Here is a 230,686-nt window from a genome sequence, read left to right on the forward strand (position 1 = left end):
CGCCACTCTCATCGGGAGCAAGCTCCCGAATCCCGTCCGACTTGCATGTATTAGGCCTGCCGCTAGCGTTCATCCTGAGCCAGGATCAAACTCTCCATTGTATAATGTTTTGTTTGTTTTACCTGACCCTATTAACTCAATCAATAGAATCTGTAAATATTTGTATCTTTTACAGTATCCCCCTGAAAACTTTATTGGTTCTCTTTCAACTCAGAACGGAGTTGTTTTCATTGACAGTACTACTTTGCTGTTTTGGTTTCTGCCTTCCGGTCAAAAGCTTTCGCCTTTTCCCTTTCTGCTTTCCCCTTCTCAAAGTAGCCCGCTACGCTACATGATTATCTTTTCCTTAAAGAACTTTATCGCCTCGGTATCTCACTCCGGCTTTATGTTTTACTTACCGTTGCGGTAAGCTAACTTTTCAACTTTTTTTTCCTTCAGAATTCGCTTCCGAAGTTTCCCTCGTTTTGGGTCTGCAAAGGTAGAAATCCTTTTCGCTTTTCCAAAATAAAAATTTTTATTTTTTTATCCTGATCTCAGACCGTCAAAACAACTGCTCTTCCGCCCTTTCGGACTTCCAAACCCCCGCCGTTGCGGGTCGCAAAGGTACAACTCCTGTTTCACTCCTGCAAGAAAAATCTTAACGCTTTTTTCTGCTTCTCCTCGTCTCCGGACCGCTCTTTCAAGCCGCTCCTTCAATCTCCCCGCTTTACCTTCGCCTAACCTTCAAATAACACTCGCTTTATCTATCAAAGCGGCTGCAAAGGTACGCCTTTTTTCTGCCCCACCAAATCCTAAGCCACTATTTCTACCTTTATACGTTTAAACACACTGTACTTCAGTGAGAAAAATTTTAACAGCTGGGCAAACATTATCAAAACAACATTTGTATAACCTCTCCCTGCTACAGAACACTATACGCTACCGTATACACTATATATAATGTGACACCATAGCATATGTTATATACATATATATTATGTAACTATAAAAGCGCATCCATTGTGAACAATAAAATTGGTTAAAAAATGTTAAAGCCCTGCTGTAATAACAGTACTTAAACAAGCCCGGCTTATATTTACACGCCGAATAAAATAATTGACTGATTTATAATATTAACTATCTTTGCAGAATGTTTAAAAAACAACTATTGTTACTGTGTGGCTTTGTGGCAGTTTTAGCGCTTGCTTTGGGCAGTTGTAAAAGCAAGTTCGAGAAGCTGAAAGCCAGTAACGATAATGCTAAAAAATACAAAGAGGCCCTACGTTACTATAACGAAAAGAATTATGGCCGCGCGCTTGAGCTGTTTGATGACCTGGTACAACGCTACCGCGGACGATCAGAAGCCGAGGATTTATTTTACTATTACGCTTACACCAACTATAAACTAAGAGACTATACATCGGCACGTTATCATTTTAAAACATTTGCCGATACATACCCGTCAAGCAACAGGGCTGAAGAATGCCGCTTTATGTCGGCCTATTGTTATTACCTGGATTCGCCGATATACTCGCTCGATCAGGACAATACCACTAAAGCTATTGAAGCGCTGCAATTGTTTATCAACTTATACCCCAGAAGTGACCGTGTGGCTGAAGCCGGTAAACTTATACAGAACCTGCGCGATAAACTGGAGCAAAAAGCCTACGAGAATGCCAAGCTGTACCTTACCATAGGTGACTACCAGGCCGCGGTTATCGCCTTTAATAATACACTGCGCGATTATCCGGACACCAAGTACGGGGAAGAACTGGAGTTTTTAACCATCAGGGCACAGTATATATATGCTGATAAGAGTACTGAATTTAAACAGGAAGAGCGCTACGCCGATGCCATAAAATACGCGGATGAATTTATAGAGAAACATCCGGACAGTAAACTGGTTAGAGACGCCAAAGAATATATTAAGGATAGCGAAGCCGGTATTGCCCGCGCTAAACGAATTGTTGCGCAAGCTTCGCTTAACCCGAAACTGGCTAAAAAAGTTGCCGAGAAAGATACAGCTACGGCGCAGCCACCATCAATAAAAGATAAAAACCCGGAATTAACAAATTAATAAAGATATGAGTACCGTTAACAATAAATCAGCTGTGGCAAGCAGCACCGTTACCCGCGACCTGCGTGAGCTTGACAAGGGGACAGACAATATCTATGAATCATTAGTGGTTATGGGCAAACGTGCCAACCAGATATCAAACAATATAAAAGAGGAGCTTCACCAAAAACTATCAGAGTTTGCCTCTGCAAATGATAACCTGGAAGAAGTATTTGAGAACCGCGAACAGATAGAGATATCTAAACACTACGAAAAACTGCCAAAACCAACATTGGTAGCCGTTCAGGAGTTTTTAGATGATAAAATTTACTATCGTAACCCGGCTAAGGAAGCTAAAGAATTATAATATGGAGATCCCCCTTACAAAAAGGGGGATTTTTTTTTATATAAACTATCTTTGCAGCATACCGTTCTGCCCGTATATATATTTATGCAGAACAGGTTACAAGTACATGCTTAAAGATAAAAACATTATTGTTGGCGTATGTGGCAGCATTGCCGCTTACAAATCGGCCCTGCTGGTACGCCTGCTGGTTAAAGCCGGAGCCAATGTACAGGTAGTAATTACGCCTGATGCAGCAAATTTTATTACGCCGCTTACCCTTTCTACACTATCAAAAAACCCGGTACACATTAAATACTTTGATGCCGACAGCGGCGAGTGGGACAATCACGTAAACCTCGGGCTTTGGGCAGATATAATGCTGATAGCACCCGCAACGGCTAACACCCTGGCTAAAATGGCAAACGGGCTTTGCGATAATTTGCTGATGGCGGTATACCTATCAGCCAAATGCCCGGTTTATTTTGCCCCGGCTATGGATCTGGATATGTTTAAACACCCGGCTACGCTTAATAACTTAAACACCTTAAAAAGTTACGGAAATATACTGATACCCGCAGGCACGGGCGAGCTGGCCAGCGGACTATACGGGGAAGGCCGCATGGCTGAGCCGGAAGAAATAGTTGAACTACTGCAAAGAGAGTTAGGCAAAACTTTACCGCTTACCGGTAAAAAGATACTGGTAACTGCCGGGCCTACTTATGAGGCGATTGACCCGGTGCGTTTTATTGGTAATCATTCATCCGGTAAAATGGGCTTTGCCATTGCTGACCGGCTTGCCGCCCTGGGCGCGCAGGTTACATTGATAGCGGGACCTACGGCGCAAAAAGCTACAAGCCCCAATATTACCAGGATAGATGTTACCTCGGCTAACGAGATGTTGAACGCCTGCCTTACGGCGTTTCAGGATACTGACGCCTGTGTAATGAGCGCTGCTGTGGCTGATTATACGCCGGTTGAAGTGGCCTCGCAGAAAATAAAGAAGCAGGATGCCTCTTTGAATATCGGCCTTAAAAAAACTACCGACATATTAAAAACCCTCGGCGAATTAAAACGTACAAATCAAATACTAATTGGCTTCGCCCTCGAAACGGAGAATGAGGAACAGTATGCCGTTGATAAATTGAATAAGAAAAACCTCGACCTCATTATCCTGAACTCTCTAAATGACAGCGGCGCAGGTTTTAAAGGCGATACGAATAAGATAACCATGATTGACAGGCAACTCAATAAAAGTGTTTTTGAATTAAAAAGCAAGATTGAAGTGGCCGCTGACATCAGTGATAAACTGATTGAACTGTTAAGCCATTAATGAAGCGATACCTGTACATATTACTATTGTTATGCCTGAGCCTTATAGTCCGTGCCCAGGATTTAAACGCGCGCGTACAGGTGCTTACCCCTACCATACAGGTTACCAACAAACGCATTTTTGACGTACTGGAAACTGCCATGCGCGATTTTTTGAACGGCCGCAAATGGACGCCCGACGCGATATTACCACAGGAGCGCATTGATTGTACCTTCACCCTGAATGTTACCGCATGGGATGGTGCCAGTAACTTCAGCGGCGAATTACAGGTGCAGGCTTCGCGGCCGGTGTATAATTCAGCATATACTACCACGCTGCTTAACATTAACGACCGGGAGTTTGACTTTAGCTATACCGAGGGGCAAACCATTGATTATACCGATCAAAACTTCCAGGGCAACCTGAGCGCGGTTATGGCTTTTTACGCCTACATTATTGTGGGAATGGATTACGATAGTTTTTCACGGCTGGGCGGAACACCGTTTTTTGCAGCGGCACAAAATATAGTAGTGAATGCGCAAACGGCATCCTTTAGGGGATGGAAGGCGTTTGACAGTAACCTGAACCGCTATTGGCTTTCTGAAAACCTGAACAGCCGTTTGTATGTTAACTTGCGTAACTTTATGTATGATTACCATCGGAACGGACTCGACCTGATGGCGGACAATGTGGTAAAGGGCAGGCAAAACATTAATGCGCTGCTGCCTACACTCGCCTCCGTTGACCGTAAGCGGTTAGGCTCTATGCTACCCGTGGTGTTTTATACAACCAAGAGTAACGAATTCGTATCTATCTACAGCAAAGCCCCTCAACAGGAGCGTACTTCCGCCTATAACCTGCTGATGCAGACGGACCCATCCAACGGGTTAAAGTACGACGCGCTGAAATAATTTGCTTTTTTTATAATTTTTTCTCAAATACTTGCATTTACGAAAATCATCGTAGATATTTGTACGAATAAAATCGTAGATAAAAAATGAGTGATATAAAACCAACCGAAAGCGAACTGGAAATTTTACAGGTAATGTGGACAAAAGGCGAATGTACCGTTCGCGATGTGCACGATGAGCTTTCAAAAAATAAGGATGCAGGCTATACTACCACCCTTAAGCTAATGCAGATTATGCACGAAAAGGGTTTGGTATCGCGCGACACATCATCAAAAACACACCTTTATAAAGCCGCGATTACCCGGCAACAGGCACAAAAAACCGCTTTGGATAAATTTATTGCAACGGTTTACAGCGGTTCTGCGTCTGATTTAGTGATGCAGGCCCTTGGCCAGCACAAAACCTCTAAAGAGGAGATTGACGCTATCAAAAAATATCTCGATCAGTTTGAAAATAAACAATAAGTCACGATGGAAAACATTGTTCAAAATATCAGTCAGATTTTAGGTGTAACCGTTATACACTCCTTATGGCAAGGCTTGCTCATTTACCTGGTGCATCAGTTTTCGCTGGCCCTGCTGCCGGGGTTAAAATCTGCAAGTAAACATAACCTGAGCTTTGGTGCGCTACTGCTTATGGCGGGCTGGTTTGTGGTTACACTGGTTAACGAAGCAGCTCAGGTTAACTGGCAGGCAGCTGCTCCGGCAGGTGGTACTATACCCTACCTGCCAAAATACCTGGACATTTCAGCGCAATCGTACCGCCAGTATCAATACGCGCTTGAACTGTATCTGCCCTACATCGCTGTCATCTACATGGCCGGGCTGCTATTCAACTCGCTGAAACTGTTCTTTGCCTGGCACCATATCAACCGGGTAAAACACACGCTTAGCCAAACATCTATATATAATCAAACCGTTGAGCAGTTAAGTTCGGCATTAAGGCTTACCAAAAAAGCAGGCGTATATTTTAGCGAACTGATTGACGTGCCGGGAACAATTGGCTATTTAAAACCGATCATTCTGCTGCCGGTAAGCTTGCAGGTAAACCTGTCGGCGGCCGAGGTTAAGGCTATCCTGCTGCATGAGCTGGCGCATATTAAACGAAACGACTACCTGCTGAACATAATACAACAGATCATTGGGGTGGTACTTTTTTATAACCCGTTTGCTATGCTGATTAACCGCAGCATTAACACCGAACGCGAGAACTGCTGCGACGACGAAGTAGTAGCCATAACCGCCGAGCCGCTGGTTTACGCCCGCGCATTATTAAAACTCGAACAACAAAAACAAAATAACCTGCAGCTGGCACTTGCGGCCACCGGCAAAAAACATTTATTACTTAACCGAATAGAACGTATCATGACAACCAAAAAACTTACCGTAAACGTAAGGCATACACTGGCCGCGCTGCTGTTGTTTGCCTTTAGCCTGGGCAGCATAGCCTGGTTCAATCCGCAGATAAAAAATAAAACCCTGATTGTAAACACCGAAAAACCGGAGTTTGTACAGCAACTGTTGGGCGATACCGTACCCGCTAAAAAGCGCGTGGCAAAAACCAAGACCCCCGTTGCAGCTAAAAAAAGTACGGTACGTGTTAATGGTAAAAATGTGGTTGTTAGTGACGACCCTGAATTAGAGCGGTTAGGTGCGGAAATAGACAGACATGCCAACTTTATAAGCAAATTTTATGAAAGCGCTGAGTTTAAAAACTTAACTAACGAACTGGAAAAGAACGGCGAAGCGCTGGACGCTTATTATAATAGTCCGGAATTAAAGGCTTTGACAGACAGGCAGGAGAAAGTTGCCAATGAGCTGGAAAGCCTGAGCAACAACCCGGAAGTAACACAACTTAACAAAGACATTGAAAGCCTGAGCAAAGCCATAGACAGTTATTATAACAGTACAGAGTTTAGAAACCTTGAAAAAAGCCTGGAAGTTGAAGGTGCAAAACTTGGCAAGCTTAAACCCGCCAGCAATGCGTTTGAGCAGCAAGCCAAAAAGGTTGACGAACTCAGCAATAAAATAGCAGCCTTAAGCAACTCACCTAAAATTAAACAGCAAACGGAGCAATTGCACGAGTTAAGCCTGAAACTGCACAAACAATACGAAAGCGAGACCTACAAACGGGCGCATGATGCCATGCGTTTGTTAAGCGATAGCCTCCATAAGGCATACAGCTTAAAGAGCCTGGGCTTAAAGCAGGATAATATGCGCTTGCTGAGCCAAAAGCTACAAGCCTATCAAAATAACCGCGAGCTAAAGTTGCATCAGGAAGAAATGAAAAAGGCTACGGTAAAGCTTCAGAATTACCTTAAAAGCGACGCCTATCAGCAAAAATTAAAGAAAGTGCTTGCTGAGCAAGCGAAAGCGGGCAATGATACAACGGCCGACGTTGACAACATTGTATCACCCGAATTTTAATAATTGATTAACCCCGATGTTTAAAACAAAGTATATCGCTACAGGTTATTAATTTAACTTATAGTGATATACTTTAAATTAAACATTATGGCAACGACAGAAAAATCAGTTGAAACACTCAACGACCTGATAAAAATAAACAACGACCGTATTGACGGCTTTGAACGCGCCGCCAAAGAACTGAGCGCTGAGGACCTGGACCTGCGTAACCTATTTACCTTATTTGCGCATGACAGCCGCGGCAACGCGCAGGAATTAATGGCCGCAGTTGCGTTGCATGGCGAAACACCCGAATCGGGCAATAGCGTAACCGGTACCCTGCACCGCACCTGGCTTGATGTTAAAGCTACCTTTACTGGCCACGACCGTAAAAGTATTTTACAGGAATGCGAGCGTGGCGAGGACGCCATAAAAAAAGCGTACCAGGAAGCCCTGGCAGATAATAGTTTGCCTGAAGATGTACGCGCGATTTTACTGCAACAGCAACAAAAAGTAAACGAGGGCCACGATAAAATTAAGGCGCTGCGCGACGGTGTTGCGTAGGCACCAAGCCCATTGTTACAACAAAAGGCTGCTTTAATCACAATAAAGCAGCCTTTTATCTGTTAATATTACAGGCGATTATTTAAATTATAACGCTTATAAAGCGTAACTTTGCAGCGTTTTAAACGCTAATTTTCATCCAAATAACAATACGTGTATATTTTAATTTTCTTTTTAGCGCACTGGTTTCTGTCATTATTTTTCCAGACCTTTTATTTGCACCGCTATGCATCGCACCGCATGTTCAGCACCCACAAGGTAAATGAGCGCATTTTCCACTTTTTAACCTTTTTATTTCAGGGCGCATCGTTCCTTAACCCACGCGCTTATGCGCTGATGCACCGCGAACACCATGCTTACAGCGATACGGAAAAGGATCCGCATTCGCCGCACTTTTTCAGGGATGTATTCCAGATGATGTATTACACCTCAAAAAGCTATGGTGAGCACGTTAGGCGCCTGAAAGAGCCTGAACATCGCTTTAACGGCTACTGCCCGGAGTGGACGCTGGTTGACCGTTGGGGATCAACCATTGTATCGCGTTTATTCTTCATCGCGTTCTATACCTGGTTTTATATCACCTTTGCTACCGCCTGGTGGATGTTCCTGTTACTGCCTATACATTTTTTGATGGGCCCTATTCATGGCGCCATTGTTAACTGGTGCGGCCATAAGTATGGTTACTCAAACTTTGATAACGGCGATAAATCAAAAAACTCAACCCCGTTTGACTTTTTGATGCTTGGCGAGCTTTTCCAGAATAACCACCACCGCCACCCGAACAAAGCCAACTTTGGCGCTAAATGGTTTGAGGTTGACCCGGTTTATCCTGTAATGAAGGTTATGCACTGGATCAGGATCATAAAATTACGAAAGCCGGCAGCGGCTTAATCATAAAAAGCGGTTGACTAATACTCAACCGCTTTTTTATTTACTTTATATTTACCACGTTTATAAATTATTATACCATGAGTGCATCGTTATTAGCGCAAAACCTGCGCGGATCTGAGATCATTAAAATTGCTGCTGAAATAAATGAGCTTAAACGCCGCGGCGAAAACATCGCCAACTTAACCATCGGCGATTTCGACTCGAACATATACCCGATACCTGCAAAATTAAAGCAAGGTATTGTTGAGGCCTATAACGAAAATCAAACCAATTACCCGCCTGCCGATGGCGTGCTCGACCTGCGCCAGAGTGTATCCAAATTCCTGAGCGAGCGATACGGTTTGGAGTACGCTGCCGCTAACGAGATCATCATCTCCGGCGGATCGCGCCCGTTGATCTATTCCATTTACCTTGCCATTGTTGATCCGGGCGATAAAGTAGTATTCCCTACCCCATCATGGAACAACAACCACTATTGCGACCTGCTTACCGCCGATGGTGTTATGCTGGCTACGCTACCAGAAAATAACTTTATGCCTACGGCAGATGAACTTCGTCCGCATATTAAGGGCGCCGCTTTGCTGGCGCTTTGTTCGCCGCTGAACCCAACCGGTACCATGTTCAGCAAAGAAGCCCTGGAAGAGATTTGCGATATGGTGATCGAAGAGAATAAAAGCCGCAGCGAAGGAGAAAAGCCTTTGTATCTGCTGTACGACCAGATATATTCGCAATTAACCTTTGGTGAGCACAAACATTATAACCCGGTAAGCCTGCGCCCGAAATTGCGCGACTACACCATATTTGTAGACGGCGGTTCAAAATGTTTTGCGGCTACCGGCGTACGGGTTGGCTGGGGCTTTGGTCCGGCGGCCGTTATTAACAGCATGAAGACTATCGTGGGCCACATGGGTGCCTGGGCGCCAAAAGCCGAGCAGGTATCTATGGCCCGCTTTTTAGCAGACAACACCGCCGTTGACAGTTATCTTGCCGATATTAAAGGCAACGTGCAAGCCAGCCTGACAAGCCTGTACCAGGGTTTTCAGCAATTGAAAAGTGAAGGCTTTAGTGTTGACGCTATTGAGCCGATGGGTGCCATTTACCTCACTATAAAGGTTGATTACCTGGGTAAAACCACTCCGGATGGTAAAGTGCTTGAAACGGCTACCGATATTAATTTTTACCTGATCACCAACGCGGGTATCGCACTAGTGCCCTTCTCGGCCTTTGGCACAGGCGAGGACGAAGCCTGGTTCCGCGCGTCAGTGGGTACCATTACCAATGAGGATATTAAACTCACCATACCACGCATTAAAGCCGCTTTAGAGAAATTAAGCTAACACCAATTGCTTCAATTGTTCAACTGAATGGAAATAACAACCGACATTACCGGCTCACACAACGAAAACTTTAGCGATACCTATCAATTACTAAGGCAGGAGTTTGCAATTGAACCAACCGGTTATATTGATTTTCAGTTGAACAATTTTGAGGTGTTTAAGCAATGTTCAGCTGTTGAACTGCATAGTTCTTACGTGATTGAAACCGGGCGCGACCGCTGCTACATACTCTTTGTTGAAACCTGTACTAAAAGTCAGGGGGCTGACGGCAGGATCACTGAAAACCGTGAACTGCAAACCTGGGCATTAGCTTATCTTAAACATAACTTTGGCCGGGTTAAAATAAGGCGCGAAACATTCACAGATAAACTTTTTGAGTTGATGTTTCCGCTGGAAGTTGATTTTAAAGAGGACAAAACCTTTAGCAATGCATTTTATGTATTGGCCGATGATAAATCAAAAGCCATTAACGGTATAACCCGCGATTTCCGTAACGCGGTGATGGATATACGTGAGGATGACTTTGTTATAGAGATAGCCGATCACACATTGATCATTGGCAACCGTAAACCCATATCCGGGCAAAAAGCCATCCACCTTGCGGAGTTTGTAGTGCGTTTGGTTGATATCTATTGATATTAAGATATATGAAAAAGCTTGCCCTTATCACCATAACCGTCATCCTAACTAATTTAAATTACATTTACGCCCAAACACCTGCCGCTACCCGAGTTAACCGGCAACAGATATTATTAACTGTACAGGGCTTTATAAAGTGGTATAAAGCCAACAGGCCATATCTTGATACTATCAGATTAATTCAAGGCGGTGCGCCTGATAGCACAACCCGTCCATCCATAGATTGGGATGGTGTTGAGAGGTTTTTAGCGAAGATAGATCGCAGCGGCTTCGTAACGGCCGCTTATCTGAATACCCATCGTGAATACTTTAAACAGATCGACAAAAACCTTGAGGGGTTTAAGCTAACAAGTGAACTGATAAAGATTAATGGTATGGATATGGATTTTGTTTTACGCACGCATGAACCTGATGAAATACTGCAAAAACTAATTAAGGGCAACGCAAAGATATTCTCCGCCGATGGCAAAAAAGCCTATGTTGGCTATGAACTTTACCCTAACACACGTTTGCTATTTGATTTGTCGTATCATAAAAAATGGCAGATCGAAGCGATAAACTATGACAGTTTTAAGTGAACACGTATCCTCAAAAGCACATCGCCAACAATAATCTTCCTTCTTTTAACTTGCTATTAAGCCGCGTGCGATATATATTTTACCAGACTGCGCTTAGCCACGGGCAACAAGGTTGGCTCTAACGGGAAACTGATATCGCTTTGTACATAATACACCGCCGGGTTAGGCAGGTGGCGATGTTTTTTAATCAGGCTTAACTTAAATGCTTCGGGTGTGTTAACTATGCTTTGTTCGTATGTTTCAACCAACTGTATGTTGATGCCGCGGTATTTATCATCCTTACCTTCAAATATGGTAAGCTGGTATTCGTAAACAAAGTTGGTACGCTGGTCGCCATTACGTAACGAAAAATATCCGTGGTAAGGCAGCAACGGCACCAAGCCGACCGGGTTAATATTCAGGCGGCTCTCCACAAAATCATAAATCTCTTTCCCGGTTTGTATGGCCGGGTCCATTTTGTTTAGCGAGTAGGTGATTATTCGCTCAATCTCCTGCATTGAACTATCATCCTGCACTATTTTTTTATAAGTTAGCTTAACTGCCTCAATGTCGGCCTTGGTAAGCCGGTGCGGAAAGGCTTGTTGTAATACCGACTTGTTGTTTTTAAATTCCAGAAGATTATTGTAATGAAATATCAGATCGGCCAGGTTGGGGTAAAGCCTGCTTTTATCAAAATGACGGTTAATTTCTTTGAGGTAGCCTAATAAAATATATTTTTTATGCTCAAAATCTATAGCTCCTTCAATAAACCAGTTAATGCCAAGCGAATGCATAATATTCAATCTCCTTTCATAAAGCTTAAATTAAATAAAAAAAGCCACTTTTGCAATATGCCAGCAGGAACACTTTATTTGATACCCGTACCGCTTGCCGACGATACCGCGGCCAAAGCATTCACACCCTATCTGGTTGATACCATCAACAGCATAAAAGAGTATATTGTAGAGAATGAAAAAACAGCCCGCCGTTTTTTAAAGGAAGCGGGTTTGAAAACGCCACAAAGCGAGCTTATTATTCACGATTACGGCAAGCACAACCGCGATAAGCTGACCAACGATTTTTTTAAAGGCCTGTTAGCCGGTAATGATGTTGGTTTGATGAGCGAGGCAGGCTGCCCGGGTGTTGCCGACCCAGGTGCTGAAATAGTAGCCGAAGCCCACCGTAAAGGTATTAAGGTGGTGCCGCTGGTTGGGCCTAGTTCCATTTTACTGGCGCTGATGGCTTCCGGCTTTAACGGGCAAAGCTTTACCTTTCATGGCTATTTGCCGATTGATAAAGTGCAGCGCGGCAAACGCGTTAAGGAGCTGGAAACACAGGCCGAACGCTTTAAGCAAACGCAAATATTTATTGAAACGCCCTTTCGTAACAACCCCATGCTGGAAGAGATTTTGAAAAGCGGCAACCCGAAAACACTACTCTGCATTGCCTGCAACATTACCGGCGCCGACGAGATGATTGCTACCAAAACCCTGGCCGACTGGAAAAAACAGCCACCCGATCTGCATAAAAAACCAACCATTTTTTTGCTCTTTCGTTAAGCTTTTATGATAGGCGGGCATCAGCATACCAGTGTTTTAATAGTTGGCGCGGGCCCTTCGGGATTGATGATGGCGGCACAATTGTTACGCTACGGCATTCAACCGCTTATAATTGACAGCAAGGACGGCCCCACGCGCTACACCAAAGCTTTAGCCGTACAAGCCCGAACTTTGGAAATATACCGGCAGCTGGGTATTGTGGATCGTGCGCTTGCCGAAGGTAGAAAAGCATCCGGCATAAACATTAATCTGCAAGGCAAAAACATCGCTTCGCTTTCATTTGCCGGCGTTGGCCAAGAGCAGACGCCCTTCCCGTTTGTGTTGTTTTATCCGCAAAGCAAAAATGAGCGCCTGCTGCTGGATGAACTTACCACTGCCTGCTGCCCTGTTTATTGGAGCACATCGCTTATAAACGCTACGCAAACTGATGGTACTGTAACGGTAACACTAAACGAGCGGGGTACAGAACATCTGCTAACCTGCGATTGGCTGATAGGTGCCGACGGGGCCGGAAGTACCGTACGCAAGCAGATGGGCGTAAGCTTTAATGGTGATACTTACCCCAATAAGTTTTACCTGGCCGATGTGAAACTGGATGGCGTGCCCGATGATAACATACAGCTTTATCTTGCTAAAAAGGGATTGGCCGCATTTTTCCCGCTGCCCGAAGCAGGGAGCTACAGAATTATTGGTGACATTCCCCCTGAACTGGAAAACAAGCAGGAACTGCAACTGGATGACATTTTGCCGTCGCTTTACAAAATAACAGAACAACATTTAAAAGTCAACCGCTGCAATTGGTTTACTAGCTATAAACTGCATCATCGTATGGCGGCGCAATTCAGGCAGCAGCGTTGTTTCTTAATTGGCGATGCCGCACATGTGCACTCCCCTGTTGGCGGGCAAGGCATGAACACCGGCCTTCAGGATGCCTGCAACCTGGCCTGGAAACTCGCAGGTGTTATTAATAAAAAATTACACCCGGCAATACTGGATAGCTATGCGGCCGAACGCATGCCTGTTGCCAAACAATTGCTTAAAACTACCGACAGGGCTTTTAACATTATTACCTCAACCCATTGGCTTACCTCAATATTTAAACGTTTTATACTGCCACGCGTTATTAAACGCCTATGGAAAGAGCCCAAATTACGGGAAAACCTATTTCGCACCATATCTCAAACCGGCATCAGCTATCGCGATAGCTGCATTAACCTGCATTTGAGTCAGCACGCTACAATCAAGGCCGGCGACCGCCTGCCTTATATAGCAATATTTGACGAGCGCACACAAAAACCAACCGACCTGCATGCCTGGTGCAGCAAGCCCGGCTTTACATTATTGGTGCTGGGTAAGTTTAAGGAGATAGATATATTTACCCTGGCCAAATGGATAACGCAGAAATATAACGGCAGCATAAATTTATTCTACCTGCCGCCATCAAAAAATAACGTTTCGGTGTTTGATCTCTTCGGGATTAAAGAGGGCCAAAAAAAAGCCATCATGGTACGGCCCGATATGTACATAGGTTATATGAACGATGTGGTTGATATTGATATGATGGATAATTATTTAATAAACGTAGTGGGATGCATCCTTCCTGATGTTTACTAAACACTACCGTCTACCCGTGGATGGTTTCGCTTTTGCCATAGTTTTGGATCACCTGCGCTTCGTAATCCAAAAACTCTTTCCAACGTTTATCCACATCAATACCCTCGGTATATTTTCGGGCCAGGCGGATAAAGGTGGCATAATGCGTAGCCTCGCTTATCATCAACTCATGATAAAATTCTGATAACTGCTGATCATTTATATTTTCGGACAGCACCTTAAAACGCTCGCAACTGCGTGCCTCTATCATGGCGGCAAAAAGCAAACGGTCAATCAATTGCTCGTTACGGTTACCGCCTTTCTTCATGAATTTTACCAGTTCGTTTACGTAATTATCCTTACGTTCACGGCCAAGTACATAGCCGCGCTCCAGAATAATATCGTGCACGCGTTTAAAGTGGTCCATTTCTTCCTGAACCAGTGCCGCCATTTCCTGTACCAGGTCAGACAGGTTGGGATTTTGTACAATCAGGGTAATAGCATTGCTGGCTGCCTTTTGCTCGCAAAAAGCATGGTCGGTCAGTATTTCTTCAATATTGCTTTCTACTACATTTTTTACCCAGTTGGGGTCGGTAGGCAGTTGCAGTTTTAAAATGGTTTTTTCGCTCACAATGGCAAAGTTACCATTTAATCATCATCCTTAAAAGCAGGGTTATTGGTAAAAGAGCGCGCGTGGTGGTGTACGGAAAGGATGTTTATTTGCTCCGGAGAGATGATGGTATAAATAACCAAGTAATTGCCAAATACCATTTTACGGTACTTGATGCTGATTGTAGATAATACCGTACCTATTTCGGGCTGGATTGCTAACCGGTCAATCGCGCTCATGATTTTGCGTTTCTCGAGTGCCGCATAATTAGCAGAATCCCGCTTGATGTAATCAACTATTTCTTTGAGATCAGTTTTAGCAGTTTTGGAGAATATGATTCTCACCATGAATCCATCTCTTTCTTTAGATCTTGCCAATCTGTGCCTTCTCCGTTCTCTATCTCCTTTTCGGCCTGTTCCAACTTTGCAGAGAGTATTATACGATCAAACACCTCCTGAACATCAACATGATCAGGCATGTGATCAACAATTTGCTGTAACTTATCTTTGGTAATTACCATCGCAATACATTTTATATAAATATACAGCTTTTAACTATACAAGTTTTTATTGCGGATAAACTCCAGCACCGCATCAGGCACAAAATATTGTACGTTCTTTTTTTCGGCGATGGATTTGCGGATGAATGTTGCCGATAGCTCCATCAACGGTGTCATGGTAATGGTTACGGATGGATGCGATGCCAGTTCGGCGTTCTCGTAACCGGGCCGCGGATATACGTATATCTGGTAATCTCGCAAAATGAGTTTATAGTTTTTCCATTTAGGCAGCGAGATCAGGTTGTCAGAACCCATAATGAGCGCAAACTCGTGCTGCGGGTATTTTTCTTTAAGGTGAGCAAGCGTATCAATGGTATACGATGGTTGAGGCAATCGTAACTCCACATCACTCACTTCTATAGAGGTTGAGTTGTCAGTAGCCAGTTTAGCCATCTCCAGCCTGTCGTACATATTGATCAGGTCGCCATACTTTTTAAGCGGGTTTTGCGGCGACACTACCAGCCATACTTTATCAAGTTTAGTATGATTGGCCATATAGTTGGCTATAATTAAGTGCCCTATATGTATAGGGTTAAACGAACCGAATAACAAGCCTATATTCATCTCTTCTCCGTTAACAGTTAGGCCCCAATTATTATTCCCCTTTAGGGGTTAGGGGTTAATGAAATTTCTTACCAGTTCTTCAGCTTCGGCGCAGGCAGTATCAAGATCGTAATTTTTCAGGATAACATCAAACCTGGGTGCATAAGACAGCTCTTTTTCAGCTTTGGCAAAACGCTCGTTAAGTTTTTCCTGGCTATCAGTACCCCGGCCGCTCAGCCGCTGCTTTAACACGTCCATTGACGGTGGTTGTACAAATATGGCTAAGGCCTGGTCTGCGTATTTACGTTTAAGATGGAGGCCGCCCTCTACATCGATATCAAATATCACGGTTTTGCCTTTGCTCCAGATGCGCTCTATCTCGGTACGCAGGGTACCGTAAAAGGTGCCTGTATATACCTCCTCAAACTCTACAAAGTATTTTTTGGCGATCAGGTGTAAAAACTCCTCTTTGCTGATGAAGTAATAATCCTGTCCGTGTGTTTCGGCACCCCGCGGCTGCCTTGTAGTGGCCGAAATTGAAAATTCAAGCTCCGGCATTTTTCCAAGCAGGTGATGCACAATAGTGGTTTTACCCGCTCCGGATGGTGCGGAGAATATAATAAGTTTACCTTCCATATGGTCAGTAGTCATTGGTCAGTAGTCATTGGTCTTAGCACCATTAATCAACCTGTGTGACTAATGACTATTGACCAATGACTATAATACGTTTAACAACTGTTCTTTAATTTTTTCGAGTTCTTCCTTCATACCCACTACCAGTTTCTGGATGTTGGCATCATTGGCCTTTGAACCAATGGTATTTATCTCGCGGCCTATCTCCTGGGTTATGAAGCCTAACTTTTTACCGCTCGCATCGTCGGCAGCCAGGGTTTGTAAAAAGTAATCGCAGTGGCTTTTTAAGCGGGTCTTTTCTTCGGTGATGTCAAGCTTGTCAATGTAATAGATCAGTTCCTGCTCAAATCGGTTGTGGTCTATCACCTCAACGCCTGCAGCATCAGCCAAAAACTGGTTCAACCGCTCGCGGATAACCGGCACACGTTTCGGGTCCTCTGCTTCAACAGCCCTTAAGTTGTCCAATATAGTACCTATGCGTTGCTTAACATCCAGTTCAAGCACGCGGCCCTCATCCTTACGAAATTGCAAAAAACCCTCCAGCGCTTGTTTAAAAGCCTTTTCAACGGTTTTCCATTCCTCTTCAGATACCGTTTCTTCGTTATATTTTACCACCTCAGGCAATGTTAACGCCAACTGCAACAGATTACCTGATGGCTCACCTAATTCCGCACTAACGGTTTTTAGCTGCTGATAGTAATGCTTAAGCAGGTCGTTATCAATACCGGCTGCTTTTACGGCCGAACTGGTTTGCTCAACATTTATACTGAGGTTTACCTTGCCACGCTCAACACTTTTGCTGCAATCGTTACGTAGCTGAAACTCTTTTTCAGCAAACATTTTAGGCAAACGCAATGAAAGTTCGAGGAATTTACTGTTCAGGGATTTGATCTCAACGGTGTATTTTGTTCCGCCCGAGTCAACACTGGCTATTCCATACCCTGTCATGGATTTTATCATGCGCAAAGATAGGGTTTTTCCTGCTAATAACCGCTTTAACACTTTTTAGCATCTCCATGCAAAATACTATGGTTATGTTTACGTTGATCTACATATCACTTAATGGGCATCAAAAAATACTTATTGATCGTAGTACTGATCCTGTCAACCTTCGCTGTAAAGGCACAGCAGAATACCGTAACGGGCATTGTATACCGTTACAATTCATCAGTACGTATTGCGCAGGCGCTGGTTACTAACCTGAAAACAAAAACCATCATGATGACGGATGAGCTGGGGATCTTCAACATAAAGGCCAACCCGGGCGATACCCTGTTATTTGAAAAGAAAGGTTTTACCAATTACCGGCAGGTAGCAGGTAGTAACAAAGAGATTGCCGTATACATGGAAGTAATGAGCAGCCATGAGCTTGACGAGGTACGAATTAAGGGCACTACCAAACGGCAGGAACTAAGCGAGGTAATGCGCGACTATCGTGGGCAAGGCTCTTTTTTCAATGGCAATCCGCCGGCGCTATTCTTCTTAATGTCGCCGTTAACGGGTTTGTACGAACTGTTTGGCAAAACCCCGGGACGGGCAAAACGCTTTGCCAAATTCACAAAAGCCGAACTGGAGCAGGACGAAATAAACCGGCGCTATAATATATCCTTCATCAAGCGCACATTGGACATTAGCGATGAAGAAGCGGAGAAATTCATTAACTATTACATGCCATCGTATGAAGATATTCGCGCTTGGAATGACTACGAATTAATCAGGCGCGTGAAGCGGCAATACGAGTATTACAAAAACAACAAAGACCCGCTGAAGGTAAACCCGTTTGTGGTTAAACCTACCGATACCGCACGAAGAAGTGATTAATTATTTGTGAGAACGTTAAATGCCTAAAGCCTCACAGGCTTTTTCGGCCGATAGTTTTTCCGCATTTTTCTTGCTGAACTCCTTACCAAGGCCAAGTGGCTCTCCATCAATAATAGTTTGTATGGTGAACAATTTGGTGCTTTCACCTTCCTGGTTACTAACCAGATCGAAACTGATATCCTTACCATGCCGTTGGCACCACTCAATAAGCTTGCTCTTGAAGTTGGTTTCGGTCATTTCCAGCGTGTGGATATCGATATGCGATTTAATGATGTGGTTGATCAGAAAATCTTTGGTAAACTCGTAGCCTTTATCCAGATACACAGCTCCGATAAGCGCCTCAAAGGCATCGCCAAGTAATGAACCCTGCCTGCCGGTACTCAGTATACGTGTATCATACTCCACCAATTGCTCAAAGCCCAGCTTACGGCCCAGTTGATTAAGATTTACCCGGCTCACGATTTTGGAACGTAGCTCGGTTAAAAAGCCTTCGTCCTTATAAGGGTATAATTTAAAAAGCACCTCGGCCACAACGCTACCCAATACAGCATCACCCAGAAACTCCAAACGTTCGTTGCTGTTCTTTACGCCGTTCTTTACGTTTTGCGCTACCGATTTGTGGCGAAATGCCATACGGTATAAAGACAAATTGCCCGGCACGAAGCCGAGCAAGTTCTTTAATGTTTTAACGTATTTTCTGTTAGGCGATAGATAAAGCTTGTAAAACCGATTTATAGGCATTCAAAAAACTTAATCTTCGTACTTTTTAAATATTACAGATGCGTTATGGCCACCAAAACCAAAACCATTACTTTGTACGGCCCTCATGCCTTCGCGTTTCTGGGCTGTGTTAAAAGTAAAGTTAATGCGAGGGTCAAACGCCGGATCATCAGTAAAGTGATTGATGGTTGGCGGGATGATGCCGTGTTTAAGCGCCAGAATTGAAGCAATTGCCTCAACAGCACCGGCAGCACCCAGCAAGTGCCCTGTCATTGATTTGGTTGAGCTGATATTGATGCGGTAAACATCTTCACCATACACGTCCTGTATAGCTTTAACTTCCTGCGGGTCACCAATTGGGGTTGATGTGCCATGCACGTTTACATAATCAATATCGGCGGGGGTCATACCTGCATCTTCAAGCGCGGCAATCATTACACGGGCAGCGCCCAAGCCCTCAGGGTGCGGGGCTGTCATGTGGTATGCATCGGCACTCATGCCGCCACCTACCATTTCGGCGTAAATTTTAGCGCCACGTGCCAGTGCATGCTCAAGCTCTTCCAGTATAATGGTACCTGCACCCTCGCCGGCCACAAAACCGTCGCGGTCAAGGTCAAACGGCCTTGATGCGGTTGCAGGATCATCATTACGTGTTGAAAGGGCATGCATGGCATTAAAACCGCCAATACCAGCTTCATTGATAATCGCTTCTGATCCGCCTGTTATAAACATATCAGCCTTACCCAGGCGAATATAATTGAAGGCATCAATAAGCGAGTTATTTGATGAAGCACATGCTGATACGGTTGAAAAGTTTGGCCCGCGCAAACCATATTTAATTGAAATATGGCCCGGCGCTATGTCCGCAATCATTTTTGGAATAAAGAACGGATTGAAACGCGGCGTACCATCACCTTTTGCAAAATTGGTTACCTCATCCAAAAAAGTTTTAAGGCCGCCAATGCCTGACCCCCAGATAACACCGATACGATTAGTATCAAGCGCTTCAAAGTTCAGCTCAGCATCCTTTATAGCCTCTTCGGTTGAAAATAACGCGTATTGTACAAACGGATCGAGTTTACGTGCGTCCTTACGGCCCAGAAAAGCATCCGCATCAAAGCCCTTTACTTCGCAGGCAAACTGGGTTTTGAAGTTCGTTGCATCAAAACCCTTTATCAAGGCAGCACCACTTACCCCATTGATCAACCCGTTCCAGTATTCTGCAACATTGTTACCAATTGGAGTAAGTGCTCCAAGCCCCGTTACTACTACTCTTTTAAACTCCATTTAGTTTTATTGGGAGTCTTATTTAACGTTTTTCTCAAGGTAAGCGATAGCCTGACCTACAGTGCCGATAGTTTCTGCCTGATCATCAGGAATAGCTACGTTAAATTCTTTTTCAAACTCCATGATCAGCTCTACAGTATCTAAAGAGTCGGCACCAAGATCATTGGTGAAGCTTGCTTCAGGTGTTACTTCACTTTCATCAACACCCAATTTTTCTACGATAATAGCCTTTACTCTTGATGCGATATCAGACATAGTCTTAATAATTTAATGATTAATAATTTTTTCGATGCAAAGAAAAATAAATTCTGTTAAATATCAAATGTAAAACTTTTGCATAATTATGAGTAACAAAATTTTATCTCAACGGTTTGAATTACTAATTTTACAAAGCAAAAATAATGATTTTGAACAGGAAAGTATTAAAGTTTGAGATCGATCTGGATTTTATACTGATAGCAATAACCACTTCGTTAAAGGATTATCGCATCTGCTACCTTATTAATAAGCACCTCAATTTTAACTTTTGCAAGGCTGCCGATCTTGAAATTGATATAAACGCGGGCAAAGAGCCGGCCTACTTCTCTATATATAATGATAGCTGGGAAGCCAGCGAAACCGACTTTTATTTTATTGCCAACAAAGGTGCCGAGGGCTACCTGGTGCCCGAGATGCGGAGTACAGACTATTTTATAATGATAAAAAATTATATAGATAGTGATGACCTTGATACACTCGTAACCTCGTTAAATAAGATACCAGAAATAGTTGCCGCCGTAAAGATTGACCCTAAAAAGTTAAAATCCCGTGAAAATCTACTATTTTAGCGCCGGATTTTTTGAGTGTTTAACTAACACCATACCTATATTTAAGATACAATAAATCAACCCATATATGAAATTAAACTACAACCGAACAAAGATTGTTGCCACGATGGGCCCTGCATCGGCACAAAAAGACGTACTGTTGTCAATGATAAAGGCAGGCGTTAACGTTTGCCGTCTTAATTTTTCGCACGGTAAAACCGAAGACCACAAAAAAACAATTGACCTGATCCGCGAGATCAACGAGCAATACAAAACTAACGTGGCCATCCTTGCCGACTTACAGGGGCCAAAAATTCGTATAGGATTGGTAAAAGACGGCGGTGTGCACCTGGTTAATGGTTCAAAAATTAAAATGACCACGCACGAGTGCATCGGAGATGATGATCAGATCTACATCACTTACGAAACTTTTCCGCAGGATGTAAAGGTTGACGAGATTATTTTGCTGGATGACGGTAAACTGCAATTGCGCGTGCTTGAAACCAACCGCGTTGATACCGTTATTTGCGAGGTTGTACATGGCGGTATACTTACATCACGCAAAGGTGTTAACCTGCCAAATACTAAGGTATCTATCCCGAGCTTAACTGAGGAAGACCTTGCTAATCTGCATTTTGCATTGGATAATGACGCTGAGTGGATCGCGCTTTCATTTGTTCGCGAAGCTGAAGATATTGTACATGCACGCCGTGTGCTTAATTCGCGCAACAGCCCTGCGCGCATCATCGCTAAAATTGAAAAGCCCGAGGCTATCGATAATATAGACGAAATTATTGCGGTAACCGATGCCATAATGGTTGCCCGTGGCGACCTGGGTGTTGAAATGCCGATGGAGCAAGTACCGTTGCTGCAAAAAATGATTGCCAGCAAATGCCGCGCGGCCTCAAAACCGGTTATCGTAGCTACGCAGATGCTTGAGTCAATGATCACAACCCCGCGCCCAACCCGCGCCGAGGTTAACGATGTGGCCAACTCTGTACTTGATGGCGCTGACGCAGTTATGCTGAGCGGTGAAACATCAGTAGGCGAATTCCCGGTTATCGTTATTGAAACTATGGCTAAGATAGCCCGCAACGTTGAAGAATTAGGTTATCCGTTCTACAGCAAAAAAGGCAAGCTTGATAACCAGGAGCCAACGTTTTTAAGCAATGCCATTTGCGGATCGGCCGTTTACCTTGCCGAGCAAACTGATGCAGCAGGTATTGTAGCCATGACCACTTCAGGTTACACTGCTTTCGAAATTTCAAGCCACCGCCCTAAAGCGCCAACCTTTATCTTTACATCAAACAAGCAGCTTTTAAATTCATTGAGCCTTGTTTGGGGTGTTAAGGCATTTTATTACGATAAACTGGACAGCACTGATCAAACCATCAGCGATGTAAACAACGCGCTGAAATCAGAAAACCTGATCCAGACCGGGGATATCGTAATAAATACGGCATCAGTGCCAATTGTAACGCAAGGCAAAACCAATATGTTAAAAGTAAGCGTTGTTGAATAAACAACCGGATAGCATAAAAACAAGAAAAGAGCTGTAAGTAATTGCAGCTCTTTTTTTGTTAGTAGATCCCAGCAGCACAAACCTTTTCAAATAGTTTATCGAGGCTGCCGAAATAGTAATCGTAGTAAGTTCTCACTATTCTCATGGCATTTCAATTTTCAAGTTTATAGTATATGCAATATAACAAAAACGTTACGATAACAACAATATTTTATTAATTGTTTTAATTGATAAGCAGCTTATAACCACGGCCATGCACGTTAATTATTTCTACATTCGGGTCGTCTTTCAGGTACTTGCGTATTTTGCTTAAAAACACGTCCATACTGCGGCCGTTAAAGTAATTATCATCATGCCATATATTTAGCAGCGCCTCTTCGCGGGTAAGTACCTCATTTTTGCGCATGCACAGCAACCTCAACAATTCAGCCTCCTTGGTTGATAGTTTTTGCACCTGTTCGCCAATGATAATTACCTGGCCTTTATAGTCAAAACTATAACGGCCTATCTTAAACTGGGTTTGCTGTTCCTCTGTCTTTTTCTCGCTGTTCTCTGATCGTTTTAAAAGCGCGTTTATACGTAGCAACAGCTCCTCAATACGGAAGGGCTTGGTGATGTAATCATCGCCCCCCAGGTTAAAGGCCTCGGTCTTATCCTCTATCATGCCTTTGGCCGTGGCGAAGATAATGGGAATATGCTGGTTGATCTTCCGGATATCCTTACCCAGCGTAAAGCCGTCTTTTTTAGGCATCATTACGTCGAGTATCAGCAAGTCATACGTGCTTTTGGTAAACGCCCTGAGGCCCTCGTCGCCATCTTTACATAATACAACATCAAACTTGCCTTTAAGCTGCAGGTAATCCTGTAATAGCAAGCCCAAGTTAGGGTCATCTTCAACAAGCAGTATCTTCTTCATTTGTGGGGTAAGGTAATCATGCCAGCGGGAATTTCAATTCAAATTCCGAGCCTTTTTCTTTTTCTGATCGAACGCTGATGGTGCCGTTAAGCTTTTTAACGATAGAATTTACATAGCTCAGGCCCAGGCCAAAGCCTTTAACATCGTGCAAATTACCGGTAGGTATGCGGTAAAACTGTTCGAATATTTTGGCCTGCTGATCGCGGCTCATGCCTATGCCTTTATCGGCAACTTTAATTATGATGCTGCTATTTTTATTCAGGGAGCTTATGCTGATCACCGGCGCATCCTTACTGTATTTGATAGCGTTATCGATCAGGTTATACAGCACATTCGAGAAATGCAGCTCATCGGCAATAATCATCGGCTTTTCGGCTTCCAGCTCAGTAGTTACTTCAGCGCCGCATTTTTGCAGCTTAAGCGCCATGCTGTCCAGCACCAGGCTAACCATCTCGTTCACATCAACCGGTTTGGTGTCGAGCTTAAAGTCATCCTTCTCTAAACGGGCAATGTTTAATACTCTTTCAATATGGCTGCCCAGGCGCACGTTCTCCTCATATATAATATTGGCCAGGCGCGATACACGGGCTTTGTCGCCTGTCATTTCATCATCTTTAAGCGCTTCGCTGGCTATCATGATGGTTGACACCGGGGTTTTAAACTCATGCGTCATGTTGTTGATGAAGTCGATCTTCATCTCTGATATCTTTTTTTGCCTGATAATGGAGAATATAGTATATCCGAAGCAAAACACCAGCACCAGCAAAAGACCGGCGGTAGTGGCCATGCTTGCTCCCATCCTGCCCAGTATCAGCGAGCTTTTTTGCGGAAAGGCGATCCTGATCTTGCCAGGATCGTTCACCATCTCATTACTAAAAATGGGCGTTTGATAGGTGTTGGCGGCCACAAACACTGGCTTGGTGCCTTTACTGGTATCCATGGCGTTGGCAAATATCAGCGAATCATTATTAGCGGTAAGCACCTCGTAGCTAAATGGCAGATATATGCCTTTATTATGCAACTCAAATCGCAGCAGCGAGTCAATCCAAAATTTACTTACCCTCTTGGTAAGCGGCTCGTTGGTTTTACTGTATTCTTCGGCAAGGTTCTCGATCACCGTGGTTTTGGCCGTACTTTTAACTTCCGGAGCCTCTGTTATTGCCAGGTTTTGCAGCGAATCTACTTCAAGCAGGCGCTTTATTTTATTGAGCTGTTCCTCTTTCCTGATGCGATCCTGCTCCTGCTGCCAGAGTGGATTAATGCGCGGCACGGATATGATCTGCTTACCAAACTGCGGATCGAGGTAAACATACCGTAGGGTATCGTATTTTTTAACCTTGATCTTTTTTACACGCTTTTCGGGTTTAAGATCGCGGCGCACCACTTCCGGTATCATGCGGCCATATACATCACCATATTCATCGGTATATTCCTCAACCCTTATCCTGAAATTGTATACATCCTGCAGCAGTTCCTCCTGTGTTTTACGCAGGCTCATGCGGTTGAGGCTATCGCGCAGCAGTGCTCGTTTTTTTTGATCGAGCTTTTTATTGTTTTTCTTTGGAGCGGGAGTCGCATTAGCGCTTTGCGTAATGGTTATCTGTTTTTGTTTTATCCTTACTATACGGTCGTTATCGTTCGCCTTGGCATTCAAAAACTTCATGGCATCCTGCTTGGCTACCTTGTTGGCTACATTATTAAGCGCCTCGTTTACGGTCTGGTCAAACAGTTCAGACTGCATAAGGTATGATTGCCGCAAAAAATAAAATTGCATGGCCATTACCCCCAACAGCGCGAAACCCATCAGGCCAATTATTAATCCTATACTCCTTTTCTTCATCCTTAACTACAAATGTAGGGCAATTACACTTTTTGTTAAGCCATTTAACAATATTTAACAATTAAACTCAACCATTTAACATCTTGGTATTTAGCTAATTGATAGCTTTGTGAAAACCAAACGCATACTTAACTCCCATATCATGAAAAAGCTATTATCAAACCCCGGTTTTGAAAGCATATTTGCTTTAAGCCTTGTAGCCATTATTGGCCTGCCACCGCTGGTATCTGCCCAGGATAAAAATAAAGATGCCGAAAAAATTGTAAATAAGCGCATAGAGGTGCGCATTAAGGATGGTGATACCACCGTTAACGGCAAAAACATTAAGGACCTGAAAGGTAAAGACCGCGATGAGGCGCTGAGCTACCTGCCGGGTACCAATGGCGCGCATTTTAGCTTTCGCGATGGTGATAACAAACGCCGGGTTATCATTAAACGCAAAGGCAAGGGCGACGATAAGGACGTGATCATAGAGCGTAGCGACCTGAACAATGGTGACATGCGCTTTTTTAGCGACAATGATGTTTTAGTGACCGATAGCCTGGCTAAGAATATCGATATTAAGATCAAAAAGCTGGGCGACCCCGCCATGGCATTCGATTACCGTAGAAATTGGATAAACGGATCTCCTGAATATACATCCCTAAGATCGGTTAGGCTACCATATAGCTATAATCGCCGAAATACGCAAAGCTTCAATTATAGCAATGTAGATAATGAGGGCATCAGCACCAACATCAGCTACAAAGTAACTGATGCCCCGAATGCAACCAACCCAAAAACTGGTAATCCCGAAGCCAACATTCTTAACCTGGAAAGCATTTACCTCACGCCAAACTTCGCTACCGGTAATACCCTACTTAGCTTTACGCTTGACAGCAAAACCGCCGCCGAAGTAATTTTTAAAAACAGCGACAATAAAGTGTTATGGACAGGCAAAGCTACTGACGGCAAATTTACCAAAGCATTCAGCCTGCCGCTAAACGGCGCATATTATCTGACGGTAAAACAAGGTTCAAAATCAGTTACCAAAAGAATTGTTAAGGAAGATTAAGCTTTAAACCATATAGCTTTAAAAGCCATTTTGACCTGTTTATATCTACCAAGTCGAATGGCTTTTTTGTTTATATTCACTCAGAAACAAACCCCTGAAAGCGACGATGGTTTAAATGACATTAGCCTACATGAAATGATTTGCTTTTTGCTAAACATTTTAGGATTTTTGCACTTTCTTATTTTAGTCGATAGCTGATAGCCCATAGACCATAGTCTATGCCTTATCTTCACCATTGACTATGGACCATTGACCATAAGCTGCTAATGATAAACGAAGCCGAAAAAGACGCTCAACAAAATATCATCATAAAAGGTGCCCGCGTGCACAACCTTAAAAATATTGACGTTGCCATACCTAAAAACAAACTGGTAGTGGTTACGGGCATGTCGGGGTCGGGCAAATCGTCACTGGCGTTTGATACGCTGTACGCCGAAGGGCAGCGCCGCTATGTAGAAAGCCTTTCATCATACGCCCGCCAATTTTTGGGCCGCATGAACAAACCCGATGTAGATTATATTAAAGGCATAGCCCCAGCTATCGCTATTGAGCAAAAGGTGATTACCTCTAACCCACGCTCAACCGTGGGTACATCAACCGAGATATATGATTACCTGAAACTGCTTTTTTCGCGCATCGGCAAAACGTATTCGCCGGTGTCCGGGCAAATTGTAAAAAAAGACAGCGTTACCGATGTGATCAACTTTATTATGGCCCTGGCCGATGATACGCAGGTAACCATTTTAGCTCCGCTGCATCCGCATAACAACCGCAGCCTGAAGGAAGAACTTGCGGTATTGTTGCAAAAGGGTTTCGTAAGGGTGGAGTACAATGGCAAACTGGCTCGTATTGAGGCTTTGCTGGAGGATGAGAGCATCGCTGCCGATAAAGAGATTGACACAAAGCCCAAGAAGGGCAAAGCCAAAACAGCAGAGCCTGAGACAGCAGACTTTGTTGTGCGAATTGTAATTGACCGCATAACCAAAAACAGCGAGGAAGAAACCATAAGCCGCCTGGGCGATAGCATACAAACCGCCTTTTTTGAAGGCAAAGGCGATTGCTTTGTACGCTGGCAACAGCAGGACGAAGACGCTGAGCAGGAACGCTTTTTTTGCGACCGATTTGAGCTGGATGGTATGCGCTTTGAAGAACCATCGCCAAATTTTTTCAGCTTTAACAACCCTTACGGCGCCTGCAAAAAGTGCGAGGGCTACGGCAAGGTGATCGGCATTGACGAGGATTTGGTTATCCCCGATAAAAGCAAAACCGTTTACGAGGGCGCCATTGCCCCATGGCGCGGCGAAAAAATGCGCGAGTGGAACGACCGCCTGGTGAAGAACGCCATTAAGTTTGATTTTCCGATCCATCGCCAATATAACCAGCTAACACCCGAGCAGCAGCAACTGCTTTGGAAAGGGAACAGCTATTTCCAGGGGCTTGACGCCTTTTTTAAGGAACTGGAAGAACAAACTTACAAGATACAATACCGTGTACTGCTTTCGCGCTACCGCGGTAAAACCACCTGCCCCGAGTGTAAGGGCAGCCGCTTACGCCAGGATGCATCTTATGTTAAGATAGATGGTAAGTCGATCACCGATATTGTGTTGATGCCGCTGGATACAGCTTACCAGTTTTTTAGTGAGCTGCAACTATCACAACACGACGAAACCATTGGCCGCCGTTTGCTTACTGAGATCGCCAACCGTTTGAATTTTTTGAACGATGTGGGTCTAAGCTATCTTACACTTAACCGTTTGTCAAACACACTTTCGGGCGGTGAGTCGCAGCGTATAAACCTGGCTACCTCATTAGGCAGTAGTTTGGTGGGCTCGGTTTACGTGTTGGATGAACCAAGCATAGGCCTGCACCCGCGTGATACCAACCGGTTGATCGGCGTACTAAAATCTCTGCGTGATGTAGGCAATACCGTATTGGTTGTGGAACATGAGGAAGAGGTAATGAAAGCCGCCGACCATATCATCGACATTGGCCCCGAAGCCGGTACACATGGCGGCAACCTGGTTTTTAGCGGCAATTACGGAGAGATCATCAAGGATGAAAACAGCCTTACCGGAAAATACCTGAGCGGCAGGGAAGAAATTGCTATCCCCGCTCACCGCCGTAAATGGAACGATCATATCACCGTAAAAGGCGCCCGCGAAAATAACCTGAAGCATGTAACGGCTAAATTCCCGTTAGGGGTATTAACGGTGGTAACGGGTGTATCAGGCTCGGGCAAAACCAGTTTAGTAAAACGTATATTACACCCGGCCCTGCAAAAAACACTGGGTAACTACAGCGGTGAACAAACCGGCGCTTATGATGCCATTGAGGGGGACTACAACAAAATTGAGCAGGTTGAACTGGTAGATCAAAACCCGATAGGCCGCTCGTCGCGCTCAAACCCGGTTACTTACGTTAAGGCCTGGGACGAGATCCGCAACCTTTACGCGGCACAACCGGCAGCTAAAGCAGGTGGCTTGAAGCCATCGGCCTTCTCCTTCAACGTGGAGGGCGGCCGTTGCGATGTTTGCCAGGGCGAAGGCGAGGTGAAGATAGAGATGCAGTTTATGGCCGATATATTCCTGACTTGCGAGGCCTGCAACGGCAACCGCTTTAAACAGCATATATTGGACGTTACCTATAACGAGAAGAACGTAGCCGAAGTACTGAACCTGACGATTGACGAGGCGCTGGAATTTTTCGCCAAGGAGACCAAGATCATCAATAAAATAAAACCTTTGGTTGATGTTGGTTTAGGGTATGTGCAGTTAGGGCAATCATCAAATACCCTGTCGGGCGGCGAGGCGCAGCGTATTAAGCTGGCATCATTCCTGGTTAAGGGTAACAACACCAGCAAAACCATGTTTATCTTTGATGAGCCAACCACAGGCCTGCACTTTGCCGACATTAAGAAGCTGTTAAAATCGTTTGATGCGCTTTTGGAACACGGTAATACGATCATTGTGATAGAACACAATATGGACGTAATCAAGTGTGCCGATTGGGTGATCGATATCGGCCCCGAGGGTGGCGACCGGGGCGGCAATGTGGTATTTGAAGGCCTGCCCGAAGATTTGATTAAGGAAAAGAACTCCTACACCGGGGAATATTTAAAGGAGCGGTTTCAATAATCATTATTATCCATCCGCTTAATTTATATCAGGGATGTGCCGCTTAATTTGCATCGCATCCTTTTTGCTAATTTTAAACTATGTCTATTACAACTGAAGAAGAACTGGCCGGGATGAAAGCCATCAGCGAAGTGTGCGCCATCACGCTAAAAAAAATGCGCGAAGCGGCTGTACCCGGCATCACCACTAAAGAGTTGGATGAACTGGGCAATAAAATACTGGAGAGCTATGGCGCACGCTCGGCTCCATACTTAACTTACAAGTTTCCGGGTTATACCTGTATCAGCCTGAATGGCGAGGTAGCCCACGGCATACCTGGCGAAAAGGTTATTCAAAGCGGCGACCTGATCAACATTGATGTTTCAGCAGAGATGAATGGTTTTTGGGCAGATAATGGCTGCTCGTTTGTAATTGGTGAGGATATTCATGGCCATCAAAAACTGGTGGATGCTTCAAAAGCGATCTTGAAAAAAGCCATCTCGCAAATAAAGGGCGGTGTTAAAATAGCCGACATTGGTTTATTGATTGAAACCGAAGCCAAAAAAGCGGGTTACACGGTGATTAAAAATCTTACCGGCCACGGCGTAGGCCGAAGCCTGCACGAAGAGCCGCATGAGATAGCTAACTACCGCGACCGTTTCAACATTACCCGTTTTAAAAAAAACTCAACCGTAGCCATCGAAACCTTTATTTCAACCGCATCAACCATAGCCGAAACCCAAAGCGACGGCTGGACACTAATCGGTAATAAAGGCGGCTTTGTTGCCCAGCACGAGCATACTATACTTGTAACCGGCGGCGAACCGGTTATACTTACCGCCAACAACAGCGTTTGGGATTAAAATCCGGCACTTCATTTTAACAAAGTACCGGGAGAAATTCTCAGCCATCCCACCTAAGTCCTCCTTCTCGGGGAGGATTAGGTGGGGTCATACTTTAATAATGATCTTCCGCTTATATAGCACCCACATAATTACCCAGATCAGCAATACCCAAAATATAGCCATCGCCAGCGAGGCGTTCAATGGCGATAAGTAGGGCTCAAACCATAACTGGTATAAATTGAGCTTGCCCAGGTAATGCGGTATGTACATTGATAGTACGTAGGCCGTTATAGCATTCACCCCAAAGGGGATAAAAAAGCCGGTAAAGCGCGTGCGCCCGTTTACGTCGATCAGCCAGTAACTAATAGCGAGGGCAATGGTGGCTAAACCGCCGGTGTACAGCACAAAAGAGCTTGTCCATAATGATTTATTGATGGGAAAAAACATATCCCATACAAGCGCCAGCACTACTGCGGCAACACCATAAGTCAGCATCCAGGTAACTTTAACACTATCTTCGGTACCCTTTTGTTTAAGCCATGATCCTACCCTGATGCCGAACAAACCAGTACCAATGGCGGGCAAAGTACCCAGCAAGCCTTCCGGATCCCAGGTGCGCGCCTGGCTCCACAAATGATTTTCGGTAAACACCAACCGGTCAAGCCAGGCGCCCATATTTGTTTCGGGTTCCAGGTTGGCAGGGCCATGGCCTGGAACCGGCACAAAACACATGATGATGTAATAGCCGATCAATGACAATGCAAACACCCAATCGCGCGTGCGCTGCGAGGTTTTTATGTACAGCACTGTACAAATAAAGAAAACCACCGCGATGCGCTGCAATACCCCGGGTATCCGCATGGTGGCCAAACCGGGATGGAAAAGCAAATGCGTGCCCAGGCTGATGACGATCAGGATAACCATGCGGCGAAAAGCAGTAAGTATCATTTTACCATGGTTAGCCGGATCAGCCTTTTTACTTTCCATCGCAAAAACGATAGACACGCCGACGATGAACAGAAAGAAAGGAAAGATCAGATCAGTTGGTGTGCAGCCGTGCCATTTGGAATGTTCAAGCGGGGCGTAGATATGCTCCCAGGTGCCGGGGTTATTAACCAGTATCATGGCGGCAACAGTAGCGCCACGAAAAACATCAAGCGATAAAAGGCGTTTTGAAACAGGCTGGCTCATCTCATTAGTTTATTCTCAAACATAAAAATTATAGCTGTCAAAAACACTGATTATAATAACTTTGATTTAACATGGCACTTAACCGTAACCTGCAGCAACTGTTCAACATCGCCCAAAAGGATGAACGGCTGGGGATTGGCCTTATGTCGGGCACCTCGCTGGATGGGTTGGACATCGCTTTATGCCGCTTTAACGGGCATGGTATGCAAACCCGGTTTGAGCTGCTGAACTTTGTTACCATCCCTTACGACGACCTATTTAAAGATGAAGTTCGGCAGGTGTTTGCTAAACGCCAGGCTGATATGGAGCAACTCACATTGCTGAATGCCCACATCGGCAGTTATCACGCGGAACTGATATTGCAAGCGCTTAATCAATGGCAAATAAAACCTGCTGAGGTTGACTACATTGCCAGTCATGGTCAAACTGTTTACCACGCCCCGGCAAGGCAGCATAACCAATCAGGCTACCCCAATGCTACGTTACAGATTGGCGACGGCGACCACATCGCCGTAAAGACCGGCATTATCACCATTAGCGATTTTAGGCAGAAACACATTGCGGGCGGTGGCGAGGGCGCACCCTTAGCTTTGTATGCCGATGTATTATTAGGAAGCGAACCCGGCGAAAGTCGTTTATTATTGAACATTGGCGGTATTGCCAATGCTACCTGGCTGCCCGCTTCGCAAAATTTAAGTGAAGTATTTAGCACCGATATTGGCCCGGGTAACACGCTGATTGATGCTGCCTGCAAAAAGTATTTTGATCAACCGTATGATAAGGACGGCGCTATAGCCCTATCCGGAATTGTAAATAAAATTTTGTTGAAGGCCTTATTACAACATCCGTTTTTTGAGCAAAAGTTACCCAAGACTACAGGGCCAGAAGTGTTTAATCTCGCTTTTGTTGAGCAAATATTATCAGATTTGGAAATCGATACTATTAAGCCGGCGGATTTGATAGCTACCCTTACTGCTTATACAGGTGAATGCATTTCAAACTTCGTAAAAACTTACGTAAACACTTACGTAACCATTTACGCAAGTGGTGGCGGCGCAAGCAATCCGGCAATTATTTCTTACATAAAAAAGAATTTAACGCAAGCAAACGTATTAACAACCGGTGCATTGGGTATTAACCCCGATGCTAAAGAAGCGATATTATTTGCATTACTGGGTAACGAGACTATTGCGGGAGAACCCATCGCCATTGGTAAAAATCCAGCCATATTAATGGGTAAATTCAGTTTCCCTTATTGAGTTTATTGAGTATAGCTATACATGCGCTCAAATAAGCCCGGGTAACTGGTTACCATACCATCGCTGTCAATGGTAAGTTCAGCTGCAAAACTACCATCTGCCACTTCAAATTTATAGGTTTGCTCATTAATGCAGGTATATTTTTGCGTAGTTGTAAAAACGCTATGTGCCATTACATCAAAATACAACACCTCAATTTGGGCTGTTTGGCCCGGCTGTAATTTAAGGCGATTAAAGGGCAGGCTATTGGTAAACGGCGTAACACTTATGTCAACGTCAATGCAATCGCAATGCAACGGCTGGGTATCTGTACCGCCAAGCCACCCACCGGCGATATTTACATAATGCCAACTTCGCGGAGTACCATCACTTATATATTCAATGTAAACTTCCTTACAATTCCAGCCGCTATCAAGCAGCAGCGAGTAATTAACTTCAAACGCCTGCTCATTTACCGTGCCGGCAATGGTTGATGATATGGTTATATCAGTAGCTGATGCCGTAACCAAACAATGCTCCACCGATTTGTAGTCGGCGAGCCGCTTCCATATAACCACTTTCTCTTCCATCGTTTTTACACAAACGCAAACAGCCCGCACTTGTTTATAGTGCGGGCTGTTAACCAATAATTTAGCCGCAATTTTATTTAAAAACTGTGGTAAGCTTGTTATCTGTATTAATATAATCGATCAAGATTTGTCCGGCCTCTACTTTTATAAAGTCCAGGTCCTCATTACGTGGTTTAGTTTGGCCTTTTTTAAGTGCTGGTAAACCCATTGCAATGCGGCGTTGATTAGCGCGGTCAAAGTTACGCTGCTCGTCAGCATCACGCTCTTTTTTAAGCTTTTGTTCGTTTAGCGTAACGCTGGTTTCAGCTTCGGTCTTTTTAAACTCTGCAATGTCTTCAATCAAATATTTATAGCTTGCGCTTTGTGCCATACGTTGCTCGTGCTGCTTTTTAAGCTGAGGCAGCACGGTAGCAAAATCGCCTACCTTTGCGTATTGGCTTTTCGCAATCACGTCATAAGGCAGCGCTGAAGGCTCAGTATCCTCCCCGTATTTATCTAACGGAATGATAGACGGGAAGCTGATATCGGGCATTACACCTTTATGTTGCGTTGAGCCACCGCTAATGCGGTAAAATTTGGCTACAGTAAGGTTTAACTGGCCAAATTTGTTCTGGCTGCCGGTACCTACCGTTTTTGTTTTACCTACAAGCGATGATATTTTTTCGCTTAGTGTGGTGGTAATCACCTTATCCAAATTGATCGCGCTCTGCACAGTGCCTTTACCATAAGTTTGTGTACCTGCTATAATGCCACGACCATAATCCTGAATAGCACCGGCAAAAATTTCAGAAGCTGAGGCACTGAAGCGGTCAACCGCTACAAGCAGCGGGCCACTGTAGGCAATATCCGGATCCTCGTCCTTATCAACCTCAATCTGGTTACGGGCATCTTTAACCTGTACTACCGGGCCATCCTTAATAAATAAACCGGTAAGCTCAATAGCTTCAGTTAACGAGCCGCCGCCATTCTGACGAAGATCGATCACCACACCGTCAACCTTTGCTTGCTTCAGGCTGTCTAATATCAGCTTAACATCGCGGGTTGTACTTTTATAGTTCGGGTTGCCTGAACGGTAATCGTCAAAATCGAGGTAAAAGGCCGGGATGGAGATAATACCGATCTTAAAGTTTTTACCATTCTGGTTATATGTCTTGATCTCTTTTTTGGCTGATTGATCTTTCAAGATGATCTTTTCGCGCACCATTTCAACCACTTTTGGTTTGCTGCCCGCAGTAGCGCCTGCCGGTAAAATCTCCAACCTTACTACAGTACCTTTAGTACCCCGGATGATGGCGATAGCATTCTCTATCCTCCAGCCGATGATATTTTGAAACTCGCCGGTTTTACCTTGCGCCACACCAACAATACGGTCGTCAACACTGATCTGCTTGCTTTTATCAGCCGGGCCACCCGGAACAATGGTTTTGATAGTTACATACTCATTTTCTGATTGCAGCGAAGCGCCTATACCTTGTACCGAACGCGACATCTCGATATTAAAATTCGCCGCGTTTGATGGCGTAAAATAATTGGTATGCGGATCAACAGCCTCGGTAAACGAATCCATAAATATCTGGAATACGTCCGCATTTGACAGCTTGTTCGACTGCGACAGCAGGTTTTGATAACGCTTGCGCAGTGTCTCCTTATTTTTGGCCATATCCTTATTGGCCAGCTTCAGGTTAAGCAGATCGTACTTTACACGACCGCTCCAAAGCTTGTCCAGTTCCTGCGCGGAACTTACCCAAGGAAGCTTTTCACGGTCATAAGTGAAGGTTTCATCCTTAGCATAATCAAAGTTATCGTTGATCTTTTTGATCGAGTAATTAATGCGGTCGTTATAACGCTTTTGGTAAACGTTAAAAATATAAAATACGTTGGCCAGGTTACCGGCTTTCATATCATCATCAAGCATCAGCCTGAATTTTTCAAAATCCTTCACGTCCGACTCAAGCAGGTAATTGTGGTTACCGTCAAGCGCTTTTATATAACGGTCAAATATCACCCCTGAGATGGAGTCGTTCAGATCGATCTTTTTATAGTTGTATTTGGTAACCATTTCGGTTACGTTTTGTAACACGATGGATTGCTGCTCATCAGGCTGCAGATCATTAGAGCCGGGTACTTTTGTAGGTTTTGATGGAGAGGCCTGGCAAGAGAGCGCAGCGCCGATAACCAACACAGCATATAATTTCTTAAACATATCTTTTACCGTTTTTAGGTCGGGGTTTATAACCAACATCAATACTTGTGCCTTTGTAAATTAATAATGTAAAAAAAGACAGCCATCCGGGCTGTCCTGTATCGTAAACTATTGAATAACAATAATACGATATTGTTTGATTTCTATTGTAATTGATGCCTGAAATTACCCTTTTGTTACAAAAAGCTTAATTTATTTTGATTTGGTTTCAGCCGGGGGCATATCGGCATATTTAAGTTCGGCTTTGGGTGCCGAGTTACGTACATCTTTTATGGATTGTATCTTTTTGTCAACTTCTGCCGACTCACTGCGCCAGCCGCGTGCGTTGGCTATGCCGCGTGCCTCAATCAGGTCTTCACGGGCCAGGCTAACATCGCCCATATCAATTTTTACTGATGCAAGCGAAAGCAGGTTCAAAAAAGTGTGCCTGTGGTCATTCTGCAAACGCGATATCCGGTTGCTCTGCAGCAAAAACCATTTGGCTTCTGACAGGCGGTTAAGCTCCATATAAACCTTAGCCAAATCGCTAAAGTTATAGCTGGCTATGTTATATTCGCGAAAGCGCATATTATGCTGGGCGCTTTTCATAAAGCGGTTTTCGGCCTGCGTAAGATCGTAGTAGCTGCGTAGTTTAACCGCCTTGATTGGCACCGGTTTTACCTGCGATGAACCAAGGATGTAATTTTTATTGAAAACATAGTTTTTTACAGGCGCTATCTGCGGGTAGCGTTTATGTTTTAACGGACCGATACGCCACCACTGCGCGGAAGCAGAAAGACCGGTAAAACATAAAAAAAGAAATAAAAAATACTTCATGTACTGCTTTGTAGCGGATTTACAATGGTTTAAACTAATCAAATATAATACTAATCAGCAGATAAACAATAGCTTGCGCCTTTTACTCAAACACTTCTACTTCACCATCATGCAGGGCCCAAACCATGTAGGGGTGGGTATCATCGTGGTAAATATCGCCATTGGCGGCAATGGCTATTATACCTGCGAAACCATTATACGGCTTTAGCTCATCCAGGGTTTTGTCTGACGCGGCATGGAGCGTAAAGCCATCAGTAACGCGGGTAACAATTTTAGCTGCAATGGCACCGCTCACAATATCCTCACCCACCCCGGTGCACGATACACCTGCAAAAGCATTGGCATAATTACCCGCAGCCGTAGCCGAATCGCTCACCCGGCCGGGTATTTCAAAACCCTTACCACCGGTTGATGTAGCTGCCGCGATATCGCCGTAAATATCAAGCGCTACGCAGCCAACGGTACCTAAACGGATAGAGTCGCTCAGTTTTTTTTCATACTCCTTGCGGCGCTGGGGTATTTCGGGGTTATGGTATTTAAAACCATTCTCGCGGGCAAAATCAAGCGCGCCCTTGCCACTGAGCACCCGGTCATCATAAGCCATCAGCTTTTCGGCAATGCAAATGGGGTTTTTTACATCTTCAATATTAATAACGCCCGAAAAGCGTTGCGTTTTACCATCCATCAGCGAGGCGCTGAGGCGTATCTTGCCATCGCTTTGTATCTGGGAGCCGGTACCGGCGTTAAAAAGTTCGCAATCTTCTAACAGGCGCACGGTATATACGGCGGTTTCTAAAGCATTATGGGTTTCAAGGTATTTATATCCTGCCTGAACAATATCGCGCAGGGCCACCTGTTTGGCTTGCTTAACCTCCTGGTTAGTTTGCGATTCGCTAAAGAAGCCACCGTGAATGATTAGTTTCATCTGTTATTAACTGAAGGTTTACTTATTAAATGAATGCTCACCTGTCATTCAGGCATTAACGCAAAAATATATGGTTTATGATTGATGCACAGAGTGACAGACCTTGTTATTCGATATTCTCCTTGTCATGGTGAGCCCGTCTAACCATTCGCCGCCTCTTAGCCCAACGCTCACACCCTTCGACAGCCCAGGATGACATCTTATTATCAACAACTCACCATTCACTTCTGACTACTCACTACTTTATTGCAAGTCGCTAGTATCAGGTACAGTTAAAAACACTCCCTCTTCTATTTTTACTGCCTTTTTGATGAGCATGCGGTGCTGGTGCAACTCATACTTATCAAATATCGACATTACGTGCACCTTCAGGTTTTCGATAGAAACCGGGCTGCCTATCTCCACATCGTAAATATTCGTTTCTACAATGCTCTTCCCATCTACCAATATAATCAGCCCGGAGCCGATGGCTTCCATCACGTTGCCTTCCGTTACCAGCAGGCCAGCATCCTCGCCCAAACCTATGCCGAGTATGCCGGGATTGCTGGCTACTGCGTAAAATAAACGCCCGATGCGGCCACGCTGTACAAAGTGGGTATCAACAATAACACCGTCTATAAAACCTAAACCGGCGGTTATCTGCACTTCACCCTTTACCAGGGCCTCATTGCTTTGCCCACGGTAGATCATGTGCGTTGATGCCGCCGCAGCGCCGGCCGACGTTCCGGCAATTACAAAATGCTCCTTTTGATAGCGTTGTTTCAGTATCTGTAAAAACCGGGTGCCGCCAAAAATAGCGGTAAGCCTAAGCTGATCGCCGCCGCTAAACATTACCACATCCGCTTTGCGTATACGGTCGAGATAGTCCTCGTTCGCCGCATCTTCGCGGCTTTTAATATGCAGCACATTTACATGCTCTACGTTTAACTGGTTAAACGATTTGATGTACTCCTCTCCCACCAGTTCCGGTATTTGCGATGCGGTAGTGATCACCTCGACCGTTGAGCCCTCGTGTTTGGCCGATTCGGTAATTATCCTCCGCAGAATGCCCTTCTCAAAAAACTTGATATAATCAGGCTGTAAAATATGTTCCTGGGCGCTTACGTTACTGCCCATATCAACTGCTCCGCCTATTATGATTAACTTTCCTTTCGGGACATCCATGCCTTTTACCTCCGTTTTTACACAAAGTAATATAAAATAGCCTTAAATCAACACTTTAAATTAAAATTAATGCACTGATAAACATTAAAAACTTTACAGCGTTGATACGTTTCAGTAGATTTAAGCACAAAAACATCAGCCCGGAATTCATACATGAAAATAGAAAATATACAGGTGTTGCGCGGCCCTAACATCTGGAGCATCAGCCGTAAAAAACTCATACAAATGCGGCTTGATCTCGAAGATATGGAGCACCGCCCTACTAACGCCATAGATGGTTTTTACGAGCGTTTAAAGGCGCTCATACCTACTATGTACAACCACCGCTGCTCGCCGGGTGTACCGGGCGGTTTTTTTGAGCGCGTAATTGCCGGCACCTGGATGGGGCATGTAATTGAGCACATCGCCCTGGAGATACAAACCCTTGCCGGCATGTATACCGGTTTTGGCCGCACCCGCCAAACCAAAACCGCAGGCGTGTATAACGTAGTGTTTAACTACGTTGAAGAAAAGGTAGGCATCTACGCGGCCGAAGCTGCCGTGCGCATTGCCGAGGCTTTGATTGAAAGCAGGGAGTACAACCTTGAAGCCGACATTCAGAAAATGCGCGAGATACGCGAGCAAACCCGCTTAGGGCCAAGCACGGGCTCTATCGTTGAGGAAGCTATCAGCCGGGATATACCGTGGATCAGGCTCAACAACCAATCGTTGGTACAGCTGGGTTACGGTAAAAACCAGGTACGTATACGCGCCACCATGACCGAGCACACCAGCAGCATTGCCGTTGATATTGCCAGCAATAAAGAGGAAACGAAACGCCTGCTGCAGGAACAAGCTATACCAGTTGCCAAGGGCATGACCATTGCTTCGGCAGATGAGGTGGATAAGGTGATCAGCCACGTTGGTTTCCCGCTGGTATTTAAGCCGCTGAACGGTAATCATGGCCGGGGCATCAGCGTAAATATTAAAACACGTGAGGATGCTGTTGCCGCCTATGAGCACGCTGCCAAAATATCGCGCAGGGTAATTGTAGAGCGTTATGTTACGGGTTACGATTTCCGTGTGCTGGTGATCGATAACAAAATGGTGGCCGCCGCGCTGCGCGTACCCGCGCATGTTAAAGGCGACGGCACATCAACCATACAACAACTGATAGACAGGGAGAACAGCGACCCGCGCCGCGGTTACGGGCACGAAAATGTACTGACCGAGATAACCGTTGACCGCGACACGCTCGACCTGCTCGAAAAAAAGAACTATACGCTGGATAGTATACCTGCTGACGGTGAACAGGTATTCCTGAAATCGACTGCCAACCTGAGCACCGGCGGCACATCCATTGATGTTACCGACCATGTACACCCGCAAAATATTTTTTATGCCGAGCGTATCAGCAAAATCATCGGTCTGGATATTTGCGGTATAGATATTATGGCTGAAAACCTGACCGAACCGCTGCCTAACACCGGCGGGGTAGTGCTTGAGGTAAATGCCGCGCCGGGTTTCAGGATGCACGTTGCCCCAAGCGAAGGCTTGCCACGCAACGTTGCCGGACACGTATTGGACATGCTTTATCCGCAGGGGAAATCTGCGCGTATTCCTATTATTGCGGTTACCGGCACCAACGGAAAAACAACAACTACGCGCCTGATTGCGCATATTGTTAAAAACAACCGCAGGCGTGTTGGTTACACCACCAGCGATGGCATTTATGTACAAAACACCTTGCTGGTAAAGGGCGATACCACCGGCCCGGTAAGCACCGAATTTATACTTAAAGACCCTACGGTTGATTTTGCCGTGCTTGAAACTGCACGCGGCGGCATACTGCGCTCAGGCCTGGGCTTTACCCGTTGCGATATCGGTGTAATAACAAATATTCAGGAAGATCACCTCGGCATATCAGACATTCACGACCTAGACGACCTGACACGCGTAAAAAGCGTGGTGATCAACTCGGTTAAAAAGGATGGCTGGGGCGTGTTAAATGCCGACAACCCTTACTGTGTGCGTATTGGCAAAAGGGCCGACTGTAACATCGCTTACTTTAGCCGCAGCGAGCATAACCCGGTAATTAAAGAACATTGCAAGCGCGGCGGTATAGCCTGCGTGCACGAGAATGGTTTTATCACCATTATAAAAGGCGACTGGAAGATACGGGTTGAACGCACCATTGCCATACCGCTCACCTTTGGCGGTACAGTGCCTTTCATGATTGATAACGTAATGGCGGCTACCTTAGCTACCTTTTTATGGGGCTTTAAAACTGAGGACATCCGCATATCGTTAAGCACCTTTATACCATCGGCCATACAAACGCCCGGGCGGATGAACATTTTTGACTTTAAGGATTTCCGCTTTATGGTTGATTTTGCGCATAATCCTGATGGTTACAACGGTGTACGAGAGTTTTTATCGCAAATTGATTCGCCACATAAAATTGGACTGATTGCCGGTACCGGCGACCGTAGAGATGAAGACATGCGCGAGTTGGGCCGCATAGCCGCTTCCATGTTCGACCATGTGGTGTTAAGGCAGGAACACCACCTGCGTGGCCGGACCAAGGAGAATATAACAGGCCTGATGATTGAGGGCATGCGCGAGGTAAAACCGGAGATGTCGTATGAGATCATCACCCACAAACCGATTGAGTCGATTGAGCATGTGATAAGCCTTGCCCAACCCGGGTCGTTTATAACCGTACTGAGTGATGCGGTTGAGGGAGCGATTGGTATCGTTCAACGCTTTCAGGAAAAGGAAAGGGATCAATCGATTAACTCCTAAAGCAAAAACCGCTGTAATTTCAAACCAGGTACGAGGAGAAACCTGTAACTTGATTATTAACACATACAGAAAATTAAACAGCCGGCAATCTTTGCTTCTTTTGATCGCTCAAAAGAAGTTTAGGATAAGAGTTTAATATGATGACTATAAACAGAAGAGCCGCAATTATGCGGCTCTTCTGTTTATAAATTTTAATTTGTTCCTTGTGGTTTGGGTTGTTCCTTGCGCGGTATCATCTCGGCACGCTGGGCGGTATGGTAAACAAAAGACGCTACGATGGTAGCGGCTTGTTTCAGGTCGTCCTCAACCAGGCGGTCGTAAGTATCCTGGTTGGTATGGTGGGTGCGGGTGCCGTAGTCCAATGCGTCCTGGATGAACTGGAAGCCCGGGATACCCACCGCGTCAAACGCTAAGTGGTCGGTACCACCGGTGTTGCCAACGGTAACGGTGCCTGCGCCCAAATCTTTAAACGGATCAAGCCATGCCTGGAATATTGGTCCGGCGGCACTGTCGCCCTGTAGGTAAATACCGCGTATTTTACCGGTACCGTTGTCCAGGTTATAGTAAGCTGATATTTTCTTTTGATCAGGTTTTAGCTCCATGGTTTTAGGGTCGCCTAAATGATTAAGCACGTAGTTGCGCGAGCCATGCAAGCCCTGCTCCTCAGCACTCCATAAAGCAACGCGGATGGTGCGCTTGGGTTTAAAGCCAACAGCTTTAAGTATACGCATAGCCTCCATCATTACGGCGCTGCCTGCTGCATTATCTGTTGCGCCGGTAGCGGCATGCCATGAGTCGAGGTGACCGCCAAGCATCACCACCTGATCTTTCAGCTTCTTGTCAGTACCCGGAATTTCAGCAATTACATTGTACTCCTGCATATCCTCGGTAAAAAATTGCGTTTTTATGTCGGCCTCGAGCTCCACTTTCTGTCCGCCTTTTACCAGCCGTAAAATACGCAGGTAATCCTCGCCGCTGGTTTCCAGTTCGGGGGCAACAGCCTTGGCCGTGTCGGCATATGATGCGCCGTTGGTGGTAAATACCGTACCATCAGTACCACGGGCCATACTTAATATCAGGCCAACGTTTTCGGATTTCAAAAATTCGTTGATCGCGGTACGCATTGCCCTCGCGCGGCGCATGGCGGCAAACTGCGGCGAGTTAGCAAAGTTAGCGGGGCGTTGCTGGCGGGGGCCTTGCGGTTTAGCCTCGGCCATTTTGGTAAGGGTGCTGTCGGCATAACGCTCAGCATCGGCGGTAAAGCCGGGCTTAAGGGTAGTGGCTACATCAAATATCACCACTTTGCCTTGCAACTTGCCTTTGTATTTATCCAGATCGGTAATGGTATCAGCCTTAACAAGCACCACTTCACTTTTTATAGGGCCGTTGGTGCCAGGCGTCCAGGCTTTTGGTATAGCGATGATGGCATGATAGTAAGGCACGGTGATGGCGGCATAGTTTTTTTGTACTTCCCAGCCTTTACCGAATTTACCCCAGGGTTCGCGTTTGGCGTTAACCAGGCCCCATTTGGTAAACTGGCTTACCGCCCAGTTTTGCGCACGTTTTAACCCCGGCGATGCGGCCAAACGCGGCCCCGATACATCCGTAAGGTAAAAAGCGGTTTCCATTACTTTGGAGCGCTGCAAGCCTTCCTCCCGGATTTTTTGCACCATAGCAGCGTCAACCTTCTCCTGCGCGAATGCGCCCGAGGCAAGGCCTGTTAGCAACAAGCCCGAGATAAGTAGTTTTCGTTTCATATTAATACGTCAGTCAGTTTGATACCAAAACTATTTATTTTTAAGCTGAAGCGCTTTAACAATGTTGTTACAGGTAAAGCTTATATCATTACTTCGCTTTTTTACTATAGGTCTTCGGATCAAGCGCGGCAGGTGCCCATCCCTGTAAAAATTCCATCACCTTGGCTTTGCTGTGCCCCTTGCCTTCTTCCAGATAGCCCGAGTTTTGCGTGTGCAGGCGGTTGCCCTTGTCATCCAGTATTACAAAAACCGGAAAGCCGAAACGCTGCGGATATCCTAACGAGGCCAATGCCGCTTCATTCATATTCTCCTTGCTGTAGTTAAGGTGAACGGTTACATAATTGTCATTCAGGTATTTATTCAGATCGGTATCTTTGGTCACCAATTCATTAAACCTGAGGCACCATATACACCAGTTGCCGCCGATTTGCAACAGTACGTTTTTATGTTCTTTCGCGGCTTGTTTAACGGCCTGGCTTATTTGCAGCCTGGCATCGGCGCTGGGGTTGTACAATTTGGCTGTATCCTGGGCGTTAACTATATAAGCAGATACTGTGAACAGGAGTAGTAAGAGCGTTTTTTTCATCGTGAATGTTTTAAAAAAATAAATGTAGTTTTTTAAAACAAAAGGCAATCAGATTTATATAGTAAAAATTGTTAAATCCGCCTTAAAAAATCGTGATTTTTTAATTTTCCACATTGCAAAATGCCGATATTTTAACTTCCTACGGTAGGGTATACCAAAAGCGATGAACAACTATGTTGGTATGTGGAAAACTCAAATTGTGCGCAACCCTTCTCCACGGTAAATTTGATTAAAAACTCTTATAGATTTTTTTACTGACACAATCAAATCATAAAAGTATAAACTGACAGATCAATAATATTATTAGCTATGGGCAAAAACATTCCAAAAAAATCAGCGGCTTCAGGCGGCAAAGGATTGAAATTCAGCAGGTATTTTACCACAGAGGGCACCCCGGTGTTCGACTTGTTCAAGTACGAAAAACGCTCATCCGTTATCCGCAATCCGTCGGGCGATGCGGTGTTTGAGATGAACGATGTTGAAGTACCGGCGTCATGGTCGCAGGTGGCAACTGATATTTTGGCTCAAAAATATTTCCGTAAAGCCGGTGTACCACAACCTGACGGTACTACCGGATCAGAAAAAAGCATTAAACAGGTTGCCCACCGTATGGCAAACTGTTGGAAGGAATGGGGCAGCCGTTATGGTTACTTCGCCACCCCGCAGGATGCCCAGATTTTTTATGACGAGATAGTTTACACTATTACCGGGCAGTTGGCAGCGCCAAACTCTCCGCAATGGTTCAATACCGGTTTACATACCTCATACGGTATTACCGGAAAACCACAGGGGCATTATTATATTGACCCGGTTACCGAAACGCTTACCAAATCAACCTCGGCTTATGAGCGCCCGCAGCCGCATGCCTGCTTCATCCTTTCTGTTGATGATGACCTGGTGAACGAGGGCGGCATTATGGACCTTTGGGTACGTGAAGCCCGGATCTTTAAGTACGGATCGGGTGTAGGTACCAACTTTTCTAAAATCCGTGGCGAGAACGAAAAGCTATCAGGCGGTGGTTATTCATCAGGCCTGATGTCATTCCTAAAAATAGGCGACAGGGCAGCAGGCGCCATCAAATCGGGTGGTACAACACGCCGCGCGGCCAAAATGGTTTGCCTTGATCTGGATCATCCCGAAATTGAAGGTTTTGTAAACTGGAAAGTTGAAGAAGAGAAAAAAGTAGCCGCGCTTATTGCCGCTGGTTATTCGTCTGATTACGAGGGCGAGGCTTATCGCACGGTATCGGGCCAAAACTCAAACAACTCGGTACGTATACCAAACAGTTTTTTCCACGCGCTAAACGAGGGTAAAAACTGGGATTTGGTTGGCCGCATGAATGGCAAAACCGTTAAGTCAATATCCTCACAAAAACTTTGGGATGATATCGCTTTCGCGGCCTGGGCTTGTGCCGATCCGGGCGTGCAATATGATACCACCATCAACGAGTGGCATACCTGCCCTGAAGGTGGCCGTATCAACGCCTCAAACCCATGCTCAGAGTACATGTTTTTGGATAATACCGCATGTAACCTGGCCTCCATCAACCTGGCGCACTTTTTTAACAAAGAAACCCGTGTGTTTGATGTTAAAGGTTACGAGCACGCCTGCCGTATATGGATAGTGGTATTAGAAATCTCCGTACTGATGGCGCAATTTCCGTCAAAAGAAGTTGCCGAACTATCATACGATTACCGTACGCTTGGTTTAGGCTATGCTAACCTGGGTTCGGCTTTGATGGTTAACGGCATCCCTTACGATAGTGATAAAGCTCGTGCTATTGGCGGCGCTATTACCGCTATCATGACAGGTACTGCTTACGCTACTTCAGCCGAGTTAGCCCGCGAGCTGGGTACCTTCCGCCGTTACGAGGATAATAAACAACACATGCTGCGTGTAATGCGCAACCACCGCTACGCGGCCTATAATTCGACCGAAAACTACGAAGGTTTGGAGATACTGCCTCCGGGAATTGACCAAAAGGTTTGTCCGGATTACCTGCTTTCTGCCGCGTGCAACGCCTGGGATAAAGCTGTTGAAATGGGTGAGAAACACGGTTACCGCAATGCGCAAACTACCGTTATTGCGCCAACAGGCACCATTGGTTTAGTTATGGATTGCGATACCACCGGTATTGAGCCTGACTTCGCGCTGGTTAAATTCAAAAAACTATCAGGCGGCGGTTACTTTAAAATTATTAACCAGGCCGTGCCTGAAGCTTTACAGAACTTAGGTTACAAAGAGCACGAAATTACTGCCATTGTAAACTACGCTAAAGGTGCCGCTACTTTAAAAGGCGCGCCGCATGTTAACCTGGAAAGCCTGAAAGCTAAAGGCCTTACCGATACTGAGCTTGAAAAATTGGATAAAGCAGTTGTGTCTGCTTTTGAAATATCATTCGCGTTCAACATCTGGACTTTGGGCGAAGAAGCGGTTAAACGCCTTGGATTTACTGCCGAGCAATATAACGCGCCTGATTTTAACCTGCTGCGCAGCTTAGGTTTCAGCAAAAAACAAATTGCCGAGGCTAACGAGTACGTTTGCGGTACCATGACTATTGAGGGCGCGCCTTACTTGAAAGAGGAGCACTACCCAATATTTGATTGTGCCAACAAATGCGGCGCCAAAGGCGAGCGTTATATCCACGCGCATGGCCACATCAAAATGATGGCGGCTGCACAGCCGTTCTTATCTGGTGCGATATCAAAAACAATCAACCTGCCAAACGAGGCTAAGGTTGATGAGATAAAAGATTGCTACGAGCTATCATGGAAACTGGGCTTAAAAGCTAACGCCCTTTACCGTGATGGTTGTAAACTATCTCAACCGCTTTCAACCAAATCCGACGTTAAGGAAGAGGCTGAAGAATCGCTTGAATCTGTTGAGGAAGTATTGGGCGAGGCTGCCAACGTTAAGCTGAGCGACCTTACTGCCGACCAGGTTTTGGAAGCAGCGATGGCCATCATTGAAAAATCAAAAGATACCCGCTTTATGCGCCAGCTATCGCGCGTGGTGCAAAAAAAGAACCTGCCATTTAAACGTCGTGGCTATACGCAAAAAGCCAGTGTTGACGGGCAAACAGTGTTCGTTCGCACAGGTGAATATGAGGATGGTACATTGGGAGAGATCTTTGTGGATATGCACAAAGAAGGCGCAACCTTCCGTTCGTTGATGAACTGTTTTGCCATTGCCGTATCGGTAGGTTTACAATATGGTGTGCCGCTTGAGGAGTATGTAGAGAAATTTACTTTTACCCGCTTTGAACCGGCAGGTATGGTAATGGGCCACGCCAACATCAAGAGCGCTACTTCCATCATCGACTACATTTTCAGGATGCTGGGTTACGAGTACCTCAACCGTACCGACCTGGTGCATGTAATTACCGAAGACAAAGCGGTAGTAGGCCACGGTTTTGATGACAGTGATTACAATACCGATGAAACCAACGTGTACACACCCGAACCAGCAAAACCTGTAACTGCTGCAGAAAGCAAGGGCGGCGCTAAGCACCAGCTATCGGTTGATTTGAGCATGGGCGTACAAAGCGATGCCCCAAGCTGTAATGTTTGTGGCCATACCACGGTACGTTCTGGCACCTGCTATAAGTGTTTGAATTGTGGTAACTCAATGGGTTGCTCATAAGCAATAGACCTTGCTGAAAGCAGATGCTCCGGCTAAAGCTTTCAGCCTTCTATAATAGTTAATTTTACACCAAAGCCCTGCCGGCATTAAGCTTGCAGGGCTTTTTTATGATAAAGATATCTGTCGTTTTACTATCGCTTCATTGCGAGGTACGAAGCAATCCCCGAGCGATTTGCTTGAAGAATGTCCTAAAGAGATTGCTTCGTACCTCGCAATGACGCGTTTTTATATTTTATAAAGATAGAGAAGCAAATCAAAAAGCGCGTAGGCCTGCCAGAAAACCGGGCCATGAATATGGCCTGTGCGGCTGAAGGTTTTTTCCGGCTTGACTTTTGGTTACTTTGTGTCTAAGACAAAGTAACTGGCCTCTGCGGCCAAGAGCAGATAGACGATGATTAGAGCAGAACCACTTAATAAAAGCACTAAAAGGAGCTTTATTACTTGTCCTAAATTTCTTTTATGCGAACAAAAGAAACAAAAATCGCTGGCTGTTTAATTTTCTTTGAAAGGTAGTGCACCATCAGTGCTACCGAAAATTAAAAGGCCGGAATTTAGATTATGATAGGTTGTGCTTTTTAGTTATTCCATAATACATTAGATCATATCTATAACTCCTTCCGCATCACATAGTCATTCATAAAGTAGGGCCCGATGGGTATATCTTCCTCGTAAATTACTTCAAAGCCCATCTTCTCGTACATGCCTTTGGCTTTGTTGTGGCGGTTAACATTCAGGTCGAGCTTATCGGCTCCGGTAGCTTTAACATGCTTAACTATTTTGTTTATCAGCGCTTTGCCGTAGCCTTTGCCCTGCATAGCGGGCAGGCAGTATAGCTTGTGCAGTTTATATACTTCCGGATTATCTTCGCGTTGCGAGTAAGCGGCAAAACCCACTGCCTGATCATCCTCCAACAAAAGCAAAAAGGTTTGTTCGCCGGTTTCAACCTGGCGTTCAATTACCTCAGGCGCGTAAATGGTGCCGAGCATGTATTCAATCTGCTCTTTTTCCAATATAGGCGAATAAGTTGGCCACCAGATTTCCTGGGCTAATTGCACTATGGTAGCGGCATCGTTTATATTAGCTTGGCGTATGGTATACATATTATTCAAAACTTTGACCTACCGCGAAATAGTCTTCCAGCTCAGCCAGGGTTGATGAGCCTGTGGCGATGTCTTTTATAATAACGCCCTTTTCCATCAGAATAATACGGTCGCTCACATCGGTAATGTGGTTAAGGTCATGGCTTGATACAATGGTAGTAACCCCGCGCTGGCTGCTCAGTTCCTTCAAAATATTTTTCAGACGGATCTGTGTCGATGGGTCGATATTGGCAAAAGGTTCGTCCAGCATCAGCAACTCCGGCTTTTGCAGCAAGCAGGCAGCAATACCTACTTTAGCCTGGTTACCTTTTGACAGGTCGCGGATGTATTTACCGCGTTTTAATATCTCGCCGTTAAAAAACTCGGCAAGGGTGGTTAAAAAGTCATCTACGTGCGCCTTGCTTTCGCCATTCAGTCCGCCGATGAAATACAGGTATTCTTCGGGGGTAAGATAGTCTATCAAGAAGCCCTCATCAAGGTAAGCGGCGGTATAATTTTTCCAATGCTCGTTACCGGCAACAATCTGGCCTTTTGACAGGATCTCGCCTTTATCGGCACGGATCAGATCAAGCACCATGCGGAACAGGGTGGTTTTACCCGCGCCGTTATTGCCTACCAGGCCAATACTTTCGCCTGCTTTAATTTCAAGCTGAGGTACATTTACAACGGCCTTGCCGGCATATACCTTTACAATATCTTTTACTTCGATCATGGATTTATTTAGCTCTGAAGCCTTCGGCCAGTTTAAATTTTTTAGTTATAAAGTCCTGTTCCAGTTTTTTGATCCAGAACGGGCGTAGCGCAATACATATTACCCCTACAGCGGCCAGCACTGCTAAAGCTACGTTGCTATTTACAAAGTATCTTAGCGGTGCATAAAGCACAAAGGGTGTTACCAGTAACGGAATAGATACCAGGAGTTGAGTAGCGCCAACGCCTTCCCAATTGAAGGACGCGCCTTTGCTGAGGTCAATACGCCTGTGGTTGCGGTTTGCAAAGTATAATATAATGGTGGTGTTAACACCCAGGTTCCACAGGTACATCACAAAGTGGATCAACACCACACGCCAACCAAAATAAACATAAGGTATGGTAAGGATAAACGCTACAGTTGATACGCCCGTAAACAGCAGGTATTTGGCTTTCAGAAAATCGGTAAATTTTACTTTGCTCACCAGTATGCCATCAAAATGCGAGGCCTGCCAGCTAAACATAAACTGCCCGTAGTTGATGATGAAAATACCCGTCATGAACATGCCGACAAATACCTTGAAACCCTCGTTGTTTTTAAATGCCGGGTTAGGGTAGAAGAACAGGCCATACAGCATAAAGAACAAGCCCATGATCAAGGCGGAGCGGGGCCGCTTATTGCGGAAGATCAGCTTAATCTCGTTCGCTACCAAATCGCCAACGCTACCAAAGCGGTTAAGTATCGGGTAATCGGTACTGTTTTTATATGATGATGCTTTGTTGGCATTCAAATCCTCCAGGTACAGATTGGCCTTTAAAAACAAAAAGTTGATGTAAAACATTACTGCCGCCAAAGCAACAGGCACCAATGCAAGGGCAGGCGTGGTCATCATCTTACCAAAAAAGCTGTATGAAATAGCTTTTATGGAGTAAAAATGCCACATAAAATCGCCCGCGTTAATGAGGATCAGCACTGCCGAAACCGCCAGAAAGATCCACCCGTTAAGGTTTGAGCGGCGCTTAATGTACAGCGCCAGGTAATTATTAAAAACCATAAAGCCGGTTATGGCGACAAAAAAAGCCAGCGCGGCAACACCGCTGTCAGGCGCGATTACCTTGAATATAAAAAATGAAAATAGCAGGTATGGCCACAAGTTAAAAAAAGACAGCATAGAAACCGCCGAAAGATACTTGATCACTGTGTTGCGCTTTACGCGCAAATGCAGGTAAGGCTGAACCTTTAATGTTGGGAGCTCCTGCAATTGCAGGCGTAGTAGCAAGTCACACAGAAAGTAAAGGAGTAGTATTCCACAAAATGGTGCAACAATATCCTGGTTTTTATATATTCCTTCCAGGATTTTGTCAAGTGCGAAGCCTATTACCAGGATAGAGCCCAGCAGATAAAGGATCAACAGGCCCATCACTATTCGTACCGCAATATTTTTACCGGTATTTTTTGCCCGCCAGAATGATTTTAACTCGTGGCTGATGAAAGTTGAGGTCATTGTGTTAACAGAGGTTTTTACTAAGATTATAAAATTACCCTATTGTTACAACGGCCTTGGTTTTTGCAAGGCATGGCCATGCAGCAATAGGGGAACCGGCTGTTAAAATAGCAAAAATTACCCAACGGTTAATATTTATACCGGTTGCCCCAAAGCTTTTTGAGTTTTTCCCTGATCTCGTTTTCCTTGGAGTTTACGCCCGGCTGGTATATTTTGCGGCCCCTGATAGCTTCCGGCAAAAAATCCAAATCAGTAAAATTCCCCTCAAAATTATGCGCGTACTTATAATTTTTGCCATAACCAATGTTCTTCATCAGCTTGGTTGGCGCGTTACGCAGGTGCAGGGGTACGGGCAGATCGCCGGTTTGTTTAACCAGGGCAATAGCTTCGCCAATGGCGGTAGTTGCTGAGTTGCTCTTGGGTGATGTTGCCAGGTAGATAGCGGTTTGCGACAGGATCAATTGCGACTCGGGCATGCCAATTTTGGTCACCGCCTCAAAGCAGCTTTGCGCCAGCAGCAGGGCGTTTGGGTTGGCGTTACCAATGTCCTCTGATGCCAAAATGAGCATACGCCGGGCGATGAACAGCGGATCTTCGCCACCCACGATCATGCGGGCCAGCCAGTATACAGCACCGTTTGGGTCGCTGCCGCGCATGGATTTGATGAATGCCGATATAATATCATAATGCTGCTCGCCGGTTTTATCATACAGCGCCATATTTTGCTGTACGTGTTCAAGCACCACCTCATTATCCAGTTCAATGCTGTCACCATCAAAGGCGTTTACCAGCAGCTCAAAAATATTAAGCAGCTTACGGGCATCGCCACCGCTAAGGCGCAGCAGAGCTTCGTGTTCTTTTATGGTGATGTGTTTGTCTTTTAAGATCACATCCTCGCTCATGGCCTTTTCCAGCAGGTTTACCAAGTCGGCTTCAGACAAATGTTGTAAAATATATACCTGGCATCGCGACAGCAAAGCGGAGATTACTTCGAAGGACGGGTTTTCGGTAGTAGCGCCTATCAGCGTAACAATGCCCCGCTCCACGGCACCCAGCAGCGAGTCCTGCTGCGATTTGGAGAAGCGGTGTATCTCATCAATAAACAATACCGGCAAGGTTTCGCCCCGATCTTTCAGCAGCGATGCCTTTTCGATCACCTCGCGTACATCCTTAACCCCCGAGTTAATGGCGCTCAGCGAAAAGAACGGGCGGTATAGCGATTGTGAAATGATGTAAGCCAGCGTAGTTTTACCTACCCCCGGCGGGCCCCAGAAAATCATGGAGGGGAGCGAGCCGCTTTCAATAGCCTTGCGCAGCACAGCACCCGGACCAACCAGGTGTTTTTGGCCCACATAATCATCCAGGGTTGCCGGGCGCATACGCTCGGCCAGCGGCGGCAGATTGTTCATCCCGTAAAAATCAGAAAACTATAGAGTATATCCTAAAAAAGTTAGTAATATTACTGTGGCTGATGTTTAGTTCTTCGACTGGCTCAGGATGACAGTATGAGTGGGCTTTTTTGTCATTGTGAGCCTATCTAACCATTGGCAAAGCGATGAGCCGCGCGTTTAGTTCTTCGACAAGCTCAGGATGACAGACAAACTGAATTAAAATATGAACCGAATAATTTTATTACTTGCAATACCCATGTTGCTGATGGCATGCAAAAGCAAACGTGATATTACAGGCTTATACAATTTGGAAGGATCAAACTATAACATCATTAAATTAAATGCTGATTCCACTTTTCAGTTTGAAAACTTTAATGTGAATAATTTTGACCTTAACCTTTTTCAACCTAAAAAAGGACGCGAGCCACACCGGTTTGCAGCTTCCGGCAGTTGGAGTAGAATAAGTGCGGATTCAATAGAACTACATAGTGTAAATGCCATAACCGACACTTCGTGTTATTGGACTGTAATTAAGCAGCCAAATAGTACCGGTGATTTTAAGTTTACTTTTCAATCATTAAGCGGTGTTAATGTTGGCATTTTTCAAATTTCAAAAGATCCCGACTTCAAAAATGATATTGCTATGCGATTACACGGAGGTTTTAAATCTTTTGAAATGGAGCCGGAAAAATTTGATACATTGTATTTTAATGATGGTAATCAAAGTTTATTATATCCGGTTTGGCGTTTTGTTAAGGGAAGTAATTTACCGGCTCATTATATCATCACCTTGAAACCACCTCACTTTAATGGCTATTTTAAAAACAAGGTTGTTGCTATTAAAGGCAATAAGTTAAAGTTTAGCAAAGACTCGGTTTACAAAAAATTCACCCCAACCCGATGAACACCTTCGATCAATCCAACTTCCATACTATTTGCGATGAGCTTGCCGGTAAGGATGCTGACCTGAAGATGGTGATCGATACCTACGGCTACCCACCCATGTGGAGCAGGCCCAATACGTTTGAAACACTGGTGCATATTATCCTGGAGCAACAGGTGTCCTTAGCTTCGGCGTTATCAGCCTTAAATAAATTGCGCGAGCGTATTCAGGAGATCACCCCATCGCGGGTATTGCTGCTCACAGACGAAGAACTAAAAGCCTGTTACTTTAGCCGCCAAAAAACCATCTATGTTCGTTATTTAGCCGAGGCTATGCTTACCGGCGAGATCAACCTGAAACATATAGCCGCCATGCCTGATGATGCCGTACGCAACTGCCTTACCACCCTTAAAGGTATCGGTAACTGGACGGTTGATGTTTACCTGATGTTTGTTTTGCATCGTACCGATGTATTTCCGTCTGGAGACCTGGCCGCGGTAAACGCTTTAAAACGTGTAAAGCAGTTGCCACCTGAAACTACTAAAGAAGCTGTAGCCCTGATAGCCGGGCAATGGGCGCCTTACCGCACTGTTGCCACCATGATGCTATGGCACTGGTATTTGTCGTGCCCTAAGAAGGTAAGGCGATAGCCATCAAGTTACCAATAATGGAAGGTTGATAAACAATAAAGCATCTTCATTACCTGTCCTGAATTTCTTTTGAGCGATCAAAAGAAACAAAACTCGCCGGCTGTTTAATTTTCTACGAAAGGCAGTGCATCTTTAGTGCTAACCGAAAATTAAGAGGCCGGGAGGTGTGATTATGTGCAGTTAGTTACTTCAATAACCGTTGGCCTACCCGGGGATTAGTGTAAACAGGCAGTGCTTTTGCTTGTATACAAATTTGTCATTCCGAACGAGGTACGAGGAGGAATCTATCGACTTGCTAATAAACGCATATAGATCTCTCACTATCGTTCGAGATGACAAAAATTTTTACAGCCTTAAAAAGACTTTACAGATCAACCCTACTATGCTGGTAAGGTATTTCCACTTCCTTAAAACCCTTTTCTTTTAACTTCTCCGCAAAAATTTGCTGAACGTCATACTCACCATGCACCAGGAATAATTTTTTTACCTGTGCGGGATTCTGGCAGGATACAAAATGCAGCAAGTCTTCGTAATCGCCGTGCGCGCTCATTGATTTGATCACTTCAACATCGGCGTTTACCTGGTACTGCTCTCCAAAAATGTATACTTCACGCTCGCCGCGCATCAGGTGCCCACCCAGTGAATTTGGTTCGCAATAGCCAACAATCAGTATGGTGTTCTTTTGGTTGTTGATGTTGTTTTTAATATGATGCTTTACCCTGCCCGCCTCGGCCATACCTGATGACGAGATGATTACACATGGTCGCGGATCATCATTCAGGGCAATGGACTCTTCGGTTGATTCAATAAAACGCAGACCTTTAAATGCGAACGGATCATCGTCTATCTTCATCACCTCTTTTACATTCTTATTATACACTTCGGGGTGATCTTTCAGTACCTGGGTAGCTTGTAGCGATAACGGACTATCTACATAAAAAGGCACGTCAGGTAACACGCCGCGCAACTCAAGCGCATTCAGCGCATATAAAAGTTCCTGCGTGCGGCCAACACTGAATGCGGGGATAATCACCTTTCCCTTTTTACGTTCGCAGGTATTGCGTATCACTTCCAGCAGGGCATCCTCAATCGGGCCAATGTCCTTGTGCAGCGAATCGCCGTAGGTTGATTCCAGCAAGATGTAATCAGCCTGCGGAAAGGTTTGCGGGCTTTTAAGCAGCAAGTCGCCGTAACGGCCCACATCACCGCTAAAGGTAATCCGGGTTTCTTTTCCTTCCTCCAGTATGGTTAAGTGTACGGCAGCGCTGCCCACCACGTGGCCGGCATCAGTAAGGGTAAATTTTATTCGTGGCGATATCTCGTACACCTCGTTATATTCAACCACCTTAAACTGGCGCATGGCCGTCATGGCATCTTCCTCGTTATACAATGGCTCTATCAGTTTCTGCCCTTTGCGTTTACGCTGGCGGTTGCTGTACTCGGCATCCTGCGTTTGTATCCGTGCTGAATCCATCAGCAGTATACGCGCAAGGTTCATGGTTGGCGGGGTGCAAAATATCGGCCCGTTAAAACCCTCGGCTATCAGGCGGGGTATTAAGCCGCAATGATCAATATGCGCGTGCGAAAGGATCATGTAATCCAGCTTTTGCGGGTTAAAGCCGAAATGCTCGTTCATATCATCAGTATGTTCACCCAACCCCTGGAACATACCGCAATCAAGTAATAACGACGTGCCATCGTTAAGTTCAATATAATGTTTGCTGCCGGTTACGTTGCGCGCAGCACCATGAAAAACTATATGCATTGGTGTATATAATAGATGTGCGATAACAACCATGCAGACTGTAAAAAGTTTATTTTTAAAAATAACTAAAAATTTAGTTGCAAATATCAAAAACAACTAATACCTTAGTTTTAGATTATAAACCGATGAAAATTCTTGTTCTGATAGCCATGTTAGTATTACCCGTTGCAGCAGCAGCGCAGCCAAAGGCTTTAACCTTTGAGGATGCCGCAGCGCAAGGGCTTACTGTTGCACGGTTAGATGAACAATATGCCAGTGCTCTGCATACCGACACTACAAAAGCGATATTCAATGGCAACCGTCAGCAAGATTTTTTTAAAGCCTATGTGGCCATGCTTACTGAGCTTGCCGCATATTTAAAGGATAACGGCTTTGCCTGGGGCCAACCTACCCGGCTTGTTCACCGTATATATTTTGAGCCCGACGGCAAAATTGATTACTACCTTGTAAACCTGAAAGCGCTTGATAATGATCAGCCTAAAAAAGAAAAGTTTGTAGCTTTATTAAATACGTTTATACAATACCACAAAATAAATATAACTGCTGATAAAAAGTTTGCGCAATGCGGACCGGCCATTTATCAGGATAAGAAATAGAAAAAAAGATATGGAAATTAAAGAGTTAACACGAGCCGAAGAGCAAATAATGCAGGTATTATGGCAATTAAAAAAGGGATACGTGAAAGATGTGATAGAGCAATTGCCCGAGCCTAAACCCGCCTATAATACCGTATCAACCATCATTCGGATACTGGAAACCAAGGGTTTTGTTGGGCATACCGCCTATGGCAAAAGCCATGAATATCACCCGGTGATCAGCAAGGAGCAGTACCAGGATTTCGCGTCAGACAAGTTGCTGAGCGGTTACTTTAACAACTCGGTTAACAGCATGCTCTCATTTTTTGTAAAAAAGGAAAAAATAAACCTCAAAGAGGCCGACGAGATAATGAAACTGATTGAAAAACTAAAAAAATAAAATGTTATGACCTGGTGGCAATATTTAATACTGGCAAACCTGTACCTGGGCTTGTTTTATGGGTTTTATGCCCTGTTGCTTCGTAAAGAAACGTTTTTTCAGCTTAACCGTATCTACCTGGTAGCATCGGCAACATTGTCGTTCCTGCTGCCGCTTATACAGGCAAACTGGGTACAAAACCTGTTTATAACGCAGCAGGTAAAAACGGTTATTTACAACGCGCCGGTAATTGCACTGCAATACACGGGTACCGAGAACGACATCGTTAGTATAGGACATATTATTGCCTATGCTTACCTGGCGGGGTTGCTGGCATTCGCCATCAGGTTTACCTGGCAGCTGGCCAGCCTGCAAAGGCTCATCGGCAAACATACGGCGGGCGCGTACTCCTTCTTTAATAAGATACGGGTAAGCGGTGAACTATCAGAACACGATGTAGTATCGGCACATGAGCATGTACATGCCCGCCAGTGGCACTCGGCAGACGTTATGCTGATCGAGCTTATCAGCATCATCAACTGGTTTAACCCGGTAGTTTACCTTTACCGCAAGGCCGTAAAGCACATACACGAGTTTATAGCCGACCGCCAGGTAATTGACGCGGGCGCCGATAGGGCAGGTTACGCCATGTTGCTGCTTAACCAAACCTTTAATGCGCCGGTACACAGTTTAGTTAACCCCTTTTTTAATCACAGTCTTTTAAAACAACGTATCATGATGTTACAAAAAAACAGGTCGCAGCGCGTTAAGTTGCTAAAATACGGCCTCTCTGCCCCATTATTCGTGCTGATGCTGATCCTTTCATCAGCTACTATAAACGATAACAAAACGGTAAAGGCAATTAATAAAACCGCCGAAAAGGTACTGGGAAAATCGGTAGCCGAAGTGGTGCCGACAGAATATATTACTATTGACGAACCGGTTAAGCAACAGCCTAAACAAACAGTTAAGCAAATTGAGATAATTGAACCTCAAACACTGACAGCACAGGCAAAACCGATGGAGCTTACGCTTGATACCGTGCCTAAAGGAGGCAATGAGGTTTTTACCGCTGTTGAGCAACAACCCGAGTTTCCGGGAGGGATAAAGGCGTTTGCTAAATATCTTCAAACCAATATTAAGTACCCCGCAGAGGATGTAAAAAACAAAGCATCGGGTAAGGTATTTGTTCAGTTTATTGTAGAAAGAGATGGATCATTAAATGATATACAGGTATTACGTGGTATATCTGAAACGATGAATGCCGAAGCGGTAAGGGTATTAAAACGATCGCCTAAATGGTCACCCGGAAAACAAAATGGTAATACTGTTAGGGTACAATATACCGTACCAATAGCATTTAATCTTCCGTTGGCCGATAATGCTGTCAAGGAAAGCGAAAAGCAGGGCACGCTGATACCCGGTAACGGCGATGACGACGACAAACCGCAGTTTACCGGCCAGAAGGTAAAAGGCAAGCTTGATGAAGTGGTGGTAATTGGCTACGGCAAAAAAGACACATCAAAATTCCGTCAAGGGCTTATGCTTAGAGGAAAAGCGGACTTAAAAGGTGTAACGTATTACTTAAACGGCAAGGAAATGACAGAGAAAGATATAAAAGAACTTGACCCGAACACCATAAAGAGCATTAATGTAACTAAAGACGCATCGAAAAAAGAAGGTGAAAAGGGTTACAGCAAAATCATGGTAAACACCAAATAAGTCAGTTAATAGTTCGCACTAAACCTACATTCGCATTAAAAGCCACCTATTTACCAATGGGTGGCTTTTTAGTTGCAATGCATTTGGTAGCTTTGTATTATCTATGGAAAAACAACTGCATATACTTAACGGCGATGCCATGCTGCATGGCTTTAACGGCACCGGGCTTGATGGCGACGTATTGATATGGCGCGAAATATTAGCCGAGGGGCCGGTTATTGAAGATATATCATCCGCCAGGTTTTGGGAATTGCGGTCGGCCTGGATAACCACGCAGTTTAACGCACCTGCTGACGAATATCAAACCAAGGTGATTGATGAAATTGCCAAACTTAGCTGCCCTTACAACGAGATTACCTTGTGGTTTGAGTTCGATTTGCATTGCCAGGTAAACCTGCTGGGCGTATTAAATTTGCTGCGCCTGCACTCTGATTTAAACGAGCAGAGCATATACCTGGTTTGCCCCGCCGAATACCCGGGTAAACCGGAATTTAAAGGACTGGGCGAATTAAGCGGTACCGAGCTGGATTATTTGTATGACAATATACGGGTACAACTCACCGGGTATGACATGACCCTGGCCGCCGAAGCATGGACGGCATATTGTACAGGTGAGACCGCAAAAATTGAAGCATTTATAACCGGCACGCCATTTTGGGCCAACATGACGTTATTAAAGCCTGCGTTAGAAGCACACTTAAAACGCTTAAAAACCAATGATCAGGGCCTTAATTATATTGAAGAGCAATTATTGCTTATATACAACAAAGGAGTAACCGATCGCGCAGCTATCTACCAGGCTTTTTGGGCAGATAACGGCATTTACGGCATGGGCGATTCCGCTATTGACGTGTATCTGAAAAATCTGCAAAACAAAGGACTGATCAGCCTTTAATTGCTTACCGCGACAGCAGGCGAACGCTCGCTTTCGTTTTTTATACGGTCGATGGCCGTTACAATGTATAAGTAATGTTTTCCTTTTTGCGCGGTGTTATCGTCGTAAAACAGGTCGGCGTTGTACTTAATGCTGATGATATTTTTAGGGTCGTTGATATCAGTACGCTCACCTTCTTCAAAACGGTAGATCACGTAGCCATAAACCGGTTCGCTATCATGTGCGGGGGTGGGTTCCTGCCAGCTTAGGCGCACACCCCTGCCGGTTTCCTTTACGGTGAGATTACGCGGCACGTTAGGCGCAACAGAATCCAGCCAAAGCATAGGCGGCGGCAATGCGGGGTAACGGTAATACGTGTTACGCAACGAATCGGCAATACCCAGCGGATTACTGATCAGCGAATTCGAACTAAAGTAAACACTGCCCTGCACACGCGGATTATTGCGCAGGTAGTTAATTTGGTTAGGCAATTCAGATGGGTTACGGAAAGCGGCTGTCTTTCTTTCCAGCAAACGGTATGGCGCCTGCCCGATATATAAATGCCGGTTATTGGTATTGTTGCTCCACCAGTCGGCAAGCTTATCAAACGCGGCCGCTCGGTTACCTATAGGCCAGTATAATTGCGGGTTAATGTAATCCAGCCACCCCTCACGTATCCATTTACGGCTATCGGCATATTGTTCGTAATAAGATGAGCCGCCGTTGGTTTCAGAACCTTCAGGGTTCTGGTATTTATTAGCCCATATTCCAAACGGACTGATACCAAATTTCATAGAAGGCTTGTGTGCGTGTATACTGTCGCTCAGCATTTTTATCAATACGTCTACATTATTGCGGCGCCAGTCCTTTATGTCGGTAAAACCGGTGCCATATTTTTCAAATGCTTCCTGGTCGTTTATGCGCTGGCCGGCTATGGGGTACGGGTAAAAATAATCATCGAGGTGTATACCGTCAACATCATAATTATTAACCACATTGAGTACTACCCGCACAATGTATTCCCTAACCTCCGGTATGCCCGGGTTAAACAGTTTAATACCGCCATAGGTAAAAAACCACTCGGGTTTTAAGCGGGTAATATGATCGCTTGCAACAGCGTTAAAATTCTTATCAAAAGTAGCCCGGTAAGGGTTAAACCAGGCATGCAGTTCCATACCGCGTTTATGCGCCTCGGTTACGGCAAACTCCAGCGGATCGTAATTTGGCGATGGTGCCCTCCCCTGCTGCCCGGTAAGGTATTTTGACCATGGCTCAAAGCTCTTGGCGTAAAGCGCGTCGGCAGCCGGGCGTACCTGCAGCATAACGGCGTTGATTCCGGTTTCATGATGCTCATCAAGCAAAGTAAGCAGTTCGGTTTTCTGCTTGTCCGGTAACGAGCGTGAACTGCTCGGCCAGTCGATATTTACAACAGTGGCTATCCACACCCCCCTAAACTCACGCTTGGGTTCGGGTTTATAGTTATCGGCTATCTCAAGCTCCCGTGCAGGCTGTGCATACACACGTAAACCCGACAGCACCAGCAAAATGTATAATACAGCAACGGAGTAGATACGCATCAAAAAACGGTTTATCAATTAATCTGCAAAGATATAAACTGTGCAGGTACAGTTTTATTATTACAGATAATAAATCGGCCAATTTTGTGTTTTAAGCATATTGTACTTAATTTAGCGGATAAGCGATACCCATTAAAAACGGTATTGAAAGCCGTAATATTACAATAAAACACTAAGTAATAGTTACATGCCAAGCTACAGGCCTGCGCGGCGGGCCAAGCGTTAAACTAACTTATTTATGGAGAACCCTTCTGAAAAACCGGTAAAAAAGAATTCGAACGTTATTTATTTTTTAATTGTTGTTGTTATTGCATTGCTGGGTACTGATGTGTACCTGTACCTGCAAAAAAACAAATCGGACACGAGGGTGGTGTTTGTTAACGACGAAAAGTTAAGATTAAAAACCGAACTGGACAGCCTTGAGGCGCAAATTGAACTGGTTAACAGCGCTAAAACGAAAATGTCTGCCGAGTTACAGGCCAAAAACGATTCGCTGCGAACCAAGATCCGCGTTTTGAGGGCTGAGCTGGCTAAAGGCAAACTATCCGCCGCTGAACTGGCCAAAGCACGTGAGGATGTAAAACAACTCCGCTATTTTGTAACTAAATACACTGCCGATATTGAGGAGCTGAAAAAACAGAACTCATCATTACTAACCGAGCGCGATACACTGAAATCAAACCTGGCGGCAGTATCAGAAAAAGCCACAACACTTGAAAAACAAAACCAGGAACTGAATACCAAGGTACAACAAGCTGCCGCTTTAAAATTGTCAGCAGCCGAAGTAGTGGCCTACAAAGTAAAGGATAGCGGCAAAGAGTCAGACGTTACCAAGGCTAAGTCGGCTAAAAAGTTTAAGATCAACTTTACACTTGTACCCAACGGTGTTGCAGCCAAAGCCCTGCACGATGTTTACGTACGCGTGTTGGACCCAACCGGCAACCTGATTACCTCGGCCGATGCAGGCAGCTTCACCGCTGATGACCAGGAAATGCAATACAGCTACAAAACGGCTATTGATTTCAGAGATGACGGCAGCGCTTACACTATTGATTGGGTAAACCCTTCGCCATTCCAAAAAGGCACCTATACCGTTATGCTTTATTCGGATGGTTTCAGCATGGGTAAAAGCAGCATTACACTGAAATAATTTACAGCTTGGGAAGAGGAAATAATAGCACGTCATTTCGAACAAGGTACGAGGAGAAATCTATCCCTTTGTTATAAACACAAACAGATTTCTCGCTGCTATCGCATTTAAAATAAGTATATAAACCATAAAGGCCTCAGTATTGCTGAGGCCTTTATGGTTTATATTGATTTGTATGTTTGTTAAGTTACACTACTGAACATCATCTGCCGAAGGCAGGCTTAAGTAAAAGGTAGTACCTACGTTAAGCTCGGTTTCAAACCAAACCTTTCCGCCGGCGTTTTCTATGGAGTTTTTGATAAATGCCAGCCCCAAACCGGTGCCCGAGCTCTTGGTGGTAAAGTTTGGCTCAAATATCTTCTCGCGCATATTTTCGGGTATACCGTTACCATTATCTTTAATGCTCAGTAAGATGTTTTTACTGGTGATGAGATAGTTAAGATCTATCACGCCGTTCCTGTCCGGCGGGGTGGCTTCAATAGCATTCTTAAGCAAGTTGTTAAAGCAGCGCAGCAGCTGGTCGCGGTCAGCATTGATGATGAACGGATGCTCAAGGGCCTGGTAGTTTATGGTCAGGTTATCCATCTGCTTAAAAATGATCACAGCCTGGTTAAGCACCTCAAACAGGTTTAGCTTTACCATTTTGGTATCGGGCATTTTTGCAAAGGCCGAGAACTCCGAGGCGATAGACGACAAACTCTCTATCTGCTCCACAAACGACTTGCTGAAGCGCTCAAATTTCTGGTCGAACTTGGGATCCTTGTCTTTCCATGATTTATCAAGCAACTGCAAACCCAGCTTTAGCGGCGTAAGCGGGTTTTTAATTTCATGGGCAACCTGTTTGGCCATTTCGCGCCAGGCGCTCTCCCTTTCAGATTGTGCCAGTTTTTGCGCGCTGTTCTCCAAAGCGGCTATCATTTTGTTATACTCCTTAACCAGCGCGCCTATCTCATCGTCACGGTCCCATCGTATCGGCTCGTTCTTCTTACCATATATTATGCGGCTCAGGCTGTTCTGAATAAAATTGAGCGGCGCGGTAATTTGTCTCGCGATGATAACGGCCAGCAACCCTATAGCTATAAAAACGAGTGCATAAACGTTTATCATGGCATTGAGCAGTGCGCCAACCTGGGTTTTATAATCAACCTCGTTTGAAAAATAGGGCAACTGCAAATAGGCTACCGTTTCCTGCTTATTGTTTTTAAGCGGCGCATATACCGATTTGTAATTCAAATCGCCTATCTGCTCATCATTTACATACTCTGATTTCTGGAACCTGTTCATGTAAATAAACGCACGTGCATTCATGCGTTTTACGTGCAAACCATACTCGTAAATTTTTGGCTGCGTACTTATAAGCGGTATGCCCTGCAGGTTAAACAGCGTCAGATCGGCCGAGTAGGTATTGGCCAGTTCGTCAAAATCGGTAAGTTTTTCTTTGTTGATATTGTCGATATACTTGTTAAACTGCCCTTTTTCAAAGGCCTCGGTTATGCGGGCAATCTTACCGCGTATCATTTCCTCCTGCTGTGAGTTATACTGTGTACTGATGAACAGGAAAGTTATGAAACCAACAATAATCAGCGTAAACACAACAGCCAATATCATTGAGAACTGGATACGCGTTTTGTACAATATTTTATCAAAGTTGATGCGGAAGCCCCATTTTATCCGGTTATCGCTCACATATAAAATACGTATACGCAACCACAACCAGCGTATAAGCACCACCAGCAAACTAAACAGCAACAGCAGTACAAAAAAGAAGGTAAGCGCGGTTACACCAAAAAACAATGAATTTTCGCTGCGGCTTACCACAATAACATTACGTTTGGATTGTTTGAACACCAAATGGTTATGCCGCGAAAATGTACGGTACCATTCCGGATAAATGCTGTTTGTTGTAACAAACCGGTAGGTAGTTACCGGCGCATCAAAAGTTTTGTTAACCACATCGTACACATAATTACCGCTTTGGGTTACCAGGCGGCCATCAGTGTAAAAGGCGTACGAGTAGTTTTTAAATTCATCGCTTTGGTTATTTACGCCCTCAACCAGCAACTCCGGAAAAGCCCTCGGGTTGTTCAGCTTTTTTGACCGCAACTCGATCACGATGCAACCTTTACGAACGCCCTGATCGCTCACAGGCATCACCGCGAAATAATTTTGCGAGCCGAACGATTCATTCTCCCGGTAAAAATAGTTAGACACTTTAAAGGAGCTGTACATTACCAGATCCTTAAATACGCTCAGCGAGTAGCTGGTGTCGGTGCCCAGCGGTTGCTCGTTATTATCAAACTGGTGGATGTTCAACTCATAACGCGAAAGCGTACCATCAAAATACAGCTTTTGCAAACGCGTTTTCAGGGCGGCGTCCTGTCCGGGCTTTCCAAAAGCCCCTGTTACTTCGGTATCTTTTAAAATGCGCTTTTCCAGCTTGCCTAATGATTCGTTGACGTTGGCGTCATCGGGCACCAGCAATTTTTTTATCAGGAGTTTGCGCTGCCCTATTTCTTTAATAGATTGAAAGGTGTTTAACTCTAACGACGATATAATAGCCCCTACAAAAACCATGATAAGCAAGGGCACGGCAGAGAGGCGTCCATCAGCAAAACGGTAATCATACGCCCGGATGAACACCATTACACCCATTAGTAAGAAGAAAACGTTGAAGCTATTGATCCATGTGTAAACAGCCGTTGCCGTTACAATCACCATTAAAAAAACAAAAGCCTTATGCGCGTTTGAAATAGGCAGTTTGATGCAGATAGCCGCGAAAGCATCATTAATTAGATAGAATATTAAAAAAGCGAAGCACAATACCCCTAAACCAACTACGCTAAGGCCCGATAAGTTAAGCACATTGGTTACATCAAAATTGATATTTGAATTAATGATCAGGCCCTTAAACAGCTCCAGCAGCCAAGCCGATATGCCTACTATAAATGCCGAGCAGCCAAGCAATACAGCATAGCTACCCGCCCTGCTGCGGATGTTATTGAGCAGATAGTTGCGGTTTACGTAAATAAAGGCTGCCAGCCACGTGGTGAACAGTATGTTGATGCAAAAATCGCCAAGCGAAGGGAACAGCGCGTTAGACGCGTAGTGGCTCGGATTAAACAGGTCGAGCTTGAAGGTAAAATCGGGCCAGCGATAAAACAGGTTTACAAACCTTAACGCGCTGATAAAGCAAACCAACAGCACAATAGAGAGCAATGCCTTGCCCCTGCGCGCAAGCTGCAGGCAAAGATCATTAACCAACAGGCAGAGTACTAAAAAGGCAAAGAACCATACTGTTAATTCCGAATAAAAATACCGGCTGTTTACGGCGTCGTTTTTTAGTTTTACCCCAAAAAGGTATTGCCCGCTTACACTGTGAACCGGATAAAATTGCCGGTCGGTAAAATCAGCCAGGTCAACAATATCATCGTCATCCTTCAGCAGATCCTTGGTAAAGCCGTTGCGCAGGTAATTATTTTGAAAGGCGTAGTTTTGTTTTATCGGGAATAAAAAGATAGCCGAAAAAGCGCCATCATCCTTACGCACGGCTTCGTAATAGCCGTTAGGCTGTTTTATAAAGGAACGCCCCGGCTTTATGCGCCCCGGGTTAGGCGGCAACACCTTAACGCCGCTCCAGAACGAAAGGCTGCCGCTATCAAGGGTAATAAACCATATATGGTTTTTAACGGTATAATCTTTTATTAGCTTAAGGGCAAGCTGGTCGTTTTTGCGCAGTTGCCTCAACTCGTTAAACTTTACCGAATCATTTAGTATTTCCTCTATAAAATGCTCCCTTTCGTGGATGTTATCTTCAAGTATGCGGGCGGTTTGCTCGAGCGTGCGGCCAGGCGTATATGAATTAGGCAGAATAACGGCCGTTATAAACAAGCTTACGGTAAGCAAGGCCAGCAGCAAACGTATTTTAACCCTGTAACTCAATTCGGTATATTTTTTTAGGCGGATAAAATTAAAAAAATAAAGCCACTTGTGAGGGTGGCCTTATCTGTGTGCTATTGATTGATGGTTGCGCTCGCCGTTGCAACACCCCTGTCAACCTTTTTCACAAGGCCTTGCAGTACATTGCCCGGCCCTACCTCGGTAAACGAGGTGGCGCCATCCTCCAGCATATGCTTAACGGTTTGCGTCCAGCGTACAGCGCCAGTAAGCTGGGCTATCAGGTTTTCTTTTATCTTTTCCGGATCAGTATACGGCTTGGCATCTATATTTTGGTAGATAGGGCAAACCGGCGCTTTTATGTTAGTCGCTACAATGGCGGCTTCCAGCTCCACACGTGCCGACTCCATTAAAGGCGAGTGAAAGGCTCCACCTACATTTAGTTTAAGCGCACGTTTGGCGCCTGCGGCGGTAAGTTTTTCGCAAGCGGCATCAACACCGGCTATGGTGCCTGAGATAACCAGTTGGCCCGGGCAATTGTAATTAGCCGGAACAACCACATCGCTCACCTGCTGGCAAATATCCTCAACTGTAAAATCATCCAGCCCTAAAATAGCGGCCATGGTTGATGGTTGAAGTTCACAGGCTTTTTGCATGGCGTTGGCTCGGGCGGCAACTAACCGCAAACCATCTTCAAAACTTAAAGCTCCGGCTGATACCAAGGCAGAGAATTCGCCCAATGAGTGACCGGCAACCATATCAGGCTTAAAGCTATCGCCTAAAACCTTGGCAAAAATAACCGAGTGTAAAAATATAGCCGGCTGTGTTACGCGGGTTTGTTTAAGGTCCTCATCGGTACCGTTAAACATAATGTCGGTAATGCTAAAGCCTAAAATATCATTAGCTTTTTCAAAAAGCGCGCGTGCTTCGTCTGATGTTTCGTAAAGGTCTTTACCCATACCTACAAACTGTGCGCCTTGGCCCGGAAAAATATATGCGTTCATGTTTTATTTGTTGATCAGTGATCGGTTAATCAGTGATTAGTTATTAACTTTTTAATTGGGTTATGGTTTGGGGTAGTGATTAGGGGTTGGTGGTTAGAGTTTAGTAAGAAGAAAATACTGATCACTAACCTCTGATTACTAATCTCTACTCACTAACTCAATCTTGATGAAATAAGATTCAAAAATTCGGTGCGTGTTTTATCCTGCAAAAATGCACCTGTAAATGCCGATGTGGTGGTTACCGAGTTTTGCTTTTGTACGCCGCGCATGCTCATGCACATGTGGCGGCACTCAATTACCACGCCTACGCCAATCGGGTTAAGGGTTTGCTGTATACAATCACGTATCTCATTAGTTAAACGCTCTTGCACCTGCAGGCGGCGGGCAAACACATCAACTATACGTGGTATTTTGCTCAGGCCTACTACATAGCCATTAGGTATGTAGGCAACATGCGCCTTACCTAAAAAGGGCAGCATATGGTGCTCGCACATGGAGTATACCTCAATATCCTTAACTACAACCATTTGGCTGTAATCCTCCTTAAACATGGCCGATTTGAGTATCTCCTCGGCATTCAGGTCATATCCATGCGTTAGGTAAAGCATGGCCTTGGCCATACGCTCGGGCGTTTTAAGCAAGCCTTCGCGACCGGGATGCTCACCGATCAGTTTTAGCACTTCGTGGTAATGGCCTTTCAGGCTTTCAATCAGGTCGGGGTTGTAGCGGTCTATTTTTTCGTAACCGTCAATGTCGTCATCGCGGTCGGGTATGTGGCGGTTGTTATCCATCAGTAAATATTATTCGCCAAAGTATTCAGCATAATTATTTTCAGTTTCGTGCAGGCGTACCGAGTGCAGGTATACGCCTTGGTTGGCCTCAATGGGCGATTTAAGCTGGTTAAAAATCTCGATGCACAGTAACTCGGTTGATGCCATTTTGCCCTGCATAAAATCAACATCCTTGTTCAGGTTTTTATGATCCAGCTTTTCAACAATATATTCCTGTATAATGGCTTTCAGATCTTTCAAATCCATCAGGTAACCGGTTTCATAACTTATTTGCCCCTTTATGGTTACAAACAGATTGTAATTGTGGCCATGCCAGTTAGGGTTAGCGCACTTGCCAAATACCTCAGCATTTTTTTCTTCGCTCCACTCGTCCCTGTACATACGGTGGGCCGCGTTAAAATGTTCTCTGCGCGTTATATAGATCATCATAATAATTGTGGGTGCAAATATACAAAACAAAAACAGGTGAGTTGTTTTATATTAGCCATGATAATTATGCCATTATGCAGGTACTTATTGTAGCAGCCACACAGCCGGAAGTCGGCGGATTGATTTCGGAGCTCGGATTTTCAATTTCGGATTTAAATAATAACCAACTGTTAACCGCCAACCGCCAACTGCCAACTGCCAGCAACTGCGCACTGCTCATCACCGGGGCAGGTATGGTGGCTACGGCATTTGCGCTGGGCAGGCATCTGGCAACACATCAATATGACTTGGCAATTAACCTGGGCATTGCCGGTAGTTTTAACCGCAACATTGCCCTTGGTACCGTGTGCGAGGTTACCGAGGACACTTTGGTTGAATTGGGTGCCGAGGATGATGGAGCATTTATCACTATTGATGATCTCGGTTTTGGCGAAAGCCGGTTTATGGCTACTTATCCTTTACCGCCATCCGTCCATATAAAAAAGGCAACCGCCGTTACCGTAAATACCGTGCACGGCAACGAGGCATCTATACAAAAACTAAGCAGCCGCATAAACGCCGACCTTGAAAGCATGGAGGGTGCCGCTTTTTTTTACGCCTGCAAACAGGTGGGTGTGCCTTGCGTGCAGATCAGGTCAGTGTCAAATTACGTGGAGAAACGTAACCGGGCGGCATGGCAGATAGGGCCTGCCATTAAAAATCTGAATACATTTGCTGCCGAGTTGCTGGCTGATCTGTTGAAAGATTAAAATGTACTAACTATGAAACTAACCCTCGGCTTTTCGCCCTGCCCTAATGATACCTTTATATTTGATGCCCTTATTCACCATAAAATTGATACCGAAGGACTGGAATTTGAGGTTTTTTATGATGATGTGGAAACACTCAACCAAAAAGCCTTTCGCGGCGAGCTTGATATTACTAAACTAAGCTACCATGCCTTTGCCTACGTGGCCGATCAATATATCTTGCTTGACAGCGGTAGCGCCCTTGGCTTTGGTGTAGGCCCGATGCTGATCTCGAAAAAGGATTATACCGCAGGAAATGATGTGGACGAGATCATCTCCAATCTCAAATCTCAAATCTCAAATCTCAAAATAGGTATTCCGGGCAAATATACCACCGCTAACTTTTTGTTGGGACTGGCTTTTCCTGAAGCTATCAATAAACAGGAACTGGTATTTAATGAGATTGAAGATGCTTTAGTAATCGAAAAAATAGACATTGGCCTCATCATCCACGAAAACCGCTTTACTTACCAGGATAAGGGCCTGAAAAAGATCATCGACCTGGGCGATTACTGGGAGAAAAAAACCGGCTGCCCCATTCCGCTTGGTGGTATTGTGGCTAACCGTAACCTGCCTGCCGATGTGCAGCACAAGGTAAACCGGGTGTTGCGTAAATCGGTGGAGTATGCCTTCACCAATCCGAAATCAGGCTTGGAGTTTATCCGCAAACATGCCCAGGAAATGAGTGAGGAAGTGATGTATAAGCACATCGAGCTGTATGTTAACAAATACTCGGTAGACTTAGGCGAGGAAGGCAAAAAAGCCATCAGGCTGCTGTTTGATACCGCTAACGAGAAAAAAATCATCCCAGCTATTGAGGGAGGGTTGTTCCTCAATCCATAATAAAACATTTTTTATTTCTCAGCCAACAGATCATCCGTTAGCTTTTCAAATTCGTTGACGAATTCGGTATAGTGTTCGCCGGTGGCAGGGCCACTAAAGCCGGTATGAATCTTACGCACATCGCCCTTTTTATCAATAATAATGGTTGTAGGAAAGCCTACCACTTTGCTCAGGCCGGGCAGGCTCTTGGCCGCTTCGCCCTTATCGGGCGTGTAGCCGGTGATCAGTATGGGGTAGGTGATGTCAAACCTTTCCTTCAATCGGGTTAAGGCCTTAACTGACTTATCAAAATCCTTAGTGCGCTCGTAAGCCAAACCAATGATCTCCACACCTTTGGGTTGATACTTTTTATAGTAGTTAACCAGGTAAGCGGTTTCGTCCATACAGTTGGGGCACCACGAGCCCAATATCTGCACCATCACTACCTTGCCTTTAAAGCGTTCATCATTAATAGATACTTTTTTGTCATCCAGATCCGGGAAGGTGAAATCCAGCTTTTTGTAACCGGGCTTTAAGGCAGTAAGCGAGTAAGCATCGGGTAACTTAGCTTGCTCATTTTTTGTTGCTTGCCAAACATCTGTGCCGGATAGGCCCGCGTAGAATTTACCGCCCTCAATTTTATCAGCACCCGCAACTTTGGCCTTGAACAGGTAAGCATGTCCGCCATCAAAGCACGAAAGGTACAGGCTATCGCCCACTACGGTACCTTCCAAAAAGCGGTAATCGCCGGTGGTGGTCAAAAAGGTGCCGGTTAATTTGTTGCCTTCTTGTTTAAATTCGCCAACGGTTGTATCAGCCTTATCGCCCTCACCAAATATGGCCGACCAGCGCCCGCCAACGTTTGCGGATGCCGGCTTCTTATCCTTAAAAAAGCGCCATTGGGTATTGGGTGTGGCTGTAAAATCCATCGCCACGTTGTCAGTAGCTAAATGTTTTATCCATTTGCCTTGTAAACCGCCATCAGATGCTTTAGCTAAAGCGAATTCTGAATCGAACAAAGGCATCTTGATAAATACCGAGTCGCCTTTGGTAGTTACATCAGGTACGGTAAAACGCTCTGATCCGTTAATGATGCTCAGTTTATACTTGCCTGCACTATCGGCCAGCTCAAAGTTAAAGGGTATGCCCTCGCCTGCCGATGTTTTTAAAACGCCCCGCCAGGTACCGGTTTTTAATGCGGATGGTTGATTACTACAGGCGGCCAGTACTGTGGCCGAGAATATAAATAGTCCTCTACGGATATACTGAATCATCTTTAAAAAAGTCTACTAAATTAATATACTTTCAAAGGTAAGTAATTTTGCCTTATTGGCGAATGGTGTTAAACAGGAAAACCAAAAATGTATAAACAAAAAAAGAGAGCATTTTTACATGCTCCCTTTCCCCTAATTAATTTAAACTATTGATTAAACCCAAAACAAAGAACATAACATCTCAGCCTGGGCGTCTGAGAATTCGATTAAAAAATGTTTTTCACAGGTAGACGTTGTTTCTATTCTCTTTTCACAGATATAAACGCAAGGTCATCCAGTAATTAACAAACAAGGAGCCACGAAAGAGATCGATATGTAACTAAGCCGTTACAATAAGCTGTTTATAGCTCGTACCGCCTAAATAAGGGTTAAAAAAATTATTCATAGTTTAAGCGTAAGCCCGTTTATTTAAACTTTTGGGTAAATAGCGGACAAAGTGTATGTATTAAGAAACACATACATGTAGCTTATTAAATACAAAGTGTAGCTTTTGTATGCAAATGCGAACACTATTTAAAACGCTATATTTGACATAATGAATTTTAGCGCCGAGTTGCAGCAATGGTGGCAGTACCAAACCTGGTACGAACTTATTGCTGTACTTACCGGACTGGCCTGCGTTTACCTTGCAGCACGCAACAGTATTCTTAACTGGCCCTTGGCAATCATCAGCGTAAGCATTTATCTATACATATTTTATAAGGCTCATTTATTTGCCGACATGGGCCTGCAGGTTTACTTTTTGGGCATGAACATTTATGGCTGGTATTACTGGCTGCGCAAACCCAACGGTACGGGCCTGGCGCCGGTTGCGGCAATAACTACAAAACAAATGGCCATTGCAGCACTGAGCATTTTTACCGTTACCGTAATATTAGGCAGCGGCTTGCGGTATACTTCAGCATCATTCCCTTACCTGGATAGTTTTTGCGCGGCATGCAGCGTGGTAGCGCAAATACTTATGGCGCGCCGCGTACTGCAAAACTGGCTGCTATGGATTTTTGTTGATATAATTTATGTTGGTATCTACTATTTTAAAGATTTGCACCTCACCGCCGTTATGTACGCGGTTTATATAATTATGGCCGCCATGGGTTGCATAGAGTGGCGGCGCGAATACCATAAACAGCAACAAAGTACCTTAAATGGATAAAAACATTGTTAAGATAGCAGTTGTAGGGCCTGAATCCACAGGTAAATCAACTATGGCAACGTACCTGGCTGAGCATTACCATACCATTTGGGTGCCCGAATACGCTCGCGAATATTGCGAAAACCTAAACCGCGAATATACCTGGCAAGATGAACTGAATATGTTTTACGGCCAGCTGGAGCTTGAGGAAAAACTTATACCCCGGGCTAATAAGCTACTGATTTGCGATACTACTTTTATCACCATAAAAATATGGAGCGACCACCTGTTCGGCCGTTCGCCGCAGGAAGTTTTGGATGAGCTTGCCGACCACCCGTATGACCTTTACCTACTGCTTGATATTGATATGCCCTGGCAGGACGACCCCCTGCGCGATTTCCCTGATCTGCGCGAACATTTTATGGCCATATGGCACCGTGAACTACAGGCATTAAATGCCGATTATAAGGTTGTATCGGGCCTTGGCGCCGAACGGCACGCCAATGCCGTTGGCGCTATTGACCAATGGCTGCAAAGCGCTGCCGAAAAATAATTTAACATTCTGATAATATTTTGTGCTGATGGTGCAACACCCCGATATATCTGCTGTCTAATAGACTGAAAGCTGAATATCACAATTGGAAGCCATATACATCGACAAACATTACAACCTGGTGGTTGAATGCAAGCAGGGCAGTAAAAAAGCCTGCTATGAGCTCTATCGCCTGTACTCAAAAGCTATGCTGAACATTGCCTATCGAATAGTGGGCAATATTGGCGAAGCCGAAGATGTACTGCAGGAAGCTTTTTTGCATGCCTTTAATAAAGTGCACGATTTTAGGCAGGAAACCACCTTTGGCCTATGGCTCAAACAAATTGTTGTATCGCGATCCATCAACCTGCTCCGTAAGCGCAAACTGGAGTGGACTGAACTGGAAGACGAGAAGATGATGAACATACCTGAAGAGGAGATAGATGAGGACGAGGAAAAAAATTACAAGGTAGCCGCTGTAAAAGAGGCGATGAAGGAGCTCCCCGAAGGCTACCGAGTAGTGATCTCGCTTTACCTGCTCGAAGGATATGATCATGAGGAAATAGGGCAGATTTTAAATATTACAGAAAACACATCGCGTACACAGTTTTTACGCGCTAAACGAAAACTGGGCGAAATTTTAAGCAGAAAAGGAATAACATCATGAGCAAGCGATTAGAAGATTTCATGAGAGCTAACAAGGACGAGTTTAACGACCTTGAGCCACGTATGGAATTGTGGGACAGTATTGAACTAAAACTCAACCTGGCCTCAGAGCCGGAAAAGACAAAAAAAAGTGAGGCCAAAACATTCTCGTTAGGCTTTGTGCTAAGGGTGGCGGCCAGTGTTATTGTAGTAATGGGTGTTTGCTTTGTGCTATACCTGCGCAACAGCAGCAACCAGGGCATTGAACTGGCCGATATTAACCCGGCGTATGCCAAGCAGCAAATGCACTATGCATCATTAGTGCAAACCAAACGCAATGAGTTAAAAACGGTTGCCAAAATAGACCCTCAGCTGTATCATGAATTCAGCAAGGAAATTGCTAAAATGGATTCGGCTTATACCCGTCTTAAAAGTGACCTGGCAACCAGCCCTAACCAGGAGCGTACCCTGCGCGCCATGATACGCAACCTGCAGATACAAACCGAGGTGCTTAACCAGCAACTGAATGTGATAGAACAATTTAAAGAATTGAAAAAAGAACAAAAAAATGAGATCAAAAATATATAAGGTATTTTACCTGCTGCTGGCCTTTGTTTTGGCAACCGGCATTGTATCGGCACAAAAAAAACCGGCTGCTCCGGCAAAAACAGTTAAGCCGAACACTAAAATTGTGCTGAGCGGCGGCACGTCAGTAAGTGATGATATTGATGCAACCCTTAATGATTTAAAGGTACAGCTAAAGGATTTTCATGTTAACGTCAATGGCAAGGAGCTTAAAAAGCTTAACCAGGAACTTGCCGTAAGCCTTAAAAATATGAATAAGGATTTAAACCTGAGCCTGGCTAACCTGGACAAAAGCCTTGCAGCAGTAGGCGACATTGATATTGACCTCGACGATATTGATCTGGATCTTAGCCGTGTGAATGTTAACAACAGCACCATAAACAGCGTTGATGACGATGACGACCTGGAAGAAAAGGTAAAAAACTACAGCAAAACTTACCCTGCCGACCGGAATGATTTGTTAAGTATTGATAACCGCTACGGCAAAGTAACCATTAATACCTGGAACAAAAATGAATTTAAGGTTGATGTACAGGTAAAGGTTGCCACCAACAAAGAGGGCCAGGCCCAAAAAATGCTCGACGAAGTTACCATTGCCGACGGGCGCGACGGGCAAACCGTATGGTTTAAAACAAACATGGGCAATAGCAACAACAGCGGTTCGTGGTCGTTTATCAGCGGCAGCCGTCGCAGCATTCGCCGTATCGAAATAAACTACACCGTTTACATGCCGGCCAAAAACAGCCTGGCGGTTACAAACCGGTATGGGAGCACCGTGCTTCCGGATTTATACGGCAAAGTTACCATCAATCATTCATACGGTAATTTTGTGGCCAAAACGCTGAGCAACCCGGCTAATGATATTAATGTGAAATACGGCAGCGCTACTATTGAGGGCCTTAACGGCAGCGATTTAAATGTGGCATACGGCAACCTTAACCTAAGCGAATGCGAAAAGCTTACAGCTAAGGTAAGTTATGGCTCGGCCAAAATAGGCAACATCAAAACCTCGGGCAATATTAATGTAAAATACAGCGGTGGCCTAAACATAACTTCGCTTGATAAAAGCCTGAAAAACCTTGTGGTAAATTCATCATACTCCGGCGTGAAAATAGGCGTAAGCGAACCGTTAAATGTTGATTTTGATGTAACCGTACACTACGGCAGCTTTAATTACAATAACGATGTGGTTAACGTGGTAAACAAAAACCCGTCTGACGAGGAGCGCGGCTTTAACCCTACCAAAACCTTTAAAGGCAAGCTGGGTAAAGGCAGCAACGGCACAATCGTTATCAATTCAAATTATGGCAGCGTAAAGTTTGAATAATTTTTACTCTGTTAAATACTAATTATTAAAACCCTTGCCCTGTGGCGGGGGTTTTGTATTTTAGCGACACTTTACACATAGCATGGAAATTTTCTCGAACCCGGAAACCTGGATATCTCTCATTACCCTAACAGTACTGGAAATTGTATTGGGTATTGATAATATTATATTCATCTCGATACTTGCTGATAAACTACCGGCAGACCAACAGGCCAAAGGCAGACGTATGGGCTTAGGCATGGCACTGATCACGCGTATATTGCTGCTGTTATCTATAAGTTGGGTTATGCGCCTTACCTCACCATTGTTTAACCTTTCGGGAATATTTGGCATAACTGACCCGGAATGGGTAGAAAAACTGGCCATCTCCGGCCGGGATCTTATCCTGCTGATTGGCGGCTTATTCCTGATCTACAAAAGCACACACGAAATACATGGTAAAATTGAGGGCGACGATGATGACACCGGCAATGTAAAAGGCCATTCGTTTTGGGGCACTATTTTCCAGATCATGATACTGGATATAGTTTTCTCCCTTGATTCGGTGATCACGGCAGTTGGTATGGCTGATCACGTGGAGATTATGATAGCCGCGGTGGTTATTGCCGTGGGTATTATGATGTGGGCATCGGGCAGTGTGGCTAACTTTGTAAACAAACACCCTACGGTTAAAATGCTGGCCCTGTCGTTCCTGCTACTTATCGGCGTATCGCTATTGGCCGAAGCGCTGGAGCAACATATCCCGAAAGGATACATTTACTTTGCTATGGCCTTTTCGGTAATGGTTGAAATGCTTAATCTTAAAGTTAAAAGCAAAAGCACCGGTAAGGAAATCGTAAAAAAGTAAAATAGCGCCTTGGCAAACGCGGTCATTGGTGGGCTTGCCGAAGCACCTACAATAATTCTAAAACTCCTGCCTGCCACTTGCTTTTGCCCGTGCAGCAGCGGCTTTATCAACGCTCTGGCTTATATGATCGGCAAATTCGGCCATACGGTCGGCTTGCGCCAGCTGGTAATATCCGGTAGCTAAACTGCTTAAAAATGGCTCGGCTTGCTTTTCAAGTACTAAGCCGAGCGCTTTGAATACCGCGCTTAACTGTTTAGCCAGCAGTGGTGCCGTTGCCCCGCCCTTCTTTACGCCACCAACCGCCAAAGTAATAGCCTGATTCAACTTTTTATTCAACGCATCTACCACAGGAGCTTTTTCGCCCGGCACCAGTTTAAGGGAACCACCTTTTAAAATACTTTGCAAATTGCCGTAAGCTTCGGCACTACTGACCCCGTTTGGTTCGAGCGCTAAAAAACGGCAAAGTGCCAGCAGGGCCGGTGCCCGCTTGTTCTGATGAAATGTTACCAGCGCGTATAGGCGCAAGCTCGCAGTGTGTTTCGGATCGGCCGCGAGCACGGTAAGGGCGCTTTTCTCAGCTTCAGCGTACTGCCTAGCCCTGAAATACGCCAGGGCGATATTATAATGCAATGTATAATCATCGGGCGCGGCCTTTATAGCCTGCAAATAGCTTTCAACCGCTTGTTTAGGTTGCCGGTTTTTATCATATATACTACCCATCAGGCTGTAGGCCGAAGCAGTAACCGATGCTGACGGACCGGCAGCAACCACCGTTTGCAAATAAGGTATGGCATCCACCCCTTTCCCGGTAGCGTTCAAGCTAAAAGCCATTTGATAATTGGCAGTGCTGTTATCAGGTTCTAATTTTAAGGCGGCTTTATATTTTTCAATTGCGCCGGCATGCTCACGCTTCGCGGCAAGCTCCGTACCTTCCTGCACTAATGTACGTGCATCCTGGGCATTGCAATTTAACCAGACGCTAAATACTACAAGTAATAAATATTTCAAAGCGTGTTTCATATTTTATCTACTAACGGTCATGATACCGTTTTTAACTCATCCACCTAAATAAAAATCAAACTACTGCCTTCAGCCTTTGATAATTCATCAGCCTGAACGCTTTAGGGCTTATACCTTTATTATTGCGGAAAAATTTATTCAAATGGCTTTCATCTGTAAAGCCAAATTCATCAACAATTTCGCCCAGCCGCTTATCGCTGTGGATCAGCCGGTGCTCAATCAAGGTTTGCCGGTATTGTGTAATATACTTTTGCAGCGTGCTGCCGGTATGCTGCTTAAAATATTTACCCAGGTAATTTACAGATACATTGAAATGCCTGCACAGGTATTCGGCACGCAGTTTTTCCGGGTAGTAAATATTGGCCTGTATAAAGTTGAGGATGTTAACGGCCCGTTGATCCGCATTTTCAGATAGCTCCAGGTGCAAAAACTTGGCGATGTTGCGGGCTACCAGTACAATCAGCGTATTCACATATTGCTGTATCAGCTCCTGGTTATAAATATCACGGCTTTCATATTCCCTGATAATGGCATCTACCAAAGGCTTAACCACCTGCTTATCCACAATATTTTTTAAAATACAGCCAGGCTTATGGTTGGCATTTTGCAATATAAATTCCAGCTTTTGAATATTGCCGGTTAAAATACCCGACTCCCGGATATAAATGTCATTAAAACGCAGGTAGAAGAAAGTGGTTGTGGTCTTCACCTTAAACGAATGGCAGTCTTCCGGTGTGATCAGGAACATATGCCCGGGATGATAAGCAAACTGACTTTGATTGATACACTGCGTGCCGGTACCGTCAACAATGTAAACCAATTCAAAAAAGCTATGCTTATGCCCATCGCGCGTACCTTCATCCAACGTTTCGTATTCGATAGAAAAAGGTTCATGCAAATCCTCACGTTTCATATTTATACAGATTTATAGCAAATTTATACCAAATAAATGATTAATAAAAAGTATATTTTTGCCTTATAAGAATACAGATCATGAAAGCATTTATTTTAAATAACCCCGGTGACGTCAGCGAGCTACAGCTCCAGGATATCGAAACACCAACTATCCAGCCGGGCGAAGTGCTGGTAAAGATAAAAGCCATCAGCATTAACCCGGTTGATGTAAAAAGCCGTACCGGCAAAGGTGTTTACGGCCGTATTAAAGATCAAAGCCCATTGATACTGGGTTGGGATATATCGGGTACGGTTACCGAATCGCAATCTGAAAAATTCAAGGCGGGCGATGAAGTATTCGGGATGGTGAACTTCCCGGGACACGGCAAAGCGTATGCGGAGTATGTGGCCGCACCGGCAGCACAGCTTGCTTTAAAGCCTGCCAACATTTCGCACCCGGAAGCCGCCGCCGCAACACTTGCCGCCTTAACCGCTTACCAGGCTATGGTGCACAATGCGCATGTACAATCCGGACAAAAAGTACTTGTACATGCCGCGGCAGGCGGTGTAGGGCATTTTGCCGTACAACTGGCAAAGCATCTGGGTGCTCATGTTACCGGTACATCATCCGCACGGAACAAAGATTTTATATTGAACCTGGGCGCCGATGCGCACATTGATTATACTACATACGACTGGGCAAATCATCCCGAAGAATTTGATTTTGTTTTGGATGGCGTGGGCGGCGATACTATCGACACATCAATACTGGTAACCAAACCAGGCGGCACGGTAATCAGCATCCCGACCGGCCTTAACGAGGCAGTTACCGAAAAAGCCAAAGCAAAGGGTGTTAACGGTTACTTCATCCTGGTGAAGTCCGATGGCTATGATATGCAACAGGTTGCTGCTTTGCTCGAAAAAGGCACCTTGAAAGCACACGTATCAGAAACTTTTCCGTTTGCTGAAATGGCTGAGGCTCACCTGCAGGTAGAAAGCGGACGGACGGTTGGCAAAGTGATTGTAACGCTGTAATAAATCAGCAACCGATAAACAAAGCCGCCTGAGGCATTATGCACCTCAGGCCGCTTTGTTCTGTACGGTGATTAATTGCACATAGCGCCCGCTTAAACCATAAAGAAAATTACTTTCAGATAGATAACGGCTATACCAATGCAGGCGAACTTTTAAGAACTTTGAATAATATAGATTTTAATCGTTCAAACCCAACAAGGGTTAAACATGCATAAAAATGAAAAACGACAAAATAGCATACTCTATACTGGAATTGGCGCTGGTGGCAAAGGGCAGTACTATCAAGCAAACGCTTAATAATTCACTCGAACTGGCAAAAACGGCTGAGGCAGCGGGTTACACTCGCTTTTGGTTTGCCGAACACCATAACTCCGCGTACGTAGGTAGTAATGCTCCAGCGTTACTCATCGGTTATATTGCCGACAATACGAACAAAATACGCGTAGGCTCGGGCGGTGTAATGCTGCCAAACCACTCACCGCTTGTAGTTGCCGAGCAATTCGGCACGCTGGCACATCTTTATCCCGGCCGTATTGACCTGGGTTTGGGTCGAGCTCCGGGTACCGACACCGACACCGCACAGGCTATCAGATCTGATTTTATGCGGGCAGCGCAATCTTTCCCGCAGGAAGTAGCCAAAATACAGCACTATTTTGATGAAGCTAATCAGTCATCAAAAGTAAGAGCCGCCATTGCCGAAGGAACGGGCGTGCCCATTTATATTTTAGGCTCCAGCACCGACAGCGCCCATTTGGCGGCTAAAGAAGGCCTGCCTTATGCTTTTGCCAGCCATTTCGCGTCAACTCACCTGCTCGAGGCGCTGGATATTTATCGTTCGGAGTTTCAACCATCCAAATTTCTGGACAAGCCGTATACCATGGCAGGCATTAACGTTTTCGTTGCTGATACAAACGAACAGGCTGAAGGCTTATTAACCACGCTGATCAAAATGTTTGTAGGGGTGCTCACCGGAAAGTCGGACGCGTTACAACCACCGGCAGAACTAACTGATGACCTAAGGGAAATACTAAGACACCCGGCCGTTCATCAAATGTTAAAATACTCCTTTGCCGGAACAAAGGCTACGGTAAAAGAGCAGATCACAGACTTTTTGGAAAAGACCAAAGTTGACGAACTGATCACTACTTCACCAACATTTTCGATTGATGACCGCCTAAAATCGATCCGGCTTTTTGCAGAACTGATGGATGAAATTAATCAGCATAACTATATGAGCGCCGCCCAAGCCGGTAATTTATCAGTATAATCAGCGAGACTTAAGGGCATAAAAAAAGCAAGCGGACCGTTTTAACGTGCTTGCTTTTTTGCTCCTGAGGCTGGGCATAATTCGAACCAATTGATGGAACAATTGAAGATATTGAACGACTTGAAGGTTGATTGATTAGCATTTAATCCCAATTGTGTAATTTAAATTGTTTATGCCACTATAATTAAAGATTTGCTTTTCCGAATGTTCAATTACATCTTAAAACTGCTTGCGACAACCGATACAGAAAGTACTGTATTATTGACAGCAATTAGTTATGAAATTCAGCATCAAATTATAAACTTTTTTTGACCTGAATACAGGTCGTATTGGTACAATCCTATTTCCGAAGTGCTGAAAACTTCGTTAAGAGAAATTACTTTTCTTTATTTCGCAATCTGTTATTTGATAGTGAACAGATTTACTTAATGTATTCCGCAAATTTGAGAGTACTAATGTACTATTTAGGTGTACGAGCTTTAAACAAGAGAATACTATTGAATGAGTGTATTCCGCAGGAAAGGATCCCAGAGAATACTATATAAAACATATAATTCTACGAACTGCATAGAAACCGTGCGGTAAGCATAAGAAGTGTGATTTGTCATTTTAGGGGAAGTTGTTTTTGGCTTACAATTTGTTTTTAGAAGTTTAACAATAATTTCCAATTTTTTAAGAGATGGTTCATTCGAAAAAAATTGTTTGCATTACGGGAGGTACAAAAGGTATTGGAAAAGCCATCGCGGACTATTTTATTAACTCCGGAGCTACCGTCATTATCGCCGCAAGATCACCTATTAAAGTAAACAATTCAGATTTACACTACATAAGGGCTGACGTAAGCAACCCGAAAGACATCCAAAATCTCGCAAATTTCATAAAAGCCAAATTTAAATACGTAGATATCTTGATACATAATGTTGGTGGTTCCGTTATCAAAAGGAGTGCGATAGAATTGACAGAGGAAGACTGGCAGTTATCCTTAGATAAAAACTTGACCCCCGCAATTCGACTTAATAAGTTGTTGATCCCCGGAATGATAAGCCATCAGGGCGGGGTCATTATTCATGTCACTGCACTCCAAGGCCGTAGACCCATCCAAGAGTCGCTCCCTTATGCTGTTGCTAAAGCCGCTTTGCGAATGTACAGCAAAGGTTTGGCCTTGGAACTTGGAAAAGATAATATAAGGGTAATCTCTGTTAGTCCGGGATTAATTGAAACCGACCGTAAAAGAAAAAATAAATCTAAAAATAGAAATTCAGTTGGGGTCAACGAAATTCCGTTGGGAAGGTCAGGAAAACCGATAGAGGTAGCAGAGTTAGTAGGATTTCTTGCATCAGATAAAAGCTCTTTCATTACTGGCAGTGAATATGTGATAGATGGAGGCGCAACACCTACCTTGTAATCTCATCTGGTGTTATTTGGACCTGTGAAAATAAATAATTAAATTGTTCACAGTATTAAAATACCCAAATGACGGACCTTATCTGCTGCACTATCGTTACGCCTTCACACATTAGTAAGGCGGTTACACTTTTAGAATCTCTTAAAATACACAATGAACAATTTAAGTTGGTTATCTTAGTAACAGAACCAATTTCATTTCATTTAGATTCTATAGAGGTAATTGAATTAAAAGATTTTGTGTCAATCAACGAATCAGCGGCCTTAACTAAGTCGACTTATCAATTTAATTTTGACGCCCTGAGGTGGTCTTTAAAACCCGTACTTTTAAGTCATTTGTTAAACAGACAAAAAGAAGCGTTTGTAATCTATTGTGATTGCGACATGTATTTTTTATCAAACCCTGCAAAGCTTATTTCCGGACTTAAACGTGGCGGCATTGTATTAACACCACACTGGCGACCACTTGAACCCTCTCCTTCTATTCATAATTTCCGGCTCAACTTTCAAGATGGGTTATTCAATGCAGGTTGTATCGCGGTTAATAAAAAAGGGCTGGCCGCCTTAAGTTGGTGGTCGAGATCCTGTCTTTCAGGATGCGAGATAGATCGCGCTAACGGCCTTTTTCACGACCAGCGCTATCTGGACCTAATGCTAATTTACTTTCCGAATACCGTCGTTTGTCGTGATTTAGGTTATAATGTTGCAGATTGGAACCACCAAACTCGGTATGAATGGCTTAGCAAAAAAAAGAATTTGCATATAAGCCTTATACATTTTTCGGCGAATACGGTTAAAAAAATCTTGGCAGGTAAAGACCCAATGCTCGAACCGTTTTACAAAGAATATACGTCTCACCTTAATCAAACTTTGAATAAACTGATTACAAGCAATGTCATTAATTACGGTTTGCCTAACAAATTGGAAAAGGCCTGAAAACCTCGAAAAAATTATAGCTCAAGTCCGAAGTCAATCCGTTCCGGTTAAGATCTTCCTATGGAATAACGGTGAGTCGATCATCAACAATGATATCGACTGGTATGTTGAATCGTCGCATAACGCGATGTGTTCCCCAAGGTGGTTCATGGCAGCGAATGCAGATACTGAATTCGTATGCATATATGACGACGATCTTTTTTTAATGGATAATAATATTTTTGCGGATATAGTTAAGTTGGCAGATAAATCTCCAAGAGGTAGCATATTTGGCCCAACAGGAGTAACCTTGAAACCAGGAACTCATTACAGGGATGCAGAACACCATTATTCTTTTAGATCGATTAAACAAGAAGATATTCGTTGCGACATTATAAAAGGGTCAATGATGTTAATGAGAACGAGCGAACTCCAAAAAAAAGTTAACCTGAATATTTTCAAATTTAAAAGGGAAGAAGACATCATTGTATCTGCGCTTATGGCCGACTGTCAATTAAATCAGCACTATTGTTTGTTGAGTTTCGGGGATAGGTTTAACAGCGTTGGAGACGATGATGTAGCCCTTTGGCGGCACGATGGACATATGGATGCTAGAGAATTAGCCTGCAACGAATTTTTTCCGCAGCACAATGATTAACCGTAAAAAACCTCAATTAATCGCAAAATTGCTTAGTTGTTGTGGCATTACGAGATATATCTGCTTTGATGAAGCTTCAGCATTGGTTCGGGGGTTACGTGATCAAGGTGTAATAGCTATTTCTTATCAATCACCTTTACCAAATAGCGATGTCCCTTGTGTTTTTGTTTTCGACTGTAGTGATGCTAAAACTAACAGTTGTCTGGAAAAGGCTATTCAATTGAGCAAACTAAGCAAAGTCAGCCACATTGCATTCTTAAATTTTTATTCTTTAAATACTGAACATTTTTTTAAAAAAATGTTTAATGCTGGTTTTGAAATCCATCCAAGCTCTTTTTATTTCGATGGAGATGAGGTAGTAGATGCTATCATTTTTTCAAAACTGCCGGACGTTCACTATAAAAAATCTTATCTTGTTAAAGACTCTCCTGATGGCGAATTTACGACGCCCAAGCTTCATAAACACGTTATTGACGTTGGGAAAACTCTTATCTCAGATTTCAGTACCATGATAGTGTCAGGAGACATGGTAGGCACACTGGCTTACTCCCTTTCCTGTGAAGTGTTAGGGGACAACATTATTGAAATTCACAGGAAAGACTCTTCAAAAGAATACTTCGAATCAAAATATCCAAAAAAAAACATTATTCGCACATCCTTTCTGGAATTCGATAGTGATGAATATATGGAGAAAGTCGACTTCGGCTTGCACGTAACTTCTTATCCAGCGTCATCTGACAGTGAAATAATTAAAAAGGTTATCTCCTGTCTTATGGCCGGTAAGCGACTTAGCATTATAATAAAAATTGAAGGAATAGAATCACTCTCATCAAAAGATCTACAAGAGGATTTGAAATCGATATCCCAAGGCCATCTTCAGCTTGATAAAATTGATAGAATCGACCCTGCGTCCAAATTTATAATTTGCCATTTTTTAAAGTGCGTAAATCTCGACTCAAATTACACTTCACCAACTCTACCAATGGGTTTGAGTCATCCAGAAGTTTTAAATTCAATGATCCTGTTTGGCAAACGGTTCGCCACCCCAGCTGTTCTGAATAAGCATGCCTTGGAGGTGTTGTTCGTGTCAAGGCATTTATCTGCCCAGGAAGGCGCTGCCCTCTGTGTGCTATTGTATCGATTTATTGAGTTGCTAAAAAAAGGTTACAAGCTTTCTGACAATGCGGATGCGATAATACTACGAATAACTAAATTCCTTGAAAAGGCTCCAATAGATAATAGAAGTGTTTTACGCTGGCTTATCTCGCTATCATATGCGTACGGGTTATATCTGCATTATTCAGGTGACTTTGAACTTGCGGAACAGTATTATTTGAAATGCACAACTTTTGATCCGCTTATAGTAAATCCTCAAATGTCAAGTAAGACACTTCTGGCCTACGTTAGCTTAGGCAGATATGCTTTGGCTCGAAACGATGTAAAAAAAGCTAAACAAATATTCAGAGCGGGCCTTGATTTAACTGAAAAAGCAGTAAAGAGCAACTGGGTAATCCTAATGGGAAATCGGCTAGATCGGCCAAACAGATTCGGGCTACCTGAACTAACAAATGTATTGAATCTAGGTGCCAAATGTGCCGACGCACTCAATGTGTTATCGATAGAGGACGCCGATCAAGGATTGATATGGAAGATTATTGACTCAGTTAAATAAGATTCACCCGTCCTCTTTACGGTCGGCAAAATAATTTTGAATATATTCATGTAAAGGTTTATTATTTCCACTCCACTCCCAACATTTCATTTGATTATACCGCAAATCGACTGATGGGTCAAAATGATGTTCATCAAGCTTTCGATGACGATCTGTCCAACCCCGATTTTGCAAATCTCCGTGCCACAAATGAAACGCTGATCCAGGTAGATAACTAATTGAGCCGCAAATATCACTGTAAAACGGTTTTGCCCATGACAAATAATGTTCCGCTCGTGCACCCTTTAAGTGCGTGGTTATAATTGCTTGTTCAAATTGGCCAATTGCAGCAGCTGCCAGCATGCGATCACCGCTTCCAAGAATCATTACATCATATAAATAATGCTTTTTTATAAACGAAACTCTAGCAGCCCAAGCAATTCCGCAAGCATTAAACCTAAAAGCCTGGTAGTTAGCAGGTGTACCTAAATATACAGCCTTATCGTTTTGATGAGATGCAAATGAATATCCGCTTGGAAGCTTTGAGTTAACATCACAGATTTCAGGCAATTCAAATTTGCCCAAATCGAATAAATTTTTAAACAACTGTATCATGGGCACTTCCTTCAAAAGCCTTACGGCTTGCTCTTGCCAATCATTATCTTCAAATACAATATCGCAATCAACCCACGCGACATATGTAACACTGGCCGGAAGTCTTTCAATTCCAATATTAATTAATCTTTCTTTATGCCACATAACTGAATTACTTCTAACCTGGACGAGAATATCAGCATCTTTTTCCGTCAGAACGAATTCTTCCCCTAAGAGCGCGAGTTCTACAGTAAGTAATTTTGCATTCAAACGATTACGAAATTGACAGTAATTTTTAAATCGCTGTACATACCTTCCAGGGTTATAATACGTCGTTATTACGTAAAAGCATTCCATGATTTAAACATTATATCATTTCACTTCCTTAACATCAAATTTCATCTATTATAATGCATTCAGGGCGGAGCATATCATCCCAACAGATAGGTGTTCTATAACTTGGCGGAATCAGAACAATTTCATCAGTTCCCGAATATTGTGCAATTAAAGCGGTCCTTGTTTTTTGACTGGTATTCTCTGAAGCATGCCATAAGCGTCCAGAAAAAATGAAATAATCGCCTTCATCGCAAGGGATCTGAACTATTGATGCCTCCGGATCAAATTGCTGCGCCTTGGCAAGAAGTTCTGGCTCTGACAATTCACCGAGTTCCTGCGGTGTCACACCCCAATTCTGCGACCCCGGAATCACTTTCATGCAGGCCATAGAAGACGCATTGCGAAGCCCTAAGAAAACCGATAACCCAGTCCACTTATAGTGCTCTATATCGCCGTGCCAGCGATGAGCTTGACCGGGATGCCTGGTCGTGATGGTTGCCCCCCATGCCATAATCCTTTTGCCATGCAGCACAGTTAGCATTTTGATTAGCTTTGGATGGGTCACAATTTCAGAAACGCGTGAAAGATGACAATGTAAACTTTTGAACCACAGGAGTTTTCCCGATTTGTCATAAGCATATTCATCTTTCACATTAGGCCAATAAAATTCGCTTTTCCGCAAATGAAACTCATCAAGCGTGGCGTTTATGAAATTGTCGTCAATTAACGAAAAAGGACCAATCCACCCTTGTTTTTCAAAGCGTTTGCATTCATCGACAGTCAAAGACATAGTTGGATTTGTGATAAAGTTCATTTAAATTTAGGAAAATATAACATAAACCTTATGCTTGACGAAAACTATTTAAATAATTTACCATTTAAAGCGAGAGGAATAGCTAAAATGACTGGCTATTTGGGAGACTTTCTGCAATTTATAGATGAGTTTCCTAATCGTCCCTTGCGTGTTCTCGAAATTGGATTCGGATTTGGTCAGTTGGTAGCAGAATTATCATATCTCTATAAGGACCGTGTTGACTTGTTTGGTTTTAATAGTTTGGAAGACCCCATCAGCGTTGAAAAAATAATAGAAGTTGCTCGCCACCTGAATACTATCCCGAATACGGACTCATTGAGTAGTGACTTTCTAAATATACAATACGGCGATGCAGGGAAATCACTTCCTTATCCTGATCTGTTTTTTGATCTGGTGCTAAGCCAGGTATGCATTCCTTATGTCCAAGACAAACTGCATTTAGTAGAGGAAATCTGTCGAATTCTTTCACCCTCTGGAATGGCATATTTACATGTTGGCTTCGAGCATGAGAGACTATGTGACGGTACCATTGACCGATGGGAAACACTCACCTTGCATGATGATAAAGGAAAGATTCACCTAAATCGTTTTTTTAACAATTTTGAGGGTTTTGATTATTATAATGCAGAAAAAGGGTCTGTCCTTAAAATAAAAGGAGGCAGTCACCCTTTTTTTAACATAAGCAGTTTTACAGTTACTGATAGATCTGAGATGCCATCCGGTACCTATGGCTCCTGTTCTCACTATCTCCTTAAAGAGTAGAAAACCTATAATTAATTTACTTGGTTTCGCTCTGGATAGTTCGAAAAAGGCAGAATGCGCACAATTTCATCAGGAAATCTGTATCAGCCGAAGATTGTGCAGTCGGGAGCCTACTATATTTACAACAAATGTGACAATGAAATTCTTGACGGACTCGAACGGTATGTGAGTAATTACCTTTACCATGCGGACTACCCGTCGGAATCGGAAAAATTCAAGTAGGTAGACGCTGAAAATGGACAAAGTTACGTCATCTGTAAAGGCCTTTGTTATTTAAAAATGATTTACGCACTCCCTGCTTTAGCGGGTAAGTGGCCCTGAGAATAGCATTTGAAAGACGTTAAACGGTACAGCCGAGCATAGAAACATTTCAGGGCTTGCATTATTATGAACGTTCAATGCCGCCAGTCATCTTTCCGTGCGTTGTTGCTGTATCCGATAGTCCCGATGTCGAGAAAGACCACAATTTTGTGGTTACCGAAAATATTGGCAATTGGTATAGTCAGATTATATATCTGTTAATTTGATTATACTTTTTGTACATCACTGGAATCTCTTGGCGAAACGGCAGCACGTTGCACTGTACTAAATTCCTAAAGCAGATTACTCTCATAGAGATGTAGAGCATTGCCGACCGAAGGCAGTCTATTGGTAGCTTGTTTACATCAACGACAAATACTTTTTCCCTGCCAAATCTGCAATCAGATTTTTAAAGGGCGATAATTCTCCGATTAGAGGCACCCTCTCGCCCGCGCCTGCAATCTTAAGAACAACGGCATATCCACGGATCGACACGCTGTGCGGGCATATATCAGTTCAATTTCCGCCAATAATGTCAGCAATTGCATTACAGCGACTGCCTCGTCTAAACTCAATAAAATGCTTTCTTTTTTAATAACGAGATAGCTACTTCTGGTGCTATTTTTACTTTCTCCTATTGTATCCATTGCTTTTAACAAATAATATAGGCTGGTCTCAAATATCAATGTTTAAGCACTTTTAGGGTTGAAAACTACCGAAGGTTATTAAATTGAAATTTTGCCTTAATTTTTCGAACAAACCTCTTAATGCCAAACAACATGGTTCGATGTTCCGGTCTGATACACCAACTGGGATTAAACCGATTAGGGCATTTTATTGAACAAGCAACAACGATTTAGGTATTTATTGAAAAAAATATAATAAAAAAAGCCTCACAGACATGTGAGGCTTTGCTCCTGAGGCTGGGCTCGAACCAGCGACCCTCTGATTAACAGTCAGATGCTCTAACCGGCTGAGCTACTCAGGAATGCTTTTTACCGATTGGGTGTGCAAAAGTATATTTTCTGCTTTAATTTCACAATATTTGCGGAAAAAAAATTTAAAATATTTTCACATGAGTTTGGTTGTTATTGGCACCGTGGCGTTTGACGCTATTGAAACACCCTTTGGTAAAACTGACAAAATTGTCGGTGGATCAGCGTCTTACGCGGGTTTGTCGGCTTCATATTTTTATGATAAAGTTAAAATTGTGGCCGTAGTTGGCGATGATTTTCACCAAAGCGAAATAGACGATTTTAACGCGCATGGCATCAATACCGAAGGCCTGCAGGTAAAAAAAGGTGAAAAATCATTCTTCTGGGCAGGCAAATACCATAACGACATGAACAGCCGCGACACGCTGGTTACTGATCTGAATGTGCTGGCTGATTTTGATCCCATCATTCCGGACAGCTACCAGGATTGTGAATACCTGATGCTGGGCAACCTTACCCCGCAGGTGCAGCAAACGGTTATCAGGCGTTTAGCCAAACGCCCTAAACTGATTGTGATGGATACCATGAACTTTTGGATGAACATTGCCTTGGATGACTTGCTGGATACACTGAAAATGGTGGATGTATTGACCATTAACGATGAAGAAGCTCGCCAGCTATCTGGCGAGTATTCATTGGTAAAGGCAGCTGCAAAAATACTGACCATGGGGCCTAAATACTTGGTTATTAAAAAAGGTGAGCACGGGGCTTTACTGTTTGATAAGGACTCTGTTTTTGCGACACCGGCCCTGCCGCTTGCCGAGGTGTTTGACCCAACCGGTGCGGGCGACACGTTTGCCGGCGGTTTTATAGGTTATTTGGCCAAGGTTGGCAGCATCAATTTTAATAACATGAAGAATGCGCTGATCTACGGCTCAGCCCTGGCATCATTCTGCGTAGAGAAATTTGGCCCCGAACGCATAAAAAATCTTACACAGGAAGAAATAGCAGAACGCGTACAGCAATTTGTAAAGCTATCGAAGTTTGAGTTATAGGCCCCCTGCCCCCCTGAAGGGGGAAAAACGGTTTATATAGGTTTTTAAATTTAAGCTCCCCCTTTAGGGGGCAGGGGGGCTGGGCTTAGTCTCCCCACCCGCTCAAACTTCTCAAAAACGGTTTGTGTATGCGGGGCATCGGCCAGTTCTTCGGTCAAATCCTGCCCTGCCCAATGTTCGTAGTGTTTGCCGTTGCGCCAAAGGCGGCTTTCGGTTACATCGTAAATAATGCCCTGGTAAGCTACCCATATCTGCGGCTTATCCTGCCCGTTGCGGAGCGCTAATTGCGAGCGAGTATATTGCGGAAGGTTATCCATTGGCTTTGCGGTGCTTGAAATACTCAAAAAAGCCAACATTCATCGCTAGCAAGGCCAGCGAGTAAAAATGATCCTCAAACGGAATAGTTCCAACACTGATGCCTAAATTCTCGGCATCGTTATATAAAACAACCGGTATCGAGGTAAGCAAACCATTCACAATATAAAACGGCAATAACGATACTATATAGGCCATGTAAAACCTCGACAGCCACTCTGCCCTTATCATAAACTGCAGATAGACAATCAGTACAAACAGCAACCCGAATGTAACCGTGGTGTACAAACGGTCATGATACAGGATTAGCAAAACTGCCGAAAGAATAAGCAGCAGGTTTGATAAGATACGCGTGAGCCTGATGTTGGGCGACCACTTTACGTAGTAGTTAAGGCAGGCGTAGATAAATATGCAGGCAAAAGGTACGGTCAAAAAAAACAGTATTTCCTCTAGCGGTAAACCATAAAATTTAATGCCGATGATACGCTCCTGGCTGAACCACCATACACCTTTTACGGTAAACAATACATCCCAAAACAAAAATACCAAACCCGTGATACCCATCCCCGGCCAAATATAACGCCAGCTTTTGGCAAACTGCACCCGCTTATCAAACGACAGTACAACCGGGAAAAAGATGGTCAAAAAATTAATGATGAGGTATGTGTACTTCACTTTAAGGCGGCTAATTGCTTGTGTAAATACTCATTCTCGGTAGCGGTACACCTTTTTGATTCGATCAGGAATTTTACAGTGGTACGTATCAAGTCTGTATCCTCTTCCTTATAGTTTTTCTTTTTAATTTGTTCAATAATGGTCTTGCGGTCGTTCTCCAGGTTTTTATGATAACCCAAGAAACCAGGCACGTTATGCTCTACCGAAAAACGCATAAACCTTATCTCAATATTATGCGGATCAGCGGCTACCGCTTCAGCATACGTTTTTTCGGAAGCGTTGAGGTATTTCAGTTTAGTAAACGGGTTCCAGGCGTGTATGGCTTTAAGCGCCTGCAAAGTGGCCATATAGCCTGTTATCAAGGCATTTTTATGCTTAGTGGCGTCCAGCGCGTTGTAAAGCGAATCGGTAGTTTTACTGCTTTTAAGCGCGGTTAACAGTTGCTTGCGTATTACTTCAGGGTCGTGCTCGTTTGCCCTTGCCCGGTTAATGCCAATGCTTAAAAACAGTAAACAACTTAATACGAGTACCTTCATCAAATAGCCTTAAGTTTTTGCTGCATTACAGCCTGTGCAAATAACGCTATTTTTCTGGTATCTGATACGCGCACCCGTTTTTGCAGAATATGATCCACCGGGGTTGTGCTGATTTTTTTGAACAATTGCTTGTAATAAGTATAGGCAATGTAAACACCCAGCTTGCAGCCAACAGGTAGCATTTTGATACCCTCGTATCCCATATCAAAGTCACGCTGTATATCCTGCTCAATTTCCTGTTTATCGCACTCGGTAAATTTATCAAAGTTTACATTGGGGAAGTAGGTACGGCCGCGCTCTTCTTTATCGGCTTTAACATCCCGCAAAAAGTTTACTTTTTGGAAAGCCGAACCCAGCGCGCACGCATGAGACACCAATGCCCGGTATTGCGCATCATTACCTTCGCAAAAAACGCGCAGGCACATTAAACCCACTACTTCGGCCGAGCCATAAATGTATGCCTTATAACCATCTTCATCATAAGTGTTGGCATACAGATCCATCTCCATAGATGTTAAAAATGCGTCGATCAGATCGGCTTCGATGCCATAATGATTTACTACTACCTGGAAGGCATGTAAAACAGGATTCAAGCTGATGCGCTCCTCAATAGCTTTGAAGGTATCGGCCCTGAAAGTGGCTATCAATTTGGCTTTATCAAAATCGTGAAAGGTATCTACAATTTCATCAGCATAGCGTACAAAACCGTAAATAGCATATATAGGATCCCTGAACTTTGGCGAAAAAGCTTTTATACCCAGGCTGAAAGAGGTACTGTATTTATTGGTGATCAGTCGGCTACAATCAAAACAGGTACTGTCGTAAAGCTGCATCATAATTTGAGGGTTACCGTAAATGTACAAATTGCAGTTCATTTTGTTTGTTAACGGCTCAAACAATTTGCCTACTTTGGGTTATTAGAGTGAACATGCTTAAAAGTAAAATTGCCGTTATCGGATCGGGTTTCGCAGGCTTAAGCGCCGCCTGCGTTTTAGCCAAACAAGGGTATGATGTAACCATATACGAGAAGAACAGTCAGCCCGGGGGCCGGGCGCAGGTTTGGGAAACGCAGGGCTTCCGTTTTGATATGGGCCCGAGCTGGTACTGGATGCCCGATGTTTTTGAGGATTTCTTAGCGCAATTTGGCAAAAAGCCAGCTGATTACTACCAGCTAAAGCGGCTTGATCCGGGCTATCGCGTTTATTTTGGCAAGGATGACCTTTTAGATGTACCGGCAGATATGGCCGAACTGGAAGCCATGTTCGAGGCGATTGAACCGGGTAGCAGCGAAAAGCTCCGGCAGTTTTTAAAGCAGGCCGAATATAAATATAAGGTCGGCATGGGCGAGTATGTGTTCAAACCCTCGCACTCAATAACCGAATACTTTGATCTTAACCTGATCAAAAAAAGCCTGGGCATTCAATTGCTCACCAGTATGAGTAAGCACTTACGTAAGTACTTTCGTAATTCTAAGCTGATTAAACTACTCGAGTTTCCGGTGCTATTTTTAGGCGCTACGCCGCAAAACACGCCCGCCATGTACAGCATGATGAACTATGCCGACCTGGCGTTAGGCACCTGGTACCCGATGGGCGGCATGAATGAGATAGTTAAAGCGATGGTTAACCTGGCGCAGGATTTAGGCGTAACCATAAAACTTGATACTGAAGTAAAGCATTTGCGGGTAGATGTTGGCAAGGTTACCGCCATTGAAACCGACAAGGGTAATTTTACGGCAGATGTGGTTGTGGCTGGCGCCGATTACGAACATGTGGATCAGAAACTGATAGACAAACCGTTCCGTAACTACACGGAAAAATACTGGGATAGCCGTACCATGTCGCCATCGAGCCTGCTGTTTTACATCGGCCTTAACAAAAAGGTGGGCGATATAAAACACCATAACTTGTTTTTTGATGAGGATTTTGATAAGCATGCCCACGAAATTTATACCGAGCCGCAATGGCCATCAAAGCCGTTGTTTTACGCCTCGTGCCCATCAAAAACGGATAACAGCGTAGCGCCCGAGGGCTGCGAGAACATGTTTTTCCTGATGCCATTGGCGCCGGGCCTATTGGATAGCGAGGCCATGCGCGAAAAATATTTCGACTTAATGGTGAACCGCTTTGAGGCAATAACCGGCGAAAGCATCCGGGATGCCATTGTGGTAAAACGAAGCTACGCGATGAATGACTTTAAGGCCGATTATCACTCTTATAAAGGCAACGCTTACGGCCTGGCAAATACCTTAAAGCAAACCGCCTTTTTAAAACCGGCCATGCGCGCTAAACATATTAAAAACTTACTGTACACCGGGCAGCTTACCGTACCCGGACCAGGCGTTCCGCCGGCTATTATATCGGGCAGGGTGGTTGCCGCCGAGGTACAAAAGCTGATAAAGACCGAGGTTAAGCAACCATAACACATTGTAATTGCTACCTTTGCGCCTATGGTTGACGTTATATTAAAAAAGGGCAAAGAAAAAGCGGTATTACAACGCCACCCCTGGGTGTTCTCGGGCGCTATAGAGCGGGTTAAAGGCAAACCCGCCAATGGCGACGTAGTACGGCTGGTATCTGCCCAGGGTACCTTTATGGCCTATGGTTTTTATAACGATAAATCGCGCGTGGCGCTCCGGCTACTGGAATGGAACGAGGAAGTGCCGGTTGACGAAGCCTGGTTTCGCGCCAAAGTTGCCGATGCTGTTAACGCCCGCCGCCATGTGCTTGCTGATGGCGAAAACAACACCTGCCGGCTAATATTCAGCGAGGCTGATTACCTGCCCGGGCTGATTGTTGACAAATATGCCGATCACCTGGCCGTACAGGTACTTACATCGGGCATTGAAAACAATATGCCGGTTATTATAGATGAATTGCAAAAGCTACTCCACCCAAAAAGTATTTTTGATAAAAGCGACGCTTCATCGCGCCAGCATGAGGGTTTAGTTACCGAAAATAAACTGCTTTGGGGTAGCCAGCCACCCGAACTGGTTGAGGTGAAAGAGAACGGTATAACCTATGGCATCAACATCGCCGAAGGGCAAAAATCAGGCTTTTACTGCGACCAGCGCGATAACCGCTGCATACTGGCATCGTACGCTAAAGGCAAAAAGGTGCTGGATTGCTTTTCGTACACCGGTGGTTTCACTTTAAACAGCCTGAAAAGTGAAGCTGCTTCTGTTACCAGCGTGGATAGCTCGGCATTGGCCGTTGAAACCCTGAACGAGAATATCCGACTGAATAATTTTGATGCGGCCAAGCATCAGGCTATTAAGGCCGATGTGAACAGCCAGCTCCGCCGCTTTAAAGACGACGGCGAAAAGTTCGATGTGATTGTGCTCGATCCGCCAAAGTATGCGCCATCCCGCTCGGCGTTAGACAGGGCTTCACGCGCTTACAAAGATCTGAACCGTATTGCTATGCTGCTGCTTAACGATGGCGGCCTGCTGGCTACCTTTTCCTGCTCAGGCGCTATGGATATGGAGACCTTTAAACAGGTGCTGGCCTGGGCCGCCCTTGATGCGGGCAAGCAGGTACAGTTCATCCACCAGTTTTGCCAGCCGGAAGATCACCCGGTGCGCTCTTCATTCCCGGAAGGTGAATATTTAAAGGGACTGCTTTGCAGGGTGTTTTAAAGATTTAACTATTCAATTTAACATTTTGATGCCTGACGCGGCTCAGCGTTTCGCGCGATACGCCTAAGTAAGACGCTATCATATGCAAGGGAACCCGGCGGTGTATCAACGGATGTTTTTTGATAAATTCAAAATACCTTTCTTCCGCGGACTGACTGATACTACTAAAAATCCGGTTCTGGCTGGCATCAAAGCACCTTGCATCCAGCAAATCTTTCATACGTTTAAACGCGGGTATGTTTTGGCACAGCGCATCCATATCCGCTTTACTAATCATGAGCACTTCGCTATCAACCAGCGCGTCAACATTTCCCTTTGCAGGTTCACCAAAATTATAACTCTCATAATCAGCTATCCACCAATTTTCAACGGCAAAGCGTAAAATATGCTCTGATCCGTCATCACCTATCCGGAACAGCCGCAAACATCCGCTAACAACAAAGCAATTATACTTGCTTACCGTACCTTCGTGCAATAAATACTGACGTTTGCGCAACCTGCGCGGTATGGCCACCTGCTTTACAGCCGCTAAATCCTCGGGGGTGAAGTTTTCTTTTTCGGTAAGATAACGGGCAAGTACATCAAACATAGCTAAGTTGCTTTTAACAAAGCTATTTAAAATACTATTCCATATTTATGAGCATTGAAAATATGGAGCTACGCTGACCGAACAATTATAACCGGGTATAAATTTTTATACCCGGTTTTTTTTAAAGTATTATCTGTCCTGCATCATTAAACTGATGTTGGTAACGCCGCCATCGGCGAGTAACTCGGTACCGAGCATAAAGGACGACTCATCGGACGCCAGGAAAACCGCCGCATTACCAATATCAGCAGGCCGGCCAATGCGACCAAGCGGAATATCTTTTACCCATGCTTGCTTTACCTCGTCAACCATGCCTTCAGGCACCAATTTATCAAATACAGGAGTGTCAATAGTTCCCGGCGAAAGTACGTTCACCCTGATCTTTCTGTTCAATAAATCTAATGACAAGCCACGCGCCAAAGATATCACTGCCGCCTTTGCCGCACTGTAAATAGCCATACCCGGAAACGCCCGGTGCGCCGCGGTTGAGCCAATCAGTATTATCGAAGCGCCATCCTGCAAGTAAGGCAATGCCTTTTGCACGGTAAAGTAAACACTCTTCAGGTTGAGGTTCATAAATTTATCGTAACTGCTTTCATCCGTATCCGCTATAGCGCCCATGCGCGCACCGTCAACCACACCGCCTGCATTTACTACCAGCACATCTATCTTACCCAATTGGTTAAATGTTTGACTGAACAGCGCTTCAAGGTCATCCATTTTTGTAACATCTCCTTTAATCCCATTAAAATGGCCGCCAAGCGCATATACCGCCTCATTTAAGGTCGCTTCATTTCGCCCGTTAATAACGCCTTTTGCACCTTCAAGTTTAAATGCCTGCGCTATACCGTAACCAATACCGCTATTACCCCCGGTAACCACGGCTACTTTATTTTTCAATCTCATTGCATAATTTTTGTTGATCAAAGTTGCGTTAACAACGGGGACCGCAACAAGGAGATATGCCTCAAAATCGTGGTGACAAATGTCACAAAACAGCGTTAGATGGAATAGCAAAAGGCATAAACACAAAAGCGGGCGCAGTATAATTACTACGCCCGCCCGGTATTTAGCAGTGGCAGCTGTTAAAATTTGTAGGTAATGTTGGCTACTACAGCGCGTGGCATTTGCGGCTCCACGGTAGTCCAGCCTTTAAAGTATTCTTTATTGGTAAGGTTATCCACTTTTAAACCAATGCGGTATTTTGCAGCGTTGTAAAAAATGGTAGCGTTAAGCACGGTGTACGATGGCAGCGTGAATTCGCCGGTACGCAAATCATTAGTAATTATGTTTTTACCGGCATAGTTACCGCCAAAACCGGCACCCCAACCTTTTAATACGCCGGTTGGCTGCGTATAGCTGATCCAGGCATTAACCAGGTCAGCAGGGCCTGCGCTTACCGGCCTTCTGTTAACCACGGTCGGGTCAGCCTTGGTAAACTTGCTGTTGTTGTGGCTGTAACCAGCCACAATGTTAAGGCCGTTTACCGGGTTGGCAATCAGGTCGAGCTCAAAGCCTTTACTTTTTTGCGTACCATCCTGTATAGTAATGTTGTAGGTTTGGCCATCGCGAACAATAGCCTCGGTACGCGTAGTATTGTTTACCGATATATCATAGTAGCTTGCGGTCAGGCTTAATTTTCCTCTGAAAGCATCAAGTTTAACACCACCCTCTATCTGGTTTGCCTGTTGAGGCTTAAACACGCCTGATACATCAGCAAGCGGCTGAGTTACCGGCGCTACGTTTCTGAAAGCATTCATGTAGTTACCAAATACCGATACCTGATCTTTAACCACTTGGTAAACCAAACCAAATTTTGGTGATACGGCAGTTTGTTTGTATTCGCCGGTTACCGCGTTTGTTAATTTGTTATAAGTGCCGCGGCTATCAAAACGATCCACGCGTACGCTCGCCATAGCTAACAAACGATCGGTTACATTAAATACATCCGAGAGATAAGCGCTGTATACATTTACATTGGTACGGTTTTTTGTAAAGCCGGTAGTAGCTGCACCTAAACGGGTTATTAAAGCCTGCTTATTAAGGCCAACATAACGCGGATCATTAATTGATGAGTTTACCTGATCAAACAAAATATATGGCGAATTATCATTATCCGTTATCTGGTTCAGGTAATCAAGCCCCACTACTACACGGTTACGTTTACCGGCAATATTAAAATCGCCGATGAAATTTTGCTGCACATCGATAGCTGTACTTGTTGAATTGAGTATGCTGGCGTAACGATTGAGTAATGTATCGCTCGCACCGATGTACATAATGTACTGGTTAACGCCGTCAGACTTACGTATGCTGCGTGAAAAACTGGTTTGCGAGGTCCACTCATTGCTCAGCTTATAGGTTGCCAAACCACGAACGTTAACCGTTGGATTTTTGTAAGTAATATCATTCGCGGTGTACGAGCGTTTGAAATCAAAATTCAGTTGCTCTGGCGTACGGGCAATAAGCTGCCTGCCCCTGTTCAGGAAAACCATAAGGGCGTTGGTACCTTCATAGTTGTAGAACTCCGCATCGAGGTTTAAGGTTAACTTATCGCTGGCGCGATATTCAAATGATGGCGCGGCAAAAAACGATCTGCGGAAACCGGCATCCTGAAAACTGCTTTGATAATGGTAGGCTGCATTAACACGGGCCAGTAATTTCTTGTCAGCCGATACAGGTCCGTAAATGTCCGCATTGATACGGCTCAGGCCGAAGTTACCGGTTGAATAACCAACTGAACCACCTAAGGTATCAATAGGGCGCTTGGTTACAATGTTTATTAAACCACCAAAGTTGGTTAACGCGCCGCCGTATAATGTACCTGAGGGTCCTTTTATTACTTCGATACGCTCGATGTTTGACGGATCAAGATCACCATTGGTTAAGCCCGCTATACCATTGATGATGCTGGGCTGCGTAGCAAAACCACGCAGCGTGTAATATGCTGCACCGTCAGACGCACGGCCTGTTGACGACCATAATTTATCAAGGCCCGAAGTATTTTTTAAAGCATCGTTAAAGTTGGTATTAATTTGTTGCACCATCAGCTCCTTGGTAATGCTGGTATAAACCTGCGGATTTTCAAGATTATTTAACGGCAGCTTTGAAACATAAGGGCTTTTTTTAACCACCAGGCGATTGGTTTTCCCTGCGGTAATATTTACAGCTTCTAATTCTGATACGCTGGCGCTGATGGTAATAGGCGATAATTTCTGCGTTTTTGAAGCCTCAATGGTAACTTGCTGTTCCTGGCTATTACTGCCTACCTGCGATACAACCAGGGTATAACTTGCAGCCGGAGCCTTGATACTGAACTCGCCTTTATCGTTAGTTAAGGCACCATAACGCGTACCTTTCAGGTTAATGGAAACGCCTTCGGCGGGTTGTTCATCAGAAGTAAGCACAGTACCTTTAATAGTTCCGTTTGACTGGGCGTTAATATCCGTAACTAAAAACAGCAAACCTGTGATGAGTAAAAGCTGATAAAAATATTTCATTTATTTAGACTTAGTTTAAATTATGCCGCGAAAGTAGCGCTTTTTAACTGCTCGATCAAGTCTAATTTTGAATTATTCTAAATAGGGTTTATCTCATAAAAAAACCCGCCATATAGCGGGTTTTTTTATTTATATATGTTGAGTTTAAAATGTGCTTTTATTCAGCTTCGGCATAAACCGGTTTTGCAATACCGTTATCATACGCTTTAAGGTTTTTCTTTAACAGCTTGCGGGCTACGTGAATGCGGGTTTTAACCGTACCGATAGGGATATCCAGATGATCGGCAATCTCGTGGTACTTATGGCCCTCAAAATACATGGTGAAAGGCACATAATACTCTGCCGGTAATTTATCAAGGGCGCGTTTAATATCGTCCATCACAAATTTTGATTCACCATCATTTTTTGTTGAACTGAATACCAGGTTTGGTGAAGATATCTCGTCGCTTTTTGTTACGAAGGTGCTCATCTTAACAAAACGGCGGTAGTTATTAATAAAGGTGTTTTTCATGATTGTGTATAACCACCCTTTTAAATTGGTACCTTCTTTAAACTTGTTGTAGTAAGTTATCGCTTTTAACATGGTGTCTTGCACCAGGTCGTTGGCATCGTCAGCATCGTGCGTAAAATGTAAAGCGTATGAACGCAGTGAACTTGCTTGACGTAGTACCAGGGTGTTAAACTCAATCTTAGTCATAGTAGTAGTTGTTAATGTGATTGAGTAGGGACAATTATAATACCACTTTGGAAAACTTATAACAAAAGGCTGCTTTAAGGAAATAAAGTGCAACTAAAACGTTCAATTACGTATGCAACTTTAATAAATTCTTAATATTAGCCGGTTTAAGAGTACTATTAAGTGTACACATATATAGAATGCAGTGTAGTTTATAACAGAATATATAAACTAAAACCACCGATGAGCGGTTAATGATGCCGCATGTGAGATGTAATAAGTATAAGTCAAATGATCATTAGGCCGGATCACCCACGATATTTACTTCGCGCTCCAACTTAACGCCAAATTTAGCGTACACACTGTCTATAATCGCCGACGACAGATCGTAAACTTCCTGGCCGGTAGCTCCGCCATGATTAACTAATACCAGCGCCTGGTTTTTCCAGGTGCCGGTATTTCCAACTACTTTTCCGCGCCAACCGCACTGCTCAATCAACCAGCCCGCTGCTAACTTTACAAACCCGTCACCCGCCGGATAGTTTACCAAATCCGGGTGATTTTTTATTAACAAACGGAACTTATTCACATCAATAACCGGGTTTTTAAAAAAACTCCCGGCGTTACCTATGGTTGATGGGTCAGGCAGTTTAGAAACGCGTATATGCGCTACCACTTCAGATACATCCTTAATAGTAGGGTTGGTTATACCGCGGGCAGCCAATTCCTGCTCGATAGCGCCATATTTTAAATTGAGCCGCGGCGTTAGCGATAGTTTATATTTTACCGATGTGATGATGTACTGCCCTTTCAGCTCGCTTTTGAAAACACTTTCGCGGTAACCGAATTTACAGTCGGCATGCGTAAAGGTTTTGATTTGGCCGGTAGCTATTTCAAATGCGCGGCAGCTTTCAAATACATCCTTAATCTCTACCCCGTAGGCGCCGATATTTTGTATGGGCGATGCACCTACCGAGCCGGGGATAAGGCTCAAGTTTTCCATACCGGCAAAGCCGCGGTCAACACAAAAGTTTACCAAATCATTCCATACCTCGCCGCCGCCGGCCTCAACAATAACTTCATCGTCGTTAATGCGATGCTCAATACCACGAATGTTGATGCGGATAACCAAACCATCAAAGTTTGACACCATAAGCATATTACTGCCGCCGCCTAATACCAGTCGGGGGATGCTGTGCCATTTAGCATCTGCAAATAATTCAGCTAACTCATCTTCGCGGTTAATTTCAACATAATATCTGGCATAAGCCTCTATTCCGAACGTATTAAGATGTTTCAGAGAAGTATTTTCCTGTATTTGCAGCATGGCACAAATGTCGGGATTTTTTCTTTGTAACGATCATTTTTGTACATCCTGCGTTAGGCATACAATTGTATGCCCGGCTTATTTATTGTAAATTTGATTATGGCAACGTTAAAGATAAATGTAGTAAATCCCAAAGCAATGAAATTGCTGCACGATCTGGCGGAATTGAATTTAATCACTATTCAAGAGAATGCCGATAATGGATTTCAACGCATCCTCAAAAAATTGCGCTCCAACAATAGCGACACCCCGGATTTAGAAGAGATAACCAAACAAGTTGAAATTGTGCGAAAAAGGCGTCATGAAAAATAAGCGTATACGTTTAATTCTTGACACCAATCTATGGGTTAGCTTTTTGATAACCAAGAACTATACAAAACTCGATGATCTTTTATTTAAGCATAAGGTTACTTTAATATTCAGTGAAGAACTTTTATCAGAGTTTGATGAAGTAACCAGCCGACCTAAACTTAGAAGATATTTTTCGAAGCCTGATATCGAAAACTTATTGGAAGTGATAGAAGAATATGCTGAAATTGTAACAGTGAGTACCGAGATAGACTTATGCCGTGACAAAAAAGACAATTTCCTTTTATCTCTTGCCGTTGATGCACAGGCTGACTACTTAGTTACAGGCGATAATGACCTGCTATCAATTAAGCAAATTGAAAATACAGCTATATTAACCATAGCTGAGCTATTTGATTCGATATAATAAACACCATCACTTCCGCAACGCATCCTTAAAAGCCTTTAATACCCTTTCGCGGGCTTCCTTGTGGTCAACTATGGGTTTGGGATATTTGGTAAAGTCGGCGTACTCGGGCACCCACTTTTTAACGTATTCCAGCTTAGGGTCAAATCTTTTTTGTTGCGATTCAGGATTGAATATCCTAAAATAGGGCGCGGCATCGGTACCCGATCCGGCTGCCCATTGCCAGCCGCCAACGTTGCTGGCCATTTCATAATCCAGCAACTTTTCGGCAAAATAATGCTCGCCACGGCGCCAGTCAATCAATAAATCCTTACTTAAAAAACTGGCCGTAACCATGCGGATGCGGTTGTGCATGTAGCCGGTTTCATTCATCTCGCGCATACCGGCATCAACGAGTGGGTAACCTGTACGGCCCTCGCACCAGGCTTTAAAGTGCTCTTCGTTATTTACCCATTGAATGCGATCGTACTCAGGCCTGAAGGCATGATCCATAGTATGCGGAAAATGGTGTAACACCATCATATAAAACTCGCGCCAGATCAGTTCATTCAGCCAGGTTTTCTCCTTACATTCATTGGCATCAGCGGCCAACTGTCGTATGCTTACCGTACCAAAACGCAGGTGAATGCCCATGCGCGATGTACCCGGAATAGCCGGATAATCGCGTGTTTTGGCGTAATCATCCATTACATCCCTGTACTTTTTATCCGGAAATTGCTGATCACTTTTCTCAAAACCCATTTCCTTTAAGGCCGGTATCGCCGAGGCTTTAAATGTATGCAGGTTTTTAAAATACTTTTTGTTGGGATATGGTTTTAAATAGAACGGCTTCAGCGTTTGCAGCCAGCGCTTTTTATACGGCGTAAATACGGTGTAGGGTTTGCCATCATCCTTGAGTACTTCGTCGCGCTCAAAAATCACCTGGTCTTTATAGGTGTTTAGTGCTATGTCGTGCTTTTTGAGCAAATTGGCAATATCCCCATCACGCTTGGTGGCATAAGGTTCATAATCGTGGTTAGTGTAAACCGCGGCTACATTATGTTCTTCTATAAGATGCTTAAATGCCTTTTCGGGCGTATCATAAAACACCAGCAGATCTGATTGATGCTCTTTCAGTTCGGCTTTCAATTCTTCAATCACCTGATAGATGAAGGTTACGCGGGCGTCCTTTCTATCTCTCAAATCATCGAGTATCTCCGGGTCAAATATAAATATGGGCAATACCGGGTTGCCACTTTTCAGGGCGCGGTACAGTCCGGCATTATCATCAAGGCGCAGATCGCGCCGGAACCAGAATACAGAAACAGGTTGCTTATCGGCCATAAATATCGGTCAATGCTTTATCAATACTATCAAACTTAAAATGGAAACCGGCCTGCTCAATTTTATCAGCCGATGCTTTGGTGCTGCCCAACACCAGCGTACTCATTTCGCCCAAAGCCAGTTTGAGCGCAAAGGCCGGCACATTAGGCAGCCATAAGGGTTTATTTAATTGTTTGGCCACTGCTTGGGTAAGCTGTTTATTGGTAACCGGGTTAGGGGCAGCCATATTGTATACCCCGCTTAACTCCTGCTCAATAGCGAACAAGTACATACCGGCTACATCCTGCCAGTGTATCCAGGGCATCCATTGCCTGCCGTTGCCCAGGGCCGCGCCAAAGCCCAACTTTACAGGTGCCGATAGCTTGGGTAGTGCCCCGGCGTGCTTGTCCAGCACCACCCCGGTACGGAATTTAGCTACCCTGAGCCCGAGCTTTTCCCCTTCGTCAACCGCTTGTTCCCATAGCACACAGCACCGGCCTAAAAAATCATTGGCGGGCGGGTTTTCCTCTGTGAGAAGTTCGTCGCCGCGGTCGCTGTAATAGCCAATGCCCGATGCTGATATTACGAACCGAACCTTGTTTGATTTGCGTTTTAACAGATCATAAACCAAAGCGATGGATTTAGTACGGCTTTCAATAATTACTTTTTTGCGCTCTTCCGTCCAGCGTTCATCGGCAATACCTGCGCCTGCCAGGTGGATGATGGTATCAACCCCATCGATGCAGGCTTCGTCAATTACACCTTTATTTACATCCCAGCGGTAAGTTTGCACACGGTTGTCTTTACCTTCGCCCCTGCTTAAATGGCTAACGTTGTAGCCTTTGCTCAAAAGCAGGTCGGTAAGTTGCTTGCCCAGCCCGCCGGAGCCGCCGGTTATTAATATCTTCTTATTGGTCATGTATAATTATTTGCCGGGGTTGGTGTTGCGTGTATCTTCAAACTGCACAATTTGTTTTGCCATGCCATTAAATATAAAAAGGTGAAAAGGCCACATCATATACCAGTAAGCCCTGCCCCATAAACCGTTAGGCCTGAAGGTGGCTATCTGGCTCAAAAACTTTTTGCCCTTTCTTTCAATAATCTTAAACTCCAGCCAGGCCTCTCCGGGCAATTTCATTTCGGCATATAATAAAAGGCGTTTATTCAGTTTATCGGCCAGCAGTACACGCCAAAAATCAATCACATCGCCCGGTTCAATGTTGTTGCCGCTGGTGCGCCCCCGGCGCGAACCCACCCCGCCAAACAGCTTATCCAAAAATCCGCGTATGCTCCAAATCCAGTCCCAGTAATACCAGCCCCGGTCGCCGCCAATAGCCCAGATGTTCTTCTCCACTTTCTCGCTATCCACCTCAAAAGGCAGCTTAACCTTATATTCCAATGTGCCGTTTTGCGGAACCTTGATCTGGTCCATAAACTCAGATTTCAGATAGCCGCCGTTCAGCGCATCCTTCCAGCTTGATACGATAGAGTTTTGCTCGATTTTCTCAAAAGCCAGCTCGAGGCTTTCCTCATAGGTAAGGCAATTGCGGGGTACAGCATCATCAATAGCATGATCGCGCATAATGGTTTCGTTCTTCATGCTCTCTACCAAACTATTGGCCAGCGAGTAATTTACAGAGGTTACAAAATACAACCAGTATGATGATAACTTAGGCGATAAAAATGGAATAGTTACAATGTGGCGCTTTAAGCCTCTCACTTTAGCATACCTCAGCATCATCTCCTTAAAGCTAAGCACATCGGGCCCGCCAATATCAAAGGTTTTGCCCATTGCCTGCTCGTTCAAGGCAACGCCTTCCAGGTAACCCAATACATCTCGTATACCAATAGGCTGGCAGCGTGTTTTAACCCATTTGGGTACGGTCATCAGCGGGAGTTTCTCTGTCAGGTCGCGGATAATTTCGAACGATGAACTACCGGAGCCAATAATGATGGATGCCCGTAATACCGTTACCGGCGCTTTGCCCTCGCGCAACACATCCTCAACATGCTTGCGCGATAGCAGGTGTTTGGATAAGTTACTGTCGTTAACAATCCCGCTTAAAAATATAACCTGTTTGCAGTTTGTTTTATCGAGCTTTTGGATGAAGTTGTGGGCAGATAAGGCCTCGAGCTCAGCAAAATCCGGTGCCTGCGACATGGAATGTACCAGGTAATAAGCCGCGTCGATATCCTTCGGGAAATCCTCAATGTCTTTTTCGCGCAGCAAATCGCCTTTAATGAGCGACACGCGGTCGCTAAAATCGCTTTGCTCATGAAAGCGCCGCTTATCGCGCACCAGGCATACCACGTTGTGCCCCTTCTCCAGCAGCACCGGGATCAGCCTCGTTCCTATATATCCGTTAGCACCGGCAAGTAACACCTTCATGCTTTATTGAACAACATAAAAGCAAAAAAGTGTTTGCCGCTGCTTATAACCAACAGGAATAAAAAAAGCGCCTATGCAAATGCACGGCGCTTTCAAATATCTTAAATGGTATGGTTTACTGCTTACCCAGTATAGCGAAAACAGCTTTTAAAGCGATGATAGTGCCGATAACAATGGCAATGTTTGATACCCATGAGTATATAGCCGCGTCACCTGCGAAACGGAAGAAACAGCCGAACAGACCGATCACGATAGCAACGATCAGTAATTTGTAGTGCCCTTCGGCATTTGCATTTTCCATTGAATTCATAACAGAAATATTTTTTTATCCGGCACAAAAATAAAAATTTATCCTACAATACCCACACCGGGTTAAACATTTTTAACGGACCGAAAAATCGTATAGCGTAACATCAACATCGGTTGATGCTTTCGCGTCATCCGGATGATAGCTCATAACCGGTTTCGCCATACGCTCCAGGTGCTGATGAAACAACTGTGGCCCGTTATTTTCCTTATAATACCAGGCCGGGTCGCCAATAAAATCACCTATCGGAATATCCATGTGGTTATGTTGTATGATCCACACACGCTTTTTTCCTTTGAACGGCGACAGATCGCGATCCACCAGCGCGAAGTAATCATGAAAGTTTGATACCCGGTGCCGGTAATCCACCCCTTCAATTGCTTTAAACTTTAACGGGTATACCTGCCTATAAAAAATATATCCCGGCAGGTTATTCCAATAAATGTACACTTCGTCGCCTGGTTGATAATGATCATTAAGATAAGTAAGCGCTTCGCGCTGAAATGACTTTTTATAATCTCCGAAAAGGTAGGTATGCGCTGTTTGCGCGATGGTATTTTTAACCGGACCAAACACCAGCATAAGCCCGAGCACCGCCAAAGCAACCCGCGAACGGTAGGGCCGCTGACTGAAAAAATCAACACCCGAGGCCAGCAGCAGCATAAAAAGCGGAGCCAGAAATAAGGTTAGCCGCTCGTGAAACGGGTAAAGTTTTAATGCTGATGCGGCAAATACGATGAAAAAAGAAAAGGCAACGATGAGCAGTAACTGTTTTTTGCCGCGATAAAGCTGCCATATACCCAAAGCTACAAGAAGTAGCGGTACAAATATCATGCGGAGCAGGGCTTGTTGCAGCACCCCGGCGTTATACACATTCATCCAGCTCAAACCCATCGGGTAATTGAGGAATGATACCATGCGCTTAACCACCCACGGTAAGGCATGGCCGGAGATCGGCATAAAAGAATCGTGATAAACGAAAAAGTAAACCAGCCAGCCCGTATCGCTATCCTTATGCGTAAAAAGTACGTAGTTTATAATAAAGCTGCCAAACCACAAGGCAAACACCGGCAACACCCCTATCAGTTGGTTATATTGTTTTTTTAGCAGATAAGTTAAGCCGATAGCGCCCGCCATAGCAGCCATTACAAATATCGACGCGAATGAGAACCACACAACGACGGCTCCCCATACTCCCCAAATCAGTCGCTCTTTAAGTGTTAGCTTCCCGTTATATTTAATGTACAGGTACAGCAGCAAAATTACCGAGAAGAGTTCAACTGAATATTGCTTCGCTTCTACCGAGTGGTACAGCGTAATCGGCCCGAAAGCCAATAAGGCCATCGCCACTACCGCACCCGCCGCTTTCAGCAATTTTGTTATCACCGGCACAAATACCAATAGCGAGAGTACACCGCAAATAAAAGGGAACAAGCGCAGCGGCAGCTCATGTGTACCCAATACCAACGTAATACTTTTTACCACCAGCAGATAACCCAATGGCGCCTTTTGCTGAAAAGGTAACGGCTTGGTTAGCACATCACCCAGATTGTACTCTGCAAAACCGGTTGAGAGGTACACCTCATCCTCCCACAGCGACCGGTTATCAACCAGGTGATAAACGCGCAGGGCTATACCCAGCGCAATAATTATCCATAATAAATTTTTGCTGCTAAAATAATTTTTGCGCAAGGCACTCTCGGGCATAAAGCTTAAAATATAGGATGGCTTAAAAATAAGGCATTTAGCGCTCACTCCATGCAAAAAGCGCCCAAATTGAGGCGCTTTTTCGTACAACTAAAAATTGTATTAACTATTATTTACACTACAGGTTTCGCCGTGCCTTTATCAGCAAATAAAACCGGGTGCTTACGCTTGTAATACCTGTATATCATCCACATAGCCACAGCCATAATTACAAATACCCATAAGTTGGCGAGGGCGATGAATACCTCTGCAAAAATGTGCATACCGTTAACAATAGCTTGTTTGAGCCGCAAACCGAAACCTGTATTATAAACGGCGGGGTTAGTGTTGGGTATGCGTTCTTTCAGTATGGTATTGTTCTCAAAAAAGCTAAGACTTACGGTGCTGTATTTAACAGCGGCGTCAATACGTTTAGTATTAATTTGCTCGTCAACCAGGGCGTCTTTAAAAATCAATACATCCTGCGGGTTCTTCAATTTTATAGTGCCCTGCTTATGCTGTTTAACCAGTTCCTTGCGGCTATCCATTCGCAATTGCGATTCAAGATAAGTAAGCGTATTATCCTCAATATCCATATCGCTAACCGTGGTGTATACGCCCAGCCTGTTCACGGCAGTTACAAAGGCCGTCAGGTGTTCGGCAGGTACCTTAACCGTCATATCGGCATGAGTGTCAAATACCGATACCCGCATTACCGAGTCATCGTCCAGCTCCACTTCCTTCAGCCGTTCCACCTCCGACCGTAAATGATGGTTCATCACCATACCTCTATAATGTTGCGTAAGCCCTGTAACCTCTTCTCCTACCTTACGTACATTTTTCACCTTGAAGTTCAAGTCAGCCGTTTTTATCAGCTTTTGATCTATTGTAGAAACGCTATCCGCCGCCACCAACGCCGTGTCGCTGCTGGTGTTATCCAAGGCCCTGTAATCACCATTGTTACTGCATGAGTATAGCATCACCGCTGCGCACAGCAGTGCAAATAAAACTTTGATTTTCATAATGTTATAGGTTTTTTATGTTAATACCGGATAGGTGGAAAAGGTAACCTGTATCCGCAATTGGTAACCCGGATGTTACAGATTATCAGGACTTAATTTTTACCGGCAAACATCATGAAATAAAAATGGCCACCCAAAGGGTAGCCATTTCGTATCATTATAAATAAAAAGTTATTATCCGTTTGATAATGCTGCCGCACCGCTCACAATCTCGGTAAGCTCGGTAGTAATGGCCGCCTGGCGTGCCTGATTGTATGATAGTTTCAGGTTGCGCAGTAGTTCGCCGGCGTTATCGGTAGCCTTGTCCATGGCCGTCATACGTGCACCATGTTCAGAGGCGTGTGAATCAAGTACAGCACGGTAAAGTTGCAGTTTGATGTTTTTTGGTATCAGCTCTGCTACTATCTCTTCTTTTGATGGCTCAAGTATATAATCTGTTTGCGATGCGCTATTGTTGTTATCGTTAGTTTCAACTTTAGGCACCGGCAACAACTGCTCGGTTATTAAATACTGTACAGCCGCGTTACGGAAGTGGTTGTACACTACCTCAACACGGTCATAATCGCCGTTAACAAATCCTTGCATAATAGCCTCGGTAATTACCGATGTGTTAGCGAAATTAAGGTTTTGATAAAGCTCGTTATTGTTGCCGATAACGTTGTATTTACGGCGAATAAAAAAGTCGTGGCCTTTTTTACCGATAGCTACGATAGAAACGTTACCGTTTCTTAATTGCTCGCTATATTTTTCGGCAATAAGGTTGTTAGCGGCTTTAATGGCATTAGCGTTAAATGCACCGGCTAAACCACGGTTTGACGATACCACAACCACCAGTACACGCACCGGCTCACGCTCCTGCAGGTATGGTGATGCACCATCTTCAAGGCTGGCGGACAGGTTTGCCAAAAGATCCTTTAGCTTAGTTGCATACGGACGTAACTGTACAATACCATTGGTAGCACGCTTTAACTTGGCAGCCGAAACCATTTTCATGGCCTTGGTAATCTGCTGCGTTGAGCTTACCGATGATATCCTGTTTCTTACTTCTTTTAAATTAGCCATTCTTTGTGAGATGTGAGATTGGGGATGTGAGATGTGAGATCAACTCATTCCTCATTACCCTGCCCATTTCTTTAAGTATCTTTTTAAGATTTGAGATGCAAGTTTGCCTCACATCTCAAATCTATTATCTCATGTCCAAAAATTAATATTTACCTGTCAGCTCTTTAGCAACAGTTTCAAGTACACCGGTTAGTTTATCATCAAACTTACCTGCCTTAAGTGCCGAAAGCACTTCAGGGTGACGCAGTTCAAGCTGGCTTAAGTACTCAGCCTCAAACTCCTTGATTTTGTTTACAGGTACGCTACGCATAAGGTTTTTAGTACCGATGTAGATGATAGCAACTTGTTTTTCAACTGATACCGGTGAGTACTGGCCTTGCTTTAAGATCTCAACATTACGTGCGCCTTTGTCCAATACGCTTTTGGTTGAAGCGTCAAGATCAGATCCGAATTTTGAGAATGCCTCAAGCTCACGATACTGTGCCTGGTCAAGCTTCAAGGTACCGGCAACTTTTTTCATTGATTTAATTTGCGCGTTACCACCCACACGAGATACCGAGATACCTACGTTAATAGCCGGACGAACACCCGCGTTAAACAGGTTTGATTCCAGGAATATCTGACCGTCAGTGATTGAAATTACGTTGGTTGGGATGTATGCAGATACGTCACCCGCTTGTGTTTCGATGATCGGCAAAGCGGTTAGTGAACCACCACCTTTAACCACATCTTTCAATGATTCAGGCAGGTCATTCATCGCTTTAGCGATAGAATCATTCGAGTTGATCTTAGCGGCACGCTCCAGTAAACGGCTGTGCAGGTAAAACACGTCACCAGGGTAAGCCTCACGGCCCGGTGGACGACGAAGTAATAACGATACCTCACGGTAAGCTACCGCTTGTTTCGACAAGTCATCATAGATGATCAGTGCCGGGCGACCGGTATCACGGAAGTACTCACCAATAGCGGCACCCGCGAATGGCGCGAAGAACTGCATCGGAGCAGAGTCAGAAGCGTTGGCGGCTACTACAATTGAGTAAGCCATAGCGCCGTTCTCCTCTAAAGTACGTACAATGTTTGCTACGGTTGAAGCTTTTTGGCCACAAGCAACATATATACAGATAACCGGCTGGCCGGCATCATAAAATTCTTTTTGGTTGATGATGGTATCGATACAAACGGCAGTTTTACCGGTTTGGCGGTCACCAATAACCAACTCACGCTGGCCACGGCCAATAGGGATCATCGCGTCGATAGCTTTGATACCGGTTTGCAACGGCTCAGTAACCGGCTGGCGATAGATAACACCCGGCGCTTTACGCTCCAAAGGCATATCATAAGTTTTACCAGTGATAGGGCCTTTACCGTCAATAGGGTTACCCAAGGTATCAACCACACGGCCAAGCATACCTTCGCCTACTTTAAGCGAGGCAATTTTGCTGGTACGTTTAACGGTATCACCTTCTTTGATACCTTCGTACGAACCTAACAATACCACACCCACGTTATCTTCTTCAAGGTTAAGTACAATGCCTTGCAGGCCATTGTCAAACTCAACCAGCTCACCTGATTGTACTTTTGTTAATCCGTAAACACGGGCAATACCGTCGCCTATTTGCAATACGGTACCTACTTCTTCCAGTTCGGATTCTGACTTGAAGCCTGCCAGTTGCTGACGCAGGATGGCTGATACTTCGTCTGGTCTTACCTCTACCATTTTATTTTTTTTATTGGTGTTTTTGAGTAAATATTAAACTGTCTTTTGAGCAAAATCTTTTTTCAGGCGTTTCAGGTCGGCAGCAATGCTGGTGTCAACCTGCCTGTCGCCAACGGCAAGCACAAAACCGCCAATCAATTCAGGGTCAACCTTTTCAACCAATATAACCTTGCTGCCGGTGGCCTGCTCAACCTCCTGGGTTAGCGCCTGCCTGTTGGCAGCTGATAGCGGGGTAGCCGATGTTACGCGGGCTTTAAGAATGTTACGCTTAACGTTGTATTGGTTAATGTATTCGTTGGCAGTAGCCCTTAACACTTCGCCGCGGCCCTTGTTAACCATAATGTTAAAGAAGGCGATGGTAAGCGCGTTTACCTTGCCGCCAAAAAGAGCGCTTAAAATACCGGTCTTTTTACTGTGCGAAATAATAGGGTTAGCTACTACGGCGCTCAGCTCAGCATTTTGCTTTAATGTTTGCAGGAAGAAATCCATATCCGTTTTCACTGCATCAACCGCGTTTTGCTCTTCCGCAAGGTCAATAAGTGATTTGGCGTACCTGGATGCTACTGTTAGTTCTGACATATATTTTAGTAATGAGATCTTAGATAAAAGATTTGAGAAATAACTTTTCTCTCACATCTCCTATCTAACGTCTTATATCTATTTTAACTTAACTTCTTTCAATAAATCGGCAACCAATGCGTCCTGTTTTGCCTGGTCTTCAAACTGCTTGCGCAATACTTTTTCAGCGATTTCAAGCGATAACGCGGCTACCTGGTTTTTAACATCAGCCAGGGCGATAGCCTTTTGGTTGTTGATCTCAATTTTAGCGATCTCCAGCATACGTGCGCCTTCTTTTTGAGCCAGGTCACGAGCATCATGGATCATCTGCTCTTTTACCTTGCGGGCTTCGTGCAGAATCAGGTCGCGCTCGGCACGTGCTTTTTTAAGCAGGGCTTCGTTCTCGTCGGTTAAACGGGCCATTTCTTCTTTAGCGGCCTCGGCTTTAAGCAGGGCGTCTTCAATTGAACGCTCACGGTCGGTAATGGCCTGCATTATTGGTTTCCAGGCAAACTTACCCAGTAATATCAATAACAGGATAAAGGCAACCGCTGCCCAAACCACAAATCCTAAATGGTCATTTAACAAACCTTCGAATAATTGTTCCATTATATATCTAAAAGAGAGATTTTGAGTACGTTTTAACTTTTAAATAAAGCCCGTTGCCAATCGCTCCGGGCTTTACTGTTTCTTTTTGCGGTAAATTATTTACCTAACAGGGCAACTACCACACCGAACAGAGCAACACCCTCGATAAGAGCTGCAGCAATGATCATGGCAGTTTGGATTTTTGAAGCAGCTTCTGGCTGACGAGCGATACCTTCCATCGCTTTACCACCAACCTGACCGATACCTAAACCGGCACCGATAACCGCTAAACCTGCACCTAATGCAGCAATACTTCCAGTCATGTTTTTAAATTTTAAAAGTTAAATATAATTATATAATTGTTTGCAGATATTAATTAATGATGATCCTCAACCGCGGTACCGATAAACAGCGCGGTAAGCATAGTGAATATAAACGCTTGCAGAAAGGCAACCAGCAACTCCAAAACATCCATAAACAATACGAACAAAATTGAAATAGGCGCAACCGCGATTGATTTGAAGATAAATATCAACGATATTAAACTCAATACAATGATGTGGCCTGCTGAAATGTTAGCATACAAACGAATCATCAATGCGAAAGGCCTTGAAATAACACCGATCAATTCAACCGGGATCATGATCGGGTACAGCCAAACAGGTACATCAGGTAAAAAGATGTGTTTCCAGTAATATTTGTTAGCGCTGAAGTTAACCACCAGCATTACAATGGCCGACATTACAAAGGTGAACATGATATTACCGGTAACGTTAGCACCACCCGGGAACAAAGGCACCAGGCCTAACAGGTTGTTCATCCATATAAAAAAGAATATGGTTAACAATATAGGCATGTAGCGCTGGTAACCGCGACCGATGTTTGGTCTGGCAATCTCGTCACGCACAAACATGATGATCGGCTCAACCAATGACTGCAAACCTTTTGGCGCTTTGCCTTCGCGTTTTTTATATGATGAGGCTACCGACATGAAGATGATCAGGATAAGCAATCCCGCTATCCACATAGCCAGCACGTTTTTGGTGATTGAAAAATCGTAAACATGAGATGAAGCCTCCTTGTCAACCTCACCGTTAGCATCAACAGCCTTAATTTTATCCTCTACTAATTTGTAAGTATAAAATTTACCTTGATGAGCCTCGGTACCATGATGAAAAGCAGCCGATGAAAAGAACTCCACACCTTTGTCGGTATATAAAATAACCGGCAGCGGAATTGAGGTTTCACCTACCACATGCCAGTAGTGCGAATCGCCAATATGTTCGAGGATGGCCGTGGTTGGATTAAAAGCTTCGGTTTCTGCGTTCTTTACCTCGTTTGCGTGTTCCTCGTGTTGTATCGCAAAAGTTTTACAAGCGCAAAAAGTCAAAAAAACGCCTAAAATCAAGCTCAGAGCGGTTTTTTTTGAGTTCAAAATGTGGCTAAAATTCATTAAATGAGTGTTTTTCACTTTTCAATTTGGTTGCGCAAGTTACGTAACAAAACCAAAACTTCAAAGATGGTATTTAAGAAATATACATAAAAGAAATTGAGCACAAAAACTACGCTGTCAACCTTGAATTTAATGGTAAAAAAAAGAGCCAGCGCCATGCTCAAAACCATTTTGGCAACCGTCATGATCAGGAAAGTTTGCGCATACATCTCCGGATGCCGCTTTTGTATCAGCGATACCGCCACAATAAGCATCATTGTTAAAGCGGTTATCAACACAAAAATGCCCCAAAATTGCGGCAACACCCATTTGGTATTACCCGTATACACCAATACAGCGGGCGGCAGCGCCAGGCAAATGCTAAATATGATGAATGAGGTTAAAGTGCGCAGCATATCAGTTTTTTACAGCCCTGATTACAAGGTACAACGAAATGAATACGCCGGCCAGAGCCATTGCAGCGGTAACCCACTGCACATTGTGTTTATTTACTTCATCAATTTTATAACCGGCGTAGGCCATACCGCCGATGATGACGATCATTTGCACGGCAATGCCCGTGTATTTGGCATAGTTGCTCATGCCTTTGCCTGCCTGATCGGGCTGATTGGGTTCGTTTTGAGCCATGGTGCAAATTTATTTAATATTGGTGTATAGTATTTATTTATTTTAGCAAAGCATTCGTATATCTATTCTCCTGTGCATAAACCGGCATCAATAAAACATACCATCCTGATACTTTTTGCGGTATTGCTGGCCGCGGCCTGTACACTCGAGAAGAAAACCCCGCTTAACCGCCGCCTGCAAAACCTTACGGCGCATTATAATATCCTATTTAACGCCCGTGAGCTACTGAACCAAAAACAGGAAGCCTATGCCGCCGCGTTTATTGATGATTATAGCGAACTGCTGCGCGTTTATCCCGATACGGCCGATGCAATTGAAGGTGACAAGGAGCTTGCCGCCGTAATTGAAAAAGGCAACTACATTATTAATTTCAAGGAGCAAAGCAACTATGTTGGCGATGCCTACCTGCTGCTGGGCAAAGCCAACTACCTGGGCAAACAATATTTTAACGCCCAGGAATATTTCGATTATGTATTACGATCGTATCGCGAAAAGCCGGAACTTTTGCAGGAAGCCCGTGTATGGAAAGCCCGCAGCATGATGATGCTGAACCAACAAGAAGAGGCTAAACCCGAAATTGATACCGCTTTGCGCAGTATCAATCCTAAAAAGGATGTAACGGCTGATGTGTATGCTACGGCACTGCAATACTATATAGATACCCGCGATTATACCAATGCGGAGGCGATGGCGATACAAGCTGTTGAGTTTGCCAACAATTCACAATACCGGGCACGCTGGCGTTTTGTTTTGGCGCAGTTGCAGGAGTTGAATAATAAACCTGCCGATGCCGTAAACACTTACACCCGCATAGTGCACAGCAACGCCCCTTTTGAAATGGCCTTTAATGCCGATTTGAACCGCATTCGTATTGAAGATACGCGCGATGGCGTGAAGATCAGCCGGGTTGACCGCTTGCGGAGCTTGCTGCGCAACAGCAATAACAGGGAATTTACCGACCAGATTTATTACCATATCGCCCAGATTTACTATACCGAGCATAACATTGATAAAGCCGTAGAAAACTACCGGCTGGCAATAGCCGCCAGTGGCCAAAACCAACAGCAAAAGGGCTTAGCCTACCTGCGCCTGGCCGATATTTATTTTAAGGATAAGGCCAACTATCCGGATGCCAAGAATTATTACGACAGTACCCTGGCCAATCTTTCACCAACTTATCCGGGTTACCTGGCCATCCGTAAAAAAACAGATAACCTGCAGCAGCTTACCGCCAACCTGAGCATTGTTGCCCATGAGGACACCCTGCAAATGCTGGCCCGCCTGCCTGAGCCGGCACGCACCAATATGGTTGATAGTATGGTGAACCGCTACCTGCTGCTACAGCAGCTAAGCACCCAGGTTACATCATCCGATCCAAAATCGGCCACGGCGCCAACCGCTGTTCCGCTGGAGATAAGCAATACGCAAAACCCGAGAGCGAGCACGCCAACCGGCGGTAACTTCTATTTTTATAATAATGCGGCCGTGGGCTCGGGCTTCGCCACCTTTAAACAACGCTGGGGCAACCGTAAGCTGGAGGATAACTGGCGCCGCAGTCAGCGCAGCACGGCGAACCTGACGGTAAACAATTCGCAAACCACCAACCCGAACGCGGTACAAAACCAGTTGCAGCAAACGCAAAATAATACCGCCACTGCCGATTACCGCCAGCAATTGCTGCAAACTATCCCGGTAAATGCGGCAATGGTTAACCAATCAAACATCCGGATTTATAATGCCTTGTTGGAAATAGCCAACTTTTACCGGGATGTTATTGACGATCCGAAAGAAGCTATCGCTGCCTATGAACTGATATTGAAACGTTTTCCGGACAACCCGAACCGCGCTGCCATTTATTACAGCCTGTACCGATTGTATACCGGCACCAACCAACTGGCCCGTGCCGATGAATATAAGAGCCGGCTATTGAAGGAATTTGCTGACTCGCCATACGCCAGGGTGATCCTGGACCCGGATTATGCCAAACGCATTAACGATGCCGATGCCAGCTTTAACGCCTTGTATAATGAGGTTTACGAACTATATGCGCAACGCAAATATCCCGAAGTTATGCAACAGGTAGATGCGCTGATGCAGCAATACCCTAACAATAAGCTATCGGCACAGCTGCAATACCTGCGTGCGCTGGCCCGCGGCAGGCAGGTAAAAGTTGATCCGTTTAAAGCCGACTTGCAGAATATTATGAATGCCTACCCTGCCGATGGGCTGATAACACCGCTGATTAATCAGCACCTGGCGTTTATCAACGCCAACAGCAATGAAATGGCCGCACGCAGGTTTGCCATATTAGACAGCGACCCTGATTATATACCTTTCGCCCCGGAAGAAGTGGGGCCACTGGTTACCGAGTTTGCCACTGTGGCAGATAAGCGTGTAGAAAAACCCAAAGTGGAAAAGCCTGTTGTAGTAGCCAAACCAGCCGACAGCCCCGTAGTAAAGAAACCTGAACCGGTAATAGCTAAACAAGCGGATATCGTCCAACCGAAAACAGATAGCGTAAGCGCCCCGGCAAAGCCGAAAAAGGTTTATCCGTTTAACGAGAGCGACAGCACCAACTACTATTTTGTGATAAGCGTAAGTTCGCGTACAACTAATCTGGCTTCATCACGTTTTGGTGTAGGGCAGTTTAACCGTACCCGGTATCAGGGTGTGCGCATACGGCATCAGCTAAAACAATCCGGAGATAACCAGCTTATTTATGTCGGCCGGTTTTATACCGTAGGCGAGGCTAAGGAATATGCGCGCAACATTATACCTTTGATGCCGGAGATAATGAAGGTGCCAAAAGATAAATACACTTTCTTTATCATCACACAGCAAAATCTGGATAAATTAGCCGACGGAAAACTACTGGATACGTATAAGGAATATTACCAGGATAATTTTTAGATAAAAAAATGATCGTAAAACTTTCACCACAGGATACCCGCAGGTATAACTGGTATATATGGCGCTTCGTAATTGCTTGTTTCTCGTTCGTAGTTATTATGTTGCTGCTTACAGCATTCGGCATATTCGGGCAACTACCATCCTTCCGCGACCTGGAGAATCCTAAAAGCAACCTGGCATCGCAGGTCATATCATCAGACAAGCAGATACTGGGTACCTATTTTGTTCAGAACCGTACCAATGTTACTTATAAAGAGATTTCTCCCTACGTGATAAACGCGCTGGTGGCTACGGAAGATGCCCGTTTTTACGACCACTCGGGTATCGACTTTAATCGTACGTTCTCTATTATTTTTTATAACCTGATAGGCAAAAAACAAGGCGGCAGTACCATTACCCAGCAGTTGGCACTTAACCTTTTCTCAGAGCGCGCGCACAATCCATTCAAGCGTATCATCCAAAAATTACAGGAGTGGATAACCGCCGTTAAAATAGAGCGCCATTATACCAAGGAAGAGGTTATCACCATGTACCTTAACACGGTTGACTTTGGCGCTTACAATGTATTCGGCATCAAATCAGCCGCTTTAACTTATTTTAATACTACACCTGATAAGCTAACGCCCGATCAGGCCGCTTTGCTGGTAGGTATGGTAAACGGCCCGGGTATATATTCGCCAATTAACCACCCCGATAACGCCATTAAACGCCGTAACCTGGTGTTGCGCCGCATGGGCGAAGTTGGTTACCTGAGCGATGGACAGGTTGAGGAATTTAAACAAAAACCACTTGGCCTGAGCTTCCACCCCATTAATCATAACGAGGGCTCGGCACCGTATTTCAGGGCTATCCTGAAAAGAGAAGTACAAAGAATATTGGTTGATAAATCAATATTTAAAGAGGGCGATATACCTTATGACCTGGATCGTGATGGTTTAAAAATTTATACAACCATTGATGCTACCATGCAGCGCTACGCCGAAGAGGCGCAAAAGGAATACATGCGCAACCTGCAGGCTCAATTCAATAATCATTGGAAGGGGCGTAGCCTGTGGAAAGGTATAAACAATTTTCAGCTACTGCTTAAGCAGGGTATGCAGCGCAGCGACCGTTACAAGGCGCTGAAGCTGGCCGGGAAATCGGATGAGGAGATCAAGGAAGATTTTAATACTCCGGCTAAGATGACCTTATTTACCTGGAAAGGTGATATTGATACAACGATGAAGCCGATAGACTCCATTGTTTATCATAAGATGATGCTACGTAATGCCATGATGAGCATGGATCCTACCACAGGTTACATTAAGGCCTGGGTAGGCGGCACCAACTTTGAACATTTTAAGTATGACCAGGTGCGCATGGGTACACGCCAGGTAGGCTCAACCGCCAAACCGTTTACTTATGCCGTGGCTGTGGATGCAGGCTTTTCGCCTTGTATGGAAGTGGCCAACGTGCCGGTGACCATAACCGGTTACGGCGAACCATGGACACCGCGCTCAACAGGCACTATACCAGGCGTACTTACTTTGCGCAAGGCTTTGGCCAACTCGCAAAACTACATTACCGCTTATGTAATGAATGAGGTTAAACCGCAACCGGTGGTTGACCTGATCAAGAAAATGGGGGTGAATAGTCCGGATATCGGGCCTTACCCATCTATCTGCCTCGGAACATTTAATGCCTCGGTATTTGATATGACGGGGGCTTACTCTGCCTTTGCCAACCATGGCGTGTGGACAGAGCCGACCTTCCTGCTGCGTATAGAAGATAAAAACGGCAACGTATTATATGACCACCACGCCACCGTTAGGCAGGCACTTAACGAGCAAACCGCTTACGTAATGACCTATATGCTGAAAGGCGTAGTTGACGAAGGTACCGGCTGGCGCTTACGCTCAAAATATAAACTGACTAACCCAATAGGTGGCAAAACCGGTACTACGCAATCAAACTCAGATGGCTGGTTCATCGGCATTACACCGCAGCTGGTTACCGGCGTTTGGACGGGTTGTGAGGATCGAGACATCCACTTCCGCTCTACCAACCTGGGCGAGGGCGCGAATACCGCGCTACCGATATTCGCGCTGTACATGCAAAAGGTATATGCCAACCAGGCGTTAGGTATTAAAAAGAATGTCGACTTTGATCCGCCAAAATCGGGAGTGAGCATAACGCTGGATTGTAAATCATACCACCAGCAGCAGCAACCCGATAGTACCGGGGTAGAAGACCGGCTGGAATTTTAGGCTCCGAATTTTATATTTTTGCATCAAATAAAGCTTTTTTGCGTTAACAATATATTTATCTGATTTCCCCCGTTTAGGGGGTTAGGGGGCTAATGGAGCGATTTGATTACAGGGCGGCACTAAAAAACATACCACACCGGCCGGGTGTATACCAGTTTTGGGACAGCGAGAACGAACTGATCTACATCGGTAAGGCTAAAGATTTGCGTAACCGCGTTACATCTTACTTTAACAAGGATTTGAACGTGAATGCCAAAACGCGCGTGTTGGTATCAAAAATCCGTAACATCACCTTTACCATTGTTGATACCGAGGTAGATGCCTGGCTGCTGGAAAACAGCATGATCAAAAAGCATCAGCCACGTTACAACGTGATGCTGAAGGATGATAAGACCTACCCTTGGATCATCATCAAGAACGAGAACTTTCCGCGCATCTTCTGGACCCGCCGTATTGTGCGCGACGGCTCAAAATATCTTGGCCCCTATGCCTCGGTAAGCATGATGCACACTATACTTGATTTGATTCGTGAAACTTATCCGCTTCGTACCTGCAATCTGGCACTAACGCGCGAGAATATTGATAAAGGAAAGTTTAAGGTATGCCTGGAATACCAGTTAGGGAATTGCAAAGGCCCCTGCCAAAATTATCAGACCGAGGATGATTATGATAACAGCATCAACGAGATAAAGGACATATTGAACGGTAAGATCAGCAACGTAGTGCGCGAGATGAAAGCAGAAATGGATGCCGCCGTTGCCGATATGAACTTCGAGCTGGCGCATAAGCTTAAGCGCAAGTACGATCTGCTGGAGAAGTACCAAAGTAAGTCAACCGTTGTAAATTCTTCTATTACGGATGTGGATGTTTTCAGTATTGCATCTGAAGAAAAATATGCCTTTGTTAACTTTTTAAAGGTAATGAACGGCACCATCATTCAAACCCAAACCATCGAACTTAAAAAACGGCTGGATGAAAGCGATGAGGAATTATTGACCCTGGCCATATTTGAATTCAGGAGCAGATATAATAGTCACTCCAAGGAGATCATTGTTCCGTTTGACGTACACCTGGAAGATGCCAGTATAAAATTCACTGTGCCCAAGCTGGGTGAAAAGAAGAAACTGCTTGACCTTTCGCAAAAGAATGTGCAGTTTTTTAAACGTGAAAAAATTGATCAATACGAAAAGCTGAACCCCGAGATACGCACCGAGCGCCTGCTTACGCAGATGATGAAGGACTTGCGCCTTAACCAGTTGCCTCGGCATATTGAGTGTTTTGATAACTCTAACTTTCAGGGCAAGTACCCGGTATCGGCCATTGTGGTTTTTAAGGATGCCAAGCCATCAAAAAAGGACTACCGCCACTTCAACGTAAAAACGGTTGAAGGCCCCAACGACTTTGCCACTATGGAGGAAGCCGTGCACCGCCGCTACCGCCGTATGCTGGATGAAGGCACCGAGCTACCACAATTGATTATTATTGACGGTGGCAAAGGGCAGCTATCGTCAGCCATGAAAAGCCTGAAATTGCTGGGCATTGAAAAACAAGTCGCGGTTATCGGTATTGCCAAAAGGCTGGAAGAACTATATTATCCAGGCGATCAGTACCCATTATACCTCGACAAAAAATCAGAAACGCTGAAGGTAATTCAGCAACTGCGTGACGAAGCTCACCGCTTCGGCATTACCTTCCACCGCAAAAAACGGGATAAAGGCACCCTGGCTACCGAGCTTGAGCTGATAGAAGGCATAGGCAAAACCACCGCCGAAAAATTGCTGAAATACTTTAAGTCTGTTAAAAAGATACGTGAGGCCAATGAGCAGGAGCTGATGGAAGTAGTAAACCTGAAACAAGCCAAAGCCATACTTACTTACTTTGCACCGAGGTTGCCGGAGCATGTGGAAACTACAGGGGATATACTATAAGTACGTACAAAAGGCTGTCATTTCGATCTAGGTACGAGGAGAAATCCATCTACTTAATAACCTCGTGCGAATTCCTTATTGAAAGTTCGTGCTTTTCTATTGTTAGTCTGCTCTTGGCCGCAGAGGCCAGTTACTTTGTCTTCGACACAAAGTAACCAAAAGTCAAGCCGGAAAAAACCTTCCGCCCACAGGCCTACTCCCAGGCCCGGTTTTCCGGCAGGCCAACGCGCTTTTTATTTATTTGGAAAGCAGCACAAGCCACTCATAACCTATAATTCCGGCCTCTTAATTTTCGGGGAGCACTAAAGAAGCACTGCCTTTCACAGAAAATTAAACAGCCGGCGATTTTTGTTTCTTTTGATCGATCAAAAGAAATTCAGGACAGGTAATTAAAATGCTTTTTGTGCTTTAATTAGCGATAATACTTTATTGAATCGTCAGCCTGCTCTTGGCCGCAGAGGCCAGTTACTTTGTCTTGGACACAAAGTAACCAAAAGTCAAGCCGGAAAAAACCTTCCGCCCACAGGCCATACTCCCGGCCCGGTTTTCCGGCGGGCCAACGCTCATTTTTTCATTCGATGACCTAATTTGAAGATATTAAGCACAAACAGTAAATAATTTTAATAACCGGCATCAGTAATGTCCGGAGTAGCACACGCCTTGCCAAAGCATAACCCTTCACCGGGCAGGACGTAGCCGGCGATTTATTCGTAGTTGTTTGTTTTTGTTTGCACTCATGAGATCGCTAACGCTAAGTCTTGTTTCTTTTGATCGATCAAAAGAAATTCAGGACAGGTAATGAAGACGCTTGACAACTCAGTGTGACTTCTTATAGGCTCTTGTCAATATGAAATCACCATAAAAAGTCGCACTTGCTATAGCCTTGTATCTTTTTAACACAAAAACCTTATCAACTTCCGGCAAGTTACTTACCGGGATCGGGCTAAACATCCTGAAAAAAGTGTACATACTTTTCAGCAGCAGGGGCTGCCACCATTTGCCGGTGAGCTGAAAATCGGTATTGAGCCACAGACCACCGGGTTTTAAAACGGAATTGATATGATTAAATGTTACAGGCAGATCAGCATCGGCGTAATTATCAAATAAAAAACCGGTGATCACCACATCAAATTCAGACTTTAACTGTACTTGTTCAATAGCCTCTACAATAAAAACTACTTCATTATTACCTACATTTCTTTTCCTGGCAAGAGCCGTCATGTTAGCGGATATTTCAATAAAGGTGATGTGCAAGCCTTCATATTGCAGGGCGGCCAGATCTTCGAGCGTTTGCCCGGTGCCGCCACCTACAATTAATATCCGAGCGTTTTTAGGTACCAGCGGCAGCAAATGCTTTTGCGAATTTTTTAGCGCGCTGCCAAACACCAGCCGGGCAAGGCTATCATAAAACCAGGCTGTTTTGTTGTAGTTAGCCGCCATAGGTTTTCAGCATACTAAAAACCAGCACAATTACATATTGCAGTACCAGCACGCCATCGAGATAGAAAAAATAGTAGTACTCGTTCTTCTCCCACGTTGATTTAAAAATCAGCCAGCCGGTGAGCAGGGCGGTTAGCGTGAGGGCGAAAAAATCAGCATTAAAGCCATTATGCCTGAACATGAAAAGCAGCAATATATAACCCGCCAGCAAAAACTGACAAAACAGGTAAGCCTTCCGTTCGCCCCAAACAACGGGGATGGTTTTAAGTCCGGTTTGCCTGTCCTGAAACAAATCACGGATATCAAACGGTACAGTTAAGGCACCGATGAAAAGGAAACGCTTTGCGGCAAGGATTACCGTATCGCGCATGGAAATATCAGTAAGATGCCTGCCTTGCGCTTCCAGCACCGGCAGCAATACACAGCTGGCCACCCAAACTACAGTGATCAGGATGGCTTTTAAGCCGGGAATGTTGCGTAAGCCAAACTTTTGCGAACCCAATGTAAACAATGGCAGTCCGTACAATACAGATAACGCGCCCATAAAAACCAATAACAGTTTTGATGGCAGCGTCACCATAAAGAATAGCGGGATAAGCGAGAGCAGGCAGATAATGGTGAATGACACCATTAACCGGTAATGACTAAAGAACCAGCGTACCCGTACATAGGGTGATTGCATAGGTGCTTTAGGCCGTGTTATTAGTATGCAGAAGTTATATATACCGAGGGTTGAGGTGAACAACAACGCCAGTACCGGATAAACAGGTTTGGCATCAATCAAATGAAAGGTTACCAGCGCCTGCGCCACGGCACATAAAGCCATAAACACATTGCTGAAAAGCAAAAAGTTAAGTACAGGCTGCAGCAGTTTTTTCATGCAAGTTTATACAGCCGGCGGCGGTTTATATCCACGCAGGGTTTGGATCGTGCCCGGCTTTTAATTCAAATATCGTTATCTCGGGCAAAATACCAATACGCCCGGTATAACCAATAAAGCCGTAACCCACATTTACATACAATTGCTGGTTATTTTCGTGATAATGACCGGCCCATTCATTGTACACATACTTTATCGGGCTCCACTGAACTTCCTCCATACGTACGCCAAACTGCATACCGTGGGTATGGCCGGAGAACATGGCATCGATCTGCGGATATTTGGGCAACACCTCGGCGCGCCAGTGCGATGGATCATGCGAGAGCAGGAGTTTTACCGGCAGGTCGTCAGTATTTTTTGTAGCCAGATCCATACGGCCATAGCGCGGAAAACGGCTGATGGCCGCCCAGTTTTCAATGCCTAAAATGCCTATTTCCTCACCATCAACCTTTAACCGGCGGTGGGTGTTCATCAATAAATCCCAGCCCATATTTTTATGGGTGGCTTTCAGGTCGTCGAGGTTTTTCTTTTTTGCCGCGGCATCGGGCCACCAGGCGTAGTCGCCATAATCATGGTTACCCAGCGTAGAAAACACGCCTAACGGCGCTTTTACCTTGCTGAATATATCCTGGTAATCGCGCATTTCGGGCGCTATGTCATTCACCAGGTCGCCGGTAAAAAATATCAGGTCGGGTTTTTCGGCAAGCAGCATCTCCACGCCGCCTAAAACAGCTTTCTTTTTGTAAAAGCTGCCGGAGTGAATGTCGGATATCTGCCCTAGCAATAAACCATCAAACTTTTTAGGCAGATTAAGCAAGTATAATTTGCGGCGGCGTACCTGGTAATCGTACACGCTCGTCATGGATGAATAGCCCATAGCCGCCAGGGGTACCATACCGGCCAGTAAACCGGCCTTCAACAAAAATTCTGAGCGGGGGATGACTGGCAACTTATTTTCCGGTTCGGTTTCAGCAACCGGAGCAGATACCGGTGGCTCCGGTTGCTTTTTATTGCGGATGAACAAGCGTTTTAAAAAACGCCTGATGTCATCCATAAAAATAAACAGTACAAATACGGCCTTAACAATAGCCTGTAAAAAAAACACCAGCATCAGCGCGGCACGCACACCAACGTTTATTTTTATATAAACCCCAACATACAGCGCAATAATAAGCAGTACCGAAAGGGTTAAAAAAACAGTGGTAAAACTCTTTTTTTGCACAAAGCGCCATTTAGGGAATGCTCCCCTTATGCCGCTTATTACATAAACATCGGCTAATAAAAGTACTATACTAATTAAGGTGACGGTCAGGATTTTTGCTTGCATGTTAATTGTTATACCTATCGTCGTCAAGGTCTAAATCATCGTCCTCGTCGTCGGGCTGCAAATTAAACAAACTGTTGAACATGTCCGAAAAGGCGAAGCCATTATCCAAAAATCCTTTGTTCAGTTGTGAAAATTCTGCCAATCCATGCAGCACAAATTCCATCAACAGCAATTGCTGGTTTTCGCTCAGCCGTGGGTGAATTTGCTTTACCAATGCCTTTAAGCCCGGTACCTCATTCAGCAGTTTTTTATACTCTGCGGCTGGGAGGTCATCAATCAGCGCGATGGTATTACCATTGCCAAACCAGTTCACAATTTCGGCATACGGGTTAGGCGATTTTGATTTCTTAGCTTTCTCCGGATCAGGGAAAAACTGAACCATCAGGGTTTTGATAGCCTTGCCGATCAACAGGTTAGCCACTTTGGCCGGGCCTTCCAGTTCGCCCTCGTAAACCAGCTCAATTTTACCGGTAATGGCCGGGATAACACCCAAAAAGTCGGTGATGCGTACAAAGGTGCTGGCTTCGCGGTTGATGATCATGCGGCGCTCGGCATTGCTGATCAGGTTTTCATACGCCGATATGGTTAAACGTGCGGACACGCCCGATTTTTTATCGATATACTCTGAGTTACGTGCCTCAAAAGCGATCTGCTCTACCAGGTCTTTCACCAATCCATCGGCCTCAATAGCTGTTTTTTGTTCGGAGGTCAGCAGCGCTTCCTGCTGGGTGATCTTACGCGAGATCTCAACAGAACGCGGATAGTGCGTTAGTATCTGGCTCTCAATACGGTCTTTAAGCGGCGTTACTATCGAACCACGGTTGGTATAATCCTCAGGGTTAGCAGTGAACACAAATTGCAGGTCAAGCGGCAGGCGCAGTTTAAAACCACGTATCTGTATATCTTTTTCCTGCAGGATGTTGAACAGCGATACCTGGATACGTGCCTGCAAGTCGGGCAACTCGTTAATCACAAAGATGCCACGGTGCGCACGCGGTATCAAACCGAAGTGAATAACACGCTCGTCCGAATACGTCAGCTTCATGGTTGCGGCCTTAATCGGGTCAACATCACCAATCAGGTCAGCAACGGTAACATCGGGAGTAGCCAGCTTTTCGGTATAACGCTCGGAGCGGTGCAACCAGGCAATCGGGGTATCATCGCCCTTTTCGGTAACGATGCTGTGCCCAAACCATGAGATCGGGTTCAGCGGGTCATCAAATAATTCCGATCCTTCGATATATGGGGTGTACTCATCGAGCAAATTTACCAGCAAACGCGCGATACGTGTTTTAGCCTGCCCGCGCAAGCCTAATAGCAATATGTTGTGACGCGACAAAATAGCGGTTTGCAGATCAGGTATTACCGTATCCTCAAACCCGATGATGCCTTGAAAACCATCTTCGCTTTTTTGTAGCTGTGTTATCAAGTTAGCTCTTAATTCATCCTTAACCGAGCGGCTGCGGTAATCCGTTTGCTTTAGCTGCCCGAGGGTTTTTATTTCAAGTAGTTTGTTACTCATTATTATTTTTATGATTGCACCGATTGATTTTTGATTCACCGGTGCGCTTTATAGGTAGTGTGATTCTATGATTATTATAAATTCTTAAATCCTTCATTCAAACAAGGATCTCAAAAATTCTGCCCATTCCAAAATTCCGCAAATTCAGGTTCAGACTATCGCACCGTTCTTCTTCTGTTCCTGATGTAATCTTCAAATATGTATTCACCCAAACCATTAAGCGAGCTGTAGAATGCCTTGCCGCCATTAGTTTCAGTAAACTGGCGAACGAATTGCTGCAGGTACGGATCCTTGGCGATCATAAATGTGGTGATCGGTATTTTCAGGCGCTTGCACTGTGCCGCCATGTTCAGCGTTTTGTTTACCACTTTACGGTCAAGCCCGATGCTGTTTTTATAATACCGCGTGCCTTCCTTTAAACAGGTTGGCTTACCATCGGTTATCATAAATATTTGCTTATTGTGTGTTTTGCGGCGGCGAAGTATATCCGTTGCCAATTGCAAACCCGCATAGGTATTGGTATGGTATGGGCCAACCTGCAGGTACGGCAAGTCCTGCAAATTAATTGGCCAGGCATCGTTGCCGAAAACCACAATGTCTAAAGTATCTTTAGGGTATTTAGTGCGGATGAGCTCCGCCAAAGCCATAGCTACTTTTTTAGCAGGCGTTATCCTGTCCTCGCCATACAATATCATGGAGTGCGATATATCGATCATCAGCACGGTTGAGGTGAGGGTTTTGTAGTCCATCTCCTCTACTTCCAGATCGCGCTCGGTCATCATAAAATCGCCAATGCCATGATTCACCTGGGCATTGTGGATGCTCTGCGTCATGTCGATCTGATCCAGGCTGTCGCCAAACTCAAACTCACGGCGCTCGGCATTCTTTTCATCGCCCTGGCCCGATTGGGGCGAGCGGTGATTACCCTTGCCTGATTTTTTTAGCTTGCCGAATATCTCCTCTAATGCCGACTGGCGTATACTCTGTTCTGTTTTTGCCGTAATGCTGAATTGCCCGCTGCGGCCGTCCTCGTTCAGGTAGCCGCGATCCTTGAGTTCGTCAATAAAATAACCCATGCCATATTCGTCATTGGTGATTTTATATTGCTTATCCAGCTCGTTCAGCCAGGCCAATGCCTCTTCGGCATCGCCCGAGGTATAGTTGAGCAGCTCAAGGAACAGCTTCAGCAGCTCGTCGAAACCGCCTTTGGGTACCTGCCGGGGGGTAAACTGTGAAAATCCATAACCACGCATAATTGTCCTTTTCCTTGAACTTAAATTAACGGATAATTTTCCTGAAAAGTTTAAGAACCCCGCTTTTGTGGAACAGGAATGACAATGACGCGGCTATTTACCCTCTGATAGCGCCGCGCGTATTGCCCGTATCTGCTCTTTGGTATATTCGGGGTTAGCTCCGCGCCTGGTGGTAACATAAGCACCCACCGCGCAGGCTTTTTCTAATACCTGATCCATCGGCTTCTCCTTTAACAAACCTTTTATAAAGGTTGCCAAAAAGGCGTCGCCTGCACCAACGGTGTCTTCAACCTCTACCTTAAAACCCGGATGTTCGTAAAACTTTTCATCGTGCAACACCATTGCGCCTTTGCCGCCACGGGTCACACATATTGTTTTAACATGATATTTCTTCTTGAATTCGATGATCCGCTCCTGCAAATTCTTGCTATCCTTGGCGCCCACCAGCAAAATGGCTTCTTCCTCGTTCATCTTCACCACATCGGCCTTGGCCGCCAGGTTCTCAATAGTAGCAAGTTCATAGTGTGGGGCACGCAGGTTAACGTCGAATATTTTTAAGGCTTTTGATTCATCAAGTAAAGTACGCAGCGTGTTACGGGTTGTTTTACCGCGCGATGCCAGGCTGCCGTAAACAATGGCCGATACCTTTTTAGCATGCTTACGAATACCCTTTTCAGCCTTGATATTATCCCACGATACCGGCTCGGGTATAACATAGGTGGCTTGGTTATCGGCATCCAACTCAACGGTAACCTCACAGGTTGGCAACTCGTTATCGTATTGTATACAATCGCTGAAAAGGTTATTTTCCTTTAAAAACTGAGTAAGCTCTTTTCCGGATTGATCGCTGCCGATGCGGCTTGCAAACGAAACTTCAACTTTTTGCTGGGCCAGGTGGCGGGCCACGTTCATGGGTGCGCCGCCGGCTTTTTTGCCATCAGCAAAAGTGTCCCACAAAACCTCTCCAAAACAAAGTACATGTTTCTTCATACCATAAACCAATTTGGTACAAAGCTACAAGGTTAATGTGAATTAATTGTTTTATTTTAGAGTATGAAACGTTTTTTGACGCTATTTATACTACTTCTAAGTGTAATTGTTACACATGCGCAGGACAAACAAGCCATATTAAAAGTGATGGATAAGCAGCGCGAAGCCTGGAATAACGGCGATATTGAGGCTTACATGCAAACTTACTGGAAATCAGACTCGTTAATGTTTGTTGGCAAAAGCGGCCCTACCTATGGCTGGCAAAACACCATGGACAATTATAAACGCGGCTACCCGGACAAGGCCGCCATGGGCTTCCTGACCTTTAAAATACTAAAAGTTAACCTGATAGATAAAACCAACGCCTTTGTTTTAGGTGGCTGGAACCTGAAACGCGAGAAAGACGCACCAGGCGGATATTTTACCTTATGGTTCAGGAAAATAAAAGGCGAGTGGCTGATCGTATGCGATCATTCATCATAATATAATGGGACAGTTTCTATTCGAGTTCTTTTTTGGTTTTCTGCTCCGCGATCTATTAGTTGGAAGCGTGCGTTTTATTGGCATATGCGTGCTCTACTTTTTAGGCGCGGTAAGACAATTGTTTCAGCCCGAGAGAAAGTTGTACTCCATCAAAGAATTATGGAACGCCGACTTTAATAAAAAAGACCCGGTTATGATAGGCGCTGAAAAATCAGGGCAGATCATAATCGGGCTATGTATTTTAGGCATTTGCCTGTTTATTCTTTATTGACGGTATTATCTCGGATAACCACCTGCAAGTGCCTTTTCGGCACGTTTAATGGCTACGCCTTCGCGGTATCTGGCATATTTTTCTTTAAAGGCCATTTTTAAAACACTGTCCAGTCCGCCTTTTACAGCCAGGTTATAAACGCTGGCGGCTTTGCGGGTGATTGACGCATCCCAGGCGCGTAGGCTTAGCGAGAACGATCCGTCCAGGTACTTCATCCAGTGCCAGTAGCCGGTTGGCATAAACAGGGTATCGCCATGCTCTAAAAATACTTCCTGCCCTTCAACCCCATCCAAAGCAGGGAATTTGCTGATGTCCGGATTAGCTACATCATAATCCTCCAGCGCGTAGGTAGCATTTGGCAAACAGTATAAACGTTCTTTCCACTTGTTCTCAAACAATATAATATGCTTACGGCCGCCAAAATGGGTATGGAAAATGTGCGGCAGGTCAATATCGTAATGCAAAAAAGTAACCGAGTTTGAGCCACCGAAGAACATGGCCGGCATACTTTCAATAAAACCGCCCATCAAATCCTTGGGCAGCACAATATCATCCAGCAGTTGCGGCGCGTGTTTAAATATATTAAAAAAGAAAATGCGCAGTTCGGTTGGCTGCGATTTGATCAGATCGATATACTCATTAAAAGGCATTACCGCTGCCGAGGTATTGATCGGCTTCGCCGGATCGGCCTTTGAGTTATCATAAAGCGGTACGGTTTTGCTGCCTACGATTTCTTTCATGTATTCAGCTGTCCATTTTTCACGGGCGGGCCAGCTTTTGGTCAAGCCTTTTATCACCAGCGGACGGCGGGCATCAAGATAATTCTTCTTAAAATCGGCGGCCGAAATATGCTCTACCGTATCAACACCTGAAAGTTTGAATCCCATACAATTTACCCGAAAAAATGTTTAGATCGGATTGCATAAAAATACGGCTTTTATATTATCAAATGGTTAATTGGCAAAATTTAATAGTGTTTTGAACTTATAATGACATCGTGGTTACAACTAATTTGTTTAAGAAAACTTAGCCGGCTTTCCTTCAGCTAACGCTTTATTAGCCCTTTTTACCGCCAGTTCTTCCTTCCAGTCCATGTAGCGTTTTTTGAAACGGCCCTTCATAAAGTCGTCAAATTTGCGTTGTACGGTTAAATTATACAGGCTATGCGCTTTGATTGCCCATGATCTATCCCAGGCGCGCAGCGAAATGGAGAACGAACCATCCAGATACTTCATCCAATGCCAGAAGCCGGTAGGCATAAACAGCGTTTCGCCATGCTCCAGTATGGTTTCCTGCCCTTCGATGCCATCCAGCGCCGGGAATTTTTTAAAATCAGGGTTTGAAATATCATAATCTTCCAGCGCGTAGGTAGCAAACGGCATACAATATAAACGCTCGCTCCATTTTTGCTCAAACAACATAATATGCTTTCGCCCGTGAAAATGCGTATGGAAAATATGCGCCAGGTCAATATCGTAATGCAAAAAAGTTATGGAGCCCGCGCCGCCAAAAAACATATTAGGGTATTTATCCAAAAAGCCCCCCATCAGGTCAGACGGTGAGCGGTAATCATCCAGTAACTTAGGCGCGAATTTTATCGGGTCAAATAAAAATATGCGCAGATCAGTAGGCTGCTTTTGTATCAGATCGATATAATCAGCAAACTTCATCTCGGCAGCCGATGCGTTTATAGGCGCTGAAGGATCAGCCTTTGAACTATCGTACAATGGCACGGTTCGGTCGCCTACTACTTCCCTTAAATAGTCAAAAGTCCACTTTTGCAAAGCGGGCCAGGTTTGGGTAGCCTTGCGTATTACCAGGGGTTTACGCGGTATTAAATAGTTGTTAATAAAATCTTCTTTCGTGATCGTATCAACCTTATCAATTTGGGTAAGAATAATGCCCATGTTCACAAATAATTAACATGCAAATTTAATTAATTTACATACAACACTTATCAGCGAAGGTAGTTTTTGACCCATGCCCAACAAAAAAGGGCCGGCAAAAATGCCGGCCCTCTCAACGTTTATATTTGGTTAATTAAGGCATTAATACGGTGTTTACTACGTGGATAATGCCATTGCTTTGGTTAACATCAGCAATGGTTACCCATGATTTTCCACCTTTGGTATCAACCAGGTAAACTTTACCGGCTTCAACTTTAACCGTTAGCTTTTCGCCCTGAACGGTTGTTAACGTTGGGTTGGCTGATTTGGCTTTGGCCATTAAATCCTTGGCGCTCATTTTGCCGGCAACTACGTGGTAAGTTAATATTTTGGTAAGTGTTGCCTTATTTTCAGGTTTTACCAGGTTATCAACCGTACCGGCAGGCAACTTGTTAAATGCCTCGTTGGTTGGCGCGAATACTGTGAAAGGGCCTTTACCTTTTAAGGTTTCAACCAGCCCTGCAGCTTTAACAGCGACAACAAGCGTAGTGTGGTCTTTAGAGTTTACGGCATTGTCAACAATATCCTTAGTTGGGTACATGGCCGCACCACCAACCATTTTAGTTTGGGCGTAAGTTTTTGGCGCAATTGCAATAGCTGCTAATGCAAACGCCGCAATAATTAGTTTTTTCATTTTCATTTATAGATGTTACTAATCCATGTACGCCCTTGCCCGTTAAACTGGATTTAAGCAAGCACCAATAAATTATTAAATAATTGATTATCAAAAATTTATTGCAATTCCTAAACAGAGTAATCGTCAAAAGAATAACTCAGAAGCGATATGATCGGCATAGAGCTTGCCTTGCGGTGTAAGGTATAACGTCCGCTCTTTTTGACTGAGCCATTCCCGTTCAAAAAACTCGGCGGCTCGCGGCAGCAGTTCGTCAGTGGCACCTGCGGCAATCTGGTTCAGTTTGCCAATATCAAGGCCCCACATGGTTCGCAGCGAGGTCATGATGTATTCATTCAGCCGGTCCTTTTCAGTAAGCACCTCGGTTTCGGCAGGTATTGTCCCTAATTCCAGTGATTGTGTGTATTTGGCGTTGTTGGCTACATTCCATTGCCTGGTTTCACCATTAAAAGAGTGTGCGGATGGGCCAATGCCCCGGTATTTAACCCCCCTCCAATAATTGGAGTTATGGCGCGAGTAATGCCCAGGCTTGCAAAAATTTGATATCTCGTACTGCTCAAAGCCCTGCTTTTCCATAGCGTCTATCAGATATGTGAATTGTGCGGCGCTTTGCTGCTCATTCATGGGCGGTTGTTTGTTTTTGCTGATGAAAGATGCCAGCGCGGTTTGCGGCTCCACCGTCATGGAATAAGCAGATACGTGCGGAACATCCAGCCCGAAAACCTTTTCGATATTGTGCTTCCACTTGGTATCGGTAAGTAAAGGATAGCCATAGATCAGGTCGACCGTGATATTTTCAAACCCGGCATCCTGTGCACGCATTACTGATGCTTCGGCCTCCCGGGCTTCATGTGCACGGTTCATCCAAAGCAGGTCATCATCAAAAAAAGATTGTATACCAATGCTAAAGCGGTTAACAGGTGTATGCCGCAAGTCGTTTATCTTGGCTTTATCCAGATCATCGGGGTTAGCTTCTAAGGTAATTTCGGCATTTGAGGCCACGGTATGCAACCTTGTTACGGCATCAAGCAGCATATTAAGCTCGGCACCGCTAAGCAATGATGGGGTGCCACCGCCAAAATAAATGGTTTCAATGGTTTCGCCTTGCAGATAGGTTTTTTGCAGCTCAAGCTCCTTTAGCATGGCCTGCAAAAGCTCATCCTTATATTTTAACGAAGTACTGAAATGAAAATCGCAGTAATGACACGCTTTTTTGCAAAAAGGTATATGTAGATAAATTCCGGCCATGGGATCAATAAAGCGCCAAATTAAATGTGATGTTAATAGAGAGCAGATTACTTAACTAATTTGTAATCTTGAGTATCTGTATACTTATCAGTTATCCACTGACAAACATATCCTTTATCATCCCAAGAAATAACTCTAACAAATATTTGTGATGATGAAGATTTATCATTTTTTTTGAGCACTTGTTCATTGATTAAAACGAAAGTATCCGGCGAAACCCATGTTAAAAACGTCCTTAAATCTACATTTCCTTTGTCGTCAGTGTAATTCATTGAAATTCCGTCCCTAATAAACGTCGTTGACACTCCATTAGTAGATGTAAAATGTCCGGATCTAATATAATTCGGAACAATTACTTTGTTTGCATACGGGCAATTAAACCATGTATCTGAAATATTTTTATTTAAATCGACTGATACCAATTCCCATGTTTGTATTTCATTTAGGATATTTTTATTTGTAGAGTTAGCAAATGTATTTGCAATTTTTGAATTGAAAAGAATACCATCTTTGAAGACATAATCCATCATAACTGACTTGTTGCCGTTAGGATAAACTATCATAACCAACCTGTAATTTTTTTTGTCGAAAAAGTTTGTGATTTCGTACCCATTTTGAGCAGTAGCATTAACTACAAAGCAGTCAACATTTTCAAACTTATGGTCCGGGAGTCGGGATAGACGATAATTTAGTTTTTTGTACCCGTACTGAATTAAGCTATATGTTTTAAGTTTTACCTCTTCTTTCGATTCCAGGTCTGTAATATGGGTTACGGAGTCTCCGTTCACCTTGCTGATTTTTTCTCCATTGAAAAACATAGTCTGAGGCATATAGGTCTTTGACAACATACACTGAACATATTTCTCTCCCGTTTTTAGCTTATAATGAACTGTTTCTACTGAGCCATTTGGTTCGATAACTAAGTAACTGATTTCGGCTGAATTTATCTTTGATATCTGGAGTTCACCTCCACAAAAGACCAGTGAAGAGTCTACAATCTGACTTGCAGTTAATTTGTCTTGCTTTTGGGCAAACAAATATGTGGGTAGCAAATAAATAAAAGCTATTAATATAGTCTTGTCATTCATGTATTTATAATTCGCCTTTTAATCTGAATGTAGTGAACATGATGACACTCGAGAAAATGCCTTATATGCTAAATAATAAAAATAATTACTTGTGCAATGTTAATAAGATCAAGTTTCAGTTATTAATGGTCGAGTGTTCACTTTCCATCTTTCCAATTACAAAAGTACCGATTGCCTGCCAATTAAAAGTTAATGCACCGTCATTTACAAATAGCCGCCTAAACGCTTACCTTTGTGCCGGTTTGATACGTTTACTCGCCATATTATTTTTTATAACGATGCTGTGCGGCTCTGCTGCGGCACAGACGGACAGCGCCGAAACAGAATATACGCCGGAACCTGATACAACTTATTACCAGGCGCCAAGGCAATACCATATGCTCGACTCCGTAGCGTATGCTGCCAAACTACAGGAGCAAGCCGTGTCAGACTCGCTGGCCATGCTCTTCATCAAAACACCTGACCCGGAGCGCCCCAACCAGTTTGTTGAACAAATGCTGGACAAGTATTTATATAAAGGCTATGGTTTTTACGACATCAAACCAACTTCAAAAGCCACCGCAGGCACCGGTATTGGCCGTGCGGTACGCGGCCGGTGGGTGATCGGTGTGGTGGTTGCCCTGCTTTTATACTCGGGCATATTAAGGTTAACCATAGGCCGCGATGTGGACAACATCCTGCGTTCCGCATTTAAAATGCAGCTTTTTTCGCAAACCGACGAAGGCACCCCTATTACCTTCTGGACATTCGCAGGCCTGCTCGTTTTGCTTGGTTTTACGTTTGGCTTGTTCCTTTATCAACTATCCGTTTATTACCAGGTATATTATGAGCTTGCGGGCATGGCCTTATATTTATCTATATCGCTCGCAGTATTGCTGCTTTTTGCTTTTAAAATACTGCTGTTAAAGTTTATAGGCTGGGTGTTTGTAATAAAGGAAATTACCGAACGTTACATTACAATTTTATGCCTCACTTACTTCACGGTGGCCATTTTGTTTTTGCCGGTGGTGGTTTGTTTAACATTAATTAATCCGCAGTTAACACAAATAGTATTATTAATTGCGTTAATGATGGCCGGCATAATTTTAATTTGGCTATACCTGCGTAACAGCGTTATTATTATTTCAAGCTTTAAGTTTCCGAAATTTTATTTATTTATCTATCTTTGTGCCCTCGAAATTTGCCCTGTTTTAATATTGATAAAGGCACTTAATATATAATATAATTAGTTAGCTATTACGGAGATTGACTTTGGAAGACAGAAAAAAAAGGGTTAAAAGTATTTTGGTAACCTTGCCAAAACCCGAAAATGATAAAAACCCATACGCGGAACTGGCTAAAAAGCTAAATCTGAAAATAGATTTCAGGTCTTTTATCCACGTGGAAGGCGTACCTGCGAAAGATTTTCGTAAAGAGAAAATTAACCTGGCGGATTTTACCGCGGTTATTTTCACGAGCCGCAATTCAGCCGATCACTTTTTCCGTATATGCGAAGAGATGCGTTTTGAGGTACCGGTAGATATGAAGTATTTCTGTTTGTCTGAGACTATCGCGCTTTACCTTCAAAAGTATATCCAGTACCGCAAACGCAAGATATTTTTTGGCAAGCAAACCGCGTCTGACCTGGCCGAGGTATTGAAAAAACACGCCGGAGAAAAATTTTTATACCCCTGCTCAGACGTTGCGGCCGAAGAAACCCAGAAATTTTTGCTGGAGAACGGTTACAACTTTACGCCTGCTGTGCTTTTCCGTACGGTATGCAGTGACCTGTCTGACCTGGCCGAGGTATTTTACGATGTTATCGCGTTCTTCAGCCCGTCAAGCATTCAGTCGCTCTACAAAAACTTCCCTGATTTTAAACAGAATAACACCCGCATTGCAGCATTTGGCGCTACTACCCATAAGGCAGTCTTAGATGCCGGGCTTATTTTAGATATACCTGCTCCAACCCCTGCGGCCCCGTCCATGACGATGGCTATTGAGCAATATTGTAAACAAGTTAATAAATAACGGTTTTTCAACTGTTATTTATTAACTTTTTTGCAACCCTTTCCCCTTTTTTTACGTTAATATCGTACTTACAAGCCCCTATTTGTAAACGTTTGATTTTTAGCACTATAAGCGAAAGCTAAGTAAACCAGGCTACGTCGCTTGGCTGTGAAACTAATTTTTCGCTTTTTTGTTAAAAAGTTAAAACTATATATTCGGGAGTTTGTAAGTGTATGTTACAGACACGATAATCACTATATGAGAAAAATATACTTTTATATATTTATTGCCGGCTCCCTCTTATCTGCCTGTAAAAGCAGCGACCGCGGGGAAGTGACGGGTGTACCACAACGATCGTTCCGTTCTGAGGTTCCCTATAACATGGTATATATACCGGGAGGCTCTTTCCTGATGGGGCAAACAGACCAGGACGTTACTTTTGCACAGATAGCCCAAACAAAACAGGTGACCGTATCACCTTTTTTTATGGATCAAACTGAGATATCAAACACACAGTACAAACAATATGTAAACTGGGTGCGCGATTCTATTGCCATAACCAATTACCTGAACGACCCGAAATACTTTATACAGCCCAAAGGCGCCAACGCAAACAATGCCGCCGCCGGTGGCCGTAAGTTCATCAACTGGGAATACGTTAAAAAAAATCCGATCTGGAATTTCAGGGGTAACAACGCCGGTAATGCCGCCAAGCTTGATGGCATGTATTACCAGGGCGACGACCGCGTGTTTGACCGTAACGAGGTTGACGTACGCCTGCTTAAATACAACTATTCTATTATGGTGCTGCGCGATGCCGCAAACCATAAAAACGACAGGAACGCCAAACGTTCTGACTTTATTTTCCGTGATACGGTAAACGTTTACCCGGATACCCTGGTATGGCTGAGCGATTTTTCATACGCTGCCAATGAGCCGATGGTTGAGGGCTATTTCTCGCACCCGGCCTTCCGTAACTACCCGGTTGTGGGCGTTACCTGGCGCCAGGCCCGTGCCTTTACCGTATGGCGCACCCGTTACAATGATGCTTATAAGGATTCGCGCCGTTTACCGCACCGCCTGCCATACAGCTTGCCAACCGAGGCAGAATTTGAATATGCCGCTCGCGGCGGCCGTATAGGTACTGATTATCCCTGGGGTGGCCCTTATGTTAAAAACGCTAAAGGCTGCCTGATGGCCAACTTTAAGCCTGGTCGTGGTAATTACACCGACGACGGCGGCGCATATACGGTTAACGTCCGCTCTTACTTCCCTAACGATTATGGCTTGTATAATATGGCCGGTAACGTAGCCGAGTGGACGGCTTCAGCTTATGACCCATCTGCATCAACCTTTGTACATGATATGGCTCCTACCTTTAACTACGAAGCCAAATCAACCGATCCTGAATCGCTGAAACGCAAAGTTGTGCGTGGCGGCTCATGGAAAGATGTGGGCTACTTTCTGCAAAATTCAACCCGCAGCTATGAATATCAGGATACGGCAAAATCATACATCGGTTTCCGTTGCGTAAGCCACTTTGTAGGCCGCGACATTCGCGACAAGCGATAATTTAATATTAGGCCAACCTTATCGTACTTGCTTTGTATTGTACTTTGATAAAACAACAATAAAAACCCACACTAACATCAACTTATGGCTCTCAAGAAAAAACCATTCGGCATTGATAACATCATTTCAATTGGTGCAACCGTTGTAATTATAGGTCTGTTATTTAAAATTCAGCACTGGCCATATGCCAGCACGTTTATTACGCTGGGTTTAGGTACCGAGGCCGTGCTGTTCCTTATTTTAGGCTTACAGCGCGATACCCAGGAAGTTGACTGGACACGTGCTTATCCGGAACTTAACGAGGATTACAAAGGTGAGCTTCCGATTGCTACGGCACGCGTTGCCGCACCTGCCCCTACCGGTTTTTCAAATACAGCCGCGCTTGACAAGATGCTGAGCGATGCCAAAATAGGCCCTGAACTGATCAGCAGCCTTGGCGAGAACCTGAGAACTTTTGGCGATAAGGTTGCAGCTATCTCAACTGTAGGCGATGCGGGTACTGCTACAAACGAGTACATCAGCAAATTAAAAACAGCTACCGCAAGCTATGATAAACTAAGCGCTTCGTTTGAAAAAGCATCAGCCAACTTATCAGAAATGGCCAACTCTAATATCGACTCAAAAGCTTACCATGATCAGGTTAACAATTTGGCTAAAAACCTGAGCGCTTTAAATGCCGTTTACGAGCTGGAGCTACAGGATTCAACTGCTCATTTAAAATCAATGAACACGTTTTACCACAACCTGTCGCTTACTATGCAAAACTTCAACGAGTCTATCGATGATTCAAAGAACTTTAAAGAGGAAGTTGGCCGCTTAGCTAAAAACCTGGCATCACTTAATGCTGTGTATGGTAACATGCTTACCGCCATGAGCCAGCCACGTGTTTAATCGGAATAATTAACAGAGTTTAACATCAACCTACTATAACACGACAAACACATGGCCGGAGGCAAACAAACCCCCAGACAACGAATGATAGGCATTCTGTACCTGGTACTTTTGGGACTTATTGCCCTGAACGTGCCGGACAGCTTACTGGATGCCTTTAAAAATATAACCGATAGCTTAGACCACTCGCGAGAGAACGTAACTACCAGTATTGGCAATACTTACAGCGCATTTGAACAAACCAAACTTAAGGAGCAGCCCGAGCGTGCAAAACCGGTATACGACAAGGCTAAACAAGCCAGTAAAATTGCGGAAGACCTGAACAAATATGTAGAGAGCCTAAAGGCCAAGCTTATTGAGGAAGGCGGCGGCATTAATAAGGAAACCGGCGATGTTGACGCACGCGATAACCTCGATATATCGCCACGCATTATGATCAATGAAAAAAATGCAGAGGCGCTTAAAAAGAAAATTGAAGATACACGCGCCCAATTATTGGCATTGCTTGATCCAAAAGACCGTGAAGGCATAAACTTTTCGCTTGATGCTACTGCGCCTAAAGCGAAAGGTGGCAACAAACAAAAAGAATGGGGTGAGGCCTATTTTGGCGATGGTATTCCGTTAGGTGCATCATTAACAACCTTAGCTAAAATTCAAGCGGATGCTAAAAACGCCGAGAACGAAGTAGTGAAAAAGCTGTTAGGCAAAGTTGACCAAGCCGTTGTAAACCTTGACAAATTTGCGGCCGTGGCAGTAGCGCCATCAAGCTATGTTGTAGCAGGTCAGCCTTACACTGCTGAGATATTTCTAACTGCTTACGATTCAAAAAGCAACCCAACCATTACAGTTAATGGCTCAAACGTACAAGTATCTGAAGGTCGTGGTAAATATACCGTAAACACCAGCCGTGAAGGTTTCTTTAAATACTCAGGTACCATTAAAGTAGTTGGTACCGACGGGCAGGTAAAAACCTACCAGTTACCGGTACAGGAGTACCAGGTAGCAAAGCCTTCGGCAGTAGTATCGCCTGATAAGATGAACGTATTGTACATCGGCGTACCTAACCCTATCTCGGTATCAGCGCCTGGCGTGCCGCTTGAGAAACTGCGTGTGAGCATGTCGGGCGGATCTGTAAAAGGCAGCGGTGGCAAATATACCGCTAACGTAAGCTCAATAGGCACGGCAAGGGTTACCGTGTCCGGCGAGGTAGCACCCGGAAAAACACAGGTATTAGGTGTAACCGAATTCCGTGTAAAACGTATACCTGATCCTAAGGCTATGTTTGCCGGCAAAAGCGGTGGTAGTACCAGCGCGGCCAACATACGCGGGCAGGACAGGTTATTTGCCCGTTTAGAGAACTTTGAGTTTGACGCCAAGTTTAACGTTACCCGTTTCAGCCTGTTGCTGGCCAAGCCTCGCCAGGATGTGATAAAAGTGACCTCGACAGGTGGCACGGTAAGCCCGCAAATGCGTGCAGCCTTAAATACGGTAACTCCGGGAACAAAGGTTATATTTACCGACATTGTTGCCGTTGGTCCGGATGGCTCACAACGTGGTTTGGATGATATAGTAATATCAGCGAATTAATAGACAGAGATAAATGAAGAGATTGTTGATCATAGCATTGAGTGTAGTTTGCACAACAACATTTGCGCAAACCACGCCGCAGCCTGCAAATACCACTGCTATGGGCGCTAATGCGGCGCATGCCGCTGACAGCATAGCGCAGGGCTATGAACGCCCGCTTGATGGCTATTACGAAAAATCGAGCTTTGAGGCACGTAAGCCTACGCCCTACCCTGCACTACGCCAGGCCGACGTGATATTTGCCAAGCGTGTATGGCGGGAGATTGACGTACGCGAGAAAATGAACCAGTACCTGGCTTCGCCAAAATCACGGCTTATTGATGTGTTGCTGGCTGCTATCGATGCAGGCGAACTTACCGCCTATGATCCGTCACCAAATCCTACAAAGAACGACCCCAACGGCGACGCTTTTTCAACACCGCTAACAGGCGGCCAGGCTAAAGCCCGTATGGCAGATAGCGCCGTGGTTGACCAGTTTGATGCCGATGGTAACAAGATAGGCTCAAAACTTCAGGCAGGTGAATTTAATCCGGACAGCGTGGTAAAATTCCGTATTAAAGAGGATTGGGTGTTTGACAGGCAACGTTCGGTATTTGAGCCGCGCATCATCGGTATAGCCCCGCTTATTAAGTTCCAGGTTGAAGGCTTGGATATGGATTACCAGCCGGCATTCTGGGTTTACTTTCCTGAAGCAAGGCAGGTATTGGCCACTAAAGAAGCCGTTAGCCGCAATAATGATGCAACCGGTTTAAGTTTTGACGACGTATTTTTAAAGAGGCTTTTCAGCAGCTATATTGTCAAGGTATCAAACGACAAGGACGAACGTATAAAAGATTATGCCCAGGGTATAGACAGGCTTTACGAGTCGGAGCGAATTAAAAAATCGCTTATGGACTGGGAGCTTACCTTGTGGGAATACTAAAAGCTACTAACCATCCAGCTATATATGTTAAGTTTAAGGCCCGGCGATAGTCATCTCCGGGCCTTCTTTTTTTGTTATTCGTGCGAGAATTTATATCCTATTCCGCGTACGGTTTGTAAAAACTGTGGCGAGTCGGGGTTATCTTCTATTTTTTTGCGCAGACGCACAATGTGCATGTCCAGCGTGCGGGTATTAACGTCGGCATTGTAACCCCATACTTCCATCATCAGCTCTTCACGGTTAATTACCTTGTTCTTGTTTTTCAGGAAGTAAAGTAATATGCGGTTCTCCAGTATAGTTAGTTCTACCTTGCGGCCATCTTTGATCAGTAAATGGGTGTTAGGGTGATGTTCCATGCCCGAAAAGCGGTATGACTCGGCCTTATCGCTATTTAACGAGAATTTGATCTTGTTATCAATCATCGCTATCAGCACGTCCATATTAAAAGGCTTGGTAATATAGTCGGACACGCCGAAGTTGTAGGCCTCTATCTTATCCACATCCTGCGCTTTGGCGGTCATCATGATCACCAGCTTATCAAAACCCTTTTCTCGTATACTGCTGCACACATCCGACCCCTGTTTGCCGGGCAGCATCCAGTCAAGCAAAACAATATCAGGCTGTTCGGCAATTATCATCTGCTCGGCATCCTCGCCGTTGCCGGCTTCCAACACTTTATACCCTTCTGATTCCAGGCGCTCAGCTACCAGAAAACGCAGGTTTTCATCATCCTCAACCAGCGCTATTTTAATTTCCTTACTCATGTATTATGTTTGATATGGGAGTATAACAATAAATTCCGATCCATGGTTCACTTTACTTTTAACCACAATATCGCCATCCATAAAATTAACCAGTTCCTTACAAAACGCCAAGCCCAGGCCAACGCTACCATTTTGGTTGTATTGGTTTTCGAGGCGGTAAAATTTCTTAAATATATTACCCAATTCGGCTTTAGGTATACCTATACCCTGATCGGTAAATGTAAATATAACGTTCTTTTTATCGCGATAGGCTTTTATTTCCAGCACCTTTTTTTGCGGGTGCGAGTACTTATATGCGTTCTCAATCAAATTTTGGAAAACACTGCCGAGCATCACCGGGTCGGCATAAAAATGATCTACGTCAGGCTCAATCTCCAGGCTTATCTTGAAATCATGATATTTGATACTGAAGGTTTCGATGTAACGCTTAATAAAGCTTTCAATTTCGATACCTTCCTTTTTGGTGGTGATCGACCGGTTCTCGAGCTGTGTAAAGGATAGCAGGCGGTTCATCAGTTCATTTAGTTTATCAGCCTCTTCGTCCAATATGCGCCCATAGTGTTTAAGCTGCCTTTCACTCAGCGGGTTTTCGCCACGCAGGTTGGAGCCTGCTATTTTAATAACGCTTACAGGCGTTTTAAACTCGTGGGTAAAGTTGTTTATAAAATCGTACTGCAGTTTAAACAACTTCATGTTTACATTCAGGTTACGATAGATAAGCCATGCAGTAAGCAGCAAAAAAAAGTAGATAAGCAACGCGATACCGCCAATAGGCATAAAGCGGCGGTTGATCTCATTATCCAGGTGCGACCTGTCTGACACGAAATAGAGTTTATAATTGGAGAAAGCGCCGGGCAGTGCCACTTCAGTCACTATTTTGCCCTGCTCAATATACAACGGATCGTAAACCACCGGCTCAACGGTTATTTTCTGATAGAGCTCGCTATGCGGATTTTTAACCCGTATAAAAGCCGGATCAAGCAGAAACGTCATCATGTTTTGCTTGAAAAAGGACTGCTGGCTGTTCTTCTGCATCTCCTTGTACATTTTGATATCCTGCCGGCGGGGTACGTTCAGGTACGATATCTTATCAGGCTTAACATCATAAAACGTGCGGAACACCTCATTTTGAGAAGGCACGTTCACCGTATCAGCACGGTTAATAAACTCGTTCAATCGCCCGGCCATCGCCCTGAAATCGGCCTCATTGGCGGGGCTATAGCGTTCAACACCGTTTACTTTGGGCCAATTGGGCGTATACTCATAAACGGATTGCACAAATATGCCCAAACGGTTGCGCCTGGCCGGGCGCTTGCCTATGCGTATATCGTAAAATATAATCCGGCGAACAAAAGCATAATTGGTGAATACCGATGAAGCATAGTTTGCCGCAGAGGATGAATCCAGAAAACCCTGATAAGAAGTTACCTCAGGAATTTTGTTCTGAAAAAAATCGTTATAAGGCGATATAGTTTGCTCCAGCACATCAATTTTTTTTGAGGCAAACTCGTTCTCTACGTACTTACCAGTGAGGCTATAAGCCGTTATAAAGGCAATTACCAGCAAAATAGTTATCAGCACCATGAATATGATGATGAGCGAAAAGTTTTTGCGGTAAAGATTGCGTTGCGCCTTAACCATAACCCGGCTTAATTTTTAGCCGATAAGTAGGCTTCGAGAAATTTCTCCATCTCGGTATACATCAAGATACGGTTAGCCTCGTTACGAAAGAACGATCGTTCATCATTTTTGAGGATGTAATTCACCGGCACCTTCTTTTTGCGCAGCTCGAGCACAAACTGGTTTAGCTCCGTGATGTTAGCCCGTATATCCTTACCGCCCTGCAAAATCATGATCGGTACCTTTATTTTATCCGTGTGAAAAACCGGCGATATAGCCCGCAGATGTTCGGCATCTGTTTCGGGGTTACCCACCATCTCATAGGTCATTTTAAGATATGGCTTAAAAAACGGCGGCGCATCCTTTATAAAGGTAAAAAAGTTTATTAGTCCGTTTTGTACGATGGCGCACTTATACATTCCAGGATTGAACGAAACGCCATAGAGTGCTGAAAAGCCACCAAAGCCACTGCCATATATAGCTATACGCTTCGGATCAGCAATTTTTTGGTCAATCAGCCATTTAACGCCATCCGTAATATCATCCTGAATTTTGCCACCCACCTGTTTAAAGCCTGCGTTACGGAAGGCCTTGCCGTACCCGGCAGATCCACGGTAATTCATTTGCAATACCGCGTAACCCCTGTTGGCCAAAAACTGTACTTCGGCATTGTACCCCCAGTTGCTGCGTGCCCAGGGCCCACCATGCGGCATCACTACCACCGGCAGGTTTTTGCCATCGCTGCCCAAAGGCAAGGTAAGGTAACCGTTTATCTCCAGCCCGTCCGCAGCTTTGTAGGATACCGGTTTCATTTCTGACATTTGAGCGGCGCGTATACTCGAGTTGGTTTCGCCAAGGCGGGTAAGCTTAGCGCTTTTGTAGTCGTACAAGTAATATGAGCCGGGATCGCGGTCAGAATAAGTGTAAACAATAAACTTTTTTTCGGCACTGTCGCGATCAATTATGCGAGTTTCGTTACCGGCAAAATTGCTGCTTATACGGTCATATAATGCTTTTACACTGTCATTAAAGAAGTGCTTTTGGGGTTTCGACCCATCCCAGGCGGCAAAATCCATGCGGTGTTTATCCTTAAAATACTCCACATACATAATATCCGCATCATCTTGCTTAAATATTACGGCAAGTTGTTTACCTGTTTGTGCGTCTATTTTCACCAGCGCCATTTTATCCTGCGAGAGGTTGGATAAGGCATAAAAGTTTTCGCTATCGCGCGTTAAAGCTATTGGCCTTATCGCGTCCCTGAAATTGCTCACAATAACGGGCTTAAAAGGCGTTTGCTCATTAGGGCGGTATAAAACAGTGGTATTAACACCGTCGGATGCGCGGGCTAACAAAATCTTACCGTCGGTATCGGTAATCCAATCGGTTATATCGCCGGGGTTAGTAATATACAGCTCCAGCGCCCCCGTACGGATGTTTAAATGGTACACATCAAATATACCTTCGTCGCGTTTGTTAAGGCTTACGGTAAGCACATCCGGACTTGTACGGCTGCGGTTGAGCAGTCTGAACTTTACCTTATGCCCTGAAAATATGGGGCGGGTTTTAAAGGTGTTTACATCAAGCGCAAACATTTTCAGGCTATCGGCAGCTACCATGTCCCGGCTGTATACGATCTGATTATTATAGGTCCAGAAATAATCGGTTACCGGATAATCACTGAATTCGGTAACCATGCGGCCTTTTCCGTCAACAAGCGATTGTACAAACAAATTCTGCTTGCTGTTATGCGATTTTAAGTACGATATGTATTTGCCATCCGGCGATATCCGGAAGAAAGACCGGTCGGGCGTTTTGAAAAAATCAAGTACAGGTATTTTATCCGGCGATTTTTCGGTACATGAAATCCCGCCGGCAAGTATCAGCAAAAAAAATAATAAGCGCCAAACACGCAACATTACACTCATCAGGCCCAGTTATAAAATGTTAAATTAAAGTATTTTAAAATTATCTGTTCAAAATGTCACCACAATTTTACCCTGGCTAACATAAATCAATGAAGCACTGCGTTTAATGTTTGAAAAAGGTATTTTTGAAAATCATGTATAAGCTGCGCGCCCTACTATTTATTGCCTTCGCTCTGTGTTGCAGCTATAGCCTGTACGCGCAGAACAGCGAGTTACGCCTGGCGCAGCAATACAGCGCCAACGGCGAACTGCAAAAGGCCTCCGAGATCTACCAAAAACTTTATAAGCAGGAGAACGAAGCCTACTATCCTTTTTATGTAACCAACCTCATCGCCCTGAAGAATTTTGATGAGGCGGAAAGCATCACTAAAAAGATGATCAAAAAGTTTCCGGATGAAAGTGAATACACCCTGAAACTCGCTACCATTTATTCACTTAAAGGCGATAATGATAAAGCTAACACCATTTACAATGCCATGATTGATAAGCTGCCCGCTGAACCGGGCGCCGTATCTATACTCGGGATGCAGCTTTACCAGGGTGGCAATATGGACCATGCTATAAAGGCATTTAAACACGGCCGCAAACTGCTTAATAATAACACCGCATTTGCTAACGAGCTTATCGCGTTATACCGTTATAATCGTGACAAGGCATCACTTACAGAGGAATATCTTAATTACCTGCCGCAAAACCCGGGCTATATTAATCAGGCTAAAAATACGCTCTCGGCACTTTTTGAGGACGCAGATTATGATGTTTTAAAAACCGCTTTGTTTAAGCGCATACAAAAATATCCGGATCTGGCGGTGTATACCCAGCTGCTAACCTGGCTTCTGTTACAACAAAAGGAGTATGACCAGGCTATCAATCAGGCCATTGCCCTTAACCGCCGCGGCAATACCGATGGCGAAGATATAATTGAACTATGCCGCATACTGGTTGAAAATAAGGCTTATGATGAGGCCATACGCGGATATGAATACATTGCAGGGAAAGGACAAGCCGACCCTTGGTTTATCACAGCCAAAATTGAGCTTACCGACGCCAAGAGCCAAAAGATAACATCAGGCGTGTACACTGCCGCCGACCTGACCAGCCTGGAGCAGGATTATAAGGACCTGCTTAAGCAGTTTGGGCAATCGCCGGCGACGGTGTTTGCCATTAAAAGACTGGCCAACCTACAGGCGTTTAAGCTGCACAAATTGCAGGATGCGCAACAGCTATTGCAGCAGGCTGTTTCATTACCCGGCTTAAAGCCGCAGACTTTGGCGGCTTGCAAGCTTGATCTGGGTGACATGTACCTCCTTAATGGCAGGCCCTGGGATGCTACCCTGCTTTACAGCCAGGTTGAAAAGGACAAGCCCGACAGCGAAACCGAGCAGGATGCCAAGCTACGCAACGCCAAACTGGCCTACTATACCGGCGACCTTGAATACGCCAAAGGGCAGCTGGGCATATTAAAAGCGGCTACATCAAAACTTATAGCTAATGACGCGCTTAACCTGCAATTACTGATTACCGATTATTTAACCGGCGACAGCACCGGTGCCGCGCTTAAAATGTATGCTCGAGCGGATATGTACATCTTTGCTAATGAGCCTGAAAAAGCCATGCGTACGCTGGATAGTATTGACACGAAATATCCGGGCAACACGCTTACCGATGATATACTGATGGCTAAAGCGCGAATTTTGATCGGTAAAAAGGATTACGCCGGTGCAAGCACTAACCTTAAAACTATTGTTGACACCCATTCAACCAGCCTTTGGGCCGATGATGCCGTGTTTATGCTGGGTGATCTGTATGAAAACAATTTGAATAATAAAGAACTGGCGAAAACCTATTACCAGAAAATAATAACCGACTATCCCGGCAGCCTTTGGCTCAATGAGGCCCGTAACCGATTCAGGGTGTTGCGGGGCGATAATCAGGGCACCTGATATTTTTGTATTTTTGCGTTATGATAATTTACAACGAGACCGTAATAGTGGAAGAAGGTACGCATACCGCATGGCTTGCCTGGTTGCAGCAAACCCAGTTGCCGGCTATTATGGCAACCGGCCACTTTAAACAATATAATATTTTAAACGTGATGGACTCACCTAACGAGGGCATTACCTATTGTGTACAATACCATGCCGATAAGCTGGAAGATGTAGAGGCTTATTTTAACAACCACCTTGATAACTTTCAGGCGCAGCAACAGCAACGGTTCGAGAATAAGCTTGTAATGTTTAGCACGCTGATGCAAACCGTGCCGACTATCTATTAACAAACTCTTCCTATTTTTATTGCTTTCAATTCAATTTGCCATTGCCAAGCACGGTTTAAAATAATCAAGAGATTGAGGTTTGATATAAAAAATTTAAAGAAAATCATTGCAGTGATATTATTTTTAATAATATGCTGCTGGATGGCTTACCAGTCTGTACAACAAACTTTACTAAATAAAAGATTGCGGTCTGAAAATAATAAAATAAGAGCGGTTGTCACAAATCGGTATAAAGTTGGTGCAAAAGGCGCAACAGAGCTAAATTACACCTTTAAATTAAACGGGAAATTTTATAAGGGGCACGCGTATAATGAAAGTGCTAATGTTGGAGATAGCCTTGATATACTATATTTGAGTGACAATCCGAATCTTAATAAATCTTATAAATGTATCCATGAGAAATGACATGGCCAGTGCTGCTGCGACATAAAGCAAGCAAATAGATTTTGCCGAGTACGTACATGTTTTATAAACAAGAAAGGGATCGTTATTTTAAAACGATCCCTTTCTTTATCAGCATGATGTTATTTGTTGTTGATCAGGTTGTACAGTTCGTCCAGTTTTGGGGTAAGTACAATTTCAATACGCCTGTTTTTCGCCAGCGCTTCAGGTGTATTTCCCGGATCTATCGGCTGAAATTCACCTTTACCGGTGGCCGTTATACGTGCAGGATCAATGTGTTGCTCCTCGGTTAAGAAACGGCTTACCGAGGTAGCGCGCAGTACACTTAAATCCCAGTTATCCTTTATCTGCCCGAGGTTTTTAATACGCTTGTTATCCGTATGCCCTTCAACAGATATATTGATATCAGCCTCTTTATTTAACACGGCTGCCAGTTGCGTGAGCGCCTGCTTACCTTTTTCGTCAATAACAATACTACCTGATGGAAATAATAGTTTATCGGTTAGTGATACGTATACTTTTCCGTTACGTATATCAACGCTCAAGCCGCTTTGCTGGAAGCCCAGCAGCGCTTTTTGAAGTTTATTTTTAAGCGCATTGGTCGCCTCGTCGCGCTTGCGTAAAATCTCTTCAACCTCTTTTAGCCGTGCTTCACGCTTTTGCAGATCGCTTGATAATTGGTTTACCTTGCTTGAGCTCGCGGTGTAATTGTTATTAAGTGTTTTGTAATTTCCGTTAAGCTCGGCCAGTTCACGGCTTAGCCTGGTTGAATCGCCTTTAAGACGCGACAGTTCCTCTTCCAGCGTTTCTGACCGGCGGGTAAGCGAGTCAATCTGCGCCAGCATGGCTTTATGCTTTTTAGGCGATAACACCACGCACGACTGTATGGCCAGCGCGGCAAATAAAAGAGCGAAAAGGTACTTTATCTTCATAGTTTAAACAATTGCATTATTCAGAAACACATTTAGCGGATAAATATGGCTGCATAGTGATACCGTTTTGGCAACAATATCCTTCTTCTGCACTTCACTGTCGGTAAGTTTACGCCAGGCTACAAAACTTTTGAGTTTTAACAGCTCGATATTCTCATTATCAGCGGCGTAATCGCGCGGGTTGGTCTTGAGCTTTTCCTGGTCGCGAAAATTGCCAAACAGCTCAGCGAATTCCGGCGCATCCACTATATCTTTTAACTCCTGCGCATTGTAATCTATCTCCTGCCGTATAGCCTTTAAATGATTTCCCTCAGGCATCCAGTAGCCCCCCGCAATAAAAGAATTTCCCGGTTCTATCTGTATATAATACTCCGACCCACGGCTACCGTTAGGATGCTGGCGCGGAATAGTTATGCCAAAATTCTTTTTATAAGGTGTTTTGTCGGGACTGAAACGAACATCTCGGTAGATCCTTAAAACGCACTTTTTAGGATCGACATCTGTGTTAATATCACGGTCTGTTTTAGCTACCTCTTTAATAACGGCGGCAGCAAATTCTATCACATTCTCCCGTGCCTGGTCATGACGGGCCTTGTTGGCTATAAACCAGTCGCGGTTGTTGTTTTGGGCGAGTTCCTTTAAAAAATCAAGCGTTTCCTTTTTTATCATAGGTAGTATTAAGGGCTGACCGCTTGCAGTAAGAGGGCAGATTTTTTAATTAAGATGCAGCTTTTCGTTTCGCATGTTCAGCTCCACGCTTTCTTTACGGCGATATTTTTTGTACCAGATGTAACCGCCTATAGCCGCTGCAATATAAGGCATTGCTAAAAGATATAATATACCATTGTTAAGGCCGGCAGTTTCGTTACCGCCGTTTTGCGCATCAGACTCAACCGTGGCCGAACACATAGCACATTGCGCCATTACAACATCAGTGCTTAGCAGTACTAAACCGGCAGCCAGTGCAACAAAAAACAATTTAAAAGCCTTCATATAACAAAGTTAACTAAAAATGATAATACGGAGATATCATCAAATAAACAACTACGCCGGTTATGGTTACGTAAAGCCATATCGGGAAGGTCCAGCGCACCAGTTTACGGTGCTTTTCAACTTGCATTTGCAGGCCTCGATAAAAACTCAACAGTATTAACGGCAACACCCCTGCGGCAAGTATAATATGGCTACCTAAAATTACATAGTAAACGTAACGTATACTTCCGGCCTGTGCCTTTTCCGCATCTGATACCAAATGATCACCATTCAAATCGCCAAAATTAGTTTCGGGCGCCAGGTAATGAAATAGTATGTAAGAAATCAGGAATAATGATGATAAGCAAAACGCGGCAATGTTAACACGCTTGTGCATGGCAATATTACCCTGCTTAATAAAGTATAGCGATACCAGCAACAGCACAGAACAGGTACCGTTAAATATGGCGTTCAGCTTGGGTAAAAAGTAAGTGAATGATGGCAGCTGGGCTGGTGCAGGTATTATTTTACGGTTGAGGATGATAACCACCAACAGCACAAAAACCGATACAGCGGCTACAAAACGGAATATAAACTTATCACTCATTATTAAAATCAATTAGGGGCTTTAATTTTACGCAGCTCTTCAGCTATCTGCACCTTAATCTCATCATTGAGTTTATTTACTTCGGGGGCAGATGTGCCGGTATAATAACCACGTATATGTTTATCGGCATCTATCAGTATCAGCTTATCACTGAACACAAATTCCTTATCGTTTACCTTAAGGGCATTCACCAAAAAACCTTTGCGGGCCAGGTTATAGATCGAAGCGGTATCGCCGGTCAAAAACAGCCATTTGCCTGCTGGCACATCTTTATAACGGGCAGCGTAGTCCTTTAATACCTCAGGCCTATCCTGTTGCGGATTGACGGAGATAGACAGGAAGTATACCATATTATTTTTACGATAATTAAGCGCGAGCTTACGCAGGTTATCGTTTATGGTTGTGCAAACCTCCGGGCAACCGGTGTAGAAAAAGCTTGCTACAAATATCTTCTTGTCAAAGTCGGCAGTGGTTACGGCTTTACCGTTTGGGTCGGTTAACGAAAAGTTGGGCAGCTGATGGTAAGTAGTGTCAGGTATCTTTTCGCCATGGAACTTATGGAACGTGCCCGACAGCTTTTTAGGCCCGAAATAGTTGAGCCCTTTGTAGCGGTTTTTGCCGCCAACGGTAAGTAAATAATATAAAAATCCCGGTACAGCAAGTATGAGTACCAGGATTATTAATTTTTTTCCTAAGCCGGAATTACGCATTATCTGATAAGATCGATCCAGTGGTGGCTTTCGTTTGTAAGTACCAGTATTAAACCGATAATGAACAATATAGGCACTACCAATGAGTAGATCAGCCCTACCTTTTCAAACTTTAGGTGCATAAAGTAAGCTACAATGTAGAATGCTTTAGCAAGGGTAAGGATAATATAAATCGGGTTGGCTACCGAAATGCTTATGATATCTTTAGGCACCATATAAAGCGCGATGAAGAACTCGATAACGGTAATACCAAGCAGTATAAAAAATACCTGCCATATCTTTCCACGGCTCATTGACGCGTGTTCTTCGTGGCCGTGCTCATTGTGCGCATGAGCTTCAGTATGTTGTGCTGACATAATTTCTTTTTATTTATCAGTGGATAAAATCAAACTAAATAGAAGAAGGTAAATACGAATACCCAAACAAGGTCTACAAAGTGCCAGTACAAACCAACTTTCTCAACCATCAGATAATGGCCGCGACGCTGGTAAGTACCTGCCAATACATTGATCAGGATAACGATGTTGATGATAACACCACTGAATACGTGGAAACCGTGGAAACCCGTAATGGTAAAGAACAGGTTAGCGAACTGTTGCGTATAGGTTGGCGAAGCTGTACCGGCTTCTTTAAAGAAATGATCTAATTCCTTCGGAATACTTCCCCACCAAAAACCTTCGTGGTGCAGGTGGCTCCACTCTAAGGCCTGGCAACCCAGAAACATAAAACCACCGATAACGGTAGCCACCATCCACCAGGCTACTTCTTTTTTTGAATTACGGTGACCGGCCTCAACAGCCAATACCATGGTAACCGAGCTCATGATGAGTATGAATGTCATGATACCTACGAAAACCAGCGGAGCGCCATGATCTATCATACCCGGCACTGATTGAAAAACCAGCTCGGCTGATGGCCATGCATCCGCGCTGAAGCGCAAAGCACCATAAGCTATTAACAACGATGAAAAGGTGAATGCATCCGACAGAAGGAAGAACCACATCATCATTTTACCGTACTCTACCGAAAAAGGTTCACGACCTCCGGCCCACGGCGTAGTTTTAACTTGATCAATTTGTGATACTGTTGTACTCATTTGTACTCGTTTGTAGAATTAATTATTTCTGGTTCAAAAGTAAAAAAACATACAGATAAATCCATATAATATCGACAAAATGCCAAAATATAGCCGACATTTCCATCCAAAAAACACGTTTTACCTGTGGTATATTGCGGTAGCTGCCTACCAGTGAATTTAATAGCAACAACAACCCGGCCACTATGTGCAACAAGTGCATGCCGGTAAACACATACATAAACGATTGACTGGCGTTAGGGTTTACGAAATAAATACCCATATCCACCAATTGGCTCCATCCGTTTACCTGCAAGGCAAAGAAAGCAATGCCCAACGCTATGGTGATCCATAAAAACAGGCGTTGGCTACCAAATTGCAATCGCTTGGCAGCCCTTGAAGCCAAGAACATACTTATGCTACTTACAGCTATGGTAATAGTACTATATAAAAATATCGGCGGGATAGCCATGTCGAAGCCTTTGCCCTTACCGCCTACATATACAATAAAACCACTGGTTAACGCGGCAAACATCATGAACGACGAGAATACGATAAGCCACATCACGAACTTTTTGGGCGTATAATCAACTCTATCTTTTTGTTGTTGTATCTGAGCCATCATCATTACACTTTTCCTATAAAATCAAATAAAAACATCAACTGTACCACTGGCAGGTATAAAAACGAGCCGTACATCAGGCTTTTTGCCGACTTAATGTCGCGGTTGCGCAGCAGCATAAAGCCCTGGTACAAAAATAACAAACTCAAAATTAACGATACTATCCCTACATATAGGCCGCCGTACCCATAATAGGTGGGTAATAAACTTACCGGCAACATAATTATGGTAGATGCAAATGCAAATACGGCACTAACGGTATCGCGGTTGCCTGAAGGTAGTAACCGGAAACCGGCCAGTTTGTAATCATCATCAAGCACCCAGGCAATGGCCCAAAAGTGGGGAAACTGCCAAACAAACTGTATGGCAAACAGCACCAGGGCTATTTCATCAATCTTTGGATGCGCCGCTACGTAACCAATCAGCGGTGGCAACGCGCCCGGTATGGCGCCTACAAAAACCGCTATCGGCGATTTACGCTTTAAAGGCGTATAAGCGAAAGCATACAGCAGTATCGAAAATACCGAAAGAAAGCCCGCTGTAGGGTTTAAACTCCCCAACAGGTAGGTGCCGAATATGCCCATAAATAAGCTGAGCACCAAGGCTTGCCCGGTCGTCATGCGGCCTGCAGGGATCGGCCTGTCGGATGTGCGCTTCATCAGTTTATCCAGGTCCTTCTCAATGATCTCGTTAAAACCGTTAGCTGCCGATGTAACCAGGAAACCGCCGATAATCAGCATACCCCAGTTTTTCCACTCAATAACACCGTTAACCTTGCTGCCGATCAAAAAGGATATCGAGGCTGAAAAGGTTACCAAAAAGGTAAGCCGCAATTTGATCAGCTTTGAAAAATCACCCGCCTTCATATCCTCCCCCCTTGTACATCAACCGAACGGTATAAGTTTAAAAACAGATAAAACTGCGCGCCGAACATTAAACTTGCCAATAATATATGCGATGCCTGCGCAAACGGCGGCAACGCCCAATACGATAATACCACGCCGGTAACAATTTGCAGCATAATCAGCAAAAAGGTGATGCTCATAAATTGCTGTTGTATGGAGTGACGGCTAAAGTTGCGCCTGAGCAATGCATAAAGCAACACATTTACAATTAATACAAGTAAAGCAAGCGTACGGTGGCTATGGAATATCTCCCCGGCATTCTCAACCCATGTTTCGCGGTAACCGCCCAATAAATGGTCGGCTACTGAATCTATCTTCTCGCGCACCTCGGTACCTATCGCAATTTGTATTAATGACAGGATCAAGGCGATCACGATAACAACATAAATAATACCCTTTTTACGAATACGCGGCCTGCCCAAAGTTTTAGCCATATGATAAGTAGTTATACTAATGGCCAATATGGCGATGGCAAGCAACATATGCACCGTTACAATCCAGGCAACCAAATTGGTAGACACCACGATTGAACCTAACCAGGCTTGATATATTACCAGGAAAACGTTAAATACGCTTAAAACCACTATTCGCTTATTGCTGCGCCAGTAGTTGAACGAATAGATAGCGCTGAGCAACAAAAATATACCACACACTGCTCCAACCAGGCGGTTAATGTATTCCGTCCAGGTTTTGGTGGCGTTAAATTCCTCCGGTATTAAAATAGAGCGATCCTCGCGTATGCGGCGCGCCATATCGTTGTAACCAAAAAAGTCGAGCGTTTTGGCGAAGCGCTGGTTCTTTAACTCACGCTTTTTAACGTATTGCTCTTTATAATCCTTGGGCAATTGCGATACATCTGTTGGCGGAACATACTGCCCGAAGCACTTAGGCCAGTCAGGGCATCCCATGCCCGAGCCGCTGCTGCGTACCACGCCGCCGGCCAGAATCGTCAAAAAAAGCAAAACAACAGTGATAAGGGTTATCTTCTGAAATCTGTTTCCTGCTTTGTTATTCATTATAATTCCTAAAAATTTAGGGTATCTGCCAGGGAATTTATTCCGGTACAGATACCCTAAAAAGATTAGATCAATATTGTGGAGAAGGCAATTATTTTACTTCTTCGTTAGATCTTTGTGTATTTGTCCATTTGTTGTGCTCTTCCAAACCGATCGGGTTATTTTCAAAATCGTGCGGCAGGTTCGAGCTCATAGTTTCAGAGTATGGTACTGTTTGAGGGATGAAATCCTCATCATGACCGGGCTTGCTGTAATCATATGGCCAGCGGTAAACGGTTGGTATTTCGCCAGGCCAGTTACCGTGGATACGCTCAACTGGAGTTGTCCATTCAAGTGTGTTTGAGTTCCATGGATTTTGAGGCGCTTTTTTACCGAAGAAGATCGAGTAAAAGAAGTTGAACAGGAACGCAACCTGTGCCACAGCCGCCATAATAGCCGCCCACGTGATAAAGGTGTTTACTGACAACCAACGCTCGAATGATTCAAACTCGGTGAAAGCGTAGTAACGGCGAGGTACACCATCCAGACCCATAAAGTGCATCGGGAAGAATACCAGGTAAGCACCGATAAAGGTGATCCAGAAGTGCAGGTAACCCAATTTCTCGTCCATTAAACGGCCGAACATTTTAGGGAACCAGTGGTAAACACCGGCAAGCATACCAAATATAGCTGCCGAACCCATTACCAGGTGGAAGTGAGCTACTACGAAGTAAGTATCGTGCAGGTTGATATCCAACGCGGCGTTACCCAGGTAGATACCTGTTAAACCACCAGAGATAAAGAATGATACCAGGCCGATAGCGAACATCATGGCCGGGGTAAAGCGAATGTTACCGCGCCATAGCGTTGCAAGATAGTTGAATGTTTTTACTGCTGATGGCACCGCGATGATCAGCGTAGTGATCATAAACACACCGCCCAGGAACGGGTTCATACCCGTAACGAACATGTGGTGACCCCAAACAATGAATGAAAGTACGGTAATACCTACCAGAGAGTAAACCATTGCATGGTATCCGAAAATCGGTTTACGTGAGTTAGTTGCGATGATCTCAGATGAAATACCCAGCGCTGGCATAATTACGATATAAACCTCAGGGTGACCCAGGAACCAGAACAAGTGCTGGAACAGGATAGGGCTACCACCTTCAAAAGGCTGAGGTACGCCACCCAATACAATGTCAGATAAATAGAAGCTGGTACCCACGCTACGGTCAAATATCAGCAGTACCACACCGGCAACCAATACCGGGAAGGCCAGGATGCCTAATATAGCAGTAAGGAAGAATGCCCAGATAGTTAACGGCATTTTCCAAAGGTCCATACCTTTTGTACGCATGTTTAACACTGTACTTACGTAGTTGATACCACCCATTAGTGATGAAGCTACGAAAAGCACCATACTTACCAGCCAGAAGGTCATACCCATATCTGAACCCGGCATTGCTTTTGGTAAAGCAGAAAGCGGCGGGTAGATCGTCCAACCCGGACCGGCAGGGCCTTTTTCAATAAAGAATGAACCCAGCATGATAACGCTCGCGGTAAAGAACAGCCAGTAAGAAAGCATGTTCATGAAAGGCGAAGCCATATCGCGTGCACCAATCTGTAAAGGGATAAGCAGGTTACTGAAAGTTCCGCTCAAACCGGCAGTTAGTACAAAAAATACCATGATAGTACCGTGGATGGTAACTAATGACAGGTAGAAGTTAGGATCCATGCGTCCTTCCGGAGCAAAACGGCCTAATAAGGTTTCCATTAAAGGGAATGCCTTGTCAGGGTAAGCCAGCTGAATCCTGAATAATATTGACAATATCATCGCGATAACTGCCATTAAAATACCTGTAATAAGGAATTGCTTGGCAATCATTTTATGATCCTGGCTGAAGATATATTTAGTCAGGAAAGTATCATGATGATGTTCGTGACCGTGTTCGTCGTGATGTACTCCGTGATGATCCTGAACTGATAATGTTGACATAATCGCTAATTCTTTTATATTAATTGTTTAATGCTAACCTATTTTCTGACTTCTCTTCTTTTTGCTTTGTTTCAGCAAATTTCAACTCTTTCTTCAATGCATCTGTCAGATAAGGTTTCTGCTGAGCAAGCCATGTTTGATACTCGGCCTCGGTAACCACACGTACAACTTTTTGCATGTTGTAATGGCCGCCACCGCATATTTTGTTGCAGTAAAGCAGGTATTCAAATTTGGCGTTGTCTTCTTTTGCTTTCATTTGGCGGCTTGTAACCGTTGGCGTGAATTTAAAGAAGGTAGGCAAGCCAGGTACCGCGTTTAGCTGCACACGGAAATGCGGCATGTAAACACTATGGATAACATCCTGAGCTTGTATATTTAAACGGATTGACTTATTAACCGGCACAACTAAAGTATCAGCAACTAAATCATCCATTGAGTGCTTGTCTTTAAAATCAACACCCACTTTGTTAGTACCGCTAACCAGTTTATAATTCATTTTACCAAGCTTTTGGTCTTTACCAGGATAACGTAGCTCCCAGGCAAACTGGTGGCCAACAACTTCAATATCAATAGAAGCTTTTTCACCTTCCGCATCAACGTGGTTGGTGATCTTTCTCCAGGTAGTAAAACCAAAAACTACTAATACCGTAAGTACAATTGCCGGAGCGATTGTCCACGCAGCCTCGATAGCATTATTATGCGGGTAATAAGTAGCCTTGCGCTTGTCAGAACCACGGTATTGAAACACAAAACCGAAAAGCAGTATTTGTGTAATGATAAACACAGTAACTGTAATGCCAAAGGTTACATAGAACATGGTGTCCAGTGATTCACCGTGTACCGATGCCGCTGATGGCAATATCATGGCGCCTTGTGTGGTGAATGACCAGTATGAACCATATAAACCAAGGATAAGGAACAACAGGAATAAGATACCTGTAATGTTGTTCCAGTTCATCGGCTTTTTGCCTTGTATCTGTTTGGTAAGATCATACACGCGCAGGATCTTGCCCACTATAGCAACTGCAAAACATACTACTAAAAATAGCAGAACATAATACAACGGACCTGCCCACACGCTTGGCTTATCGGCAGCGTTGGCAGCAGCTGCTGGCGCACCTTCGGCAGCTTTGGTTGTTGATTCAACCTGTGCCATTAGCACCTGGGTGCCAAAAAGGGTCAGCATCGCAAATAGCGAAAGTAATTTTTTAGAATTTATAAGTTTTTTGAATGCCATTTTACTGCTTTGTTTGGTATTCTGTAGTTTGAGTGCAAAGTTAACAATATTTATATGTGGTGGTGTAAGCTCTCCTCAATGAACGGATGTTTTTTAGGGAGAAGCGATTTAAACTTACTTAACGAATTGAACGTGAAGAAAGTAAGTAAACCAACAAAACCTACAGCGATAAATATTTCTTGGATGCCATACATATCCCAGATATGAACCTCATGGCCCGGGTGACGGTGGATAGTGCCCGGCATTACCATCAGGTAAAAATCAAGCCAGTGGCCGATCAGGATAACAATAGCGGTTAGCTTTAACCTGCCGCCTAAACGCTTAGCATCACGAGACATTAACAGTAACAATGGCGCCAGGAAGTTTAATACGATATTTAACCAGAACCACCATTTATACTCAGGCTCCCAACGTTTGTAGAAGTATACGGTTTCCTCAGGCATGTTGGCGTACCAGATCAGGAAGAACTGAGAGAACCAAACATATGTCCAGAATATAGAAAAGGCGAACATCAATTTACCCAAATCGTGCAGGTGGTTTTCAGTAACCCATTGCATGTAACCTTTATTACGCAGGTATAGTACAATTAACGTAATAACCGCCAAACCGCTTACGTGCATTGCTGCAAGGTTGTACCAGCCAAACATGGTTGAGAACCAGTGCGCTTCAAGAGACATCACCGTATCAAAAGCGAATATCGGGAAGGTAAAACCGAATATCACCAGGAATATACATGACATTTTGAAGCTCTTGTTGTAGTTGAACATGCCGCCCAACTCATCCTCATTAGTTGAGTATTTAACCAATAAGTGGCCAAATAATGAGTAAAGGAAGGTTAAGCCTACAATTACAACAAAAAAGAAAGGAACGTTCAGGAACGCTGATTTTCCGGCGATAAGCGCATCGTAATGCTCACTTTTGGGGTCGGTTAATCCGTGCGCTGCCCAGTGGCCATATAAATATGGCATTACCTCTTCGTGGCCCTCTTCGTTCACTACGGTGTGTGTAGTGAATAAGCCTGCTGCCGCTACTATAATTAATATTACTGCCGCAATTGGTAATACTTTGGCAATAGCTTGCGGTACACGCAGTATTGATGCTGACCAGCCGGCCTGAGCCACATACTGGTAAGCTAAAAAGAAAACAGCGGCTGTACATACACACGCAAAGTAATAGCTCATAAGCAATAGGTTACTGAATGTGCGCTGTATTGAATCGCCACCGGCCAGAAAACCGTAGGCAACTCCCACCACACCAATAACTATGGCTATTAAACTCCAGGTTTTTATCTTACCTGAAAATTCGTATCGTTCGTCAATACTTGTATGAGTACCCATTAATATAAAGTATTATAAAGTTTGTAAATGGTGAACATAGGCTACTACTTTCCAGCGCTCCTGCGGCGACAGTTGCGAAGCATAAGAACCCATAGCGTTTACACCGTAAGTGATTGTATGATAAATTTTACCATCGGTCAGGTCTTTCATGGCACCACCGCGTGATGACTGGCCTTTTGAGTACGATGGCGGCGCAGGATAACCGTGCGATACCACTAAACCATCGCCCTCGCCTGTTTTACCATGGCATGGCGAGCAAAAGTGCTCATATAGTATTTTGCCATCCTCAAAATTCTTTTTATTGGCCGGCAGCGGGTTTTTGGCAACAACGCTCGCGCTATCATAACCACCCCTGTCATTCGGGAAATCAAAACGCGTAAAGCCCACCGGAATAGTACCCTTTGGCGGCACCTGTGCTGTTTTACCATCGGCAAAGTTGGGGTTAGCCTGATCAGGATCATAGGCTATGTGCCTGTACATATTGGGAGCATATTCCCAACCGGTACTTCTCTTATCTCTGCACGAAGTAACTAATATAGATGCAGCGATAGAAATGGCTGTTATACCCAATATCTTAATTTTATTCATAGCTAACATACTTCCTTTCGTTATGCTTAATTTCAACAGCTCCAGCTTCTTTTAATAAATTGGTGATATCCTCGTGCGGAATGTTACCCTTAGCGTCAACGGCGATGATAAAACGGTCATCAGTAGCACGGAAGTCCATTACACGCGGAGCGCGGCCCGGGAACAGGTGTGTAGCAGCAAAAAAAGTAAACACCATACCAAACGCGGTCCAAAGAATAGTCCACTCGAAAGTGAACGGTACAAAAACCGGCATCGGGAAGTTTGGCTTACCGCCAATGTTCATCGGCCAGTCATGCACCAAAGTATAATAAACAATGCTGAATATCACCGAGGCACCCAGGCAGCCAAAGCAAAATGCTGCATAACCCAAGCGTGACTCTTTTACACCCAGTTTAGCTTCGATGCCGTGTATAGGCATAGGCGTATACACATCATAAATAGGGATGCTGTTTTTTTGTAGCTTCTCGATCCCGTGCATCATATCATCCGGATCGTCAAAATGACCTAATATAAATTTAGTGCTGCTCATTATTTTATTGTTTGGTAGTCTGCCAGGTCAACACTGTCATACTTCTTTAACGCATCTGTATAATCTTTCACTTGCTCCGGATCAAGGTGCCCTTCTGCAATCAGTTTCTTCTTAGCCTGCTCACTTGATGATTTCAGCAACAGTTTCACCTCGGCCATAGCCACTGAAGGCAGGAAGCGGATGAACAACAGGAACAAAGTGAAGAATAAACCGATTGAACCGATGAACACGCCTACGTCAACCCAGCTTGGATAGAACATTACCCAGCTTGACGGGATATAGTCACGGTGCAATGAGGTTACGATGATCACAAAACGCTCAAACCACATACCGATGTTTACTACGATGGAAAGTGCCCATGAGAACGGAATGCTGGTACGCAGCTTTTTAAACCAGAACAGCTGCGGAGAGATTACGTTACATGACATCATGCTCCAGTAAGCCCACCAGTACGGACCGGTTGCACGGTTAATGAAAGCGTATTGCTCATATTCAACACCTGAATACCAGGCTATGAAGAACTCGGTTAAGTAAGCCACACCTACGATAGAACCTGTAAGAGTAATGATCTTGTTCATTGACTCGATGTGAAACATCGTGATATAATTTTCAAGGCCTAATACTTTACGGGTAACCAGCAAAAGGGTTTGTACCATGGCGAAACCAGAGAAAATCGCACCCGCAACGAAGTACGGCGGGAAGATGGTGGTGTGCCATCCCGGTTCAAGCGAAGTAGCAAAGTCAAATGATACGATGGTGTGTACCGAAAGTACCAGTGGCGTTGATATACCTGCAAGAATCAATGATACGGTTTCAAAACGCTGCCAGGTTTTTACCGAACCTGTCCAGCCGAATGACAATATCGAGTAGATACGACGGCGAAGGCCGGGTACCGCACGGTCGCGGATTGAAGCGATATCAGGTAATAGACCGGTGTACCAGAATACTAACGATACCGAGAAATAAGTTGAGATCGCGAATACGTCCATCATCAGCGCCGAGTTCCAGTTTACCCAAAGCACATACTGGTTTGGCAGCGGCAAAGTAAAGTAAGCTAACCAGGGGCGGCCCATGTGCGCTACGATATAAGTAGCGGCGCAAACTACCGCGAAGATGGTCATCGCCTCAGCAGAGCGGTTAATGGAGTTACGCCAGTTTTGACGGAACAGTAACAATACCGCCGAGATAAGCGTACCGGCGTGGCCGATACCTACCCACCATACGAAGCCGGTAATGTCCCAAGCCCAACCTACGGTTTTGTTAAGGCCCCACTCGCCTAAACCATACCAAAATGTAAGGCTTATACTAACTACCCAAAGCAAAGCACCTAATACTGATACCACGAAACCTATCCACCAGGCTTTGTTTGGCTTATTTTCTACAGGGAGTAAAACCTCATTAGTTATCTGGGCATAGGTAATATTCTTGCCCGTAATTAATGGTTCCCTGATTATTGATTCACTGTGAGATGCCATATATATTTATATCTCTTTTGTAATAATTAAGCTAATTCGTTTTCAATAGTGTTCCTAACCTTAACCTGGTAGCCAATACCCGGTTGTACGTTAAGCTCCTGTAACACGTAGTAAGTTCTCTCGCTCTTAAGTGCTTTTGAAAGCTCTGAGTTAGGATCATTAGCATTACCGAATATGATGGCGTTCGCTGTACAGGTTTGCTGGCAAGCCACTTTGATCTCACCATCTGTAAGCGGGCGTTTTTCAATCTTAGCTTTCAGTTTACCGGCTTGTATACGTTGTACGCACATTGAGCATTTCTCCATTACACCACGGAAACGGGTAGTAACGTCAGGGTTTAACACCAGTTGAGTATGCTCATTTTGCAGGTAGTTATCAAAACGTGAATCGTTCCAGTAGTTAAACCAGTTAAAGCGGCGTACTTTGTAAGGGCAGTTGTTAGCGCAGTAACGTGTACCTACGCAACGGTTGTAAGCCATCTGGTTCAAACCCTCTGATGAGTGTACGGTAGCCAGTACCGGGCAAACGGTTTCGCACGGAGCGTGATCGCAATGCTGGCAAAGCATTGGCTGGTGTACTACGGTTACGTAATCTAAGTTATCCAGCTCGGCAATTTCCTTCTCTTTGGTAACCATGCCTGTTTCCTCGTCGGCTTCGGCCTTACCGTTTTTCTCATAGCTGTAGTAACGGTCAATACGGATCCAGTGCATCTCGCGGCGGCGGCGAACCTCATCTTTACCTACTACCGGAATGTTATTCTCGGCGCTGCAGGCTACTATACAAGCACCGCAACCGGTACAAGCGTTAAGGTCAATAGCCATTTTCCAGTCGTAAACCGGGCGCTCGTGGGCTTCCCACAGATCGTATGTTTTATGTTCCTTACCGTGGTCGGTACCTGCGGCAGGGTCTTTTAAGTACTCTTTTAATGATACCTCGCGGATCACGTCACGACCTTCGTATGAATGGTGTGTTTGCGTTTGCGCAAGTGGCGATACATCACCTGTTTTTGAAATGGTAGCTACCAGTGTTCTGCCAACCGTACCATTGCTGAAGCTGGCGAAAGGATAAGCGTTTTTACCCACGCTGTTACCCACAAGGCCTGAATGTGTACGGCCATAACCAACAGCTATTGATACTGTACCCTGTGCCTGGCCTGGTTGTAACAACACCGGCAATTCAACCGAGTAACCGTTAGCTTCAATTTTAACTACATCGCCTTCTTCAACACCAAGCTTTTCAGCGTGCTTTGGTGCCAGTGCGGCATAGTTATCCCAGGTAACTTTTGATACCGGGTCAGGCAGCTCCTGTAACCATGGATTGTTGGCATAGCTACCGTCACCTATCGCGGTGTTCAGGTAAAGCTGAACCTCAATTTTATCATCGCCGCTGGCTGCAAGCTTAGCACTGTTTGCAGCTATCAGCTGGGCAGCAGCGCCAACGTTGGCAGCGTTAGTTACCGGAGCGGCAGCTTTAGGGGCTACTTTAACAAAACCTGTTTGTAACAAAGTCTCCCAACCGCTTTGGCCTGACAGACCGCCTAAAGTAAGCAGGTTGCTGATCCAGTTATTACGAACGTAAGCGTAATAATCAGTGGTAGCATTTTCGCTCCAGATCAGCAGGCTTTGCTCAGCCTGGCGTGTGTTATATACCGGATTGATGGTTGGCTGCATGATGGTGTAGTAACCTAATACGGCGTTATCATCACCCCACGACTCGAGGTAGTGGTGGTTCGGCGCTATAACAGTACACAGATCAGCAGTTTCATCTTTCTGTCCGGCAAAAGAAACTTTAAGCTTGATTTTGCTTAATGCCTCTTTTACTTCTTTAGTATTAAAATAATCATAAGCAGGGTTAGCGTTCAGGAAGATGGCTGCACCAACTTCGCCGCGTTTTGCTTCGTTTAAAAAGGCTACGAATTGTGCATCGTTACCTTTGTATTGATTTGATGGATTATCCAGATCGATAGTAGTGCCATAGCTGCCCAACAATGTGTTGATAGCGTTTGCGACAACCTGGTTAGCTACCTCGTTTGAACCTGCTACTACAAGTGCCTTACCTTTAGCGGCAAGTAATTCCTTAGCAGCAAGTGTAACAGCTGTAGCTGCTTTGGCGTTTTCCAGTTTTTTAGTACCCGGCAATGTAGTGCCCGAAATAGCGTTGTATAAAGCTATCAGTACTAAACCTTCTTCAGATACTTTAACCGGGATACGGGCATCGGCGTTAGTACCGGTGATGCTCATGCCGCTTTCAAACTGAATATGGCGCGACATCTTTTTAGACTCAAGCGCCTTGCTGCCGCGGTTTGATACGTATTGCTTGGTGAACTCCTCGCCTGAGATCCATGAACCCAGGAAGTCGGCACCAACGCTAACAATCACGTCAGCCTTGTCAAAATTATAGTGAGGCAATACTGCTTTACCAAAGCTTTGCTGATTAGCCTGAATGATACCTGTGTATGAAAAAGCGTCGTAATTGATATGAGCCGCGGCCGGATATTTAGCTACGAAATCATTAATAACCGCCTGGGTTGACGGGCTATGAACAGTTGCGCTGATAATACGGATTTTTTTGCCGCCTGCCTGCGCTGCCGCAAGCTGTTGCTTAACAAAGCTATCAATCGCATCCCAACCGGCATCGCCACCATCCATTTGCGGATCTTTAAGGCGGTTGGTATCATACAGGTCAAGTACTGATGCCTGTGCCTGTGCGCTCAAACCACCACCGGCTAAAAGGTCGCCGGGGTTACCTTCAACTTTAATAGGGCGGCCTTCGCGGGTTTTAACCAGGATGGCGTGACCATTGTAAGTTGAAGTATAATAGTTAGCCACACCCGGAGTTACCTCCTCTGGTTTTATAAGGTATGGTATTGATTTATGAACAGGAACTTTTTGGCAGGCAGCCAGTGTAACGGCACCCACGCCAAAGCCCAGCGCTTTAAGGAAATCACGGCGCGGAGTTCTTGAGGCAAGGCCTGCACCGCTCAACACTTCCTCAATCGGAAGCGGCTCAGCAAACTCATGCTTGTTTTTCTCAACAAATTCCGGCGTTCTGTTTAGCTCTTCTAAACCTTTCCAGTATTTTTTATTGCTATCCATTTAAGCTATATAAACTGTAATTGCTAAGTTTTAAATCTCTGTGATATTAATAGTGGCACTTAGAGCACTCTAAACCACCCATTACGGCTGCAGATACCTTCTGACCTTTTTTGATCATGTCATGTACCTGAGTCATCTTATCATAATACGCGTTGCCTTTAAAGTTAACCTCGGTACGTTTGTGGCACTGTATACACCATTTCATGGTCAGTGGCGAGTACTGGTAAACTTCAGACATGGTTTCGATAGGACCGTGGCATTGCTGACATTTTACACCGCCAACTACTACGTGTTGTGAGTGGTTGAAGTAAGCAAAATCAGGCAGGTTGTGTATACGTACCCATTGTATCGGCTTAGCCTTAGTGGTATCGTAAGTACCTTTATCCGGATCGTAACCCAGGGCATCGTAAATTTTGTGTATCTCCGGCGATTCGGTTTTAACCACCTTGTGGCAGTTCATACAAACGTTAAGCGACGGGATCGAAGCGTTTTTTGATTTGTACGCGCCCGAGTGGCAGTACTGGCAATCAATCTTCATGGCACCGGCGTGAAGCTCGTGCGAGTATTTGATAGGCTGTACCGGTTGGTAACCCTGGTGCATGTTGGTGTTCCACATGGTTACCCAGCTCCAGCTGCCCATGGCGGTAGCGCCGCAAAGCACTATAAAGAATACCAGCTTTTTATTTTTTAGCAGCTTTTTAACGCCGGCCAAACGATCAACAGGCTCACCTTCAACTTCCGCCTCTTCCTCAATTACCAGGTTTTTGTTTTTAAGCAACAGGCGCTCTAAAGTGCCAATTACCTTGTTCAACACCAGGATAACAATGAAAGCGATAACGATAACACCGATCAAACCCCAGATAAGCAAGCTGCTTGGGCCGGTTTCGGCAGGCACTTTGGTTGGATCTACTGGTTTTTCCTGTGATTTTTTGTAAGCATCACGAGCGTAAGCGATAATGTCGGTAACATCAGCGTCAGACAGCTCTGGGAAAGCCGTCATCGGAATCTGATTGTACTCATTGTAAATCTTGATCGCTTTTTCGTTTTTAGCAGCAATCAGCGCCTGGCTGTTCTGTATCCACTTGATCAGGTACGCATCGTCAGTTTCCGAAGTGATCTGTGGACCCAAAGCCGGGCCTACCAGCTTCGATTCGATCTTGTGACAGGCAGTACACTTGGCTTTAAAAATAGTTTCACCCTTTGCAGGGTCGCCCTGAGCGTTGGCCGCAGTGGTCAGCGCTGTAAGGCCCGCAAGCAGTAAAACCGTTCTCGAAAATTGTTTAAATAGTAATGAGATATTTCTCATAAAGCGTGTTTATGCTGAATTATATTTATTAATATTTTAAAAACCGGCGGCATTTAGTGCCGTTTATCCAATTTTTACAGCCACAAAAGTAAAATTTATTACAGTATGGCTGACAAAGAAATGACAGTTATCAACAATTTATAATCGTTCTAAACAAGATAAAAAACGCCTTTTTGAAGCTGTTTTACCATTTTTTTATTATGAGTGTTGATAAACACCCATTCAGTTGATAAAAATCATTTTTGATTTTTTGTTTATTGTTTTAATATCCACGCAAAAATAAGTGGTGCAACAATCGTCGCGTCAGACTCTACGATAAATTTAGGCGTGTTGATATCCAGCTTACCCCAGGTTATCTTCTCGTTAGGTACCGCGCCTGAGTATGAACCGTATGAAGTGGTCGAGTCAGATATCTGGCAGAAGTAGCTCCAGAACGGAATGTTTTCCATCTCCATATCCTGGTAAAGCATCGGTACAACACATATCGGGAAGTCGCCCGCTATACCGCCGCCAATCTGGAAAAAGCCGATACCCTTGCCTTCGGAGTTCTTTACATACCAGTCGGCCAGCCAGGCCATGTACTCAATACCACTTTTCATCGTAGTGGCTTTTATTTCGCCTTTTATTACGTACGAAGCGAAGATGTTGCCCATGGTTGAGTCTTCCCATCCCGGTACAACAATCGGCAGGTTCTTTTCAGCCGCCGCCAGCATCCATGAATTTTTCGGGTCGATCTCGTAATATTGCTCCAGCTCGCCGCTCAGCAATATCTTATACATGTATTCGTGCGGAAAGTAGCGCTCACCTGCGGTATCGGCATCTTTCCATATTTTGTGTATGTGCTTTTGCAGACGACGGAAGGCTTCTTCTTCGGGGATACAGGTATCGGTAACGCGGTTGTAATGGTTCTCTAACAAATCCCACTCATCCTGCGGACTAAGGTCGCGGTAGTTAGGTACGCGTTTGTAGTGCGAGTGCGCCACCAGGTTCATAATATCCTCCTCAAGGTTGGCACCTGTGCACGATATAATGTCTATTTTATCCTGACGGATCATTTCGGCCAGCGATATTCCCAACTCGGCAGTACTCATGGCACCGGCAAGGGTAACCATCATTTTACCGCCTTCGGTTAAATGGGTTTCATATCCTTTGGCAGCATCAACCAATGCGGCAGCATTAAAATGCAGGTAATTCTTCTCGATAAATTGAGATATCGGGCCTCTTGCTTCTGTACTCATGATGGTTACTTGTTAATTTTTTGCAAAAGTAGCTATTTTGTTGAGATGCGTATTTTAAAATTCTGAATTCCGCGCAGAGCGGTTTTGTATTATAATGATAACATCATTTTAAGCAACCCTTAAAACAAAACAAGGTTTTGCTGTTATAATAAATTCGCATCTTAGCGGCACCTTTATCTTTACTGATGAAAAGAGTTTTAATAGCGCTCATGCTGATGATGGGCCTGCAACCGGCCTCTGCGCAAATGCGTTTTTTGCCAAAATTTGTACGTAAAATGCTGTTTGAGCAGGACAGCAGCAAACACAGCAGCTTTTTTATTCTACCTGTAATCAGCTCCGCGCCCGAAACCGGCTTTGAGGGCGGCGGCTCCGCACTTTATTCTTTTTATACCGATACCCTTAACGAGGGCACCCGGGTATCAAACATATTTGGCTATGCTACCGTAACCACCAAAGGGCAAAGCCGCTTTAGCCTGAGTACCAACTACTGGACGCCGCAGAATAAATACCACTACACGGCTACCATCAGCTACATCAACTTTCCGTTTGATTACTTTGGAACCGGCAACGAGACCAACAAAGCCAACCTCGACCGCCTCGGCCAAAAACGCCTGCGTATAAACCTTACTGCCGAAAAGCGTGTAAGCAAGAACATCTATCTGGGCTTAGCGGCAGGCGGGCTTGATTATAAGTTTACCGATAAAGAGCCAGGCGGCATTTACCAAAACCTGCAACGCTCAGAACAACCAGGCGGCGGCAGCATACTATTTGCGGGGCCAAGTTTTGTGTTTGACGACCGTAATAACAACACCTACACCACAAAGGGAGCCGTAGTGACTGCCTATTTTAACTTTATGAAGGGCATGTTCAGCAATAACGATTACCGCGGCGGCCTGTTCAATATTGAGTATGCGCAGTTTTTCCCGATCAGTAAAAAACTCGTTTTAGGCTTCAATGCGCAGGAGCAGAGTCTGGTTGGCGCGCGCGAGCCGTTTTACCTGCTGCCAACTTTGGGTAATGATGAAATTATGCGCGGCTACTACAATGGCCGCTTTCGCGACAGAAACCTGATTGCCGCGCAAACCGAATTGCGCTATCGCATAAGTAACCGTTTTGGTATTGTGGGCTTTGGCGGCGCAGGCAAGGTTTTTAATAACTCCTTTAATTTTGACGGACTAAAGCCTAGCTACGGCCTGGGCGGCCGCTACTTTTTTGATGTGGAGAAAGGCCTCAGCATGCGCGTTGATTACGCCCTTGGCGAAAAGCGCCCCGGCGAAAGCAGGCAAAGCGGCTTATACCTTAGCCTGGCCGAAGCTTTTTAATATAAGAAATGCATTCACAAAACACACTTCACCCCGCGGGGATTTAGGAGTGATAAAACCTTATAACCATTGTAATGTTTTTGTTGCATGTTGCACTTTACGTGCAATCTCCGTCTATAGCTATAAATATATATACATACGATCATGAAGAAATTAATGATGATGGTGGCCTTTTTTGCCGCAACATATGGAGCCTTTGCTCAAACTGCCGATTTGCGCCGTAAAATAGAAGTTACCGGCATTGCCGAAAAAGAAGTAACACCGGATATTATCAATGTATCTGTATCATTACGGGAGTACATGGACGGTAAGAAAAAGATCAGCATAAGCGAACTGGAAAAACAATTGGAGAAGGCGGTAGCTGCCGCAGGCGTTGCTAAAGAAGATTTTACCGTTAACAACGTTTCCAGCTGGAATATGGCTACCGAAAAGAAGAAAAACCCCGACTTTTTGGTAAGCAAACAATACAGCATCAAGTTTCGCGAGCTGAATAAATACAACCAGATATTAAGCAAGATTGATCCGAAAGGCATCCAGTCAACCAATATCGACAGCTACGACTACTCGAAAATTAACGAGCTGAAAAAGGAACTGAAAATACAGGCCCTGTTATCAGCTAAAGAAAAAGCCACTTACCTGGTAACTGCGTTGGGCGATAAGCTGGGCGGTGTGATCAACATATCTGAAACAGATAATAGCAGCTTTCCGCAGGCGCGCATGTATGCCAACATGAGCATGAGGGGTGCCGCCGAAGCGGGCGACGTAGCCGAATCAGACATCGACTTTAAAAAGATAAAGCTGAGCTTTCAGATCAATGCTGTGTTCGAGATCAAGTAATTTAGATAACTATACAAAAAGCAAAGGCGGCTTCCTTAACCGGAGCTGCCTTTTTTTGTAAGCGGCTTAACAAATAAAATAAATATATTTGATGATTAACCTTTATTATGAAAATACTTGCCTTACCCTTATTTGTATTGCTGGCTGTGAATGTATTTGCACAAAAACAAACCCCCATAACGCTATACCCTGATGGTGCCCCGGGCGCAAAATCCACCCCCAAAACCTATCAGGAAAAATTAGAGAATGGCAGCTGGATATTAAAGGTAAGCACACCAACACTCACCCCCTACTTACCTGCAGCAGGTACGGCCAATGGTACTGCAGTTATTGTGCTGCCGGGTGGTGGCTACGCCGGTTTGGCATCGGCACACGAGGGTGAGGCCATAGCGCGTGAGTTTAACAAGATTGGCGTTACCGCATTTTTGCTAAAATACCGCCTGCCCAGTGATTCCATCATGACGGATAAAAAGATAGGGCCACTGCAGGATGTGCAGCGAGCCATACAAATAGTACGTGAGCGCGCTGCCGAGTGGAAGATAAACCCTGACAGGATAGGCATCATTGGCTTTTCGGCCGGTGGACACCTGGCCTCAACCGCTATTACGCATTTTCAAAAAGCAGTTATCCCGAATAAAAACAACACTAATCTGCGCCCCGATTTCGGGATGCTGATATATCCGGTGATCAGCTTTGGAGAGTTTACCCATCAGGGCTCAAAAGAAAACCTGATCAGCAAAAACCCGGCTCCCGAACTGGTTAACGAATTCAGCAACGAGCTGCAGGTTACGACCCAGACACCGCCAACGTTTTTAATACATGCCGAGGATGATACCGTAGTGCCCGTTCAAAACAGTTTGCTGTTTTACAATGCCTTACTTGCCAACAAAATAAAGGCTGAGATGCACCTATACCCGGCAGGCGGGCACGGTTTCGGCTTGGTAAACCCAACCACTAAAGAGCTTTGGTTCAGCAGCCTTACCAACTGGATGGCCGCCAACGGCTGGCTGGGTAAGTGAGTTGGTGAATGGTGAGTGGTCAGCAGTGATTGGTGAGTAGTATTACGGTTTTAGCTTGTAATTAAAATCTATTAAAAAAAGCCTACCATTCACCAATCACAATTCACTACTGACTACTGACCACTCACTATTCTACAATCTCCAGCAGTTCGTTCAATTCGTCAACCTTATCGGTTGAGCCTAACTGCTCGTACGCGCTGATGAGGTTGCGTATTACGCGTTTAATAATTTCGGTATTTGAGCAGGGCTCGTAAAATTGCTTATCGGGCATTAGTTTCAACTGCTTTAAAAACATATCCACATCGCGCCGGCCGAATATAAAACCCTTGTTAAAGGCGTTTATGTAAAAGAGTATGCCGCTTTCAAACTCGCTTTGCATGCCCTCATCCAGGTAAGCCAATATAAAATGCTGCGGCAGGTTAACGCCATACACCGGTATATCAAGCTTTTGGGCTATAATGGAATAAATTATAGCGAGTGATATCTGGTTACCTTTTTTGGTTTCGAGCACCTGGCTAATGTAACTGTTCTGCGGATCCTGGTGATTGGTGGTATTGCCGCTAAAGCCGTATATATTATAAAATACATGGTTAATCAGCTTCACCTGCTCAACCGGGCTGCCCTCGTTCATCATTTGCAGCCATATATCTCGCTTAATAGCTTCTATCTGGTTAATTACCTTTTGTTCATCAAGGTCGGGGTACTGGTAGCGGTTTATTATGAGTGCCCCCTGTAGCAAGTCGAACGCGCCGCTGTGTATCCACAATTTAAGATCGTTTTTTAACTGGCCAAACTGAATTTCGTGCACCAGGTTGGCAATTCGCTCCTGTAAAAGCGGATCAAAAGCCTCGGTAAAAGCAGTTTCAAGCGGTTCTATCGCGCTGCCACCTAATGATAGCAACTTATCATGCACATGCTCAAATACCTCTGCGTCCGGGTCGTCGAGCAATTTTATTAATGAGTTTATTTCGGATGTATTTAACATGCTTATCAGTAAAGTATTACTATTTATCTATTTTTACAACCATGTTCAACATAAGGTTTGCGGCCGACTACCTGCGGCATCGTTTTAAAGCAAAAACCCGCCATGGTATCCACTCCCCTTTTGTGTACCAACTGGTTGATAAGGTAATATACGATTTTGAGCCCAAAAAAGTGTACGCCGATATAGAGCAGGTTCGTAAACATTTACTTGCCGATGACCGGACCATCACCGTTACCGACCTTGGCGCCGGTTCGCATGTAAACAACAACAAGCAGAAACACATCAGCCAGATTGCCAAGAACGCGCTTAAACCACCAAAGCTCGCTCAGCTATTGTACCGCCTGGCTGCCTATACCAACCCGGATAGCATTATTGAACTGGGCACCTGCCTTGGCGTTACCACGCTTTACCTGCAACAAGCCGCGCCCGAAGCCCAGGTACACACGCTCGAGGGTTGCCCGCAAACGGCGGCAGTGGCCGGGCAGCAATTCGCCGGTCAAAAGCTGGATAACATTGCCCTAACCGTAGGCAACTTTGATGATACGCTTTACAACGTAATTAACAGTTTGCCAAAACTTGATTTTGTGTTTGTGGATGGCAACCACCAAAAGGACGCTACACTGCGCTATTTTGAATGGTGCCTGCCGCATGTGCACGAAGACACCCTGCTGATTTTTGATGATATTTACTGGAGCGAAGGCATGAAAGAAGCTTGGGCACAAATAAAAGCACACCCGCAGGTAACCGCTACGGTCGATCTGTTTTGGATTGGGCTGGTTTACTTCAAAAAAGGGCAGGCTAAAGAAGATTTTCTGATAAAGTTTTAAACGACACTTCACCCGGCTCCTTTCTGAGGAGAGGAAGTCGAACATATGAATTAAAATACACAGATCGTTAAACAACTAAATTCCGGCATCAGTAATACCCGGAGTACACAAACTGCGGCAAAGCACAACCTTTAACCGGGTAGGACGCAGCCGGCAGTTTTGCTTCTTTTGTCTGCACAAAAGAAGTTGAGGACAAGTAACGAAGCGATTTTAAGATAGTGCTATTGTTAGGTTGTTGTGCTTTTATTATCGTTAGCCTGCTCTTGGGTGCAGGGCCCGGTTAATTCCCTTGGTGCGAAAGTAACCAAACATCAAGCCGGAAAAAACCTTCGGCCGCACTGGCCATAAACTCGGCCCGGTTTTCCGGCAGGCCAACGCTCTTTTTTAATCTCAACTGTCATTTCAAACGAGGCACGAGCGAGAAATCTGCTGCTTGATTATGAATGCGGATAGATTTCTCGCTATCGCATCGAAATGACAGCAAAAGTTAAATATTAATTTATCCAGTCAAACTTAGTATAAGGAACCAATACTTCCGGTATTTTAATACCTTCTTCTGTTTGATTATTTTCTAATAGCGTAGCTACTATACGCGGCAAGGCCAGTGCGCTGCCATTTAGCGTGTGAGCCAACTGCGTTTTGCCCTCGGCGTTACGGAAACGCAGTTTAAGGCGGTTGCTCTGGAAGGTTTCAAAGTTTGATACAGATGATACTTCCAGCCAGCGTTGTTGGGCCGCGCTCCAGGTTTCCATATCATACGTTAACGCTGATGCAAAACCCATGTCGCCACCGCATAAACGCAGCACCCGGTATGGCAGACCAAGCTTTTGCAGCAAACCTTGCACGTGTGCGCTCATTTCTTCCAACACACTATAAGAGTTATCCGGATGTACCACCTGTACTATTTCTACCTTATCGAACTGGTGCAGGCGGTTAAGGCCGCGTACATGTGCACCGTATGAGCCCGCCTCACGGCGGAAACATGGCGTATAGCCGCAGTTTTTAACCGGCAATTCGTCGCCTTTTAATATCACATCACGGTACAGGTTGGTTACTGGTACCTCGGCGGTGGGTATCAGGTACAGGTTATCAATACCTGCATGATACATCTGGCCCTCCTTATCAGGTAACTGGCCGGTGCCGAAGCCCGATGTCTCATTAACCAGTAACGGAACAATCACCTCGCTGTAACCACCCTTTTCGGCCTCATCTAAAAAGAAGCTGATCAGCGCGCGCTGCAGTTTGGCGCCTTTACCTTTATATACCGGAAAACCGGCGCCGGTAATTTTAACACCCAGTTCAAAGTCAATTAAGTTATATTTTGCGGCCAGTTCCCAATGTGGCAAAGCGTTGCCTGGTAGCTCCGGCTTGGTGCCGTGCTCTAACACGATCTCATTTTCTTCCGGCGTTAAGCCTTTGGGTACCGAGCTGTGCGGCAGGTTAGGCAATAGTACCAGCTTTTGCTGCAGTTCGGCCTCAAGGGCGGCAAGCTGCTCGCCGTATTGCTTAATATCTTCCTTCCATTTACCGGTACTGGCTTTAATGGCTTCGGCTTCTTCTTTTTGCCCGGTACGCATCAGCTCACCAATTTTTTTGGCGGCGGCATTTGCTTCGGCGGATACACTGTCTGACAGGTTTTGGGTTTGCCTGCGTTTTTCGTCAAGCTCAATAATGTTGTCAACCAGTTCGGGCTGCTTAAAATTTTTAACAGCCAGGCGTTCCAGCACTTGTTCCCTGTTCTCGCGGATGTAATTTACCTGAAGCATTTTCTATTTATATGATTTTTGGCAAAGATATAAACTTAATGGGTTTGCACAGGCAGCAACTCAAATGTATAACCCTGGCTTTTCCACAAACCCAAGGCTCTCGGCAATACGTACTCCAACCGGTTAAAGGCCTTCAAACTATCGTGAAATACCACTATTGATCCCGGGCGGGTATATTTTAACGTTTTTTTCAGGCAACGCTCGGGCTTGAGCGTCATGTCAAAATCGCCGCTTAGCACATCCCACATAATAATGTCCAGCTCTGGGTTAAGCGCCTTTAGCTGGTCTGCCTGCGAACGTTTAATGCGTCCGTATGGTGGCCTGAAAAGATTGGTATGCAGCAGTTCGTCTGCCTGTTTAAAGTTATCAAGGTAGGTGTCATCGTCTGTTTTCCACCCCTTAAGGTGATTAAAGGTATGGTTGCCTATGGCATGCTCCTCGCGCTTTACCTGCTCAAAAATTTCCGGGTGCTTGCGTACGTTGTCGCCGATGCAAAAAAAGGTGGCCTTAGCGCCATACTCTTTTAAAATTTTTAGCACATAAGGTGTAACAATAGGTATAGGCCCATCGTCAAAGGTCAAAAAAATGCTTCGGCTGCTCGTTTTAATATCCCATATTAGTTTAGGATAGAGCAGTTTTAACAAACGAGGGGTTTTAAACAGGTACATAGGTACAAATTAAGCTAATTGTTTCATTTTAAAAACAGAAGTTGAGTACAGGTATATTTAGATGCCTTATTACAAAATATTTATGAACCGATATATACTCAAACGTTCCGGGCTTAAACTCTTAATGCTGATGCTCTGCATGCCGGCGGTAAGTGTTTTCGCGCAGGAGAAGATAACCCTGCAACGGGCGGTAGAACTCGCACTCGAGCGTAACCTTACCATTAAGCAGGCACAACTCAGCGAAGCGCTTACCGGCGAAGACCTGAAGCAATCAAAATATAACCGGTTGCCCGATCTGAACGTGAATACGCAAGGCTCATTCAACTGGGGCCGAAGCTTGGATCAGTCAACTTATTCCTTCACCAACCAGCGTATATTTACGGCGTTTGGCTCTTTAACATCACAAATTGTGCTGTTTCAGGGCGGGCAATTGCGTAACCAGATCATCCAGAACAAAATACAGCTGGAGGCTGACCGTACCAACACCACCAAGGTTAAGAACGACCTTATATTGAACGTGGTTACCACTTATCTTACAGTGCTGACCAACCAGGACCTGGTAAAGGCGGCGGGCCAGCAGATAGATATTTCAAAGCAAACGCTTGATCGCGCCAACATCAGCTTTAAAGCCGGTAACCAAACCGTGGCGGACCTGTCACAAGCTAAATCACAACTTTCAACCGCTGAACTTAACCGTACCGACGCGCAAAACCAGCTGGAGCTATCCATCCTGACGCTGAAGCAATACATGGAGATGCCGCCCGAAACACAAATAGAGGTGGTGAGGCCCGATGTAAGCCAGCTCTCGGTACAATCCATATTTAACGCCCAGGAAGTACTAAACACCGCCTTAAATGTTAACCCGGATGTCCGCCTGGCCGAATTACAGCGCGATGTACTGAAACAAGCCGTAAAAGTGGCGCAGGGCGCTTACTATCCAACCCTGGTACTGTTTGCTACTTTAGGTTCAAACTATTCAAGCATTTACCAGCGTGCCGGCCGTCCTTACGCTACCGGGGAGTTTAACCCGATAGGTGTGGTTAATAATGCGGCTCGTGATACTGTAGTTACACCGGCTTTCGCTACACCGTTCACCAAGCCATCGGTATTCGGACAATTGAGTGATAACTTTTACCAGTCGATAGGTTTAAATCTATCAATACCTATCTTCCGTCGCTTTGCTACCCGTACAGCGGTGCGTAAAGCAAAAATTCAATACCAGAATGCCGAAGTTCAGGCTCAATTATCACGAAACAACCTGAGCAAGATCATCTACCAGGCCGTATGGGATGCCCAAGCGGCGCAAAAACGCTATATATCGGCGCAGCAAACCTACCAGGCCAATAAGGATGCTTACAATGCCATATTGCAGCGCTTTAATGTAGGTTTAGTAAATTCGCTCGATCTGAATACATCGTTAACCAATTTTAATAAAGCTGAGTTTGATATGATACAGGCCCGTTACCAGATGGTGTTCAGAAGCAAAGTGATTGACTATTACCTGGGAAAACCGATTTCGTTATAACTATTAATTTGAATCATGGGAAAGACTACAAAATATATTCTGATCATTGCCGGGGTACTTGCGCTGTTGCTGATCATAGGTAAATTGACCGGCTTTTTGGGCGGGCCAAAGAAAACACAGGTAGCTACTGAAAAGGCTGCCGAACGTACCATCACCGAATCGGTATCGGCAAGCGGAAAAGTTAAACCGCACGTTGAGGTAAAAATAAGTGCCGAGGTATCTGGCGAGGTAGTTGACCTGCCAATTAAGGAAGGCGACGTGGTTAAAAAAGGCCAGTTGTTGTGCCGCATCCGTCCGGACATATTGCAATCAGGCTATGAGCGTGCCGTGGCATCATACAATACCCAAAAAGCTACCGTTGGCAATTCGGCTCAGATGTTGAAACAGGCCGAGGCAAACTTTAACAACCAGGCATCCATCTATAAACGTAATAAAGAGCTTTACGAGAGCAAAGTAGTAACCGCTGCCGAGTTTGAAACCGCAAAAGCTAATTACGAGAGTGCCAAAGCCAACCTGGAAGCAGCTAAGCAAAGTGTTATAGGCGCTAAGTTTGGCCTTGATCAATCACAGGCATCTGTAAAAGAAGCTCAGGACAACCTGGCCAAAACGTCTATCTACTCTCCGGTGGATGGCGTAGTGTCCAAACTATCCATTGAAAAAGGCGAGCGCGTATTAGGTACTATCCAGATGGCGGGTACGGATATCATGACGATATCTGACGTGAACGCGATGGACGTTAACGTTGATGTAAACGAGAACGATATTAACCGCGTGGCCGTTGGCAATGAGTCGGACATAGAGGTAGATGCCTTTTTAGGTAAAAAATTCAAGGGTAAGGTGATCGAGATAGGCAGCTCGGCCAACGTGGTGGGTACCAATGCCGACCAGGTGACCAACTTCACGGTTAAAGTACGTATAGACCCGGAATCATATAAAGCCTTAATGGCGGGCAAAGAGGGTACACCGTCGCCTTTCCGTCCGGGCCTTACCGCTACCGTTGAGATCAAGACTAATAATGTTAAGGGCCTGTCGGTACCTATACAATCGGTTACCACGCGCGAAGATGAAAAGAAAAACGCAGCCGCCGACAAAAAAGCGGATGACGATGACGATGACAAAAAACAATTAAGCGCGCCGGTTAAAGAGTATGTATTTGTTTACAGCGCCGGTAAAGTAAAACAGGTGCAGGTAAAAACCGGCATACAAGATGATGCTTACATTCAAATATTATCGGGCGTTAAAGCCGGAGATGAGGTGGTATCAGCCCCTTACTCAGCCATCTCAAAAACTTTGAAGGATAATGAGGAAGTAGAAAAGGTTGATAAATCAAAACTTTTCGGCACAGAAGAAAAGAAGTAGTAGTTTAGTTTATAGTGTTAATATGGAAAAGGGCTTGCTTATGCAGGCCCTTTTTGGTTTTGTAACCATAAATTTTTATTAAGAAATAGTTCGTTACCTGTCCTGAATTTCTTTTGAACGATCAAAAGAAACAAAACTCGCCGGCTATGTCCTGCCCGTTGAAGGGGTGTACCTGGGCAAAGCTTTTACTATTCCGGGCATTACTGATGCCGTAGAATAGGTTATTGAAGACTTGTGCTTTTAAGAAAAATCATTTCGAAGCGTCAGCGAGAAATCTGCCTGCATTCATAGCAGCGCGACAGATTTCTTCTCTCACTCGTTAGAAAGGACAAAATTTATTACAGCGGCAACTCCGATGTCTTTAAAAACTTTACCTGGAAAAGCTTGTCCCAGTTTTTGCCGGTTACAAATATCCGTTTACCCTTGGTATCATAAGCTATACCGTTAAGCACGTCGGCATTGGCGTTGCGCTTCTCTTTTGGGTACAGGCTGCTCATGTCAATTTTTGCTAATACGGCGCCCGTTTTAGGGTCGATAACTAAAATATCATCACTTAAGTAAACATTAGCGTACAGTTTACCGTCAATATATTCCAGTTCGTTAACCTGGTCAATTTGTTTTTCATTGTCGTAAACATTTATGGCGCCGATCTGGTGGTAGTCGTTCTTATCCAAAAATAAAATACTGTTGCTGCCATCGGTGTTGTAAATCTTCTCGCCGTCAAAGCATAAGCCCCAGCCTTCGGTGCCGGCGGTGTAGCTAAAGGTTTTTAACAGTTTGAACGATTTTTTATCATACACATAGCCAATCTTTTCCTTGTAAGTAAGCTGTACTATTTTATCGCCAACTATGGTGATGCCTTCGGCAAAAACTTTTGGGTCAACCATGGCTTGTTGTACTACTTTTCCGGTGTTCAGGTCAACCCTGCGCAGGCTCGACTGGCCGGTTACATCTTCACCTTCCGGTGGGGTAAGATAACCGCCATCGCTTTCAAACAGAAACCCATCATGGTACTCCAACCCCTCGGTGTATGATGAGGTATCATGCGGATAAACTTTCTCTACCTTAAAAGTATAAACATCCGGCGCTTTGGCAGCCAGTAAAACTACATTGCTGGTAACCTCCCGGCTTTTACCACCGGTAAATACGTTGGCGGTAATTACCTTGTTGCCCAACGGCATACCATCGGTTTTAACCACAACGGCGGCGGTATCTTTACGTGAGCCGATACGCAGCGTATCCAGCATATACACTACCGAGTCGATGCTCGTACCTTCTGGCAGGTTAACTTTAACAGCAAGTTCTTTACCACTGTTAATGCTGGTACCGGCTTCCGGGCTTAAGGTAATGTCGGCAGTTTTTGGTTTATCATCACCGCAGCTTGCTGCGGCCAGCAGCACTGCTCCGGCTAAAAAAAGTTTAAGTCGTTTGTTCATAAGTATCAATCAGCAGATGGCCAAAAGGCATCTTCAATATGTTTTAACGTATAATTCCCGCTTTTATTAAACAGTACCGAAATTATATCAAAACGCACATCGCCCTGGTGATTTGTTATGTAGATGTATTCGTCGGCAGCGTGCGCCATCAGGCGTTGCTTGCGGCTGTCAACAAAATCTTCGGGCGCTCCAAAACCGGTTCCGGTACGGGTTTTAACCTCGGCAAATATAATCACCCTGTCTTTATAAGCGATCAGGTCAATTTCGGCCTTGCCATAGGTCCAGTTCTCATCCAGTATTTCATAACCCATATTTTCCAGATAAGTTTTGGCCAATGTTTCGCCCCGGCGACCTAATTCGAGGTGTAAAGCCATTATTTGAGAATTACCGAACCCAGATAATCAGATATATGCTTTTCAACCTTTTTCATGCGCATGTACTGGTTAAGTAATATTTCCTGATCTTGTTCGCCGGGGGTGTTTTGCAGTTCCTTGCGCAGGTTTTCCAATATCTGGGCAACCTTATGTTTTTTAAGATGGAATATTGCGCCCAGTATGGTGGCTTTCATATTCGCCTGTTCATCAGGTACGGCTATTCTGTGCATCTCGTACCAGTTCTCGCTGAGCGTATAACGCGATGCCAGCATGGTTACCGTAAGGTCAACAATATCTTTATCCGCATGGTGAATGTAATGCTGCTCTTCGGGTAATACGCCATTTTCAACATTGGCCCGGTAGTCTTCTACAAAAGCCTTGCAGGCAGTATTATCAAAAGTAACATCGCTCAGCTCGGCTATCATAAACGGCCCGATGTAGGTATTGGCGATGCCGTCCCAATCAATCATGCGGTTACCGTAAAGTAGTAGCAGCCGGATGATTTCACGTTCCTGAGTATAAGCTTCTTCTCTTTTTTCGGTAGATGGAGCGGCTGTTATGCCCGGCTCATCAAAAAACAAATCTTCTGGCGGCGTATCGGGGTGCTGCGATGCACGCTGATTTTGATTGTATTGCTGCTGCGAATCTTTTTTAGCCTTGGTAAGGCGCATTTTATTCAATTCAGACAAAAGCGCACGCTCATCTATCTGCATTATGTGGCTGCACTCCTTAACAAATACCGATGCCTTTATAGAATCAGGTATTTTGGCGATGCTCTCCACTATTTCGCGTATCACCCCGGCCTTACGGATCGGGTCATTACCGGCCTCTTTTAGCAGGATGCCGGTTTTATACAGTATAAAGTCTTTTTTATTTTGATCGATGTAGGTTTTGAAAGCATTGGTGCCTACGCTACGCACGTACGAGTCGGGGTCGTGCCCGTCCGGAAAGGACACAACTTTTACGTTTAGCCCCTCTTCCAATATCATATCCAGCCCGCGTAACGAAGCTTTGATGCCTGCCGCGTCGCCATCGTACAATATGGTTACGTTTTTGGTAAAACGGCCTATCAGCCTGATCTGTTCAACGGTTAGCGATGTGCCTGATGAGGCCACCACATTCTCGATACCCGCCTGATGAACCGATAATACATCGGCATACCCTTCAACCAGGTAGCAGTTATCCTCATCGCGAATAGCCTTTTTTGCAAAGTAAAGGCCATATAAAACGCTCGATTTATGGTATATCTCCGACTCGGGAGAGTTTACATATTTGGGTACGCTTTTATCGCTTTTAAGGGTACGGCCGCCAAAGGCAATCACCCGGCCGGTAAAGCCATGTATCGGGAACATTACGCGGCCGCGGTAACGGTCGTACATGCTGCCGTTGTCGCGCTTAACAGACAAGCCGGTTTCTTCCAGAAATTGCGCCTGGTAGCCCTCTTTTATAGCTGCCGAGGTAAACGCTTCCCACTGGTCGGGCGAGTAACCCAGTTCAAACTTGCGGATAGTTTCGGACGTAAAGCCGCGTTCCTTAAAGTAACTCAGGCCAATACTTTGTCCCTCGTCAGTTTCCCACATGCTGTCCTGAAAAAACTTTGCCGCGAAGCCCGACACGATCATCAAACTTTCGCGGTGGTTGGCTTCTTCACGGTTTTCGTTCGTATCAACCGTTTCTTCAACCTCGATACCGTACTTCTTGGCCAGCCATTTGAGCGCTTCCGGATAAGTGAACTTTTCGTGCTCCATTAAAAAAGTAATGGCCGAGCCACCCTTTGATGACGAAAAGTCCTTGAAAATGCCCTTAGCAGGCGAAACCGTGAATGACGGCGTACGCTCGTTACTGAACGGCGACAGGCCGATGTAGTTAGCCCCGCGCTTTTTTAACTGCACAAAATCACCTATCACCTCCACAATGTCGGTGGCTTCCATTATTCTGTCAACGGTAGCTTTGGTAATCATAGTAACGAATTGCAAAGGTAGGGCAAATGTGCCGACTTTAAATTAAGAAATTTTTGCTGATCTGCTTTTCAAAAAAGTAATGGCGATACCGCCAAGCACAATCAGGCTGCCGATGATCTCGGTAAGGCCCAGCTTTTCGTGCAGTATAATAGCGGCTAATATGCCGGTAACCACCGTTTGGCTTAGCAGGGTGATAGATACTTTAGTAGGTGGCAAAAATTTGATGGCGTAGTTAATGGTGATCCAACCGGCCAGCTGGCAAATAAGGCCGGTAGCTAAGAAATACAGCCAGGTATCCGCCGGAAAATTGACCAGGTTATGCCCGCCACCTATGCGCAACGCCAGCAAAAACACCATTGATGCCAACATGTTATAAAACATAAACGTAAGCGTATTTACACGCTGCAATACGCCTTTACTGGTAACAATATATAGTGAGTAAAAAAAGCTGGCCAGCACGGCAAGCATTACGCCCTCGTTAATATGCAGTGCAATAATATTACGATAACCCACCAGCACTACCATGCCGGCAATGGCGATGATGGTTCCTACCCAAAACAATTTACCGGTTTGCTTGCGTAGTATAAAAAAGCTGATAAGCCCTACCCAAACCGGCGCCAGGTTAGCCAGCAAGGTTGATACCGTGGCGCTTATTTTTAATATGGAGATGTTCCATACAGCAATATCAGCCGCGAAGATGATACCGCATATCAGCGTGATCAGCAAATCCCTGGTTGAAATTTTCAGCATCCCTTTTATAACACAGTACGGCAGCAGGAAAATCCAGGCCATAAAAATGCGGTAAAAAGCTGCGGTAATGGCAGGCTCGGCGGCAAGCTTTACAAATATGGGCGAGAACGAGATGAATATAATGCCTAATGCCAGGCTTGCCTTCGGGTTCATAACACGGATGCGTAACAGCGGCAAACTTAACAAAATTAAACGGTGACATGGCATATAAGGTAGCGCGGCCGGTATACCCTTTCTTTACCGTGCGGATGACACGTAGTAACCTTAATGGTTTATAACTAACCTATTAGCGTGGGCGCAGGCATACTAAATGTAAAATACGGGCTGTCAAATCTCAAATCAAATTCATAAGTTTGCGCCTCAAATATTTTTTTATGGCTAAGGCATCTGATATAAAGAACGGCAATATATTACGCTTTAACGGTGAGTTATTGCAGGTTGAAGAGTTTTTACACCGTACACCGGGCAACTTACGCGCTTTTTACCAGGCACGTATGCGCAACGTAAAAACCGGCAAACTGGTTGAATACCGTTTCCGTACGGACGAAGAGGTTACGATTGCCCGTGTTGAAACCAGCGATTACCAATACCTGTACGAGGATGGCGAGTTTTTGGTGGTGATGGACAATACATCATACGAGCAATTTAACATACCGAAAGCCCTTTTCGGCCCGGCGGTACGTTTCCTGAAAGAAGGTGTTAATGTAATTGTAGCCTTTGAAAGCGATGAGCCGATAATGGCACAGCTACCATCATCAGCCGAGCTTGAAATTACCTATACCGAGCCGGCCGTTAAAGGTGATACCTCAACCAACGCCCTTAAAAGCGCTACCGTTGAAACCGGCGCAGAAATTCGTGTGCCTCTATTCATCAACATTGGCGATAAAGTTAAGGTTGATACTGCTACCGGCGCTTATGTTGAGCGTGTTAAAAGCTAATTGTCAATTCAATAATATTATACAAATGCCTTCATTATCATGAGGGCATTTTTTATTTTGGAGCCTTAAACAAATCACATAAAATAAACTGAATGGGACTTTTTTCGAGCCTTTTGGGTAATGCCGGTGTGGCTAACCCCGACGAGTTAAATAAAGAATACGCCAACCTGCTAACCGAGGGTGAACACATTGAAATTGGCTTTAAGCTGATCCGCGACGTATTCATCTTTACCAACAAGCGCCTGATACTGGTCGATAAGCAAGGCATAACAGGCAGTAAGGTAGAATACATTTCAATCGCTTACAAAAGCATTTCGAGGTTCAGCGTTCAAACCTCCGGGCATTTTGACCTGGATGCCGAATTACGCATCTGGATCTCGGGCGAAGTTCAGCCCAGCCTTACTAAAAAATTCAACAAGCAGGTTAACGTGTACGATCTGCAGCGTATACTCGCGCAGCACGTATTGTAGTATTCAAGCACAGATCGGGCTTATTCCAGTTCGATCTGTGTATCTTCTGTTTGCCGTTTTACATAAAGCTCATCAATCAACACAATTACTACGGCCAGTATCGGCGTAGCCAACAATATACCCAGTACGCCCGATAAGGTACCCATCAGCACCTGGCTGATAATGGTAAGCGCAGGAGGCAGGTCGATCATCTTTTTCTGCACCATCGGGGTAATAATATTACTCTCCAGGGTTTGTATCAAAATATACATTACCGCTACAATAATTGCGGTATTCGTGCTATCCAGAAAACCAAGCAGCACCGCGGGCACCATGGCCATCAGCGGACCAAAATTCGGTATAAAATTAAGCAAGCCTGCCAGTAACGCTAAAGTTAATGCCATAGGTATTCCGATTATACTCAAGCCGGTAAAAGTTAATGTGGCAATAAGACACATGGCCAACAGCATACCCTTCATCCAGCCTTTCAGCACAAAGCTTAACCGGTCCATAACCGCATGAGCCTGCGCTTTTGCCGGTGGTGGTACCAACTTTATGATGCCATTTTTGTATAATGACGGGGCCGAGGTAAAGAATATACCGAGGAATAATATAATATACAAATCGCCTAATACGCCGAAACTGGTGCTGAAAAAGCTCTGCGCCGTAGTCATCAGTTTTGTTGAATCGTAACTGGATGCCTTTTCCACAATCTTAGCGCCCCAGGTGGTTTGCTGCAATTTTGACTGTGCTGCTTTTACTACTTTAGGGAATTCATCACTCAACGAGGCAACCTGGTGCTGTATGGTATTACCCATAAACCAAAACAATGTGCCTAATAAAGCAAACGTTCCTAATACGGATATAATTACACATGGAGCGCGTTTCCAGTGCGTTAACCGCTGTATCATATCAGCGAAGCCATGAAAAAATACCGCTATCAGCGAACCGGCAAAAACCATCAGCAGCACGTTAAAGGCTACCCGTAGTATCAATATCAGGCAAACGGAAAGCGCCAGTATACCTACCACTATCCATACCTTATGTGCAAATGAAAGTTCCTGATCCGTTTTACCTATCGGCCTGTGTCGAGGTTCTACCATGTTATATATCTATATCCTATCAAATACTTTTTAAATTGTATTTGTTTTCGGCCGATACGCTTTTTATTCCTTAGCAGAATAACGGATAAACAAACAGGGCAGCTATGTTGGCTGCCCTGTTTGTTTATGATAAAGCCTCGTTAAGGCTCTCGGCCTGTTGCACTGCAGGTGGCGCGGTGGGTTTGTTTTTAATCATTACGCTTACCCGGTAAACCATGTACAGGCAAAGCACTATTGCAATACATACCACGTAGCCCAAAACATCATAATGCTGCAAAGGCCCATGTTTATGCGGCTGGGTAACAATTAAACCGGCACACAGGGCGGCAATACCACCGGCCATTTGCTGCAATGACGAATTAACGCTCATGAACGCGCCGCGGTCAATCATTTCGGGTATAGCCGTTGTAAGCGCGGTTGATGGGATAATGCGCCCCATAATGCCGATAAACATGATCATGTTTAATACCACTACTTCCCACAGCGGCACCCTCGGCAACTGGGTATAAATCAGTATCATCACGACAGCCAGCGCGGAGCCTGCGGCAAAGAGCTTGAATTTGTCGTATCTGTCACTTAATTTACCAATCATCGGCATAATGATGATGGATGCCAGGCCACTGCATAAAAACACCGTTGGCAATTGTGCTTGTGAAATACCAATATTGTTAATAAGATAAGCACTTCCGAAAGGCATCATCATAAACCCGCCTATTGAAAGGAAGGCCGTGGCTAAAAAACCGGTTTGATACTTGCGGTTGGCGATGGCATGCCACAAATGCAAAAATGGATTAGTATCTTTTTGTAACCCGATATGTGTAGTTACCGGCTGCATACGCAAAAACACCGTAAGGCCGATAACAATCGCTAAAAACACAATCATGATGAAGGGTGCATGCCACCCCCATTTGTTAGCAAAGTACAGCCCAACAGGTATACCCAGCACCTGGCTGGCGGCAAAGCCCATTTGCACCACGCCCATTACCCGGCCACGCTGGTTAATCTCGAATACATCTGTAACAACGGCTAATGATATAGCGCCGATAACGCCGCCAAACAAGCCGGTGAAAATACGTGCGCCAAGCAGCATCCAGTAACTATTGGCCAGGCCGCAGCACAACGTGCCGATGATAAAGCCGGTATAAAAGAAAAGCAATAGCTTTTTACGGTCAAATTTGTCGGCAAATCCCGCGGCCAGCAAGCCCGATGCGCCGGCACTGAAAGCGTATGATGATACCACCATACCGAACCGCGACGGCGTCATATCCAACGATTTCATCAGGATATCACCCAGCGGGGAAAGCACCATAAAATCAAGCACTACGGTAAATTGCAGTAAGGCCAGCAGAGCGATAAGTAATTTTTGATAAGCGGTAAATGTTACCGCTGTTTTATCAGGTTTCATTTGTTTATGCGTTTAACCATCTGACAAGGCTTATTGAGTACTATCGCCATGCCGATGATAGCTTGTTCAGGTTTATTGACGAATGATTTACGGAAAGATTTTCAAACACCCTAAATTTTCGCGCTTTCGTAATTAAATACACACGTTCATACTTTAAATATTTTTAGCATGATTTTATTGAAATGTACTATCCCTGCGTGTTGGTTGATTAGCTGGCGGGCGCGCAACGGTAGCAGTATCCTTTTGTGGTACAACGGCAGGCATAATAACCGGCGCTGTATTCAGCGTACCATCCTGAACACGGTTACGGTTTACATCCTTCAGATTACCCGGACCAACGTTAATGCTCGAATCTCGCGCGGCACTATCTGTAGGGTTTACCTGTTGCATCACAGCCGGCTTTTTACTGTTGCCTGATGACGACTGCTCTTTTGCACCACCCGGCGTTTTTGATGCACCTTTTGTGGCTGCTGCTTTCTTAGCCTCCGCAGCTGCTGCCTCTGCCCGTTCAGCAGCACGTTTGGCTGCTGAACGCCTGGCAGAATTAATTACCGCTTCTTTTGATGCCGGGCGTTCCTTTGGCTTCCAGATAAAGCCTTTCAGTATACGGTCATCTTCAGTAAACTTGCCAAGCGGGCCGTACCGGATGTCCGGTTTTGAGAGGAAAGCCATTTTAAGCGGCTTATTAGCGGCAAACCTGATGCGCATACGGCTGCTGAGCGACCGCCCCATACCTGTAACCGTTTTAGTGGTGCTATCGCGGTCAAAGTAAATACTTTCTGCGTTGCCATCAACAAACATTACGTTGAGCTTATTATCTTTAAAAAAGCCACGCATTTTTTTACCGCCCACCTGGTTAAAGTGAGTTGAATCATCCTTATCAACGTTCACCACAAATGAGTTGTAGAAGATGTCCATATTGTCCAGCTTCTTATTCTTCATCTGCAGGTTAATGGTATCGCCTGATAGCTGCGAGCCCTGCGTCCACATTATTGGCTTAACATAGCAGCGTATGGTTGAGTCGGCATAGCTGTAGAACATGGAGTCGGCCTTAGCCTGCAAGTCCGATTTATAGATCCGGGCATCGTGGTAAGCAAAAATTACACGCACGCGGCTGGTATCACTCAGTTTAACCTTAGTAGTCATATAAACTGAATCGACCTTACCGGGAATATTACCCAGTTTAGCCGCGGTATCGGCATTTGCTTTAGCCGTAGTATCTGTTTTAAGCGTGCTGTCTTTTTTTGTCTTTGTACTTTTTTGTGCCGTGTCCTTTCGTACCGGTTGCGGTTTGGGTTTGCCAAACAGCATCGGGTTACGGTAGCCGGTATCAAACCGCATCGCCGGCGGATTAAGCGTAAGTACCTTTGGCGAGGTTTTATAAACAATAGGCTTAGGCTTTGCCGGGCCTGCGGCAGGTTTTACTGATGTATCCCTAAAATTGGCCAGTCGCCGCTGTTCCTGTAACGCTTTTAAGTTTTTATAAGTAAACATCTGCGTCTCCAGCGTATCAGCGCTCATGTATACCGAGTCGACCTTGATACGCTCACCCTTTTCATTTATAATTATAGTGGATGTTGAGGTGGTTGCAGGTGCCCTGGATTTTCCTTTGGGTTTCCCGGCAGGCTTCTTAATTGTAGCCGATAGCACTTTAACGTCAAGCGGTTTGGCCGGTTTTTTAGGCGATACTTTACCGAGGCTATCCGTTTTTATCTTGTCGAGCTTTTGGATAGTATCGGTTTTGGTGGTGTCCTTTTCTTCGGTAACCAATATAATGTAAGCATTCTCGGTAACCAGGGTACGCTCCTCTTTACGGTTAAATATACCCAAATCACCTTTCATGGTTATCTTTTGTTCCCTGTCGATAAACGTGATCCGCTTTATGGCGCGCCCCAGGCCCAGCAAACGGTCATAAAACAAGGTATCCCCTTTAAGCGATTTAGTCCCCTGCTTGTAAAGGTTATTCTTGGTAAAAAAGGCTTGCTCGTTAACCGTGTTGTATGTACCAAACTCGGTATATAAGGTGTCTTTATCTTTGGCTTTACCGTAAATGTTGGTTGGCCCGTAAAAGTAGGCTATGCGGCTCCCACTGTTGTACCGCATGGTATCGGTTTTGATCAGCGCGTCAACCGTATTCAGCACCACATCATACCTGAAATAAGCATCGCGCGAACTCGCGAAGTAATAGCCATTCTTACTTGTAAGCGTGTTATCCTTATTGATAAGCTTACCACCTCCTGTATAAGTGCCTATGCGTGTGGCCGTATTATAGGTCAGGTAATCGGTAGTAAGGATAGCATCCTTATCAATCATCCGCACATTGTTGGTTAGGATGGCGGTTTTGGTATTACCATTATAATTCAGCTTATCGCCATATATATTCAGTGTATCGCCCTGCGTAATGTGCACATTGCCAAAAGCGTCAAAAGCGTTATCCTGCGGATAAAAGTATGCACTGTCTGACTGCAGGATAGAAAAATCCTGTTGAAAGGTGCCGTTAAAAACCTTTAATATATCCTTACCGTTGCGTTTAATGCCCTCGCTCCGGTCAGACCGCGTAAGCCGCACCTGCGATTTTTTTTGCTGGCCGAACGCCGCGCCTGCGAGCAGCAGCAAGAGTATACTTAAAAGGCATTTATTCACGTTGGCAAAATTAGTTTTTTGCGGGGCTTATTAAATTAATAATTTTGATGCATGCTCCCTGTTAAGCGCTTTACTGATTTTATTGAGCAAAATAATCTTTTTACGCAGCAAAACAGCATTTTGGTTGCCGTTAGCGGTGGTATTGATTCTGTTTTGCTTGCCCGGTTATTCAGCGCGGCAGGTTACACTTTTGGCATAGCGCATTGCAACTTTGGGCTTCGCGGCAGCGAGGCCGAGGCCGATCAGCAATTTTGCCGCAGCCTGGCCATGCAGCTCAGCGCACCTTTTCATACCATCAATTTTGATACCACTGCATATGCAGATATGCGTAAAATATCCATACAAATGGCGGCAAGGGAACTGAGGTACAACTGGTTTGAGCAAATAAGGCAGCAACATAATTACCACCTCATCGCGCTTGGCCACCACAAGAACGATACGATTGAAACAATATTGTTAAACCTTACACGCGGCACCGGCATTGCAGGCCTGCACGGCATCCTGCCTAAAAAAGGGGTATTGGTGAGGCCACTGCTATTCCTCTCCCGGGAGGAAATAGCGACTGTTGTTGCAGAGGAGAATATATTTTATGTTGAGGATAGCTCGAACGCCTCAACCAAGTACGCGCGTAACAAGATAAGGCATGAAGTAATACCCAAACTACGGGGACTCAACCCAAGCCTTGAGAATACTTTTGATAATAACCTGCGCCACTTCCGCCAATTGGAAGAACTATTGGCGTTAAAGGTTGAGGAGGCAAGAATACATTTGTTCATCCAGCACGATGATGAGATACATATAGCTGTTGATGCCGTTAAAGCGCTGCAACCGCAACAGCTTTTACTATACAAACTGCTGCAACCATATGGCTTTGCCGAGCCTGTGGTTGATGATGTGATTGCATCGCTGGATGCGCAAAGCGGTAAATGGTTTGCTTCGGCGACACACCAGCTGACCATTGACCGGGGCAAACTGATATTGGTTGAGAACAACCCAGCATCAGTTGAAAGCATTACTATCAATGAAACTGACCACGAGGTGCATTTTAACGGGCAGCGCGTCGCCAGTTTGCATGATGACTCGCCATTGATTATTAAAGATAACCCTTTCTCGGTATCAATAGATCGCGATAAACTGATCTATCCGCTCAGCATCCGCCACTGGCAACAAAGCGATTATTTTTATCCACTGGGGATGAAAACCCGTAAAAAGCTGAGCGATTTCTTCATTAACCTGAAAATTCCGCTGCACAAAAAACAGCATATTCCGTTATTGGTGAATGGCAACGGCGATATTATGTGGATAGCCGGCTACCGGCCTGATGAACGCTACAAGGTTGGCCCTAACACTAAAAAAGTTACTATATTCGAACTGTTTAAATAGAGCATGAGCGAAAAACCGGTTTACATCGAGAAACAATACCTCGGCAGGGAGTTTATACCGCTAACTATCAGGCTGGTACTGGCCATGTCGTGCTTCGCGGCTTATTTCTTTACCGAGGGCAACGCCCGCAACGGGGATCTGCTGATTGTGGTGGGTTTCGCTATTATTATCATCTCTATCATCATGGGCTTTTTGCTGCACTTTCGTACACGGGTGCAAAATAAAAGCATTATGCTGGATGGTTTGTGGACCACCCGCCTGGTAAAGATCGATCTGAACAGCATTGTAAAAGCCGAAAAGGGCACTTACAGCCGCTACCTGTTCAATAACCCGGTTTACAACCTGCATACCCGCGGCACCATCCGTTTTTACGCAGGCGGCAAGGATGCCATACACCTTACCGACCGCGACGGCCTGCTGTACATCATCGGTTCGCAGCATGCCAATGAACTGCTCCGGGCTATCCTGAGCGAAATGAGGCGATAATTCATCGTCGCTTACTGTACTTTAATTTTTTCCGCATGTCATCATCACCCTTTCGTATTATATCGCTTTTACCATCAGCTACGGAAATTATCTGCGCTTTAGGTTTGGAACAATACCTGGTTGGCCGCTCGCACGAGTGCGACTACCCGGAAAGTGTAAAAGCCCTGCCTGTTTGCACGGAGGCTAATATTCCTGACGGATTAAGCAGCGCCGAGATCGATAATAAGGTAAAAGAGATACTGAACGACGCGCTATCATTATACACTGTAAAAAAGGAAGTGATCAAAGAACTGCAGCCCGATGTGGTGATCACACAAGCGCAATGCGAAGTTTGCGCGGTATCGCTCCCCGAAGTAGAACAGGCGCTGGCGGACCATCTGGATAAACCGGCGCAGATCATATCATTGCAACCTAATAGTATTGATGATATGCTGACCGATATTAAGCGTGTAGCATCAACATTAAATGTAGCCGATCCCGGTGATGCGCTGATAGAAGACCTGGAAGACCGCATAAACATCATTCGCCACAAACTGAAATTTATTGATGCCAAGCCGACCGTGGCCTGTGTTGAATGGCTTGACCCATTGATGGTATCAGGCAACTGGATACCCGAACTGGTGAGTATTGCCGGTGGCACACCTGTATTGGCCGAGGCAGGCAAGCATTCGCCTTATGTGGATTGGGATGCTATCCGCCTGGCCGACCCGGATGTTATTGTACTGATGCCTTGCGGTTTCGCAATTGACCGCACCATGCGCGAAATTAATTTAATTCTGGACAAACCCGGCTTTGCAGAACTAAAAGCCATTAAGAACAACCGGCTATACATTGCCGATGGCAACCAATACTTTAACCGCCCCGGCCCAAGGCTGGTAGACTCGTTAGAGATCATGGCCGAGATCATCAACCCTAAGCAGTTCATCTTCGGATTTGAAGGTAACGGCTGGATCAAGTTCAGCGTATAAAAAATGGCCTTTAGCTTATCGCTAAAGGCCATTTTACTTTTGTATCTCTGTTATTAAAATTCTGCGTTTTTAGGGAACCTCGGGAAAGGGATCACGTCGCGGATGTTGCCCATGCCGGTAACAAACAGTACCAAACGCTCAAAGCCTAAACCAAAACCGGCGTGCGGACAGGCACCAAAGCGGCGGGTATCCAGGTACCACCAAAGTTCCTCTTTAGGGATGCCCATCTCATCCATACGTTTTTCAAGTCTGTCTAAACGCTCCTCACGTTGCGAACCGCCCACAATTTCACCGATGCCCGGGAAAAGAATATCCATCGCTCGTACCGTTTCGCGGCCATTGGCATCGGGCTCGTTCTGGCGCATGTAGAAGGCTTTGATCTCCTTTGGATAATCCGTCAGGATGACCGGTTTTTTAAAGTGCTTCTCCACCAGGTAACGCTCGTGCTCTGATTGCAGATCAGTACCCCAGCCTTCAACCAGGTACTGGAATTTCTTTTTCTTATTCGGGGTCGAATCTTTTAATATATCGATAGCCTCGGTATAGGTAAGGCGCACAAAATCGTTCTCCAGGCAAAATTCCAGCTTTTCAAGCAGCGTCATTTCTGAGCGCTCGTTCTGCGGCTTTTGCTTGTCTTCTTCCTGTAAACGCTGGCTCAGGAATTCGATGTCTTCCCGGTTTTTATCCAGCGCGTATTTTATTACGTACTTCAACAACGCCTCAGCCAGGTCCATGTTGTCATCCAGATCATAAAAAGCCATTTCGGGCTCTATCATCCAAAACTCGGCAAGGTGGCGGGTGGTGTTTGAATTTTCCGCACGGAAAGTCGGGCCGAAGGTATAAATATCGCTCAGCGCCATGGCACCCAGCTCGCCCTCCAACTGGCCTGATACAGTAAGGTTGGTCGCCTTACCAAAGAAATCCTGCTTGTAATCGATCTCGCCGCTATCTGTACGCGGCAGGTTATCCAGATCAAGGTTAGTTACCTTAAAGGCTTCACCCGCGCCTTCCGCATCAGAGGCGGTTATTACCGGTGTATGCAGATAAACAAAACCGCGTTCCTGGAAAAACTGGTGAACAGCGAACGACAAACTGTTTCGCACCCTGAACACCGCGCCAAACGTATTGGTACGGAAACGCAGGTGCGCTATCTCGCGCAAAAATTCCAGGCTGTGCTTTTTAGGTTGCAGCGGATATTTCTCCGGGTCACTGTCGCCCAGTATCTCTATCTCTTTAGCTTTAATGTCGATTTTTTGGCCTTTACCTAATGATGGCACTACGGTACCGGTAACGCTTAATGCCGCACCGGTTGTAATACGCTTTAATAAAGCGGCATCGGTATTCTCAAAATCAACAACTATCTGTACGTTATTATTGGTTGAACCATCGTTTAAAGCTATGAACTGGTTGTTGCGGAAGGTACGCACCCATCCTTTTACGGTTACATCAATGTTGGTTGCATCGCTCTCCAACAAGGCTTTAATCTTAATTCTCTGGCCCATATGATTTATATTATTGAGCGCCAAAAATACAATTATTTAGCTAAAGCCAACCTGAATCGGCCTTTTGAAAAATAAATTTCATGTGCGGCATTTCCGGCCCATGCCGGCACCCTTACTTCTGTATTAACAGTTAAAACACCATTAAAAACACCTGTGGCTTCGTCGTATTCGTTCACGTCGAAAGAATTGACAGGAGAAAGGTCTGCTAAGTAATCTAAACCGTTTTTATCGTAATATCTGCAGGCAACCCCTAAAAGCTTATAATTACCTTTTCCTTTAAAATCTTCGATAGCAATTACGAGCTTTTCTTCGCCGGACTTTACTTCGATATATAACCGCCCACGATTTAAGTAGCATATATTAGGTTCTGCAATCCATGCGCTATCATTCTTATAACTGTACACATAAAATTCAGGTAGTTGGGGTTGAGCTATCGGGTCGCAGCAAACTTTTTCGCCTTTACTGCATGAAGATAAAAGTGAAATAAAAAGCACAATGTAACAGAGATAGGTTTTCATACAACTTAAACAGCCTTGTCATACTTTTATTGCATGCCGGGCTCCGGCAACTCAGCCCTGAATTTGCCGCGCGAGAAAATTGCTTCGTTTACATAGGGCGTTCCGGCGTATCGCCCGCTTTTTACGAACCGGATATTGAACTCGCCCTGTATCAGGCCTTTTTTAAGATCATAACCGGTGATGATAACCTGGTTCAACGTATCAGCCGCTGCCGGGTATTCAGCGCCCATTACGTCGCCACCAACGGTGATATAATACATTCCGTTACGCGGTGTAACGTAGTACTTACCCGTGCTGACAGGCTTGATAATTATCCGGATATGCTCGTCGCCTTTAGTACCGAATATGTAAAGCGAATCGTGCAACAGGCGTGTCTCCACAAAATTTGCCCGCCACACTGAATCGGCCCGGGTGGCGCTCATAAAAATGGAATTATCTTCAGGGAGGTCACAGCAAACCCTTCTGCCTTTTGAGCAGCCGGCTAACACCAATGCGGTAAATACAATAAATAAGAGCTTTTTCATAACGGTAATGGCTTATTCAGGTTTAACTATTATACGCACCGTTAATTATTTATGCTACAAGCGTAACACATCAAATAAATGTTAACTTCATATAATATGTTAAGTTATTTGTAATCAACAATATTAAGGGAGTTGCTGCAAAAACTGTACTCATGCTCCTGGTTGGAGCATATAATGGTCAAACGCCCGGCGGAAAAACGCTCAACCAGGCTAAGGTACCAGTCGACCCCTTGAGTATCGAGATTAGAGGTCGGCTCATCCAGCATCAGCATAGGCGTGTCCGAACAAAAGGCAAGCGCCAATTTAAGCCGCTGTTTCATGCCGGATGAAAAATATTTTACCAGCTTGTTTTTGCTGCTTTGCATATTAAGCAGGTTAATCAATCCCACCTGATTAATGCCAGGTTTATACGGTTTAAACTTGAAATTAAAATCGATTACCTCTGCCAAAGTAAACTCCTCGATAAGTTCGAGGTAAGGCGCGGCCAAACTTAAGTGTTTAAAAACCTGCTCCGCTTCAACATCGCTGCCATCAAGCGAAAAAGATATTTTACCTTTTGAAGGGGAAAGACTGCCGTTAAGCACCTGCAGCAAAGTTGATTTTCCGGAACCGTTCGGCCCCAGCACTGCATAGCTTTCGCCGGCTGCAAAACTATAGTTCACCCCTTTGAAAATCCAATCGCGGTTAAACCGCCGGCCTATATCGTTGAGGGTGATGCTCATTTTGTCTTGAACCCGAATTTATGAATTAGAGAATTTACAGAGTTTGTCATGAACCGGAACTTGCTGAATTTTATAATTTAAAGAATTTAAGAAGCATGCAAAAAAATTCTGCCTATTCTCCAATTCTGTAAACTCTGGTTCAAGACAGAAACTTATATCCCAAACCCCTTCATAATACCGCGCTGGGAGTTTTGTACAAAGTTTACAATCTCGTCGCGCTCAACCGTTGGGTTAAACTCAGCTTCGATTATATCGAGCGCCTTGGTAACATTGTATTTTTTCAGGAAGATGATACGGTAGATCTCCTGAATCTCATTAATGCTCTCGGCCGAGAAACCACGGCGCCGTAAACCTACCGAGTTTATACCGATATAAGACAATGGCTCACGGCCAGCCTTGGTATACGGTGGCACATCCTTACGTACCAGTGATCCGCCTGAGATCATGCTGTGCGCGCCAATCTCAACAAACTGGTGCACTGCCGATGTACCGCCAATAAAGGCGTAATCGTACACGTTGATGTGGCCGGCCAGCTGTACCGAATTGGCTATAATTACATTATCGCCCACCACACAATCATGCGCTACGTGTACATAGGCCATCAGCAGGCAGTTGCTGCCAATGGTAGTGGTGTTTTTGTCAAGTGCGGTACCGCGGTTAAGGGTAACGCATTCGCGGATAACGGTATTATCGCCAATGGTAACGGTACTTGGCTCGCCTTTATATTTTAAATCCTGCGGCGGGGCAGATACTACAGCCCCCGGAAATATACGGCAGTTTTTGCCTATGCGGGCGCCATCCATAATTACGCTGTTTGAGCCTACCCAGGTACCCTCACCTATCTCAACATCCTTATGTATGGTTACAAACGGTTCAATCACCACGTTATCGGCAATGCGTGCCTGCGGGTGTATATATGCCAAAGGCTGTATCATGTATTAATCTTTGTTTTTTGTTTTTACTATCTGGGCCATCAACTCGGCTTCAACTACAACGCGTTCGCCTACCATACCTACGCCTTTCATTTGCGCAATGCCACGGCGTATAGGTGCAACCAGGTCGCAGCGGAATATAATTGTATCACCCGGTGTTACCTTATCTTTAAAGCGGGCATTTTCTATTTTAAGGAAAAGCGTAATGTAGTTTTCCGGATCAGGCACGGTGTTCAGCACCAAAATACCACCAGTTTGTGCCATAGCCTCTATCTGCAAAACACCAGGGAAAAGCGGCGCACCCGGAAAGTGCCCCATAAACAAATCCTCGTTCATGGTAACGTTTTTTAAACCTACCACGTGAGTTTTGGTTAGTTCCAAAATCTTATCAACCATCAGAAATGGTTGACGGTGAGGCAATATGTCCATGATCTGCACAGTATCATAGTGCGGCTTCATGTTCGGATCGTAAACCTTAAGGTGTTTTTTGCTGCGTTCTTTTTTTATGAGTGCCTTAATTTTTTTGCCAAAGGCGATGTTTGCCGCATGGCCCGGCCTTGCTGCCATGATGTGCCCTTTAAGCGGAACTCCAACCAGGGCAAGGTCGCCTATCATGTCCAGCAGTTTGTGCCTTGCAGGCTCGTTCTGATGGCGTAGTTCAATATTGTTGAGGATGCCTTGCGGCGCAACTTTGATGTCCTTACGGTTAAACAGTTTGGCCAGGTGTGCCAATTCTTCCTCGTCAACCTGTTTGTCAACAACAACAATGGCATTGTTAAGGTCGCCGCCTTTAATCAGGTTGTGCTTTAACAGCATCTCCAGTTCATGCAAAAAGCAGAACGTGCGGCATGAGGCTATCTCCTTGGTAAACTCGTTAATGGTTGATATACTGGCATGCTGACTGCCCAGTACATCCGAGTTATAATCAACCATACAGGTAAAGCGGTAATCATCAAGCGGCATGGCCACCATTTCCACTTTACGTTCGGCTTCGGTGTAATGTATATTATGGGTAATATGATAATATTCACGGTCGGCATCCTGCTCAACAAAACCGCCGCCGGTTAGGGCGTTAACAAACTCAATGGCACTGCCATCCATAATAGGCGTTTCGGGGCCGTCCAGATCAATCAATACGTTATCGATCTCCAAACCCACGAGGGCTGCCAGTACGTGTTCAACGGTACTAACGCTTGCGCCGTTTTGCGATATGGTGGTTCCGCGCGATGTGTCGGTAACGTTATCTACATCAGCATCAATTACCGGTTGCCCTTCAACATCCACTCGGCGAAATTTATAGCCATGGTTTTCGGGGGCTGGGTTAAAGGTCATGGTAACCTTTTCGCCGGTGTGCAAACCGGTACCTGAAACAGATACAGGCAATTTAATAGTTCGTTGTTTTACGTTCATATAGTTAACATTAACTGCACTCATGTTTTGTTGTTATGCAGTTCAGCAATCATTTTTTCTAATTCGGCCACGCGCTTTTCAAGCCCGGGCAGGCGGCGCGTGTTTACATGCGCGCGTAAATAGTCCTTATAAGGCAGGTAAGGTGAGCCGCCCCATTGTTTACCTTCATCTTTTATAGAGCTGTTGATACCGGTTTGTGCCGATAGCTGTGTACCTTTGGCAATGGTTAAATGCCCGGCAATACCTACCTGGCCGCCAATAACCGCCTGCTCGCCAATTTTGGTACTGCCTGATATACCCGCCTGCCCGGCAATAACCGTATTTTGCCCAACCTCAACATTGTGGGCAATCTGCACCAAGTTATCAATTTTTGCGCCTTTGCGTATGATGGTAGAGCCCATAGTAGCACGGTCAACCGCCGTATTGGCGCCAATCTCCACATCATCTTGAATAATTACATTACCTATCTGGCTTATCTTTTTATAGGAGCCGTCAGCGTTTGGCGCAAAGCCAAAGCCATCGCTGCCGATAACCGCGCCGGAGTGAATAATTACATTATCACCTACAACACAGTCAAAATAAACTTTTACACCAGCAAATAAGGTAACATTACTACCGATGGTAACATTGTCGGCTATATAGGTATTGGGGTATATCTTGCTGTTGTCGCCTACGGTTGCATTCGGACCAATGTAGGCAAATGCCCCTATAAACACATTGTTGCCCACCCTGGCGGTGGGGTGTATAAAGCTCGGCTGCTCAATGCCGGTTTTGTTTAGTTTGATGGTATTGTATTGCTCCAGCAAAACCGAGAAAGCGCTGTAAGCATTCTCAACCCGTATCAGCGTAGCGCTTACCGGGCCGGTTAATACATAATCCTCATTAATAATAACTACCGAAGCGCCCGTAGTATACAGGTGCTGCTCATATTTAGGGTTAGCCAAAAATGAAAGCGATCCGGGGGTGCCTTCTTCAATTTTAGCCAGTTTATCAACCGCTACCAAAGCATCACCTTCAACAGTTCCGTTCAATAATAAGCTAATCTGCTGGGCAGTAAATTGCATCGCACAAAGTTATATGTTAATATTAAAGCAACAAATAATACAAACGTTCATAATTTATATCAATTGTTTAGGGTAGCACAGTATGTGCTTGGTAACCGTTTTGGCTAAGGCGGTAAGGTTGGCGTTATCGCTGGCGGCGGTTATATCCTTTACACTTCCATCCTTCATCAATATGCGTATGTTGGTATCGTCAACCTTGTAAGCATCATTCAGTACAGTATCGGTAAACACAAAAAAAGCGGCCTCTTCTTCGCTTATGTTGTAATATACGGATGCTTTTTGCCGGAGGTTGTTTACCATCAACTCATCCGGTTTACTGTTGGTAATGTCAACATGTAACAGATCGCGGTAAACCAGGTTGCGGCACAGGGTAGCTAAAATAACATCATCGCAATTAACCCAAACCTTTACAGCCGACATGATGTCGGTATCGTCCATCTGCGCGAATATCTCCAGGTGTTCCGGGTTGTGAATAAACGCCTCCCTGCTGATTTCATAGTACAAAAAATGGCATAACGCAGGTGTACAAAACAGTTTTTTACCAATAAGCGCCAACTGGCGTGCGCGTACCAGTATTTTATTCAAACCCTGCTCGGCGGCTATAACCGTTTTATGCAGGTATACCTGCCAGTACATCAGGCGGCGGGCGATCAGGAATTTTTCAATAGAATAAATACCCTTTTCTTCCACCACTATCTGCCCGTCGTACAGGTTAAGCATTTTAATAATACGGTCGCTGCCTACCATACCCTCAATTACGCCGGTGAAAAAGCTGTCGCGGTTAAGGTAATCCAGCCGGTCCATATCTAACTGCCCTGATACCAACTGATGCAGAAAACGGCGGGGATAGGTATCGTTAAATATATTAATAGCCATATTAAGCCGCCCGTCAAACTCAACATTCAGCCGGTTCATTAATAAGGATGATATATCCTCATGGCTTATGCCCTGCACAATGGTGCTCTCGAGCGCGTGCGAGAACGGGCCGTGCCCAACATCGTGCAGCAATATGGCAATAGTAACAGCTTCTTCTTCTGCCTCGCTGATCTCGTGTCCTTTATTGCGCAGAGTTTCAATAGCGAGCCCCATCAAGTGCATGGCGCCCAGCGCGTGGTGAAAACGGGTATGTATGGAGCCTGGATACACCATATGTGTCATGCCCGATTGCTTGATGTAACGTAACCGCTGAAAGTAACGGTGCTCAATCAGTTTAAACACCAGCCCCTCAGGTATGCTGATGAATCCGTATACCGGATCGTTAATGATCTTCTTTTTATTCAATGCCTTAAAAAACTGTGCAAATGTGTTAAATATGCTTAACTAAAGTATCGTATATTTGTTATTTTTTGTTAACGCGCCTATTTACAAACAACAAAAGCCCGAAAATAAGGTTATAACCCAACTAAATAATATTACGATGCAGGATACCACCATATTATGGGCCGACGATGAAATCGACCTGTTAAAGCCCCATATACTTTTTTTAAATGAAAAGGGTTATAAAGTAACCACCGTGACCAGCGGTAACGACGCCGTTGAAGCCTTTAAGAACGGTTACTTTGACCTGGTTTTTCTGGATGAGAACATGCCCGGCCTTACGGGCTTGGAAACACTATCGCAGATAAAGAACCTGAACAATGATGTGCCGATTGTGCTGATCACCAAAAGCGAGGAAGAGTATTTGATGGAGGATGCCATCGGCTCCAAAATTGATGACTACCTGATAAAGCCGGTTCACCCGAAGCAGATACTGCTCACCATAAAAAAACTGACTGAAAACAAACGCCTGGTTACTGAGAAAACAACCATGGCTTACCAGCAGGATTTCCGTACGCTGGGCATGACGCTGAACGATAACCTGAGCTACCAGGAATGGATAGACGTGTATAAAAAACTTATCTACTGGGAGCTTGAACTGGAGCAACTGGAAGATGCGGGCATGCACGAAATTCTGACCCTGCAAAAAGCCGAGGCCAATACGCAGTTTTGTAAATACATCGAAAAAAATTACCTAAACTGGGTTAAAAATCCGGAAAGCGGCCCCATCAGCTCACCGCAATTATTTAAGAAAAAGGTGTTCCCGAAACTGGACGGTGAGGGCAAGCCATTGTTTTTTATATTGATAGATAACCTGCGTTACGATCAGTTCCGCATTATTAACCCGCTGATATCTGAATATTTCAGGCTGGAAGAAGAGGATATTTACTTTAGCATTTTGCCTACGGCTACGCAATACGCGCGTAACGCCATATTTTCGGGCCTGATGCCGCTGGAGATGGAGCGCCGTTTTCCGGATAAATGGCAGAATGACGAGGACGAGGGTGGCAAAAACCTTTTTGAGGACGACTTTTTGGGTGACAACATTAAACGCAATCTGCGCAAGGAGTGTAAGTATTCATACCACAAGATATTGAACCTTGACGAGGGCAGATCGTTAAACGAGTCGGTTAACAACCTGATGAATAACGATTTGAACGTAGTGGTGTATAACTTTGTGGATATGCTATCACATGCCCGTACTGATATGCAGATGATACGCGAACTGGCCAGCGATGATGCCGCTTACCGATCATTAACGCTATCATGGTTTGAGCATTCGCCGCTGTTTGAATTGTTGAAGTACCTGGCGCAAAAGCAGGTAAGGGTAATTATTACTACAGATCATGGTACCATTAAGGTAAAAAACCCGAGCAAGATCATCGGCGACCGTAATACCAATACCAACCTGCGTTACAAGCAGGGACGGAACCTTAACTTTAATGCCAAGGATGTGTTGCATATACGCAACCCGCACGATGCCATGCTGCCTAAGCTGCATGTAAGCTCAAGCTTCGTTTTCGCTAAAAATGATGGCTATTTTGTATACCCGAATAATTACAACCATTTTGTGAATTTTTATAACGAAACCTTCCAGCACGGGGGCATTTCGTTAGAAGAGATGATCATTCCGATAGCTACTTACGGGCCTAAATAATTCTAAGCTTTTTTGCTTAAATTTGAGTATGGTACTTACGTTAAAAACTAATAAAGATATTGGTAAGCTTAAAAAGGCTCTTGCTGACAGGAAAGTCGTAAAAAAGTTTGACGCTCAAAAATTTTGTGGTGTATTAAAAACTGACGAAGACGGATTGACCATTCAGAAAAAGCTGAGAAATGAGTGGAACTGATATCTTTATTGATACTAATATTTGTATTTATTTACTAAATGGTGATGCTACACTTTCAGAATTATTGCAAGATCAAAGTATATCCATCTCTGTAATAACGGAGATGGAATTATATGCTTACCATCAGAATGATGATTCGGCAAAAGCAATTCTCGATGACTTTATCAGATCTGTTTATGTGGTAAATATTGATGAAGAGGTTAAAGCAAACACAATTGCTATCAGGAAGAAGTATAGATTGAAACTGCCTGATAGTATATTGCTGCATCAGCTATAACCTTCAATACTCCGTTAATCACCGCTGACAAAGGATTTAGGAGAGTTGGTCAGCTTGATCTTGTTATTTATCAAAAAAATTAAAGTGCAAATCAACGTTACATCGCTAAGCGAATTACCCGATGCTGCCCGCCAGTTAATTTCTCATGCCGGCACTAGCAAGATTTTTGTTTTTTATGGCGATATGGGGGCGGGTAAAACTACATTGATAAAAGAGCTGGCTGCCGCGCTTGGCGTTACCGAGGCGGTTACCAGCCCAACATTCTCTATCGTGAATGAGTACATAATCCCTTCTGGCAAAGCCTATCATTTTGATTTTTACCGGCTCAAAAAACAAAGCGAAGCGTTGGATATGGGCTATGAGGAATATTTTTACTCGGGCAATTACTGCTTTATTGAATGGCCCGAAAAAATACCTGATCTGCTGCCTGAGCACTACACCCGCGTGTCTATAACCGCTTTAGATGACAACCGGCGACAGCTTGTGGTTGAAAATATTTAGGTGCGATTATTGTTTAAATCTGTATCTTCAACATCCGTAAATTTATTGCAAGCCAAATGAGTTCAGGTAAATACAGCGGTTTTAGCGATGTGGCACGGCAGGCATTGATGCAAACCCAGGAATCAATGCTGGAAGTTAAAACCCGCAAGAACAAGCTCTACATAGGTATACCTAAAGAAGTTTCTTTCCAGGAGAACCGCATACCGCTTACGCCGCTTTCGGTAGCGTTGCTGGTAAATAACGGGCATGATGTAATGCTGGAAAGCAATGCAGGTAAAGCAGCCAACTTCCTGGATAAGGACTACAGCGAACAGGGCGGCCGTATAGTATATGATACCAAAACCGTTTACGAGGCTGACATCATCATCAAGATAGCCCCGCCTACCCTGGCCGAAATTGAGCTGATGAAACCGGGCCAGTTGCTGATATCGACCCTGCAGCCTGCCACCATGAAGGCTGAAGTACTACAAGCCTTGCTCAACAAAAAAATTACCGCGCTTTGCTTTGAGCACCTGCTCGACGAAGGCGGCACCCTGACCGTAGTGCGCGCCATGAGCGAAATTGTTGGCGCCACCTCAATATTGATAGCTGCTGAATACCTGAGCAATGTTTTTGAGGGGAAAGGCTTGATGCTTGGCGGTATTACGGGCGTTCCCCCCACCGAAATTGTGATATTAGGCGCAGGCACAGTAGGCGAATATGCCGCGCGTACAGCCATATCATTAGGCGCCGAGGTAAAGGTTTTTGACCCGTCGATATACAAACTACGCCGCTTGCAGAATAACATAGGTAGCCGGGTATTTACCTCGGTTGTGCAGCCTATTGTGCTCGAGAAAGCCATTACCACCTGCGATGTAGCCATCGGTGCGCTGCGCGCGCAGGCAGGCCGCAGTCCGTGTATTATAAGCGAGGAAACCGTAAGCCGCATGAAGCGCGATTCGGTTATCATTGATGTAAGCATTGACCAGGGCGGCTGCTTCGAAACATCCGAGGTAACCAACCACACCAACCCTGTTTTCCGCAAGTACGACGTAACGCATTATTGCGTGCCAAACATAGCCTCACGTGTAGCGCGTACCGCTACATATGCGCTCACCAACATATTCGCCCCGATACTGGTTGATATCGGCGACCAGGGCGGTATTAAAAATGTGATCTGGCAAAAAACAGGTGTGCGCAATGCGGTCTATATTTACCAGGGTCATCTCACCAACAAGCATTTAGGCGATCGTTTTAATATTCCTTGTAAGGATCTGGATCTGTTGATTGTATCCAACATCTGATAACCATGCGGCTGCTTTTATTAATCAGCTTGGCTTGTTTACTGACTACAAATGCCCGTGCGCAGGTTTACAAATACATCGACAGTAGCAAGGTAACCGGTTACAATGCCTATAAACAGCAGGTAGCCGCCCACCCTCAAAAACGATTGGTAAACCTAAAAGAGTTTATACCCGGCGTAGTGCTTGACATTCGATACGCAACCGCCAATAATTTCACTGGTCGCCCTGTATACAACAAAGCTGCGGCCTTTGCCAGGCTGCCCGTAGCCGAAGCCTTAAAAGCCGTACAGGCGGAGCTTAATAAAAAAGGGCTTGGCTTAAAAATTTTTGACGCCTACCGGCCGTACGCCATTACCGTTAAGTTTTACGAAATAGCCACCGATACCACTTATGTTGCTGATCCGCGAAAAGGCTCCCGCCATAACCGCGGCTGCGCGGTTGACCTTACCCTTATCAACCTTAAAACTGAACTTGAACTGGAAATGCCTACAGGCTATGATAGCTTTACGCCACATGCATCAGCAAATTATAATAATCTCCCGCTGAAAAAGCTCAATAACCGCAAGTTGCTCCGCGATGTTATGGAGCGCCACGGCTTTAAGGTATACAGCAGCGAGTGGTGGCATTTTGATTATACAGGCTGGCAGAATTTTGAATTACTGAACATTCCTTTCAACCAATTGTAACAGCATTATAACATTGTTTTCAGGCATTTAAAAAGCCCCTAATTACATTTTGCCAAAACATAAACATTTATGGTGCTGTTAGCTTTAAGGTTTAACAAAACACATTTTGCCTGCCTATGAAAATGTTTAGCAAAGAATACTTTAAGCAGTTATGGAAAGTACTCCTGGCCACTTTCAGTAGTTTTGGTAATGATAACGGCTTAAAATTGAGCGCCTCGCTCGCTTACTATACCATATTTTCGTTAGCTCCGCTGCTTATCCTGGTGCTTGCATTAACCGGTATATTTTTAAAGGATGCCGGTAACCGTAACGAGTTGTACGATCAGTTACAGCAATATGTGGGCGCTCAGGCTACAGAGCAAATCAAGGCTACTATCAAATCGCAGGATATAGCGGGTAAAAGCGGTATAGGTCTGGTTGTAGGCATAGCTACCCTGTTGCTTGGTGCAAGCAGTATATTTTTGGAGATACAGGATTCGCTTAACCTGATATGGCGCGTTAAGGCCAAGCCAAAAAAGGGCTGGGTACGTTTGCTCAAAAATAGGTTCCTGTCCTTTTCATTGATTGTAAGCCTGGGCTTTTTGTTGTTGGCTTCGCTCGTGGTGAGCATCATCATCAGCGCTATTAGTGATAAAATTGAAGCCTGGCTGCCCAAAGTGTTGGGGAACGATATATCAGCCGTGGTGGGCACAACCCTTATATTTGCCATAAATTTTGGCGTAACGCTGCTGGTAATTTCCGTATTGTTCGGTATCATTTTCAAAGTGTTGCCTGATGTCAAGATCAAGTGGAAGGACGTTCGGGCGGGTGCCATATTCACGGCCATTCTGTTTATCATAGGCCAATACATCATCAGCCTGTACATACAATATACCGCGCAGGGCTCAGCCTACGGCACCGCCGGCTCTATCATCGTGATCCTGGTTTGGATTTATTATACCGCTGCCATCTTATATATAGGTGCTGAATTTACCCAGGTTTATGCTGAAGCACGTGGCAGCCGTATTGAACCCGCGCCTTATGCAGTAGTAATCAGGCAAACCGAGTATGAAACTAAAACCAGTGAATTACCGTTGCAAAACCCGGAATTGGATGGTGTACTTAAATGCGATACGGACGATAAAGACAACCCCGAATGTAAGGACGATTCAAAATCCTGATAATTAATTTGTTTAATGGCAGGTACAATGCGTAAATTTAAGTACCGGTTATAAACAGATTGATTAGGGCTTTATCTATACGGCGGTTTTTCAGCGTCGCACTATGTATCATTACTTTTTGGTGCGGGTTGCTATGTATTGCCCGCGCGCAGCATTTTGATTTTGATGCATCCCGAAAAAAACTTTCTATTCCGTTTCGCTTTGTACGTAATTCAGTAATCGTCCCGGTAAATATAAACGGCAAAGGGCCGTACAATTTTATACTCGACTCCGGCGTAGGCCTAATGCTGATCACGCAACCTAACTTGGTTGATTCGCTCAACATTGATTATAAAAGGCTGGTGAAGATACCCGGCCTTGGCGATGGCGATGATGCACAGGCATACATTACAGGCCAAATTGACGTGAAGATTGCCGGAACGCAGGGCTACGGTATATCAGCGGCTATTTTAAAAACGGATAACCTTAATCTTTCGGGCTTTGTAGGCATGCCCATACACGGTCTAATCGGGTATGAATTTTTCAATAACCTGGTTGTACAGATCAACCTGGCCGATACCACATTAAACATTTACCGTCCTAAAGATATTAACCGCATCAGGAAAAAAGGCGACAGGATACCGATGGTTATTGAAGAGAAAAAGCCTTACATCTTTACAAAAGTTACTTTGCCTGATGGATCGTCATCCCTCAACAAACTGCTTGTTGACCTGGGCGCCGGGCATGCGCTATCGCTGGATTACCTGATACAGAAAAAAGGTATGCCTGATAAATTTATTGCCGCCAATTTAGGCGTTGGGCTCAACGGCCCCATTACCGGTTTTATAGCCCGCGCTAAACAGCTCGATCTGGGTACTTACAAAATACACTATCCGCTTACCTCATTTCCGGATGGTAATAACACCAACATCAGACCTTCCATACCGCGCGACGGTAACATTGGGATGGAAATATTAAAGCGTTTTAAAATCACGTTTGACTATAGCGGAAATGCCGTCTATCTCAAAAAGGCTGCTAAATTCAGGGAACCGTTTGAGCACGACATGACGGGCATTGAGTATTACGCCTCGGGGCCGGGCTTACAGCACGTAATTATAAGCAGAGTAGAGCCAGGCTCATCCGGCTATGAGATTGGACTTGAACGCGGGGATGAGATTGTATCAGTTAATTTTAAACCTGTATACAGGATGAGCCTGGAAGAGATCGACAATATTTTTAAATCAAAGCATGAGCGCACCGTTTTGCTTGAAATATACCATAGCGGTAAAGCCGAAATGGTTGTGCTCACCTTGAGGCGACGAATTTGAGAGGCGCCTATTTAAGCTTGCTCAAATTGTCAAAAAATGCGGATTGCAGATCAAGCAGTGAACGCACCGGTATTTTTTCGCCGTAAACATCAAAACACAGGTACTTTGATTTCGCCGGATCATCCTGCTTTTCTTTTTCTATTAGGTTAAATGTTTCGAAAAAATAATGCTTAGTAGTAACATTATCTTTGCTTGATTGAGAGTTAAGGCTGAAACCGACCTTGTCGATCCATTTGTGAACCCGTGAATGTAAGGATGCTCTTAATTTTGCCATAGGATTGATATTTAATCTATTAACGATTTTTAATTTGTATTTGTTGCCGGTTTTTCACAATAAGTTTATAAACAGTTGTTATTAAGTTAAACTACTACACGCTGTTTAAAGCTAAATCGATAACTTTACCATAGGTTAATTTTATTTATCTACAACCCTTGAGCGTAAACGTTGTAATATTGTAGCATGAGAGCAGTATTACAACGTGTTAGCGAAGCGGCCTGCCGGGTTGACGGAGAGGTAACCGGGCAAATCGGCACAGGCTTTTTGGTATTATTGGGCGTTGAGGACGCCGATACAGTTGAGGATATACAATGGCTTGCCCAAAAAATTGCCAATATGCGTGTATTTAGCGACGAAAACGGCCTGATGAACAAAGCGCTGGCAGATGTTAACGGCAGTATTTTACTTATTTCGCAGTTTACACTGTTCGCTCAAACTAAAAAGGGCAATCGCCCGTCGTTTATCAGGGCTGCACGCCCTGAAAAGGCAATACCGCTTTACGAGCAAATGATAACGGAGTTAAGCAAGCTAACGGGTAAAACTGTGGCAACCGGTATTTTCGGCGCGGATATGAAGGTAAGCCTGGTAAACGATGGCCCTGTAACGATCACCATCGATACCAAGGTGAAGGAATAAACATCTCCCTGAAAAAAATTAAATATTGATTTATGGAAATTAAGGAAGCGCAGCATCTTGTTGATAGCTGGATAAAAACAACAGGTGTGCGGTATTTTAACGAGTTAACCAATACCGCCATTTTAATGGAAGAAGTAGGTGAAGTGGCCCGCATTATGGCCAGGCAATACGGCGAGCAATCATTCAAAAAATCAGATACAGAGGTTAACCTGGCTGATGAAATGGCCGATGTGTTGTTTGTACTGATTTGCCTGGCCAACCAAACCGGTATTGACCTTACTGATGCACTGTCAAAAAACCTGGACAAAAAGAATATCCGCGATGCCGACAGGCACAAGAACAATGAGAAACTAAAATAGAAGGATATGAAAAAATTTGCGCTTGCCGCTATAGCGGCATTAGTTATTACCGGATGCCAGGATAAAAAAGGAGTTTCGTACGGTTTTGCCGATAAAGCTGAAAATTTAACAGTTAACGATGTTGTTTTAACTGAGCCGCCGGTAGCTAATCAGTCATTAAAAGCAACGCCGGAACCATCGTCATCTATACAAAAAAAGATCATTAAGGAAGGTGATATCAGCTTTGAAACCAACGATATTGTCAAGGCGCGCAAACGGGTAACGGATGCCTTGAAAGCCGTTGGCGGCTACGTGAATGAAGAGCGGCAGGCCAATAACAGTTACGAAAAACGTAACGAATATACGTTGGATGTGCGCATCCCGGCCGCTAAGTTTGACGGCTTTTTAAAGGACATTACATCCGCGGGCGACAGGATAGAATCAAAAAGCATTCGTTCAAGAGATGTTACTACCGAATATATTGACGTTACCACCCGCCTCAACAATAAAAAGGCGCTGGAAAAACGTTACCTCGAACTATTAAGCAAAGCCGGTAAAATGGCCGATGTACTCGAGATAGAGAATAAGCTGAATGACGTACGCACCGAAATTGAAAGCAACCAGGGTCAACTCAATTACCTGAGTAAACAAATCGACTTCAGCTCGTTAAATATTACCTTTTACACACAGCAATCATCCAAAGATAACGGCCAGGGCTTTGGCTACAGGTGGCAAAAAGCGATAGGCGACAGTGTTGATATCGCAGTAACATTATTCTTCGGACTGATTACTTTGTGGCCGGTATGGCTGGCGGCGGCAATTATTGTGTATGTTGTGCGCCGGTTAATAAAACGCCGCAACGCTAAACGTGCGAAACAACAGGCCAGTTAAACGCTTAGCTTAACCAGTTTTTCGCCCTGCAAAACGGGGATGGCGGTGGTTAAATCAACATTAAGGCAAAAGGCAATATCCTTTTCAATGCCCAGCTGTTTAAGGCGTTCGCTGTGCGATGTTTTGCTGAGATAGCCGGCAAGGTCGTCCTTCGCTAACTGATAAAGGTCGTTTGCGGCAATGGCCGGGTCATCTGTGCGGTGTACGGAGCCTTTAAGCTGTTCAACCACGGCACCGGCAAACAGGGTATCTTCCAGGTTAAAGTTATTTTTCCAGCCCGAGCATACCAGCAAAATGTTTTCATGCTGATCTTTCAGCCAGCTGCACAAGGCCGTCAGGTTTAAAAACGAGCCGATAACAATCTGCTTTGCACTGCGCGAAAGGTGCAGCGCGTGCGTGCCGTTGGTTGTGGTGAGTACAACTATTTTTCCGGCAACCTTTTCGGCAGTGTACGAAAAGGGTGAGTTTCCAAAATCAAACCCGGCAACCACCTGGCCATCACGCTCGGCAGCCAGCAGGTAGCTGAGGCCCTTTTCACGGTAAGCGGCGCATTCCTCCACCTGCGATACGGGGATGATGGCTTCGGCACCGTTTTCAATACCGTAGCAAATAGATGTTGTGGCGCGAAATACATCGATCACCACAACAATATATTCTTCCACCTTGTAAAGCGGCAGCAGGGCCGGGGTTAGGCAAACCGCTAACTTTGGCCTGCTTTGCGTTACGCTGTTTGTTTGATCAGTCAACTCGGGGAAATACTACTATTTGTAAAAAGGAGGTTTGGCAACCTTAGCCTTTACTTTGTTATCACGAATTTTGATATAGATCTCGGTACCTTCTTTAGCAAAGGCGTTGGCCACATAACCTAAGCCAACCGCTTTTTGCAGCGACGGCGATTGCGTGCCCGATGTTACCCGGCCAATGTTGTTGCCTTCGGCATCAACTATCTCATAATCGTGGCGAGGTATGCCGCGCTCTATCATTTCAAAACCTACCAGCTTTTTGCTTACACCGGCCTGTTTTTGCTCGGCCAGGTTTGCCGAGTTGGTAAACTCCTTACTGAATTTAGTTACCCAGCCTAAACCGGCCTCAAGCGGTGAGGTAGTATCGTCAATGTCATTACCATAAAGACAAAAACCCATCTCTAAACGCAAGGTATCACGTGCGCCCAAACCTATCGGCTTAATGCCGAAGGGCTCGCCTGCCTTAAAAATGGCATCCCAGATAGCTTCAGCATTGGCGTTATTAAAATAGATCTCAAAACCACCCGCACCGGTATAACCCGTTGCTGATACCAGCACGTTATCAATACCTGCAAAGGTGCCTTTTTTAAAGGTGTAGTATTCCATTGAAGCCAGGTCGATATCGGTCAGGCTTTGCAGGGCTTCGGCTGCTTTAGGGCCTTGCACGGCCAGCAGCGAGGTACGGTCTGATATATCTTTCATATCAACACCTTCGGTATTGAATTTTAATATCCAGTTCCAGTCCTTTTCAATATTCGAGGCGTTAACTACCAGCATATAGGTTTTTTCGTCAATACGGTAAACCAGCAAGTCGTCAACAATACCGCCGTCCTCATTAGGCAGGCATGAGTATTGCACCTTGCCGTCATACAATTTTGAGGCGTCGTTACTGGTTACACGCTGTATCAGGTCAAGCGCCTTATCGCCTTTCAGGATGAATTCGCCCATGTGGCTTACGTCAAAAACGCCAACGGCTTTGCGCACGGTTTCATGTTCGGCATTGATGCCGGCGTATTGTACAGGCATATTGTAACCGGCAAAAGGCACCATTTTAGCGCCCGCCTTAATATGTATATCGGTTAATGCGGTATTTTTCATTTCAGTTAATATGCCGCAAAAGTAGTAAAAATACCCTGATTTTTAAGGCCTGATCAATTGGCTGTAGTAGCCGGTAAGGCGGTTGGTAACGGCTGTTACATTGTGGCGTTCCTCAACCAGCTTGCGGGCGTTTTCGCCAATACGGCGGCAATACTGCTCATCGGCAATGCAACGCTTAATCGCATTTAAAAACTCGGTACGGGTGTTGGCGATAATGATGTTCTGGCCGTGCGTATAATCAATCCCCTCAGCTCCCAATGATGTAGAGATAATACATTTCTGCATGGCCATACCCTCAACAATCTTCACCCGCATACCACCGCCTGAAAGCAACGGAACAATCATGATAGCTTTGCTGTTTACAAACTCCAGCGCATCATCAACCTCGCCCTGGATGTATATTTTACCGGGCACCTCGTAATCATCAAATGTTTCGGGTATATCATTACCGGCCAGGTAAAAGCGAACGCGCAAATCACCCTCTGTAAGGTCGGCATGAAAATTATCAATAAACCACTCAATACCTTCCAGGTTGGGCATCCAGCCTAATGAGCCTAAAAAGAAAAGGCTTGGGAACTCCGTTTTTTCGGTACATGGCGCATATTTATCCAACTCGATACTGATGGGCAAAATTTCTACCGGGGCTTTGGCCCCGTACTCAATAATGCAATTCTTATCCTGATCGGTAAAGGCGATGATGCCGTCAAACCGGCTTAGCTGACTAATCTCATAGTCCTTTATCCGCTTGGCCAGCAACATCAGGTATATCCGCTTAAACGGATCGGCCTTGCGCTGCGCTATGCGGTGCCATACCTGGTGCTCTATATTATGGGCGCGGTAAATTATTTTAGCTTTTGAATATTTTTTTACCGCGTTAAGATATGGCGTTACGAACAAGCCCTCAAATTGCACAATATCGTAATCGGTTTTACGCAATTCATCAATCAGTAACTTTTCGGCACGCTCATCAAAATACTTATCAATAAAAGGTACAGCCGCGGTAAACAAACTCGTAAAGCCCTTTAAAAAACCGATATCAGTATTTACGCTGCAGTGGCGGTAGGTGATACTATCCAGTATATCGTCTGATTTGTAATGGCGATCTGTTACCTGCTTTTCATCTAAGGATATCAACGTTACCTGATGGCCCTGCGCAAGCAATCCCCGTATGGTATTATATACCACAATAGGGTAACCGCCGTTTTGCGGAAACAAAGCCCGGTGAGTCAGTATCAAAATATTCAAAACAGAAAAAGAAGGTTTACAGGGATAAAAATATCGTAATTGAAGCAAACAGACAAATAGCGCGCCTATAGTATGACACTCAATCTACATAAAAACTTATAACACAGGCAACATTACAATGTATCCTGAAACTTGAGCTTTAGCTGCGGCTCTGTTACTTTAAAGCTTAGCCGGTGGTATGGCGTATGGCCGTTTTGCAAAACCATATTGCGGTGTTTTATGGTAGGATATCCTTTGTTACTGTGCCAATCGTACTGCGGGTGTTCGGCAGCGATCAGCTTCATATAATCGTCGCGATAGGTTTTGGCCAGTATGGATGCAGCCGCGATACTGTAATACTTGGCATCGCCCTCTACAATGCAAAAGTGCGGCGTGGTACCGTATTTGTTAAAGCGGTTACCATCAATAATTAGAAATTCGGGTGTAATACTTAACTGCTCAATTGCCCGGTGCATGGCTAAAAAAGAAGCGTTCAGGATATTGATGCTATCAATCTCCTTGTTGCAGCATGATGCTACCGCCCAGGCTAAAGCAGTTTGCTGTATCTCGTCGCGCAGTTTATAACGGGCATCTTCGGGCAGTTGCTTGGAATCATTGAGCAGCGGATGTTCAAAATCGGCAGGTAAAATTACCGCGGCAGCAAAAACCGGCCCAGCCAAACAACCACGGCCTGCCTCATCACACCCCGCTTCAAGCAAATCATACTGATACCGCGCTAACAACATACGTTTAATTCTATTCCAAATATCGGCTTATTGCCCATTTTCAGCAACATGGTTTTAATATAAGCAAAATGCTTACAACTTTATTTTATTGTTGTTAAAACATTTATTGGCATAGTAATATTATAATTGTGCAAAAATTAAAATTGCGCGTATTCCCAAATGAGCGACCCGGCGAAAACTATAATAATTTTTGATGACGATAACGATATTCTTTCCATCTGTTCGTACATTTTAGAAGAACACGGCTGGAACGTGCATACTTTTGAGGATTGCAATGATATTGTTAACCGTGTTTCAGTTATTATGCCGGATGTAATTTTGATGGATAACTGGATACCCGACACCGGCGGCATAAAAGCTACGCGCACCCTTAAAGAAAACGAGGACCTGAAAAATATTCCGGTAGTATATTTTTCTGCAAACAGCGATATTGAATCACTTGCAGGTGCAGCAGGCGCCGAAACTTACCTGGCAAAACCATTTGATCTGGACGACCTGGTATCTACCATAGCAAAAGTGGCGCACAAATAATCTCTGCACGCCACACTTTTTATTACTTATATAATTTACTCCGACCATTACATTGGGCCGCCACCCGGAGGCGGCCCACCTGCTCCCGGGCCACCGCCGCCTTGACGGTAATCGCGGCCGCCTTGTGATGGCGCACCACCTGCAAATTTGCGTAACCTTAAAGAGAAGGTAAGCAATACATAGCGGCTAAGCCTGTTCACGTTACTTTGTGTGGTGATAGTGCCATTATCAGTTGAGGTAAAACCCCGGTTCTGGTTCAACAGGTCAAGCCCTGACAGGCGTATGGTAGCTACATTATCTTTCAGGAAACGGCGTTCCACATAAACATTCAGGATGTTAGGATTGGTAACTGCAACGTTATAGCCATAATTTATCGATCGGGTAAAATCATAAAACAGCGTCCAATCTTTCCAGAAATAGTTTTTACCGTTAACACCCAGGTTTAATGTACGGGCATTGGTATTTAGCAATGGGTTATTACCGATAGCGCTAACCGTACGGTTTATGGCGTAGCTGCTGTTCACCTCGGCATCCATCACATCATCGATATTAACCCTGAAACGTACACCGGGAGTTAACACCAGGTTTTTAGAGATATTCTTCTCGAAAGCTGATGCGCGGTTCAAGCTATCCACGCTGTTTGAGTAACCAATGTTGTTGCTGTAAGAAACGTTACCATTCAGGAACAAAGTGTATTTACGCTCGGCAAATGGTTTTGAAAACACACCAAAACCGCTTAACTGGTAATAGCCATCGGCATTACGATAAGTAGTTAAGTTGGTATTCTGCAGGTTTTTTAGCGATGGATCTGCCGCCAGCGTAGCCTCAGTAAATCTGGAGTAAGTAGTGGTTTGCGATACCACCTGGTCCATAGTAGTGGTGTAAGCAAATCGGGTAAAGAAAACATTGCCTGTCTCAAAGCTAAAGTTGTTATAGCGCGCTTCGAGCGTGTTAGTGAACGATGGTTTCAGATCAGGATTACCCAACACCGGGTACAAAGCGTTCGACAGGTCGAGCACCGGCTGTAACTGGTTGAACGATGGCTGATTGGCTTGCCCGTTATAATTAAAATTGATTGATTTGCTGCGCGAAAAGTTATAAACAAAGCGCGCGGTAGGTATAAAGTTAAAAGTGTTTTTAACGGTTTGCGGCGCATTTATCGAGTTGCCTTTTAACGAGGCCGGCTGCACACCGAAACCGGCGGTCAGGTTATATTTACTTTCAACCAAACGGTAGTTAAGCCCTACTCTGTTGGTGGTAAAAGTATAATCGTAACTATTGCTCAACAGCGCATAACGGTTAAAGTCGCCATCGTTATAACTGGTTGGTGGCGTGGTACCGGTGTAGCTTAAGGTATCCGTCAATTTATCACTGCTGGTGTTAGAGTGATTATAAGCGTAATTAAGCTCAAGGAATGATACTTTGCTCAAGGGCTCCATGTAAGCAAAGTTGGCACCCCAGGTAGTAGTACGGCTATTAGTATTAATGCGCTGGTTTAATGGTGTAGTTGGTGTACCCGCGGTATAGTTGTATATGGGGTTATCAAACTGATCGTTCTTGGCGGTGTTCCAGCTTAAGTTTAAGCTGAAGTTACGGCCGCGCCTGCCAAACTTGTGGTTATATAACGCATTGATGCCATAGCTTGGCGATGTTGTATTGGTTAATGAGTTAACGGTATAAGACTGGTTAGCGCTTGCACGGGCACTATCGGCAAGGGTATAAACCACATCCTCGGTACCCACTGTGTTAGTACGCGAGTATGAGAAAGACGGCGTGAACTTGAAGTAGTTTACCGTATCGGGTTTCCACTCCACGTTAAAATTAAAACGGTGATTTAACGGGCTGTTGGTTTCGCGGCTGTTCGAGCTGCTGGTGCTCGGGTTCTGGAAACGGTTTATCTGTAACGATGAATTGTTGGTAAACGTACTGTTATCGTTAAAGCTGTAACTACCGTAAACCGATACATTTTTACCCCATTGATCCCTAAAGTTAAGGCCTAATGATTTAGCATCTGTAATACCGTTTGCATTGGTAGTAGTGCTGCCACCGCCACCACGCAGGGCGTTACCACGGCCACCGCCGCCCCTGCCGCCGCCATTAAAGTTGCCGCCAAAACCACCGCCGGTTGATCCGCCGAAGCTAAACGTGTTTAAGTTGGTGTTGTTCAGGTTGCCTAAAACGGATATTTGCTGATCGCCTTTAAATTTAAAATAGTTTACATTACCCAGGTAACGGTTGGCATTATTAGCCTCGTTACTTGGCAGCGCGTCGGTACCCTCACCGGCAGTTGCCTGTAAAGAGTAGCCGTAGTTTTTATCCTTACGGATGTTAATATTCAATATCTTATTCGGTTCACCCGTTTTAACACCGGTAAGGTTAGCCTGGTCGCCGTAATCATCAATAATCTGCACGCTTTCCACAATGTCTGCAGGCAGGTTTTGGGTTGCTGTTTTTAAGTCGCCGGCAAAAAAATCCTTGCCGTTAACACGTACCCGGGTAACTGATTTACCTTGGGCAGAAACGTTACCATCCTTATCAACATCAACACCTGGCATTTTGCGTATGGCATCCTCAACCGGGGCATTGTCGCGCACTTTGTAGGTGCTTATTTTGTATTCAACGGTATCCTCCTTAAGCGTTACCGGGTTGGGCGCACCTACTATATTCACCTGGTTAAGCTGGTTATTTTGCACCTGGATCATAATGTTACCTAACGATACCGGTTCGGTACCCGCCTCAAGCGAGTAATGTTTAAGCAATACCTGGTAACCGATGGAAGTTACCGTAACATTTATTTTAGTGCCTTTTACTGATGGAAAGTTGAATTTGCCGTTCATGTCCGCCGCCGCTACAACGCTGTCGCCCTCTGCCGAGGTAAGTTTTACACTTGCGCCGGGCACTGAAAGCTTTGTAGAATCTATCACTGTTCCGCTAACCGACCGGCCTGTTTGCGCATAGGTAGTTAGCGTTACCGCAAACATCATGGCCAGCATCAGTAAATATCGTTTCATCATTTTTTGGGGGTGTGTATTATTTTGTAATTATTAAAATTGGGTTAATGCATGTTTGTTTATGCAAATGTTTAACTAAAAAATGTTAAAAAATGTTGTCATACAGTATTGTTACACAAGCGTTAATCGGGCTTATCTCAATAAAGTTCTTAGTAAACAGTCAAATTTGCGCCAATCAGCATAAAACCGGTGGTTTTATTAACTTATAGCGCTATCAAATGAACCAAAAATTAAAAATCCGGCTCATTTAACAATCTTGTTACTAACTATCGGGCGGGTAATTTGGCAGGGTTCAATGTATATAAAAACAGATAGGGCGCATAATTTAACAGTCAGTACAGTAGCCTATTAACTGCGAGTATCATTGCCGTTATAAATGCTCAAGTAACTTTCGTAGCGTGAGGGCGCTATATCTTCGTTTTCAAGCGCTTCAAGCACGGCACATCCAGGCTCATTAATATGTCGGCAGTTATTAAAGCGGCAATCGTGCATACGCTCCCGCATTTCGGGAAAGAAGTGGCTGAGCTCCTGTTTCTCAATATCGATGATACCCAGCTCACGTATGCCGGGCGTATCAATAATAAATCCGCCTTGCGGCAGTTCAAACATTTCGGCAAAGGTAGTGGTGTGCATGCCCTTATCGCTCCATTCAGATATCTGGTGTGTACGCAGGTCAAGGTCTGGCAACAGGCGGTTGATCAAACTTGATTTACCTACGCCGGAATGACCGGAGATCAGGGTGATATTATCTTTGAGCAAAGCCTGTACAGCGTCAATATTAGTACCCTCAAGCGCCGATACCTCATAGCAGGGATAACCAATATCCTCGTAAATGGCTTTATAAGCCTGTAATATTTCCAAGCCTTCGTCGCTAAAAAGGTCGAGTTTATTAAAGATCAGTTTAGCCGGAATATCATAGGCTTCGGCGGTAACCAAAAAGCGGTCGATAAAACCCAGCGAGGTTCGCGGCGAGGCCAGGGTTACCACCAGCAAGGCCTGATCCAGATTGGCGGCAATGATCTGCGCTTGTTTTGACAGGTTGATGGATTTGCGGATGATATAATTTTTACGCGGATGCAGATTGGTGATCACCCCGGTGCCTTGCTCGGGTTCCAATTCAAAATCAACCACATCGCCAACGGCAATGGGGTTGGTAGTGGTAATACCCTTTATACGGAACTTGCCCTTTATACGGCAATCGTAACGTTGTCCGTCGGGCGTTTGCGCCTGGTACCAGCTCCCGGTTGATTTTGTAATTAATCCCTGCATTATCGCGGTAAAGTTAGGTATTTGTATTTGCCTGCTATAAAAATTGTGTCAGTTGCCAAAAACAGCTAACTTTAAGAGCTTTAATACTAAAGCAAAACATGAAGATCGCCTTAGCCTCGCCGCCCTTTCCGGGCAGTATTCATCAAGCCCTTTTAAATCTCGAACAACTTACTGAGCAGGCCGCTGGCCAGGGAGCTGTAATTATCTGTTTCCCCGAAACCTATATTCCGGGGTACCCGATGCCGGGCTTTAAGCCGGAACAAGGCTCGTCCGAGAAAATGGATGCCGCACTGAAAAGAGTCTGTAAGATAGCCTCTCAGCATAACATCGCCATTATTATACCGATGGATAAATACACGCCCGAAGGCATATATAATGTAGCTTACGTAATATCGGCACAGGGCGAGGTGCTGGGCTATCAAACCAAAAATCAGCTCGACCCTTCGGAAGACAATATATGGATTCCTGGCACGGAACGCGAACTGTTTGAAGTAAACGGATTGAAATTTGGCATCACTATTTGCCATGAAGGTTTCCGCTACCCGGAGTCAGTACGCTGGGCGGCACGCAATGGGGCGCATGTGGTTTTTCACCCGCATTTTGGCGGTAGTGATATCACCGGCACCACGCCAACTGAATGGGGCAGCATGAGCAGCCCTTACTATGAAAAGGCTATGATGATGCGCGCCCTGGAGAACACTATTTACTTTGCCAGCGTTAATAATGCCACCCGCTATCCCGATTCGGCATCATCAGTAATAGCGCCTGATGGTACCTGTTTGGCGTATCAGCCTTATGGCGTTCCGGGTGTAATGGTGGTTGATATTGATCCGGCGCTGGCTACAGGCAATCTCGCAAAAAGATTTAAGCCAGCGCTTTATGCCGACGAATATTCAAAAATAAAATAGCGTTGTGCTTGCTATTTTAAAATATTACTACTTTATTTGCCATGACCTTAGTGCGATAAGAAATTATATGTATAACAGCAACACCATTATTATTACCATTATTACCACCGGCATAGATATCGGAGGAAAGTAATCGTATGGTGTAAATAAAGATAAAACAAACCAACTGACCGCCTTCCTCCGACAAAGAGGAAGGCGGTTTTTTTTAATAGCTATATCAACAAAATGAAAGTCTTAAAATTCGGGGGCACCTCCGTAGGCTCAGTAAGCAGCATAACAACCCTGCTGCAAATAGTAAAAAACGACGTTGAGCAAGGCGAACGCCCGGTGGTGGTGCTATCGGCCATGAGCGGGGTTACCAACCTGCTGATCAATATGGCCGAAGAGGCTGCCAAAGGCAACGAATTTACCGCGCAGCTTGCCGAGCTGGAACGCCGCCACTTTGATGTGGTAAAAAGCCTGCTCGATATTCAGAACCAAAACCCGGCTTTCACTCGTCTGAAAATTCATTTCAACCAGTTGGAAGAATTGCTGCAAGGCGTACTTACCCTGCGTGAGCTGACCGCCAAAACCCGCGACCTGATTGTTAGTTTTGGTGAGCGTTGCTCAACGCTGATGATCAGTAAAATCGCGGCCCAGCACTTTGGCAATGCCTTTTTTGTTGATGCATCCGAAGCAATAAAGACCGACAGCGCCTTTGGTAATGCCCGGGTTGATACCGCGCTAAGCGAATTGCTGATCCGCGATCTGTATGCCAGCCATGCTGATAAAGTGTTGTTTGTTACCGGTTTTATTGCCAGTAACGAGGCCGGGCAGATCACCACGCTTGGTCGTGGCGGCAGTGATTATACTGCCGCTATCTTCGGTGCGGCCTTGAATGCACAGGAAATACAGATATGGACCGACGTAAACGGCATGATGACCGCCGACCCGCGCATGGTTAAAAAGGCCTTCCCGCTGAGCGAGCTGACCTATACCGAGGCCATGGAGCTATCTTACTTTGGTGCCAAGGTGATCTACCCACCAACCATGATCCCGGCTTTTTTGAAAAAGATCCCTATCGTTATAAAAAATACTTTTGAACCTGAATTTGCAGGTACGGTTATACAGCACGAAAGCAAGGCATCCAACCAGCCTATAAAGGGTATATCATCCATCAATAACATCAGCATACTTAATTTAATGGGTAGCGGCATGGTGGGTAAATCGGGCTTTAGCGGGCGTTTGTTCTCGCTGCTGGCCCGCGAGCAGATCAATGTTATCCTCATCACCCAGTCGTCATCTGAGCATAGCATCACCTTTGCCATACAACCCGGTGATGCCGTACGCGCCAAAGCCATTATTGAGCAGGAGTTTGAATTGGAAATATTAGCCAATAAACTGGAACCCATCACCGTTGAAGAAAACCTGGCCATATTAGCCGTTGTTGGCGAAAACATGAAACAAACACCGGGCGTTTCGGGCAAGCTGTTTCATGCGCTGGGCCGTAATGGTGTAAATGTAAGGGCTATTGCACAGGGATCATCAGAATACAATATTTCGGTGATCATCAGCGAATATGACCTGGGCAAAGCGCTCAATGCCGTACACGATGCCTTTTTTGTTGACCTGTATAAAACCTTACATGCTTTTTGCCTGGGTACCGGCAACATCGGCAAAACACTGTTCGGCCAGCTTAAAGCCCATGCCGGTTTTTTACTTAGCGAAAATGGCATACAGGTAAAGGTAGTAGGCATCAGCAATACCCGCAAAATGATGTTCAATACCGATGGCATCGACCTTGAAAATTGGCAACCCGCGCTTGAAGCCAGTACAAATGCAGCCGACCTGCGTTTGTTTATAGACACCATGAAGAGCATGAACCTGCCTAACTGCGTGTTTATTGATAATACGGCAAGCCCGGTTCCGGTAGAGTTTTATGAGGAGGTGCTCAACTCAGCCATATCCGTAGTAACCTGTAATAAAATAGGCAACTCGGGCAGCTACAGCCGCTACAAAGCCTTTAAGGATGCGGCACGTACCCGCGGTGTCGACTTTTTTTATGAAACCAATGTGGGTGCAGGTTTGCCCATCATCCGTACACTGAAAGACCTGATGAACAGCGGCGACCGGGTGCAACGTATCGAGGCCATCCTGTCGGGTACCATATCATTCATCTTTAACCAGTTTAAGGGCGATGCCAATTTTCATGACGTGGTTAAACTGGCGCAGGAGAAAGGCTACACCGAGCCAGACCCGCGCGACGACCTGCGCGGTACCGACTTTATGCGTAAGATATTGATCCTGGCGCGTGATGCCGGGCATACTTTAGAAGCCGCCGATGTGGAGATACAAAGCATACTGCCGCAAGCCTGCCTTGATGCTACTACCGTAGATGATTTTTACGCCGCGCTTAAAGCTGAGGACGCTTACTTTACCAACCTGAAACAACAGGCTGAAAGCGGTGGCAAGGTATTGCGTTACATTGGCAAACTGGAGGACAGCAAGGCATCCATCACCCTACAAATGGTTGATGAAAACCATCCGTTCTACATGCTGTCGGGCAGTGATAACATCATATCCTTTACTACTGACAGGTACAAGGAGCGTCCATTGGTAGTAAAAGGCCCGGGCGCCGGTGCCGAGGTAACCGCCGCAGGCGTATTTGCTGATTTGATAAACGTGGGCGCTAATTAGAACACCGCCCCCTAACCCCCTGAAGGGGGAACTTAAAATACAAAAACGATCATGAGTAACGATTTACAGGAAATAAATACAAACAGCGCTTTCACACCCTTTAGGGGGATGGGGGGCCTGACGGCGGACAGTGTACACGTTTTTGCCCCGGCAACCGTAGCCAACGTAGTTTGCGGGTTTGATGTTTTAGGCTTTGCCGTTAACGAGCCCGGCGATGAGGTGGTTATGCGGGTTAAGGATACACCCGGCATCACCATCAGTAAAATCACGGGTGATGATGGCAGACTGCCGCTTGACCCGGCTAAGAACACCGTGAGTGTAAGCGTACAGCATTATCTGAATAGCATTGGCCGTGCCGATATCGGCTTGGATATTGAACTGCATAAAAAGATGCCTATCGGCAGTGGTTTGGGTTCAAGCTCGGCCAGTACGGTTGCGGGTTTGTATGCCATTAAAACCCTGATGGGTGATGACCGCGACCCTATAAACCTGCTGCCCTTTGCCATGAAAGGCGAGGAAATGGCCTGCGGGCATGGCCATGCAGATAACGTTGCGCCCGCCCTGTTAGGTGGCTTTGTGCTGATACGCAGTTACGAACCGCTTGATGTGGTGCGCCTGCCGCATCCAAAGGATCTTTGGTGTGCTGTGGTATTCCCTGATGTTGATGTGCCAACCCGCGAGGCGCGTCAGATCATTCGTAATAAAATAAATATGAAGGATGCCGTAACGCAATGGGGTAACATAGCAGGTTTAGTAAGTGGTTTGTTTATGCAGGATATTGACCTGATAGGCCGCAGTATGAAGGATGTACTGGTTGAACCGGTACGCTCCATGCTGATACCTGATTTTTACAAGATGCGCGAAATTGCCATGAGCAACGGCGCAGTAAGCTTCGGCATATCAGGCTCGGGGCCATCGGTATTCGCCTTTACCCGCGACGAGCAAACGGCAAAGGATATCACCCAAAAACTACAACAACACTTAACAGGATTAAAGATCGGCTCCAATACCTATGTATCTACGATAAATGATGCAGGGCCGAGAGTAATAGGATAAAGGATTTCGGAATTCGGATTTTCAATTTCGAATTTTATCCTATCCTATAAGTAAATAATTGAACAACAATAAATCCGAAATCAAAAATTTGCATTTCGAAATAAGAGGTCATGGAACTATACAGCACCAACAATACATCAACAAGCGTATCATTTAAAGAAGCGGTTTTTAACAGTATGCCGCAGGATAAAGGTTTATATATGCCGGTAAACATTCCGCGCTTAAGCGACGAGTTTATCAGCAACCTGGGCGAGCTAACCCTGCCGGAGATAGCCTTTGGCGTAGCCAAAAATATATTGGGCGATACCATCCCCGAGGCTGAACTGAGAGCACTGATAGATGATGCTATTAACTTTGATGCCCCGGTAGTGGAGCTGGAGGATGATGTATATGTGCTGGAGCTGTTCCACGGTCCGTCATTAGCCTTTAAGGATTTTGGTGCCCGCTTTATGAGCCGCATAATGAGCTATTTTTTAGAGGCAGGCGAGAAGCAGCTTGATGTACTGGTAGCCACCTCGGGCGATACCGGCGGTGCCGTAGCCTTGGGTTTTTTAGGCGTGCCGAATACCCGTGTTACGATCCTTTACCCTAAAGGTAAAGTAAGCGGCGTGCAGGAGCAGCAGCTAACCACCAACGGCCAAAACATCCGCGCGCTGGAGGTCGAAGGTACTTTTGATGATTGCCAGGCCTTGGTTAAGCAAGCTTTTACCGATGCGGAACTGAATGCGACCTACCGCCTTACATCAGCCAACTCTATTAACATCGCACGCTTGATACCGCAAACTTTTTACTACTTTAATGCCTATGCGCAGTTGCTGCGAAAGGGCAAAAGCAAGGTAGCTTTTGCGGTGCCAAGCGGTAACTTTGGTAATATTGGTGCAGGTTTGTTAGCCTGGAAAATGGGCTTGCCGGTTGTGCAATTTATTGCCGCTACCAATGCTAATGATACAGTACCCGCGTTCTTAAAAACCGGTGTTTATGAGCCAAAGCCATCGGTATCAACCATATCAAACGCGATGGATGTTGGCAACCCAAGCAACTGGGTGCGCATTGCCGATCTGTTTAAAGCTGACGAAACGGCATTGAAGCAACTCATCACTGGGTACAGTTATAACGATGAACAAACTGTTGAGGCTATCGAAAAGGTTTATGCTGATCACCAGTATGTGGTTTGCCCGCACACGGCTATTGCCTGGAAGGCTTTAAAGGAATGGCAGGCAGACCATGCGCAAATAACCGGTGTTTTCCTGTCAACCGCGCATCCGTGCAAGTTTCCGGATGTAATACCGGCTGATGTAGCGGTGAACATTTCGGTACCCGAATCCGTTAAACAGCTTGAAGGAAGAGCGAAACAAGCGGTACAAATGCCGGCCAGTTTTGAAGCCTTTAAAACATACCTGTTAAAGAATATTTAATGAAGCTTTTACGCTCCTGTTTTTTCGTTGGTGCATTATTACTTTCCCTGGGCTGCAAGCAAAAGTTTGACAAGGAAAAGTGGAGCCAAAAAAAAGAGTGGGACTATCCGCATCGCAACAAAATGGTGAAAGATCTGCTCAAAAACCATGAGCTAAAGGGTAAACCGTTTAGCGATGTGAGAGCAATGCTGGGCGAACCTGACGACGTGGACGGCAAACAAGCCTATTACGATATTATAATGAAGTATGGGAGCGACATGGAACCTACCTACTCAAAGGAACTGGCTATATCCTTTAATGCTGATTCGGTTGTAATGGCGGTTGAAGTGCAGGAGCATAAAAATTGAGTATCTTCGCGCTATAATTATCAGCCATGTTAAATAAGGTACTTTTTGTCAGTTTTTCTTTGTTGGTGATATTGCTTTCAGCCTGCCGCCGCGATCAGCCTTTTAACCGCAAACTGTGGAATGATGCTGAAGGGCTCGACTTTAAGTACCGCGACGGCATGTTAAACGATTTGCTAAAGAACAGAAAGATAAAAGGCATGCGGTTTTATCAGGTAACCGATAGCCTGGGCTGGCCTCAAGGTAAAAAGGATAATTATATTTATTATGACATTGATGTAAAATACGATGGCTACCCCCCAAGCTATGTAAAGCGCCTGTATGTTTATTTTAAGGATTCAGTAGCGGTAAGCACCAAGATTTACGAGCATACGGAGAAGAAAAAGAAGAAATAGACTTCCGTTAAACATGCAGCGGAGATGCCATCCATTCGAACGGCAGCGAGAAACCTGTTGCGTTGGACAAAAAAGCGACAGATGTCTCCTCGTATTTCGTTCGAAATAACAAAGGAGATGCCGGATGTCTACGTTGTTTTAGCCAATACCCGCATCAGCGATGCATCCAGTATAGCAGTAAAAATGCTTACCTTTTCGGCGGTATCTGCCAGCAAATCCTCAGGATAAATAAAGTTGTTTACGCCAATGGCTTTCAGCAATTCATCCGTTTCGGTATGCGGCTTTAGCTTATAACAGCAAATTTTAGTTTTTTTATAAAAGGCGTTCATGCGCAGGCGGCGAACGATACGTTCAATATCAGTTTTAATATACTCGTAATCAAACAGGATCAAGTCGGGCTTCATCTCAAATATTACCGGGAAGATACGCGAGGTATCGGCAATATGCTTTACATAATCGTATTCGGCTGCTAAACGACGGGGGCAATTATCGGGGGCTACAAGTAGTACGTTTTTAAAACGTTGTCGTGTCATGCTCAGTTAATTAGGGGTGATAAAATTAAACTGTATAATTCACAATATCAAGCATTTATTATTTAAAAGAGTGTTAATTCTTTATTCACCTCATAAATGCCAAAACTTATTAAACTAAAAAAGCCCTTAATTTATTGTTAAGGGCTTTATATTATTCAAAACCGGTGCCAAAAAGCTGTTTATTTGTCGCCGCCGAACTCCATTAAATAGGCTTTTAAAAAGTCGTTGATATCGCCATCAAGCACGGCCTGCGCGTTTGATGTTTCGTGGTCGGTACGCAAATCCTTTACCAGTTTATACGGGTGTAAAACGTAGTTACGAATTTGCGATCCCCATTCTATCTTCTTTTTATTACCCTCAATAGCGTTGGTGGTTTCCATACGCTTGCGCATTTCAATCTCGTATAATTGCGATTTCAGCAACCGGATAGCGTTCTCTTTGTTTTGCAACTGCGAGCGCGACTCCTGGTTTTTAATGATAATGCCCGATGGTTTGTGATACAAACGCACGGCTGTTTCCACTTTGTTCACGTTTTGCCCGCCGGCACCACCCGAGCGGAAGGTTTCAAACTCAATATCGGCCGGGTTAACTTCAATCTCAATAGTATCATCAACTAACGGATATACATATACGGATGCGAATGAGGTATGGCGCTTGGCATTGGCATCAAACGGAGATACACGCACCAGGCGGTGCACGCCATTTTCACCTTTAAGATAGCCATAGGCAAAATCGCCCTCAAACTGCAGGGTAACGGTTTTTATGCCGGCCACATCGCCTTCCTGCGAATCCTGCTCGGTAACCTTGTAGCCGTTTTTTTCGCCCCACATAATGTACATGCGCATCAGCATGCTGGCCCAGTCGCAGCTTTCGGTACCACCGGCACCTGCGGTTATCTGTAATACGGCATTCAGCTGGTCTTCCTCGGCCGAAAGCATATTTTTAAATTCCAGCTCCTCTATGGCTACAGTAGCGGCATTAAACTGCTCCTTCATCTCGGGCTCGGTAGCATCGCCGGCCTGGTAAAATTCATACAATACCTGCGTATCGTCAACAATGGATGCCACGCGCTGGTAAGCGTCGGTCCATATTTTTTTGGCCTTGATGGATGCCAATACCTTTTCGGCCTCTTTGGGGGCATCCCAAAAATGTGGGCCTATGGTAATTTCCTGTTCTTCGTTCAGTTTTTCAAGCTTGGCATCAATGTCAAAGATGCCTCCTCAGGGAAGCTGTTCTATCCCTTAAATCCTGTATTTGTTCCTTGGTCATACGGCAAATATAAATATTTGTAAACGCGCGGGCTTACAAAACGTTTTTAATGAGGCGGTAAAAACAGCCGCTTTAAACATTCGTGTAAAAACGTGACGTGCTATTTACTTTAATCACTTTTATAAGAAGCTCAAAAAGTTAATTTTGTCAAAAAACAAACTACGATTATGCTACCTTCAACTGATTTTACCACGACCAACGCGTTCAAATATCTTACCGACCATTACATTGACATAGCGCCTAAAAGCCTGCGCGAATTATTTGCCGCCGACCCGGATCGCTTCAGCAAGTTCTCTATCCAATTTGAGGAGATATTGCTTGATTACTCAAAGAACCGAATAGACGACGAAACCATTGCCCTGTTGATACAACTGGCTAAGGAGTGCGGTGTTAAAGATGCCATTGAGGCGATGTTTAACGGCGAGAAGATAAACGCTACCGAAGGACGTGAGGTATTGCATACCGCGCTGCGTAACCGCAGTAACACGCCCGTTTTGGCTGGCGGTAAAGATGTAATGCCTGATGTTAACGCGGTATTACAGCACATGAAGGAGTTTAGCAACGCGGTGATTAGCGGGGAGTGGAAAGGTTATACCGGCAAACCGATCACCGATGTAGTGAACATCGGTATCGGCGGATCTGACCTTGGGCCGGTAATGGTTACCGAGGCTTTAAAAGCCTATAAGAACCACCTGAACCTGCACTTTGTATCAAACGTTGATGGTACGCATATTGCCGAAACTTTAAAAACGGTTAACCCGGAGACGACCTTGTTCCTGATTGCCTCAAAAACCTTTACCACGCAGGAGACCATGGCTAACGCCCACACCGCACGTAACTGGTTTTTAGAGAGCGGCGCGGTTGAGGCGGATGTGGCCAAACACTTCGCGGCGCTATCAACCAATGCTGATGCTGTGGGTAAATTTGGTATTGATACCGCTAACATGTTTGGTTTTTGGGATTGGGTTGGTGGCCGTTACTCGTTATGGAGTGCCATCGGCCTTTCAATTGCCCTGAGCATTGGTTTTGATAACTTTGAGGAGTTGCTTGGCGGTGCTCATGCCATGGATAACCACTTCCGTAATACGGAGTTTGAACAGAATGTACCGGTGATACTGGCCTTAATAGGCATCTGGTATAACAACTTCTTTGAATCAGAAACCGAAGCTATTTTACCTTACGATCAGTACATGCACCGCTTTGCCGCATACTTTCAGCAAGGCGATATGGAAAGCAACGGCAAGTATGTTGACCGTAATGGCAAGGTGGTTGATTACTCAACCGGTCCGGTTATCTGGGGCGAGCCGGGTACAAACGGGCAGCATGCTTTCTATCAGCTGATCCACCAGGGTACTAAACTTATACCTTGCGATTTTATAGCCCCGGCGCAAACGCATAACCCGGTTGGCGAGCATCATACTTTATTACTTTCAAATTTCTTTGCCCAAACCGAAGCTTTAATGAACGGCAAAACCGAAGAAGAGGTAGTTGCGGAACTCAAAGCACAAGGCAAAAGCGAAGAAGAGATAAAGGTTTTGGCGCCATTCAAGGTGTTTGAAGGTAACCGCCCAACTAACTCTATACTGGTTAAAAAGATCACCCCGCACACTTTAGGCGCTTTAATAGCCATGTACGAGCACAAGATATTTGTACAGGGCATCATCTGGAACATATACAGTTTTGACCAATGGGGCGTTGAACTGGGTAAGCAGCTTGCCGGTAAAATTCTCCCTGAGTTACGTACCGAAGATGATGTTACTACGCACGATGCATCAACCAATGGTTTGATTAATCAGTACAAAGCCTGGAGATAGAAACCTCACCATTTTTGAGGGGGTTCAAAAATAAATTTGTCATTTCGAACGAGGTACGAGGAGAAATCTGTCGCTGTTTTGTTAACGCAGACAGATCTCTCCTTCGTCGAGATGACAATAAATTAAAATAAAAGCTACAAGCACAATCTATAAATAACCAATCCCCCCGGCCTTTTAATTTTCGGATAGCACTAAGGAAGCACTGCCTTTCAAAGAAAATTAAACAGCCGGCGATTTTTCTTTCTTTTGATCGCTCAAAAGAAATTTAGGACAGGTTATGAGCCGTGCTAAAAAAATGCATTACAGCACCTCATAATAAAAGCTCTTTCTCCCTCTGAAATATATTTCATTAATTTGTCCCTCCGCTTTTTAATGGTAAAACATTTTTTACCGGCGGCACATTTTAATTGTAATGCAAAAGCAACCTAAAAAAATAGCGGTTATTGGCGGTGGCAGTTGGGCTACGGCAAACATCAAAATGTTGAGCGATAACGTCACCCCTAAACAAATATACTGGTGGATGCGTAACCCGGAAGCTGTTGAGCACATTCACAAATTCAGGCACAACCCCAACTATTTAAGTTCGGTTGAAATAAAGGTACCGGCCGAAAATATATCCACCGATATAAAATATATCATAAGCAACGCCGACATGGTGCTGCTGAACGTGCCTGCCGCATTTTTGAAAGAAGCATTAAAAGGCATAACGCCTGATGATCTGAGGGGTAAAAAAATAATATCGGCCATAAAAGGCATTGTTCCGGATGAGAACCAGATCATCGGGGAGTTTTTGCAGCAGCATTGTATGGTACCCGCCCGGGATATCATCGTGATTAGCGGGCCATGCCATGCCGAGGAAGTGGCACTGGAAAAGCTGTCGTACTTAACTATCGCCTCGCAAGACACAGAACTTGCCGCAGAATTTGCCGGCATGATCAGCAACCGATACCTGAAAACCATCGTGTCCGACGATATATATGGTACCGAATACGCCGCCGTATTAAAAAACATATATGCCATAGCCAGCGGTATTTGCCACGGCGTGGGTTATGGCGATAACTTTCAGGCGGTACTGATATCAAACGCTATAAAAGAGCTTAAAAACTTCCTGGATGCCGTGCATCCCATTGATCGTGATATAAAAGAGAGCGCTTACCTGGGTGACCTGCTGGTAACCGCTTATTCGCAATTTAGCCGTAACCGCACCTTTGGCAACATGATCGGCAAGGGCTATACGGTAACTTCAGCTCAATTAGAAATGAATATGATTGCCGAGGGCTATTACGCTATCAATTGTTTGTATGAGGTTAACAAACAGCATAAGGTAAATATGCCTATTTGCGATGCAGTTTACAGCATCCTGTATCAAAAAAAATCGCCGGTTTTGGAGATGAAGAATTTGGCAGAGAAATTGAGCTGATTAATCAACTTAATTATCTGATAACATGAAAAATATAGTAAAAGCCGCTATTGTAGCGGCAGGCTTATTTGCCGCCTCATACAGCTATGCGCAAAGTGTAGGTCAGGACGTAAAGAAAACGGCCAAAAAAGTAGGCAACAAAACGGCGGAGGTCGCTTCAAAAGGCGCTTCTTCAGTAGTTGATAAAAAATACGACGGCAAAGCCGGCCCTAATAATGAGACCATCTTTATTGATAAAAACTCGGCCTATTATTACATCAACAAAAAAGGTAAACGCGTATATATCCCGAAAGAGCAACTACGTGATAAAGTAGAATAAAATAAAAAACGCCCGCTGATTTAGCGGACGTTTTTTATTTGGAGTTTAACGTAATTATGATTTACGCTGCGGGTTATTCAGATCAAGCTTTTCGATAATACCGCTTACTACTTTCGGCAAATCATTAATAGCTTTTTGCGGGTTACGCACCTCGCCTACCCCATAACCACGCCAAACCATTTTACCGGTTTTGCGGTCAATTAGGTCGATGATAACGGTGCCTTCGCGGTACGGAACACGTTCGGCGAAACCGCCGCCGCCCCAGCCGCCCCAACCCCAGCCGCCACCATAAAACGGACGGTAGCCCCAGCCACCCCATCCGCCCCAGCCCCAGCCAAAGCCCGGATAACCCCAGCCACCCCAACCACCGCCATAGTAGTTGGTTTTGTAGCCACGGCCGGTCATGGTGGTATAGTTAACCAACAAATCAGGTTGCGCAGGTTGCTCAACGAGGCCTTTCGCTTTTAACGCTTCAATGGCGGCGTCTTTAATATTGGCATCGGCAATGTCGTTAGCATAAATTTTACGTGGGTTATTGCTTGGTTTCGGTGCCTCAACAAAAGCGAAACTGCGGTATGCGCTTAAGTTTGTTTTGTTTTTGGCAGCGGTATAATAACGGTAATTGGAGCAGGCACTCAACCCTGCAAGCAGGAACAGCACCAGCCCTGCATATATTAATTTTCTCATAACCTTATATCTCCCTTTTCTTGTTTAGACCATATACGCTGTAAATGGTTTAATATATATGTTTAAATATTTTTACGACAGATACTTACCCACTATCGGCATACGCCTGCCCATGCCAAATGCTTTTG

Annotated in this window: 216 protein-coding genes, 1 tRNA gene and 1 rRNA gene (1 of these 218 cut by a window edge); 95 read left to right on the plus strand and 123 right to left on the minus strand. The window is 44.8% G+C overall.

Translation table 11 applies throughout. The features are described from left to right. Positions 1 to 101 (minus strand): 16S ribosomal RNA (locus ABD960_RS16895); the annotation flags it as partial. 1,028 nt (positions 102 to 1,129) lie between these two features. On the opposite strand from ABD960_RS16895, the gene ABD960_RS16900 reads away from it, so the two are divergent. The 11 genes from ABD960_RS16900 to ABD960_RS16950 all read left to right on the plus strand — a co-directional run bounded on the left by ABD960_RS16900 (position 1,130) and on the right by ABD960_RS16950 (position 11,015). Next, the gene (locus ABD960_RS16900) at positions 1,130 to 2,056 is read left to right on the plus strand and encodes an outer membrane protein assembly factor BamD (RefSeq protein ID WP_345332897.1); all 927 of its coding nucleotides are present in this window, start codon (positions 1,130 to 1,132) and stop codon (positions 2,054 to 2,056) included. A gap of 7 nt (positions 2,057 to 2,063) precedes the next feature. Then, complete coding sequence (locus tag ABD960_RS16905) at positions 2,064 to 2,402, plus strand: DNA-directed RNA polymerase subunit omega (RefSeq protein ID WP_232179053.1); 339 nt, start codon at positions 2,064 to 2,066, stop codon at positions 2,400 to 2,402. Between the two features lie 106 nt (positions 2,403 to 2,508). Continuing rightward, complete coding sequence (gene coaBC / locus ABD960_RS16910; protein WP_345332903.1) at positions 2,509 to 3,711, plus strand: bifunctional phosphopantothenoylcysteine decarboxylase/phosphopantothenate--cysteine ligase CoaBC; 1,203 nt, start codon at positions 2,509 to 2,511, stop codon at positions 3,709 to 3,711. After that, complete coding sequence (gene porD / locus ABD960_RS16915; RefSeq protein ID WP_345332905.1) at positions 3,711 to 4,601, plus strand: type IX secretion system protein PorD; 891 nt, start codon at positions 3,711 to 3,713, stop codon at positions 4,599 to 4,601. Before coaBC ends, porD begins: the two co-directional genes overlap by 1 nt. A gap of 86 nt (positions 4,602 to 4,687) precedes the next feature. Then, the gene (locus tag ABD960_RS16920) at positions 4,688 to 5,065 is read left to right on the plus strand and encodes a BlaI/MecI/CopY family transcriptional regulator (RefSeq protein ID WP_345332907.1); all 378 of its coding nucleotides are present in this window, start codon (positions 4,688 to 4,690) and stop codon (positions 5,063 to 5,065) included. Positions 5,066 to 5,071: 6 nt separating this feature from the next. Then, on the plus strand, positions 5,072 to 7,027 hold the full coding sequence (locus ABD960_RS16925; protein WP_345332909.1) for a M56 family metallopeptidase: 1,956 nt from the start codon (positions 5,072 to 5,074) through the stop codon (positions 7,025 to 7,027). 87 nt (positions 7,028 to 7,114) lie between these two features. After that, positions 7,115 to 7,570 (plus strand): PA2169 family four-helix-bundle protein, encoded by a 456-nt coding sequence (locus ABD960_RS16930; protein WP_345332912.1) that lies wholly within the window; start codon positions 7,115 to 7,117, stop codon positions 7,568 to 7,570. 153 nt (positions 7,571 to 7,723) lie between these two features. Continuing rightward, on the plus strand, positions 7,724 to 8,461 hold the full coding sequence (locus ABD960_RS16935) for an acyl-CoA desaturase (RefSeq protein ID WP_345332915.1): 738 nt from the start codon (positions 7,724 to 7,726) through the stop codon (positions 8,459 to 8,461). A 77-nt stretch (positions 8,462 to 8,538) separates the two neighbouring features. Continuing rightward, positions 8,539 to 9,798: a pyridoxal phosphate-dependent aminotransferase gene (locus ABD960_RS16940; RefSeq protein ID WP_345332918.1), complete on the plus strand. Its 1,260-nt coding sequence runs from the start codon at positions 8,539 to 8,541 to the stop codon at positions 9,796 to 9,798. Positions 9,799 to 9,825: 27 nt separating this feature from the next. Further along, on the plus strand, positions 9,826 to 10,434 hold the full coding sequence (locus ABD960_RS16945; RefSeq protein WP_345332920.1) for a hypothetical protein: 609 nt from the start codon (positions 9,826 to 9,828) through the stop codon (positions 10,432 to 10,434). A gap of 11 nt (positions 10,435 to 10,445) precedes the next feature. Continuing rightward, positions 10,446 to 11,015 carry a hypothetical protein gene (locus ABD960_RS16950; RefSeq protein ID WP_345332923.1) on the plus strand — a complete coding sequence of 190 codons (570 nt, stop codon included), beginning with the start codon at positions 10,446 to 10,448 and terminating at the stop codon, positions 11,013 to 11,015. A 56-nt stretch (positions 11,016 to 11,071) separates the two neighbouring features. Here ABD960_RS16950 and ABD960_RS16955 read toward each other — a convergent pair whose 3' ends face one another. Further along, entirely contained in the window at positions 11,072 to 11,788 is a 717-nt protein-coding gene (locus ABD960_RS16955) for a hypothetical protein (protein ID WP_345332926.1), read from the minus strand. A 57-nt stretch (positions 11,789 to 11,845) separates the two neighbouring features. On the opposite strand from ABD960_RS16955, the gene ABD960_RS16960 reads away from it, so the two are divergent. Both ABD960_RS16960 and ABD960_RS16965 read left to right on the plus strand, forming a co-directional pair. Beyond that, positions 11,846 to 12,553, plus strand: coding sequence for an SAM-dependent methyltransferase (locus ABD960_RS16960; RefSeq protein ID WP_345332928.1), 708 nt, complete (start codon positions 11,846 to 11,848; stop codon positions 12,551 to 12,553). A gap of 6 nt (positions 12,554 to 12,559) precedes the next feature. After that, the gene (locus ABD960_RS16965) at positions 12,560 to 14,167 is read left to right on the plus strand and encodes an FAD-dependent monooxygenase (protein ID WP_345332930.1); all 1,608 of its coding nucleotides are present in this window, start codon (positions 12,560 to 12,562) and stop codon (positions 14,165 to 14,167) included. A 10-nt stretch (positions 14,168 to 14,177) separates the two neighbouring features. On the opposite strand, the gene ABD960_RS16970 is transcribed toward ABD960_RS16965, so the two are convergent. The 6 genes from ABD960_RS16970 to ABD960_RS16995 all read right to left on the minus strand — a co-directional run bounded on the left by ABD960_RS16970 (position 14,178) and on the right by ABD960_RS16995 (position 17,451). Continuing rightward, positions 14,178 to 14,777 carry a MiaE family protein gene (locus ABD960_RS16970; RefSeq protein WP_345332932.1) on the minus strand — a complete coding sequence of 200 codons (600 nt, stop codon included), beginning with the start codon at positions 14,775 to 14,777 and terminating at the stop codon, positions 14,178 to 14,180. A 17-nt stretch (positions 14,778 to 14,794) separates the two neighbouring features. Continuing rightward, on the minus strand, positions 14,795 to 15,103 hold the full coding sequence (locus tag ABD960_RS16975; RefSeq protein WP_345332935.1) for a type II toxin-antitoxin system RelE/ParE family toxin: 309 nt from the start codon (positions 15,101 to 15,103) through the stop codon (positions 14,795 to 14,797). Then, positions 15,097 to 15,276: a hypothetical protein gene (locus ABD960_RS16980; RefSeq protein ID WP_345332938.1), complete on the minus strand. Its 180-nt coding sequence runs from the start codon at positions 15,274 to 15,276 to the stop codon at positions 15,097 to 15,099. The genes ABD960_RS16975 and ABD960_RS16980 overlap by 7 nt, the downstream gene beginning before the upstream one ends. 30 nt (positions 15,277 to 15,306) lie before the next feature. Further along, positions 15,307 to 15,879, minus strand: a complete 573-nt coding sequence (nadD, locus tag ABD960_RS16985; protein ID WP_345332941.1) for a nicotinate (nicotinamide) nucleotide adenylyltransferase — start codon at positions 15,877 to 15,879, stop codon at positions 15,307 to 15,309. Positions 15,880 to 15,927: 48 nt separating this feature from the next. Further along, positions 15,928 to 16,494: a guanylate kinase gene (gene gmk, locus ABD960_RS16990; protein WP_345334472.1), complete on the minus strand. Its 567-nt coding sequence runs from the start codon at positions 16,492 to 16,494 to the stop codon at positions 15,928 to 15,930. Positions 16,495 to 16,575: 81 nt separating this feature from the next. Further along, complete coding sequence (locus ABD960_RS16995) at positions 16,576 to 17,451, minus strand: YicC/YloC family endoribonuclease (RefSeq protein WP_345332943.1); 876 nt, start codon at positions 17,449 to 17,451, stop codon at positions 16,576 to 16,578. A 102-nt stretch (positions 17,452 to 17,553) separates the two neighbouring features. Here ABD960_RS16995 and ABD960_RS17000 point away from each other — a divergent pair, with 102 nt between their 5' ends. Further along, positions 17,554 to 18,312: a hypothetical protein gene (locus tag ABD960_RS17000; protein ID WP_345332945.1), complete on the plus strand. Its 759-nt coding sequence runs from the start codon at positions 17,554 to 17,556 to the stop codon at positions 18,310 to 18,312. 15 nt (positions 18,313 to 18,327) lie between these two features. Here the strand turns inward: ABD960_RS17000 and rnc are convergent, their stop codons facing one another. Genes rnc through ABD960_RS17015 form a run of 3 tightly spaced genes read right to left on the minus strand, consistent with a single transcriptional unit; the run spans position 18,328 to position 20,574 of the window. Continuing rightward, positions 18,328 to 19,053 carry a ribonuclease III gene (gene rnc / locus ABD960_RS17005; protein ID WP_345332946.1) on the minus strand — a complete coding sequence of 242 codons (726 nt, stop codon included), beginning with the start codon at positions 19,051 to 19,053 and terminating at the stop codon, positions 18,328 to 18,330. A gap of 9 nt (positions 19,054 to 19,062) precedes the next feature. After that, positions 19,063 to 20,319 carry a beta-ketoacyl-ACP synthase II gene (gene fabF, locus ABD960_RS17010; protein WP_345332948.1) on the minus strand — a complete coding sequence of 419 codons (1,257 nt, stop codon included), beginning with the start codon at positions 20,317 to 20,319 and terminating at the stop codon, positions 19,063 to 19,065. A gap of 18 nt (positions 20,320 to 20,337) precedes the next feature. Then, the gene (locus ABD960_RS17015) at positions 20,338 to 20,574 is read right to left on the minus strand and encodes an acyl carrier protein (RefSeq protein ID WP_008508386.1); all 237 of its coding nucleotides are present in this window, start codon (positions 20,572 to 20,574) and stop codon (positions 20,338 to 20,340) included. 146 nt (positions 20,575 to 20,720) lie between these two features. Between ABD960_RS17015 and ABD960_RS17020 the strand changes: the two genes are divergently transcribed. Beyond that, a complete protein-coding gene (locus ABD960_RS17020) occupies positions 20,721 to 21,146 on the plus strand; it encodes an IPExxxVDY family protein (protein WP_345332951.1) in 426 nt (141 codons plus the stop codon). Between the two features lie 67 nt (positions 21,147 to 21,213). Next, on the plus strand, positions 21,214 to 22,647 hold the full coding sequence (gene pyk, locus ABD960_RS17025; protein WP_345332954.1) for a pyruvate kinase: 1,434 nt from the start codon (positions 21,214 to 21,216) through the stop codon (positions 22,645 to 22,647). A 223-nt stretch (positions 22,648 to 22,870) separates the two neighbouring features. Here pyk and ABD960_RS17030 read toward each other — a convergent pair whose 3' ends face one another. Together ABD960_RS17030 and ABD960_RS17035 are read right to left on the minus strand one after the other, a co-directional pair. Next, positions 22,871 to 23,563: a response regulator transcription factor gene (locus tag ABD960_RS17030; protein WP_345332956.1), complete on the minus strand. Its 693-nt coding sequence runs from the start codon at positions 23,561 to 23,563 to the stop codon at positions 22,871 to 22,873. Positions 23,564 to 23,579: 16 nt separating this feature from the next. Continuing rightward, the gene (locus ABD960_RS17035) at positions 23,580 to 25,403 is read right to left on the minus strand and encodes a sensor histidine kinase (RefSeq protein ID WP_345332959.1); all 1,824 of its coding nucleotides are present in this window, start codon (positions 25,401 to 25,403) and stop codon (positions 23,580 to 23,582) included. A gap of 142 nt (positions 25,404 to 25,545) precedes the next feature. Between ABD960_RS17035 and ABD960_RS17040 the strand changes: the two genes are divergently transcribed. The 3 genes from ABD960_RS17040 (at position 25,546) to map (ending at position 30,433) form a co-directional block, all read left to right on the plus strand. After that, the gene (locus tag ABD960_RS17040; RefSeq protein ID WP_345332962.1) at positions 25,546 to 26,457 is read left to right on the plus strand and encodes a T9SS type A sorting domain-containing protein; all 912 of its coding nucleotides are present in this window, start codon (positions 25,546 to 25,548) and stop codon (positions 26,455 to 26,457) included. A 266-nt stretch (positions 26,458 to 26,723) separates the two neighbouring features. Continuing rightward, positions 26,724 to 29,591 (plus strand): excinuclease ABC subunit UvrA, encoded by a 2,868-nt coding sequence (uvrA, locus tag ABD960_RS17045; protein WP_345332965.1) that lies wholly within the window; start codon positions 26,724 to 26,726, stop codon positions 29,589 to 29,591. An 80-nt stretch (positions 29,592 to 29,671) separates the two neighbouring features. Next, on the plus strand, positions 29,672 to 30,433 hold the full coding sequence (map, locus tag ABD960_RS17050; protein WP_345332967.1) for a type I methionyl aminopeptidase: 762 nt from the start codon (positions 29,672 to 29,674) through the stop codon (positions 30,431 to 30,433). Positions 30,434 to 30,520: 87 nt separating this feature from the next. Here map and ABD960_RS17055 read toward each other — a convergent pair whose 3' ends face one another. Beyond that, on the minus strand, positions 30,521 to 31,606 hold the full coding sequence (locus tag ABD960_RS17055; protein WP_345332969.1) for an acyltransferase family protein: 1,086 nt from the start codon (positions 31,604 to 31,606) through the stop codon (positions 30,521 to 30,523). Positions 31,607 to 31,677: 71 nt separating this feature from the next. Between ABD960_RS17055 and ABD960_RS17060 the strand changes: the two genes are divergently transcribed. Next, positions 31,678 to 32,865, plus strand: coding sequence for an anhydro-N-acetylmuramic acid kinase (locus ABD960_RS17060; protein ID WP_345332971.1), 1,188 nt, complete (start codon positions 31,678 to 31,680; stop codon positions 32,863 to 32,865). 2 nt (positions 32,866 to 32,867) lie between these two features. Here ABD960_RS17060 and ABD960_RS17065 read toward each other — a convergent pair whose 3' ends face one another. From ABD960_RS17065 to ABD960_RS17085, 5 genes are all read right to left on the minus strand, one after another. Continuing rightward, a complete protein-coding gene (locus tag ABD960_RS17065; protein WP_345332973.1) occupies positions 32,868 to 33,434 on the minus strand; it encodes a putative glycolipid-binding domain-containing protein in 567 nt (188 codons plus the stop codon). Between the two features lie 73 nt (positions 33,435 to 33,507). Beyond that, positions 33,508 to 35,637: a carboxy terminal-processing peptidase gene (locus tag ABD960_RS17070; protein ID WP_345332976.1), complete on the minus strand. Its 2,130-nt coding sequence runs from the start codon at positions 35,635 to 35,637 to the stop codon at positions 33,508 to 33,510. Positions 35,638 to 35,829: 192 nt separating this feature from the next. Beyond that, the gene (locus ABD960_RS17075; RefSeq protein WP_345332979.1) at positions 35,830 to 36,453 is read right to left on the minus strand and encodes a hypothetical protein; all 624 of its coding nucleotides are present in this window, start codon (positions 36,451 to 36,453) and stop codon (positions 35,830 to 35,832) included. An 82-nt stretch (positions 36,454 to 36,535) separates the two neighbouring features. Continuing rightward, entirely contained in the window at positions 36,536 to 37,378 is an 843-nt protein-coding gene (locus ABD960_RS17080; RefSeq protein WP_345332981.1) for an isoaspartyl peptidase/L-asparaginase, read from the minus strand. Positions 37,379 to 37,621: 243 nt separating this feature from the next. Next, positions 37,622 to 38,542, minus strand: coding sequence for a cyanophycinase (locus tag ABD960_RS17085; protein WP_345332984.1), 921 nt, complete (start codon positions 38,540 to 38,542; stop codon positions 37,622 to 37,624). A gap of 153 nt (positions 38,543 to 38,695) precedes the next feature. Here ABD960_RS17085 and cphA point away from each other — a divergent pair, with 153 nt between their 5' ends. Further along, positions 38,696 to 41,326 (plus strand): cyanophycin synthetase, encoded by a 2,631-nt coding sequence (gene cphA, locus ABD960_RS17090; protein ID WP_345332986.1) that lies wholly within the window; start codon positions 38,696 to 38,698, stop codon positions 41,324 to 41,326. Positions 41,327 to 41,517: 191 nt separating this feature from the next. On the opposite strand, the gene ABD960_RS17095 is transcribed toward cphA, so the two are convergent. Then, positions 41,518 to 43,083, minus strand: a complete 1,566-nt coding sequence (locus tag ABD960_RS17095; RefSeq protein WP_345332989.1) for a M28 family metallopeptidase — start codon at positions 43,081 to 43,083, stop codon at positions 41,518 to 41,520. 88 nt (positions 43,084 to 43,171) lie between these two features. After that, on the minus strand, positions 43,172 to 43,669 hold the full coding sequence (locus ABD960_RS17100) for a thioredoxin family protein (RefSeq protein ID WP_345332991.1): 498 nt from the start codon (positions 43,667 to 43,669) through the stop codon (positions 43,172 to 43,174). A gap of 309 nt (positions 43,670 to 43,978) precedes the next feature. Between ABD960_RS17100 and ABD960_RS17105 the strand changes: the two genes are divergently transcribed. Further along, positions 43,979 to 47,311: a vitamin B12-dependent ribonucleotide reductase gene (locus ABD960_RS17105; protein ID WP_345332993.1), complete on the plus strand. Its 3,333-nt coding sequence runs from the start codon at positions 43,979 to 43,981 to the stop codon at positions 47,309 to 47,311. Positions 47,312 to 47,916: 605 nt separating this feature from the next. Here ABD960_RS17105 and ABD960_RS17110 read toward each other — a convergent pair. From ABD960_RS17110 to ABD960_RS17125, 4 genes are all read right to left on the minus strand, one after another. Next, complete coding sequence (locus tag ABD960_RS17110) at positions 47,917 to 48,411, minus strand: GNAT family N-acetyltransferase (RefSeq protein ID WP_345332996.1); 495 nt, start codon at positions 48,409 to 48,411, stop codon at positions 47,917 to 47,919. Position 48,412: 1 nt separating this feature from the next. Then, complete coding sequence (locus ABD960_RS17115) at positions 48,413 to 49,123, minus strand: ABC transporter ATP-binding protein (RefSeq protein ID WP_345332998.1); 711 nt, start codon at positions 49,121 to 49,123, stop codon at positions 48,413 to 48,415. A gap of 4 nt (positions 49,124 to 49,127) precedes the next feature. Continuing rightward, entirely contained in the window at positions 49,128 to 50,606 is a 1,479-nt protein-coding gene (locus tag ABD960_RS17120; protein WP_345333000.1) for a DUF5687 family protein, read from the minus strand. A gap of 128 nt (positions 50,607 to 50,734) precedes the next feature. Further along, positions 50,735 to 52,015, minus strand: coding sequence for a replication-associated recombination protein A (locus ABD960_RS17125; RefSeq protein WP_345333003.1), 1,281 nt, complete (start codon positions 52,013 to 52,015; stop codon positions 50,735 to 50,737). Positions 52,016 to 52,220: 205 nt separating this feature from the next. On the opposite strand from ABD960_RS17125, the gene ABD960_RS17130 reads away from it, so the two are divergent. Continuing rightward, positions 52,221 to 52,901 (plus strand): hypothetical protein, encoded by a 681-nt coding sequence (locus tag ABD960_RS17130; protein ID WP_345333005.1) that lies wholly within the window; start codon positions 52,221 to 52,223, stop codon positions 52,899 to 52,901. Then, positions 52,898 to 53,530, plus strand: a complete 633-nt coding sequence (locus tag ABD960_RS17135; RefSeq protein ID WP_345333008.1) for a DNA-3-methyladenine glycosylase family protein — start codon at positions 52,898 to 52,900, stop codon at positions 53,528 to 53,530. Before ABD960_RS17130 ends, ABD960_RS17135 begins: the two co-directional genes overlap by 4 nt. A gap of 364 nt (positions 53,531 to 53,894) precedes the next feature. Here the strand turns inward: ABD960_RS17135 and ABD960_RS17140 are convergent, their stop codons facing one another. Then, complete coding sequence (locus ABD960_RS17140; protein WP_345333010.1) at positions 53,895 to 55,295, minus strand: MBL fold metallo-hydrolase RNA specificity domain-containing protein; 1,401 nt, start codon at positions 55,293 to 55,295, stop codon at positions 53,895 to 53,897. A 125-nt stretch (positions 55,296 to 55,420) separates the two neighbouring features. Here ABD960_RS17140 and ABD960_RS17145 point away from each other — a divergent pair, with 125 nt between their 5' ends. From ABD960_RS17145 to ABD960_RS17160, 4 genes are all read left to right on the plus strand, one after another. After that, entirely contained in the window at positions 55,421 to 55,891 is a 471-nt protein-coding gene (locus tag ABD960_RS17145) for a hypothetical protein (protein WP_345333012.1), read from the plus strand. A 10-nt stretch (positions 55,892 to 55,901) separates the two neighbouring features. Further along, positions 55,902 to 56,270 carry a BlaI/MecI/CopY family transcriptional regulator gene (locus ABD960_RS17150; protein WP_345333015.1) on the plus strand — a complete coding sequence of 123 codons (369 nt, stop codon included), beginning with the start codon at positions 55,902 to 55,904 and terminating at the stop codon, positions 56,268 to 56,270. Between the two features lie 6 nt (positions 56,271 to 56,276). Continuing rightward, positions 56,277 to 57,971 (plus strand): TonB family protein, encoded by a 1,695-nt coding sequence (locus ABD960_RS17155; protein WP_345333018.1) that lies wholly within the window; start codon positions 56,277 to 56,279, stop codon positions 57,969 to 57,971. Positions 57,972 to 58,074: 103 nt separating this feature from the next. After that, entirely contained in the window at positions 58,075 to 58,866 is a 792-nt protein-coding gene (locus ABD960_RS17160; RefSeq protein WP_345333020.1) for a DUF1835 domain-containing protein, read from the plus strand. Here the strand turns inward: ABD960_RS17160 and ABD960_RS17165 are convergent. Further along, the gene (locus ABD960_RS17165; RefSeq protein ID WP_345333022.1) at positions 58,863 to 60,422 is read right to left on the minus strand and encodes a glycoside hydrolase family 10-like protein; all 1,560 of its coding nucleotides are present in this window, start codon (positions 60,420 to 60,422) and stop codon (positions 58,863 to 58,865) included. The genes ABD960_RS17160 and ABD960_RS17165 overlap by 4 nt on opposite strands. A 238-nt stretch (positions 60,423 to 60,660) precedes the next feature. Between ABD960_RS17165 and ABD960_RS17170 the strand changes: the two genes are divergently transcribed. Further along, positions 60,661 to 61,572 (plus strand): hypothetical protein, encoded by a 912-nt coding sequence (locus tag ABD960_RS17170; protein WP_345333024.1) that lies wholly within the window; start codon positions 60,661 to 60,663, stop codon positions 61,570 to 61,572. Between the two features lie 192 nt (positions 61,573 to 61,764). Here the strand turns inward: ABD960_RS17170 and ABD960_RS17175 are convergent, their stop codons facing one another. The 4 genes from ABD960_RS17175 to ABD960_RS17190 all read right to left on the minus strand — a co-directional run bounded on the left by ABD960_RS17175 (position 61,765) and on the right by ABD960_RS17190 (position 67,687). Beyond that, entirely contained in the window at positions 61,765 to 65,511 is a 3,747-nt protein-coding gene (locus ABD960_RS17175; protein ID WP_345333027.1) for a sensor histidine kinase, read from the minus strand. A gap of 71 nt (positions 65,512 to 65,582) precedes the next feature. Beyond that, positions 65,583 to 66,470, minus strand: a complete 888-nt coding sequence (gene fabD, locus ABD960_RS17180) for an ACP S-malonyltransferase (protein ID WP_345333029.1) — start codon at positions 66,468 to 66,470, stop codon at positions 65,583 to 65,585. A 152-nt stretch (positions 66,471 to 66,622) separates the two neighbouring features. Next, a complete protein-coding gene (folE, locus tag ABD960_RS17185) occupies positions 66,623 to 67,261 on the minus strand; it encodes a GTP cyclohydrolase I FolE (RefSeq protein ID WP_345333031.1) in 639 nt (212 codons plus the stop codon). Between the two features lie 9 nt (positions 67,262 to 67,270). Further along, positions 67,271 to 67,687, minus strand: a complete 417-nt coding sequence (locus ABD960_RS17190) for a 6-pyruvoyl trahydropterin synthase family protein (protein ID WP_345334474.1) — start codon at positions 67,685 to 67,687, stop codon at positions 67,271 to 67,273. Between the two features lie 77 nt (positions 67,688 to 67,764). On the opposite strand from ABD960_RS17190, the gene mqnB reads away from it, so the two are divergent. Then, on the plus strand, positions 67,765 to 68,439 hold the full coding sequence (gene mqnB, locus ABD960_RS17195; RefSeq protein ID WP_345333034.1) for a futalosine hydrolase: 675 nt from the start codon (positions 67,765 to 67,767) through the stop codon (positions 68,437 to 68,439). 12 nt (positions 68,440 to 68,451) lie between these two features. Beyond that, positions 68,452 to 69,321, plus strand: coding sequence for a menaquinone biosynthesis family protein (locus ABD960_RS17200; RefSeq protein ID WP_345333036.1), 870 nt, complete (start codon positions 68,452 to 68,454; stop codon positions 69,319 to 69,321). Positions 69,322 to 69,332: 11 nt separating this feature from the next. Here ABD960_RS17200 and ABD960_RS17205 read toward each other — a convergent pair whose 3' ends face one another. Then, positions 69,333 to 70,574: a TlpA disulfide reductase family protein gene (locus tag ABD960_RS17205; RefSeq protein ID WP_345333039.1), complete on the minus strand. Its 1,242-nt coding sequence runs from the start codon at positions 70,572 to 70,574 to the stop codon at positions 69,333 to 69,335. A gap of 535 nt (positions 70,575 to 71,109) precedes the next feature. Here ABD960_RS17205 and pnuC point away from each other — a divergent pair. The 6 genes from pnuC (at position 71,110) to ABD960_RS17235 (ending at position 75,642) form a co-directional block, all read left to right on the plus strand. Continuing rightward, positions 71,110 to 71,727 (plus strand): nicotinamide riboside transporter PnuC, encoded by a 618-nt coding sequence (gene pnuC, locus ABD960_RS17210; RefSeq protein WP_345333042.1) that lies wholly within the window; start codon positions 71,110 to 71,112, stop codon positions 71,725 to 71,727. Continuing rightward, positions 71,720 to 72,259 carry an AAA family ATPase gene (locus ABD960_RS17215; RefSeq protein WP_345333045.1) on the plus strand — a complete coding sequence of 180 codons (540 nt, stop codon included), beginning with the start codon at positions 71,720 to 71,722 and terminating at the stop codon, positions 72,257 to 72,259. Before pnuC ends, ABD960_RS17215 begins: the two co-directional genes overlap by 8 nt. Positions 72,260 to 72,344: 85 nt before the next feature. After that, entirely contained in the window at positions 72,345 to 72,905 is a 561-nt protein-coding gene (locus tag ABD960_RS17220) for an RNA polymerase sigma factor (protein ID WP_345333048.1), read from the plus strand. After that, positions 72,902 to 73,471: a hypothetical protein gene (locus ABD960_RS17225; protein WP_345333051.1), complete on the plus strand. Its 570-nt coding sequence runs from the start codon at positions 72,902 to 72,904 to the stop codon at positions 73,469 to 73,471. The genes ABD960_RS17220 and ABD960_RS17225 overlap by 4 nt, the downstream gene beginning before the upstream one ends. Continuing rightward, positions 73,452 to 74,795: a DUF4097 family beta strand repeat-containing protein gene (locus tag ABD960_RS17230; protein WP_345333053.1), complete on the plus strand. Its 1,344-nt coding sequence runs from the start codon at positions 73,452 to 73,454 to the stop codon at positions 74,793 to 74,795. The genes ABD960_RS17225 and ABD960_RS17230 overlap by 20 nt, the downstream gene beginning before the upstream one ends. An 82-nt stretch (positions 74,796 to 74,877) precedes the next feature. Beyond that, a complete protein-coding gene (locus ABD960_RS17235; RefSeq protein WP_345333056.1) occupies positions 74,878 to 75,642 on the plus strand; it encodes a TerC family protein in 765 nt (254 codons plus the stop codon). Between the two features lie 57 nt (positions 75,643 to 75,699). On the opposite strand, the gene ABD960_RS17240 is transcribed toward ABD960_RS17235, so the two are convergent. Both ABD960_RS17240 and ABD960_RS17245 read right to left on the minus strand, forming a co-directional pair. Then, on the minus strand, positions 75,700 to 76,662 hold the full coding sequence (locus ABD960_RS17240) for a tetratricopeptide repeat protein (protein ID WP_345333059.1): 963 nt from the start codon (positions 76,660 to 76,662) through the stop codon (positions 75,700 to 75,702). Between the two features lie 55 nt (positions 76,663 to 76,717). Further along, complete coding sequence (locus tag ABD960_RS17245; RefSeq protein ID WP_345333061.1) at positions 76,718 to 77,575, minus strand: helix-turn-helix domain-containing protein; 858 nt, start codon at positions 77,573 to 77,575, stop codon at positions 76,718 to 76,720. Positions 77,576 to 77,655: 80 nt separating this feature from the next. On the opposite strand from ABD960_RS17245, the gene ABD960_RS17250 reads away from it, so the two are divergent. The 6 genes from ABD960_RS17250 to ABD960_RS17275 all read left to right on the plus strand — a co-directional run bounded on the left by ABD960_RS17250 (position 77,656) and on the right by ABD960_RS17275 (position 84,507). Further along, positions 77,656 to 78,591, plus strand: coding sequence for an NADP-dependent oxidoreductase (locus ABD960_RS17250; protein ID WP_345333063.1), 936 nt, complete (start codon positions 77,656 to 77,658; stop codon positions 78,589 to 78,591). Positions 78,592 to 78,808: 217 nt separating this feature from the next. Further along, a complete protein-coding gene (locus ABD960_RS17255; RefSeq protein WP_345333065.1) occupies positions 78,809 to 79,858 on the plus strand; it encodes an LLM class flavin-dependent oxidoreductase in 1,050 nt (349 codons plus the stop codon). A gap of 679 nt (positions 79,859 to 80,537) precedes the next feature. After that, complete coding sequence (locus ABD960_RS17260) at positions 80,538 to 81,263, plus strand: oxidoreductase (RefSeq protein WP_345333067.1); 726 nt, start codon at positions 80,538 to 80,540, stop codon at positions 81,261 to 81,263. A gap of 68 nt (positions 81,264 to 81,331) precedes the next feature. Continuing rightward, positions 81,332 to 82,198, plus strand: a complete 867-nt coding sequence (locus tag ABD960_RS17265) for a hypothetical protein (RefSeq protein WP_345333069.1) — start codon at positions 81,332 to 81,334, stop codon at positions 82,196 to 82,198. After that, a complete protein-coding gene (locus tag ABD960_RS17270) occupies positions 82,155 to 82,835 on the plus strand; it encodes a hypothetical protein (protein ID WP_345333071.1) in 681 nt (226 codons plus the stop codon). Before ABD960_RS17265 ends, ABD960_RS17270 begins: the two co-directional genes overlap by 44 nt. Continuing rightward, positions 82,828 to 84,507: a tetratricopeptide repeat protein gene (locus ABD960_RS17275; protein WP_345333073.1), complete on the plus strand. Its 1,680-nt coding sequence runs from the start codon at positions 82,828 to 82,830 to the stop codon at positions 84,505 to 84,507. Before ABD960_RS17270 ends, ABD960_RS17275 begins: the two co-directional genes overlap by 8 nt. Before the next feature lie 3 nt (positions 84,508 to 84,510). On the opposite strand, the gene ABD960_RS17280 is transcribed toward ABD960_RS17275, so the two are convergent. Then, complete coding sequence (locus tag ABD960_RS17280) at positions 84,511 to 85,350, minus strand: hypothetical protein (RefSeq protein WP_345333075.1); 840 nt, start codon at positions 85,348 to 85,350, stop codon at positions 84,511 to 84,513. Between the two features lie 121 nt (positions 85,351 to 85,471). Continuing rightward, entirely contained in the window at positions 85,472 to 86,230 is a 759-nt protein-coding gene (locus tag ABD960_RS17285; protein ID WP_345333077.1) for a phytanoyl-CoA dioxygenase family protein, read from the minus strand. Positions 86,231 to 86,260: 30 nt separating this feature from the next. On the opposite strand from ABD960_RS17285, the gene ABD960_RS17290 reads away from it, so the two are divergent. Further along, positions 86,261 to 86,992, plus strand: a complete 732-nt coding sequence (locus ABD960_RS17290; RefSeq protein ID WP_345333079.1) for a class I SAM-dependent methyltransferase — start codon at positions 86,261 to 86,263, stop codon at positions 86,990 to 86,992. Between the two features lie 731 nt (positions 86,993 to 87,723). Here ABD960_RS17290 and ABD960_RS17295 read toward each other — a convergent pair. Together ABD960_RS17295 and ABD960_RS17300 are read right to left on the minus strand one after the other, a co-directional pair. Then, entirely contained in the window at positions 87,724 to 87,939 is a 216-nt protein-coding gene (locus ABD960_RS17295; RefSeq protein ID WP_345333081.1) for a hypothetical protein, read from the minus strand. A gap of 267 nt (positions 87,940 to 88,206) precedes the next feature. Further along, positions 88,207 to 88,280 (minus strand) — tRNA-Asn (locus ABD960_RS17300). An 87-nt stretch (positions 88,281 to 88,367) separates the two neighbouring features. Between ABD960_RS17300 and ABD960_RS17305 the strand changes: the two genes are divergently transcribed. Further along, a complete protein-coding gene (locus ABD960_RS17305; protein ID WP_345333083.1) occupies positions 88,368 to 89,282 on the plus strand; it encodes a PfkB family carbohydrate kinase in 915 nt (304 codons plus the stop codon). Positions 89,283 to 89,332: 50 nt separating this feature from the next. Here ABD960_RS17305 and ABD960_RS17310 read toward each other — a convergent pair whose 3' ends face one another. From ABD960_RS17310 to ABD960_RS17325, 4 genes are read right to left on the minus strand one after another with little or no spacing between them, the layout of a single operon-like run. Continuing rightward, positions 89,333 to 89,599: a cytochrome b5 domain-containing protein gene (locus tag ABD960_RS17310; RefSeq protein WP_345333085.1), complete on the minus strand. Its 267-nt coding sequence runs from the start codon at positions 89,597 to 89,599 to the stop codon at positions 89,333 to 89,335. Continuing rightward, complete coding sequence (locus ABD960_RS17315; RefSeq protein ID WP_345333087.1) at positions 89,592 to 90,272, minus strand: lycopene cyclase domain-containing protein; 681 nt, start codon at positions 90,270 to 90,272, stop codon at positions 89,592 to 89,594. Before ABD960_RS17315 ends, ABD960_RS17310 begins: the two co-directional genes overlap by 8 nt. Then, positions 90,269 to 90,808 (minus strand): hypothetical protein, encoded by a 540-nt coding sequence (locus tag ABD960_RS17320; RefSeq protein ID WP_345333089.1) that lies wholly within the window; start codon positions 90,806 to 90,808, stop codon positions 90,269 to 90,271. Before ABD960_RS17320 ends, ABD960_RS17315 begins: the two co-directional genes overlap by 4 nt. Further along, positions 90,808 to 91,683 (minus strand): phytoene/squalene synthase family protein, encoded by an 876-nt coding sequence (locus ABD960_RS17325; RefSeq protein WP_345333091.1) that lies wholly within the window; start codon positions 91,681 to 91,683, stop codon positions 90,808 to 90,810. The genes ABD960_RS17320 and ABD960_RS17325 overlap by 1 nt, the downstream gene beginning before the upstream one ends. Positions 91,684 to 91,736: 53 nt before the next feature. Here ABD960_RS17325 and ABD960_RS17330 point away from each other — a divergent pair, with 53 nt between their 5' ends. Beyond that, positions 91,737 to 93,230 carry a phytoene desaturase family protein gene (locus ABD960_RS17330; RefSeq protein ID WP_345333093.1) on the plus strand — a complete coding sequence of 498 codons (1,494 nt, stop codon included), beginning with the start codon at positions 91,737 to 91,739 and terminating at the stop codon, positions 93,228 to 93,230. A gap of 27 nt (positions 93,231 to 93,257) precedes the next feature. Next, positions 93,258 to 94,445, plus strand: coding sequence for a class I SAM-dependent rRNA methyltransferase (locus tag ABD960_RS17335; RefSeq protein WP_345333095.1), 1,188 nt, complete (start codon positions 93,258 to 93,260; stop codon positions 94,443 to 94,445). A 4-nt stretch (positions 94,446 to 94,449) separates the two neighbouring features. On the opposite strand, the gene ABD960_RS17340 is transcribed toward ABD960_RS17335, so the two are convergent. From ABD960_RS17340 to murB, 5 genes are all read right to left on the minus strand, one after another. After that, positions 94,450 to 95,034: a Crp/Fnr family transcriptional regulator gene (locus ABD960_RS17340; RefSeq protein WP_345333097.1), complete on the minus strand. Its 585-nt coding sequence runs from the start codon at positions 95,032 to 95,034 to the stop codon at positions 94,450 to 94,452. Between the two features lie 129 nt (positions 95,035 to 95,163). Beyond that, positions 95,164 to 95,940, minus strand: a complete 777-nt coding sequence (locus tag ABD960_RS17345) for an SDR family NAD(P)-dependent oxidoreductase (protein WP_345333099.1) — start codon at positions 95,938 to 95,940, stop codon at positions 95,164 to 95,166. Between the two features lie 179 nt (positions 95,941 to 96,119). Then, positions 96,120 to 98,534: a TonB-dependent siderophore receptor gene (locus ABD960_RS17350; RefSeq protein WP_345333101.1), complete on the minus strand. Its 2,415-nt coding sequence runs from the start codon at positions 98,532 to 98,534 to the stop codon at positions 96,120 to 96,122. A 157-nt stretch (positions 98,535 to 98,691) separates the two neighbouring features. After that, positions 98,692 to 99,231 (minus strand): RNA polymerase sigma factor, encoded by a 540-nt coding sequence (locus tag ABD960_RS17355; protein WP_345333103.1) that lies wholly within the window; start codon positions 99,229 to 99,231, stop codon positions 98,692 to 98,694. 277 nt (positions 99,232 to 99,508) lie between these two features. After that, positions 99,509 to 100,537 carry a UDP-N-acetylmuramate dehydrogenase gene (gene murB, locus ABD960_RS17360; RefSeq protein ID WP_345333105.1) on the minus strand — a complete coding sequence of 343 codons (1,029 nt, stop codon included), beginning with the start codon at positions 100,535 to 100,537 and terminating at the stop codon, positions 99,509 to 99,511. A 99-nt stretch (positions 100,538 to 100,636) separates the two neighbouring features. Between murB and ABD960_RS17365 the strand changes: the two genes are divergently transcribed. Beyond that, on the plus strand, positions 100,637 to 100,849 hold the full coding sequence (locus tag ABD960_RS17365; protein ID WP_345333107.1) for a hypothetical protein: 213 nt from the start codon (positions 100,637 to 100,639) through the stop codon (positions 100,847 to 100,849). Continuing rightward, entirely contained in the window at positions 100,839 to 101,252 is a 414-nt protein-coding gene (locus tag ABD960_RS17370) for a putative toxin-antitoxin system toxin component, PIN family (RefSeq protein WP_345333109.1), read from the plus strand. The genes ABD960_RS17365 and ABD960_RS17370 overlap by 11 nt, the downstream gene beginning before the upstream one ends. Before the next feature lie 9 nt (positions 101,253 to 101,261). On the opposite strand, the gene ABD960_RS17375 is transcribed toward ABD960_RS17370, so the two are convergent. The 14 genes from ABD960_RS17375 to ABD960_RS17440 all read right to left on the minus strand — a co-directional run bounded on the left by ABD960_RS17375 (position 101,262) and on the right by ABD960_RS17440 (position 113,963). Then, positions 101,262 to 102,575 (minus strand): cryptochrome/photolyase family protein, encoded by a 1,314-nt coding sequence (locus ABD960_RS17375; RefSeq protein ID WP_345333111.1) that lies wholly within the window; start codon positions 102,573 to 102,575, stop codon positions 101,262 to 101,264. Further along, positions 102,565 to 103,473 carry a TIGR01777 family oxidoreductase gene (locus ABD960_RS17380; RefSeq protein ID WP_345333113.1) on the minus strand — a complete coding sequence of 303 codons (909 nt, stop codon included), beginning with the start codon at positions 103,471 to 103,473 and terminating at the stop codon, positions 102,565 to 102,567. Before ABD960_RS17380 ends, ABD960_RS17375 begins: the two co-directional genes overlap by 11 nt. A 6-nt stretch (positions 103,474 to 103,479) precedes the next feature. Next, positions 103,480 to 104,943, minus strand: a complete 1,464-nt coding sequence (locus tag ABD960_RS17385; RefSeq protein ID WP_345333115.1) for an SDR family oxidoreductase — start codon at positions 104,941 to 104,943, stop codon at positions 103,480 to 103,482. 115 nt (positions 104,944 to 105,058) lie between these two features. Beyond that, entirely contained in the window at positions 105,059 to 105,253 is a 195-nt protein-coding gene (locus ABD960_RS17390) for a hypothetical protein (protein ID WP_345333117.1), read from the minus strand. A gap of 72 nt (positions 105,254 to 105,325) precedes the next feature. Beyond that, the gene (locus ABD960_RS17395; protein WP_345333119.1) at positions 105,326 to 106,957 is read right to left on the minus strand and encodes a glycosyltransferase family 39 protein; all 1,632 of its coding nucleotides are present in this window, start codon (positions 106,955 to 106,957) and stop codon (positions 105,326 to 105,328) included. A 113-nt stretch (positions 106,958 to 107,070) separates the two neighbouring features. Beyond that, a complete protein-coding gene (locus ABD960_RS17400; RefSeq protein WP_345333121.1) occupies positions 107,071 to 107,958 on the minus strand; it encodes a DUF4349 domain-containing protein in 888 nt (295 codons plus the stop codon). A gap of 174 nt (positions 107,959 to 108,132) precedes the next feature. Next, entirely contained in the window at positions 108,133 to 109,020 is an 888-nt protein-coding gene (gene atpG / locus ABD960_RS17405) for an ATP synthase F1 subunit gamma (RefSeq protein WP_345333123.1), read from the minus strand. Between the two features lie 142 nt (positions 109,021 to 109,162). Further along, positions 109,163 to 110,737 (minus strand): F0F1 ATP synthase subunit alpha, encoded by a 1,575-nt coding sequence (atpA, locus tag ABD960_RS17410; protein WP_345333126.1) that lies wholly within the window; start codon positions 110,735 to 110,737, stop codon positions 109,163 to 109,165. Positions 110,738 to 110,770: 33 nt separating this feature from the next. After that, complete coding sequence (gene atpH / locus ABD960_RS17415; protein ID WP_345333128.1) at positions 110,771 to 111,316, minus strand: ATP synthase F1 subunit delta; 546 nt, start codon at positions 111,314 to 111,316, stop codon at positions 110,771 to 110,773. Between the two features lie 78 nt (positions 111,317 to 111,394). Continuing rightward, positions 111,395 to 111,904 (minus strand): F0F1 ATP synthase subunit B, encoded by a 510-nt coding sequence (atpF, locus tag ABD960_RS17420; RefSeq protein WP_345333130.1) that lies wholly within the window; start codon positions 111,902 to 111,904, stop codon positions 111,395 to 111,397. 95 nt (positions 111,905 to 111,999) lie between these two features. Further along, positions 112,000 to 112,206, minus strand: a complete 207-nt coding sequence (gene atpE / locus ABD960_RS17425) for an ATP synthase F0 subunit C (RefSeq protein WP_194101808.1) — start codon at positions 112,204 to 112,206, stop codon at positions 112,000 to 112,002. A gap of 53 nt (positions 112,207 to 112,259) precedes the next feature. Further along, on the minus strand, positions 112,260 to 113,336 hold the full coding sequence (gene atpB, locus ABD960_RS17430; protein ID WP_345333134.1) for a F0F1 ATP synthase subunit A: 1,077 nt from the start codon (positions 113,334 to 113,336) through the stop codon (positions 112,260 to 112,262). Positions 113,337 to 113,350: 14 nt separating this feature from the next. Further along, positions 113,351 to 113,731, minus strand: a complete 381-nt coding sequence (locus ABD960_RS17435; protein ID WP_345333136.1) for a hypothetical protein — start codon at positions 113,729 to 113,731, stop codon at positions 113,351 to 113,353. 1 nt (position 113,732) lies between these two features. Then, positions 113,733 to 113,963, minus strand: a complete 231-nt coding sequence (locus tag ABD960_RS17440) for an AtpZ/AtpI family protein (RefSeq protein ID WP_345333138.1) — start codon at positions 113,961 to 113,963, stop codon at positions 113,733 to 113,735. Between the two features lie 72 nt (positions 113,964 to 114,035). Between ABD960_RS17440 and porW the strand changes: the two genes are divergently transcribed. The 3 genes from porW (at position 114,036) to uvrC (ending at position 121,047) form a co-directional block, all read left to right on the plus strand. Further along, positions 114,036 to 116,873, plus strand: a complete 2,838-nt coding sequence (porW, locus tag ABD960_RS17445; protein WP_345333140.1) for a type IX secretion system periplasmic lipoprotein PorW/SprE — start codon at positions 114,036 to 114,038, stop codon at positions 116,871 to 116,873. A gap of 8 nt (positions 116,874 to 116,881) precedes the next feature. Then, positions 116,882 to 119,119, plus strand: a complete 2,238-nt coding sequence (locus ABD960_RS17450) for a penicillin-binding protein 1A (RefSeq protein ID WP_345333142.1) — start codon at positions 116,882 to 116,884, stop codon at positions 119,117 to 119,119. Between the two features lie 92 nt (positions 119,120 to 119,211). Beyond that, on the plus strand, positions 119,212 to 121,047 hold the full coding sequence (gene uvrC, locus ABD960_RS17455) for an excinuclease ABC subunit UvrC (RefSeq protein WP_345333144.1): 1,836 nt from the start codon (positions 119,212 to 119,214) through the stop codon (positions 121,045 to 121,047). Between the two features lie 816 nt (positions 121,048 to 121,863). On the opposite strand, the gene ABD960_RS17460 is transcribed toward uvrC, so the two are convergent. The 6 genes from ABD960_RS17460 to ABD960_RS17485 form a co-directional block, all read right to left on the minus strand. Further along, positions 121,864 to 122,487 (minus strand): class I SAM-dependent methyltransferase, encoded by a 624-nt coding sequence (locus ABD960_RS17460; RefSeq protein WP_345333146.1) that lies wholly within the window; start codon positions 122,485 to 122,487, stop codon positions 121,864 to 121,866. Then, the gene (locus tag ABD960_RS17465) at positions 122,477 to 123,367 is read right to left on the minus strand and encodes a UbiA prenyltransferase family protein (RefSeq protein WP_345333148.1); all 891 of its coding nucleotides are present in this window, start codon (positions 123,365 to 123,367) and stop codon (positions 122,477 to 122,479) included. The genes ABD960_RS17460 and ABD960_RS17465 overlap by 11 nt, the downstream gene beginning before the upstream one ends. Positions 123,368 to 123,392: 25 nt before the next feature. Beyond that, positions 123,393 to 124,694, minus strand: a complete 1,302-nt coding sequence (locus ABD960_RS17470) for a metallophosphoesterase (RefSeq protein WP_345333150.1) — start codon at positions 124,692 to 124,694, stop codon at positions 123,393 to 123,395. A gap of 1 nt (position 124,695) precedes the next feature. Next, on the minus strand, positions 124,696 to 126,216 hold the full coding sequence (locus tag ABD960_RS17475) for a sigma 54-interacting transcriptional regulator (RefSeq protein WP_345333152.1): 1,521 nt from the start codon (positions 126,214 to 126,216) through the stop codon (positions 124,696 to 124,698). A gap of 155 nt (positions 126,217 to 126,371) precedes the next feature. Further along, complete coding sequence (locus ABD960_RS17480; RefSeq protein WP_345333154.1) at positions 126,372 to 127,469, minus strand: vWA domain-containing protein; 1,098 nt, start codon at positions 127,467 to 127,469, stop codon at positions 126,372 to 126,374. Positions 127,470 to 127,562: 93 nt separating this feature from the next. Further along, positions 127,563 to 128,459, minus strand: a complete 897-nt coding sequence (locus ABD960_RS17485; protein WP_345333156.1) for a carbohydrate kinase family protein — start codon at positions 128,457 to 128,459, stop codon at positions 127,563 to 127,565. Positions 128,460 to 128,522: 63 nt separating this feature from the next. Between ABD960_RS17485 and ABD960_RS17490 the strand changes: the two genes are divergently transcribed. Together ABD960_RS17490 and ABD960_RS17495 are read left to right on the plus strand one after the other, a co-directional pair. Beyond that, the gene (locus ABD960_RS17490; RefSeq protein ID WP_345333158.1) at positions 128,523 to 128,942 is read left to right on the plus strand and encodes a YybH family protein; all 420 of its coding nucleotides are present in this window, start codon (positions 128,523 to 128,525) and stop codon (positions 128,940 to 128,942) included. 4 nt (positions 128,943 to 128,946) lie between these two features. Then, positions 128,947 to 129,213 carry a hypothetical protein gene (locus ABD960_RS17495; RefSeq protein WP_345333160.1) on the plus strand — a complete coding sequence of 89 codons (267 nt, stop codon included), beginning with the start codon at positions 128,947 to 128,949 and terminating at the stop codon, positions 129,211 to 129,213. Positions 129,214 to 129,218: 5 nt separating this feature from the next. Here ABD960_RS17495 and ABD960_RS17500 read toward each other — a convergent pair whose 3' ends face one another. From ABD960_RS17500 to ABD960_RS17520, 5 genes are all read right to left on the minus strand, one after another. After that, the gene (locus tag ABD960_RS17500; RefSeq protein ID WP_345333162.1) at positions 129,219 to 130,100 is read right to left on the minus strand and encodes a cupin-like domain-containing protein; all 882 of its coding nucleotides are present in this window, start codon (positions 130,098 to 130,100) and stop codon (positions 129,219 to 129,221) included. Positions 130,101 to 130,229: 129 nt separating this feature from the next. After that, on the minus strand, positions 130,230 to 131,120 hold the full coding sequence (locus tag ABD960_RS17505; RefSeq protein ID WP_345333164.1) for a cupin-like domain-containing protein: 891 nt from the start codon (positions 131,118 to 131,120) through the stop codon (positions 130,230 to 130,232). Positions 131,121 to 131,253: 133 nt separating this feature from the next. Further along, complete coding sequence (locus ABD960_RS17510) at positions 131,254 to 131,793, minus strand: fasciclin domain-containing protein (RefSeq protein ID WP_345333166.1); 540 nt, start codon at positions 131,791 to 131,793, stop codon at positions 131,254 to 131,256. Between the two features lie 126 nt (positions 131,794 to 131,919). Further along, positions 131,920 to 133,041, minus strand: a complete 1,122-nt coding sequence (gene hemW / locus ABD960_RS17515; RefSeq protein WP_345333168.1) for a radical SAM family heme chaperone HemW — start codon at positions 133,039 to 133,041, stop codon at positions 131,920 to 131,922. 47 nt (positions 133,042 to 133,088) lie between these two features. Then, complete coding sequence (locus ABD960_RS17520; RefSeq protein WP_345333170.1) at positions 133,089 to 134,129, minus strand: hypothetical protein; 1,041 nt, start codon at positions 134,127 to 134,129, stop codon at positions 133,089 to 133,091. Between the two features lie 278 nt (positions 134,130 to 134,407). Between ABD960_RS17520 and ABD960_RS17525 the strand changes: the two genes are divergently transcribed. The 6 genes from ABD960_RS17525 to porN all read left to right on the plus strand — a co-directional run bounded on the left by ABD960_RS17525 (position 134,408) and on the right by porN (position 141,090). Beyond that, complete coding sequence (locus tag ABD960_RS17525; RefSeq protein ID WP_345333172.1) at positions 134,408 to 135,349, plus strand: DUF4271 domain-containing protein; 942 nt, start codon at positions 134,408 to 134,410, stop codon at positions 135,347 to 135,349. A gap of 25 nt (positions 135,350 to 135,374) precedes the next feature. Beyond that, positions 135,375 to 136,139, plus strand: coding sequence for a uroporphyrinogen-III synthase (locus ABD960_RS17530; RefSeq protein ID WP_232178935.1), 765 nt, complete (start codon positions 135,375 to 135,377; stop codon positions 136,137 to 136,139). A gap of 237 nt (positions 136,140 to 136,376) precedes the next feature. Next, positions 136,377 to 137,690: a T9SS ring complex lipoprotein PorK/GldK gene (gene porK / locus ABD960_RS17535; protein ID WP_345333176.1), complete on the plus strand. Its 1,314-nt coding sequence runs from the start codon at positions 136,377 to 136,379 to the stop codon at positions 137,688 to 137,690. Positions 137,691 to 137,774: 84 nt separating this feature from the next. Further along, positions 137,775 to 138,581: a type IX secretion system motor protein PorL/GldL gene (porL, locus tag ABD960_RS17540; protein ID WP_345333178.1), complete on the plus strand. Its 807-nt coding sequence runs from the start codon at positions 137,775 to 137,777 to the stop codon at positions 138,579 to 138,581. Between the two features lie 51 nt (positions 138,582 to 138,632). Then, entirely contained in the window at positions 138,633 to 140,168 is a 1,536-nt protein-coding gene (gene porM, locus ABD960_RS17545; protein WP_345333180.1) for a type IX secretion system motor protein PorM/GldM, read from the plus strand. Positions 140,169 to 140,181: 13 nt separating this feature from the next. Continuing rightward, positions 140,182 to 141,090 carry a type IX secretion system ring subunit PorN/GldN gene (porN, locus tag ABD960_RS17550; protein ID WP_345333182.1) on the plus strand — a complete coding sequence of 303 codons (909 nt, stop codon included), beginning with the start codon at positions 140,182 to 140,184 and terminating at the stop codon, positions 141,088 to 141,090. Positions 141,091 to 141,164: 74 nt separating this feature from the next. Here the strand turns inward: porN and ABD960_RS17555 are convergent, their stop codons facing one another. From ABD960_RS17555 to ABD960_RS17565, 3 genes are read right to left on the minus strand one after another with little or no spacing between them, the layout of a single operon-like run. Continuing rightward, positions 141,165 to 141,854 carry a response regulator transcription factor gene (locus tag ABD960_RS17555; RefSeq protein WP_345333184.1) on the minus strand — a complete coding sequence of 230 codons (690 nt, stop codon included), beginning with the start codon at positions 141,852 to 141,854 and terminating at the stop codon, positions 141,165 to 141,167. Between the two features lie 3 nt (positions 141,855 to 141,857). Further along, complete coding sequence (locus ABD960_RS17560; protein ID WP_345333186.1) at positions 141,858 to 143,495, minus strand: sensor histidine kinase; 1,638 nt, start codon at positions 143,493 to 143,495, stop codon at positions 141,858 to 141,860. 8 nt (positions 143,496 to 143,503) lie between these two features. Beyond that, complete coding sequence (locus ABD960_RS17565) at positions 143,504 to 145,402, minus strand: S9 family peptidase (RefSeq protein WP_345333188.1); 1,899 nt, start codon at positions 145,400 to 145,402, stop codon at positions 143,504 to 143,506. A gap of 134 nt (positions 145,403 to 145,536) precedes the next feature. On the opposite strand from ABD960_RS17565, the gene ABD960_RS17570 reads away from it, so the two are divergent. The 3 genes from ABD960_RS17570 (at position 145,537) to ABD960_RS17580 (ending at position 148,082) form a co-directional block, all read left to right on the plus strand. After that, complete coding sequence (locus tag ABD960_RS17570; protein WP_345333190.1) at positions 145,537 to 147,345, plus strand: tetratricopeptide repeat protein; 1,809 nt, start codon at positions 145,537 to 145,539, stop codon at positions 147,343 to 147,345. A 20-nt stretch (positions 147,346 to 147,365) separates the two neighbouring features. After that, positions 147,366 to 147,677, plus strand: a complete 312-nt coding sequence (locus ABD960_RS17575) for a DUF4286 family protein (RefSeq protein ID WP_345333192.1) — start codon at positions 147,366 to 147,368, stop codon at positions 147,675 to 147,677. A 72-nt stretch (positions 147,678 to 147,749) separates the two neighbouring features. Continuing rightward, on the plus strand, positions 147,750 to 148,082 hold the full coding sequence (locus ABD960_RS17580; RefSeq protein ID WP_345333194.1) for a hypothetical protein: 333 nt from the start codon (positions 147,750 to 147,752) through the stop codon (positions 148,080 to 148,082). Between the two features lie 119 nt (positions 148,083 to 148,201). On the opposite strand, the gene ABD960_RS17585 is transcribed toward ABD960_RS17580, so the two are convergent. The 19 genes from ABD960_RS17585 to ABD960_RS17675 form a co-directional block, all read right to left on the minus strand. Next, complete coding sequence (locus ABD960_RS17585; protein WP_345333196.1) at positions 148,202 to 149,011, minus strand: OmpA/MotB family protein; 810 nt, start codon at positions 149,009 to 149,011, stop codon at positions 148,202 to 148,204. A 3-nt stretch (positions 149,012 to 149,014) separates the two neighbouring features. Beyond that, complete coding sequence (locus ABD960_RS17590; RefSeq protein ID WP_345333198.1) at positions 149,015 to 149,680, minus strand: DUF2461 domain-containing protein; 666 nt, start codon at positions 149,678 to 149,680, stop codon at positions 149,015 to 149,017. Positions 149,681 to 149,725: 45 nt separating this feature from the next. Beyond that, complete coding sequence (locus tag ABD960_RS17595; protein WP_345333200.1) at positions 149,726 to 150,004, minus strand: hypothetical protein; 279 nt, start codon at positions 150,002 to 150,004, stop codon at positions 149,726 to 149,728. A 13-nt stretch (positions 150,005 to 150,017) separates the two neighbouring features. Then, on the minus strand, positions 150,018 to 150,590 hold the full coding sequence (locus tag ABD960_RS17600) for a DUF420 domain-containing protein (RefSeq protein WP_345333202.1): 573 nt from the start codon (positions 150,588 to 150,590) through the stop codon (positions 150,018 to 150,020). A gap of 8 nt (positions 150,591 to 150,598) precedes the next feature. Further along, a complete protein-coding gene (locus tag ABD960_RS17605) occupies positions 150,599 to 151,300 on the minus strand; it encodes an SCO family protein (protein ID WP_345333204.1) in 702 nt (233 codons plus the stop codon). After that, positions 151,300 to 151,656, minus strand: coding sequence for a cytochrome C oxidase subunit IV family protein (locus tag ABD960_RS17610; protein WP_345333206.1), 357 nt, complete (start codon positions 151,654 to 151,656; stop codon positions 151,300 to 151,302). Before ABD960_RS17610 ends, ABD960_RS17605 begins: the two co-directional genes overlap by 1 nt. A gap of 29 nt (positions 151,657 to 151,685) precedes the next feature. Beyond that, the gene (locus ABD960_RS17615; RefSeq protein WP_345333208.1) at positions 151,686 to 152,396 is read right to left on the minus strand and encodes a cytochrome c oxidase subunit 3; all 711 of its coding nucleotides are present in this window, start codon (positions 152,394 to 152,396) and stop codon (positions 151,686 to 151,688) included. 22 nt (positions 152,397 to 152,418) lie between these two features. Next, positions 152,419 to 153,003 carry a cytochrome c oxidase subunit 3 gene (locus ABD960_RS17620; protein WP_345333210.1) on the minus strand — a complete coding sequence of 195 codons (585 nt, stop codon included), beginning with the start codon at positions 153,001 to 153,003 and terminating at the stop codon, positions 152,419 to 152,421. Beyond that, positions 153,003 to 153,863, minus strand: coding sequence for a heme o synthase (gene cyoE, locus ABD960_RS17625; RefSeq protein ID WP_345333212.1), 861 nt, complete (start codon positions 153,861 to 153,863; stop codon positions 153,003 to 153,005). Before cyoE ends, ABD960_RS17620 begins: the two co-directional genes overlap by 1 nt. Continuing rightward, entirely contained in the window at positions 153,860 to 154,918 is a 1,059-nt protein-coding gene (locus ABD960_RS17630) for a COX15/CtaA family protein (RefSeq protein WP_345333214.1), read from the minus strand. Before ABD960_RS17630 ends, cyoE begins: the two co-directional genes overlap by 4 nt. Positions 154,919 to 155,009: 91 nt before the next feature. Further along, entirely contained in the window at positions 155,010 to 156,896 is a 1,887-nt protein-coding gene (locus tag ABD960_RS17635; protein WP_232178915.1) for a cytochrome c oxidase subunit I, read from the minus strand. 19 nt (positions 156,897 to 156,915) lie between these two features. Then, on the minus strand, positions 156,916 to 158,133 hold the full coding sequence (locus ABD960_RS17640) for a cytochrome c oxidase subunit II (protein ID WP_345333218.1): 1,218 nt from the start codon (positions 158,131 to 158,133) through the stop codon (positions 156,916 to 156,918). A gap of 50 nt (positions 158,134 to 158,183) precedes the next feature. After that, positions 158,184 to 159,470: a quinol:cytochrome C oxidoreductase gene (locus ABD960_RS17645; RefSeq protein ID WP_345333220.1), complete on the minus strand. Its 1,287-nt coding sequence runs from the start codon at positions 159,468 to 159,470 to the stop codon at positions 158,184 to 158,186. A 12-nt stretch (positions 159,471 to 159,482) separates the two neighbouring features. Then, positions 159,483 to 160,058, minus strand: coding sequence for a c-type cytochrome (locus ABD960_RS17650; RefSeq protein WP_345333222.1), 576 nt, complete (start codon positions 160,056 to 160,058; stop codon positions 159,483 to 159,485). Next, a complete protein-coding gene (locus ABD960_RS17655; RefSeq protein ID WP_232178911.1) occupies positions 160,051 to 160,587 on the minus strand; it encodes a DUF3341 domain-containing protein in 537 nt (178 codons plus the stop codon). Before ABD960_RS17655 ends, ABD960_RS17650 begins: the two co-directional genes overlap by 8 nt. Continuing rightward, positions 160,587 to 162,062 (minus strand): NrfD/PsrC family molybdoenzyme membrane anchor subunit, encoded by a 1,476-nt coding sequence (gene nrfD / locus ABD960_RS17660; RefSeq protein WP_232178910.1) that lies wholly within the window; start codon positions 162,060 to 162,062, stop codon positions 160,587 to 160,589. Before nrfD ends, ABD960_RS17655 begins: the two co-directional genes overlap by 1 nt. 26 nt (positions 162,063 to 162,088) lie before the next feature. Beyond that, a complete protein-coding gene (locus ABD960_RS17665) occupies positions 162,089 to 165,157 on the minus strand; it encodes a TAT-variant-translocated molybdopterin oxidoreductase (protein WP_345333226.1) in 3,069 nt (1,022 codons plus the stop codon). Positions 165,158 to 165,203: 46 nt separating this feature from the next. Continuing rightward, positions 165,204 to 166,463 (minus strand): c-type cytochrome, encoded by a 1,260-nt coding sequence (locus tag ABD960_RS17670; protein WP_345333228.1) that lies wholly within the window; start codon positions 166,461 to 166,463, stop codon positions 165,204 to 165,206. 254 nt (positions 166,464 to 166,717) lie between these two features. After that, positions 166,718 to 167,701, minus strand: a complete 984-nt coding sequence (locus tag ABD960_RS17675; protein WP_345333230.1) for a deoxyhypusine synthase family protein — start codon at positions 167,699 to 167,701, stop codon at positions 166,718 to 166,720. Positions 167,702 to 167,886: 185 nt separating this feature from the next. Here ABD960_RS17675 and ABD960_RS17680 point away from each other — a divergent pair, with 185 nt between their 5' ends. From ABD960_RS17680 to ABD960_RS17690, 3 genes are all read left to right on the plus strand, one after another. Then, positions 167,887 to 169,023: a BamA/TamA family outer membrane protein gene (locus ABD960_RS17680; protein WP_345333232.1), complete on the plus strand. Its 1,137-nt coding sequence runs from the start codon at positions 167,887 to 167,889 to the stop codon at positions 169,021 to 169,023. A gap of 144 nt (positions 169,024 to 169,167) precedes the next feature. Continuing rightward, a complete protein-coding gene (locus ABD960_RS17685) occupies positions 169,168 to 169,860 on the plus strand; it encodes an SIMPL domain-containing protein (RefSeq protein ID WP_345333234.1) in 693 nt (230 codons plus the stop codon). A gap of 107 nt (positions 169,861 to 169,967) precedes the next feature. Further along, the gene (locus ABD960_RS17690) at positions 169,968 to 170,879 is read left to right on the plus strand and encodes an alpha/beta hydrolase (RefSeq protein WP_345333236.1); all 912 of its coding nucleotides are present in this window, start codon (positions 169,968 to 169,970) and stop codon (positions 170,877 to 170,879) included. Positions 170,880 to 171,006: 127 nt separating this feature from the next. On the opposite strand, the gene ABD960_RS17695 is transcribed toward ABD960_RS17690, so the two are convergent. Then, positions 171,007 to 171,864, minus strand: coding sequence for a transglutaminase-like domain-containing protein (locus ABD960_RS17695; RefSeq protein ID WP_345333238.1), 858 nt, complete (start codon positions 171,862 to 171,864; stop codon positions 171,007 to 171,009). Between the two features lie 41 nt (positions 171,865 to 171,905). On the opposite strand from ABD960_RS17695, the gene ABD960_RS17700 reads away from it, so the two are divergent. After that, positions 171,906 to 172,691, plus strand: coding sequence for an O-methyltransferase (locus ABD960_RS17700; protein ID WP_345333240.1), 786 nt, complete (start codon positions 171,906 to 171,908; stop codon positions 172,689 to 172,691). Positions 172,692 to 173,185: 494 nt separating this feature from the next. On the opposite strand, the gene serS is transcribed toward ABD960_RS17700, so the two are convergent. Next, a complete protein-coding gene (gene serS / locus ABD960_RS17705) occupies positions 173,186 to 174,457 on the minus strand; it encodes a serine--tRNA ligase (protein ID WP_345333242.1) in 1,272 nt (423 codons plus the stop codon). Between the two features lie 35 nt (positions 174,458 to 174,492). Then, positions 174,493 to 175,125 (minus strand): polysaccharide deacetylase family protein, encoded by a 633-nt coding sequence (locus tag ABD960_RS17710; protein ID WP_345333244.1) that lies wholly within the window; start codon positions 175,123 to 175,125, stop codon positions 174,493 to 174,495. A gap of 82 nt (positions 175,126 to 175,207) precedes the next feature. Here ABD960_RS17710 and ABD960_RS17715 point away from each other — a divergent pair, with 82 nt between their 5' ends. Together ABD960_RS17715 and ABD960_RS17720 are read left to right on the plus strand one after the other, a co-directional pair. Further along, positions 175,208 to 176,650: a TolC family protein gene (locus ABD960_RS17715; RefSeq protein ID WP_345333246.1), complete on the plus strand. Its 1,443-nt coding sequence runs from the start codon at positions 175,208 to 175,210 to the stop codon at positions 176,648 to 176,650. A gap of 15 nt (positions 176,651 to 176,665) precedes the next feature. Further along, the gene (locus ABD960_RS17720; RefSeq protein WP_345333248.1) at positions 176,666 to 178,009 is read left to right on the plus strand and encodes an efflux RND transporter periplasmic adaptor subunit; all 1,344 of its coding nucleotides are present in this window, start codon (positions 176,666 to 176,668) and stop codon (positions 178,007 to 178,009) included. A 338-nt stretch (positions 178,010 to 178,347) separates the two neighbouring features. Here the strand turns inward: ABD960_RS17720 and ABD960_RS17725 are convergent, their stop codons facing one another. Genes ABD960_RS17725 through ABD960_RS17740 form a run of 4 tightly spaced genes read right to left on the minus strand, consistent with a single transcriptional unit; the run spans position 178,348 to position 182,683 of the window. Further along, the gene (locus ABD960_RS17725; RefSeq protein WP_345333250.1) at positions 178,348 to 179,445 is read right to left on the minus strand and encodes a glutaminyl-peptide cyclotransferase; all 1,098 of its coding nucleotides are present in this window, start codon (positions 179,443 to 179,445) and stop codon (positions 178,348 to 178,350) included. A 5-nt stretch (positions 179,446 to 179,450) separates the two neighbouring features. Further along, positions 179,451 to 179,819, minus strand: coding sequence for a YraN family protein (locus tag ABD960_RS17730; protein ID WP_345333252.1), 369 nt, complete (start codon positions 179,817 to 179,819; stop codon positions 179,451 to 179,453). Then, positions 179,819 to 181,780: a DNA primase gene (gene dnaG / locus ABD960_RS17735; protein WP_345333254.1), complete on the minus strand. Its 1,962-nt coding sequence runs from the start codon at positions 181,778 to 181,780 to the stop codon at positions 179,819 to 179,821. Before dnaG ends, ABD960_RS17730 begins: the two co-directional genes overlap by 1 nt. A gap of 42 nt (positions 181,781 to 181,822) precedes the next feature. Continuing rightward, positions 181,823 to 182,683, minus strand: a complete 861-nt coding sequence (locus tag ABD960_RS17740) for a DMT family transporter (protein WP_345333256.1) — start codon at positions 182,681 to 182,683, stop codon at positions 181,823 to 181,825. A gap of 221 nt (positions 182,684 to 182,904) precedes the next feature. On the opposite strand from ABD960_RS17740, the gene efp reads away from it, so the two are divergent. Both efp and ABD960_RS17750 read left to right on the plus strand, forming a co-directional pair. Then, the gene (gene efp / locus ABD960_RS17745) at positions 182,905 to 183,468 is read left to right on the plus strand and encodes an elongation factor P (protein WP_345333258.1); all 564 of its coding nucleotides are present in this window, start codon (positions 182,905 to 182,907) and stop codon (positions 183,466 to 183,468) included. Positions 183,469 to 183,560: 92 nt separating this feature from the next. Continuing rightward, positions 183,561 to 183,938, plus strand: coding sequence for a PH domain-containing protein (locus ABD960_RS17750; RefSeq protein WP_345333260.1), 378 nt, complete (start codon positions 183,561 to 183,563; stop codon positions 183,936 to 183,938). Positions 183,939 to 183,958: 20 nt separating this feature from the next. On the opposite strand, the gene ABD960_RS17755 is transcribed toward ABD960_RS17750, so the two are convergent. The 3 genes from ABD960_RS17755 to ABD960_RS17765 all read right to left on the minus strand — a co-directional run bounded on the left by ABD960_RS17755 (position 183,959) and on the right by ABD960_RS17765 (position 189,068). Further along, on the minus strand, positions 183,959 to 185,020 hold the full coding sequence (locus ABD960_RS17755) for an AI-2E family transporter (protein ID WP_345333262.1): 1,062 nt from the start codon (positions 185,018 to 185,020) through the stop codon (positions 183,959 to 183,961). Positions 185,021 to 185,144: 124 nt separating this feature from the next. After that, positions 185,145 to 186,425 carry an MFS transporter gene (locus ABD960_RS17760; protein ID WP_345333264.1) on the minus strand — a complete coding sequence of 427 codons (1,281 nt, stop codon included), beginning with the start codon at positions 186,423 to 186,425 and terminating at the stop codon, positions 185,145 to 185,147. Between the two features lie 174 nt (positions 186,426 to 186,599). Next, complete coding sequence (locus tag ABD960_RS17765; protein WP_345333266.1) at positions 186,600 to 189,068, minus strand: OstA-like protein; 2,469 nt, start codon at positions 189,066 to 189,068, stop codon at positions 186,600 to 186,602. Between the two features lie 51 nt (positions 189,069 to 189,119). Between ABD960_RS17765 and tilS the strand changes: the two genes are divergently transcribed. From tilS to ABD960_RS17780, 3 genes are read left to right on the plus strand one after another with little or no spacing between them, the layout of a single operon-like run. Beyond that, positions 189,120 to 190,451, plus strand: coding sequence for a tRNA lysidine(34) synthetase TilS (gene tilS / locus ABD960_RS17770; RefSeq protein ID WP_345333268.1), 1,332 nt, complete (start codon positions 189,120 to 189,122; stop codon positions 190,449 to 190,451). 3 nt (positions 190,452 to 190,454) lie between these two features. Next, the gene (locus ABD960_RS17775; RefSeq protein ID WP_345333270.1) at positions 190,455 to 190,937 is read left to right on the plus strand and encodes a hypothetical protein; all 483 of its coding nucleotides are present in this window, start codon (positions 190,455 to 190,457) and stop codon (positions 190,935 to 190,937) included. A 35-nt stretch (positions 190,938 to 190,972) separates the two neighbouring features. After that, entirely contained in the window at positions 190,973 to 191,905 is a 933-nt protein-coding gene (locus tag ABD960_RS17780) for a cobalamin-binding protein (protein ID WP_345333272.1), read from the plus strand. 53 nt (positions 191,906 to 191,958) lie between these two features. Here the strand turns inward: ABD960_RS17780 and asnS are convergent, their stop codons facing one another. The 8 genes from asnS to ABD960_RS17820 all read right to left on the minus strand — a co-directional run bounded on the left by asnS (position 191,959) and on the right by ABD960_RS17820 (position 199,858). After that, complete coding sequence (gene asnS / locus ABD960_RS17785; RefSeq protein WP_345333274.1) at positions 191,959 to 193,407, minus strand: asparagine--tRNA ligase; 1,449 nt, start codon at positions 193,405 to 193,407, stop codon at positions 191,959 to 191,961. A 32-nt stretch (positions 193,408 to 193,439) separates the two neighbouring features. After that, positions 193,440 to 193,925, minus strand: a complete 486-nt coding sequence (locus ABD960_RS17790; protein ID WP_345333276.1) for a hypothetical protein — start codon at positions 193,923 to 193,925, stop codon at positions 193,440 to 193,442. Positions 193,926 to 193,951: 26 nt separating this feature from the next. Further along, entirely contained in the window at positions 193,952 to 194,449 is a 498-nt protein-coding gene (locus tag ABD960_RS17795; RefSeq protein ID WP_345333278.1) for a DUF6252 domain-containing protein, read from the minus strand. 104 nt (positions 194,450 to 194,553) lie between these two features. Beyond that, on the minus strand, positions 194,554 to 195,171 hold the full coding sequence (locus tag ABD960_RS17800) for an ABC transporter ATP-binding protein (protein WP_345333280.1): 618 nt from the start codon (positions 195,169 to 195,171) through the stop codon (positions 194,554 to 194,556). A 152-nt stretch (positions 195,172 to 195,323) separates the two neighbouring features. After that, positions 195,324 to 196,106: an acyl-ACP--UDP-N-acetylglucosamine O-acyltransferase gene (gene lpxA / locus ABD960_RS17805; RefSeq protein WP_345333282.1), complete on the minus strand. Its 783-nt coding sequence runs from the start codon at positions 196,104 to 196,106 to the stop codon at positions 195,324 to 195,326. Positions 196,107 to 196,109: 3 nt separating this feature from the next. After that, a complete protein-coding gene (locus ABD960_RS17810) occupies positions 196,110 to 197,513 on the minus strand; it encodes a bifunctional UDP-3-O-[3-hydroxymyristoyl] N-acetylglucosamine deacetylase/3-hydroxyacyl-ACP dehydratase (RefSeq protein WP_345334476.1) in 1,404 nt (467 codons plus the stop codon). A 20-nt stretch (positions 197,514 to 197,533) separates the two neighbouring features. Further along, positions 197,534 to 198,577: a UDP-3-O-(3-hydroxymyristoyl)glucosamine N-acyltransferase gene (lpxD, locus tag ABD960_RS17815; protein WP_345333284.1), complete on the minus strand. Its 1,044-nt coding sequence runs from the start codon at positions 198,575 to 198,577 to the stop codon at positions 197,534 to 197,536. A gap of 54 nt (positions 198,578 to 198,631) precedes the next feature. Then, positions 198,632 to 199,858, minus strand: coding sequence for an HD domain-containing protein (locus ABD960_RS17820; RefSeq protein ID WP_345333286.1), 1,227 nt, complete (start codon positions 199,856 to 199,858; stop codon positions 198,632 to 198,634). A gap of 136 nt (positions 199,859 to 199,994) precedes the next feature. Between ABD960_RS17820 and porX the strand changes: the two genes are divergently transcribed. The 8 genes from porX (at position 199,995) to ABD960_RS17860 (ending at position 206,958) form a co-directional block, all read left to right on the plus strand. Then, positions 199,995 to 201,551 (plus strand): T9SS response regulator signal transducer PorX, encoded by a 1,557-nt coding sequence (porX, locus tag ABD960_RS17825; RefSeq protein ID WP_345334478.1) that lies wholly within the window; start codon positions 199,995 to 199,997, stop codon positions 201,549 to 201,551. Between the two features lie 28 nt (positions 201,552 to 201,579). After that, complete coding sequence (locus ABD960_RS17830; protein ID WP_345333288.1) at positions 201,580 to 201,744, plus strand: hypothetical protein; 165 nt, start codon at positions 201,580 to 201,582, stop codon at positions 201,742 to 201,744. Continuing rightward, on the plus strand, positions 201,731 to 202,021 hold the full coding sequence (locus ABD960_RS17835) for a PIN domain-containing protein (RefSeq protein WP_345333290.1): 291 nt from the start codon (positions 201,731 to 201,733) through the stop codon (positions 202,019 to 202,021). The genes ABD960_RS17830 and ABD960_RS17835 overlap by 14 nt, the downstream gene beginning before the upstream one ends. A gap of 84 nt (positions 202,022 to 202,105) precedes the next feature. Then, positions 202,106 to 202,522: a tRNA (adenosine(37)-N6)-threonylcarbamoyltransferase complex ATPase subunit type 1 TsaE gene (gene tsaE / locus ABD960_RS17840; protein WP_345333292.1), complete on the plus strand. Its 417-nt coding sequence runs from the start codon at positions 202,106 to 202,108 to the stop codon at positions 202,520 to 202,522. A gap of 56 nt (positions 202,523 to 202,578) precedes the next feature. Beyond that, entirely contained in the window at positions 202,579 to 203,805 is a 1,227-nt protein-coding gene (locus ABD960_RS17845) for an alanine dehydrogenase (protein ID WP_345333294.1), read from the plus strand. Positions 203,806 to 203,810: 5 nt separating this feature from the next. Next, positions 203,811 to 204,491, plus strand: coding sequence for a M15 family metallopeptidase (locus ABD960_RS17850; protein WP_345333296.1), 681 nt, complete (start codon positions 203,811 to 203,813; stop codon positions 204,489 to 204,491). 116 nt (positions 204,492 to 204,607) lie between these two features. Beyond that, on the plus strand, positions 204,608 to 205,651 hold the full coding sequence (locus ABD960_RS17855) for a YihY/virulence factor BrkB family protein (RefSeq protein ID WP_345333298.1): 1,044 nt from the start codon (positions 204,608 to 204,610) through the stop codon (positions 205,649 to 205,651). A gap of 128 nt (positions 205,652 to 205,779) precedes the next feature. Then, positions 205,780 to 206,958 (plus strand): aspartyl protease family protein, encoded by a 1,179-nt coding sequence (locus ABD960_RS17860; RefSeq protein ID WP_345333300.1) that lies wholly within the window; start codon positions 205,780 to 205,782, stop codon positions 206,956 to 206,958. Between the two features lie 7 nt (positions 206,959 to 206,965). On the opposite strand, the gene ABD960_RS17865 is transcribed toward ABD960_RS17860, so the two are convergent. Beyond that, positions 206,966 to 207,232: a hypothetical protein gene (locus ABD960_RS17865; RefSeq protein ID WP_345333302.1), complete on the minus strand. Its 267-nt coding sequence runs from the start codon at positions 207,230 to 207,232 to the stop codon at positions 206,966 to 206,968. A 186-nt stretch (positions 207,233 to 207,418) separates the two neighbouring features. Here ABD960_RS17865 and dtd point away from each other — a divergent pair, with 186 nt between their 5' ends. The 3 genes from dtd to ABD960_RS17880 are packed head-to-tail and all read left to right on the plus strand — an operon-like array spanning position 207,419 to position 209,100. Beyond that, positions 207,419 to 207,871 (plus strand): D-aminoacyl-tRNA deacylase, encoded by a 453-nt coding sequence (dtd, locus tag ABD960_RS17870; RefSeq protein WP_345333304.1) that lies wholly within the window; start codon positions 207,419 to 207,421, stop codon positions 207,869 to 207,871. Between the two features lie 32 nt (positions 207,872 to 207,903). Continuing rightward, positions 207,904 to 208,230, plus strand: coding sequence for a nucleotide pyrophosphohydrolase (locus ABD960_RS17875; protein WP_345333306.1), 327 nt, complete (start codon positions 207,904 to 207,906; stop codon positions 208,228 to 208,230). A 6-nt stretch (positions 208,231 to 208,236) separates the two neighbouring features. Beyond that, the gene (locus ABD960_RS17880) at positions 208,237 to 209,100 is read left to right on the plus strand and encodes a DUF4349 domain-containing protein (RefSeq protein ID WP_345333307.1); all 864 of its coding nucleotides are present in this window, start codon (positions 208,237 to 208,239) and stop codon (positions 209,098 to 209,100) included. On the opposite strand, the gene ABD960_RS17885 is transcribed toward ABD960_RS17880, so the two are convergent. The 4 genes from ABD960_RS17885 to ABD960_RS17900 all read right to left on the minus strand — a co-directional run bounded on the left by ABD960_RS17885 (position 209,097) and on the right by ABD960_RS17900 (position 212,911). Then, on the minus strand, positions 209,097 to 209,846 hold the full coding sequence (locus ABD960_RS17885; protein ID WP_345333308.1) for a 2-phosphosulfolactate phosphatase: 750 nt from the start codon (positions 209,844 to 209,846) through the stop codon (positions 209,097 to 209,099). The two genes, ABD960_RS17880 and ABD960_RS17885, sit on opposite strands and share 4 nt — an antisense overlap. 15 nt (positions 209,847 to 209,861) lie before the next feature. Further along, complete coding sequence (gene gcvT, locus ABD960_RS17890; RefSeq protein WP_345333309.1) at positions 209,862 to 210,941, minus strand: glycine cleavage system aminomethyltransferase GcvT; 1,080 nt, start codon at positions 210,939 to 210,941, stop codon at positions 209,862 to 209,864. Between the two features lie 42 nt (positions 210,942 to 210,983). Beyond that, positions 210,984 to 212,186, minus strand: a complete 1,203-nt coding sequence (locus tag ABD960_RS17895; protein WP_345333310.1) for a glycosyltransferase family 4 protein — start codon at positions 212,184 to 212,186, stop codon at positions 210,984 to 210,986. 113 nt (positions 212,187 to 212,299) lie between these two features. Further along, on the minus strand, positions 212,300 to 212,911 hold the full coding sequence (locus tag ABD960_RS17900; RefSeq protein ID WP_345333311.1) for a ribonuclease HII: 612 nt from the start codon (positions 212,909 to 212,911) through the stop codon (positions 212,300 to 212,302). A 159-nt stretch (positions 212,912 to 213,070) separates the two neighbouring features. On the opposite strand from ABD960_RS17900, the gene ABD960_RS17905 reads away from it, so the two are divergent. After that, positions 213,071 to 213,442: a response regulator gene (locus tag ABD960_RS17905; protein ID WP_345333313.1), complete on the plus strand. Its 372-nt coding sequence runs from the start codon at positions 213,071 to 213,073 to the stop codon at positions 213,440 to 213,442. Positions 213,443 to 213,489: 47 nt separating this feature from the next. On the opposite strand, the gene ABD960_RS17910 is transcribed toward ABD960_RS17905, so the two are convergent. After that, positions 213,490 to 216,456: an outer membrane beta-barrel protein gene (locus ABD960_RS17910; RefSeq protein ID WP_345333315.1), complete on the minus strand. Its 2,967-nt coding sequence runs from the start codon at positions 216,454 to 216,456 to the stop codon at positions 213,490 to 213,492. 345 nt (positions 216,457 to 216,801) lie between these two features. Next, positions 216,802 to 217,722 (minus strand): ribosome small subunit-dependent GTPase A, encoded by a 921-nt coding sequence (gene rsgA, locus ABD960_RS17915; protein ID WP_345333317.1) that lies wholly within the window; start codon positions 217,720 to 217,722, stop codon positions 216,802 to 216,804. Positions 217,723 to 217,820: 98 nt separating this feature from the next. Here rsgA and ABD960_RS17920 point away from each other — a divergent pair, with 98 nt between their 5' ends. From ABD960_RS17920 to ABD960_RS17945, 6 genes are all read left to right on the plus strand, one after another. After that, a complete protein-coding gene (locus ABD960_RS17920; RefSeq protein WP_345333319.1) occupies positions 217,821 to 218,630 on the plus strand; it encodes a carbon-nitrogen hydrolase family protein in 810 nt (269 codons plus the stop codon). A gap of 225 nt (positions 218,631 to 218,855) precedes the next feature. Next, positions 218,856 to 221,306, plus strand: a complete 2,451-nt coding sequence (gene thrA / locus ABD960_RS17925) for a bifunctional aspartate kinase/homoserine dehydrogenase I (RefSeq protein WP_345333321.1) — start codon at positions 218,856 to 218,858, stop codon at positions 221,304 to 221,306. Positions 221,307 to 221,414: 108 nt separating this feature from the next. Then, entirely contained in the window at positions 221,415 to 222,362 is a 948-nt protein-coding gene (locus ABD960_RS17930) for a homoserine kinase (RefSeq protein ID WP_345334480.1), read from the plus strand. Positions 222,363 to 222,472: 110 nt separating this feature from the next. Beyond that, positions 222,473 to 223,777 carry a threonine synthase gene (gene thrC / locus ABD960_RS17935; RefSeq protein WP_345333323.1) on the plus strand — a complete coding sequence of 435 codons (1,305 nt, stop codon included), beginning with the start codon at positions 222,473 to 222,475 and terminating at the stop codon, positions 223,775 to 223,777. Next, on the plus strand, positions 223,777 to 224,124 hold the full coding sequence (locus ABD960_RS17940) for a hypothetical protein (RefSeq protein ID WP_345333325.1): 348 nt from the start codon (positions 223,777 to 223,779) through the stop codon (positions 224,122 to 224,124). The genes thrC and ABD960_RS17940 overlap by 1 nt, the downstream gene beginning before the upstream one ends. Before the next feature lie 26 nt (positions 224,125 to 224,150). After that, a complete protein-coding gene (locus tag ABD960_RS17945; RefSeq protein WP_345333327.1) occupies positions 224,151 to 224,516 on the plus strand; it encodes a hypothetical protein in 366 nt (121 codons plus the stop codon). 128 nt (positions 224,517 to 224,644) lie between these two features. On the opposite strand, the gene ABD960_RS17950 is transcribed toward ABD960_RS17945, so the two are convergent. Next, the gene (locus tag ABD960_RS17950; protein ID WP_345333329.1) at positions 224,645 to 225,049 is read right to left on the minus strand and encodes a hypothetical protein; all 405 of its coding nucleotides are present in this window, start codon (positions 225,047 to 225,049) and stop codon (positions 224,645 to 224,647) included. 179 nt (positions 225,050 to 225,228) lie between these two features. Beyond that, positions 225,229 to 226,318 (minus strand): peptide chain release factor 2 gene (gene prfB / locus ABD960_RS17955; protein WP_345333331.1). Its coding sequence is split into 2 segments (ribosomal slippage): positions 225,229 to 226,257 and positions 226,259 to 226,318, totalling 1,089 coding nucleotides; the frame shifts between segments, so codons are not numbered across the junction. A gap of 167 nt (positions 226,319 to 226,485) precedes the next feature. On the opposite strand from prfB, the gene pgi reads away from it, so the two are divergent. The 3 genes from pgi to ABD960_RS17970 all read left to right on the plus strand — a co-directional run bounded on the left by pgi (position 226,486) and on the right by ABD960_RS17970 (position 229,871). After that, positions 226,486 to 228,132, plus strand: a complete 1,647-nt coding sequence (gene pgi, locus ABD960_RS17960) for a glucose-6-phosphate isomerase (RefSeq protein ID WP_345333333.1) — start codon at positions 226,486 to 226,488, stop codon at positions 228,130 to 228,132. A 412-nt stretch (positions 228,133 to 228,544) separates the two neighbouring features. Beyond that, a complete protein-coding gene (locus ABD960_RS17965) occupies positions 228,545 to 229,552 on the plus strand; it encodes an NAD(P)H-dependent glycerol-3-phosphate dehydrogenase (protein ID WP_345333335.1) in 1,008 nt (335 codons plus the stop codon). Between the two features lie 25 nt (positions 229,553 to 229,577). Continuing rightward, entirely contained in the window at positions 229,578 to 229,871 is a 294-nt protein-coding gene (locus ABD960_RS17970; RefSeq protein ID WP_345333337.1) for a hypothetical protein, read from the plus strand. Positions 229,872 to 229,925: 54 nt separating this feature from the next. Here ABD960_RS17970 and ABD960_RS17975 read toward each other — a convergent pair whose 3' ends face one another. Next, positions 229,926 to 230,558 (minus strand): DUF4136 domain-containing protein, encoded by a 633-nt coding sequence (locus ABD960_RS17975; RefSeq protein ID WP_345333339.1) that lies wholly within the window; start codon positions 230,556 to 230,558, stop codon positions 229,926 to 229,928. 72 nt (positions 230,559 to 230,630) lie between these two features. Beyond that, on the minus strand, positions 230,631 to 230,686 hold the 3' portion of the coding sequence (locus ABD960_RS17980; protein WP_345333341.1) for an NAD+ synthase. 1,594 nt of this gene lie beyond the right edge of the window; only the last 56 of its 1,650 coding nucleotides appear in the window; the start codon falls outside the window, past its right edge; the stop codon is at positions 230,631 to 230,633.

This window comes from Mucilaginibacter defluvii, assembly GCF_039543225.1.
GTDB classification, from domain to species: domain Bacteria; phylum Bacteroidota; class Bacteroidia; order Sphingobacteriales; family Sphingobacteriaceae; genus Mucilaginibacter; species Mucilaginibacter defluvii.

Coding starts and splice junctions, on each gene's coding strand:
- ABD960_RS16900 (WP_345332897.1), top strand. CDS start 1,130: ATGTTTAAAAAACAACTATTGTTACTGTGTGGCTTTGTGGCAGTTTTA.
- ABD960_RS16905 (WP_232179053.1), top strand. CDS start 2,064: ATGAGTACCGTTAACAATAAATCAGCTGTGGCAAGCAGCACCGTTACC.
- coaBC (WP_345332903.1), top strand. CDS start 2,509: ATGCTTAAAGATAAAAACATTATTGTTGGCGTATGTGGCAGCATTGCC.
- porD (WP_345332905.1), top strand. CDS start 3,711: ATGAAGCGATACCTGTACATATTACTATTGTTATGCCTGAGCCTTATA.
- ABD960_RS16920 (WP_345332907.1), top strand. CDS start 4,688: ATGAGTGATATAAAACCAACCGAAAGCGAACTGGAAATTTTACAGGTA.
- ABD960_RS16925 (WP_345332909.1), top strand. CDS start 5,072: ATGGAAAACATTGTTCAAAATATCAGTCAGATTTTAGGTGTAACCGTT.
- ABD960_RS16930 (WP_345332912.1), top strand. CDS start 7,115: ATGGCAACGACAGAAAAATCAGTTGAAACACTCAACGACCTGATAAAA.
- ABD960_RS16940 (WP_345332918.1), top strand. CDS start 8,539: ATGAGTGCATCGTTATTAGCGCAAAACCTGCGCGGATCTGAGATCATT.
- ABD960_RS16945 (WP_345332920.1), top strand. CDS start 9,826: ATGGAAATAACAACCGACATTACCGGCTCACACAACGAAAACTTTAGC.
- ABD960_RS16950 (WP_345332923.1), top strand. CDS start 10,446: ATGAAAAAGCTTGCCCTTATCACCATAACCGTCATCCTAACTAATTTA.
- ABD960_RS16955 (WP_345332926.1), bottom strand. CDS start 11,788: ATGCATTCGCTTGGCATTAACTGGTTTATTGAAGGAGCTATAGATTTT.
- ABD960_RS16960 (WP_345332928.1), top strand. CDS start 11,846: ATGCCAGCAGGAACACTTTATTTGATACCCGTACCGCTTGCCGACGAT.
- ABD960_RS16965 (WP_345332930.1), top strand. CDS start 12,560: ATGATAGGCGGGCATCAGCATACCAGTGTTTTAATAGTTGGCGCGGGC.
- ABD960_RS16975 (WP_345332935.1), bottom strand. CDS start 15,103: ATGGTGAGAATCATATTCTCCAAAACTGCTAAAACTGATCTCAAAGAA.
- ABD960_RS16980 (WP_345332938.1), bottom strand. CDS start 15,276: ATGGTAATTACCAAAGATAAGTTACAGCAAATTGTTGATCACATGCCT.
- nadD (WP_345332941.1), bottom strand. CDS start 15,879: ATGAATATAGGCTTGTTATTCGGTTCGTTTAACCCTATACATATAGGG.
- gmk (WP_345334472.1), bottom strand. CDS start 16,494: ATGGAAGGTAAACTTATTATATTCTCCGCACCATCCGGAGCGGGTAAA.
- ABD960_RS16995 (WP_345332943.1), bottom strand. CDS start 17,451: ATGATAAAATCCATGACAGGGTATGGAATAGCCAGTGTTGACTCGGGC.
- ABD960_RS17000 (WP_345332945.1), top strand. CDS start 17,554: ATGGGCATCAAAAAATACTTATTGATCGTAGTACTGATCCTGTCAACC.
- rnc (WP_345332946.1), bottom strand. CDS start 19,053: ATGCCTATAAATCGGTTTTACAAGCTTTATCTATCGCCTAACAGAAAA.
- fabF (WP_345332948.1), bottom strand. CDS start 20,319: ATGGAGTTTAAAAGAGTAGTAGTAACGGGGCTTGGAGCACTTACTCCA.
- ABD960_RS17015 (WP_008508386.1), bottom strand. CDS start 20,574: ATGTCTGATATCGCATCAAGAGTAAAGGCTATTATCGTAGAAAAATTG.
- ABD960_RS17020 (WP_345332951.1), top strand. CDS start 20,721: ATGATTTTGAACAGGAAAGTATTAAAGTTTGAGATCGATCTGGATTTT.
- pyk (WP_345332954.1), top strand. CDS start 21,214: ATGAAATTAAACTACAACCGAACAAAGATTGTTGCCACGATGGGCCCT.
- ABD960_RS17030 (WP_345332956.1), bottom strand. CDS start 23,563: ATGAAGAAGATACTGCTTGTTGAAGATGACCCTAACTTGGGCTTGCTA.
- ABD960_RS17035 (WP_345332959.1), bottom strand. CDS start 25,403: ATGAAGAAAAGGAGTATAGGATTAATAATTGGCCTGATGGGTTTCGCG.
- ABD960_RS17040 (WP_345332962.1), top strand. CDS start 25,546: ATGAAAAAGCTATTATCAAACCCCGGTTTTGAAAGCATATTTGCTTTA.
- uvrA (WP_345332965.1), top strand. CDS start 26,724: ATGATAAACGAAGCCGAAAAAGACGCTCAACAAAATATCATCATAAAA.
- map (WP_345332967.1), top strand. CDS start 29,672: ATGTCTATTACAACTGAAGAAGAACTGGCCGGGATGAAAGCCATCAGC.
- ABD960_RS17055 (WP_345332969.1), bottom strand. CDS start 31,606: ATGAGCCAGCCTGTTTCAAAACGCCTTTTATCGCTTGATGTTTTTCGT.
- ABD960_RS17060 (WP_345332971.1), top strand. CDS start 31,678: ATGGCACTTAACCGTAACCTGCAGCAACTGTTCAACATCGCCCAAAAG.
- ABD960_RS17065 (WP_345332973.1), bottom strand. CDS start 33,434: ATGGAAGAGAAAGTGGTTATATGGAAGCGGCTCGCCGACTACAAATCG.
- ABD960_RS17070 (WP_345332976.1), bottom strand. CDS start 35,637: ATGTTTAAGAAATTATATGCTGTGTTGGTTATCGGCGCTGCGCTCTCT.
- ABD960_RS17075 (WP_345332979.1), bottom strand. CDS start 36,453: ATGAAGTATTTTTTATTTCTTTTTTTATGTTTTACCGGTCTTTCTGCT.
- ABD960_RS17080 (WP_345332981.1), bottom strand. CDS start 37,378: ATGAAACTAATCATTCACGGTGGCTTCTTTAGCGAATCGCAAACTAAC.
- ABD960_RS17085 (WP_345332984.1), bottom strand. CDS start 38,542: ATGGATGTCCCGAAAGGAAAGTTAATCATAATAGGCGGAGCAGTTGAT.
- cphA (WP_345332986.1), top strand. CDS start 38,696: ATGAAAATAGAAAATATACAGGTGTTGCGCGGCCCTAACATCTGGAGC.
- ABD960_RS17095 (WP_345332989.1), bottom strand. CDS start 43,083: ATGAAACGAAAACTACTTATCTCGGGCTTGTTGCTAACAGGCCTTGCC.
- ABD960_RS17100 (WP_345332991.1), bottom strand. CDS start 43,669: ATGAAAAAAACGCTCTTACTACTCCTGTTCACAGTATCTGCTTATATA.
- ABD960_RS17105 (WP_345332993.1), top strand. CDS start 43,979: ATGGGCAAAAACATTCCAAAAAAATCAGCGGCTTCAGGCGGCAAAGGA.
- ABD960_RS17110 (WP_345332996.1), bottom strand. CDS start 48,411: ATGTATACCATACGCCAAGCTAATATAAACGATGCCGCTACCATAGTG.
- ABD960_RS17115 (WP_345332998.1), bottom strand. CDS start 49,123: ATGATCGAAGTAAAAGATATTGTAAAGGTATATGCCGGCAAGGCCGTT.
- ABD960_RS17120 (WP_345333000.1), bottom strand. CDS start 50,606: ATGACCTCAACTTTCATCAGCCACGAGTTAAAATCATTCTGGCGGGCA.
- ABD960_RS17125 (WP_345333003.1), bottom strand. CDS start 52,015: ATGAACAATCTGCCGCCGCTGGCCGAGCGTATGCGCCCGGCAACCCTG.
- ABD960_RS17130 (WP_345333005.1), top strand. CDS start 52,221: ATGAACCGAATAATTTTATTACTTGCAATACCCATGTTGCTGATGGCA.
- ABD960_RS17135 (WP_345333008.1), top strand. CDS start 52,898: ATGAACACCTTCGATCAATCCAACTTCCATACTATTTGCGATGAGCTT.
- ABD960_RS17140 (WP_345333010.1), bottom strand. CDS start 55,295: ATGCATATAGTTTTTCATGGTGCTGCGCGCAACGTAACCGGCAGCAAA.
- ABD960_RS17145 (WP_345333012.1), top strand. CDS start 55,421: ATGAAAATTCTTGTTCTGATAGCCATGTTAGTATTACCCGTTGCAGCA.
- ABD960_RS17150 (WP_345333015.1), top strand. CDS start 55,902: ATGGAAATTAAAGAGTTAACACGAGCCGAAGAGCAAATAATGCAGGTA.
- ABD960_RS17155 (WP_345333018.1), top strand. CDS start 56,277: ATGACCTGGTGGCAATATTTAATACTGGCAAACCTGTACCTGGGCTTG.
- ABD960_RS17160 (WP_345333020.1), top strand. CDS start 58,075: ATGGAAAAACAACTGCATATACTTAACGGCGATGCCATGCTGCATGGC.
- ABD960_RS17165 (WP_345333022.1), bottom strand. CDS start 60,422: ATGCGTATCTACTCCGTTGCTGTATTATACATTTTGCTGGTGCTGTCG.
- ABD960_RS17170 (WP_345333024.1), top strand. CDS start 60,661: ATGGAGAACCCTTCTGAAAAACCGGTAAAAAAGAATTCGAACGTTATT.
- fabD (WP_345333029.1), bottom strand. CDS start 66,470: ATGAACGCATATATTTTTCCGGGCCAAGGCGCACAGTTTGTAGGTATG.
- folE (WP_345333031.1), bottom strand. CDS start 67,261: ATGGATAACAACCGCCACATACCCGACCGCGATGACGACATTGACGGT.
- ABD960_RS17190 (WP_345334474.1), bottom strand. CDS start 67,687: ATGATCTATATAACGCGCAGAGAACATTTTAACGCGGCCCACCGTATG.
- mqnB (WP_345333034.1), top strand. CDS start 67,765: ATGCAGGTACTTATTGTAGCAGCCACACAGCCGGAAGTCGGCGGATTG.
- ABD960_RS17200 (WP_345333036.1), top strand. CDS start 68,452: ATGAAACTAACCCTCGGCTTTTCGCCCTGCCCTAATGATACCTTTATA.
- ABD960_RS17205 (WP_345333039.1), bottom strand. CDS start 70,574: ATGATTCAGTATATCCGTAGAGGACTATTTATATTCTCGGCCACAGTA.
- pnuC (WP_345333042.1), top strand. CDS start 71,110: ATGAATTTTAGCGCCGAGTTGCAGCAATGGTGGCAGTACCAAACCTGG.
- ABD960_RS17215 (WP_345333045.1), top strand. CDS start 71,720: ATGGATAAAAACATTGTTAAGATAGCAGTTGTAGGGCCTGAATCCACA.
- ABD960_RS17225 (WP_345333051.1), top strand. CDS start 72,902: ATGAGCAAGCGATTAGAAGATTTCATGAGAGCTAACAAGGACGAGTTT.
- ABD960_RS17230 (WP_345333053.1), top strand. CDS start 73,452: ATGAGATCAAAAATATATAAGGTATTTTACCTGCTGCTGGCCTTTGTT.
- ABD960_RS17235 (WP_345333056.1), top strand. CDS start 74,878: ATGGAAATTTTCTCGAACCCGGAAACCTGGATATCTCTCATTACCCTA.
- ABD960_RS17240 (WP_345333059.1), bottom strand. CDS start 76,662: ATGAAACACGCTTTGAAATATTTATTACTTGTAGTATTTAGCGTCTGG.
- ABD960_RS17245 (WP_345333061.1), bottom strand. CDS start 77,575: ATGAAACGTGAGGATTTGCATGAACCTTTTTCTATCGAATACGAAACG.
- ABD960_RS17250 (WP_345333063.1), top strand. CDS start 77,656: ATGAAAGCATTTATTTTAAATAACCCCGGTGACGTCAGCGAGCTACAG.
- ABD960_RS17255 (WP_345333065.1), top strand. CDS start 78,809: ATGAAAAACGACAAAATAGCATACTCTATACTGGAATTGGCGCTGGTG.
- ABD960_RS17260 (WP_345333067.1), top strand. CDS start 80,538: ATGGTTCATTCGAAAAAAATTGTTTGCATTACGGGAGGTACAAAAGGT.
- ABD960_RS17265 (WP_345333069.1), top strand. CDS start 81,332: ATGACGGACCTTATCTGCTGCACTATCGTTACGCCTTCACACATTAGT.
- ABD960_RS17270 (WP_345333071.1), top strand. CDS start 82,155: ATGTCATTAATTACGGTTTGCCTAACAAATTGGAAAAGGCCTGAAAAC.
- ABD960_RS17275 (WP_345333073.1), top strand. CDS start 82,828: ATGATTAACCGTAAAAAACCTCAATTAATCGCAAAATTGCTTAGTTGT.
- ABD960_RS17285 (WP_345333077.1), bottom strand. CDS start 86,230: ATGAACTTTATCACAAATCCAACTATGTCTTTGACTGTCGATGAATGC.
- ABD960_RS17290 (WP_345333079.1), top strand. CDS start 86,261: ATGCTTGACGAAAACTATTTAAATAATTTACCATTTAAAGCGAGAGGA.
- ABD960_RS17295 (WP_345333081.1), bottom strand. CDS start 87,939: ATGGATACAATAGGAGAAAGTAAAAATAGCACCAGAAGTAGCTATCTC.
- ABD960_RS17305 (WP_345333083.1), top strand. CDS start 88,368: ATGAGTTTGGTTGTTATTGGCACCGTGGCGTTTGACGCTATTGAAACA.
- ABD960_RS17310 (WP_345333085.1), bottom strand. CDS start 89,599: ATGGATAACCTTCCGCAATATACTCGCTCGCAATTAGCGCTCCGCAAC.
- ABD960_RS17320 (WP_345333089.1), bottom strand. CDS start 90,808: ATGAAGGTACTCGTATTAAGTTGTTTACTGTTTTTAAGCATTGGCATT.
- ABD960_RS17325 (WP_345333091.1), bottom strand. CDS start 91,683: ATGAACTGCAATTTGTACATTTACGGTAACCCTCAAATTATGATGCAG.
- ABD960_RS17330 (WP_345333093.1), top strand. CDS start 91,737: ATGCTTAAAAGTAAAATTGCCGTTATCGGATCGGGTTTCGCAGGCTTA.
- ABD960_RS17335 (WP_345333095.1), top strand. CDS start 93,258: ATGGTTGACGTTATATTAAAAAAGGGCAAAGAAAAAGCGGTATTACAA.
- ABD960_RS17340 (WP_345333097.1), bottom strand. CDS start 95,034: ATGTTTGATGTACTTGCCCGTTATCTTACCGAAAAAGAAAACTTCACC.
- ABD960_RS17345 (WP_345333099.1), bottom strand. CDS start 95,940: ATGAGATTGAAAAATAAAGTAGCCGTGGTTACCGGGGGTAATAGCGGT.
- ABD960_RS17350 (WP_345333101.1), bottom strand. CDS start 98,534: ATGAAATATTTTTATCAGCTTTTACTCATCACAGGTTTGCTGTTTTTA.
- ABD960_RS17355 (WP_345333103.1), bottom strand. CDS start 99,231: ATGACTAAGATTGAGTTTAACACCCTGGTACTACGTCAAGCAAGTTCA.
- murB (WP_345333105.1), bottom strand. CDS start 100,537: ATGCTGCAAATACAGGAAAATACTTCTCTGAAACATCTTAATACGTTC.
- ABD960_RS17365 (WP_345333107.1), top strand. CDS start 100,637: ATGGCAACGTTAAAGATAAATGTAGTAAATCCCAAAGCAATGAAATTG.
- ABD960_RS17370 (WP_345333109.1), top strand. CDS start 100,839: ATGAAAAATAAGCGTATACGTTTAATTCTTGACACCAATCTATGGGTT.
- ABD960_RS17375 (WP_345333111.1), bottom strand. CDS start 102,575: ATGGCCGATAAGCAACCTGTTTCTGTATTCTGGTTCCGGCGCGATCTG.
- ABD960_RS17380 (WP_345333113.1), bottom strand. CDS start 103,473: ATGACCAATAAGAAGATATTAATAACCGGCGGCTCCGGCGGGCTGGGC.
- ABD960_RS17385 (WP_345333115.1), bottom strand. CDS start 104,943: ATGAAGGTGTTACTTGCCGGTGCTAACGGATATATAGGAACGAGGCTG.
- ABD960_RS17390 (WP_345333117.1), bottom strand. CDS start 105,253: ATGAATTCAATGGAAAATGCAAATGCCGAAGGGCACTACAAATTACTG.
- ABD960_RS17395 (WP_345333119.1), bottom strand. CDS start 106,957: ATGCCCGAGAGTGCCTTGCGCAAAAATTATTTTAGCAGCAAAAATTTA.
- ABD960_RS17400 (WP_345333121.1), bottom strand. CDS start 107,958: ATGAAAATCAAAGTTTTATTTGCACTGCTGTGCGCAGCGGTGATGCTA.
- atpG (WP_345333123.1), bottom strand. CDS start 109,020: ATGGCTAATTTAAAAGAAGTAAGAAACAGGATATCATCGGTAAGCTCA.
- atpA (WP_345333126.1), bottom strand. CDS start 110,737: ATGGTAGAGGTAAGACCAGACGAAGTATCAGCCATCCTGCGTCAGCAA.
- atpH (WP_345333128.1), bottom strand. CDS start 111,316: ATGTCAGAACTAACAGTAGCATCCAGGTACGCCAAATCACTTATTGAC.
- atpF (WP_345333130.1), bottom strand. CDS start 111,904: ATGGAACAATTATTCGAAGGTTTGTTAAATGACCATTTAGGATTTGTG.
- atpE (WP_194101808.1), bottom strand. CDS start 112,206: ATGACTGGAAGTATTGCTGCATTAGGTGCAGGTTTAGCGGTTATCGGT.
- atpB (WP_345333134.1), bottom strand. CDS start 113,336: ATGAATTTTAGCCACATTTTGAACTCAAAAAAAACCGCTCTGAGCTTG.
- ABD960_RS17435 (WP_345333136.1), bottom strand. CDS start 113,731: ATGCTGCGCACTTTAACCTCATTCATCATATTTAGCATTTGCCTGGCG.
- ABD960_RS17440 (WP_345333138.1), bottom strand. CDS start 113,963: ATGGCTCAAAACGAACCCAATCAGCCCGATCAGGCAGGCAAAGGCATG.
- ABD960_RS17450 (WP_345333142.1), top strand. CDS start 116,882: ATGATCGTAAAACTTTCACCACAGGATACCCGCAGGTATAACTGGTAT.
- uvrC (WP_345333144.1), top strand. CDS start 119,212: ATGGAGCGATTTGATTACAGGGCGGCACTAAAAAACATACCACACCGG.
- ABD960_RS17460 (WP_345333146.1), bottom strand. CDS start 122,487: ATGGCGGCTAACTACAACAAAACAGCCTGGTTTTATGATAGCCTTGCC.
- ABD960_RS17465 (WP_345333148.1), bottom strand. CDS start 123,367: ATGAAAAAACTGCTGCAGCCTGTACTTAACTTTTTGCTTTTCAGCAAT.
- ABD960_RS17470 (WP_345333150.1), bottom strand. CDS start 124,694: ATGCAAGCAAAAATCCTGACCGTCACCTTAATTAGTATAGTACTTTTA.
- ABD960_RS17475 (WP_345333152.1), bottom strand. CDS start 126,216: ATGAGTAACAAACTACTTGAAATAAAAACCCTCGGGCAGCTAAAGCAA.
- ABD960_RS17480 (WP_345333154.1), bottom strand. CDS start 127,469: ATGCGTGGTTATGGATTTTCACAGTTTACCCCCCGGCAGGTACCCAAA.
- ABD960_RS17485 (WP_345333156.1), bottom strand. CDS start 128,459: ATGAAGAAACATGTACTTTGTTTTGGAGAGGTTTTGTGGGACACTTTT.
- ABD960_RS17490 (WP_345333158.1), top strand. CDS start 128,523: ATGAAACGTTTTTTGACGCTATTTATACTACTTCTAAGTGTAATTGTT.
- ABD960_RS17495 (WP_345333160.1), top strand. CDS start 128,947: ATGGGACAGTTTCTATTCGAGTTCTTTTTTGGTTTTCTGCTCCGCGAT.
- ABD960_RS17500 (WP_345333162.1), bottom strand. CDS start 130,100: ATGGGATTCAAACTTTCAGGTGTTGATACGGTAGAGCATATTTCGGCC.
- ABD960_RS17505 (WP_345333164.1), bottom strand. CDS start 131,120: ATGGGCATTATTCTTACCCAAATTGATAAGGTTGATACGATCACGAAA.
- ABD960_RS17510 (WP_345333166.1), bottom strand. CDS start 131,793: ATGAAAAAACTAATTATTGCGGCGTTTGCATTAGCAGCTATTGCAATT.
- hemW (WP_345333168.1), bottom strand. CDS start 133,041: ATGGCCGGAATTTATCTACATATACCTTTTTGCAAAAAAGCGTGTCAT.
- ABD960_RS17520 (WP_345333170.1), bottom strand. CDS start 134,129: ATGAATGACAAGACTATATTAATAGCTTTTATTTATTTGCTACCCACA.
- ABD960_RS17525 (WP_345333172.1), top strand. CDS start 134,408: ATGCTGTGCGGCTCTGCTGCGGCACAGACGGACAGCGCCGAAACAGAA.
- porK (WP_345333176.1), top strand. CDS start 136,377: ATGAGAAAAATATACTTTTATATATTTATTGCCGGCTCCCTCTTATCT.
- porL (WP_345333178.1), top strand. CDS start 137,775: ATGGCTCTCAAGAAAAAACCATTCGGCATTGATAACATCATTTCAATT.
- porM (WP_345333180.1), top strand. CDS start 138,633: ATGGCCGGAGGCAAACAAACCCCCAGACAACGAATGATAGGCATTCTG.
- porN (WP_345333182.1), top strand. CDS start 140,182: ATGAAGAGATTGTTGATCATAGCATTGAGTGTAGTTTGCACAACAACA.
- ABD960_RS17555 (WP_345333184.1), bottom strand. CDS start 141,854: ATGAGTAAGGAAATTAAAATAGCGCTGGTTGAGGATGATGAAAACCTG.
- ABD960_RS17560 (WP_345333186.1), bottom strand. CDS start 143,495: ATGGTTAAGGCGCAACGCAATCTTTACCGCAAAAACTTTTCGCTCATC.
- ABD960_RS17565 (WP_345333188.1), bottom strand. CDS start 145,402: ATGAGTGTAATGTTGCGTGTTTGGCGCTTATTATTTTTTTTGCTGATA.
- ABD960_RS17570 (WP_345333190.1), top strand. CDS start 145,537: ATGTATAAGCTGCGCGCCCTACTATTTATTGCCTTCGCTCTGTGTTGC.
- ABD960_RS17575 (WP_345333192.1), top strand. CDS start 147,366: ATGATAATTTACAACGAGACCGTAATAGTGGAAGAAGGTACGCATACC.
- ABD960_RS17585 (WP_345333196.1), bottom strand. CDS start 149,011: ATGAAGATAAAGTACCTTTTCGCTCTTTTATTTGCCGCGCTGGCCATA.
- ABD960_RS17590 (WP_345333198.1), bottom strand. CDS start 149,680: ATGATAAAAAAGGAAACGCTTGATTTTTTAAAGGAACTCGCCCAAAAC.
- ABD960_RS17595 (WP_345333200.1), bottom strand. CDS start 150,004: ATGAAGGCTTTTAAATTGTTTTTTGTTGCACTGGCTGCCGGTTTAGTA.
- ABD960_RS17600 (WP_345333202.1), bottom strand. CDS start 150,590: ATGAGTGATAAGTTTATATTCCGTTTTGTAGCCGCTGTATCGGTTTTT.
- ABD960_RS17605 (WP_345333204.1), bottom strand. CDS start 151,300: ATGCGTAATTCCGGCTTAGGAAAAAAATTAATAATCCTGGTACTCATA.
- ABD960_RS17610 (WP_345333206.1), bottom strand. CDS start 151,656: ATGTCAGCACAACATACTGAAGCTCATGCGCACAATGAGCACGGCCAC.
- ABD960_RS17615 (WP_345333208.1), bottom strand. CDS start 152,396: ATGAGTACAACAGTATCACAAATTGATCAAGTTAAAACTACGCCGTGG.
- ABD960_RS17620 (WP_345333210.1), bottom strand. CDS start 153,003: ATGATGATGGCTCAGATACAACAACAAAAAGATAGAGTTGATTATACG.
- cyoE (WP_345333212.1), bottom strand. CDS start 153,863: ATGAAGGCGGGTGATTTTTCAAAGCTGATCAAATTGCGGCTTACCTTT.
- ABD960_RS17630 (WP_345333214.1), bottom strand. CDS start 154,918: ATGAATAACAAAGCAGGAAACAGATTTCAGAAGATAACCCTTATCACT.
- ABD960_RS17635 (WP_232178915.1), bottom strand. CDS start 156,896: ATGTCAACATTATCAGTTCAGGATCATCACGGAGTACATCACGACGAA.
- ABD960_RS17640 (WP_345333218.1), bottom strand. CDS start 158,133: ATGGCATTCAAAAAACTTATAAATTCTAAAAAATTACTTTCGCTATTT.
- ABD960_RS17645 (WP_345333220.1), bottom strand. CDS start 159,470: ATGGGTACTCATACAAGTATTGACGAACGATACGAATTTTCAGGTAAG.
- ABD960_RS17650 (WP_345333222.1), bottom strand. CDS start 160,058: ATGAATAAAATTAAGATATTGGGTATAACAGCCATTTCTATCGCTGCA.
- ABD960_RS17655 (WP_232178911.1), bottom strand. CDS start 160,587: ATGAGCAGCACTAAATTTATATTAGGTCATTTTGACGATCCGGATGAT.
- nrfD (WP_232178910.1), bottom strand. CDS start 162,062: ATGGCATCTCACAGTGAATCAATAATCAGGGAACCATTAATTACGGGC.
- ABD960_RS17665 (WP_345333226.1), bottom strand. CDS start 165,157: ATGGATAGCAATAAAAAATACTGGAAAGGTTTAGAAGAGCTAAACAGA.
- ABD960_RS17670 (WP_345333228.1), bottom strand. CDS start 166,463: ATGAGAAATATCTCATTACTATTTAAACAATTTTCGAGAACGGTTTTA.
- ABD960_RS17675 (WP_345333230.1), bottom strand. CDS start 167,701: ATGAGTACAGAAGCAAGAGGCCCGATATCTCAATTTATCGAGAAGAAT.
- ABD960_RS17680 (WP_345333232.1), top strand. CDS start 167,887: ATGAAAAGAGTTTTAATAGCGCTCATGCTGATGATGGGCCTGCAACCG.
- ABD960_RS17685 (WP_345333234.1), top strand. CDS start 169,168: ATGAAGAAATTAATGATGATGGTGGCCTTTTTTGCCGCAACATATGGA.
- ABD960_RS17690 (WP_345333236.1), top strand. CDS start 169,968: ATGAAAATACTTGCCTTACCCTTATTTGTATTGCTGGCTGTGAATGTA.
- ABD960_RS17695 (WP_345333238.1), bottom strand. CDS start 171,864: ATGTTAAATACATCCGAAATAAACTCATTAATAAAATTGCTCGACGAC.
- ABD960_RS17700 (WP_345333240.1), top strand. CDS start 171,906: ATGTTCAACATAAGGTTTGCGGCCGACTACCTGCGGCATCGTTTTAAA.
- serS (WP_345333242.1), bottom strand. CDS start 174,457: ATGCTTCAGGTAAATTACATCCGCGAGAACAGGGAACAAGTGCTGGAA.
- ABD960_RS17710 (WP_345333244.1), bottom strand. CDS start 175,125: ATGTACCTGTTTAAAACCCCTCGTTTGTTAAAACTGCTCTATCCTAAA.
- ABD960_RS17715 (WP_345333246.1), top strand. CDS start 175,208: ATGAACCGATATATACTCAAACGTTCCGGGCTTAAACTCTTAATGCTG.
- ABD960_RS17720 (WP_345333248.1), top strand. CDS start 176,666: ATGGGAAAGACTACAAAATATATTCTGATCATTGCCGGGGTACTTGCG.
- ABD960_RS17725 (WP_345333250.1), bottom strand. CDS start 179,445: ATGAACAAACGACTTAAACTTTTTTTAGCCGGAGCAGTGCTGCTGGCC.
- ABD960_RS17730 (WP_345333252.1), bottom strand. CDS start 179,819: ATGGCTTTACACCTCGAATTAGGTCGCCGGGGCGAAACATTGGCCAAA.
- dnaG (WP_345333254.1), bottom strand. CDS start 181,780: ATGATTACCAAAGCTACCGTTGACAGAATAATGGAAGCCACCGACATT.
- ABD960_RS17740 (WP_345333256.1), bottom strand. CDS start 182,683: ATGAACCCGAAGGCAAGCCTGGCATTAGGCATTATATTCATCTCGTTC.
- efp (WP_345333258.1), top strand. CDS start 182,905: ATGGCTAAGGCATCTGATATAAAGAACGGCAATATATTACGCTTTAAC.
- ABD960_RS17750 (WP_345333260.1), top strand. CDS start 183,561: ATGGGACTTTTTTCGAGCCTTTTGGGTAATGCCGGTGTGGCTAACCCC.
- ABD960_RS17755 (WP_345333262.1), bottom strand. CDS start 185,020: ATGGTAGAACCTCGACACAGGCCGATAGGTAAAACGGATCAGGAACTT.
- ABD960_RS17760 (WP_345333264.1), bottom strand. CDS start 186,425: ATGAAACCTGATAAAACAGCGGTAACATTTACCGCTTATCAAAAATTA.
- tilS (WP_345333268.1), top strand. CDS start 189,120: ATGCTCCCTGTTAAGCGCTTTACTGATTTTATTGAGCAAAATAATCTT.
- ABD960_RS17775 (WP_345333270.1), top strand. CDS start 190,455: ATGAGCGAAAAACCGGTTTACATCGAGAAACAATACCTCGGCAGGGAG.
- ABD960_RS17780 (WP_345333272.1), top strand. CDS start 190,973: ATGTCATCATCACCCTTTCGTATTATATCGCTTTTACCATCAGCTACG.
- asnS (WP_345333274.1), bottom strand. CDS start 193,407: ATGGGCCAGAGAATTAAGATTAAAGCCTTGTTGGAGAGCGATGCAACC.
- ABD960_RS17790 (WP_345333276.1), bottom strand. CDS start 193,925: ATGAAAACCTATCTCTGTTACATTGTGCTTTTTATTTCACTTTTATCT.
- ABD960_RS17795 (WP_345333278.1), bottom strand. CDS start 194,449: ATGAAAAAGCTCTTATTTATTGTATTTACCGCATTGGTGTTAGCCGGC.
- ABD960_RS17800 (WP_345333280.1), bottom strand. CDS start 195,171: ATGAGCATCACCCTCAACGATATAGGCCGGCGGTTTAACCGCGATTGG.
- lpxA (WP_345333282.1), bottom strand. CDS start 196,106: ATGATACAGCCTTTGGCATATATACACCCGCAGGCACGCATTGCCGAT.
- ABD960_RS17810 (WP_345334476.1), bottom strand. CDS start 197,513: ATGAACGTAAAACAACGAACTATTAAATTGCCTGTATCTGTTTCAGGT.
- lpxD (WP_345333284.1), bottom strand. CDS start 198,577: ATGCAATTTACTGCCCAGCAGATTAGCTTATTATTGAACGGAACTGTT.
- porX (WP_345334478.1), top strand. CDS start 199,995: ATGCAGGATACCACCATATTATGGGCCGACGATGAAATCGACCTGTTA.
- ABD960_RS17830 (WP_345333288.1), top strand. CDS start 201,580: ATGGTACTTACGTTAAAAACTAATAAAGATATTGGTAAGCTTAAAAAG.
- ABD960_RS17835 (WP_345333290.1), top strand. CDS start 201,731: ATGAGTGGAACTGATATCTTTATTGATACTAATATTTGTATTTATTTA.
- ABD960_RS17845 (WP_345333294.1), top strand. CDS start 202,579: ATGAGTTCAGGTAAATACAGCGGTTTTAGCGATGTGGCACGGCAGGCA.
- ABD960_RS17850 (WP_345333296.1), top strand. CDS start 203,811: ATGCGGCTGCTTTTATTAATCAGCTTGGCTTGTTTACTGACTACAAAT.
- ABD960_RS17855 (WP_345333298.1), top strand. CDS start 204,608: ATGAAAATGTTTAGCAAAGAATACTTTAAGCAGTTATGGAAAGTACTC.
- ABD960_RS17865 (WP_345333302.1), bottom strand. CDS start 207,232: ATGGCAAAATTAAGAGCATCCTTACATTCACGGGTTCACAAATGGATC.
- dtd (WP_345333304.1), top strand. CDS start 207,419: ATGAGAGCAGTATTACAACGTGTTAGCGAAGCGGCCTGCCGGGTTGAC.
- ABD960_RS17875 (WP_345333306.1), top strand. CDS start 207,904: ATGGAAATTAAGGAAGCGCAGCATCTTGTTGATAGCTGGATAAAAACA.
- ABD960_RS17880 (WP_345333307.1), top strand. CDS start 208,237: ATGAAAAAATTTGCGCTTGCCGCTATAGCGGCATTAGTTATTACCGGA.
- gcvT (WP_345333309.1), bottom strand. CDS start 210,941: ATGAAAAATACCGCATTAACCGATATACATATTAAGGCGGGCGCTAAA.
- ABD960_RS17900 (WP_345333311.1), bottom strand. CDS start 212,911: ATGTTGTTAGCGCGGTATCAGTATGATTTGCTTGAAGCGGGGTGTGAT.
- ABD960_RS17905 (WP_345333313.1), top strand. CDS start 213,071: ATGAGCGACCCGGCGAAAACTATAATAATTTTTGATGACGATAACGAT.
- ABD960_RS17910 (WP_345333315.1), bottom strand. CDS start 216,456: ATGATGAAACGATATTTACTGATGCTGGCCATGATGTTTGCGGTAACG.
- rsgA (WP_345333317.1), bottom strand. CDS start 217,722: ATGCAGGGATTAATTACAAAATCAACCGGGAGCTGGTACCAGGCGCAA.
- ABD960_RS17920 (WP_345333319.1), top strand. CDS start 217,821: ATGAAGATCGCCTTAGCCTCGCCGCCCTTTCCGGGCAGTATTCATCAA.
- thrA (WP_345333321.1), top strand. CDS start 218,856: ATGAAAGTCTTAAAATTCGGGGGCACCTCCGTAGGCTCAGTAAGCAGC.
- ABD960_RS17930 (WP_345334480.1), top strand. CDS start 221,415: ATGGGGGGCCTGACGGCGGACAGTGTACACGTTTTTGCCCCGGCAACC.
- thrC (WP_345333323.1), top strand. CDS start 222,473: ATGGAACTATACAGCACCAACAATACATCAACAAGCGTATCATTTAAA.
- ABD960_RS17940 (WP_345333325.1), top strand. CDS start 223,777: ATGAAGCTTTTACGCTCCTGTTTTTTCGTTGGTGCATTATTACTTTCC.
- ABD960_RS17945 (WP_345333327.1), top strand. CDS start 224,151: ATGTTAAATAAGGTACTTTTTGTCAGTTTTTCTTTGTTGGTGATATTG.
- ABD960_RS17950 (WP_345333329.1), bottom strand. CDS start 225,049: ATGACACGACAACGTTTTAAAAACGTACTACTTGTAGCCCCCGATAAT.
- pgi (WP_345333333.1), top strand. CDS start 226,486: ATGCTACCTTCAACTGATTTTACCACGACCAACGCGTTCAAATATCTT.
- ABD960_RS17965 (WP_345333335.1), top strand. CDS start 228,545: ATGCAAAAGCAACCTAAAAAAATAGCGGTTATTGGCGGTGGCAGTTGG.
- ABD960_RS17970 (WP_345333337.1), top strand. CDS start 229,578: ATGAAAAATATAGTAAAAGCCGCTATTGTAGCGGCAGGCTTATTTGCC.
- ABD960_RS17975 (WP_345333339.1), bottom strand. CDS start 230,558: ATGAGAAAATTAATATATGCAGGGCTGGTGCTGTTCCTGCTTGCAGGG.